Source organism: Streptomyces sp. NPDC053665 (genome assembly GCF_055585285.1).
The window spans coordinates 676,668-906,025 of the sequence record NZ_JBVJKK010000002.1 but is presented as its reverse complement, the minus strand read 5'-3'; the positions used below and the strand labels follow the sequence as shown (position 1 = coordinate 906,025).

Genomic DNA, 229,358 nt, shown 5'->3' with positions numbered 1-229,358 from the left:
TGGCGACGACCCGCCCCTCGGCCTGCAACCGTCTCACGGCGTCGACCTTGTCCTCGGGCAGGACCTCGGCGACCACCCGCTCGATCCCCACGGCTTCGGCCACCGCCTCGGCCACCGTGCGGTGGTCGCCGGTCAGCAGCACCGGTGCCAGTCCCAGCGCGCGCAGCTCGCGCACGGCCTCGGCGCTGGTGTCGCGGACCGCGTCCGCCACGCAGAGCACGGCCCGCGCCGTCCCGTCCCAGCCGGCCAGGACGGCCGTGCGTCCCGCCCGCTCGGCCTCCTCCCGCACCCGGGCGAGGTCCGGCGGCACCTCGTCGAAGAGCCGCCCCACGGCGACCTCGCGGCCCTCCACCCGGCCGCGCACGCCCCGGCCGGGCACGCTGCGAAAGTCCTCGACCCCGGGCAGGTCCCCGGTCCTGTCGGCGGCGCCCAGGGCGATCGCGCGGCCGACGGGGTGCTCGGAGGCGTGCTCGACGGCTCCGGCCAGCCGCAGCACCTCCTTCTCGTCCGTCCCCTCGCCGGCGTGGACCTCCTGCAACGTCATGCGGCCGGTGGTGACGGTGCCGGTCTTGTCCAGCACGACCGTGTCGATCCGGCGGGTGGACTCCAGCACCTCCGGGCCCTTGATGAGGATGCCGAGCTGGGCGCCGCGGCCGGTGCCGACCATCAGCGCGGTCGGGGTGGCCAGACCCAGGGCGCAGGGGCAGGCGATGATCAGCACAGCCACCGCGGCCGTGAACGCGGCGACGCCGTCCCCGGTCAGCCCGAGCCAGGCCCCGGCCGTGGCGACGGCGATGAACAGCACCACCGGGACGAACACCCCGGCGACCCGGTCGGCCAGCCGCTGCACCTCCGCCTTGCCGCTCTGCGCGTCCTCCACCAGCCGGGCCATGCGCGCGAGCCGCGTCCCGGCGCCCACCCGGGTGGCCTCGACGACCAGCCGGCCGCCCGCGTTCACCGTGGCACCGGTGACCGCGTCCCCGGCCGCGACGTCCACCGGCACCGACTCGCCGGTCAGCATCGACACGTCCACCGCGGAGGCGCCCTCCACGACCGTGCCGTCGGTGGCGATCTTCTCGCCGGGCCGGACGACGAACCGGTCGCCCACGGCCAGCCGCTGGGCCGGGATCCGCACCTCGCGCCCGTCGCGCAGCACGGTCACGTCCTTGGCGCCCAGCTCCATCAGCGCCCTCAGGGCCGCTCCCGCGCGGCGCCGGGAGCGGGCCTCCAGCCAGCGCCCCAGCAGGATGAAGGCGGTGACACCGGAGGCCACCTCCAGGTAGATCGTGGAGGCGCCGTCGCCGCGGGCGACCGTCAGCTCGAAGGGGTGGCGCATGCCCGGCAGGCCCGCGTCGCCCAGGAGCAGCGCCCACAGGGACCAGCCGAACGCCGCCAGCGTGCCCAGGGAGACCAGGGTGTCCATGGTGGCGGCGCCGTGCCGGGCGTTCGTCCAGGCCGCCTTGTGGAAGGGCAGCCCGCCCCAGACCACGACCGGCGCGGCCAGGGTGAGCGAGAGCCACTGCCAGTTGTCGAACTGCAGGGCCGGGACCATGGCGAGCAGCACGACCGGCAGGGCGAGGCCGACCGAGACCACGAGGCGCCGGCGCAGGGCCGACAGCGCGGGATCCGCCTCCTCGGCCGCGGGCGTCTCCTCGGCGGGCGGCGCGGGCTCCTCGGCCGTGTAGCCGGTCCGCACCACGGTGGCGATCAGCTCGTCGACCCCGACGTCCGCGGGGTGGGTGACCCGGGCCTTCTCCGTCGCGTAGTTCACCGTGGCGCTCACCCCGTCCATGCGGTTGAGCTTCTTCTCCACGCGCGCGGCGCACACGGCGCAGGTCATGCCGCCGATGAGCAGTTCGGTCTCGGTGGCCGCCGGCTCGTGGCCGGCCGGTGCCCGGCCGGTGGTGCTGGTCATGTCGTCGCTCCAGGTGACGCGGTGTGCCCGCCGGACGGTACGGGCCGCACGGGCCGGGAACGGCTGCGCACGGCCCGTACCGGGTACGAGTGCCGGGGCCGGGCCGCTCGACACCTCGGTGCGGGCGCCGGGACCCGGCGTCGGTGGGTCAGGCCCGGCCGGACAGTTCGAAACCGGCCTCGTCGACGGCCGCGCGCACGGCCTCGTCGTCGAGCGGGGCCGCGGAGACGACGGTGACCTCACCGGTGGAGGCGACGGCCGTCACCTCGCTGACGCCGGGGAGCTGCGCGATCTCGCCGGAGACGGCGCCTTCGCAGTGTCCGCAGCTCATGCCGCTCACCTTGAAGACGGTGGTGACGGGGCCCGTGGTGTCGGTCTGGGCGGTCATGTCGTTGCTCCTCGTCGAGGCGTGTGGGGCCGCGGGGACCCGTGGGGGGTTCCCCCGCGTCTCTCCACTGTACCCCTAGGGGGTATGAGTCCCGGACGCCCCACCGGCCCGGCGTCACCCCGGCGGCTAGCGTTCCCCCGCAGGGGCCGACGGCCGGGCCGCGGGGGCCTCCCGCGCAGCCGGGCGGGCCGGGACGGAAGGCGGGCGGGGCATGCGGGCCGTGGTGTTCGAGCGGTACGGGGAAGCGGCCGAGGTGCGGGAGGTGGCCGATCCGAGGCCCGCCGGGCACGGGGTCGTCGTGCGGGTCGAGGCCACCGGGCTGTGCCGCAGCGACTGGCACGGCTGGCAGGGGCACGATCCGGACATCACGCTGCCGCACGTGCCCGGGCACGAACTCGCCGGGGTCGTCGAGTCGGTGGGCGCCGGGGTGACCCGGTGGCGGCCGGGCGACCGGGTCACCGTTCCGTTCGTCTGCGCCTGCGGCACCTGCCCCTCCTGCGCGGCCGGCGACCACCAGGTGTGCGAGCGCCAGACCCAGCCCGGGTTCACCCACTGGGGCTCCTTCGCGCAGGACCACGCCGACGTCAACCTCGTGGCACTGCCCGAGGAGCTGTCGTACGCGACGGCGGCCTCGCTGGGCTGCCGGTTCGCCACGGCCTGGCGGGCGGTGGTGCAGCAGGGCAGGGTCGCGGCGGGGGAGTGGGTCGCCGTGCACGGCTGCGGCGGGGTCGGGCTGTCGGCGGTGATGATCGCCGCGGCCTCCGGGGCCCGCGTGGTGGCGGTGGACGTGTCGGCCGGGGCCCTGGAACTGGCCCGGACGTTCGGCGCGGCGCACTGCCTGGACGCGTCGGCCGTGCCGGACACCGCGGCGGCCGTGCGCGACCTCACCGGCGGCGGCGCCCACCTCTCCCTCGACGCCCTCGGTTCACCCGTCACCTGCGCCGCCTCCGTCGACGGGCTGCGCCGCCGCGGCCGCCACGTCCAGGTCGGCCTGCTGCCCTCGCCGGACGGCACCACAGCCGTACCGATGGCCCGTGCGATCGCCCTGGAGCTGGAACTGCTCGGCAGCCACGGCATGGCCGCCCACGCCTACCCGCCGATGCTGGAACTGGTCCGCGGCGGCGTGCTGCGCCCGGACCTGCTGGTGACGTCGGTGGTCGGGCTGGAGGAGGTGCCGGCCGCGCTGGCGGCGATGGGGGCCGCGCCCGCGCCGGGGGTGACGGTCGCCGAGCCCTGGCGCTGACACCGCCGGGAACGGCCGTGCCCCGCCCGGAGGCGGGGCACGGCACGGTGGACTCGGGGGTGCGGCGGGTCAGTCCGCCCTCCGGCCCCGGTTGCCGGGCCGGGCGGCCACCCAGGCCCGGACGGTGTCGGCGTACCAGAAGGGCTTGCCGCCCTCCACGTGGTCGGGCGGCGGCAGCAGCCCGTGTTTGCGGTAGGACCGCACGGTGTCGGGCTGCACCCGGATGTGCGCCGCGATCTCCTTGTACGACCAGAGCCTTCGGTCGGTCATGACGTGCACCTCCCCGCGCGCACCGCGGCGGCGGCCGGGGGCCGGCCGTCCGGGGGAGCCGGGTGCTGCGCTGGCGATCAACAAGCCTGTGTCCGGTCAACGACACCTCCCGGGACGGGACAGGGCCTGTGGGACGGGTGTGACGCAAGACCCGCGTAGGCGCGACATGTGTGACACGGGGGAGGTGTTTGTGACAGACCCGGCGCAAAGCCGCGCGCCCCGACGGCGGCGGGGCGCCTTGACGAGGGGCGGGGCCCTTCCCGGAGGAGAGGGGCGAGGCGCGGCGCCGGAAACCCGGTCGAGATCTGGTCCGAATGTCCGGACAAAACATTGACATGGCTTCGGGAAGAGGGCTAGAAAGCCGGGGAGAGCCGAGCACGAGGGGACCGTGATGGCGCACGACCTGATCACCGCGGGGCGGTTCGGAGTGGATCCGCACCCGCTCCGGACGGGCCTGGCCCCGTCCCGGGTCCCGTCCTTCGGCGCGTTCCCCGGCGGCTCGGCCGTCACCGCGGGGGCCGTCACGTGACCGGTACCCGTCCTCCGGCCGCCGGAGAGCCCCGCCACCCGGACGCGCCAGGCGGCGCCCGGGTCCAGATCGCCTCCGGCGCGGGAGGCCGCTTTGCTTTGGCAGGAGCGAAGTGCGAGCGACAACTCCCCGCCCGCTACGGCCCCGCGCCGGAGGTCCCCGTCCACCGATGCCGCCGGTCCGCCGGCACTCCCACATGTGTCCACTCGGAGACCCGAACGGCAGACACAGTGTCGGGCGCGCCCGCCGCCCGGGACTGGTGGGATGGATCCGTGGCCGAGACCGCGACAGCGCTGTCCGCGGTCGAGGCACATGAGCTGTACGAACGGCACGTCTCCACCCGACGCCGCCATCTGCGAAGGAGTTCCCGGCCATGACGAAGATCGTCAACCACTGGATCGGCGGCAAGACCGCCGAAGGCGCCTCGGGCACGTACGGGCCGGTGACCGACCCGGCGACCGGCGCGGTGACGACGAAGGTCGCCTTCGCCTCGGTCGACGAGGTGGACGCGGCGGTGGCCGCCGCCAAGGAGGCCTTCGCCACCTGGGGCCAGTCCTCCCTGGCCCAGCGCACCTCGATCCTGTTCCGGTTCCGTGCGCTGCTCGACGCGCACCGCGACGAGATCGCCGAGCTGATCACCGCCGAGCACGGCAAGGTGCACTCCGACGCCCTCGGCGAGGTCGCCCGCGGCCTGGAGATCGTCGACCTGGCCTGCGGCATCAACGTGCAGCTGAAGGGCGAGCTGTCCACGCAGGTGGCGAGCCGCGTCGACGTCTCCTCCCTGCGCCAGCCGCTCGGCGTCGTCGCCGGCATCACGCCGTTCAACTTCCCGGCCATGGTGCCGATGTGGATGTTCCCGGTGGCCATCGCGTGCGGCAACACGTTCGTGCTCAAGCCCTCCGAGAAGGACCCCTCCGCGTCCGTCAGGCTCGCCGAGCTGCTCGCCGAGGCGGGCCTGCCCGACGGCGTCTTCAACGTCGTCCACGGCGACAAGGTGGCCGTCGACCGCCTGCTGGAGCACCCGGACGTCAAGGCCGTCTCCTTCGTCGGCTCGACCCCCATCGCCCGCTACATCCACACCACCGCCTCGGCCAACGGCAAGCGCGTGCAGGCCCTGGGCGGTGCGAAGAACCACATGCTCGTCCTCCCGGACGCGGACCTCGACGCGGCCGCCGACGCCGCCGTCTCGGCCGCCTACGGCTCCGCCGGCGAGCGCTGCATGGCCATCTCGGCCGTCGTCGCGGTCGGCGCGATCGGCGACGAACTCGTGCAGAAGATCCGCGAGCGCGCCGAGAAGATCACGATCGGCCCCGGCAACGACCCGGCCTCCGAGATGGGCCCGCTCATCACCAAGGTCCACCGCGACAAGGTGGCCTCCTACGTCGAAGGCGCGGCGGCCGAGGGCTGCGAGGTCGTCCTGGACGGCACCGGCCACACGGTGGAGGGCTTCGAGGACGGCCACTGGATCGGCATCTCGCTGCTCGACAAGGTCCCCACGTCCGCCAAGGCCTACCAGGACGAGATCTTCGGCCCGGTCCTGTGCGTGCTGCGCGCCGAGACCTACGAGGAGGCCCTGGACCTGATCAACGCCTCGCCGTTCGGCAACGGCACCGCGATCTTCACCCGGGACGGCGGCGCGGCCCGCCGCTTCCAGCTGGAGGTCGAGGCGGGCATGGTCGGCGTGAACGTCCCGATCCCGGTCCCCGTCGGCTACCACAGCTTCGGCGGCTGGAAGGACTCGCTCTTCGGCGACCACCACATCTACGGCAACGACGGCACGCACTTCTACACCCGCGGCAAGGTCGTCACCACCCGCTGGCCCGACCCGGCCGACGCCCCCGCGGGCGTCGACCTGGGCTTCCCGCGCAATCACTGACACGGGGCGCCGGGGCCACCGGCACCGGGCACCGGGGCCGTCCGCATCGCGGACGGCCCCACTTTTTTGCCCGCCCGCCCTGCGGTTCCCGCACGCGCCGGATCCGTGGCGCAGAGGACGTTAACGCAACGTTAACGACTGAAAGACCGGCCTGTGGCTGCGGATTCCGTAGGTGAAGAGGCATTGACGTGATGGTTTCCGTCGATGTTGCATCCCTCACGTGACCGACACCCTCACCCCTGTCGAGGCCACCGTCGCGCAGGCGCCGGGTGGCCCCAAGAAGCTGAAGCGCTCCATCGGCGTGGTCGGCGGCACCCTGCTCACGCTGTCCTGCGTGACCCCGGCCTCCACCCTGTTCGTGGTGGTCCCCGACCTGTTCGGCACGCTCGGCACCGCCACCGCCCTCACCATCGCCATCGGTTCGCTGCTCTGCGTCGCGGTGGCGTTCTGCTACTCCGAGCTCGGCACCCTCATCCCGAGTGCCGGCGGGGAGTACGCGATGGTGTCGACGCTGGCCGGCCGGCTCGCGGGCTGGCTGGTCTTCGTGCTCTCCCTGCTCGTCGTGATGATCGTCCCTCCGGTCATCGCCATGGGCACGGCCGACTACCTCGCCCCGCTCGTCCACCTCGACCCGTCCTGGACGGGCGCCTCGGTGATGCTCCTGGCGACCCTGGCGGGCCTGCTCGACCTGCGGGCCAACGCCTGGATCACCGGGATCTTCCTGGTCCTGGAGGTCATCGCGGCGGCCGTGGTGGCCGTCCTCGGCTTCGCCCACGCCGAGCGCGGGCCCGGTGCCCTGGCCTCGATGGAGGTGGCCGGGCCGAGCGGCGCCCCGGACACGGTGACGGCCCTGCTCGTCGTCTCCGGGCTGGCGATCGCCCTGTTCGTCACCCAGGGCTTCTCCACCGCGGTCTACCTCTCCGAGGAACTGGAGGACCCCCGCCGCTCGGTCGCCCGCACGGTCCTGGCCACCCTGGCCATCTCCGCCGTGATCATCCTCGTCCCCGTGGCCGCCATCACGCTGGGCGCCCCGGACCTCGCCGCGCTGACGGGCGGCGACATCGGCGCCATGGTCACCGCCTGGTCCAACTCGGCCGTCGGCACGTTCGTCAGCCTCTGCGTGGCCCTGGCGATCATCAACGCCGGGATCGTGATGGTCATCCAGAACTCGCGCGTGCTGTTCGCCTCCGCCCGCGACAAGGCGTGGCCCTCCCCGGTCAACGGCCTCTTCTCCCGCCTCGGCCGCTTCGGCTCGCCCTGGGTCTCCACGCTCGCCGTCGGCGTCCCCGGCGCCGCCCTGTGCTTCGTCGACCTGGACACCCTCTACGGCGTCACCGGCGTCTCGGTGACCGGCATGTACCTCCTGGTCGCCGTCGCCGCGCTGCTCTCCCGCCGCGGCGCCCACCGGCACACCCCGGCCTGGCGCATGCCGCTGTGGCCGGCGGCCCCGCTCCTGCTGATCGTGGTCCTGGTCTACGTCCTGGTCCAGCAGGATCCGACGTACCTGCTCTGGACCGGCGGCATCACGGCGGCGGCGACCCTGTACTGGGCGCTGTACCTGCGCCCGCGCCGGGAGACGCGCTGGCTGGTGTCGGTACCGGAGGAGTGAGGGCCTGCTTTCAGGGGCGCGGGGAACTGCGCGAGCAACCCCGAAGCACCCGCACCCGGCAGATAACAGCACCTCCCGAGCTCCAAGCCGTACACCACCCGCAGTACGCGAAAACCCGGTGTACACCCCTGGGAGGCCCCGTACTTCGGCCTCCGGTCGACAACTCGCCGACAGGTTCACCCCGTACCGTTGACGCATGGATCTTCGACTGCCCGACCTGCGCGGGCTGCTCCGGCGGCCCCGAAGGCTGCTCGCCGCCGGGGCCGCCGTCGTCGTCCTCGCGGGCGCGGGCACGTGGACGGCCGTCGGGAACGACGACGAGCCCGCCGTCCACCGCGAAGACCGGACCCTGGCCACCGGCGCCGGCATCCGCATCGACACCTCCTACTTCACCGCCCCCGGGGAGGGCCGCCGCCCCGCCGTCCTGCTCGGGCACGGCTTCGGCGGCAGCAAGAACGACGTCCGGCAGCAGGCCGAGGATCTTGCCCGGGACGGCTACGCGGTCCTGACCTGGTCGGCCCGCGGCTTCGGGAAGTCGACGGGGAAGATCGGCCTGAACGACCCGCGGGGCGAGGTCGCCGACGTCTCGCGGCTCATCGACTGGCTCGCGACCCAGCCCCAGGTGGAGCTCGACGCGAAGGGCGACCCCAGGGTCGGCATGGCCGGCGCCTCCTACGGCGGTGCGATCGCCCTGCTCGCCGCGGGCCACGACGACCGCGTGGACGCCGTCGCCCCGGCCATCACCTACTGGAACCTGGCCGACGCCCTCTTCCCGAACGGCGTGTTCAAGAAGCTGTGGGCGGGCATCTTCGTCAACTCCGGCGGCGGCTGCGCGCAGTTCACACCCGAGCTGTGCCGGATGTACGAGCGGGTCGCCGAGTCGGGCGAGCCGGACGCGAAGGCGCGCGAGCTGCTCCAGGAGCGTTCGCCGTCCGCCGTCGGCAAGGACATCGAGGTGCCGACGCTGCTGATCCAGGGCCAGTCCGACTCCCTCTTCCCGCTCGGCCAGGCCGACGAGGCCGCGAGGACGATCCGCGCCAACGGCGCCCCCGTCGGCGTCGACTGGATCGCCGGCGGCCACGACGGCGGCGACATGGAGACCGGCCGGGTCCAGGACCGCGTGGCCTCCTGGTTCGACCACTACCTGAAGGGCGACGAGGGCACCGCCACCGGCCCCGCCTTCCGCGTCACCCGCACCCTCGGCACCGGATCCGGCGACGGCGAACCCCGCCTGGCCGGGGTGACCTCCGAGCGCTACCCCGGCCTGGAGAGCGGACGGCGTTCCGTCGCCCTGGCCGGGCGCGAGCAGAGCTTCGCCAACCCGCCCGGCGCCAGCCCGCCGGGCGTCTCCGCCCTGCCCGGACTCGGGGGAGCGGGCGGTCTGAGCCGGCTCTCCACGCTCGGCATCGGCGTCTCCCTGGACTTCCCCGGCCAGTTCGCCGCGTTCGAGTCCGCGCCGCAGCGCGAGGACCTCCAGATCACCGGCTCGCCCACGGTCACCGTCCACGTGCGTTCCACCAGCGACGACGTCGTGCTCTTCGCCAAGCTCTACGACGTCGGCCCGGGCCGCACCCAGCCCGTTCTGCCGTCCCAGCTCGTCACGCCCGTCCGGGTCGAGGGAGCCAGGGAGGGCAAGGACGTCCGCATCACCCTCCCGGCGATCGACCACGAGATCGACGACGGCCACCGCCTGCGGCTGGTCCTCGCCTCCACCGACCTCGGCTACGCCTCCCCGACGGCCCCGGCGACCCACACGGTCTCCCTCGAGGGCGACCTGGCGGTGCCCTCCGCGCTCGGGCAGCGCGACTCCGGGGCCGGGCTGCCCGCCTGGGTGTGGTGGCTGCCGCTCGCGGGCGCCGCGATCGCCCTGGCCCTGATCGTCACGGGCCGCCGCCGCACGGCCGCCCCCGCCCCGCCGGACCCCGCCCTCGCCGAGGTCCCTCTCCAGATCACCGGCCTCACCAAGCGCTACGCGAAGTCCTCCGACCGGTACGCCGTCAGGGACCTCTCCTTCCGCGTGGAGAAGGGCGAGGTCCTCGGCCTCCTCGGCCCCAACGGCGCCGGGAAGACCACCACCCTGCGCATGCTGATGGGCCTGATCAAGCCCGACGGCGGCGAGATCCGCGTCTTCGGCCACGCCATCGCCCCGGGCGCCCCGGTCCTCTCCCGGGTCGGCGCCTTCGTCGAGGGGGCGGGCTTCCTGCCGCACCTGTCCGGCCGGGAGAACCTGGAGCTGTACTGGCGCGCCACCGGCCGCCCCACCGGGGACGCGCACCTGGAGGAGGCCCTGGAGATCGCGGGTCTGGGCGACGCCCTCGCCCGGGCGGTACGCACCTACTCCCAGGGCATGCGCCAGCGCCTGGCCATCGCCCAGGCCATGCTGGGCCTGCCCGACCTGCTCATCCTCGACGAGCCCACCAACGGCCTCGACCCGCCCCAGATCCGCGAGATGCGCGAGGTGATGATCCGCTACGCCGCCGCCGGCCGCACGGTCATCGTCTCCAGCCACCTCCTCGCGGAGGTCGAGCAGACCTGCACCCACCTGGTCGTGATGGACCACGGGCAGCTGGTCCAGGCGGGCCCGGTCGCGGACATCACCGGCTCCGGCGACACGCTCCTCGTCGGCACGGCCACGCCCGTGGACGAGCCGCTGCGGGAGAAGGTCACCGCCCTGCCGGGCATCGCCTCGGCGGTGCGCACCGACGACGGGCTGCTGGTCCGGCTCGGCCCCGAGGGGAGCCCGCAGCGCCTGGTCGCCGACCTCGTGCGGCTGGACGTGCCGGTCACCTCGGTCGGCCCGTACCGCCGCCTGGAGGACGCCTTCCTCACCCTGATCGGAGCCGAAGCATGAGCCAGCTCGCCGAGCCACCGACCGAGGTCGCCGACGGCTACCGCGCGGGCCGCACCCTGCCCTTCCGCGTGGAGCTGGTCCGGCAGCTGAAGCGGCGCCGCACGATGGTCATGGGCGGCGTCCTGTTCGCCCTGCCGGTCATCCTGCTCATCGCCTTCCAGGTCGGCGGCGACCCCGGCGGCACCAACGACCGCGTCAACCTCATGGACACCGCCACCGCGTCCGGCGCCAACTTCGCGGCCGTCAACCTGTTCGCCGCCGCCGGGCTCCTGCTCGTCATCCCCGTCGCCCTCTTCTGCGGCGACACCGTGGCCTCCGAGGCGAGCTGGTCCTCCCTGCGCTACCTGCTGGCGGCGCCCGTGCCCCGGGCCCGGCTGCTGTGGTCCAAGCTCGCCGTCGGACTCACCCTGAGCCTCGCGGCGCTGCTGCTGCTCCCGGTGGTCGCCCTGATCGCCGGCACGGCCGCGTACGGCTGGGGCCCGCTCCAGTTGCCCACCGGCGGCGCGCTGCCCACCGGCACGGCGGCCCAGCGCCTGCTGATCGTCGTGGCGTACCTCATGGTGTCCCAACTGGTCACCGCCGCCCTGGCGTTCTGGCTGTCGACCCGGACGGACGCCCCGCTCGGCGCCGTCGGCGGCGCGGTGTTCCTCACCATCATCGGCAGCGTCCTGGACGAGGTGACCGCCCTCGGCGACTGGCGCCACTTCCTGCCCGCGCACTGGCAGTACGCCTGGCTCGACGCGGTCCGGCCCCGGCTGGAGTGGTCCGACATGATCCAGGGCACGTCGATCTCCGTGACCTACGCGCTGGTGCTGTTCGCCCTGGCCTTCCGCGGTTTCGCCCGCAAGGACGTCGTGTCCTAGGTCGACGGAGGGTCACCCACCGGTCTCGAAGGCCGCTCCCCGTGGCCGCTTCGAGACGATTCCGCAACACCCCGTACCGCACGTTCCGCCCTCCTGCCCCGTCACAGTCGCAAGAAGCCGACGGCAACGGACCCAGGGGGTACGGACGATGGAGCGGTACCGGACACGCACACTGCTGCTCGCGTGCACGGCGGCGGGCGGACTGCTGCTCACCGCGTGCGGCGGGGGAGGGGCCGGCGAGAGCGGCAAGAGCGCCGACCGCGACCTCTCCGGCCTGCCCGCGCCCGCCCCCACCCGGGGCGCCGCCCCATACGACGATCGCCGTGAGGACCCCGGCCACCTCTCCACCTTCGCCCTCGACGTCGACACCGCCTCCTACGACCACGCCCGCCGCGCCCTGGCCGACGGCCGGCTGCCCGACCCCTCGACCGTCCGCCCCGAGGAGTTCGTCAACAGCTTCCGCCAGGACTACGAACGCCCCGACGGCGACGGCTTCTCGGTGACCGTCGACGGCGCCCGCACCGGGGACGGGGACTGGTCCCTGGTCCGCGTCGGCCTCGCCACCCGCCCCGCCGGGCACACCGGCGCCCGGCCGCCCGCCGCCCTCACCTTCGTCGTCGACGTCTCCGGTTCCATGGCCGAGCCGGGCCGCCTCGACCTCGCGAGGAAGTCCCTCGCCGTGATGACGGGCCGGCTGCGCGACGAGGACTCCGTCGCCCTGGTCACCTTCAGCGACGAGGCCGAGACCGTCCTGCCCATGACCCGCCTCGGCGGCAACCGCGACCGGATCCTCGACGCCGTCGACGAGTTGGAGGTCCAGGACTCCACCAACCTCGGCGCCGGCGTCGAGAAGGGCTACAAGACCGCCGTGGAGGGCCTGCGCCGGGGCGCCACCAACCGGGTCGTCCTGGTCTCCGACGCCCTGGCCAACACCGGCGACACCGACGCCGACACGATCCTGGAGAAGATCGCCGGGGAGCGCCGCGAGCACGGCATCACCCTCTTCGGCGTCGGCGTCGGCAGCGACTACGGCGACGCCCTCATGGAACGCCTGGCCGACCGGGGCGACGGCCACACCGCCTACGTCTCCGACGAGGCCGGGGCCCGCGAGGTGTTCGGCGAGCACCTCCCGCGCACCATCGAGCTCACCGCGCGCGACGCCAAGGCCCAGGTCGCCTTCGACCCGGCCACCGTCGAGGAGTTCCGGCTGATCGGCTACGACAACCGCCGCGTCGCCGACGAGGACTTCCGCGACGACCGCGTCGACGGCGGCGAGGTGGGCCCCGGCCACACCGTCACCGCCCTGTACGCCGTGCGCACCCGGCCCGGCGCCCACGGGCACCTCGCCACCGCCACCGTCCGCTGGCTCGACCCGAACACCCGCGACCCGCACGAGGAGACCGGCGACCTGGAGACCGACGCCCTCGGCGACTCCGTCTGGAGCGCCGGCCGCGGCCTGCGGACCACCGCCACGGCCGCCTACTTCGCCGACGCCCTGCGCCACGGCGAGCACCCCGTGCCGGGCGCCCCGCGGATCGATCAACTCGTGGGACGGGCGGACGACTTGGCGGACCGGTCCGAGGACGCCGAGCTGCGCCGCCTGGCCGAGGCGATCCGCACCGCGCACCGCCTGATGTGACCCCCGCCCCATTGACCCCTGGCTACGCATGGGTAAGTTGACTCCGGAGTAAGTAAGTACGGCAGCACGTCAGCCTCATCCGCGACCGGGAGCCGTCATGGGCGTACGCAAGGATCTGCAACGGGCGAAGCACCGCACCGACCTGGCGGTCAGGGCCGAGACCGTCCGGGACGAGCGGGGCGTCGTCCGCGAGGCCCGCACGGCCCCCCTCGCGCCCCGCCCGACGACCGGCAGCACCGCGGACATACCCTTCACCAACGCGGCCGAGGACCCCGACGCCGTGGTGCTGCGCCGCGAACGGCACGGCACCTGGCAGCCCGTCACGGCGGCGGCCTTCGCCCACGAGGTCACCGCCGTGGCCAAGGGCCTGATCGCGGCCGGTCTCGAACCGGGCGGCCGCGTCGCGATCATGTCCCGCACCCGCTACGAGTGGACGGTCCTGGACTTCGCCGTCTGGTCCGCCGGCGGCCAGAGCGTCCCCGTCTACGCCACCTCCTCCGCCGACCAGGTCGAATGGATCGTCCGCGACTCGGGCGCCCGGTACGTCGTCGCCGAGACGGCCGCGAACGCCGGGACGGTCCGCGCGGGCACCGCCTCCCACGCCGAACCGCCCCGCGTCTGGCACCTGGACGGCGGCGCCCTCGACGACCTCACCGCCCTCGGCCGGGACGTCCCCGACGAGGAGGTCACCAAGCGCCGCACCGCCCTGACCCCCGGCACCACGGCGACCCTCTGTTACACCTCCGGCACCACCGGACGCCCCAAGGGCTGCGTCCTCACCCACGCCAACCTGCACGCCGAGGCCGCCAACACCGTCGAGCTGCTGCACCCGCTGTTCAAGGCGGTCACCGGCGAGGCCGCCTCCACCCTGCTGTTCCTGCCCCTCGCGCACATCCTCGGCCGCACCCTCCAGATCGCCTGCCTGATGGCCCGCATCGAGACCGGCCACTGCCCCGGCATCAAGCCCGACGAACTGCGCCCGGCCCTCAGGTCGTTCCGCCCGACCTTCCTGGTCGGCGTGCCCTACCTCTTCGAGAAGATCCACGACACCGGCCGCGCCACCGCCGAGAAACTCGGCCGCGGCGCCTCCTTCGACCGCGCGCACCGCATCGCCGTCCGCTTCGGCGAGGCCCACATGAACCGGTTCCTGGGCCGCGGCAAGGGCCCCGGCCCGGGCCTGCGCGCCGCCCACGCCCTGTACGACCTGCTGGTCTACCGCCGCATCCGCAAGGAACTCGGCGGCCGCCTGCGCTACGCCATCAGCGGCGGCAGCCCCCTGGACCGCGAACTCAACCTGTTCTTCTACGCGGCCGGCATCCTGATCTACGAGGGCTACGGCCTCACCGAGACCACCGCCGCCGCCACCGTCGTCCCGCCCCTGGATCCCCGCCCCGGCACGGTCGGCCTGCCGGTGCCCGGCACCGCCGTCCGCATCGCCGGCGACGGCGAGGTCCTCATCAAGGGCGGCATCGTCTTCGGCGCCTACTGGAACAACCCCGCCGCGACCGCCGAGGCGCTGGACGACGGCTGGTTCGCCACCGGCGACCTCGGCTCCCTCGACGAGGACGGCTACCTCACCATCACCGGCCGCAAGAAGGACATCCTCGTCACCACCGGCGGCAAGAACGTCTCCCCGGCCGTCCTGGAGGACCGCCTGCGCAGCCGCCCGCCCGTCGGCCAGTGCCTCGTCGTCGGCGACGGGCGCCCCTTCGTCGCCGCCCTGATCACGCTCGACCCCGAGGCACTCGCCCACTGGCTCGCGGTGCGCCGACTGCCCGCGGACACCCCGCTGTCCGAGCTGATCCACGACGAACGGCTGCGCGCCGACGTCCAAAGGGCCGTCGACCACGCCAACGAGGCCGTCTCACGCGCCGAGTCGATCCGCGCCTTCGCCCTGGTCGAGGGCGAGTTCACCGAGGAGAACGGGCTGCTCACCCCGTCCCTGAAGGTCAAGCGACCGGCGGCGACGGCCGCGTACGCGGAGCAGATCGAGGCGCTGTACGCGCGCCGGGCCTGACGCACCGGAGCACCCGCACACAAGAAGGCGGGCCGCCGGGCAGCAGCCCGACGGCCCGCCTCGGCGGAGCCGGAACGTCACTCGCCGTTGGCCGACAGGATCGACACGTCCTCCAGCAGGTGCGCCAGCGCACCGTCGCGCTTGGCGTTGGTGCTGTTCTCCGCACACTGCTGCTGCTGGTGGTCCGACAGGATCGGGATGTCCTGGATCGGGATGCCGATGAGCGCGCCGACCCCGATGGGCAGGTCGTTCACCGCGATGCACGGCTTGTTGAACGAGCCCTGGATCAGCGCCATCTGGGGGCTCATGTTGCCGTACGTCGAGGAGTTGCCGAAGCTCTGCATCGCCCCGTTGCCGTTCACGGCCGTGGGGCCGCTGTCGTCGCCGATCGCCAGGGCCTGCGGGGCCGCGGCGGCGGAGGCTCCCATGACGGAAGCGGCGATCGCCGCGGTGGCAATAACCTTCTTGATCACTGACCAGTCCTTTCTGAGGAAACCCCGTCCTACGGAGCGTTCTGGTCAACTGCGCGAGCGGTGCATGGTTTCTCCTCGTCACCCTGTCGGCCCACGCGAGGACAGTTTGTGTGTTCTTCGCCCCCGGCTGATTATCAGGAGTTTCGGGCGCTGCGGGCCAACCGGGTGAACACCCGCAACCAATCATCCGGAGCCCTGTTGATGAGGCCGTAGGACATGCGTCGCTACGAGGAAAGGAACGCGAAGTGCTCAAGAAGGCAATGGTCGCCGCGGCGGCCGCCGCCAGTGTCATCGGAATGTCGGTGGCGGCAGCTCCCCAGGCTCTTGCCGTCGGGGACGACTCGGGGCCGTCCGTCGCCAACGGCAACGGCGCCTCGTCGTCGTTCGGCAACTCGGCGACCAAGGGCGACATGAGCCCCCAGCTCTCGCTGGTCGACGGGACGCTCAACAAGCCCTGTGTCGCTGTTCAGGACCTCGACGTCGGCGTCGCACTTCTCATCGGCGTGGTTGTCCAGGACATCCCGATCCTGTCGGACCACGTCCAGCAGCAGTGCGCGGACAACTCCACGAACAGCAAGCGGGACGGCGCGCTCAACCACATCCTGGAGGACCTGTCGGTCCTCTCGGCGAACGGCGACTGAGCAAGTACCGCACGCGAGCTTGGGCGGCCCACCGGAGATCCGGGGGGCCGCCCGGCCGTATCCGCATCTTTTCCTGCGGCATTCGAGTGAATTACCCGGCGCGATACGTTGCTCAGTTTCCCCGGGCGTCAATTCCTCGTTTGCAGGCTGCAGGTCATGGTGCGAGCCGTACAAGCTGTGCTCGCTCGGTTTCGGCCGTCAAAGGGGCATGACCGCAGAGAAGGGAAGTCTCATGAAGAAGAGCGCTGCTGTCGTCGCGGGCGCGATCATGGCGCTGGGCATGGCCACCCCGGCCATGGCGGACGCGGGCGCCCAGGGTGCCGCCGTCGGTTCCCCCGGTGTGCTGTCCGGCAACGTGATCCAGGTCCCCGTGCACATCCCGATCAACCTGTGCGGCAACACCGTGAACATCATCGCCCTGCTGAACCCGGCGTTCGGCAACGCGTGCGTGAACGACTGACGCGGTAACGCACCTGCAGCACCGGCTGCGACCTGGCCGGCCCCGGGACATCACCTTCCGTTCCGGGGCCGGCTTTTCCCACTTCCCCGAGCTCCCACGAGCTTTCACGAGCTTCCATGAGCGGAAGGACCAAGAGATTGCGACAGACCCTGAACAGGGGCATGGTCGCGGCGGCGGCTGCGACGGGCATCCTCACCCTGTGCGGCGGCGCCGCGCTCGCCGACACGTCGGCCGACGGAGTGACCGCGGGCTCGCCGGGCGCCGTGTCCGGCAACAACGTCCAGGTCCCGGTCGAGGTGCCGGTGAACGCCTGCGGCAACACCGTCGACGTGGCCGCCGCGCTCAACCCCGCCTTCGGCAACTCCTGCGCCACCGACTCGGACGGCGGTGAGGGCCGCCACGCGCACGAGCGGCACGACTCCTCCGGCTCCTCCGCGCACGAGGACGACGACACGTCCCGCGGTCACACCGAGGACGCACCGTCCGGCGGCGGGTACGGCGACGAGGAGTACGGCGACGGCGGGTACGGGGAGGACGACGGCGGGTACGGCTACGGCGACACCCCTCCCACCAAGCCCCCGCAGTCCCCGCCGGTCACGCCCCCGCACACCCCTCCGCCGACCACGCCGCCGCACACGCCCCCGCCGGGCGGCCACGAGTCGACGCCCCCGGCGACGCCCCCGGACGGTCGCCACACGCCCCCCGGCACGCCCGAGCAGCCGCCCAGCCTCCCCGAGACCGGCGCCGAGGCCGTCTACGGAGCGGGCGCAGCCGGTGCCGTGATGGTCGCGGGCGGCGTCGTGCTCTACCGCCGCGGCCGGGCCGCCTCCCACCGCTGACACGACGGGTGCCGGACGCAAACGCGCCCGGCACCCGTTCGTCGTCCGTGGGGTCAGCAGTCGGCCGGGTAGAAGAACCCGAGCAGCGGGATGCCCAGCAGGAGCAGACCCAGACTGTCGTGCTCGTTGCACTCACGGGAGTCGGACGAGCTCGACGCGGAGTCGAGTCGCGGGAGGAAGTCCGTGTCGGCGGCGGACGCCGTGCCGCCGAGGACGGAGACGCTCAGGGCGAGGCTGGTGAGCACCGTGGCGGTGCGCTTCATGTGAGTCATGAGCACAAGTTAGACATTTACCCATGAAAGTCACGTACTTCTATCGAGCCAGGCGGGTGAGGCCTCCCGGGGGCGCAGGGCTCGGGCGCCGCAGCACCCGGCCGGCCGCGTGCCGGGTCCACAGACGCCACATGGCCCGCCCCGGCGCCCGGTCGTCCGGTGCGTGCCAGGCCAGCTCGCGTCCCGCCGGCGCCGGACGCAGCGCGCTCCACGGCGCGTAGTTCTCCACCACGAACGCCCGCCCCGGCCGCGGCGCCCCCTCCGGCAGCGGACGGTGCGTCAGGTCCAGGTGCAGCGCCCGGACGACGTCCAGGCCCGCCGAATCGGTGAACAGGCGGAACTGCGCCCCGGGACGCGGGTTGAAGTCCAGCAGGTGGTAGCGGCCCGTCGCGCCGCAGCGGCGGAAGTCCAGGTCGAGGATGCCGCGGTAGCCCAGGGCCCGCGTGATCCGCTCGGCGAGCGCCCCGACCTCCGGGTTGGCCGTCCAGCGGCCCACCGACGTCAGGCCCGCCCCGCGCGGCCGCGCCCGCTGCTTGCGGCCGGTGCCGCCGGCCCGTACGGTCCCGGAACGGTCGGCGTACCCGTGGACGAACCAGTCCCGGTCCCGCCCCGGCGGCAGGAACGCCTGAAGCAGCAGCGGGCTGCCCGCCTCCTGCGAGCGCGCGTACAGCTCCCGGGCCTGCCGCGAGGAGTGCACCAGCACCGTGCTGCGCAGCCCGGACCCCGGCGGCAGCAGCCAGGGCCGGCTCCACTTCGCCACCACCGGCAGCCCCAGGCGCGCGACGGCCGTGACGGCCTCGGCCGGGCTGTCCGGGGCGATCGTCTCCGGGTGCGCGACGTCCAGGGCGGCGCACGTCCGGGCCAGCTCCGCCTTGTCGGCGACGCGCTCGCAGAGCGTGCCCGGCAGGGACGGCAGCAGGTAGCCGGACCCCAGTTCCTCACGCGTCCGGCCCACCGCGAGGGCACTGGCGTCGTCCATCGGCACGAGCACCGCCGGACGCCCGACCCGGGCCGCCACCGCCCGCAGCACCCGCGCGACCTCCGCCGGGTCCGCCCCGGGCGGCGGGGGCGTGTGCACCCCGCGGACGAAGCAGGAGCGGCGCACCGGGCTGCCCGCGCAGTCGGCGACCACGTGGACGTCCACCCCGGCCCTGCCCAGGGACCGGACCGCGCCGAGGGTCCCGTGGTGAAAGGGGTTCCGGTCGATCCGCAGCACCACTGCGGGGACGCGAACATCGAGCAGCGACACGAACTCATTCCTTCGAACTGGGTCACCGGTGCGGACGAGGGGGCCACTCGAAAGCCTCACCGGCGGTGGCATGAATGTCTTTCATATGACTGAGTGTCAGTAAGCGGAGACGAGCGAAAGGGGCGCCCATGGCCACACGGCAGCGACGCGCACGGTCCCGGCGGCTGGCATTCGTCGCGGCGGCGGTGGCCGCGACAGCGGTCCTGGCGTCCGGCCAGACGATCGCCGCGGGCGTGGGAACGGCACGGACCGACGAACCGGCACCGCCATCGGCGGCGGCCACCCCGGCGGCCCCCACCCCCACCGCGTCCACCCCACCCGCGCGCACCACCCCGGCCATCGGCGCCTACCTCGACTACGGCCCCCGCGGCGTGGCCCGGATGGCGCAGCTGAGCACCTGGCTCGGCGGCGCCGACCTGCGCGTCGGGCACACCTACCTGCCCGGCGACCGCTGGAGCAACATCGAGGGCCGCCCCGGCTTCCTCGACGTGTGGGCCAACTGGCGCCGCGAGCGGGCCGACCGGCTGCTCGTCCTCAACGTGCCGATGATGGAGCGCAACGAGGAGGGCGTGTCCGACCGCGAGGTGCGCCGGCTGCTGCGCGAGGCGGCGGCCGGCCGGTTCGACCACCACTTCCGCGCACTCGGCGAGCGGCTGGTCGAGCTGGGCGTGCCGGACACCGTCCTGGTCCTCGGCTGGGAGATGAACGGCATCACCTACACCCACCGCTGCGGGCCCGACCCCGAAGCGTGGAAGCAGTACTGGAACCGGATCGTCACCACCATGCGCGCGGTGCCGGGCCAGAAGTTCCGGTTCGACTTCACCCCGAGCCGCGGCCGCGACGCGGTGCCCTGGACGGAGTGCTACCCGGGCGACGACACCGTCGACATCATCGGCCTGGACGCCTACGACCAGCCGCGGGGCATGGCCTTCGAGGAGCAGGTGTCGGAGCCGTACGGGCTCCAGCACCACGTGGACTTCGCCAAGGCGCACGGCAAGGCCATCTCGTTCCCCGAGTGGGGACTGTTCCGCAACGGCGACAACCCCGAGTACATGAAGCGCATGCTCGCCTGGATGGACGAGCACAAGCCGCTCTACCAGACGCTCACGGACTACTGCCCGCACGGCGTCTGGCAGTGCGGGGCCAATCCCCGGGCGTCGGAGGTCTACCGGTCGTTCCTCTTCGGCCGCAAGGACCCGGAGCCGGCCCCCGCCACGCCCACCGCACCCCCCACGCCCACCGAGCCGGCCCAGACCCCGGCCCCGACGCCCACACCCCAGCCGAGCACGCCGCGGCCGCAGGACTGCTCGCCGCTGAACCTCGGCGACTGGGTGGAGTACTGGATCGGCGGGAAGCTCTGCCTGCGCCTCGACTGGATGCCGCGCACCACGCGCTAGCCCGGGAGGGGACGTGCGTGCCGCGGCGGCGGGCCCGGTCAGGGCCGGCCGCCGCGGTCGCGTTCGCGCGGTCCGCGCAGCAGCTCCTTGCCGTGCCGGCGGGCCGTCGCGTCGCACAGGGCGGCGGCCAGCAGCGGCGCCGTGTGCCGGCGGGCCAGCAGCAGCCGCTGGTTGACCACCGCCCGGGGACGCCAGTGGTGCTTGTAGGGCTCGTTGCCGCGCAGCAGGCTGAGCGTGCCCGGGACGCCGTCCTTGACGTGCGTGGCCGTCGAGTCCAGCAGCATCGCCGCCACGTCCGCCTTGCGCTCGCGCAGCACCGGGTGTGCGCCGTACAGGTAGCCGCCCGCGAGGCGGGGCGAGAGCAGGGTGACGTCGACCGCCACGACCTCGTCGTCGAGCCGGAACTCGGTCACCACCGCGTCCCCGGAGCACACCATCGCGCCGACCGCCCGCACCAGGTGCTCGCGGAACCTGGGCCGCAGATGCTCCGACGTCACCTTCCGCCCCTGCCACTGCAGCCGGTGCAGCTCCAGCAGCCGCACCAGCGCGGCCTCGACCCCGCCGGGGGCGACGACATGGCGCTGGACACCGAGCGCGTCCAGTTTGCGCAGCTTGGCGCGCAGCCGCTGCTGGGTCCTGGACGGCAGCCGGGCGATCAGCTCGCTCATGGGCGCGGCCGGCAGTTCCAGGCACACCGAGTCGTCCACCCGCCGCCGGGGCCCGGGCCACTGCTCGTAGAGCCGCTCGGCCGCGCCGCCCGGCCGGACCTCGCGCAGGTCGATCAGCGCCCCGCGGGCCACGTCCGACAGCGCGCCGGACAGCACGGCCAGCGGCTCGTCGCCGTGCTCGTCGGCCAGCAGCACGTCCCCGTAGTCGGAGACCGCCCCGCCCAGCGGCACCAGCGCGGGCAGCGGACGCCGTACGCGCATGAGCGGGGCCGCCGCGGCCAGTTCGCCGCCCGCGGCGCGCACCAGCACCAGTCGCAGCCGGGCGTGCTGCCCGTAGGACCGCCACCACGAGTGCAGCCAGGCGTGGCTCTGGAACGGGGTGGCGCAGGCGCAGTGCCGGTGCAGCCGGTTCCAGTCGTCGGCCAGCCCCGCGAAGTCCCGCTCGTCGGTGACCAGTTCGGCGCGGTACGTCACAGTTGCCGCTGCGCGTCGGCGGCGAAGGCCGGGCCGGGCACGGAGGCCGGGCGGCCGGGGCGCCCGGTGACCCGCCGCGGCCGGACCAGCAGTGCCAGCCCGCCCAGCAGCCCGCCCGCGCTCGCCCCGACCAGGCCGGTCACCCCGGCGGACGCCGAGGACGGTTCGTCCGGGCTCACCGCGCGGGCGAACTGCCGCAGCTCGACGTGGGTGGACGGCTCGGCGTCCTCGGCGTGCCGGGTCAGCGCCCGGGCCACGGCGTTGGCCATGTCGGCGGCCTGTTCCGGGCGCTCCGAGGTCGCCGTGACCGCCACCATCGGCGCGTCCGGCGAGGTCGCGGTCCGGACACCGCCCCGCAGGGTCTCCACGGGGACACCCGCCCACACCTGCGCGTCCCCGAGCACCGCGAGCTGGGTGGCCACCCGGCCGTAGGCCTGGGCGAAGCCGAGGGCGGTGGAGGTGTCGGACTTCGCCGTCGGCACGGCCACGACGTAGCTGGTCGCCGTGTACTCGGGGGTCCGGACCAGTCCGTAGGCACCCCCGAGCAGACCGCCTGCCACGGCCCCGGCCGCGAGCAGGGACCAGGGGGGCAGGGTCCGGGTGAGGGCGGAGGCCTGGCGGTGCTGCCGTGCGGGGGTGTCGGTCATGAGGTGCGGGCTTCCTGGGACGGGGCGGGCAGGGGACGGGCGACCGCGGCGGCGTAGACGTCCATGAGCCGGGCGGCGCTGCGGGTGATGCAGTAGTGGCGGGCGGCCTCGGGCACCGAGCGCGGCCCGGGCCCCTGCCGGCGTACGTCCGCCAGGGCCCGGGCGTACGCGTCCGGGCCGCCGGTGACGTGCCGGGCGGTGGGCGCGGCGGACGCGGGCAGGTCCTGCAGAGCCGGGCAGGAGGCGTAGAGCACCGGCAGCCCGGCCGCCAGCGCCTCCACGACGGCCAGGCCGAACGCCTCCTCCGGGGACGGGGAGGCCAGGACGTCCATCGCGGAGGTCAGCGACGGCAGGTCGGGGCCGGGCGTGCCGTCGGGGACGTAGGGGCGTTCGCCGGTGAACAGCACCCGGTCGGCGACCCCGGCCGCCCGGGCGGTGCGGCGCAGCACGTCCTCCTCGGGGCCGGCGCCGACCAGCAGCAGCCGGTGGTCGGCGGGCAGGTGGGCCAGCGCCCGGATCAGCGTCCCGAAGCGCTTGCCGGGGGCGAGGCGGCCGACCGCGCCGACGACGTACGCGTCGTCCGGCAGGCCCAGCCGGCGGCGGGTCTCGGCGCGGCGGGCCGGGTCGTAGCGGAAGCGGGCCACGTCGATGCCGTTGGGCACCACCTCGATGCGCGGGCCGGGCACGCCCCAGCGCTCCAGGCGCTCGGCGACCGTGGGGGACACGGCGACCGTGGTGCGGCCGAGCCGCTCGCCCGCCAGATACAGGGCACGCACCCCGGCGTTCAGGGGCCGCCCCTCCATCTGCGAGTCGCCCAGGGAGTGCTCGGTGGCGACGACCGCCCGGACGCCCGCCAGGCGCGCGGCGATCCGGCCGTACAGGCACGCGCGGTACAGGTGGGTGTGCACGAGCTGGTAACCGCCGCGGCGGATGAGACGCACCAGCCGGGGCAGGGCCGCCAGGTCGCGGTTGCCCGCCATGCCGAGGTGGTGCACCCGCACCCCGTCGGCGGCGAGCCCGGCCGCGACCGCGCCCGGGTTGGTCAGCGTCACCACGTCGCAGTCGACGGGCAGGTGCCGCAGCAGCAGCCGCAACTGCTGCTCGGCACCGCCCACGCCGAGGCCGGTGATGATGTGCAGGGCCTTCACCGCGGCTCCTGGACGGCTCGGCGGCGCAGCCGGTGCAGCCGGTACTTCAGGAACAGCCGTACGCCGGTGTCGTTCTGGCCGATGTGCACCCGGGGCAGGGCGTGCGGGCCGCCGAGGGGGCCGGGGTCGATCGCGCAGCCGTAGCTGTAGCCCGCCGCCCGCACGGCCTCGACGGCCCGGGCGTCGAGCGTGCCGTACGGGTAGCAGAAGCCGGCGGGCGCGGTGCCGGTCAGCTCCGCGAGCACGGTCCTGCTGCCCTCGGTCTCCGACGTCAGCGTGGCGTCGTCGGCCTTGGTCAGGTCGACGTGGGTCAGCCCGTGCGAGCCGATCTCGACGCCCTCGGCCGCGGCCTGCCGGACGCCCTCCGCGGTCAGCAGCCGCTTGCGCGGGCCCAGCGGGTCCCAGGCGTTGTCGCCGCCGAGCCGGCCCGGCAGCACGAACAGGGTGGCGCCGCAGTCGTGCCGGCGCAGGACGGGCAGGGCCTCGGTGACGAAGTCGGCGTACCCGTCGTCGAAGGTGAGCCCGACCAGGCCGTGGCCGGCGCCCCGGGCCCGGGCGGCCAGCAGGTCCGCCATGGACACCCCGCGCAGACCGCGCCGCCGCAGCCAGTGCAACTGGCGGTCGAGCCGCTCGGGCGAGACCGTCACGCGGTACGGGTCGTCCGTGGGGTCGCCGACGGAGTGGTACATCGCCACGAACAGGGCCGGGCCGGGTGCGGCGCCGGTTCCGGGTGCGGAGTCGGTTGCGGCGCCGGCCCCGGCGTCGGGGGAGTCAACGGGTGCGGCCATGAGGGAGCCTTCGTGAGACGGAACGGAGGGACTGCAGCGCGGTGACGCAGCCCTGGTCGCCCAGGGCGCGGCCGAGCGGGAGGAAGACGAGGGCGACGGTGACGGCACCGGCGGCGAGACCGGGCACGGGCGAGCCGGGCCGACCGGCCGCCCAGGCACCGGCGAGAGCTGCGGGCAGCGCCGCGCCCACCGACCGGGCCAGTGCGGACCGGACCCGCCTGGTGCGGACCGGGACGCCGCGCGTGGCCAGTCCGGCGAGCAGCAGCACGGCCGTGACGGTGATGCCGGCGGCGTTGGCGGCGGCGATCCCGCGCACGCCCCACGGCCCCACCGTCCACACGCCCGCGACGGCCGTGACGGCGAGGCCCGCGGCCATCGCGCCGAGCGGGAACCAGGTGACCCGCCCGGCCGAGAAGTAGGAGCGGATCAGGGCGCCGACCAGGGTGTGCGCGAGGAGGCCGAGGGCGTAGACGCGCATCACCTCGACCGTCGCCGCGGTGTCCCGGGCGGTGAACGCGCCGCGCTGGAGCAGCAGTTCGACGATCTGCGGGGCGCAGGCCACCACCACCGCCCCGCCGGCCAGCACCATCGAGGCGGCCAGCGCGAGGTCGCGCTCGACCCGGGAGCGGGCCCGCTCGGTGTCCCCGTCGGCGAGGGCCCGCGCGACCACCGGGAAGGTGACCGTGCACAGCATCAGCGACAGGGTCATCGGGATCTGGGTGATCTTCTGCGCGTAGTTGAGGTGCGAGATGGCACCGGCGGGCAGCGTGGAGCCGAGGAACCGCTCGATGAGCACCTGGGACTGGCGGCACAGCGCGAACAGCAGGACCGCGGCCAGCAGCGCGACCCCCATCGCCCGCCCGTCGCCCGCCCCCGCGGGCGGCTGCGCGAGCGGAACGCCCTTGTGGCGCAACTCCCGCCACAGCACCGGCACCTGCGCCAGCACCATGAGGCAGCCGCCGACGGCCACGCCGGCCGCCGCCGCCCGCACGCCCCACCGCCCACCCAGTACGAGCACGGCGGTGATGATGCCGGTGTTGTACGCGACGTAGATCGCCGCCGGGGCGAGGAACCGGCGGTGGGCGCGCAGGGCCGCGCTGCAGTAGCCGGCGAGCCCGAACGTCAGCACGCAGGTGGCGGTGAGCCGGGTGCAGTCGACCGCGAGCCCGGGGTCGGGCAGCCCGGGCGCCAGGACGGCGACCAGCTGCGGTGCGAGCACGGCCAGCAGCGCGGCCACGGCGGCGAAGGCCAGGGCCAGCCGGGGCAGCGTGTGCGCGACGAGCGAGCGGACGGGGTCCCCGGCGGCGCCCCCGGCACGCCGGGCCAGGGCCATGCTGAACGCCGGGATGAGGGCGATCGCCAGCCCGTCCTCGATGAGCAGGGTGGCGGCGAACTCCGGCACGGTCCACGCCACGAGGAACGCGTCCGTCGCGCTCCCGGCCCCGAACATCCGCGCCAGCGACTGGTCCCGCACCAGCCCCAGCAGGGCCCCCGCCGCCGACAGCACGGCGGTGAGCGCGGCGGCCCTTGCGAGGAACCCCCGCGTGACGGGCGCGTCGGCAGCGCCGGGGGCGGAAGGCGGGACGTCGCCGGAGGCCGGACACCGGACCGGCGGGCCCGTACCGGGCCCGTCCGCCGTGACGGGCATGCCCGGCCCTTCGGGGAGCGACACCCCTCCGATGCCCGGGGCCGGCTCGCCCGCGGTGGCTTCCCGCGGGTGTGCGGTGGTCGGGATGCCGGGGGTCGCCGAGGGACCCCAGGTCACCGGTCCGGTGGGTGAGGTCGGAGTCGGAGCGGGTCCGGCGGGTGAAGTCGGTCCGGTGGTCGGATCAGGTGCGGCTGGCGATGTGCCGGTGGCCGGGGTGGGCCCGTGGGCTGGAGTGGGCCCGGCGGGTGAAGTCGGTCCGGTGGGCGGGGTCGGGTCGGCTGTGGTGGCCTCCCGTGGGCGGGCGGCCGTCGGGATGCGGGGGACCGCCGAGCGGCCCCAGGTCGCCGGCGCCGGGCCGGGGAACCCCGTTCCGCCGCCCGCGCCCGTCTGTTCTGGCGTCACCGTCATCGTGCCGGCGCCTCCTGTACCGCGCCCCGGGCGTCCGGGGCGGTGGCGGTGGGCCCGGCCGCGGCGAGACCCGTCCGGTCGGACAGGCCCCACCACGCCGCCAGGCCGAAGCACATCGCCGTCAGGACCGTCGACGGGCCGCCGATGTCCGCGTAGGCGAAGTCGGTCAGCTGCCACACCAGGAGGCCGGAGGCGACCAGGCCGCAGTCCAGGCCGGGGCCGGCCGCGCGGCGGGTGCGCCACAGGGCGCGCACCGCGCACAGCAGCAGCGCCAGCCAGCTGCCCGCCAGCGCCAGCAGGCCGATCAGCCCCTGCTCGGCCAGGACCAGCAGGTACATGTTGTGCGGGGACAGCAGCGGCTGCTTGCGGAAGGCCGCCCCCGCGCCCTCCGTGTCGCTGCCCGCGGACAGGGCCAGCGACGAGTGCCCGTCGCGGTGCTCGGGGAAGCCCTTCAGGCCGACACCGGCCAGCGGGTGCTCGCCCCACATGCCCGTCGCCGCCGCCCACATGGTGTACCGGTCGGTCACCGACTGGTCGGGCGCGTCGGCGACCCGCGTGATGCTGCTGATCCGCTCCTGCAGCATCGCCGTGCCGACGCCGAAGCCGCCGACCAGGATCACGCTCGCCGCGGCCACCACGGCCCCGGCCGACAGCGCCCGCCGCAGCCCGGACAGCAGCAGTTGCGCCACGCACGTCACCGCCGTCGCGATCCACGCCCCGCGGCTGAAGGACACCGCCAGGGGCGGCAGCAGCAGCAGCGCGCAGACCAGGGCGATCACCCGCTGCCGCACCGGCGCGCTGCCCAGCGCGAGACCCACCGCGCAGACCAGCCCCAGCGAGACGACCGTGGCCATGCCCATCACGTCCTGCGCCCCGAACGTGCCCACGGCCCGCACCGGCCGGCCCTGGTACGAGGCGCCGGTCGCGGTCGCGTACTGGTGCACGCCGACGGCCCCCTGCCACACCGCCAGCCCCACGAACGACCAGGCCAGCAGCCGGAAGTCGGCCCGGTCCCGCAGGAGCAGCAGCACGGACAGCGGCACCAGCACGAACACCTGCAGGTAGCGGCCGAGGCCGACGAGCCCCTCGCCCGGCGACACCGCCCCGGCCGCGGCGACGGCGACCCCCAGCACGGGCAACCCCAGCACCACCGCGGCCGCGGGGGACAGGGGCCGCCGGCGGTCCCGGACGAGACGGACCGCGCAGTACAGCACGACCAGCGCGGACACCGCGTCCGCCGGGCCCGCGCCGCCCTCGCCGCCCGGCCCCAGCGGCAGGGCGAGCAGGGCGACGACGGCCAGCAGGGGGAGAACGGGCGCGTGCGCCCCGACCCGGGTCATGCGCGGTCAGCTCCCCGTCGGACGCACGAGCGCCGCCGCCGTGCGCAGCAGGATGCAGACGTCCCGCCACAGCGACCAGTCGTCGATGTACGCGTTGTCGAACCGGGCGCGGTCCTCGATCGAGGTGTCGCCGCGCAGCCCGTGCACCTGCGCCAGGCCCGTGACGCCGACCCGGACCCGGTGGCGGGCGGCGTAACCCGGGTAGGTCTGGCCGAACTGGGCGACGAAGTAGGGGCGTTCGGGCCGCGGCCCGACCAGGCTCATGTCGCCGCGCAGGACGTTCCACAGCTGGAGCAGCTCGTCGAGGGAGGTGCGGCGCAGGAAGCGGCAGAACCAGGGCATCTGGCGGTCGTTCGCCACGCTCCACCGGGTCGCCGACTCGTGCTCGTCGACCGGGCGGTGGGTGCGGAACTTCAGCAGCGTGAAGGGCCGGCCGTCCTTGCCGATGCGCTCCTGCCGGAAGACGACCCCCGGACCGCCGGTCAGCCGCAGTACCGCCGCGCACACCAGCAGCAGCGGGCTGACCAGCAGGAGCAGCGTTCCGGACACCACGACGTCCAGGGCCCGTTTGCCGATGCTGCCGCGCAGCCGCGCCCCGAGGTCGAGGCGACGGCAGGGGAACCCGGCGAGCCGGTCCCCCGACCGGCTGGAGGGCACGTCCGGGTCGATCTCCCACACCGTGCAGCCCGACTCGGCCAGCGCCCGCAGCAGCGGCCCGTGCGAGGCCCGGGCCGAGGTCCGCACGGCCAGCACCTCGCGCACCCCGTTCTGGACGACCGCCCGCTGCACCTCCTCGCCCGTGGTCAGCACGGGCAGCCCCGCGCTGCCGTCGGGTTCGTCGGTGACGACCCCCACGGGCCGCACCCCGTAACGGGGGTGGCGCAGGACGGCGGCGGCCACGCGCTGCGCGGTCGCCGCCGGTCCGACCACCAGCGCGGCCTGCGGCCGGTGCAGCAGTTCGGCCCGCCGGTAGGCGTGCACGGCGGCCCGCCCCGCGCAGCAGACCACCGTCTGGAGCAGCATCCCGGTGGCCAGCGTCCACAGGGACAGCGCGTGCTGCGGCACGCAGGCCGCCGTGAACGCCCCGAGCGCCAGCCAGGCCACCGCGATCCGGCCGCTGACGGCGGGCAGTTCGTCGAGCAGCGCGGGCAGCCGGGCGGGGCGGTGGGAGTGCAGCAGCAGCGACGCTGCCACCAGGACCGCCAGCAGCAGCGGGTGGCGCTGGGTGCCGGACAGCGCCAGCCCGCCCAGGACGGCGGCCGTGCCGTCGGCGGTGAGCAGCGGAAGCGGCGACGCGGCCCGCACCGGTGGGCGCCGCTCGGGGACGCGGAAGCCGGTCGCGGTGCCGCGCGGCGGCAGCAGCGACACGGGCGGGCGTGCGAGCCGCCGGGGCTGCCCGGTGGGAGGGGGGACGGTGCTTTCCGCGGTCACGAGGCGACTGACTCCCTGCGCTCGGTGGACTCGGCGCGCGCGCCCAGCAGTTCGCGGTACACGTCCGCGACCGCCCGGGCCGTGCGGCGCACGTCGTGCGTGGACAGGACATGCCGGCGCCCCTGGTCGCCGAGGGACCGGCGCAGCGGCGCGTCCAGGAGCAGTTCGGTCACGGCCCCGGCCAGGGCCGCCGGGGCGAGGGCGGGCACCAGACAGTGCGGCGCGAGCCCGGGCGGCAGGCTCTCCCGGGCCCCGCCCACGTCCGTCACCACCACCGGCCGCCCGCACGCCATGGCCTCCAGCGGCGCCAGGGCCATGCCCTCCCAGCGCGAAGGCAGCACGACCAGGTCCGCCGCCTGGTACCAGGGCACGACGTCGGCGACGTCCCCCGCGAACCGCACGGAGGGGGGCGCCAGGGCCCGCAGCCGTCCGTGGTCGGGACCGTCGCCGACCAGCACCAGCCGCGCCCCGGGCACCCGCCGCAGCACCGACTCCCACGCCGTCAGCAGGACGTCCTGGCCCTTCTGGCGGCACAACCGCCCCACGCACACCACGAGCGGCCCCCGGCGTTCGGCCTCCGGCAGCAGGTCCGTCCGTACGCCGTCGGCGCCGGCCGGGCGGAAGCGCTCGACATCGATCCCGTTGGGCACCACGCTCCACCGCCCGTGGACCCCGGCCGCCTCGCCGAGCCGGCGCTCCGCCTCGCTGACGCACACCACCCGGGCCGCCCAGCGGGCCCCCCACCGCTCCCAGCCGCGCGCGAGGGCCGCGGCCGTGCCGCCGACCGCCTCGAACGACCAGGCGTGCGGCTGGAACACCGTCGGGACGCGGCCGCGCAGGGCGAGCCGCCCGGCCAGGCCGGCCTTCGCGCTGTGCGCGTGCACCAGGTCGGGCCGCACCTCCGCGGCGATCCGGGCCAGCCGGCGTGTCTCGGCGGCGGTGGAGCCTCCCGGTGCGCGCGTGGCCGCCCAGTGCCGTACGTCCGCGCCGAGTTCCCCCAGCCGGGCCGCGAGAGGGCTGCGGGGGCAGGCGACGGTGACGCGCAGGCCGTCGGCGAGCTGGGCGCCCACCAGGTCCGTCACGACGCGGGCGACACCGCCGTCCACGGGCTGGGTGACGTGCAGGACCCGCGGCGGAGGGTCGGTCGGTGACAGGTGCATGCGCGGTTTTCCTCGCTCACGGACGGCGCTCGGTACGGCGGGAACGCGCCTGGCTGCCGGGTGCCGACGGCGCCGCGGAGCGCGCCGGCGCACACCGCGTCCCGCTGGCCAACGAGCCGGACGCCCGCCGGTCACCACCGCACGGCAGGGCGTCGCGGAACGTGCTCCCCCCTGGGTGGCCGATCGAAAGAGCGAGCGAGGCGCATGCGAGGTGCGCATGACCGGCGAGGCCTTTCACGAAGATGGCGAGGGACCGTCAGAACTGCGCGCGGCAGGGGTGTGCGGGAAGGTGCGCCACTGTAGTGGCCATCCGTACGATCCCGGAGAAACCGGGCGCGGGTGTCGTGGCCGGTGGAGCGGGCTCCGCGGCGACATCACTCCTTTGGCGGCACAACTCGGGTGCACGCCACGCGTTGACACAGCGCCGGGCATCCGCCCGGATGTTTGTGTCAACCCCCAAGGAGCACCTCTCCATGTCGCGTATCGCGAAGGGCCTGGTCCTGACCTCCGCTGCCGCTGCCGCTGTCGCGGGCAGCACCGGCATCGCCGCCGCCGACGCCGGCGCGCAGGCCGCGGCCGCCCACTCCCCGGGCGTGCTGTCCGGCAACGTCGTCCAGGTTCCGCTGCACATCCCGGTCAACGTCTGCGGCAACACGGTCGACATCATCGGCCTGCTGAACCCGGCGTTCGGCAACGAGTGCGAGAACGACTGACGTCGTTCCGGAAACCCTGGCCGGCCGCCCTCCCGTGGGACCCACGCGGGAGGGCGGCCGGTTTCCTGTTGCCCCGAACGGGGGCGGGCGGGCCGCCGGCGGGCGGACCGGGTGCACGCCGCCTCACCAGGGGGGACGGCGCCGGCTCGCGCGGACGCCGCTGACCTGGTGCGTTCGCTCGGTTGCGGAGGTCGGCCACCCCTCGCACGGTGGGCACAAGATCCGACGCCCCACCGAAAGGAACCCCCCATGCGTCTGCCCGCACGGCGAATCGCGACCCCCGCGCTCTGCGCCACGCTGCTGCTCGGGATCGCCGGGCCCGCCGCCGTGGCCGCCGACACCGCCCCGGACCGGGAGCGCGCCCACACGGCCACCCGGGCCCCCGCCCCCGACGCGGACGCGACGCTGGAGCAGGTCGAGGCGCTCGGCGACCTGGGCGGTGTACTCACCCCCGTCGCCGATCTGCTGACCGCCGTGCTCCAGGCGGAGGGCGGTCAGCTGCCGCCGTCGCAGGCCGCCGAGCTGAGCACCGGGGTGAAGGACGCCATCGCCCAGGCCACCGCGGTGTCCGGGCAGAGCGCCGGCACGACCGGCACCGCCGCCCCGAGCAGCCCGCTGCCGCAGGCCAGCACCCTGCCCGCCCCGGTCGAGGGACGGGCCGAACTGCCGGAGGGCCTGGCGGCCGAGGCGCTGGCCGCCCTGCGCGAGGCCACCGACGTTCTGGTCGCGGCCGTGACCTCCGGCGACACCGCCAAGGTCACCCCGGCGGTCGACCAGGTCGTCACCGGGCTCGTCAACACCGTCGCCGCCACCCTGGTCGGCAGCGAACTCCCCGCCCCGGACCTGGCGGGCCTGTCCGCCCTGCCGAAGGCTCCCTGACGCCACGCCTCCCGAACGTCGTGCCGGCCGCCCCCGACCGGCACGACTTTCTGTTTCAGCGACTCATATGAGGTTCTGGTCACGGGGTTTCCGCGCCGCGCGCCCCTCGTTAGGCAGGCGTCGGACATTCACCCCACACGGTGACAACAGTCGCCCAGGAAGGACCCCGATGAAGCCTCTGAAGGCCGCCGCCGTCCTCGTCGGTTCCCTCGCCGCCGCAGCCGCCGCCACCCCCGCGCACGCCGCCTACGACCCGGCCACCGTCACGCCCACCAGCCTCAACGGCGCCGTCAACGCGCTCACCCGCGAGCCCATCGACCCGATGCCGCTCAAGCACCAGTCGAACGCCCTCGACACCGAGAACCAGGACTCCGTGCTCAGCACCGTGAAGCACGCGACGACCAAGCTGAACTCCAAGGGCGGCCTGCTCGGCGGTCTTCCGCTGCCGAAGTGACCTCGCCGGCGCGTCCCGCGGCACGCCCGGCGGACGCCGGAGGGCGTTCGCCGGACCGGGGCCCGCCTGTCGGACCGGGGCGTTCGCCGGACCGGGGCGACCGTCGTATTACTGCGGCAGTCGGGGGAATTGTGCGCTCGTGCGGTTCCCCGGCTCGTTACTCGGTACGCACGCCGAGCCCCCGACCCAGGAAAGGGACCGCACCCCAGATGAAGTCGACCACCCGAGGAACCCTCGCCGCAGTGCTGACGTGTGTGGCGGCCGCAGCCGGCGCCGCCGCCGCGACCCCCGCCGCCGCGGTCGGCACGGTCCCCGTCCCGCTGCCGCTGGGCGGCGCCGAGAAGGCGCTCGACATGGAGCTGCCCGAGGCCACCGGGCACCTCCCCCTGCCCGTGCCGGGCTCGCCCGACGGTCCCCGCTACGTCGAGGGCCGGCTCCTGCCCGACCGGACCGTGCCGCAGCTGCCCGTCCACGGGGGGCTGCCCGGCGCCGACGTGCGGGCGCCCCTGCCGCACGTCCTCGGCGCCGGCTTCGACCACCTGGGTGTCGACGCCCCCGCCTCCGACCTGCACACCCTCGCCCCGGGCCTGTCGGTCGACGCCCCGCTCGGCGCGCCCAACCCGGCCGGCTTCGGCCTGCCTCAGGCGCAGCTGCCCCAGGTGGGGCTGCTCGCCCCGCTGGTGCAGACCGTGCCGACGGCGGACCTGGGCATCGGCCCCGGCCTCTAGGGCCCGTAGCGCCTGTACGGCCTGTACGGCCTGTAGGGGTGCGCCCCTGACGGGAGTTCTCGTGTGGCCCTCGCGGCGGTGACCGCGGGGGCCTTCGGGCTGTTAGCGCTACGGACACCGACGACGAGCCCCGAGCACGAGGAGCACAGGATGGTCACAGCGGCCGGCGGAGTACCGGTGGGAGCCGAGCGGGAAGCGGCGGGGGGCCCGGCCCCGCGGACCCGGCGGGGTCTGGTGCGAGGCTTGCTGGCCGTGGCGCTGGGCGCCGCGGCCGTGCCCGTCGTCGCGGCCACCCGGTTCGGGGAGCCCGAGGCCGCGGACGGCGGGAACCCCGACCTGTGGACCGGCGACGGCGGGTTCGAGGAGACCTACCGGGGCCGCCGCATCCAGGGCGTGCCGCTCGTCCCCGAGCAGGCCTCCGGGGACGAGCAGTGGCACGTCACCGTGGACGGCCGGCCGCTGCACCTGATGCGCCGGGCCGACGGCACCTGGCTGAGCATGGTCGACCACTACCGCTCCTACCCCACCCCCCTGGCGGCGACCCGGGCCGCCGTCGACGAACTCGGCCCCGGGCAGCGCCTGCGCGACCTGCCCGGCCACGGCCCGGGTCAGCGGGACGGGGGAGCGCATGGCGTACACGCGTAAGGACGTCAGCACGCTCACCGGCAGCGAGAAGCGCCGGTTCGTCAACGCGCTGCTGGAGGTGAAGCGGCGCGGCGAGTACGACGAGTTCGTGCGCACGCACATCGAGTACTACGCCTCCGACGGCGAGGACGGCCTGCGCACGGCCCACATGGCGCCCTCCTTCCTGCCCTGGCACCGGCAGTTCCTGCTGGAGCTGGAGACGGCCCTGCGGCGGGTCGACGCTTCGGTGTCGGTGCCCTACTGGGACTGGACGCGCAACCGCTCGGCCACGTCCACGCCCTGGACGGACGACCTCCTCGGCGGCACCGGCCGGCGCTCCGACCGCCGGGTGACGACCGGGCCGTTCGCCTACGCGCAGGGCAACTGGACCATCAAGGAGGGCGTGACGGACGAGGAGTTCCTCACCCGGGACCTCGGCCGCGCCCGCGACCCGATCCAGCTGCCGACGAAGAGCGAACTGGAGCAGGCCCTCAAGGACCCGGTCTACGACGTCTCGCCCTGGGACTCCACGGTCCGCAAGGGCTTCCGCAACAAGCTGGAGGGCTGGGGGAGCGGGCGGGGCAGCGCCTCCTGGCTCAACCACAACCGCGTGCACCGCTGGGTCGGCGGGGCGATGGTGGGCGGGGCCTCCGTCAACGACCCGGTCTTCTGGCTGCACCACGCCTTCGTCGACCTGGTGTGGTCCCGCTGGCAGCAGCGGCACCGCGAGCACCGCTACCTCCCGGCGAAGCCGCCCGGGCGGGGCAGCGCGCAGTACCGGCGGGTCGTGGCGCGGCACGAGCGGCTCCCACCCTGGGACCTGACACCGGACCAGTTGGAGGACCACGGGCGGATCTACCGGTACGCGTGACGCGTCCGGACGTCCCGCACGCGAGAGGAGCCCCGGCGCGTCAGGTGCCGGGGCTCCTCGTCGTGCACAGGCTGTGCACGGGGGTGCGTGCGGATCAGTTGCCGTACCCGTAGCCACCGTCGTGGTGCTTGGGGTCGTCCTTGTTCTCGCACTGGTTGCCGAACGCCGGGTTGAGCAGCCCGATGATGTCGACCGTGTTGCCGCAGACGTTGATCGGGATGTGGACCGGGACCTGGAGGATGTTGCCCGACAGGACGCCCGGCGACCCGACGGCCGCGGCCTGGGCACCCGCGTCGGCCGTGGCCAGCCCGGCCCCGCTCAGTACCACGGCACCCGTGCCCAGTGCGACGCCGGCCGCCTTCGCGATGCGAGACATCACGTACTCCTTCTGATCGGTGAGCACGGGGGCAGGTGGCGCCACCGTGCTTCCCGTTCAACGCGCCCGCTGACGGAGGGTCACGGCGATCATGGCCGGATCACCCGTCCTGAAGGCGGACGGGGCCGGAAGGCGCCGTGCTCATGGCGACTCGGGCCGCCTCGGGGCGGCTGAGGGCGCCGGGTCCAGGCAGCTCAGGGGAGCCGGCGCACGGGGGAGCCGTCGAGGAAGGCGCGGATGTCCTCGACGGCGTGGCCGTAGTAGGTGGCGTAGTTGGCGCGGGAGACGTACCCCAGGTGCGGGGTGGCCAGCAGGCGCGGTGCCGTGCGCATCGGGTGGTCCGCGGGCAGCGGCTCGACGTCGAAGACGTCGACCCCGGCGCCGGCGATCCGGCCCGAGCGTAGCGCGTCGAGCAGGGCGTCCTGGTCGACGATCGCCGCGCGCGAGGTGTTGACCAGGTAGGCGGTCGGTTTGAGCAGGGCGAGTTCGGCGGCGCCCAGCAGGCCGCGGGTGCGGTCGCCGAGGGCGAGGTGGACGGAGACGAAGTCGCTGTCCGCGAGCAGCTCCTCCTTGGACGCGGCGAGTTCGACCCCCACCTCGCCGGCGCGCTCACGGGTGAGGTTCCGGCTCCAGGCGCTCACCCGCATGCCGAAGGCGAGGCCGACCTGTGCCACCCGGGAGCCGATCTTCCCCAGGCCGAGGAGGCCGAGCCGACGACCGTACAGGTCGGCGCCGACCGTGCTCTGCCAGGGCCCGTTGGAGCGCAGGGCGTTGCTCTCCTCGACGATGCCGCGGGCGAGACCGAGCAGCAGCGCCCAGGTCAGTTCGACCGGCGGGGTGGAGGAACTGGCCGTGCCGCACACCGTGACGCCGTGCGCCTCGGCGGCCGCGTAGTCAATGACCGAGTTGCGCATCCCGGAGGCGACGATCAGTTTCAGCCGGGGCAGGCGGGCGATCAGCGAGCCGGGGAAGGGGACGCGTTCGCGCAGGGTCACCACGATGTCGAAGCCGGCCAGGGCCTCGGCGAGGGCGTCCTCACCGTCGAGGTGCCGGCCGAACGACACGACCTCGACCTCGTCCGCGACCGAGGACCAGTCGGCGGCCTCGCCGGCCACGTCCTGGAAGTCGTCGAGCACAGCACAACGCAACCGCACGCGTCGCCCCTTTCCCACTTGTTCCCTCTCGGCGGCCCCGCCCGACGCCGTCGATGCCGGCTTTCACGCCGATGTGCACGCGCGGTGCGGATCAGCGCGGGTCGTCGGACTCGCGCGCCCAGGCGTAGGGCATCGGCTCGTTCGTGTCCAGCACCCAGGGGCTGGGGTACCTGGCGTGACATCCCGTGCACCGAGCGACGAACGTCCCGATCTCGGGGTTCGTCATGATGCTGTAGTGCGCTGACGGCAGCGCGCGCATCACGTAGCCGTTCGCCGTCGTCTCCAGCGCCGGCCACTCGGGCGAGCACGCACACGGCCTCTCCCGCGCGAACGTCTCGTCGCCCGGTGCCTCGTGCGTGTTCCGGAGCGTCGCGAAGAGCTTCCTCAGCGACTTCACGCCGCCTCCCGTCCATTGCCCGACGCGTCGGCCCCGCGCCCATGAGCCGCTCAGACTACCGCTGGGGCCCAGCCTGACCAGCAAAAAGCCCTCCCGGAGGGAGGGCGGAGACGTGCGCCCCCGGCAGGACTCGAACCTGCGGCCAAGCGCTTAGAAGGCGCCTGCTCTATCCACTGAGCTACGGGGGCCGGGTGTGGTGGCCTCTGTCGTGGTGCCCGGGTGTGGGCCGAACCGTGACGTTGCCGGGGACAAGGATAGGGCTCCCGCGTCCTCGTCCCTGTTGCTTCGCCTCCGTGGCTCGATGTGGAGGTTCAGTGAAGCGGTCCTGATAATCGCAGGCAGGTACGAATCGTGCATCGCTTTTGGCGTCTGCGGCATCGGGTGTTGTGCACTCGTTATGCCTGGAGTGCGCCTGTGTCCCAGTCGTCCCTTCCGTCCCTTGTGTTCTATCGGCGCGCAGACATGCTCATATGCTTCAGAATTCCCCTAAAATTGGGCATTCTGCACATGTGGTGACCTTGGACGTACGGCCTCAGCTGCTCGACGCACTCTCCGCCCTGCGCGACCGTGTCGCCGCCGCACGCTTCCCGCTGCCCCTGGCGGGGGCCCCACGCGCGCGTGCCAACCGCGACGAACTGCTCGCGCAGCTCGACGACTACTTGGTGCCCCGGCTGCGCGACCCCGAAGCGCCGCTTCTGGCCGTCGTCGGCGGCTCCACGGGCGCGGGCAAGTCCACGCTCGTGAACTCCCTCGTGGGGCGCCGGGTCAGCGAGGCCGGGGTGCTGCGGCCCACGACACGGACCCCGGTGCTGGTCTGCCATCCGGAGGACCACCACTGGTTCAGCGGCATGAGAGTCCTGCCCGACCTCACGCGCGTGTGGATGCCCCAGCAGGACGCCCCCGACGACCTGTTGCTCCCGGGCGAGAACCCCGCGCGCGTGCTGCGCGTCGAGACCGCCGAGACGCTGCCACCCGGACTCGCCCTGCTGGACGCCCCCGACATCGACTCCCTGGTCGCCGACAACCGTGTCCTGGCCGCCGAACTCATCTGCGCCGCCGACATCTGGGTCATGGTCACCACCGCCGCCCGGTACGCCGACGCCGTCCCCTGGCACATGCTGCGCACCGCCAAGGAGTACGACGTCACCCTGGTCACCGTCCTGGACCGCGTGCCCCACCAGGTCGTCAACGAGGTGTCCCGGCAGTACGGCGCCCTGCTCACCAAGGCCGGCCTCGGCGAGCTGCCCCGCTTCACCGTCCCGGAACTGCCCGAGTCCGCCTGGGGCGGCGGGCTCCTGCCCGCCTCGGCCGTCGCCCAGTTGCGCAACTGGCTCATCCACCAGGCGCAGGACCCCGCGGCCCGGCAGCAGGTCACCACGCGTACCGCGTACGGCGTCCTGGACTCCCTCAAGTCCCGCATGCCGGAACTGGCCGGTGCCGCCGCCGCCCAGTACGCCGCCGCTCTGCGGCTCACCTCCGCCGTCGAAACGGCCTATGACAGCGAGCACGCGCGCGTGCGGGGCCGGTTGCAGTCCGGCGCGGTCCTCGCCGGGGACGCGCTCAAGCGGTGGCGCGCCTTCCCGCTGGACTGCACCTCCGGTGAACTCCTGGACGCCCTCGTGGAGAGCCTGAGCGCGCTGCTGCTGTGCGCCGTCACGGCGGCCGAGGAACGCGTCGACGACGCCTGGCGCCGCGAACCCGCCTCGGCCGCCCCCGAGCTGGCCGTGCCCGACGCCGCCTCGGAGAGCGCCGAGCACCGCATCGGACTGGCCGTACGGCGCTGGCGGCGGGAGCTGGAGGAGTTCGCCGAGGAGGAGGTCCGCGAGGTCGACCGCACCCTGGCACCCGATCCCGAGCTGGTCACCGCCCTGGTCGCGACCTCGCTGCTGGGCGGCCGCCGGGGCCGCACGGCCGGCGAGTCACTCGCCGAGCGGATCGGCGCCCACGGCGCGCTGCGGCTGCGCGACCGCGCCGGACGGCTGCTCGGCGAGCACGTCGACCGGGTCCTGCACGCCGAACGCGAGCGCCGCCTCGCCCCGCTGGACGCCCTCGACATCCACCCCGAGCCCCAGGCCGAACTCATCGCCGCGCTGTCCGTACTGCAGAAGGAGAGGTGACCGGTGACCGCCGTCACTGACCAGGACCACACCGAGCACGCCGACCGGCCGGACGGCGCGAAGGGGAAGGAGTCCGGCGGGAAGCCGTCCGGCAAGGGCCCGCAGGGCGACCCCGCGGAAGGCGGGCACGCACGCGTGGAGGACGGCCGCGCGGAGCCGGCGGGCGACGCCTGGGACGACGGGCTGATCGCCCGCCGGGTCGACGAGACCGCGCAGAACACCCGCTACCCCACGGCGGACAGCCGCTCCGCCGCCCCGGCGGCCGTCACCCCACTGGTCTACGACGGGCCGCTGCGGGCCCGACTGGAGGCGCTGCGCGAACTCGTGGGCCTGTCCCGCACCCGTCTCGACAGCCGCACCCTGTCCGAAGCCGGCCGGGTGCTCGACGAGGCCTCCGCGCGGCGCCGGCTGTCGGGACAGCACACCGTCGTCGCCATCGCGGGCGCCACCGGCAGCGGCAAGTCACAGCTGTTCAACGCACTCGCCGGGGTGACCATCTCGGAGACGGGCGTACGCCGTCCCACCACCGCGGCGCCCATCGCGTGCAGTTGGAGCGACGGGGCCGCGAGTCTCATCGAACGGCTCGGCATCCCGCCCCGCCTGCGCCGCCGGCCACTGCCGGCCGCGGACGGCGAATCGCCCCTGCGCGGCCTCGTACTGATCGACCTGCCCGACCACGACTCGGCCGCCGTGCAGCACCGCGAGCACGTGGACCGCATCCTGGCCCTGGTCGACGCCGTCATCTGGGTCGTCGACCCGGAGAAGTACGCCGACGCCGTCCTCCACGAGCGGTACCTGCGGCCGATGGCCGCCCACGCCGAAGTCATGTTCGTGGTGCTGAACCAGGTCGACCGGCTGCCCGGGGAAGCCGCCGAGCAGGTCCTCGACGACCTGCGGCGCCTCCTGGACGAGGACGGCATCGCGCTGGGCGAGTACGGAGAGCCGGGGGCCACGGTGCTCGCGCTGTCCGCCCTCACCGGCGACGGCGTCGGCGAACTGCGCGAAGCGCTCGGCCAGTTCGTCTCGGAGCGCGGAGCACCGACGCGCCGCATCTCGGCCGACGTGGACATCGCCGCGGCGCGCCTGTGGCCCGTTTACGCCACACAACGGCGCACGGGGCTCAGCGAGCAGGCGCGGGAGGAGTTCGCCGACCGGCTCGCGGACGCGGTCGGTGCCACGGCGGCCGGCGAGGCCGCCGAACGGGCCTGGCTGCGCAACGCCAACCGTGCCTGCGGCACCCCGTGGCTGCGGCTGTGGCGCTGGTACCAGGACCGGGGCGAGCCCACCACGGGCCGGATCTCCCGCACACAGGCCGACGAGGAGGCCACCGCCCGCCAGCGGGTGGAGCAGGCGGTGCGGACGGTGGCCGACCGGGCCTCCGCGGGACTGCCCACCCCTTGGGCCCAGGCGGTGCGCGAGGCCGCCGCCCGGGGCGCGCACGGGCTGCCCGAGGCGCTGGACGAGCTGTCGGTGCGCGCGGGCGTGCCGACCGGCCGGCCGCCGCGGCCCGGGTGGTGGCCCCTGGCCGTGCTGACACAGGCGTGCATGACGATCCTGCAGTTCCTGGGCGGACTGTGGCTGGTGTGCCAGATCGTCGGCGTCATGGCGCCGAACCTGGGTGTGCCGGTCCTGCTGATGGTGATCGGCATCGTGGGCGGCCCGCTCATCGAGTGGAGCTGCCGCATGGCCGCACGCGGCCCGGCCCGGCGCTACGGGCAGGATGCGGAACGCCGGTTGCGCGAGGCCGCGGCCGGGTGCGGCAGGGCCCGGGTGCTGGACCCGGTGGCGGCGGAGCTGCTGCGGTACCGGGAGGTCCGCGAGCAGTACGGGAGGGTGGTGGGGGCGGGGCGGTGATGCTGCGGTGACGTGACGTGACGTGACGTGACGTCGCGTGGCGTGACGTGGCCTGGCGTGACGTGGCGTTGCGGTGCCGCGACGGCGGCTCTCACTCACTCGGATGACGGCCTTGTCCACAGGTCACAGGTGCGTCCACAGGGTTCAGCGGGCCCGGCTCGACGGCGGCAGTCTGGGGGACACAGCCGTACGGGACGGGCCCGTACCGCATGCCGGTCCGGCGCGGTGAGCCGGGCGAGGGAGGGGTTCACGATGAACGAGACGATGGTCTGCGCGGTGGGCAGGGTGGCGACGCAGCCGGTGTACCGGGAGATGGCGTCCGGCCCCTCGGCACGGTTCCGGCTGGCGGTGACCGCCCGCTACTGGGACCGCGAGAAGAACAGCTGGACCGACGGGCACACCAACTTCTTCACCGTCTGGGCCAACCGGCAGCTGGCCACCAACACGGCGGCGTCCCTGACCGTGGGCGAGCCGGTGGTGGTGCAGGGCCGGCTGAAGGTGCGCACCGACGTGCGCGAGGGGCAGAGCCGGACGTCGGCGGACATCGACGCCGTGGCGATCGGTCATGACCTGGCTTGGGGGACCTCGGCGTTCCGGCGCGGCGGCAGGGCGGACACGCCGACATCCCCGGCGCAGCCCGAGCCCAACTGGGAGACGCCACCCGACGGTTCAACGGCGGAGCTGGGGGCGCAGGAGCAACAACACGTGCAGGTACCGGCTCTGACTTAGCGTCAGTCGTGCCGTCTCCGTCCGGGCTGCGGCTTATCGGCGTCTACGCCCGCTACGACCCGGGTGAAATCGTCGATGAGCCCTGCCCGCAAGGGCTTTGGCGATAACGATTCCGAGTCGGATCACTCGTCCGACTGTCTGACCGGCGGCCGGGCTCCGCCGCATCCCTAGGATGCCGGACATGGCTTCCGGGGCTGGTGTGGCCCGAGATGCTTCTGATTCTGCTGGTGGGACCGTCCCCCCACAACCGGTCCTGCTCGAAGGGGAATTTGGTGCTTGCTTCGTTCTCTGAGCTGTTCGCACGCAGGCGAGGGACCCGCCTGGTCGCCGCGACGCTGGTGTCCGGGATGGTCACCGCGGGCGGGCTGGCGGGCGCCGGCCGGGCCGCCGCGGACGAGACGACGCAGAGACAGGGCGGGGCCGCCGCGACGATAGGGGGCCTCAAGACCTTCGGAGCGGCCGTCATACGCGGCGGCACCGGCGACCGGGAGATCTCGGCGGGGCTCTTCGAGATGTCCGTGGACGGCGGCGGCATGCTGCAGACGTACTGCGTGGACCTGCAGAGCCCCACGCAGCGGGACGCCAAGTACCACGAGACGCCGTGGAGCGGCACGTCCCTGGGCGCCAACCGGGACGCCGGGAAGATCCGCTGGATCCTGCACCACTCCTACCCGCAGGTGAACGACCTGGCCGCGCTGGCACGCAAGGCCGGTGTGCGGGGCCCGCTGACCGAGCAGGACGCGGCGGCCGGCACCCAGGTGGCCATCTGGCGCTACTCGGACGACGCGGAGGTCGACGCCGTCGACCCGCAGGCCGAGCAGCTCGCGGACTACCTGGAGAAGAGCGCCCGCGCCATGACCGAGCCGAGGGCCTCGCTGACCCTCGACCCGCCGGCGGTCTCCGGCCGGCCCGGCGAGAGGATCGGTCCGGTGACCGTGCGGACGAACGCCGGCAGCGCGACGGTGACGCCGCCGGCCGACGCGGCCACGAGCGGTGTTCGCATCGTCGACCGGCAGGGCGAGCCCGTCACCGCCACCACCGACGGCGGACAGGTGTACGTCGAGGTCCCCGAGGAGGCGGACGCCGGTACGGCGGATCTGACCGTGCAGGCCTCGACCACCGTCCCGGTCGGCCGGGCCTTCGCCTCCGAGAGCCGCAGCCAGACACAGATCCTGGCCGGGTCGAGCGAGTCGACGGTGTCGGCGACGGCCGGGGTCACGTGGGCGAAGGAGGGGCCGGTCCCGGCGCTGTCCGCGGCGAAGAACTGCGCCGAGGGAGGGCTCGACGTCATCGCGTCCAACAAGGGCGACGAGCCGTTCACCTTCGACCTGGCCGGGCTCGAGCACACCATCGCCCCCGGTGAGACCCGGACCGTGACCGTCCCCCTCCAGGAGGACCAGTCCTACGACTTCACGATCCACGGGCCGGGCGGCCTGGAGAAGCGCTTCTCGGGGGTGCTGGACTGCCAGACCCGGGGCAGCGCGGACGGTACGACCACCCAGACGCTCAGCGAACCGTCCCCGGCCACGGTCAGCGGTACGGCCGCCGACACCAACCTCGCCGAGACCGGCGGTTCGGCCCTCACGCCCCTGATCGCGGGCACCGCCATCGGCCTGGTCGTCATAGGCGGGGCGACGCTGATCGTGCTGCGGCGCAGGGAGACCACGGCAGGCGAGTGACCGGCTGGTGAATGTCCGGCCGGCGGGCGAATGTCCGGCCGGCGGGCGACCGGCCGGGTGTGCTGCCGTGCGGCGGACACGCGGCCATTCGGTCGATGTGACCTACATCGCTGCAAGGGTGCCCGAGGGCCCGCGCTGCTGGTGGGCTGATCGGTATCGGCACGAGCGGCACAGGGTTGATCATTGGTGGTCAGGGCGTTGCACCTGCAGCCCGCCGACAGAAACACGATGCTTCCGCACCGGCAATATCTGTCGCCGAGAGGACAGAATTAGCTGCGGCACTCGGTGAGTATTCCTCTCTTGGGGATCGGAACGGAAAACGATGAACCCGCAGGCCGGAAGGGGCCGTGCTAACGTCGTTCCCAGTTGCAGGTGTGGTTGCCAGAAGGTTCATTTTCCGACGGTTGATCAACACGGCGACTCGACATCCGCACACGGCGGATGTCGAACACCGTCTCCGAAGGAGAAATGACATGGCTACTGGCACCGTGAAGTGGTTCAACGCGGAAAAGGGCTTCGGCTTCATCGAGCAGGACGGCGGCGGCGCCGACGTCTTCGCCCACTACTCGAACATCGCCACCCAGGGCTTCCGTGAGCTGCTGGAAGGCCAGAAGGTGACGTTCGACATCGCGCAGGGCCAGAAGGGCCCGACGGCGGAGAACATCGTTCCCGCCTGACCCACGCGGCAACGCGTACTTGGCAGCTGGGGCCCGCACCTTGGGGTGCGGGCCCCAGCTCGCTGCATTTTCAGGGCGCACGACGGGAATTTCTCCCACCCCCAGAACGGGGTGCCCGCCCCCGCCGTATCCGTCGATCCATCGAATCGGCGCGCTTCGTTTTCCGGCTCGTTCTCGAGATTCTCTGCGCCGTTCGTCCTGCTGCGGAATTTCCTCGCTACGCGCCCCTGTGCCACATCGAGGAAGGTTTCGCATGAACTCCGCACGCACTCCCCGCACATCGACCCGCTCCAACGCACGCTCCCATGACCGCTCCAAGGGCTCCAAGGGCTCCGAGGCCCGGCGATCCGGGGGTTCGCGGCGTTCCGCCGGCTACGGACGCCGGCAGTCCGCGCCGGGGGGCGAGTTCGCCCCACCCGTCACGGTCACGCCCGCGCTGCCCGCCGTCGAGTCCTTCGCCGACCTCGATCTGCCGGCTCCCTTGCTCACCGCGCTCGGCCACGAGGGTGTGACCGTGCCGTTCCCCATCCAGGGCGCGACCCTGCCGAACTCCCTCGCCGGACGGGACGTGCTGGGCCGCGGCCGTACCGGATCGGGCAAGACCCTGGCCTTCGGCCTCGCGGCACTGGCCCGCACCGCAGGCCGGCGGGCGGAGCCGCGCAAGCCTCTCGCGCTGGTCCTCGTGCCGACCCGGGAACTGGCCCAGCAGGTGACCGACGCGCTGACCCCGTACGCCCGCTCGGTGCGACTGCGGCTCACGGCCGTCGTCGGCGGCATGTCCATCGGCCGGCAGGCGAACGCGCTGCGGGCCGGGGCGGAGATCGTCGTCGCGACGCCGGGGCGGCTCAAGGACCTCATCGACCGCGGGCACTGCCTGCTGGACGACGTCACCGTCACCGTCCTCGACGAGGCCGACCAGATGGCCGACATGGGCTTCATGCCCCAGGTCACCGCGCTGCTCGACCAGGTGCGGACCGGTGGACAGCGGATGCTCTTCTCGGCGACCCTCGACCGCAACGTGGATCTGCTGGTGCGCCGGTACCTGTCCGACCCGGTGGTCCACTCCGTCGACCCGTCGGCGGGCGCCGTCACCACGATGGAGCACCACCTGCTCCACGTCCACGAGGCGGACAAGCACCGGACCACCACGGAGATCGCGGCGCGCGACGGCCGGGTGATCATGTTCCTGGACACCAAGCACGCCGTGGACCGGCTGACGGAGCACCTGCTGCACAGCGGTGTCCGCGCCGCGGCGCTGCACGGCGGCAAGTCGCAGCCGCAGCGCACGCGGACGCTGGCCCAGTTCAAGACGGGTCACGTGACGGTCCTGGTGGCCACCAACGTGGCGGCCCGCGGCATCCACGTCGACCACCTCGACCTGGTCGTCAACGTGGATCCGCCGGTCGACCACAAGGACTACCTGCACCGTGGCGGACGCACCGCCCGCGCCGGCGAGTCCGGCAGCGTCGTCACCCTCGTGACACCCGGCCAGCGCCGCGGCATGCACCGGCTGATGGCCTCGGCCGCGATCACTCCGCAGGTGACGGCGGTGCGCTCCGGTGAGGCGGAGCTCAGCCGGATCACGGGCGCCCAGGCGCCCTCCGGTGTCCCGGTCGTCATCACCGCGCCGGCAGTGCCCCGCCCCCGCCGGTCCGGATCGTCCGGTGGATCCTCCTCCCGCGGTCGCGGCGACCGTGCTTCTCAGGTGCGTGCGAGTGGACGGGCCGGCCGGCGCGGGACGCCGCGTGCCGCCGGTCGGACGGCCTAAAGCTCGGGCGTCGTCCCCTCGGGCATCGTCCCGGCGATCCACGAGGTGGGCCTCGACGTCGTCCCGGCGGCCCGGCCCCCGGCCTCGCGGTCCCGCCGGCTGCGGCTGACCGCTCTCCACTCGTCCCCAGCCAGGAGGCACCTTTGACCACTGTCCTGACACCGCGGCCGCAGACGGCCCCCAGCGTCCCGGCCTCGGCTCACGAGGAGGACGCATCCGGCCCTCGGGTCCGGGGCGACATGACGGTCGAGGTCGCTCTGTCCGTCATGGACGGTGCCCGTGTGGAGCGTCTGCTCCTGTGCGACGAGGACGACCAGTGCACCGGCTCGGTGACCCGGGCCGAACTCGCCGCACACCGTGGCAGTCCCTCGTACACGGATCGGTTGCGTCTGCGGGACGTGCTCGTCTCCGCCCGCTGAACCGCCCTCCCCGCCCTCCCGGGCCACCCCGTCCCCTTCTCCCCGCAGGAGCACCATGCGCTGTGTCATCGCCCGCTATCCGTTCGACCTGACCAGGAACGGCGTGCTGGCCCTGATGAAGGGTGTCACGCCGGAACCCGTCACGGCCGAGTCCGTGGCCATCGGCCGTCGCCGCTACTCCGTCAAGCAGGTGGGCCAGGTCATCACCCGGCAGGACCGTCGTGACTTCACCGCCGGCGAGGTCGTCCGGGCTTTGACGCGCCTCGGATTCACCTGCCACATCCCCGGGGCCGCGCCGGCACACGACCTCACGCCGCTCGAGACGGCGTCGGCCCTGCTCGGCTCGCCCGGACCGGCGGACCACGCGCCCCAGGACATCTGAGCCAAGGCGGGAAACCGCCGCTGCGAGCCCGGTGAGGGCCCTGCCGACGCGCGTCGGCAGGGCCCTCACCGCTGTCCGGGCCCCTGGCGCGGCGGGGAGTCGGTTCAGCGGATCCGACGACACCTGACCCTTGTCTGTGACCAGGACAGAAACCCGCGCTCTCGTGTGCCCAAAAATCTACTCTGGCGAGAGTAGACTTTCGCTACTCGCTCGGTTAGTCTCTTCCTCGTAGTCAAGGTCTGACGAGCCCGGCGGACACGACGAGCCGGGAACGGACGGAAGCAGTAGGTAAGAAGTAGTAGGTACAGAGGAAGAACGGAGGAGTAGACGCCATCGGGATCGCCCGGCCGGAGGTACAGCGGCCGGGTACCGCAAGACCCCGGATTGGAAGGTGGTCCCCGGTCACGCAGCCGCGATCCCCGCTCCCCCCTGTTCAGGGCCGGTAGCGGACAGAGAAGGTCGGCACCGCATAAGGGCCGACAGATGGTGTTCAATTTCCTTCGGGGCCCTGGTGCCGTACGGCACCAGGGCCCCTCGACGCGTTCGTACATCGAGGTGACATGACGGCAGACAGACCCCTCAGTGATCGTCTGGACGACGATGACTACCCCGCCTACACGATGGGCCGGGCCGCCGAGATGCTCGGGACCACCCCCGCGTTCCTCCGGGCCATCGGCGAAGCCCGTCTGATCACTCCGCTGCGATCGGAGGGTGGGCACCGCCGGTACTCCCGCTACCAGCTGCGCGTCGCGGCCCGGGCTCGCGAGCTCGTCGACCGGGGCACCCCGATCGAGGCCGCCTGCCGCATCGTCATCCTCGAGGACCAGCTCGAGGAGGCGCAGCGCCTCAACGCCGAGTACCGCCGCCGCGCCGGCCACACGGCCCCCGACGCCTCCGGTTCCGGCTCCAGCTCCAGCTCCCGCAACGACTGACAGCGACTCTCAGCCGTCCCGGCACGACAACGACCCGTCCGGCAAGGAGCCCCGTCGTTCGTACGCATCTGCTCGGCCTACGGCCGCTCGGCCGCCAGCAGTGCCGGGAACGCCTCGTGCAGCGCCTCGCGCCAGTCGCGGATCGGCTCGATGCCGGCGGCGGACCAACGGTCATGGCCCAGGACGCTGTAGGCGGGCCGGGGAGCCGGACGGACGTAGGCGGCGCTGCTGGTCGGACGCACCCGCTCCGGGTCCGCGCCGAGCAGCCGGAAGATCTCCCGGGTGAGGCCGAACCAGGTCGTCTCGCCGCCGCTGGTCCCGTGGTAGATCCCGGCCGGAGCGGCGCCGGCCAGCGCGGAGTTCCCGAGCCGGACGAGCCGGTCGGCGAGATCGACGGTCCAGGTGGGCTGACCGCGCTGGTCGTCGACCACGTCGAGGGTGTCCTTGACGCCTTCGAGTCTGATCATCGTGCGGACGAAGTTGCCGCCGCCCGCGCCGTACAGCCAGGCCGTGCGCACCACGTAGCCCGCGTCGGGGAGTGCGGCCAGGACCGCCTGCTCGCCCGCCAGTTTGGTGCGGCCGTAGGCGCTTCGCGGGCCCGTGGGGGCGTCCTCGGCGTACGGGGAGCCGCTGTCGCCCGCGAAGACGTAGTCCGTGGAGACCTGGAGCAGCCGGGCGCCGGTTCCGGCGCACGCCGCTGCCAGGTTCCGCGGTCCGTCGCCGTTGATCCGCAGGGCGTCGGTCTCACGGGTCTCCGCGTCGTCGACGGCCGTCCAGGCGGCACAGTTGACCACGACGCCGGGACGGTGCTCCGCCACGGCCCGACGCACCGCCTCCGCGTCCGTGACGTCGAGGTCCCCGCGGGTCAGGCCCACGCTCCGCACGCCGTCGGCCGCCAGGCGGGCGGTGAGGTCCCGGCCGAGCATTCCGCCGGCTCCGGTGATCAGCCAGGTGGAGGTCACAGCGCCGCGCGCTCCTTCAGGGGCTCCCACCAGGCGCGGTTGTCCCGGTACCAGGCGACGGTCTCGGCGAGGCCGGCGGTGAAGTCCTTGCGGGGTTCGTACCCCAGTTCCGTCCGGATCTTGGTGCAGTCCACGGAGTAGCGGCGGTCGTGGCCCTTGCGGTCCTGGACGTACTCGACGCTCTTGTCCCAGTCGGCGCCGCACGCCTGGAGCAGGAGCCGGGTCAGCTCCTTGTTGGACAGCTCGGTGCCGCCGCCGATGTTGTAGATCTCCCCTGCCCGGCCCCGGGTGCGGACCAGCTCGATGCCCTGGACGTGGTCGTCGATGTGCAGCCAGTCGCGGACGTTGCCGCCGTCGCCGTACAGCGGGACCTTCTTGCCGTCCAGCAGGTTCGTGATGAACAGCGGGATGACCTTCTCGGGGAAGTGGTGGTGCCCGTAGTTGTTGGAGCAGCGGGTCACCCGCACGTCGAGGCCGTGGGTGCGGTGGTACGACAGCGCGATCAGGTCGCTGGACGCCTTGGCCGACGAATAGGGCGAGTTGGGCTGCAGGGGATGGGTCTCCGGCCACGAGCCCTCGTCGATGGAGCCGTAGACCTCGTCGGTGGAGATGTGCACGAACACCTTGATCCCGGCGCGGTGTGCCGCGTCGACCAGGGTGTGCGTGCCGACCACGTTGGTGCGGACGAACTCGGCGCCGCCGTCGATGGACCGGTCCACGTGCGACTCGGCGGCGAAGTGCACCACCTGGTCGTGCCGCGCCATCAGTTCGGCGACCAGTTCGGGGTCGCAGATGTCGCCCCGGACGAACGCGAAGCCCGGATGGTCGCGCACCTCGTCCAGGTTGGCCGGGTTGCCCGCGTAGGTGAGCTTGTCCAGGACGGTGATCGCCACGTCACCCGGGCCCGAGGGGCCGAGCAGGGTGCGGACGTAGTGGGAGCCGATGAAACCGGCGCCGCCGGTCACGAGGATGCGGGTCGTCATGAGGAGATCTGCACTTTGCTGTGGTCGCCGAGGACGAGGCGGTGGGCTGCGGGATTGCGGGGCGCGGGAGTGACCTGGACGTTGCGGCCGATGAGCGAGGTCTCGATCCGTCGTACGCCGGTGATGGAGGACTCCCGCAGGACGATGGAGTACTCGACCTCGCTGTCGTCGATCCGGCACTCCTCGGAGATGGACGTGAAGGGGCCGATGTACGAGTCGCTGATCACCGTGCCGGGGCCGATGACGGCGGGACCCACGATGCGCGAGCCGCGGACCTCGGCGCCGGCCTCGACGCGCACGCGGCCGATGATCTCGCTGGACTCGTCGACGCTGCCCTCGATGCTGCGCTCCAGCGTCTCGAGGACGGAGCGGTTGACCTCCAGCATGTCGGCGACGTTCCCGGTGTCCTTCCAGTAGCCGGAGATGGTCGTCGAGCGGACGTCCTTGCGCTGGTCGATCAGCCACTGGATGGCGTGGGTGATCTCCAGTTCGCCGCGCCGGGAAGGCGCGATCTCGCGGACCGCCTCGTGAATCGCGGGAGTGAAGAGATACACCCCCACCAGCGCGAGATCGCTCTTCGGCTCCTCGGGCTTCTCCTCCAACCCGGTCACCCGGCCACTGTCGTCGAGTTCGGCGACACCGAACGACGTCGGATCGGGCACCCGGGTCAAAAGGATCTGCGCGTCGGGGCGTTCCGTGCGGAATCCGTCGACGAGGCCGGTGATGCCGCCGACGATGAAGTTGTCGCCGAGGTACATCACGAAGTCGTCGTCACCCAGGAATTCGCGTGCGATGAGCACGGCGTGGGCCAGGCCGAGCGGCTTGTCCTGGGGGATGTACGTGACGTCGATGCCGAGCTTCGAGCCGTCACCGACGGCTTCCCGGATCTCTTCGGCGGTGTCGCCGACGATGATGCCGACATCGGTGATGCCGGCATCGGCGATGGCCTCGAGCCCGTAGAAGAGCACGGGCTTATTGGCGACGGGCACCAGTTGCTTGGCCGATGTGTGGGTTATCGGACGCAGGCGAGTGCCCGAGCCACCCGACAGAACGAGAGCCTTCATACCGGGCATCCTAACCACGGGGCTGTGCCCGGCTCCTGTCCTGTGTTCCACCGCAGTTTGCCGAAACCTTACGGGTGTTACTCGTTCTGTTCGCGTCGGCGACCGTCGGTTTGACGTGGCCGCGGCCCGGTCGTCACCCGTTAGCCTTGCCTTCGACGAGCGGCGTTGCGCGCCGGTTCATGCCGTGGTGAGTCCCAGCAACTGAGGCGGAAGAAGAGACATGTCCATCAAGGTGAGCGTGGTCGTCCCGGTCTACAACCCGGGCAAGTACATCGAGGACTGCATCGCCTCTCTTCTGCGCCAGAGCCTGCCGGACGACGAGTACGAGGCGATCTTCGTCGACGACGGCTCCACCGACGAGACACCCGAGCGCCTCGACCGGCTGGCTGCCGAGTACCCGCACATGCACGTCGTCCACCAGGAGGGATCCGGGTGGTCGGGCAAGCCGCGCAACGTCGGCATCGAGGCGGCCAAGGGCGAGTTCATCCAGTTCGTGGACAACGACGATTGGCTGGGCGACGAGGCCCTTGAGCGCATGTACGACTACGGGGTGCGCAACGACGCCGACGTCATCGTCGGGAAGATGGCCGGAAAAGGCCGCCCCGTCCCGCTCGAACTGTTCCGCAGGAACCGGCCGCACGCGAACGTCGAGAATGCCCCGCTGATCGACAGCCTCACCCCGCACAAGATGTTCCGCAAGGAGTTCCTGGACAAGCACAACCTCCGCTTCAAGGAGGGGCGCCGCCGTCTGGAGGACCACGTCTTCGTCACGGAGGCCTACCTGCGGGCCGAGAACGTCGCCGTTCTCAGCGACTATCTCTGCTACTACCACGTCAAGCGCGAGGACGCCTCCAACGCGGGCTTCCAGCGTTTCGACCCGGTCGGCTATTTCACCAACCTCCGTGAGGCTCTCGACGTGGTCGAGGAACTCACCGAACCGGGGCCGCTGCGCGACCGGCTCTTCCGCCGCTGGCTGCGTAACGAGATGGTCGAGCGTTTGCGCGGACAGCGTCTGCTGAGCCTGCCCGAGGACTACCGCCAAGAACTGTTCGACGAGATCCACAAGGTGGTCGTCGAGCGTTTCGGGCCCGGTGTCGCAGCGGGTCTGCAACCCACCCAGCAGATCGTCGCCGGTCTGATCTCGGCCAATCGTCTGGCCGAGATCGAGGAGTTCGCGCGATGGGAGGCGGGAATCAAGCCCTTCGGTTCCCTCGAGAGCCTCGGCTGGGAGAACGGCAGGCTGGCGATCGGTTTCACCGCCGAGTACAGGTCGGGAGGCGAGCCTCTCACTTTCCGTGCCGACGGGGAGAAGGACGTGCTGATTCCGCCTCTGTCGCGGACCGGTCTGAGCGCCATCGCCCTGCTCGGCGCCGACACCTCCGCCCCGCTGGACAAGTCCAAGGTGGACCTGGTGGTGCGGGAGCGCGCGACGGCTGCGGAGTTCTTCCAGCCCGTGGAACTCACCCGCGAGAAGCTCGCCGTGGAAGGCGAGGGCAGCGGAGAGAGCGGGGAGAGCCGGAAGGATGGGGAGAGCCGGGAGGACGGGGAGGGCCAGGAGAGCCGGGAGGGCCGGTTCCGCCAGGTGCTGCGCGCCACCTCGCTGGTCGACCCGCTCTCGGCGGCGAACGGCGCCCCGCTCGACGCGGGCATCTGGGACGTGCTCATCCGCATCAGCTCCTGCGGATGGACGAAGGAGACACGCCTCGGTTCCGTGCGCACCGACCAGGCCGGACACGGGCGCCGCGCCGCCGTCGTCGGCTCCCCGGCCCGTACGGTCCTGCCGTACTGGACCGACCCGCACGGCAACCTCTCGCTCGACGTCGACCAGAAGACCAACCGCCTCGCGTACGAGTTCGCCGGCCTGGCTCCCGGCGACGTGACCGTCACGACGAGCCCCGGGCGCCTCTCCGCCGTTCTGCCGTTCCACGTCCAGGGCGAGTGCGAGGCGGCCCTGAAGCTCACCGACGTCGCGTCCGGGCGGTCGGTCGAGGTCGCCGCCACGCTGACCGGCCGCACCACCGGTGACGCCGACCTGCGCGCTGATCTCCCGTCCGGCGAGCCGGCGGAGGGCCACTGGCGGATGGACCTGACCCTGCCGTCGCTCGGAGCCGGCAAGCCGGTGCAGCTCCCGCTGGCGCTGGAGGTGCCGGCGGGCGGCGAGGCCGTGGTCAAGCGCCTGGCTGCGGCCGCCGCCGACCTGGCGGCCCAGGGTCCCGCCCGGCGCGGGCCCGGCTCGCGACCGGCGAAGCCGACGTTCCTGCGCCGCGCGGTCCGCAAGATCCGTCGGACCCTGAAGAAGTGACCGCACGACGCGAACGAGGATCAGGACATGCGACCACTGGGTATTGAGGGAGCCTGGGTGCTGGAGCCCAAGGTGTTCCCCGACGACCGCGGCAGCTTCCACGAGTGGTTCCGCGGCGCCGAATTCCGCGAGGCGACGGGACAGGACCTCACGCTGGCCCAGGCCAACTGCTCCGTCTCCAGGCGGGGCACCCTGCGCGGCATCCACTTCGCCGACGTGCCGCCGAGCCAGGCCAAGTACGTCACGTGTGTCCGGGGTGCGGTCGTCGACGTTGTCGTCGACATACGCGTCGGCTCACCGACGTACCGGCAGTGGGAGGCGGTCCGGCTGGACGACCGGACCCACCACGCCGTCTACCTGTCCGAGGGCCTCGGCCACGCCTTCTTCGCGCTGACGGACGACGCGACCGTGGTCTACCTCTGTTCCGAGGGCTACGCCCCCGAGCGGGAACACGGCATCCACCCGCTGGACCCGGACCTCGCCATCGACTGGCCGGCCGGCATCGAACCGCTGCTGTCCCCGAAGGACGAGCAGGCACCGACGCTGGCCGAGGCGGAGGCGCGGGGTCTGCTCCCGGCGTACGAGGACTGCGTCGCCTTCCGCAGGACGCTCCGCGGCGACTGACAGCCGCCCGGTCGCAGAAGGGGCCCTCCCGTGCGGGCACGGGAGGGCCCGGCATTCTTCTGGACCTCACGGGGTGAGGACGACCTTCTCGCAGTGGTCCTTCTTGTTCTTGAACAGGTCGTAGCCGGTCGGTGCCTCGGACAGGGGCAGGCGGTGGGTGATGATCCGGGTGGGATCGATCCTGCCCTGCTCGATCATGTCCAGCAGCGGTCGCATGTACCTCTGCACGTGGCACTGGCCGGTCCGCAGCGTCAGTGACCGGTTCATCCAGGCACCCGCCGGAAACTTGTCGATCATCCCGCCGTAGACGCCGATGACCGAGACCACGCCTCCGCTCCGGCAGGACATGATGGCCTGGCGCAGCACGTGCGGCCGGTCGGTCTCGGAGCGGACCGCCTGCTTGGCACGGTCGTAGAGGTGGACGTGGGAGGCGCCGTGCGTGGCCTCCAGGCCGACCGCGTCGATGCACTTGTCGGGGCCCCGGCCACCGGTGAGTTCGAGCAGGGCGGACCGTACGTCGGTGTCCTCGAAGTCGATGGTGGTGTAGCCCTGGGCGGCGGCCATGTCGAGGCGGTAGTCCTCCTTGTCGATGGCGACGACCTTCTCCGCGCCCAGGACCCGGGCACTGTCCATGGCGAACTGGCCGACCGGCCCGGCACCCCAGACGGCGACGACGTCACCCTGCTGGATGTCGCACATGCCGGCGCCCATGTAACCGGTCGGCAGGATGTCGGACAGGAAGAGCACCTGCTCGTCGGTCAGATCCGACTCGATCCTGAGGGCGTTGGCGTCGGCGAGCACCACCCGCGCGTACTCGGCCTGGCCACCGGCGAAGCCGCCGGTGAGGTGGGAGTACCCGTAGATGCCACAGGTGGGATGACCGAACATCTTCTCCGAGATGCCCGCGTTGGGGTTGCTGTTCTCGCAGCACGAGTACAGCTCCGCACGGCAGGACGCACACGCGCCGCAGGCGATGGGGAAGGGCACCACGACCCGGTCGCCGACGCGCAGTGTGCCGTCGCTGATGCCGGGGCCGACCTCGACGACCTCTCCCATGAACTCGTGGCCCAGGATGTCGCCCTTCTCCATGGTCGGCACGTAGCCGTCGACCAGATGGAGGTCGGAGCCGCAGATCGCCGTCGAGGTGATCTTCACAATGGCGTCGCGGCTGTTCAGGATCGAGGGGTCCGGAACGTCCTGCACCTCGACCGAGTTGCGTCCCGTCCAGCAGGTGGCCTTCATGCCAGTGCCTCCTTCAGCTCGTCCTCGGTCAGCGGTCGGGCCGGGTGCTGCGGGAACTCGCCCCGGGCCCGCTTGCCGCCGGGTGCGCCCTCGGAGCGGACGACCTCACCGGTCTCCGCGATCTGCTTGAACCGGCGCAGGTCGTCGTCCAGTTGCTGGTGCGGCTCCTCGCCGAACCAGCGGGCGGCCGCCTTGCCCACCGCCCCGCCGGGCAGTTCGTAGCGCAGGGACACCCGGATCTCCGTGCCCTGCCCGCCCGGGGCCGGCACGAGACGGACTTCGCCGGAGTTGCCGATGTCGGCGCCCTCCACCGACCGCCACGCGATCAGTCGGCCCGGGACGTCCTGAGTGATCTCGGCGTCCCATTCGACGGTCCTGCCGAACGGTGCGTCGGCCTTCCAGTGACTGGTGCGCGGGCCGGTCACGTGCACGTCGTCCAAGTGCACCATGAATTCCGGCAGTCGCTCCAGGTCCTTCCAGAGGGTGTACACCTCGTCCGGGGACCGGGTGACGGTGGTGGCCGCGGTCAGTTCCATGGGGGCGCTCCTGCGCGTGCGGGTCACGGCCGCGTAGACGTCCGTGGCGGTGAGGGCGGTGACCGCGGCCGTCGCAGCGACGGTGCGTCCGAGACCGCGACCGTTGTGGTTCTTCAGGGCTCTGGCGAGCATCGTCAGGTCCATGAGGTCGCCGCCGACGCGACCCCAGAGCCAGACGGGGTGCGGCCGTCCCAACAGGCCGGTCGCCGCAGCCAGTTCGCGCACGCCGACGGCCGTCGTGGCCGACCGGTGCCGGGGGGCGTCGCCCACGCCCAGGGCCCGTGCGAAGCCCGCCGGGGCGACGACCTGGGGCACGCCCAGGAACGCACTGGCCCAGCCGAGGCCACGTACGAGCGGATCGTGTCGCAGGCGGGAGGTGGAGCGGGTGTCTGTCGTCATCAGTGCTCCTGACGTGCGGTCGTCATCAGTGCTCCTGACATGCGGGAGAACCGGGGCCGGACGGGGGTCGCCGCCCGCCCGGTGTGGTGCCGCAGCGGGCGGGCGGCCCCGGCCTCCTTACTGCTTGTGGCCGTTGCTGTGGCCGTCGGGATGCAGCAGCACCTTCGTCCAGCCGTCGTCACGGGCGTCGAAGTGCTCGTAGGCGGTGGGGGCCTCGTCCAGGCTGAGCTCGTGGGAGACGACGAAGCTCGGCGTAGCCTTCCCGCCGGCGATCAGGTCCCGCAGCGCCCGGTTGTACTTCTTCACCGGAGCCTGGCCGGTCCCCATGCGCTGGCCCTTGAACCACATCATCCCGAAGTCGATGGGCACCTTGCCCTGTGCCTCCCACTCGCCCTGCGCCTCCTCGCCGCCGGGGTCCTGGGGCAGGAACACGCCCACGACGCCGATGTCGCCCGTGAACCTCACCGAGTCGATCAGGCTGTTGAGGGTGAGGCTGGCGTCCTCGTGTCCCTCGGAGTCGTGTGCCTGGTACCCGACGCACTCACACCCGTTGTCGGCGCCCAGACCGAGGGTGGCCTCCTTGACGACCTCGGCCGGGTCCTGCTCGGCGGTGTTGATCGGGATGGCCCCGATCTCCTCCGCCTTGGCCAGCCGGTCGGGCTGGTGGTCGGCCACCCAGACGCAGCCGGCGCCCTTGAGCACGGCGGAGTAGGCCGCCATCAGCCCGACGGGACCGGCCCCGAAGACGATCGTCTGGTCGCCCGGCTTGACGTTGGCCATCTCGGTGGCGTGGTAGCCGGTGGGGAAGATGTCGGCGAGCATCACGTAGTCGCTCTGCCGCTCGGCGGCGTCCTCGCCCAGGCGCAGCGCGTTGAAGTCGCCGTAGGGCACGCGCAGCAGTTCCGCCTGGCCGCCCTGGTAGGGGCCCATGTCGGCGAAGCCGTAGGCGGCTCCGGCGAGGGCGGGTTCCGGTTGCATGGTCAGGCAGTAGTTGGTCAGGCCCCGCTCGCACTGCTTGCAGAAGCCGCAGGCGATGTTGAGGGCAGGACCACGTACTCGCCGACCTGGACCTTGCGGACGGCCGAGCCGACCTCCACGACCTGGCCCAGGTTCTCGTGCCCCAGCGTGCGGCCGGACTCTTGGAATAGGCGGCCGCCCGGATCGCCTCGTCGCTCTCCAGGCCCGACCCCAGCGCACCACCGGCCGTGGCGACCGAAGCGACGAACCAGGCCAGCGTCCAGTACTCCGCGGCATGCAGCGGCGTCCGCGTCATGGAGGCGAACACCTGGTCGTTGAGGATGAAGAGCCCCCACAGCACGTTGACGACCAGCAACCCCGCATAGCAGACGAGCACCCCGATGCCCACGGTCACGACCGTCGACGCGTTGTAGAGCGCCGCCCGCTTCCTCTCCTCCGGCGAGTCCTGCGCCTTCCGATGCCACAGGTGCGCGTCGATGATCAGCCAGCCGATCATGAGGGCGACGGACCCGACCGTGGCGATCACGAGCCGCGGGGTGTCGAGGAATGCGGCCAGGCTCCAGACGGTGGAGTTCACGGTGGCGATCGCTCCGGTGGCGAGTGCGGCCGCAAGGGCCTTGGAGAGGCCCGGGACCAAGCGCCACGGCCTGTTGGCCCGGACCATGCCGCCGAGCACCCTCAGGTAGCCGCGCGGCCCACCGACCACATAACGGAGGTCCGCGGCCTCCTCGTCGCCGACCCGGGCCGGGTGAACGGACGCAAGGCGACCGGTGTCTCCCAGCGACCGATCCTGAACAGGCTTTCCGCCCTGGGCGGACTGCGCATCCGCCAGGCTGAGCACGGCCTCCTCGACCGCGCGCCGGGCCCTGCTCTGGAAGCGCAGTCCGCCCAGGGAGGGGAGGGACAGGAGTGCCAGGCCGTGTTCATGACTCAGATCCACGACGAGTTTGTGGCCCTGTGAGTGCAACGGCAGGTCGGTGAGGGCCACGACGACGTCCCAATCCTCTCCCCGTCGCCGGTCCATGAGCCGGCGGGTCATCGTGGTCGGGTCCTCGGTCCCCGCGGTGAAGGGCTCGCTCACCACCTCGACGGCGAACCGCCGGTGGCGGCCCGACGCGTCCGCGAGCCGGGCGGGCATGTCCCGGGCGATGTGCTGGGCGACCTCGGTCGGCGCGTCCGGATCCGCCAGGAGAGCCACGACCGTGACGCTCTGCGACGACTCAACCATGACGGTCCCTTCTCGTCGTCCACTCCGGCGTTCAGCAGTGCCCCGGAATGCCCGGCGCGTAACGGCCGGTCCTCAACCGATTCGACGCAGCCGTACAGCAGGTCGGGGACGCCGGCGAGCACCTGCGGCCGAACCTCTCGGACGCGACGCCCGACCCGTACGGCGTCGACCCAGGCGGAGCCGAGCAGGCGGGCCCGGGCTGATCAGCCGCGCTCGGGCCAGATCGGGCCCTGGTCGGTCCAGACGACGCCCTTGTTGCGGCACAGGCAGAAGGGGTGGCCGACGGGGTCGGTGTAGACCTGCCAGCCGTAGCCGTTGGGGCCGATGAAGTCCTGCTTCAGCGTCGCGCCGAGGGCCAGGACGCGGCGCTGCTCGGGCTCGAACTCGTCCACTTCGAAGTCGAGGTGGAACTGCTTGGGGTGCTCGCCGTCGGGCCACTGCGGAGCGCGGTAGCCGTCCACCCGGATGAACGCCAACTCGATCTCGCCGAACTGGATACCGGCCCAGTCCTCGGAGCTGCCTTCCTTGACCGGCCGGCCCGTCACCTCGGAGTAGAACGCCGCCAACTCCATCGTGTCCGGGCAGTCGATGATGAAATCGGTGAGTCTCAGCATCCCGGGATCTTGGCACAGGCTCACGCCGCGCGAGGGGGCACCTCCCGTCACCTGTGGCAACCGACAGTGACCGCCGTATCTCAGCCGCTCCCCACGAACCCACAGGTCACAGCCCCCGACTCATACGCGTTTCCGCCCAGGGCTGGCGGTACGGCAAGATGGGGTATTTCTCGCCGTGCCCCGGAGCTGCAGTGCTCAGCCCATCGAGCGATTGTGGGCACTGCGCCAGCACTGTACGTTCCCGCTCACGGATCGATGTAGCTCAGGGGGCGGGGATGTCTAGATACGGCCGCGCGGACAGTGAATGGGAAGAGCTGGTACACGCCGGTCATGGCTTCCTCGTCGAGCGAGCGAAGCTGGGCAAGCTCACCTCGTACACGGAGCTCAACGTGATTCTGGCCAGGCGAGCAGGCTGCCGCCCGTTCGACTTCGAGCGTGCTGACGAACGGGCCGCGATGGGGTATCTGCTCGGGCTGATCGTGGAACGAGACCAGGAGATCGCGCCCTCAGACCCGGCTGTCATGCTCTCGGCCCTGGTGAACTACCTGGGTGCCAACGACGCTGGCTCTGGCTTCTATCAGCTGGCCAAGGAACTCGAACTTCTGCCCATGAGCGCGTCGGCCGATGAGAAGTTCAGCTTCTGGGTCAAGCAAGTTAAGCAACTCTACGAACGTCATGGAGCTAGTCCAGCGGTGGGCTGAGATCAAGCACCTTGAGTTTCCAACTGCGTGACAACGTCGACGGACAACGGCGGACGAGCGCGGACTCCTATGGGCCATGGGGGTGCCTCATGGGCGAGTCCCGCCCGCGACCTTGCCCGGTGAAACCGCAGCTCAGGAGGGGGATCACCCAGCCTTTCCCCTAAAGTGGTTGTCCGTCGTGATCACCGCGTCCACACCAGCTGGAACTCCTCAGCCGGGATGGCCTCCAGCAGATCCTCTTCAGCGTCGATCGCTTGGTCTGTCAGGCCGCCGTGCTCGTCCTCCAGGTGCTCCCAGCTGTACCGGTGGAGTCGGCCGGCCGAGGTCAGTTCGGCTTGCTTGACGACAATCAACTCACCGCGGTCGGGTACGGCCTCGATGTACCACAGACCGCCCTCCTCGTCGGCGTGACGGAAGTGGTGCCGTAGGGTGGCGTTCTCATCGAGTGCTCGGAAGTACGCCACGGACTCTGCTCTGACGTGCTTCAGGTCAACCACGCAACCATCGTGCCAGCGAGCGACCGGGGTTGGTCCCTTCTGACATCCACGTGTGACATCAACGACGCCGGACGCCGGCACTCCTGAGCGGTCCGCCACGACCAGTGTGGCCGGGTAATTCCCCGGTGGTGCCGAGGAGCGATCGAACTCCTGAAGGGGCGTTCAGATCGTCTGTGAGATCCCAATCAACCGATAGCCACGCCTAGGGTTCGCCGTATGGCCGACGACGCTCTGTCCTGTCCCGAGTGCAGGCAGCCCTTGAAGTCGGGGGGTCGTGTACTGGTCAAGAGAGACGACGACGGCCGGAGGGCCTGCCGATCTCTATGGCGGTGCGCTGATCGGCATACCTGGTGGCGGTGGGCGGATCGGCCGGAGGAGCCACTGGAAGTCTGCCCATTTCCGCAGGTGTTCCGTTGACATCCTGCCCTAGCGTCAGCGGGCCGCGCTCAACTCGGTGCGACGGTACCGAGCCATCTGGCGAGCGCGGAGAAGTCGGCGTCATTGAGGCCCTTGGTCGGCTCGACCTGGTGCAGCAGTGAAGGCCCCGGGCAACTGGCGTCGACCCAGAAGCGGTCCATGCCGCTGATCTCGTCGTCGACCCAGATGAAGGGTCGGCCAGCGGCCCACTCGATCATGGGGCGGGTCTTCCAGTGGAGACCCCGTGGGGTTCCTCCTGCGTCGGTGTCCGGCCACTCCAGCACCGGCAGCCTCGGCAAGCCGATGCGCGGGGCGATTACTTCGTTCGCCTCTTCCAGCCAGGTCGTCGCCCAGACGAGCTGGCAGCCCAGAGCAATGAGGCGTTCCCCGATCCCGGGGTCGAGTCGGGCCAGCAGTGGGTTCCCCTGATCGACGGTCGTAGGGGAGGCGGCAGGGACCTCCTCATGACCCGCCGAAGACCCGTACGGGATCAGTGGGCCGTCGACGTCGAGGAAGAGGAGGGGGCGCTCCGATGAGCTGGTCACGGCAGCACCGTAGCGCCGCGCGGCGGGGGAGCCGCACCATCGGGCTGGGCCGTCTCTGGGCCGTGTGAGGGTGCCCGAGGTCGACCAAAGGCGACCGACAGTGACAGTCGCCCCGCAGTCGGCAGCAGAGAAATGCCAGGTCAGCCGCCCCCCGCCATACGCGTTTCCGCCCAGCCCTGGCGGTACGGCAAGATGGGGTGTATCTGCCCACTGTCAGATTCAAGCTGCCGGACGGTTTCTCTTGGCTGAGTTCATTTACACCATGCGCAAGGCGCGCAAAGCGCACGGCGACAAGGTGATCCTCGACGACGTGACGACGAGCTTCCTCCCGGGGGCGAAGATCGGCGTCGTCGGCCCGAACGGCGCCGGAAAGTCGACGATCCTCAAGATCATGGCCGGGATCGAGCAGCCGTCCAACGGTGACGCCTTCCTCACGCCGGGTTACACGGTCGGCATCCTGCTCCAGGAGCCCCCGCTGACCGAGGACAAGACCGTCCTGGAGAACGTCCAGGAGGGTGTCGCCGAGATCAAGGGCAAGCTCGACCGGTTCAACGAGATCGCCGAGCAGATGGCGACCGAGTACACCGACGAGCTCATGGACGAGATGGGCAAGCTCCAGGAGCAGCTCGACCACGCCAACGCGTGGGACCTCGACGCGCAGCTGGAGCAGGCCATGGACGCCCTGGGCTGCCCGCCCGGCGACTGGCCCGTCACCAACCTGTCCGGTGGTGAGCGCCGCCGCGTCGCGCTGTGCAAGCTCCTGCTGGAGCAGCCCGACCTGCTGCTGCTCGACGAGCCCACCAACCACCTCGACGCCGAGTCGGTGAACTGGCTGGAGCAGCACCTGGCCCAGTACCCGGGCACCGTCGTCGCGGTCACCCACGACCGGTACTTCCTGGACAACGTCGCCCAGTGGATCTGCGAGGTCGACCGCGGTCGCCTCTACCCCTACGAGGGCAACTACTCCAAGTACCTGGAGACCAAGGCCGCCCGCCTCAAGGTCGAGGGCCAGAAGGACGCCAAGCGGCAGAAGCGGCTCAAGGAAGAGCTGGAGTGGGTCCGCTCCAACGCCAAGGGGCGGCAGGCCAAGTCCAAGGCGCGTCTGGCCCGCTACGAGGAGATGGCCGCCGAGGCCGACAAGATGCGGAAGCTGGACTTCGAGGAGATCCAGATCCCGCCGGGCCCGCGTCTGGGCAACGTCGTCGTCGAGGTCAGCAACCTCAGCAAGGGCTACGGCGAGAAGCTGCTCATCGACGACCTCAGCTTCACCCTCCCGCGCAACGGCATCGTGGGCATCATCGGTCCCAACGGCGCCGGCAAGACCACCCTGTTCAAGATGATCCAGGGCATCGAGGAGCCGGACTCCGGCGCCATCAAGGTCGGCGACACCGTCAAGATCTCCTACGTCGACCAGAGCCGCGAGAACATCGACCCCAAGAAGACGCTGTGGGCCGTCGTCTCCGACGAGCTGGACTACATCAACGTCGGCCAGGTCGAGATGCCGTCGCGGGCGTACGTCTCCGCCTTCGGGTTCAAGGGGCCGGACCAGCAGAAGCCGGCCGGGGTGCTCTCCGGCGGTGAGCGCAACCGGCTGAACCTCGCGCTCACCCTCAAGCAGGGCGGCAACCTGCTGCTCCTCGACGAGCCGACCAACGACCTCGACGTCGAGACCCTCTCCAGCCTGGAGAACGCGCTGCTGGAGTTCCCCGGCTGCGCCGTGGTCGTCTCCCACGACCGGTGGTTCCTGGACCGCGTGGCCACGCACATCCTCGCCTACGAGGGCGACTCCAAGTGGTTCTGGTTCGAGGGCAACTTCGAGTCGTACGAGAAGAACAAGGTCGAGCGGCTCGGCCCGGACGCCGCCCGTCCGCACCGTGCCACCTACAAGAAGCTGACCCGGGGCTGATCTTGCGGCACATCTACCGCTGCCCGCTGCGCTGGGCGGACATGGACGCGTACGGCCACGTCAACAACGTGGTGTTCCTCCGCTACCTGGAGGAGGCCCGTATCGACTTCCTGTTCCGCCCGGAGAAGGACTTCAAGCAGGGGTCCGTGGTGGCACGCCATGAGATCGACTACAAGCGGCAGCTCGTGCACCGCCACCACCCGGTGGACATCGAGCTGTGGGTCACCGAGATAAGGGCCGCGTCCTTCACCCTCACCTACGAGGTGAAGGACGGCGACCAGGTCTACGTGCGGGCGTCGACGGTGATCGTGCCGTTCGACTTCGAGGCGCAGCGCCCGCGCCGGATCACCGAGGAGGAGCGGGAGTTCCTCCGCGCGTACATGGATGACGCCGAGGAGGAGGCCGTCGCGGCATGACGGTCCTGCACCTCGCCGACGAGGGGGAGGCGGCGGACCTCGCGGCCTTCCTCTCCCGGCTGCTCCACTACGACCGCGGGGCCGCGGTGCGCCTGCAGGCCGCCGGCACCGCACTGGCCGTCTTCGGCCGGCCGCCGTCCTTCGAGGTGCTGGCGGTCCGCGCGGTGCGGCTGGCCAAGCCGTACGAGAAGGGCCTGGAGGTCACGCTGGACGTGACCGTGTCCGCCGGTGAGCTGCTGGAGTCGGTGGACGAGAAGGCCGCCACGGCCGCCGTGCCGCAGGCCGTGACCGGGCCGCCGTGGGCCGGGGTGCTGCCGCCCCGCAGCGGCTGGCGGGCCGAACCGGGACTGCCCGGGCCCGACGCCCTCCGGTCGCTGGTGGCCGCCGCGGTGGCCGAATTCCGCGCCCGGACGGGGGAGTTGCCCGAGGAGCGGCGCACCCGCGGCGAGCTGGACCGCATCGGCCGGGACATCTGGTCCCGCACGGTCGGGGACACCCCGCTGCCGGTCCGGGCCGTGCACGCGGCGCAGTCGCTCGGCTTCCTGCGGCCCGGCGCCCCGCTGGGGCTGCTCTCCTCGGGCGCGTGGCTGCGGCTGCGCACGCCTTACGGGTCGGTCGCGGTACGGCGGGCCGGGCTCGGGGCCCTGGACGTCAGCGTCCGCTGACCGGCCACCGGGGCAGGTCGTCAGCCCGGGGTGTTCACCATCGAGGCGGCCGCGTAGGTCAGGTAGCTCCACAGCGTGTGCTCGTGCTCCTCGGACAGCCCGAGCTCGTCGACCGCCACCCGCATGTGCTTCAGCCAGGCGTCGTGCGCCGCGCGGTCCACCTGGAACGGCGCGTGGCGCATCCGCAGCCGCGGGTGCCCACGGTTGGCGCTGTACGTCGTCGGGCCGCCGAAGTACTGGATGAGGAACAGCGTGAAGCGCTCCTCGGCGGGGCCGAGGTCCTCCTCGGGGTACATGGGCCGCAGCAGCGGGTCCCCGGCGACCCCCTCGTAGAAACGGTGGACGAGCCGGCGGAAGGTCTCCTCCCCGCCGACCTGCTCGTAGAAGGTCTGCTCCTGAAGCGTGCCGCGCCGAATCTCTGTCACGCGTTCCATGGTCTCAGACGCCCCGGCATAGGACTCAAGACCTAGGTCCCACCACCCGTGATCGGAACGACCGGCCCCAGGCCCGCCGCTTACTGTGGAGACATGGGCGGGCACGCACCCGGCAGGGAACTCGAGGACCTCGGCGCCAGCGCGCGGGCGGGGCTGGTGCGGCGCATCGAGGCCAGCGGGGCCTGGACGGCCGACCCCGCCTGGCGGGAGGCCTTCGCGGCGGTCCCGCGCCACCTGTTCGTGCCGTACTACTACGTGGCCGTCGCCGGCGGTTTCGAGCGCCGCTGGGGCGAGAGCCCCGACCCGCAGGCGCGGGAGCGGTGGATACGGGGTGCCTACGAGGACGTGCCGCTGGCGACCCGGCTGCGCGACGGGGAGCTGCTGTCCTCCAGCAGCCAGCCCTCGCTCATGGCGGACATGCTGACGGAGCTGGACGTCCGCGAGGGGCACACGGTCCTGGAGATCGGGGCGGGCACCGGCTACAACGCCGCGCTGCTGTGCCACCGGCTCGGCGACGACAAGGTCACCAGTGTCGACCTGGACCCGGAGATCACCGAGTCGGCCCGCCGGCACCTGGCCGCGGCCGGGCACCACCCGGTCGTCGTCACCGGCGACGGCGCCCGGGGCGTGCCGGAGCGCGCGCCCTTCGACCGGATCATCGCGACCTGCGCCCTGACCTCCGTACCGCCGGCCTGGCTCGCCCAGAGCCGGCCGGGCGGACGGATCCTGCTGCCGCTGGCCACCGGCCTGCTCGCGCTCACCGTGACCGACGCCTCGCACGCCGAGGGGCGCTTCCTGCACACGCCCGCCTACTTCGTGCCGCTGCGCGGGGCCGGCCGGGCCGCGGAGCCGTTCCAGCTCGGCGGGGTGCCCCGCCGGGCCAGGGAGGACGACCTGTTCCGCTTCCTGCTGGCCCTGACCCGCGGCAGCATCGACCCGGAGGAGGCGCTGTCGCTGTGGGAGCAGGAGGGCAGACCGCAGCGCGAGCGCTACGGCATCACCGTCAGCGGCGAACGGGAGTGGGCCTGGCTGGACGACCCGGAGGGGCCGTACGCCTGGCCCCTCCCGTCCTGACGGGCGCCACGCGGTGCCGGCGGTAGGGCTGAGCCGCGCGGCTCAGCCGCGACGGATCGTGATCGTCGTCCAGGCGCCCACGTGCACCCGGTCGCCGTCCTGGAGCGGGACGGGGACGAACGGCTGGATGGGCTCCTCCGAGCCGTTGACCGTCGTGCCGTTCGTCGAGTTCTGGTCGACGACCGCCCAGCTGCCGTCCGGCTGCTGCACCAGCACCGCGTGCTGGTGCGAGACGCCCGGGTCCTCCGGCGGCACCGACAGGTCGATGTCGGGTGTGTCGCCGGTGGAGTGCCGGCGGCGGCCGATGGTGATCTGGTTCCCGGTGAGCGTGCGCTGCTGCTCAGGGGAGTACGCGGGCAGGTTCAGCCCGGCGGCCTCGGGGCCGGAGCGCTGCATCATCGCCAGGAAGTACTCGCGGTCCGGGCCGATCGTCGCGGTCCAGGTCGCCGGTCCCTGCTGCGGCTGGTGCTGCTGCGGGAAGCCGCCCGGGCCGGGCGGGGCCTGGGTGGCACCGGGCTGCGGGTAGCCGTAGCCGCCCTGACCGGGGCCGCCGGGACCGCCGTGGCCGGGACCGCCCGGGCCGCCGTGTCCGCCGGGGCCGGTGTGCGACGGCGGGGAGATCACCCAGTCGTCGTCACCGCCGCCGAAGGCCGGACCGCCCTGCTGCGGGGGCCGCTGCGTCTCCTGCGGGAAGGCGGGCGGGGCCGGCGGGCCGGACTGGTGGAACGCCTGCGGAGCGCCGCCGGGACCGCCGGGGCCACCCTGCCCACCCCCGTAGCCGCCGGGACCGCCGCCGTGTCCACCCGGGCCGCCGTGGCCCCCCGGGCCGCCGTGGCCACCGGGGCCGGGCGGCGGCGGGACCGGACGCGAGGGGTCGTTGCCGAATCCGGGCGGGCCGGACGGACCGCCCGGGCCACCGGGCGCCCCGTAACCACCCGGGCCACCGGGGCCACCGGGACCACCCGGGCCGGGACGGCCGGACGGATCGCCGCCGAAGGGCGGGATCGGCTCGGCCGGGCGGTTCACCTGCGAGGGGCGCGAGCCCTGGTAGTCGAACGCGTCACTGCCACTGCCGTACGACGGGCCGCCCGGGCCGCCCGGGCCACCGGGACCCGGCGGCTGGAAGCGCGCGCCCGGACCGGGCGGCGGCGGGGCCGCGGGGGTGTACGAGGTCGCCGTGTTGGTGAGGAAGTTCCACCGGCACTCCTCGCAGAACGGGGCGCCGCCCTCACGCGGCGTACGGCACTGCGGGCAGAGCTCCGGCTCGGCGGACAGGTGCGGCGGGCGCCCGCCGGGCTGCCCACCGGGGCCGCCGGGGCCGCCGGGGCCGCCCTGGCCGGCCGGCGGCGGGAAGCCGTAGCCGCCGGGGGGCGGAGGGGGAGGAGGCGGAGGCACGGCACCCGCCATGCGGTGACCGCAGACCTCGCACCAGTCGTCGGAACCCGACTGGTGTCCGTTCGGGCAGGTCGGCATGTCGGCGCGTCCCTCCTTCGATCTCTTCCAGGTCACTTCTTGACGCGAACAGTCTTGGTGGACCGGGTTTCGAGCGTCATCTCGTCCGCCTCCGCGACCTTCGCCTTCAGTCGCACAGTACCGGTCGCGGCGTCGACCACGTCCACCACCTTCGCAAGCAGTTTCGCAGTATCGGCGTTCCCCGAGGCACTCGCGAGCTGAACGGCCCGGCCCAGTTTGGCCGTTGCTCCGTCGATATCGCCCGACTTGCGCAGATCGAGCCCCTGCTGGATGACCTGGGCCAGTTCGGCCTGCCCGGTGTAGTGGGCGACCTGGGGGTTGATCGACGTGGAGGCGACCATGTCGTCCGTCCACACGGCCCGGACCAGGCCCTGCGCGCCGAGGTTGTGGACGCCGCCGTCGGGCTGCGGGACGACCAGCGAGATGCGGGCCGCCAGCATCTCCTGCCCGATGTGCGCGGCCGGGACCTGCACACACAGGTGGTAGTCGCGGGACTCGTCGCCCCAGGAACCCAGCGGGTAGTCGCCGGCGCGGGGGCCGGCCTCGGTGCGCCGGCCGGTCAGTTCCTCGACCGCGGGGGCGACCTGCTTGACGAACTTCACCGTGGTGTCGACGGGGGTCCACAGCCGCAGGGAGACGTCCGCGACCTCCTTGCCCATCGCCGTCTCCATCATCCGCGTGAAGTCCGCGGCCAGACCGGCCGGATCGGCGACGATGTCGGCGGTGCCGAGCAGCGCCGAGGCGATCGCTGTGACTTCTTTCACTTCCCAGTCGGTGCCGACCCCGCGTGCGTCGCAGGTGAAACGGCCCGCGCACGCGTCGAGCGCGGCCCTCAGGTCCTGGGCCGACTCGTGCTCGTTGCGGCCGTCGGTGAGCAGGATGCCGTGGCGGATGGCGACGTCCACGGAGGACAGCAGACGGTCGGCCAGCCGCAGCCAGGTGCCGATGGCCGTGCCGCCCCCCGCGCCGAGCGCCCGCAGCGCCTGCTTGGCCTGCGCGCGGGTGGTGGCGTCGGCGACGGCGACCCGGCCGCCGCCGGGGTAGACCTCCTTGGCGACGTGCGTCCCGCCGATCACCGCGAAGTGGACGCCGTCGCGCAGGGTGTCGATCGCGGCGGCGGTGGCGTCGCGCGCGTTGCGCATCTTGGCGGGCGGGTAGTCCATCGACCCCGAGCAGTCGACCATGATCGCCACCGCGGCGGAGGGACCCTGCCCGGGTGCGTACAGCTGCGGTGCGCCGACCGCGCTGCCGAGGGTGCCGCCGCCGGTCGCCGTCACCGTGACGATGGCGTTGACCTCGCGGGCGCCCTCCGGCAGGTACTCGTTCTGATAGACGTCCACCGAGAACCGGGGCGCGCTCGCCTTCGAGAAATTGGCCATGCCTGTTTCGATCCCCCTCCGGAGACCCCGCCGGCAGCGGGGTCACGACGGTGGGCGGACCAGTCCCCTCCGGTCCGCCGAGCCACCCCCGAGCGTGGCCTCAGGCCGATCCTGCCCCCTGCGGCACCGCCGGGAACGGCACGAGCGCCACTGTTACGTTGTCGTGGCCCCCGCCGTCCAGGGCGTGACCGACGAGCACGCGGGCGCTGTGCAGCGGCTGCCCGGCGGCGTCGAGCGGCACGATGCGGGCCATCTCCTCGGCGCCCTCGGCGTAGTTCCACAGCCCGTCCGTGCAGACGATCACCACACCGGGGCGGTCGGGCTTGAACGCGGCGGTGTGCGGCTCCAGTTCGTAGGCGTCGGCGCCGAGCCAGCCGGTGATGGCGTGGGCGCGCTCGTCGGCGTAGGCCTCGGCCTCGTTCATCAGGCCCGCGGCGACCATCTGCGCCGCCCAGGAGTCGTCCTCGGTGAGCCGGGCCGGGGGAGCGCCGCGGTCGACCGGGACCCAGTAGGCGCGGCTGTCGCCGACCCAGCCGACGATCAGCAGCCCCGAGGTCACCACGGCGCCGACGATGGTGCAGGCCGGGGCGTTCTGGTGCGGGGCGTGCTCGCGGGCCGTGGCCGGCTCCTCCGCCAGCGAGTTGACCGCGTGGGAGGCGGCGACGATCGCCTCGTGCATGGCCTGCTGCGGGTGCGTGCCGCGCGGCAGGGCCGCCAGCAGCGTCTCGCTCGCGGCCTTCGACGCGGCCGCCGAGGCGTCGTCGGGCCGGGTCGCCGAGGAGACGCCGTCGCAGACGATCGCCACGGAGGCGGGCGAGCCGTCGGGCAGCGTGGTGGTCCCGAGGGCGAACGCGTCCTCGTTGCGGTGGTGGCGCAGGCCGCGGTCGCTGACCGCGGCCACCGGCCCGGACTCCTGCTCCATGTGGTCCCGTTCGCGCGGCTGGGCGTGGCCGCAGTTCTCGCAGTAGCCGTCGTCGTCCACGCGGCCGGCCCGGCAGGCGACGCAGACCTTGCCGCCGGCAGCGGCGGGCGGGGCCGCCTGTTCGGCGGACACCCGGGGGTCCGGCACCTGGAGGGGGTACTCGTCCGGCTGGGTGCGGTAGATCTCCGGCGCGTAGCCCTCCGGCTGCGGCGGCCGGTCGAACCGCACCCCCGCCGCCGGGGACGGGGGCGCACCGGGGGGCGGTGCGCCGGCGCCCGGGGCCGCGCCGGCCGGCGGGGCCTGCGGGGGCTCGGGGTACGCGGCGGCCGGGGCGCCCTGGGCGGGCACCGCGCCGTTCAGGGCGATGGTCGGGTTGTCCTCGGGCCGTGCCGGCACGGCGGACAGGTCGTATCCGCACGCGCCGCAGAAACGGTCACCCGACTCGAGGGGTTCCTCGCAGCTCGGGCATGCGGACAACCGGGGCATCTGCGACATCAACTACACCCACGTCCGGGGGCGGTAACGATTGGCACGTTCCACCAGGTCGATCCTCTCCTCGCCGCCCCGCGCCAGCCGGGCCAGCATGCGGTACGAGCGTTCCAGTCCGAAACGCAGTCCCCGCTCGTCCAGGCCGCTGCCGAGCAGCGTCCGCCCCCCGGCGGCGGGAGGGGAGGAACCCTGGCCCCCGGAGAGTACCCAGTCCAGGGCGCAACCGAGGACTTCGGCCGACAACTGCTCCCGCCGCGCCGGATCCAGGCCGTAGGCGTCGAGCGCCTCCACCTGTGCCGCGGCGGCCGTCAGGTCCTCCAGGAAGGGCACGTCCGAGGCCGTGGCCGTGCGCCCGCGCAGCCGTGCCCGGACGGCCGCCACCCGCGCGGCCGTGTAGTGGATGGAGGACTCCGGCACGGACTCCAGCGTCCGCACGGCGCCGCGCCGGTCGCCGGTCGCCAGCTGGACACGGGCCAGGCCGAACGCGGCGCTCACATGGCTCGGGTCGGTCGCCCACACCAGCCGGTAGTACTCGGCGGCGTTGTCCAGCTGGCCCAGCACCTCCGCGCACAGGCCCAGCGCCAGCTTCGGGGCGATCTCGCCGGGGAAGGCGTCGTAGATCGCGTCGAAGGCCAGCGCGGCGCCCTCGTCGTCTCCGGTCACCAGCGCGGCCAGGCCCCGGAACCAGACCACCCGCCAGTCGTCGGGCCGTTCGTCCTCCAGGGCGGCGAGCGACTCCAGCGCGGCACCCGGCTCACCGGTCTCCAGCCGGGCCCGCACCTGCCGCAGCCGCGTCTCGGTCGACGGGGCCGGCGCGGCCTCCAGGGCCCCGAGCAGCTCCGCCGGGGCGGAGGTCATCAGGCCCGCGAGGAAACCGGCGTTGGGGTCGGTCGGATCCACCCGGGGCACCGGCAGGGCCAGGGCGGCGGCGCGGGTGTCGACCCGCTTGACGAGCCCGGCGACGGATGCGGCCGCACCGGACGGCGGAGCGACGGCCCGGGCCGGGAGCGCGGCGCCGGCGCGGCGTCCCGTCCCCGTCGCCCGCGCGCCCAGCCGGGACACCTCGCCGTCCAGCCGGGGGAACAACTCCGTGTCCGTCACCCGCAGTTCCGGACCGAACAGGGTGGACAGAGCGGGCCGGGCCCGGCCCGTCTGGAGCGAGACGACCTCCCGCAGCACGCCCGTGAGCTGCTCCGTCATCTCCTGCGCGGAGGCGAACCGGCGGGCCGGATCGGGGTCGGTGGCGCGCACCAGGAGCCGGTAGAAGGACTCGTACTGCCGGAACACCTCGATGTGGTCCGGGTCGGGCAGGGAGTCGGCGTAGACGTTCGTGTAGCCCTGGAAGTCGAAGGTCAGCACGGCGAGGGTGCGGGCGACCGTGTACAGGTCGCTCGCCACGGACGGCCCGGTCTCGGCGACCTCGGGCGCCTGGTAGCCCACCGTGCCGTAGATGGCCGACTCCTCGTCGTCCATCCTGCGCACCGCGCCCATGTCGATCAGCTTCAGCTCGTCCTCGGTCTGGATGGCGTTGTCGACCTTGAAGTCGCAGTAGAGCAGGTTGCGGCTGTGCAGGTGCCCCAGCGCCTCCAGCGCCTCGATGCCGTACGCGCACGCCTGCTCCACCGGCAGCGGGTCACGCCGGCCCTGCGGGGTGCGCCGGGCGTTGGCGATCTCCTTGAGCGACTTGCCGCCCACGTACTCCATGACGATGTAGCCGTCGAGGGAGCCGGTGCGCTGGTCCAGGTGCTCCACGAAGTTGTAGATCCGCACGATGTTGGCGTGCTCGATCTCCGCGAGGAAGCGCCGCTCGGAGATCGCCGCCGCCATCGCGTCCTGGTCGCCCGTGTCCAGCAGGCCCTTGAGGACCACCCAGCGGTCCGAGACCGCGCGGTCCACGGCGAGGTAGATCCAGCCCAGGCCGCCGTGCGCGAGGCAGCCCACCACCTCGTACTGCCCGTGCACCACGTCACCGGTGCGCAGCTTCGGCACGAACGAGTACGGGTGGCCGCACTTGGTGCAGAAGCCCTCCGTGCGGCCCGGCCGGTCGCCGCGCGCCCGGCCCACCGGGGCCCCGCAGTCCGACCGGGAGCAGAACCGCTTGCGCTCGGGCACCTCGGGGTCGTCCAGCACCATCGCGCGCGGGTCGGGCCGCGGGATCGGCGGCACCTGCACCAGCCCGGCGCCCAGCCGCGCCCGGGAAGCGGTACCGGAGGCCGACCCGGAGCTGCGCACGGACACCGAGCGGCCCGTGGACCTGCCCGACACCGAGCGGGACAGCCGGCCCGAGACCGAGCGGCGGGAGCGCGACGACTGCGAGGACGTACCCGCACTACGGCTGCCCGAGGACCCGCGGGAGCCGCTCCCGCCCCCGGAGGCGACGCCCGTGGGGGACGAACCCACCATGCCGCCCTCGGAGGAGGGGCTCCGGGGCGCGACGACCGGGGCCAGGCCGCAGGTACCGCAGTACAGTTCGCCGCCGCCCACGTCCTCGTACGCGCCGTCGCAGCCGGGGCGCTGGCAGGCACGCCCGGACGGGCCGGGCGGCTCGTGCGGTGCCCGGCTCATCGGCTTCCCCTGGTCGCTCATGCGTCCGGCCCCCTCCGGTCGTCCTCGGCCCCGCCCGGGTGGTCCGGCACCCGCGGGCCGCCGAGCAGCTCGGCCGCCGCCTGCTGGTAGCGCAGCACGGCCTGTTCGGCGGCGCGCAGGTCGCAGGGCGCGCTCCACAGCATGCGACGCGCCTTCTCGTACCGCTCCACCAGCAGCGCGTCCTCGGCGAAACCGTGCCGGGCCACCTTCGCCCGGTACGCGTCGAGCCGGCCGCGCAGCTCGGCGCGGACCGCCAGCGGCGCGGTGACCGCGCTCAACGACTCGCGGGCGCGCAGCAGTTCGTCCTCGGCCTTCTCCTCCAGCGCCTCCAGCAGCGGCGAGAGCCGGTGCCACTGGGCCTGCCTGCGGTACTCCGCGGCCGCCGCCAGCTGCTCCTGGAGCGCGGTCGGGGGACCGCTGACCACCGGCACCTCCGTCGCCGCGATCTTCGCCAGCACCTCGCCCCGGGCGGTGCGCGCCTCGGCGAGGGTGCGGTCCGCGCGGCTGAGCACGTCCCGCAGCTTCACGATCCTGGTCTCGGCGTCCTGGCGGACCGTCAGGACCGCGTCGATCTCCCGCCGCACGTCCTCCAGGGCCCGCGCCTCGCGGTCGTACACCGTGGTGTCCGGGCGGCCGCCGCCCGGCGCCGAACTGCCCTCGGCAGCCACCCAGAACGCCAGCGGGTCGGAGATCACCTGCTCGCGCAGCCGGGTCAGCGTACGGGTGATGCGCTCCAGGTCGTCACCCGACGGATGCTCGCCGGGCCGCACGCCGACCGAGTGCGCCAGCCGCCGAGTGCGCTGGAGTTCGGCGGCCAGCAGGTCGATCCGGGCCGGCAGCGCCGACCAGACGGCGTCCGCGGCGACCACCACGTCCAGGCTGGTCGCGTACAGCTCGTTCATCCGGTCCACCAGTCCGGCGAGCGAGTAGCGCTCGCTGAGCTTCGTCGAACCGCCGTGCGGAGCAGCCGCGTTGGCCGTCGCCGCGGCGCCGCCCGCGACGGTGACCGGCTCGCCGTTCAGCAGCTCGGTCAGCTCCACCAGGTCCTCACGGCTGGACCAGCGCCGCCGGGCGCGGATGTCGCGGGCGGAGCGCAACGCGTCCGTGTACGCGTCGAAGTAGGTCCACAGCAGGGTGATCGACGCGTCCGTGGCCGCCCAGCGCTCCCGGGTGACGCCGGTCAGTGCGGCACCCTCCAGGAGCCTGCGGCCCGCGTGGTCCTGGAGGGCCAGGAGCGAGGTCTCGATCGCTTCGTGCTCCGCGCCGAGCCGCGCCAGCGCACGGTCCACCTCGTCCCGGTCCATCACCGGCCCGGCGGGTCCCGTGACGCCCATCGATCACCTCTCGCTGCGGTTGTGCCGGTCGGGGGCCTGGTCGTCGGTCGCGGTGCGGGTCAGCTCGTGCGGAGGTACTCCGGTGCCGGGGGTTCCGACTTCTCCGCATCCTTGCCCAGTGTGGCGGACAGCCATTTCCCGTACGAGGCCTGCCAGCCGTCGTCGCCGTCCTTGCGGTAGTCCACCAGGATCCGGTTGACCCGGCGTACCAGGTCGTCCGCACCCTTCTTCATCGCCACGCCGTAGTACTCGGCAGTGAAGGCCTCGCCCTTGAGCTGGACCGTCGGGTCCTGGGCCGCCTGGCTCGCGGCGAGCGCGCCGTCGGTGACCACGGCGTCCACCTCGCCGAGTTGCAGCCTGACCAGGCAGTCGAGCTGGTTCGGGACCGTCGTGGAGATGTCCGTGCCGGCGGGGAGCCGGCCGTCCTTCCTGTCCGCCTCCAGCTTGGCGTGCGCCGTGGATCCCGCCGCCGTGCAGATCCTGCGGCCCGCGAGCGTGTCGTCGTAGCCCTTCACGGGCGACGACTTGGGCGCCAGGACCTGCTGGCCGGTCTTGAAGTACGGCGCGGAGAAGGCGACGTCCCGGATGCGGTCGCAGTTGATCGTCATGGTGCGGACCACCATGTCGACACGGCCGTCCTGGATCGCCGGGATGCGCTGATCGGTGGGGATCGCCTTGAACTGCACCGCGTCCCGGTCGCCGAGTATCTCCTCGGCGATGCGGTGCACGAGGTCGATGTCGAAGCCCTCCAGCTCGCCCGACTCGCCGCCGTTCGGGTCGCGGTAGCCCCAGCGGTAGCTGTTCTGGTCGACGCCGACGACCAGCTTGCGCTTCTCGCCCGTACGGCTCTTGATGGCCGCGATGGTGTCGCCGTCGTCGCCGGAGGGGGAGAGCGTCTGCTTCTCCGGGGCCTCGCAGTCCTCCTCGGCACCGGCCCGGACGATGTCCGCGGTGGCGGTGGTCCCGGCGGGCCCGGTGCCGACCACCGTGACGGCCTTCCGGGGCAGGCACAGGGCGGCGAACGCCACCAGGGCGCAGACGACCGCCATCGCCGTCACTCCGCCCCAGCCCCTCAGGGCGGTGCGCACACGTCCTGCTCGCACGGTCGTGCCTCCTGTCGCCCGTGGCCCGTTCACCGGTACTCCGACAGCCTGCGGCCGATGCCCAGGACCGCTCCCGCGGCCCCGAGGAGCGCGAGGACGGCGGCCCCCGCCGGCAGTCCGGTCAGCGCGTCCCGGCCGCCCGTGGCCGCCCGCTCGAACTCCCTCTCCTCGTGCGCGAGGGCCGTGCGCAGGTTCGCGTCGACGCTGTCGAAGCACTCGCCGGTCGCGCCCTCGGTGCCGATCACCCTGTCCAGCGCCTGCTGGTAGTTGCCGTTCTCGTCCTGCTCGCGCGCCGCGGCGTGGCGCTTCTTCCACTCCTCCATGTTGCCCATCGCGGTCGTGACGGGCTTCCGGCCCGTCCCGTCGTCGGCGAGCTCCCGCGCCGCCTCCAGGCGGGCGCCCAGGGCACTGATGTCCGCACCGAAGTCGAAGTCGTAGGCGTCGTAGGTCTTCCCGCCGACCTTCTTCGTCTCCGCGCCGCGGGCCACCAGGGTGAGGTTCTCGTTGCCCCGGGCCTTCAGGGAGGCGATGCGCGCGTCGTGCAGCACGTTCAGCGAGCGGACGCCGTGGTCGTAGGAGTCGTTCAGGCCGGAGCGGGCGAGGCCGTGGCCGGCGACGAGCCAGAGCAGGACGATCGCCGCGGCGGCGGTGGCCGCGACCAGGCCGTGGTTCAGGACGCGGTGGGTGCGCCGGTAGGTGCGGTGCTGCGCCCAGCCGAGGGCGGCCAGGGCGAGGACGCCGAGGGCGATCGCCGCCCAGGGGTAGGGCGTGGCGTCCGCGTAGTCCGCCCGCAGGCGCTGGTTCTCCTTCGTGTACAGGTCCTCCGCGGCCGGGAGCATCCGCTGCTGCATCTTCTCGTTGGCGTAGCGCAGATAGGCGCCGCCCACCGGGAAGCCCTGCCGGTTGTACGTGCGCGCGCGCTCGACCAGGCCCTTGTACTCGGGCAGCAGCCGGTTGAGTTCGGCGATCGTGCGCGCGGAGGGGGAGCCCGGTTCCGACGCGGCGGCCGCGTTGACCAGCTTCTCCGCGGCCGTGCGGATGTCCTTCTCGTAGCGGTCGCGGGAGGCCGCCGACTCCTGGCCGCCGGCCAGGAAGCCGCTGGAGGCCGCGGTGTTGGCGTCCGCGAGGGACCGGTAGATGTCGGCCGCGTCGGAGCTGAGGGGCTGGCTGCTGGTGAGGACGTCGTCGGCGGCGGCCGCGCGGCCGGTCATCTGCCAGGCGCTGACGGCGCCGAAGGCGACGACGAGGGCGGCGAGGAGCGCCCCGATGATGCGCAGGCGGCCCGGTTCCGTGGTCGCGGCGGCGCGCAGGCGCTCGGCGCCCTCGGAGAAGGCGGTGCGGCGGGGAGGGCCGGCCGGGGAGGCCGGGGCGGACGGGCGGGGTGCCGCTGCGGGACGGGCGGAGGACCGGGCCGGCGGGGCCGCCTGCGCCGGGACGGGCGGCAGGACGGGCAGGCTCGGACCCGGTGGCGGTGTGCTGCCCCGCGGCGTGTGTGTCACTGTGACCTCCCCCATGGTCATCCGTCGCGGCAAGTATCGCTGCCGGGACCGACATCCGCACCGGCCTTGCCCGATCTTGATCGGATCGCAGCGTGGAGCGCCACCCCTCGCCCAGGTACACGTCCGGAGGAGGGGTTCGGTTCCCGTGCGGCGGGCCCGGCACCTGCCCGCGCGTGCGGCTCACACGCCGTAGTGCGCCCGCAGCCGCTCCTGCGCCCCCTCCGGTGCCCCCAGCCGGTCCAGGCCCAGCAGGGCCGCGCCGAGGACCGGGCGGGCGGTGACCACCTGCGGGACGGCCTTGGGGGCCCGGTCGGCCAGCAAGCGGTCGATGTGGTCGTTCAGTTGGGGGTGCCGGGCCGCCAGCACGCTGCCGCCCAGCAGGACCGGGGCGGGTTCGGACAGGAGGTCCAGGCGGGTGAGGGCCACCACCGCCATGGCGACCACCTCCTCCGCCTGGCGTTCCACGATCGCCCGGGCGACGGGGTCGCCCTCGGCCGCCGTGGCGAACAGGACCGGGGCCAGCTCGTGGCGCCGGGAGGCGGGCACGCGCTCCAGGTGCAGCGCCTCGATGAGCGCGTGCATCGAGGGCAGGCCGAAGTGCGCGGGCAGGGTGCGCGCCAGGGCGGTCGGGCCGCCCCGGCCGTCCTCCGCGCGCGCGGCGTGCCACAGGGCCTCCTCGGACAGCCCCCAGCCGCCGCCCCAGTCGCCGGAGATCCTGCCGATCGCGGGGAAGCGGGCGGTGCGGCCGTCGGGGTGCATGCCGACGCAGTTGATGCCCGCGCCGCAGACGACCGCGACCCCCCGCGGTTCGGTGACCCCGGCCCGCAGGATGGCGAAGGTGTCGTTGCGGACCGTCACGCTCGCGCCCCACGCGCGCGTGCGCAGCGCCCCGGCCAGCTCCTCCTCCTCGACGGGGAAGTCGGCGTTGGCCAGGCAGGCCGACACGTGGGCGACCGTGGCGAGTCCGGCGTCGGCCAGGGCCCGGTCGACGGTCTCGGCGAGCCCGCGCACGGCCGTCCCGACGCCCACCGCCGGCGGGCGGAAGCCGCCGCCGCGCGCCGTGGACAGCACCTCCCCGTCCGAGGAGACGACCGCGACGTCGGTCTTGCTGTTGCCCGCGTCGATGGCGAGGACGTGCGCTCTCACGCCCACGCCAGGTGCTCCCGGTTGTGCGCGATCAGCCGGTCGGTGAGCTGCTCGGCGTACGCGTACTGGCCCACCAGGGGGTGGGCGAGCAGCGCGCGGAAGACCCGCTCCCGGCCGCCGTGCAGGGCCGCCTGGAGGGCCAGGTCCTCGTAGGCCGTGACGGCCGCCATCAGGCCCGCGTACAGCGGGTCCACCGGCGCGACGGGCAGCGGGGAGGCGCCCTTGGCGCCCACCGCGGCCTGCACCTCGACGACCGCGTCGTCGGGGAGGAAGGGCAGCGTGCCGTGGTTGTACGTGTTCACCACCTGGTAGGGGCTGCCCGCCCCGCCCAGGAGGGCGGCGGCCAGGTCGACGGCGGCCTCCGAGTAGAAGGCGCCGCCCCGCTTCGCCAGCAGCCCCGGCTTCTCGTCGAGGGCCGGGTCGGCGTACAGCGTCAGCAACTGCTTCTCCATCGCGGCCACTTCGGCGGCGCGGGAGGGCTTGCCGCCCAGTTCCCGCACGACCTCGTCGTGTGCGTAGTAGTAGCGCAGGTAGTAGGAGGGGACGACGCCCAGCGTGTCGAGGAGGGGGCGGGGCAGGCGCAGGTCGGCGGCGACGGTGTCACCGTGCCGGGCCAGCAGCCCGGGCAGGACGTCCTCGCCCTCCGGGCCGCCGCGGCGCACGGCCGTCTCCCAGGTCAGGTGGTTGAGGCCGACGTGGTCCAGGTGGAGTTCGGACGGCTCCAGCGAGAGCAGGGCCGCGAACTTGCGCTGGAGGCCGATCGCCACGTTGCACAGGCCGATCGCCCGGTGACCGGCCTGGAGCAGGGCGCGGGTCACGATGCCGACGGGGTTGGTGAAGTCGATGATCCAGGCGCCCGGGTTGGTGCGGCGGACGCGCTCCGCGATGTCCAGCACCACCGGGACCGTGCGCAGGGCCTTCGCCAGGCCCCCGGCGCCCGTGGTCTCCTGGCCCACGCACCCGCACTCCAGGGGCCAGGTCTCGTCCTGTTCGCGGGCGGCCTGGCCGCCCACGCGCAGTTGCAACAGGACCGTGTCCGCGCCGTCCACCGCCGCGTCCAGGTCGGTGGTGGTGGTGATGCGGCCGGGGTGGCCCTGGCGGGCGAAGATGCGGCGGGCGAGTCCGCCCACCAGGTCCAGGCGGTCCTCGTCCGGGTCCATCAGGACCAGCTCCCCGACGGGCAGGGTGTCCCTCAGGCGGGCGAAGCCGTCCACGAGTTCGGGGGTGTAGGTCGAGCCTCCGCCGACCACGGTGAGTTTCATGTCTAACCCTTTACTCCGGTGAGCGTGACGCCCTCGACGAACGCCTTCTGGGCGAAGAAGAACACGAGGATCACGGGGGCCATGACCAGCACGGTGGCGGCCATGGTGAGGTTCCAGTCGGTGTGGTGGGCGCCCTTGAACGACTCCAGGCCGTAGGACAGGGTCCACGCGCCCGGGTTCTCCGAGGCGTAGATCTGCGGGCCGAAGTAGTCGTTCCACGCGTAGAAGAACTGGAAGAGGGCCACCGCGGCAATGCCCGGCTTGGCCATCGGCAGCACGATCTTCAGCAGCGTGCGCAGGTCGCCGCAGCCGTCGACCTTGGCCGCGTCCACGTACTCGTCGGGGATCGTCGTCAGGAACTGGCGCAGCAGGAAGATCGAGAACGCGTCGCCGAACGCCATGGGGATGATCAGCGGCCAGAGCGAGCCGGACAGGTCCAGCTGCTTCGCCCAGAACAGGTACATCGGGATGACGACGACCTGCGGCGGCAGCATCATCATCGAGATGACCAGCATCAAGGCCACATTGCGGCCGCGGAAGCGGAACTTGGCCAGGGCGTAGGCCACGGGGATCGAGGAGACGACCGTGAGGACCGTGCCCAGGCCCGCGTAGATCAGGGTGTTCCGCCACCAGGTGAGGAAGCCGGGGGTGTCGAGGACCTTGGCGTAGTTGCCCCATTCCCAGGTGTGCGGGATCAGGTCGCGGCTGAGCGCCTGACTGTCGCTCATGAGGGAGGTGAGGAGGACGAAGACGAACGGGAGCGTGAAGAAGAGGGCCGCCGCGATGCCGAGGGAGTGGATCGCGATCCACTCCAGCAGGGCCCGGCGGTGGGCCGTGCGGTGGGCCGGCGACGGGGACGTCCGCCGCTCCAGGGGCTTGTCGAGCACCTGCGTCATCGTTCACCTGCCTGGATCAGGCCGCCCCGGCGGCGCATCAGGAGAGCCGTGAAGGCCATGGAGAGGGCGAAGAGGACCAGGGCGACCACACAGGCCGCGCCGTAGTCGAAGCGCTGGAAGCCCAGGTTGTAGACGAGTTGGGGGAGGGTGAGGGTCGACTTGTCGGGGTAGCCGGGCTCGAACTGCGTTCCCGCGCCCTGGATCACGCCCGACGCGACCTTCCCGGCGATCAGCGGCTGTGTGTAGTACTGCATCGTCTGGATCACGCCGGTGACGACCGCGAACATGACGATCGGCGAGATGTTCGGCAGCGTCACGTAGCGGAACCGCTGCCACGGGGCCGCGCCGTCCAGTTCGGCCGCCTCGTACTGCTCCTTCGGCACGTCGAGCAGGGCCGCCATGAAGATGACCATGAGGTCGCCGATGCCCCACAGCGCCAGGAGGGTGAGGGCCGGCTTGGACCAGGTGGGGTCGTTGAACCAGCCCGGGGCGGGCAGCCCGGTCTTCTCCAGCAGGGAGTTGACCGGCCCCGTGCCGGGGTTGAGGAGGAACGCGAAGGCCATGGTGGCCGCCACGGGCGGGGCCAGGTAGGGCAGGTAGAAGAGGGTGCGGAAGACGCCCGTGGCCGTCCTGACCTTGGTGATCAGCAGGCCCACGCCCAGGCCGAAGGCGACCCGGAGCGTGACCATGACGACGACGAGCCACAGGGTGTTGCGCAGGGCGGGCCAGAACAGGGGGTAGTGCTCGAAGACGTAGACCCAGTTCTTCGTGCCGCTCCACGTGGGCGGCCTGAAGCCGTCGTAGCGCATGAAGGAGAAGTAGACGGTGGAGATCAGCGGGTAGGCGAAGAAGACCGTGAAGCCGATCAGCCAGGGGGAGAGGAAGGCGAGGGTGCGCAGGGCCGAGCGGCGGTGCTTGGCCCGCAGGGTGTGGGTGCTCATGCGCTACTTCGCCTGCGCGATGTCCGTGTCGATCTGCGCGGCCGCCTTCTTCAGGCCCGCCTCGAGATCGGTCGCCTTGCCGCTTTCGTAGGCGTAGCCGAACTCCTGGACGGTGGTGAGGTAGACGCCGCCGTTGACGGAGGCGGGGGCGGTGGTGGAGTGCGGGTTCGCCGCGATCTCCAGGAACGTCTTGAAGCGCGGGTCGTACGTCAGCTTCGGGGACTTGAGGGCCGCGAGCGTCGACGGCACGTTGTGGATGGCGTTGGAGAAGCCCACCACCGCGTCCGTGTCGGTGGTCATGTACTTCACCAGCTCCCAGGCCGCGTTCTGCTTCTTGCTGGTCGCGGCGATGCCGGCGATCGTGCCGGTGATGTAGCCCTTGCCGTACTGGTCCACCTGGTCGTCGGGGACGGGCAGCGGGGCCACGCCGATGTCGAACGTCGGCTTGGTGTCCAGGGCCATGCCCAGACGCCACTCGCCGTCGAGCTGCATGGCGACCTGGCCGGTGTGGAACGGGTGCTTGGGACCCCATTCGTCGCCGAGCTTGGAGCGGTAGGTCTCCAGCTTGCGGTAGCCGCCGAGCGCGTCGACGAGCTTCTTCTGGACCGTGAAGGCCCGGGCGAACGCCGGGTCCTCGCCGACGTTCGACGTGCCGTCCTTGTCGAAGTACGTCGGGGAGAACTGGCCGAGGTAGTGCTCGGTGGTGGTCTCCCAGCCGTGGTAGTTCGGCATGAAGCCGAGCTGCTTGTACGAGTCGCCCTGGGGGATCGTCAGCTTCTTCGCGACGCGCTCGAACTCCGACCAGGTCTTCGGCGGGGCGGTGACGCCGGCCTTCTCGAACGCCGTCTTGTTGTAGTAGAGGCCGTAGGCGTCACCGAGCAGCGGGACCGCGCAGCGGTTGCCCTCGAACTGCGTGTATTCGTTCATGGCCTTCGGGAACGTCTTCTCCGGGTCGACGCCCGACTTCTCGAAGAACGGGTTGAGGTCCACCAGCGCGCCCGAGGAGCAGAACTTGCCGACGTTGTTCGTCGTGAACGACGAGATCACATCCGGGGCCTTGGCCCCGCCGGCGCGCAGCGACTGGTTGATCTTGTCGTCGGTCATGTTGCCGACGACGTCGACGTGGATGTTCGGGTGCGCCTTCTCGAAGCCGGCGACCAGGTCCTCGACGGCCTTCACCTCCGAGGGCGCGCTCCAGGCGTGCCAGAAGGTGAGGGTCGTCTCCTTGGACGCGTCGTCGTCCGCGCCGGCGCCGGACTGGCCGGTGCAGGCGGTGGCGAGGAGGGCGACGGAGGCGGACGCGGCGAGCACGAGGGCCGCTTTCCGGGGCATTCTGGGCATGGCGGAGCTCCCTGGGGCACGGGGTGAGGGCAGGACGCGGGAAGAGGGGTGGGGCTAGCGGGAGGTGTCGAAGACCTCGTCGCGGGTGGTCGCGAGGGCGCTCTCCAGCGCGCCGCGCAGCACGGGGTGTTCACGGACCTCGCCCACGACCAGACGGGGACGCGAGGCGGCCAGTTCCTCCAGTTCGGCCTGGACCAGGGCGCGCAGCGGCTCGCCGCCCGAGGTGAGGGCGGCGCCGCTCAGCACCACCAGCTCGGGGTCCAGCACCGACACCAGGGAGGCCAGACCGGTGGCCAGCCGGGTCGCGTAGGCGCGCAGCAGCTCGCGGTGCGGTCCGTCGCCGGTCTGTGCGGCCCGGGCCACGAGCCGGGCGGCGGCCTCGGCGTAGGGGCCCTGCGGGACGTCCTCGATGCCGAGCTCCCGGGCCAGGCGGGGGACGGCCTGGGAGCCGGCCAGCTCCTGGTAGCCGCCGCTGTTGGCCTTGGTGACCTTGCGGACCAGGGGCGTGCCCGGGACCGGCAGGAAGCCGACCTCCCCGGCGCCGCCGGTCCAGCCGCGGTGCAGCCGGCCACCCAGCACCAGGGCGGCGCCCAGGCCCTCCTGGTTCCACAGCAGCACGAAGTCGGTGTGGCCCCGGGCCGCCCCGAGGCGCTGCTCGGCGAGGGCGACCAGGTTGACGTCGTTCTCGTACTCGAACGGCATCGGCAGGGCGGCGGCGAGTTCGTCCAGCAGGGTGGGGGAGTGCCAGCCGGGCAGGTGGGAGGCGTAGCGCAGCCGGCCCGTGGTGGGGTCGAAGGCGCCGGGGGTGCCGATGACCAGGCGGTGGACGTCGTCCCGGGCCAGTCCCGCCGCCTTCACCGCGCCGTCCAGGGCGTCGGTGACCTGCTGGACGACCGGGGTGGCGGCGCGGCGGCCGGGGGTGGGCAGTTCGAAGCGGCCGACCGTGCGGCCGGTGATGTCGGCGACCGCGGCGAGGATCCGCTGGGGGGTGACGTCGAGTCCGGCGGCGTGGCCGGACGCGGGGTTGACCTCGTAGAGCTGGGCGCTCGGGCCGGGGCGGCCCTCGGTGGTGCCGGAGGCCAGGACCAGGCCGGCCGCCTCCAGGCGGGCCAGGAGCTGGGAGGCGGTCGGTTTCGACAGCCCGGTGAGCTTGCCGATCCGGGTGCGCGAGAGCGGCCCGTGCTCCAGCAGCAGGTCCAGGGCGGCCCGGTCGTTCATGGCGCGCAGGACGCGCGGGGTGCCCGGCGTTCCGGCGGTTCCTGCCATGCGTGTCCACACCTGCCCTTCGGCTGCTCAGCCTCTCAGTGATCCGGTGGGGAAGTCCATCGGGAGGCCGGCCCCTCGATCACTGTTAGGAAAGTTTCCTATTCGGTGGGGAGGAAGGTATGCCCGTCGCCGGGCGAGCGTCAATAGGGACGGTCCGCCGGAGCGCGGACACGCCGGAGGGCGGCACCCGGACTCCGGGTGCCGCCCTCGTGGGTGGCCGGTCGCTACGCCGTGGCCGGGTGCTGCTCCGTGGCCGGTCGCTACTTCGTGGTGCTGGTGGGCGCGGGCGGGACGAGCGGGGACGCCGCCGCCGACTGCGGGGACGAGGCGTTCGCGTACACCGAGGGGGCCGCCATCGCGGCCGTCGGGTCGGCCGCGGTCTCCTCGACGGGGGCCGTGGCACCGCCGACGATCCGGATGCCGGCCGCGTCGAAGGCCCGCTTAACGCGCCAGCGCAGCTCGCGCTCCACGGTCAGCGACTTGCCCGGCATGGTCTTGGCGGAGATGCGCACGACCATCGAGTCCAGCAGCACGCTGTCCAGCCCCAGGACCTCGATCGGGCCCCACAGCAGTTCGTTCCAGGGCTCCTCGGCGCCCATCTTCTCGGCCACCTCGTCCAGCGTGGCCTTGACCTTGTCCAGGTCCTCCCCGGCGTGCACGGTGACGTCCACGTTGGCCGTCGCCCAGCCCTGCGAGAGGTTGCCGATGCGCTTGACCTCGCCGTTGCGGACGTACCAGATCTCGCCGCCCTCGCCGCGCAGCTTGGTCACCCGCAGGCCCACCTCGATCACCTCGCCGGAGGCCACGCCCGCGTCGATGGAGTCGCCGACGCCGTACTGGTCCTCCAGGATCATGAAGACGCCGGACAGGAAGTCCGTGACGAGGTTGCGGGCACCGAAACCGATCGCCACACCGGCCACACCGGCGGACGCCAGCAGCGGGGCCAGGTTGATGTTGAACGCGGAGAGGATCATCAGGGCCGCGGTGCCCATGATCAGGAAGCTGGCCACCGAGCGCAGCACCGAGCCGATCGCCTGCGAACGCTGGCGGCGGCGTTCGACGTTGACCAGCAGGCCGCCCAGTCCGGCACCGTCCACCGTCTGCCCCGTGCGGCTCATCCGGTCGATGAGCTTGGTGATCGCCCGGCGCACCGCGACCCGCAGCACCGCCGCTATCACCAGGATCAGCAGCACGCGCAGCCCGATCGCGAGCCAGGTCGACCAGTTCTGCTCCACCCAGCCGGCGGCGTTCGTCGCGCTCTCCTGGGCGTCCTCCAGCGAGGGCACTCTCGGGCTCTCCGTCTCCGAGGGGGTCGGCGACGGGGACGGGCCGGCGGCCCACAGGACGGCGTCCGCAACGGACAAGGACACGGCAGGTACCTCCAGGTGCAGCGGTCTGCCCCGGTGCGGCGGTTCCGGGGGGTCGAAGGTCACGGCTGGGTCACCGAAGGGGCAGAACCACCACACTAACGGGGCATTGTGTGTGCTCCCGAAGAATGTGTGAAGGAGAGACGGTGCTCACCTGGGCCTGAACAGGCCACGTCCTCGGGCGGGCGTCCGGTGTGGGCGAAAACACTCCCAGCCCGTTACGGGGACATGGTGGCGCTTCCACCAGCCATGAGGGGAGACTGACTACGAATCGTCCCGGCGCGAGCCACGCGCCGCCGGCGTCCAAGGAGGCATCCGTGCCGCATGTCCTGGTCCTCAACGCGTCGTACGAGCCACTCGGCGTCGTACCGCTCCGCCGCGCGCTCGTCCTCGTCCTCGAGAACAAGGCCGTCTGCCTCGAGGAGTCCGGCGCCCATCTGCACAGCGCGACCGTCACAGTCCCCGCACCCAGCGTGGTCCGGCTCAAGCGTTTCGTGCGGGTTCCCTATCGGGGGCCCGTTCCTCTGACCCGCCGGGCGCTGTTCGCCCGCGACGGGGGCCGGTGCATGTACTGCGGTGGCGTCGCAACCAGCGTCGACCACGTCATCCCGCGCAGCCGCGGGGGCAAGCACGTCTGGGACAACGTCGTCGCGTCCTGCCGTCGCTGCAACCACGTCAAGGCCGACCGCCATCTCGTCGAGATCGGCTGGCGGCTGCGCCACAAACCCGCCCCGCCCTCGGGCCTGGCCTGGCGCATCATCGGAACCGGCCATCGGGATCCGCGCTGGCTGCCGTACTTGCAGCCGTACGGCGCGGACGACGCCCTGGCCCGGATCGACGGCATTTCGGCCTGACGATCCGGGTCTTCGTGTCGGCGCCCCGGCACGGATCCGGTCCCGGGGAACCCCCGTTCCCCCGGGACCGGCCGTCTCCGGGCGGGCCGGCGCCTTCGCGTGCCCTTACGCGTACCGCAGCTCCCCGGGGCGCACTGTACGGCGCAGCAGGGGCAGCGAGGTGGCCGCGGCGAGCAGGCAGGCGGCGAGGACGGCCACGGGGAACAGGGCGGGCGCCCAGGGCACCGCCTCGTCCGCGAGGACGGCGTACCGGACACCGACGGCGGTTCCCCCGAGGCCGGCCAGCAGCACCGCGGGCGTCAGGGGCAGGGCGGTCTCCAGCAGCAGGGCGCGGCCGAGCACCGACTGCGGCACGCCCGCGGCGGCCTGTGCGGCCAGGCCCCGGCGGCGGGTGGCCAGCGACTCGGCGGTGCCGACGGCGAGGCCGGACAGGGTGAGCACGAGGGCGATCGCGACGGCGGCACCGGTGAGGTTCAGGCCGGTGAGGTAGAAGGAGGCGTCGGGCCGCTCGCGCACCGCGTCGGCCAGTACCTGCCGGACACCCAGGAAGCCGGTCCCGGCGACGGTCACCAGCAGCACGGCCGCGTGCGTGCGGGCGGCCGACCACGGGTCCTCGCGCAGCCGCTCCGCGGCGATCAGGGTGGCCGCGGAGCGGGCCCGGCCGGCCAGGATCCGTCCGACGACCCGGGCGGTGGCACCGGACAGCCACACCGCACCCGCGCCGACCGCGAGGACCGCACCCGCCAGCGGCAGCGGCGGCCCCCCGGACGACCGGAGCGGGGCGCCCGAGGCGGTGGCGGCGGCCAGCAGCGCGGCCACGGCGGCGAGCAGGAGACCGCTCAGGAACAGCAGCCCCGAGACCCGGCCGTCGCCCGGCCCGGTCCGGCGCACCGAGCCGAGCGGCGAGGCCACGACCCGGCGCAGCGCCAGAGCACCCGCCGTCGCGCCCAGCACGGGCACCGCGAGCGCGACCAGGGCGATGCCGGCCCAGGCCGGCGCCGTGGGCGCGTCCCACAGGCGCAGCAGCACCAGCACCGAGGGCACGGTGGCCACCGCCGAGCCCAGCGCGCAGGCGAGCCCGGTCTCCAGCGCGGCGATGCGCCGCACCTGCCAGGGCGTGGCTCCGGCGAGCCGCAGCCCGGCGAGCCTGCGGTCGCGGTGCACGGCCCTGATCCGGGCGCACTGGCCGAGGAGGCCGAACACGGGCAGGAGCAGCAGCACCAGTCCCAGGACCACTCCGGACCGGGTGCCGGGATCGTCCAGGAGCCCGTCGGCGAGCGGGATCGACCGTCTGCCGCGCAGCGACGCCAGGGCGACGGCGGCGAGGGCGAACACCGTCGCCGACGCGGCCCCCACCGCCGTGAGCGCGGCCCGCCACCGCTCCCCTCGGTCCGCGCCGCGCGTGAGCTGCCAGGCGAGCCGCAGATCCGCCTCCAGTGCCCTCATGCCGTCACCCCGAGCGCCGCCACGACCCCGTCGCGCAGCTGGACCTCGCGGTCGGCGTACGCCGCCACCTGGGCGTCGTGGGTGATCAGCAGCACCGCCGTGCCGGACCGGCGGGCGGTGCGCACCAGGGCCGTCATCACCTGCTCTGCGGACAGGGAGTCCAGGGCCCCGGTCGGCTCGTCGGCGAAGACGACCCGCGGGCCGGTGACCAGGGCCCGGGCCAGCGCGACGCGTTGCGCCTGACCGCCGCTCAACTCGCCCGGGCGGGAGTCGCCCTGCCCGCGCACGCCGAAGCGCTCCAGCCACTCCGCGGCCAGGGCCCGGGCGCGGGCCCGGCCGGTGCCGGCCAGGAGCAGGGGCAGGGCGACGTTGTCCAGGGCCGTCAGCTCGGGGATGAGCTGGCCGAACTGGAACACCACGCCGAACTCGGTGCGCCGCAGTTCGCTCAGCCGCTTCTCGGACAGGTCCTCCAGCCGCTGTCCGTCGTAGGTCACGGAGCCCGCGTCCGGGCGGACGATGCCGGCCAGACAGTGCAGCAGGGTCGACTTGCCGCTGCCGCTGGCGCCCGTCACGGCCAGGATCTCGCCCGCGTGCAGCCGGAGCGACGCGCCGCGCAGGGCGAGTGTCCTGCCGTGCGCCTTGACGAGGTCGCGGGCCGTCAGGAGTGGCACGGGTTCGTTCATACTGCGTCGACCTCCGCGGTCAGGGTGGTGAGCCGGGCCGCCGTGGTGTTCATCCAGCGGAGGTCGGCGTCGAGGTGGGTGAGGGCGTAGTCCGCCGAGAGCACGGTCGCGAGGTCGGCTCCCTCGGCGGCCTTGACCGCCGTCAGCTCCCGCATCCGCTCCTTGTGGGCGGCACGCTGGGCGCTCAGGTATCCGGCCGCGTCGCCTCCGGAGAGGATGGCGACGACGACCTTGGCGAAGATCTCGTTGGCCACGAACGGGGCGGGCGGGGCGATCTGGCCGGCCCAGCGGGCCAGTTCGCGCGCCCCTTCGCCGGTGGTGCGGTAGCGGGTCCGCTCGGGGCCGCCGTCCGAGTCGGTGCCGTCGACCTCGGCGAGACCGTCCCGGACCAGGCGTTGCAGGGTCGTGTACACCTGCCCGTAGGCCAGTGGGCGCGCCTGCGGGAAGCGTTCGTCGTGGCGTCGCTTCAGGTCGTAGCCGTGGCTCGGACCCGTGGCGAGCAGGCCCAGCAGGATGTGGCGGGTGCTCATGGAGATCATTATGCACTGAGTGCATGTACTGAGTGAATAGTTGGCGGCGAAGAAGTGCGCGACCGGGCCTTCCGGGGGTCACGGGGTGACCGCGTACGCCTCCACGGACCACAGCGAGTAGCCGTACGGGGTCGCGCGCTTCTCGCCCTGGACGCGCAGGAAGCGCACGTCCCGCTCGTCCATGCGGACGCTCTCCCGGCCGCCGCGTCCCTCCCGTACCGACGCTGCCGTGCGCCAGCGGCGGCCGTCGGCGGAGACCTCGACGCGGTAGGCCGACGGGTGGGCGTCCTGCCAGTGCAGGACCACGCGCCCGATCCGGGCCGGGCGCGGCAGTGCGACCTGCCACCAGGCGCCGTCGTCCACCGGGGAGGACCAGCGGGTGGCCGGATCGCCGTCGTTCGCCGCGGGCGCGGGGAAGGCGGGGGTCTCGTAGCCGGAGGAACGCGCCGAGCCCGCGCGCGCCAGGTCCGGGCCCCCGGTGGGCGGGACGGCCCGGACGGTGAGCGTGCGGGAGGCGTCCCCGAAGCGCAGCCGGACCCGGAGGGGCCGCATCGGAGCGCCGCGCTCCACCGTGACCACGACGGGCACCTCCGCCGCCGCGCCGCGCGGGACGTCCAGCTCGCCCCGGGGCGCCCGGACCCGTATCCCCTCGGGCGCCTCGACGGTGAGCCGGCCGCGGGTGCCGGCCGGGCGCAGGGAGCCGAGCCGGACCGTCAGCCTCTCCGCGCGGCCCGTCTCGGCGTCCACCTCGTCGCGGGCCAGCCCCAGGGAGACCGCGGGGGAGTCGCCGAACCAGGGCACGAGGTGCCGGACGCGGGACGCGTCGGCCCCGGCGACCCGCACGGCGTCGACCTGCCCGGTGCCGGGGCCCTCGCGCCCCGCCCGGACCCGGTCACCGAGGCGGATCTCGGTCGCGCCCGAGCCGTCCAGCCGTCCCGCCTCGCGCCAGCCGCCGCCCGGCACGTGCACCTCGACCACGCCGGCCGTGCCCGGGTCGGTCAGCACCGTCACCGCCGTCAGCGCCCGGGGCCGCGGGAAGCGCAGGGCGCGTGCGTCGCCGGGCGCCCGGGGCGGCTCGTGGTCGACGCCCGACCAGGCCGTGTAGGACTTCTGCGCCCGTCGCAGGAAGGGGTCGAGCACCTGCGTGCCCACCTCGGCCCGCGCGCCGCCGAGCGCGGACCGCAGCTCCCCGATCCGGCGGTACGCCCGCCAGGCCGCCGCCGCGTCGCCCGCGCGTTGCGCGTCCAGCATGTCCAGCGCGGCCGTGCCCGCCTCGCCGTAGCGGGCGAGCTGCCCGGACCAGGGGGCCACCTCGGCGGCCAGACCGGTGCCCGCCAGGCGCCGCGGCAGCTCACGCAGCACGGTGAAGGCCGCGCGCAGCCGGGCCGCCGCGCCGTCCCGCCCCGTGCCACCGGCCGCCCGGGACGTCCAGTACTCCTCCGTCAGCGGCCGCAGGTACGCCGACTCCCGGGCGTCCAGCACCGAGGAGGCGTCGTTCCCGGCGAGCGCGGCCAAGGCCTCCTCGCGCCGCCGGTCCCCGCCCGCCAGGTCGGTGATGGCCGCGCGCCAGGAGGCCGCGGGCCGGTAGGCGCGCGGGTTCCAGGCGAAGTCGGCGGCGGTGAACAGCGGGATGCGGGAGGCCTCCGGCTGCTGCATGGCGTTGGCGAGCAGCCCGGCCGAGCCGGTCGCGACGGCCGGCTCCCGGCCCCGGTAGGGGCCGAGGAAGAGGCGGCCGGGGTCGTAGTCGTTGACCGGATAGTTGTCCATGGTGACCAGCGGATGGCCGAACGCCTCGCGGGCGGCGGCCAGTTCGCGGCCGGTGATGGTGCGGGGCAGCACGCCGACGCCCGTCCACGCCACCTCGACGCCCTCGTCCAGCGCGTCCGCCAGCGCCCGCCGGTACACGGTCGAGCCGTCCTCGTAGTACTCGGTCGGCATGAGGGAGGGCGCGGCCGCTCCGGGGTGGCGGCGCGCGAGGTGCCGGGCCACCTCGTTCGCCACCCGGGCCTGGGCCCGCGCCGCCGCCCGCGGTCCGGAGCCGAACCGCCCGGCGTCCGCCTCGCAGTGCCACTCGCTGTAGCTGACGTCCTGGAACTGGAGCTGGAAGGCCCGGAAGCCCAGCGCCCACATCGCGTCCAGCTTGCGGGTCAGCGCCCGCACGTCCGCGTCCGAGGAGAAGCACATCGCCTGGCCCGGGGCCACCGCCCAGGCGGGCGTCACGTGGTTGCGCTCCGCCCGCGCGGCCAGCTCGCGGAACCGGGCCCGCCACCGCTGCGGGTACGGCTCGCGCCAGCGCGCCTGCCGGTACAGGTCGTCGCCGGGGGCGTACAGGTAGCGGTTCTGTTTGGTGCGCCCCATGAAGTCCAGCTGCGCCAGCCGCTGCCGGTGCGTCCACGCGGTGCCGTAGAAGCCCTCGGTGATGCCGCGTACGGGGCTCGCGGGCCAGTCGCGCACGACGGCAGCGGTGAACGCGCGGTCCGGGCGCAGCAGTTGCCGCAGCGTCTGCACGGCGTGGAACAGGCCGTCCACGCCCGTGCCGGTGAGCAGGACGCCCCCGCGGCCGACGGACAGCTCGTATCCCCCGGCGGGCAGGGCGTGCCGGTCGCCCGGGCGGGCCGGCCGCGTCCGGGCGCGGACGACCAGGGCGCCCGGCACCGGCGCGTCCGTGATGCGGCGGGCACCGGCCCGGCGCAGCAGCGCGCGCAGCGCGTCCAGGGCGTGCGGGTCGGTGTCCGGGCCGGTGAGCAGCGCGACCTCGTGCGGCACGGCCACCGGGGCGCCGCCGGGCCGCAGCGACTGCGGGCGCGGCCAGACGGAGAGGTCCGGCGCCGGGGAGGCGGCGACCGCTCGCGCGGTCGCACCCGGCGCGGGCGGCGCGGCCGCGGCCGCGGGCGGGAGGCCGAGCCCGGACGCGACGACGGCGATGGCCAGGGCCGCCGCCCGTTTCCCGTGCCGCAGTCCCACAGGCCGCCTCCCGATGTGTCCGACCGGCGGGACGAGCCCACCACCCGCCCGGTGAAGGTGTCAACGGCAGCGGCCGGTGTGCCGTGGTTTGCGGGAGTACGGGAAGAGGGCAGGGGAGCGAAATGTGAGCAGAAGCACGATGTTGGCCCCAAGGCGTCTGCCTTCCCGACGACTGGGTAGGGCTGCAAGGACCCACCGAACCCGTACCCGGCAAGGAGGCCCCCCGTGGCTGCGATGACGTTCCTCCCGCTCCCGGTCCCGTCCAAACCCGTGGCGGACCCGTCCGCCGACCTCGACGAAACCCAGCACGACGACCCCGTGTACTGCGTCTTCAGCTCCGAGAGCACCTGCACGGAACTGCCGCTGACCAGCGAGCCCCCGCTCCCCGACGCCGAGCCCCTCACCAGTGAGCCGCCGCTCGCCGAGGCCACCCCCCTCACCAGCGAGCCGCCGGCCTTCGTCCCGGACCAGCCGAGGCCGTAGATGACCGCACCCGAGCCGGCCGACCCGCCCTCCGAGGACCTGACGCGACTCGCCGCCCTGTACGGCGTCGCCACCTCCTACAGCCCCTCCCCGGACCGTGTCGTGGCCGCCTCGGCCACCGCGGTCACCTCCGTGCTGACCGCCCTCGGCGTGGACGCGAGCTCGCCCGGCGCCGTGCGCGCCGCGCTCGCCGCCCGGGAGCGGGAACAGGCCGAGCGGCTGCTGCCGCCGACCGTGGTCGGCCGGACCGGAAGCGCCCCGGACGCCCTCGCCGCCCTGCCCGCGGGCACCCGCCTGCGCATCGACACCGAGGACGGCGGCACGCGCACCTCGGCCGACGGCCTGCCGCCCGGGGTGCACCGGCTGACCGCCACCGCCCCCGACGGCCGCACGGCCGAGGCCCACCTGATCGTCGCCCCGCCCCGCCTGCCCGCCCCCGCCGGGCGCGCCCACGGCCTGCTCGTCCAGCTGTACTCCCTGCTGTCCCGCCGCTCCTGGGGCATGGGCGACCTGGGTGACCTGGGCGAGCTGGCCGCCTGGGCCGGGCGGTCGCTGGGCGCCGGGTTCATCCAGGTCAACCCGCTGCACGCGGCCGTGCCCGGCGCGCCCACCGACCCCTCCCCGTACCGCCCCTCCTCCCGCCGCTTCCCGGACCCGGTGCACCTGCGCGTCGAGGACGTCCCCGAGGCCGCCTACGTGGAGGACCGCGAGCGTCTGCGCAGCCTGCTGGAGCAGGGCGGGCGGCTGCGCGCGGCGGTGCTGGAGAAGGGCGAGCTGATCGACCGGGACGCCGTGTGGGAGCTGAAGCGCGAGGCGCTGCACCTGCTCGCCGAGGTCCCGCTCGGCCCCGGCCGGCGCGCCGCCTACAGCGACTTCCTCGCGGAGCAGGGCCGGGCGCTGGAGGACCACGCCACCTGGTGCGCGCTCGCCGAGGTGCACGGGTCCGACTGGCACCGCTGGCCGACCGGGCTGCGCGACCCGCGGTCGGCCGAGACCGAGCGGGCCCGCAACGGCCTGCTGGACCGGGTCGAGTTCTGGTCCCGGCTGGCGTGGCTCACCGACGAGCAGCTCCGGGCCGCCCAGCGCGCCGGGCGCGAGGCGGGGATGCCGGTGGGGATCGTGCACGACCTCGCGGTCGGGGTGCACCCCGGCGGCGCGGACGCCTGGGCCCAGCAGGAGCACTTCGCCGCCGGGATGTCCGTGGGCGCCCCGCCGGACGCCTTCAACGCCCGCGGCCAGGACTGGGGCCTGCCTCCGTGGCGGCCCGACCGGCTGGCCGAGTCCGGCTACGCCCCCTACCGCGACCTGCTGCGTGCCCTGTTCCGCTACGCGGGCGCCCTGCGCATCGACCACGTGATGGGCCTGTTCCGCCTGTGGTGGGTCCCCCAGGGCCGCCCGCCCACCGAGGGCACCTACGTCCGCTACGACGCCGAGGCGATGCTCGCGGTCCTCGTCCTGGAGGCCTCCCGGGCCGGTGCCCCGGTCATCGGCGAGGACCTCGGCACCGTCGAACCGGGCGTGCGCGAGGCGCTGCGCGAGCGCGGGGTGCTCGGGACGTCCGTGCTGTGGTTCGAGCGCGACTGGGAGGGCGACGGCCGCCCCCTGCCCCCGGAGAGCTGGCGCGCCGACTGCCTGGCCACCGCCACCACGCACGACCTGCCCTCCACCGCCGCGCGGCTCACCGGGGAGCACGTCGAGCTGCGCGACAGCCTCGGCCTGCTGACCCGCCCGCTGGCGCAGGAGCGCGAGGAGGCCGCCCGCGACACGGGGGAGTGGCTGGCGGAGCTGTCCCGCCTGGGCCTGCTGCACGGCACGGGCGGCGGTGGCGACGCGTCCTCGGAGGAGGCCCAGATCCAGGCCGTGCACCGCTTCCTGCTCCGCACGCCCGCCCGCATGATCGGCGTCTGGCTCCCGGACGGGGTGGGCGACCGCCGCCCGCAGAACCTCCCGGGCACCTGGGACCAGTACCCGAACTGGCGGCTGCCCGTGGCGGACGCCGAGGGGCGCCCGGTGACCCTGGAGGACCTGGCGGCCTCACCGCGGCTGCGCGCGCTGATGGACGTCCTCCGGGAGCCCGGGGCATGAGGCGGGGAGCCCTTACGGCACCCCGGGCGCGCGTGCCCGGCCGGCGTTGGATACTTTGACACCGTGGACAAGAAGAACGCCCTGCGCGCCGGCGCCCTGGCAGCCGGTACGACGCTGATGATGCTGCTCATGTCGTCCCCCGCGAGCGCGCTCACCCGCGACGACGGTGACGACCCCGGCACGGGCCTGAGCGTCATCGAGACGCTGGGTCTCTTCGTCGCGGCCCCGATCGTGCTCTACCTGGTCATCGCCGGTCTGGTGATGGTCGGCGACAAGACGCACAAGAAGAAGGACCCGACCAGCTCCAACATCACCACCAAGGCCGAGGCGGGCACCGACGTCAAGGCCTGACCCGTTCGCTCCGCCGAGGGCGCCGTCGCGATCACCGCGGCGGCGCCCTCGGCGCGTTCTCAGGGCCGCTCCGCTCCCGCGAGCAGCTCGCGCAGCAGCCCGGCCAGGAGGCCGGCGCGCTCGGCGTCCAGCGCGGACAGGGCCTCGGTCTGCACGGCCAGTCCCGCGCCGACCGCCTCGTCGACCAGGTCCAGGCCCTTGCCGGTGAGGGTCACGTGGAGGCCGCGCCGGTCGTGCGGATCGGGTGAGCGGCGCAGCAGCTCCGCCCGCTCCAGCTTGTCCAGGCGCCCCGTCATCCCGCCGGTGGTGAGCATCAGCGTCGCGGACAGCTGCCGGGGGGAGAGCGTGTAGGGCTCTCCGGAGCGGCGCAGGGTCGCCAGGACGTCGAACTCCCCGCGGGAGATCCCGAACGGCGCGTACGCCTTCGCCACCCGGTCGGCCATGGCCGCCGAGAGCCGGTTGATCCGGCCGAAGACCTCCATGGCGGCGGTGTCCAGGTCGGGCCGGACCGTCGCCCACTGGTCGATGATCGCGTCGACGGGGTCCTTGCGGTGCTCCTCGCGGTGCTCCGGGCGTTCGTTCATGGCACGAGTATCGGGGCCCTTCCGGTCACCCGCAAGAAAGTAGCTTGACGGAAAGTTGCTTAGCGCTAAGCTACTTTGCACTGACCTACTTCTGGGGGTGCCACCATGGCCCTGTCCCGTCCGGCGCTCATCGCCCTCACCGCACTCGCCCCCGTCTCCTGGGGCACGACCTACGCGGTCACCACCGAGTTCCTCCCGGCCGACCGCCCCCTGTTCACCGCCCTGGTGCGCGCCCTGCCCGCCGGGCTGCTGCTGCTGGGCCTCGCCCGGGTGCTGCCGCGCGGCGCCTGGTGGGGCAAGGCGGCGGCACTCGGCGCGCTGAACATCGGCGCCTTCTTCCCCCTGCTGTTCCTGTCCGCCTACCGGCTGCCCGGCGGCCTCGCGGCGGTCGTGGGATCGGCCGGCCCGCTGTTCGTGGCCGGGCTGTCGGCGCTGCTGCTCGGACAGCGGCCCTCGGCACGCACCCTGCTGACCGGCATCGTGGCGGCCTTCGGGGTGAGCCTGGTGGTACTGCGGGCCGCGGGGGCGCTGGACGCGCTCGGCCTGCTGGCGGCCCTCGCCGGCACCGCGTCGATGTCGGCGGGCGTGGTGCTCACCCAGCGCTGGGGACGGCCCGACGGGGTGGGCCCGCTCGCCCTCACCGCCTGGCAGCTCACCGCGGGCGGGCTGTTCATCGCCCCGCTCGCCCTCCTCGTCGAGGGGGCACCCCCGGCGCTGGACGGCCGGGCCGTCGGCGGCTACCTCTACCTCGCCCTGGCCAACACGGCCGTCGCGTACTGGCTGTGGTTCCGGGGCATCGGCCGCCTCAGCGCCACCCAGGCCACCTTCCTCGGGCCGCTCTCCCCGCTGACCGCGGCCGTCACCGGCTGGGCGGCGCTCGGGGAAGCGCTCACACCGGTGCAACTGGTGGGTATGGTGCTGGCGCTCGGGGCGACGGTGGCCGGCCAGTTCGTCCCCCGGAAGCCGCTCCGCGCGCCCTCCGCACGCCGGACGGGGAAGGCGGGGCAGGGCGGGCCGGACGCCACCACCGCGGCGCTGCGCCGGTAGGACGGCCGGACCGGCCCTCCGGTGAGGCCGCCGAAGGATTGGAAAGGGGCGCCCGGCACAGGCCGGGCGCCCCTTCGTGCTCGGTGCCGGGCGGTTACTGCCCGGCCGCCGCCGCGTCCGCCCGCTGGGCGTGCAGGGCCCGCTCGACGCCCGCGCGGGACTCCGAGACCAGGCGGCGCAGGGCCGCGTTGGGCTCGGCGGAGGCCAGCCAGGCGTCCGTCCGGTCCAGGGTCTCGCGGGAGACCTGGACCGCCGGGTAGAGACCGACCGCGATCTGCTGGGCCATCTCGTGGGAGCGGGACGCCCAGATGTCCTTGACCACCTCGAAGTACCGCTCCGCGTAGGGGGCGAGCAGCTCGCGCTGGTCGGTCTGGACGAAGCCGCCGATGACCGCCTCCTGCACGGCGTTGGGCAGCTTGTCGGAGTCGACGACCGACGCCCACGCCTCCGCCTTGGCCTCCGCGCTCGGACGGGCCGCACGGGCCGTGGCGGCGTGCCGCTCACCGGCGGCCGTGCGGTCGCGCTCGTACTCGGCCGCGATCTCCGACTCGTCGAACCGGCCGACCGCCGCCAGCCGCTGCACGAACGCCCAGCGCAGCTCCGTGTCGACGACCAGGCCCTCCACGCTCTGCGAGCCGTCCAGCAGCGCCTCCAGCAGGTCCAGCTGCTCCGGCGTGCGGGCCGTCGCGGCGAAGGCGCGCGCCCACGCCAGCTGGTGGTCGCTGCCCGGGGCGGCCGAGCGCAGGTGGGCCAGCGTCGCGTCGGTCCAGCGGGCCAGCAGCGTCTCGCGGGCGGCCGGGTCGGCGTACAGGTCGACCGCCAGCTTCACCTGCCGCTGGAGCGACTGCACGACACCGATGTCGGACTCCTTGCCGATGCCGGACAGCACCAGGGCCAGGTAGTCGCGGGCCGCGAGCTGGGCGTCGCGGGTCATGTCCCAGGCCGACGCCCAGCACAGCGCGCGCGGCAGGGAGGACTCGAAGTCGCCCAGGTGCTCGGTGACCACGGCGAGGGACTGCTCGTCCAGGCGGACCTTCGCGTACGACAGGTCGTCGTCGTTGAGCAGGACCACGGCCGGGCGGCGCTTGCCGGCCAGCTGCGGGACGGCGGTCAGCGCACCGTCGACGTCCAGCTCGATGCGCTCGGTGCGCACCAGCTTGCCGCTGCCGTCGAGGTCGTACAGACCGACGGCGATGCGGTGCGGGCGCAGCGTCGGCTCGCCCTTGGCGCCGGCGGGCAGGGCCGGGGCCTCCTGGCGGATCGCGAAGGAGGTGATCACGCCGTCCGCGTCCGTCTCGATCTCCGGACGCAGGACGTTGATGCCGGCCGTCTCCAGCCACTTCTTCGACCAGGTCTTCAGGTCGCGGCCGGAGGTCTCCTCCAGCGCCCCCAGCAGGTCCGACAGGCGCGTGTTGCCGAAGGCGTGGGCCTTGAAGTAGGCCTGCACGCCCCGGAAGAACTCGTCCTCGCCGACGTAGGCCACGAGCTGCTTCAGCACCGAGGCGCCCTTGGCGTACGTGATGCCGTCGAAGTTGACCAGGACATCGTCCAGGTCGCGGATGTCCGCCATGATCGGGTGCGTGGAGGGCAGCTGGTCCTGCCGGTACGCCCAGGTCTTCATGGAGTTCGCGAACGTCGTCCACGAGTGCGGCCAGCGCGAGCCGGGCGCGGCGGCCTGGCAGGCGATGGAGGTGTAGGTGGCGAACGACTCGTTCAGCCACAGGTCGTTCCACCACTCCATGGTCACGAGGTCGCCGAACCACATGTGGGCCAGCTCGTGCAGGATGGTCTCCGCGCGCGTCTCGTACGCCGCGTCCGTCACCTTCGAGCGGAACACGTACTGGTCGCGGATCGTCACCGCGCCCGCGTTCTCCATCGCGCCCGCGTTGAACTCCGGCACGAACAGCTGGTCGTACTTGGCGAACGGGTACGCGTAGTCGAACTTGTCCTGGAACCACTCGAAGCCCTGCCGGGTCACCTCGAAGATGGCGTCCGCGTCGAGGTACTCGGCCAGCGAGGGACGGCAGTAGATGCCGAGCGGGACGGACTGGCCGTCCTTCTCGTACACGCTGTGCACCGAGTGGTACGGGCCGGCGATCAGCGCCGTGATGTACGTCGAGATGCGCGGCGTCGGCTCGAAGACCCAGACGTTGTCCTGCGGCTCGGGCGTCGGCGAGTTGGAGACGACCGTCCAGCCCTCGGGGGCCTTCACCGTGAACTGGAAGGTCGCCTTGAGGTCCGGCTGCTCGAAGGCGGCGAACACCCGGCGGGCGTCCGGCACCTCGAACTGGGTGTAGAGGTAGGCCTGGTCGTCGACCGGGTCGACGAAGCGGTGCAGGCCCTCACCGGTGTTGGTGTAGGCGCAGTCGGCGACGACCCGCAGGATGTTGCGGCCGTGCAGCAGCCCCGGCAGCGCGATCCGGGAGTCCGCGAAGACCTCGGCCGGGTCGAGGGAGTCCCCGTTCAGGGTCACCTCGTGCACGGCGGGCGCCACCAGGTCGATGAACGACTCCGCGCCGTTCTCGGCGCTCACATCGAAGCGCACCGTGGTCACCGACCGGTAGGTGCCCCCCTCCTGCGCGCCGGAGAGATCGAGCTCGATCTCGTACGACTCGACGGCGAGCAGCTGTGCCCGCTGCTGCGCCTCTTCGCGGGTCAGGTTTGTGCCAGGCACGCGGTCATCTCCTCGTTATGGGTGGGTTGCGCCATCTTTCCACGGCGGTCCCGGCTCCGGCGACGACCTGGGACTTCCCTAGGGATACCCCTCGGGCGACCCCCGGCGGCGGCACCGCGCGCGGGAACGCGACGTCCGGAATCCGCCGGTTTCGCGCCGCCGCGCGCGTGACCCTGACCGTATGACGCACCGCACCGTGCACCCCATCGCCCCGCGCGTCCTGAAGGAACTGCGCACGGTGGACGACGCCGGCCGCCCGGCGGCCCCGCTGACCGACCCGGAGGGCGGCGCGCCCCTGCGCTGCTGCCTGCGCCACAGCGCCCCCGGCGAACGCATCGCGCTGGTCTCCTACGCGCCCCTGCGCCGCTGGGCCGCCGGAACCGGCGCGGACCCGGGCGCCTACGACGAGCAGGGCCCGGTCTTCATCCACGCCGGCCCCTGCGACGGCCCGGCGGACCCGCCCGCCCCCCTGCCGTTCACGAACAGCCACCGCGTCCTGCGCCGCTACTCCGCCGAGGGGCACATCCTGGGCGGGCGGCTGGTCGGCGGGGGCCCGGACGCCTTCGAGCAGGCCCTCACGGAAACACTCGACGACCCGGCCGTGGCGCTCGTCCACGTCCGGGCCGTCGAGTACGGCTGCTTCCTCTACGAGGTGCGCAGGGGTTAGCCCTTCAGCTCCTGCGCCACCAGCTCCGCGATCTGGACGGCGTTCAGGGCCGCGCCCTTGCGGAGGTTGTCGTTGGAGACGAACAGCGCCAGGCCGTTGTCCACCGTCTCGTCACGGCGGATGCGGCCGACGTACGAGGGGTCCTTGCCGGCGGCCTGGAGCGGGGTCGGGATGTCGGAGAGCTCGACGCCGGGGGCGTCCTTCAGCAGCTCCGCGGCGCGCTCCGGGGCGAGCGGGCGGGCGAAACGGGCGTTGATCTGCAGGGAGTGGCCGGAGAAGACCGGGACGCGCACGCAGGTGCCGGACACCTTCAGCTCCGGGATCTCCAGGATCTTGCGGGACTCGTTGCGGAGCTTCTGCTCCTCGTCCGTCTCGTTCAGGCCGTCGTCGACGATCGAGCCCGCCAGCGGCAGCACGTTGAACGCGATGGGGCGCTTGTAGACGCCGGGCTCCGGGAAGTCGACGGCCTCGCCGTCGTGCGTGAGCCTGTCCGCCTCGGCGACGACCTTCTGCGTCTGCCCGTGCAGCTCGGCCACGCCCGCGAGACCGGAGCCGGACACCGCCTGGTAGGTGGCGACGACCAGGGCCTCCAGGCCCGCCTCCTCGTGCAGGGGGCGCAGCACCGGCATGGCGGCCATCGTCGTGCAGTTCGGGTTGGCGATGATGCCCTTGGGGCGGTGGGCGATCGCGTGCGGGTTCACCTCGGAGACGACCAGCGGCACCTCGGGGTCCTTGCGCCACGCCGAGGAGTTGTCGATCACGACCGGGCCCTGCGAGGCGACCTTCTCGGCCAGCGCCCTGGACGTGGCACCGCCCGCGGAGAACAGCACGATGTCCAGGCCGGTGTAGTCGGCGGCCGCCGCGTCCTCCACCGTCACGCCGTCCAGCTCGGTGCCCGCCGACCGGGCCGAGGCGAACAGGCGCAGCTCCGTGACCGGGAAGTTCCGCTCCTTGAGGATCCTGCGCATGACCGTGCCCACCTGTCCGGTGGCTCCGACGATTCCGACCCTCACGGCGACTCCCTCTCCTGCGTCTCTTCACGTGCTCGTTGCTTGGCCGAGGCTTTTCCATCATGCGGCCGACCACGGCCCGCCTGTCCACTTCTTTCGCCGCACCTGCCCGAGGAGTGGGACGACGTGTCCCGCCCCATGGTTGCGGACCTGCGGTTGCGACCCCGCTGAGCTGCAGAAATTCATCCGGCAGGGGTCGTACGCCGCAAGCTCGCCTGCCCATGCGGGTCCCGGCCACACGGAAGTGTGACGTATGCCTCGGTCGCTCCGGCGAAACCCGCCGCCGGACCGGTGAACGTTCCGCGCCGGTCCGGCGTCGTAGGAGGGACACGGTGAGGGGGGTGGCTTGTGCTGCTGCGCGGAAGGGCCGGGCGCGGGCGGGAGGCGCGCGCCGGGGACGGCCTGCCGGACGGCGCCGATCCGCTCGATCCGGCCCAGGAGCGCCGGGTGCGGGCGGTGCTCGCACTCGGGGGAGTGCCGCAGGCGGACCTGCCGGACGGGGTGCAGCAGGTCCGCCTGCGGTTGCTGGAACGGGCCGCGAGCGGGCGGGAGGCGCCGCGGGACGTCTCGGCGTGGGCGGCGGTCGTCGCCTCGAACCTGGCCATGGACTGGCACCGGGCCAAGCGCCGCCAGGAGCGGCTCGGGGAGCGGCTGGCCGCCCTGCGGCAGCTCGAGCACCCCTCCGGCGAGGACACCAGCGTGCTGTCCGTCGCCGTCGCCCAGGGTCTGGACGAGCTGCCCGACGCCCAGCGCCAGGTCGTCGTCCTGCGCTTCTACGCCGATCTGCCGGTGCGGTCCATCGCCGAGCAGCTCGGCGTCCCGGAGGGCACGGTCAAGAGCCGGCTGCACACGGCGGTACGGGCCCTGCGCGCCCGCCTGCACGAGGACGAGGTGGTGTGACGTGCCCGCCGAACACGACGAGAACCGGCAGGGTGAGCCCGAGCCGGCCGGGAGGGCCCCGGACGGCGACCGGGGTGCGCTCATGGCCGCGGTCGCCGGGGAGCCGCCGGACCGGGCCGCGCTCACCGACGCGGCCTTCGCGGAGGAGTACCGGGCCGCGGCCGCCGACGTGGCGCTGCTGCGCGAGCAGCTCGGCCTCATCGGAGACGCCCTGGCCGGACCCCCGCCCGAACGCCGGACCGCCCCCGTCATCGAGCCGGTCGCACGGCGACCCCGCCCCTCGGCCCGGGTCCTCGCCCTGAGGGGGCTCGTCGCCGCCGTCGGGGCGGCCGTCGTGCTCGGCCTGGGCTCGCTGGTGGTGCACGGCGGCGGTACGGGTGCCCAGGACGACCAGGGCGCGGGCTCCGCCGCCGACGGCGCGGCCGGGAAGTCGAAGGGCGGCACGGACTTCGAGGCGGATCACGCCGGGTACCTGGCCTGCGCCCGGCTCGTCGCCGAGGGCACCGTCACGAGGACCGAGTCGGTCCCCGGGAGCGGGCGGCTGCGCGTGACAGTCGCCGTGACGCGGTACTGGAAGCCCGCGAAGGGCCGGGACCGGATCGTCGTCCCCCTGGACGGCGACACGCAGCCGCGACCGGGGGCGGGCGAGCACGTCCTGGTCGGCATCCCGCAGGGGCGGGACGAGCCGGACCTGTGGACGACGGGGGAGGAGCGGATCGCCCGGGAGCGGGCCTGGATCACCGCCGCCGCACCTGAGGCCCGCACCCGGCCCTGCCGCTGAACACGGCGAAGGGGCGGGCGCCCGCCAGGACGCCCGCCCCTCACCCGCCGTACAGGGTTACGGCAGGACCTTCTCGATCTTCACGCTGCCCAGGCCCGCGACGGTGCCGCGCGCGTTGACCAGCTGGACCTGGCCGAAGAACTCACGTCCCTCGGGAGCGGCCGCCGCGGCGGTGATGCTGCCGGAGACGGTCGCCGAGTCGCCCGTGCCGAGCTTCACCGGCCCGGAGCCGTCGACCGTGACGGTGCCGAGCGAGGCGGAGAAGAACACGTCCTGGTAGTCGTACTCCGTGGTGCCGGCCGGCACCGAGTAGCCGACGACCTCGATCGTGTACGTCCCGGCTGCCGGGGACGGCACGGACACGGACTCCTCCGAGTCGCCGTCCGCGGAGCTGGCGACCTGCTTGCCGGCCGCGTCGTACACGGCGAGGTCGAGGTCGGCGGCGGTGTCCGAGACACGGCCGATGGCGACGTCCAGGGACTTGGCGCCCGCGGGCACCTCGACCGTGGTGGTCTGCGTCTCGCCCTGCTTGATCGACGGGCGGGCCGTCTTCGCCGAGCCGAGCGGGCCGCCGACCAGCTTGCCGTCGAGCGGGGCGAAGCCGTTGGTCACCTTCCAGGAGGCGGTGGCCGGGGTGCCGACCTTGGCCTCGGGCACGGTCACGGTCTCCGGGTCGAAGGCCGCGCCGAGGACGGCGACGTCGAGCTTGTACGGGTTGTCCAGCAGCGGCGACGTCCGGCGCGACTCGACCTCGATCTCCCAGACACCCGGCTGCGGGTCGGCGTACGCGCGCACGTCGGGGCGGCAGGTGTTGGCCGGGTTCGAGTAGTTCGGGTAGCAGTTGATCGTCGACGTCGGGTCGGACGGCACGCCGTACGGGTGGATGGAGATGAACCGGGTCTGGCTCTTGTCCTTCAGCCCGCTCATCGCGACCTCGAGGCTCTTGGCGCCCTCGGGAACGGTGACGAAGTAGTGCTGCGAGCTGTTGCGCTGCACAGAGTCCTGCGCGGAGAAGGTGTACTTCAGCGGCGCGGAGACCACGACCGTGTGCAGGACCTGCTCGTCGATGCCCTCGGTGCGCGGGTCGTCGACCTCGAGGATCGCGCTCTTGATGCCCGCGGACCCCGGCGCGGCCTGGACCTTGACGGTCACCGGCTGGTTCAGCGGCAGCTTCACCTCGTCGGAGCCGACGACGCGGAACGTGCCGCCCGCGTTGTTCTCGAAGTGCAGCTCGTGCCGGATCGCCTTGTCGGCACCGGACGTACGGGTGATCGTGACCTCGTAGGTCTTCTTCTGGCCGGCCTTCAGCCCGCCCTCGCGGTCGTACAGGCCGGTGCCGAAGCCCGGGGTCTTCAGGAACTGGTCGATCGCGGTGTCGACCGGCGCCTTGACCGTGTACGCGTGCGAGTGCGCGCCGTCGCGGATGGCGTCCCAGGCGTCCGGGATGTTCATCAGGCCCGCGCCCTCCTCGTACGCCTGCACACCCTTGATGTGGTCGGCGGTGGAGGTGAGGGCCGTGCGCAGTGTCGCCGGCGTGAGGTCGATCTTCTTCTGCTTGGCGGCCGAGATCAGCAGCGCCGAGGCACCGGCGGCCTGCGGGGAGGCCATCGAGGTGCCCTGGAGCATGCCGTAGCCGGCCGGCAGGGAGTAGCCCGCCTCGGCGACCGGGGCGCCCGGCATCCAGGTCTGGATGGTGTTGATCGCGGCACCCGGGGCGACCAGGGTCGGCGTGAAGCCGCCGTCCTCACGCGGGCCGCGCGAGGAGAAGGGCATCATCGCGTACTTCTTCTCCACGACGGAGCCGTAGTTGGCGGCCCAGGTCTCCTTGGAGACGGACGCGCCGACCGAGATGACCTTCTCGGCCAGGGCCGGGTCGCCGATGGTGTTGGCGCCGGGGCCGGAGTTGCCCGCGGAGATCACCAGCTGCACGCCGTACTCGTCGATGAGCCGGGTGTACAGCTCGGCGCGCGCGTTGTTGCCGTCGTTCAGCGCCGGCAGGCCGCCGATGGACATGTTGACGATGTCGACACCGCGCTTGGTGACGAGGTCGATCATGCCCTCGGTCAGCGCGACGTTGGTGCAGCCGCCGGACCAGGTGCAGGCGCGGGAGGAGACCAGCTTGGCGCCGGGCGCGGCACCGTCCATCCGCCCGCCGAACAGGCCGTTGGCGGCGGTGATGCCGGCGACGTGCGTGCCGTGCTCGGACTCGATGACGCCGATGTTGACGAAGTCGGACTTCTTGCCGACCCAGGAGCCGCCCAGCGGGTCCATCGGGACGTCCTTGCGGATCTCCACGACGAACGGCTGCCGCTCGGCGATGTCGGTCTTCGGGTCGTCGGTGCCGAAGTACCCGACCTGGTGACCGTCCTTGTACGGCTTCATCGCGACGTCGTCGCCGAAGTCGTTGTTGTTGTTCAGGTCGACCCGGACCGTGCCGGTCGTGGCGTCGTAGAGCACGCCCCAGACGTCGGTGGTGTCGCCGTCGCGGTTGGCGTCGCCCGCCGCGTCGCCGCCGGTGGTGTACGACTCCTTGAACAGGCTGACGGCGTAGGAGCCCGCCGGCGCCTTCCAGGACTGGCCCTGGTAGGTGAAGGCCGGGCCGGACACGGCCGAGACCATCGGGCGCCAGGTGCTGTCGTTGTCGATGATCGGGTCGGTCGCCGTCACCCAGTCGACGATCTTCCGCTCACCGGTGGTGGTCTTCTGCAGCGCCGGGTGGCCGAGGTCGACGCCGGAGTCGAGGATGCCGATGGTCACGCCGCGGCCGTCCGCCTTGGGGTGGTCCTCGACGAAGTCGACCGCGCCCGTCTCGAAGGACGGGTTGTACGGGTTCTCGGCCGGGGTCCTGCGGTCCGGGGCGGGGTAGGTGCCCTTCGCGGCCTTGGCGCCCTTGGCGGCGTCGCCGCTGGGCGTCGGGTCGTCGAGCGGGATCTCCTCGCGCAGGTCGATGCCGTGCACCGAGGAGAGCTTGGCCGCGGCCGCGATGGCCGCGTCCGCGCGGGAGGTCGGGACGGTGGCGCGGACGTAGCCCAGCTTGTCGTCGGCCCGGCCCACCGAGCCGCCCTTGACCGCGTCCAGCTGCCCGGCGACCTGCTCGGTCTTCCCGGGCGCGGTGGCGATCATCATGGTGACGGTCTTGTCGCCGTCGGCCTTGGCCTCCGCGAGCAGGTCCGCGTCGTTCGAACCGAGCTTGTCGTGAGCGGACTTGACGTCGACGTCGGCCGGCGCCGAGGCACCCGGCCCGTCGGCGGAGAAGGCCAGCGGAATCGGCCCGGCCGCGGTGAGCGCGGCGACGAGGCCGGCGGCCACGGCGATCCGTGCCACGCGTCTCCGGCCCGGTATCGGGTCGTGCTGGGGGGTGGAGGTCATCGGCATCCCTTGAGGTAAAGGAACGAGCGGCAGCGGCCGGGACCGATCGGCTCCGATCGGACCTGGTCGCGACGGTCCGGAACGGCGAGCCCGGACGATCGCACAGCTTTACGCAAGGGGATGTTCTTTGGGGAGGGTTGACCGAAACGAAATGGATGTATGGGGAAAACCCCCGATGCGTTTTGCGGGTATCGGTCCCGAAGGCGGTGAAATCGGTTAACGTCCCGGAGTGCGCCAGAAGTTGAGGGTGGCGGCCTACGCCATATGCGTCCGGGACGGACGGATCCTGCTCGCCCGCTCGCCCGCCCGGGACGGCACACCCGAGTGGGTCCTGCCCGGCGGCGGCATGGAGCACGGCGAGGACCCCTACGACACCGTGCGGCGCGAGGTCGAGGAGGAGACCGGCTACCGCGTCGAGGTCACCGCCCTGCTCGGCGTCGACTCCTCCCACCGCGTCTTCCGCGAGGGCTTCGGCGGGCGCTCCCTGGACCACCACGCCGTCCGCTGCGTCTACGAGGCCCGCGTCACCGGCGGCGAGCTGCGCCACGAGGTGGGCGGCTCCACCGACCTGGCCGCCTGGCACGACCTGGACGCCGTGCCCGGCCTGGTGCGGGTGCCGATGGTCGACACCGCGCTGCGGCTGTGGCGTGAGCGCCCGGTGACCGGGCACCTGACCGAGGAGCGCGGGGCCCGCCTCCCCGAGGGCTGAACCGGCCCGCCCCGCACCCCGGTTACCCCGGCAGATGAACGCCGGGTGACCGCTCCCGGGCCGTTCCCGGAGCGCTCGCCGACACCCCGGGTGGTCCGAGATCCACGTTCGGCGATCGGCGCTGCCCGTTGCGGCCGCGTTCACACACAGGTCATCCCCGGTGCCAACGATCCAGTACGAGCGGGGTGTTCGCGTCACGAGCACCCCGCGACCACTGCCGACGCGTTCGCACTCGGGGAGACAAGCGCATGGCGCGCACACGCTCAGACGCCGGCTCCGGCCCGGGCATCCACCGTCGTTCCGTCCTCGCCGCCACCGGCGCGGTCGCCCTCTCCGCGGGTGCCGGACTCGCCCTGCGGACCGGCGAGAGCCCGGCCGCCGCGGCAGGGGAGAGCACGCAGGCCGCCGCGGCCGCGACCTCCCGGCAGGCACCCGCCGCACCCCTCGCCCCCTACACCCGGGGCACCACCCTGGCGAGCGTCGCCGCCCCGCGCGGCGGCCCCGGCTACCGGCGCCTCGGCGACGGACCCGGCTGGCAGCGCGTGGTGCGCTCCGAACTGGCCGCGCCCAAGGCCGGCCGCGCCGGGCGCCGCACCGCGCTCGCCGCCTTCGTGCAACTCACCGACCTGCACATCATGGACGCGCAGCACCCCCTGCGCCTGGAGTACCTGCGCGCGGCCGACGTGCACGCCTGGCGGCCCCACGAGACGCTCACCGTGCAGGGCGCGATCGCCCTCGTGGAACGGATCAACGCGCTGCGCGGCGCCCCCGTCACCGGCGCCCCGCTGCACTTCGCCATGACCACCGGCGACAACACCGACAACAACGCCAGGATCGAGCTGGAGTGGTTCCTGACGGTCATGAGCGGCGGGCGCATCACGCCCGACACCGGTGACCCGCGCCGCTACGAGGGCGTCCAGAACAGCGGCCTCACGCAGTACTGGCAGCCGGAGGCAGCGCTGCGCGACCTCGACAAGCAGGCCGGCTTCCCCCGGCTCGACGGCTTCCTGCGGGCCGCGGTCCGCGAGGTGCGCAGCCCCGGCCTGAACCTGCCCTGGTACTCCACCGTCGGCAACCACGACTCCCTGCCGATGGGCGTCTACGGCTCGCACGGCGACTCCTACCTCGCGGACCTGGCCGTCGGCGGCAGGAAGCTGATGGACGTCCCGGCAGCGCAGGCCAGGCAGCTCAGGAAGCTCATCAAGAAGGCCGGGGACCCGCAGGGCGTGCAGTACCACGACTTCCTCAGGTCCCACGCCCGGTCCATGCGCCCGGTCACCCCGGACGAGCGCCGCGCCCCCTTCACTCCGGCCGAGTACCTGCGGGCCCACCTCGACCCGGCCCACCGCGGCGCCGGCCCGGCCGGCCACGGCTACACCGCGGCCAACCTCGACGCGGGCACCCAGTACTACGCCTTCCGCATCTCCGACGACGTCATCGGCATCAGCCTGGACACCACCGACCCGAGCGGCCACTACGAGGGCTCCATCGGCTCGGCCCAGATGCGATGGCTCGACCGGACCCTGCGGGAGAACGAGGACTCCTACGCGGTGATCTTCAGCCACCACACGAGCCGATCCATGACCAACACCCGCCCCGACCCGGCCCGCCCCCGGGAACGCCGGCGCGACGGCCGAGCCGTCCTGGCCCTGCTCGGCAGCCACCGCAACGTGCTGGCCTGGGTGAACGGCCACGTCCACAAGAACGTCGTCACGCCCCACTCCGCGCCCGGCGGCCGCTCCTTCTGGGAGATCTCCACCGCCTCCCACGTCGACTACCCGCAGCTCGCCCGGATCGTCGAACTGACCGACAACAAGGACGGCACCCTCTCACTGTTCACCACGCTGGTGGAGTCCGCCGCCCCGCACCGCACCGACTTCTCCGACCTCTCCCAGACCGGACTGGCCGCCCTGTACCGCGAACTGTCCCTCAACGCCCCCGGTGCGATCACGACCCTCGGCGGCGCCCCGCAGGACCGCAACACCGAACTCGTCCTCAAGAAGGGCTGACGTCCGGGACCGGCACGAGGAGGGGCCACCGGCGCGCGGCGCCGGCGGCCCCTCCTCCCCCCTCCTGGCGGGTGGCCCCGGTCCCTCCCTACCGGGGCAGCACCACGACGTACGCGGCGGGATCGCGGTCGCCCGCCGCCATCAGGGCGGTGCGCACGACCGTCGCCTGCTGCTCCGGGCTGTCGCGCAGCTTCCTCGGCGTGATGTGGACGACCGTGATGCCGAGGCGCTCCAGGTGCTCCCGCTTGCGGGCGTACTCGGACCACAGGGCGTCGTCGTCCTGGCGGGGCGCGCGGGTGTCGAGCTCGACCGCCACCGCCTGCTCGGGCCAGTACGCGTCCAGGCCGCCGAGGTACGGGCCGCCGGGCAGCCGCAGGTCGACGTTCCACACCGGGTCGGGCAGGCCGTACCGGGCGACCATGCGGTACAGGCGGTCCTCCGCGCGGGCCCGGCCCTCGGCGAGCAGCGAGTCCACCGCGTCCACCACGTGCGGACGGCTCAGCAGCCGGGCCTCGGTCAGCTCGCGCACCACGGAGGCGGCGTCGCAGTGGCCGCCGCGCACGGCCTCCGTCAGCAGCCGGCGCACCACCTCGGCGTCGGCGAGCCCGGCCACCGCGTCGGCCACGGCGCGGGGCACGGGTGCCACCGGCAGCCCCGTCACCCGGTCGGCGGCGGGCAGGACGGGCGCGCGGACGATCCGGGCGCAGCCCGCCGAGCGCAGCCGCCGCATCCGGGGGACCAGGACGTCGAAGGCGTCCAGGGACGGCAGCGGGGGCGAGGACGCGAAGCCGTGCAGGGTCAGGGCGGCCAGGCCGGTGATCATCACCTCGGGGTAGTCGGCGGTGTGCGCCCGGGCCGCGCCCGGCTGGGCCGGGACACCGGTCCCGCGCTCCCGCGCCGCGTACATGAGCACGGCGTGCAGCCGCTCCTCGCTGGTCGGCGGGCCCGGGTGGAGCAGGACCACACCCGGCAGGAGCTGCTGCCAGGGGCCGCCGGGCCGGCACTGCTCGTTCGTCCCGGCCGGGGAGACGCCGTGCGCACGCAGCTGGGCCGTCGTCATCACCCGGGGGCGGCCGAGGCCGGACAGCTCGTGCAGGGGGCGGGGGGAGAGCGGGGTGTTGTGCGTCATGCCCCGCAATTTCCCGCGCCCGGACCCGCTTTGAACCGCTGTTACACGTCCGTCGAGGAATGCGGACAACACGGCACTAAAGGACGGATGTTCGGTTGCCGAAAGCCCCTGGTCCGTTCGGGTGCGGACCAGGGGTTACGGGCTGCGGGGCACTCATCTCGTAACGACGGGGGAACACCCCGATCTCAGGCCAAAGCTACTGGTCAGCGGCCTCGTCGCACGCCTGGTCGCGCAGCGCCCGGGCCAGGTCGTCCCGGGACTCCAGCACCAGCCGGCGCAGCGCCGGGGCGGCCTCCTTGTGGGAGTCCAGCCAGGCGTCCGCGGCGTCCAGGGTCGCGCGGGACTGCTGGAGCGAGGGGAACAGGCCCTGCACCACGTGCATCGCGATCTGGATCGACCGCTCCTGCCACACCCGCTCGATCGCGGCGAAGTACCGGTCCGCGTACGGGGCGATCAGCTCGCGCTGCGAGTCCTGCGCGAAGCCCGCGATGGTCGCCTCGACCATGGCGTTGGACAGCGCGTCCGACTCCACGACCTGCGCCCACGCCTGTGCCTTGACCGCCTCGGACGGGCGGGCGGCCAGGCAGCGGATCTGGTGCCGCTTGCCGGAGGCCGTGTCGTCCCGGGCCAGTTCCCGCGCCAGGGTCTCCTCGTCCACGGCCCCGTGCGCGGCCAGCGGCTCCAGGAACGCCCACCGCAGCTCCTGGTCCACGTCCAGGCCCTCGACCGTGCTGGTGCCCGACAGCAGCTCGTCCAGCAGCGCGAAGTCGGCCTCGGCGGTGGCCGTCCGGGCGAAGAACCGCGCCCAGGCCAGCTGGTGCTCGCTGCCGGCCCGCGCCGCGTACAGCTCGCGCCGCGCGCCCTCGGCGAGCAGCCGGGCCGCCGCCTCCCGGCGGGCGGGCGCCGTGTAGTGCGTGACCGCCGACTCGGCCCAGGCGTGCAGCATCTGCAGCACGCCGATGCCCGACTCGCGGCCCGCGAACCGCAGCACCAGGTCGACGAAGTCCCGCGCGGGCAGCAGCGCGTCCCGCGTCATGTTCCACAGCGCCGACCAGCACAGGGCGCGGGCGAGCGGGTCGGTGACCGCGCCCAGGTGCTCGCGCAGGGTTGCCAGGGACGTGGCGTCGAAACGGGTCTTGCAGTACGTCAGGTCGTCGTCGTTGACGAGGACCAGGTCGGGCGCCTCGCTCCCGGCGAGCTCCGCCACGACCGTCCGGGGGCCCTCGACGTCGGTCTCCACGCGCGCGTAGCGCTCCAGCGCGCCGTCCGCCACCCGGTACAGGCCCACCGCGACCCGGTGCGGGCGCAGCTCCGGGTGCGACTCGGCGGCCTCCTGCACCACCGCCAGCTCCTCGACGCGGCCGTCCGCGCCCAGCAGCACCTGCGGCGTCAGCGCGTTCACCCCGGCCGTCTGCAGCCAGGACCGCGCCCAGGCGCTCATGTCCCGGCCGCTGGTCTCCTCCAGCGCCGACAGCAGGTCGCCCAGGCGCGTGTTGCCGTACGCGTGCCGCTTGAAGTAGCGCCGGGCGCCCTCCAGGAACGCCTCCTCGCCGACGTACGCCACCAGCTGCTTCAGGACGGACGCGCCCTTGGCGTAGGTGATGCCGTCGAAGTTCAGCTTGGCGTCCTGCAGGTCGCGGATGTCCGCGGTGACCGGGTGCGTGGAGGGCAGCTGGTCGGCGCGGTAGGCCCACGCCTTGCGCCGGTTGGCGAAGGTGATCCAGCCGTCCTGGAAGCGGGTGGCCCCGACCTGCGAGAACGAGCCCATGAAGTCGGCGAAGGACTCCTTCAGCCACAGGTCGTCCCACCACTGCATGGTGACCAGGTCGCCGAACCACATGTGCGCCATCTCGTGCAGCACGACGTTGGCGCGGCCCTCGTAGGACGCCTGTGTCACCTTCCCGCGGAAGATGAACTCCTCCCGGAACGTCACCAGCCCGGGGTTCTCCATCGCGCCCAGGTTGTACTCCGGCACGAACGCCTGGTCGTACTTGCCGAACGGGTAGGGGTAGTCGAAGTGGTCGTGGAAGAAGTCCAGGCCCTGCTTGGTGACCAGGAAGACGTCGTCGGCGTCGAAGTGCGGCGCGAGGCCCTTGCGGCACAGGGCGCCGAGCGGGATCTCCAGGGTCGTGCCGTCGGCGAACGTACGGGAGTAGGAGTCCGTCACGTAGTGGTACGGGCCGGCCACCACACAGGTGATGTACGTCGAGATCGGCTTGGTCTCGGCGAACCGCCACACCCCGTCGGCCTGTTCGCCCGCGCCGTTGCTCCACACCGTCCAGCCCTGCGGCGCGCGCACCTCGAAGCGGTAGGGGGCCTTGAGGTCGGGCTGCTCGAAGTTGGCGAAGACGCGGCGCGAGTCGGCCGGCTCGTACTGCGTGTACAGGTACACCTCGCCGTCCTCCGGGTCGACGAAGCGGTGCAGGCCCTCGCCGGTGCGGGAGTACGCGCACTGCGCGTCGACCACCAGCTCGTTGTCCGCGGCCAGGTCCTCCAGGGCGATCCGGGAGCCGTCGAAGACCTGACCCGGGTCCAGATCACGGCCGTTGAGTGAGACGGCCGTCACACTCGGCGCGATCAGATCGGCGAAGCTGCTCGCCCCGGGTTCGTTGCAGCGGAAGCGGATCGTGGTCACGGAACGGAAGGTGCGGGGCCCGTCTCCCGTGACCTCGCCGACCGCGGACCGCAGGTCGAGGGACACCTCGTACCCGTCGACGCTCAGCAGGGCGGCCCGCTCGCGGGCCTCGTCGCGGGACAGATTCTCACCGGGCACGGGCGGCACTCCTCAGGTGTCGGGGGGTACGGCTGAACAGCACCGATCCTGCCATGTGCCCCTGACGCCGGGCAGCCGGGAATGGCGCGGGCGCACGGCGGCGTTCCCGGAGAAACGGTTTCCTGCTGAGGAGAGACATGTCGGACAAGACGCCCGTCGACTTCTGGTTCGATCCGCTGTGCCCCTGGGCGTGGATGACCTCCCGCTGGGTGCTGGAGGTGGAGAAGCTCAGGGACATCGAGGTCCGCTGGCACGTCATGAGCCTCGCCGTCCTCAACGAGGACAAGCTGGACGAGCTGCCCGAGGAATACCGCGACATGCTGGAGAACAAGGCGTGGGGCCCCGTCCGGGTCGTCATCGCGGCGCAGCAGGAGCACGGCCCCGGGGTCCTCGGCGACCTCTACACCGCCCTCGGCACCCGCATCCACAACCAGGGCGAAGGCCCCGGCAAGGAGACCGTCGCGGCCGCCCTGAAGGACGCCGGCCTGCCCGAGTCCCTCCTGGAGCACTGGGACTCCACCCCGTACGAGGCCGAGCTGCGCGCCTCCCACAAGGAGGGCATCGACAAGGTCGGCCAGGACGTCGGCACGCCCGTCATCGCCGTGCCGGGTGCCGACGGCGAGCAGATCGCCTTCTTCGGCCCGGTCGTCACCCCGGCGCCCCAGGGCGAGGAGGCCGCCCGCCTCTGGGACGGCACCCTCGCCGTGGCCTCGGTCCCCGGCTTCTACGAGATCAAGCGCACGCGCACCAAGGGGCCGGACTTCTCCAACCTCTGAGGCTCACGCCCCGGCCGCGGGCTCCTCGCCGAACCGCTCGGGGAGGAGCCCGTGAGCGGCCTTGCGGAACTGCGGGTAGTACGTCCGGCAGCCCTGGACCGTGCAGCGCCAGAGGTTGTCCACGTAGCAGCGGGGGTCGTTCATCTCGGCCCGGACCGCTTCCCTCTCCTCCCGGTCGAGCGCCCGGAAGACCTGCATCCCGCCGCAGTTCGGGCAGTCCAGCACGCGCGTCCCCATCAACCCCTCCTCGCCGTCACCGCCGGTCCCGGGAGCCGGCACGACGTGCCGACCCCCTGCGGTAGTACAGCGCCTCCTGCGCGAACGCGTCCCCGAAACCGTCCGGTCCGGCCCCCCGCACGCGCGTTCACCGGCGCCCCCGGCCGCGGGCCCGCGCCAGCCGGTCGGGTGCTCCGAGGCCGAAACGGCCCCGAACCGGCTGCGACAAAGGCCGCGTCGGCGGCCCACGGCGCGTCGGGAACGGGGACCCCGGCGGACACGGCCGGGCGCATGGTCCGGTTCCGGGCCGCCTTCACGCCCCGCCCCGACCGCACCGCGGCCTTCGCGCAGCCGTACGCGCGCCGGGCCGACGCCCTGCGCGAGCGCGGCCGGCCGCCGGGCCCGGTCGGCACCCCTGCGTACGGCCGCCTGAACCGGGATACTTCCGCCCCATGAGTACGACCCTCCTGCTGGTGCGCCACGGGCAGACCGTCTGGCACGCCGAGAACCGCTACGCCGGCGTCAGCGACATCGACCTCACCGACACCGGCCGCGCCCAGGCCGAGGCCCTGGGCCGGTGGGCCGCCGCCCATCCCGTCGACGCCGTCTGGTCCTCCCCGCTGACCCGGGCCCTCGCCACCGCCGAGCCGGCCTGCCGCGCCCTGGACCTCGTCCCGCAGCGCGAACCCGGCCTGCGGGAATGCGACTTCGGGGTCGTCGAGGGCCGTACGCTCGCCGAGTTCGAGACGGAGGACCCGGAGTGGGCCGCGGCCTACCGCGCCGACCCGGTGGCCAACTCCTTCCCCGGCGCCGAGGACCCGCGGGCTGCCGCCGCCCGCGGGGTGCGCGCCCTGCGGGAGATCGCCGCCGGCCACCCCGGCGGCCGGGTCCTGGTCGTCGCCCACAACACGCTGCTGCGCCTGGTGCTGTGCACCCTGCTGTCGATCCCCCTGGCCGAGTACCGCCACAGGCTCCCGCGGCTGCGCAACGCCGCGGTCAGCGAACTGCGCATGCAGCCCGACGGGACCGCCGGCCTGCTGTCCCTCAACGTGCCGTGCGAGGCGGACCCGATGTAGCGGGCACGGGAAGCCCCCGCGAGTCACGTCCTCGCGGGGGCTTCCCTCCTGCCGCCTGCCGTGCGTGAAGGGTGAGAAGACGATCACGAGGCAGGACGCTCGACGGCCCTCAGGGGGCCAGCAGCAGCACGTCCGCCCGGGACTTGGCGGCCTCGTGGCGCCGGGCCACGTCCTGCCAGTCGACGACGGCCCACATGGCCTCGATGAAGTCGACCTTCTGGTTCTTGTACTGGAGGTAGAAGGCGTGCTCCCAGGCGTCGAAGACGAGGATCGGGGTCGAGCCCTGGCCGACGTTGCCCTGGTGGTCGTAGACCTGCTCGACGATCAGCCGGCCGCTGAGCGGCTCGTGGGCGAGCACGCCCCAGCCGGAGCCCTGGGTGGTGGCGGCCGCCTTGGTCAGCTGGGCCTTGAAGCCGGCGAAGGAGCCGAAGGACGCGGTGATGGCGTCGGCGAGTTCGCCCACGCCGTCCTGGGCCAGCGGCTCGCCTCCGCCGTCCTTCGGGCCGGTCATGTTCTGCCAGTAGATGCTGTGCAGGATGTGCCCCGACAGATGGAAGGCCAGGTTCTTCTCCAGCCCGTTGATCGAGCCCCAGGTCTCCTTGTCGCGCGCCTCGGCGAGCTGCTCCAGGGTGTCGTTGGCGCCCTTCACGTAGGCCGCGTGGTGCTTGTCGTGGTGCAGCTCGATGATCTCGGGGCTGATCACCGGGGCTAGGGCCGAGTAGTCGTACGGGAGCTCGGGCAGCGTGTACACGGGCATGGGCGGGGATCCCCTCCGGACCTGTTATTGCAAAGTACTTGCAACTGCACGCTAGCAGCAACAGCCCGGGTGTGCGGGGTGCGGGCACGCGAAAAGGCCCCCGCGGTGTCGCGGGGGCCTTCTCGTGCGGGAGTCCTAGCGCTTGGCGCGGGCCCGCTGCCAGGCGTAGCCGACGGCCGCGAGGACCAGGATCATGCCGCCCGTGGAGTACAGCTGGACGCGCGTGTCCGGCTCGCGGGCCATCAGGACGAACACGGCCGCCATCCCGGCCAGGGCCACCCAGGTCAGCCACGGGAACGCCCACATCCGCACGGCCAGCCGCTCCGGCGCCTCCCGCTCCAGCCGGCGGCGCAGCCGCAGCTGCGAGACGGCGATGAAGATCCACACGGCCAGGATGACCGCGCCGATCATGTTCAGCAGCCACGCGAACACGTCGTCGGGGCGCCAGTAGCTCAGCAGCACGCACAGGAAGCCGAAGACCGACGACGCCAGCACCGCGATACGCGGCACGCCGCCCGAGACCCGGCCCAGCCCCCGGGGGCCCTGGCCGCGCTCCACGAGCGAGTAGGCGATGCGCGAGGCGCCGTAGATGTTGGCGTTCATCGCGGACAGCAGCGCCACGAGCACGACCACGTTCATCAGCTGGCCGGCACCCGGGATGCCCAGCTCGTCGAGGGCGGCGACGTACGGGCCCTTCTCGACGACCTCCTTCGAGTCCCACGGCACGAGCGTGACGATGACCGCCATGGAGCCGATGTAGAACAGCGCGATGCGCCACATCGCGGTGCGCACCGCGCGCGCCACGCCCTGGACGGGGTTCTCCGACTCGGCCGCCGCGATGGTGACCGTCTCCAGGCCGCCGTAGGCGAAGACCGAGGCGAGCAGGCCGATGACCAGGCCCTCGCCGCCGTTGGGCAGGAAGTCGGTGAGGTTGCCCGCGCCGGGCGAGTCGGTGCCCGGCAGGACGCCCAGGATCGCCAGCACGCCGAGCACCAGGAACAGGCTGATCGCGGCGACCTTCAGCGCCGCGAACCAGAACTCGAACTCGCCGAAGTTCTTCACGGCCGCGAGGTTGGTGCCGCAGAAGACGACCATGAACAGGGCCACCCACAGCCACTCCGGGGTGCCCGGCAGCCAGCCGCTGACGATCTTCGCGGCGCCGATGCCCTCCAGGCCGACCGCCGTGCACAGCAGCACCCAGAACGACCAGCCGGCGGTGAACCCGGCCCAGGGACCGATGGCCCGCTCGGCGTGCGCCGAGAACGAGCCCGAGGAGGGATAGGCGGCCGACATCTCGCCCAGCATCCGCATCACCAGCATCACGAGGAGGCCGGAGAGGGTGTAGGCGACGACGATCGACGGTCCGGCGGCGGCGATGCCGGCACCGGAGCCGACGAACAGACCGGCGCCGATCACACCGCCGAGGGCGATCATCGACAGGTGGCGCTGCTTCAGGCCGTGGGAGAGGGAGACGCCGTCCGTGCCGGTCGGCGTCTCCTGGGTGGTGCTGCTGGGCATGGGCGCGGCTCGTCCAATGCGTGAGGGGCGTACGAGGGCAAAACGCCGCCAGTCTCGGATGCCTCCCCGTCCGCGCGAAGAGGCATCCCACCATGTGGACGTGCCGGTCGCTCGGCGTGGTCAGGCGGCGACCGGGGTGTAGTGCGAGGCGTCGCCCTCGATCGCGTAGCTCTCCTTGCCCTCCACACCCACCGGGACGTCCCCGGCGACCGTGACGCGGTGCAGCCGGCGCGGCAGGCCGTCGTAGTTGTCGACGGCGTAGTGCTGGGTGATGCGGTTGTCGAACAGCACGAGCTGGTTCGGTGACCAGCGGTGGCGCAGCACGTTCTCCGGCCGCGTGACGTACGCCTGGAGCAGGTCCAGGACCTTGCGGGACTCGCCCGCCGACAGGCCCACGATCCGCTGGGCGAAGCCGCCGATGAACAGGCCCCGCTCCCCGGTCAGCGGGTGGACCCGGACGACGGGGTGGACCGTGCGGTACGTGATCGACGTGAACTCGGCACGCCGGGCCGCCTGCTCCTCGTCGACGTCCTCCTCCGGTACGGCGTAGTCGTAGTCGTTGGTGTGCTCGGCCCACAGCGTGTCCGCCAGGCGCCGCAGGGAGTCGGGCAGGTTGCGGTAGGCGGCGGCCGAGCTGGCGATGAGCGTCTCGCCGCCGTAGGGCGGCACGGTGATGCTGCGCAGGCTCGTGGCCTGCGGCGGGTTCAGGACGAAGGTCACGTCGGTGTGCCAGTGGTTGGCCGCCCGGCCGCCCTCGCTGTCGACCGGCAGCACGTGCGGGGCGCCGTCGACCGCGGCCACCGTCGGATGGGCGGTGGTGATGTCCCCGAAGTGCCGTACGAAGGCCTGCTGGCCCGCGTCGTCCAGCCCCTCCGCGTCGAAGACGAGGGCCTTGTGCGCGTTGAGCGCCTCACGCAGGGCGGTGGAGGTGTCCCGGTCGAGGGGCCGGGTGAGGTCGACGCCCTCGACGCGGGCGCCGATGTGCGCGGTGACCTTGTGGATCTCGATGCTCATGGCGGATTTCCTTCCGGGTGGGTCAGACGAGTGCGGGGGAGAGGACGTGCTGGTTGGCGGGGCGCGGCAGGCCGTAGCGCCCCCGCAGGGTGGTGCGGACGCCGTACTCGGTGCGCAGCAGTCCGCGGGCGCGCAGCAGGGGGACGACGTGGTCGACGAACGCCTCCAGACCGGACGGCAGCACCGCGGGCATGATGTTGAAGCCGTCGGCGGCGCCCGAGGTGAACCACAGCTCGATGGTGTCGGCGACCTGCTCGGGCGTGCCCGCGAAGGTGAGGTGCCCGCGGCCCCCGCCGAGCCGGCCGATCAGCTGCCGCACGGTGAGCCGGTCGCGCCGGGCCAGCTCGACGACGAGCGTGTACCGGCTCTTGGCGCCCTCGATGGCGCTCTCCGGCGGCAGGTCGGCGGGCAGGGGGCCGTCCAGGTCGAGGGTGCCCGGGTCCAGGCGCAGCAGCCGCTCCAGGTGCCGCACGCCGTGCGTGGGCACGATGTGGTCCTCCAGGACCCGCTCGTGCGCCCGGGCCTCGGCCTCGGTGGAGCCGAGCACCGGGACGATGCCCGGCAGCACCTTGAGGTGCCCGGCGTCCCGGCCGGCCGCGACGGTGCGGGCCTTGAGGTCGGCGTAGAAGGCCCGCGCGTCCTCGATCGTCTGCTGCGCGGTGAACACCGCCTCCGCGTAGCGGGCCGCGAACCGCTTGCCGTCCTCGGAGGAGCCGGCCTGCACGAGCAGCGGGTAACCCTGCGGCGAGCGGGGCACGTTGAGCGCTCCCTCGACGCTGAAGTACCGGCCCTGGTGCCGGGGCGGGTGGATCTTCGCGTCGTCGCCCCACACGCCCGCCGCCTTGTCGGCGACGACCGTGTCGTCCTCCCAGCTGTCCCACAGCTTCAGCGCCACGTCGAGGAACTCCGCGGCCCGCGCGTACCGTTCGGCGTGCGCGGGTTCGGCGTCCAGGCCGAAGTTGCGGGCCGCGTCCGCGCCGGCGGTGGTGACGATGTTCCAGCCAGCCCGGCCGCCGCTGATGTGGTCGAGGGAGGCGAACTTGCGGGCCAGGTTGTAGGGCTCGTTGTACGAGGTGGACGCCGTGGCGATCAGGCCGATGTGCTCGGTGGCCGTCGCCAGCGCGGTCAGCAGCGTGATCGGCTCCAGCGCGCCCGCGGGCCGCTGCCCCACGCTGCTCCACAGCTGCGGGCCGTCGGCGAGGAACAGCGAGTCGAAGGTGCCCCGTTCGGCGATCCGCGCGAGCCGCACGTAGTGCGCCAGGTCGACGCTCGCGTACGGGTCGCTCTCCGGCAGCCGCCACGACGCCTCGTGGTGCCCGGTGTTCATCAGGAACGCGTTCAGATGCAGCTGTCCGCGGGTCATCGGTGGTCCTCCGTGACTCCGAGCGCGGCCAGCAGCCGCTCCCGGTACTCGCCGAGCAGGGGGTCGCGGTACGACCGCGGGTGCGGGCGGTCGATGGTCAGGTCGAGGCCGATGCGGCCCTTCTCCAGGACGAGCACCCGGTCGGCGAGCACGATCGCCTCGTCCACGTCGTGGGTGACCAGCAGCACCGAGGGCCGGTGGCGCTCCCACAGCTCCCGCAGCAGGCCGTGCATCCGGATCCGGGTCAGCGCGTCGAGCGCGCCGAACGGCTCGTCCGCCAGCAGCAGTTCCGGCTCCCGCACCAGAGAGCGGGCCAGGGCGGCACGCTGGGCCTCCCCGCCGGACAGTTCGCCCGGCCAGGCCCGCTCGCGGCCCTTCAGCCCGACCTCCTCCAGGGCGGCCCGGCCCCGGCGGCCGGCGTCCCTGCCCTCCGCGCCGAGGAGTACGTTGTCGAGGACCCGCCGCCAGGGCAGCAGCCGGGAGTCCTGGAAGACGACCGACACCCGCTCGGGCGCGGTCAGCTGCCCGGAGCCCGCGACGCCGTGGTCGAGCCCGGCGATGGCCCGCAGCAGCGTGCTCTTGCCCGAACCGCTGTGCCCGAGCAGAGCGGTGAGCTGCCCGGCGGGCAGGTCCAGGTCGATGCCGTCCAGGACGGTGCGCCCCTCGAACGACCGGGTCAGGCCCCGCAGTCGCACGGCCGGACGGGTCAGCTGCTCAGTGTGCGGCGCCATGACAGCACCCTCCGTTCGATGATGCGGACCGCGCTGTCGGAGACCAGCCCGAAGACGCCGTAGACGACCAGGCCGACGAGGATCACGTCCGTCTGGCCGTAGTTCTGCGCCTGGAACATCAGGTAGCCGAGGCCGCTGGTGGCGTTGATCTGCTCCAGGACCACCAGGCCCAGCCAGGAGCCGGTCACGCCGAGCCGCAGCCCGACGAAGAACCCGGGCAGCGCCCCGGGGATCACGACCTGCCGGATGAACCGGTACTTCGACAGCCCCTGCACCTCGGCCAGTTCGACGAAGCGGCTGTCGATGCCGGACAGCGCCGCGTGCGTGTTGAGGTAGATCGGGATGTAGACGACGATCGCGATGATGGCGATCTTGAAGGTCTCGCCGATGCCCAGCCACAGGATGAACAGCGGGATCAGACCCAGGGTGGGGATGGCCCGGTTGAGGTTCACCGTCCCGTCGATCAGCGCCTCGCCGGTCCGGGTCAGCCCCGACGCCAGCGCCAGCAGGATCCCCACGGTCAGGCCGATCGCGAACCCGCTCGCCGCGCGCCGCAGCGAGGTCAGGATGTCGTCGGGCAGCGTGCCCTCGGTCCACAGGCGGATGCCCGTCTCCAGCACCGTCCACGGCGCCGGTATCGCCCCGGTGTCGAGCAGCCCGGCGGCCGAGGCGCCGGTCCACAGGGCGAGGACGGCGACCGGCCCGGCCAGCCGGGCGGCGGGCAGCCGCCGGCCCGGGGCCAGCCGCCGGCGCCTGCGCACCTGGCGCGCCTCCTCCACCGGCGCGAGCGGCGCGGCGGCGGCCGGCGTCGTGTGCGTCGTCGTGGTCATCGCGGTCACCTCCGGTACTCCGCCGGCACGGCCTGGGCCGCCAGGGACTCGAAGCGGTGATCGAAGAGCTCGGACACGTCGAACTTCTTCACGAACCCGCCCTCGGCCAGCAGGTCCGCGGTCTCCTGCTCCCAGCGGATCGCCTCGTCCCAGCGCGGCGGGAACAGCGGCTTGTTGGCCAGCTCGGTCACCGCCTTCGCCTGGGCGAGGGTCAGGTTCTGCGTCCCGACGTAGAACCGCTCGTTCCACTCGTCGGGGTGCTCGTAGGTCCACACCTGGCTCTTCGCCCAGTGCGGGATGTAGGCGGCGACCGCGGCGGCCTTCGCCCGGTCGTTCAGCACCGCCACCGGCGCCCAGAGCAGACTGAGCAGGTCCACCACGTCGGTCGTGATGGTGCGGGCCGACGTGTACTTGCCCAGGTACGCCGGTGCCTGGGTGTTGGCCAGCGGCGCGACGTCCACCTGCCCGGACTGCAGGGCGGTGAGGAACTGGTTGCTGGTCAGCGGCACCAGCTCCACGTCGTCGTACGCCAGCCCCGCCTTCTTCAGGGCCCGCAGCAGGACGACGCCCTGCGCCTGTCCCTGCGAGAAGGCGAGCCGCCTGCGCCGGAAGTCCGCCACCGCGCGGATGTCGCTGCCGGGCTTGGTGGCGAACAGGTAGTTGGGCTTGCGGGTGATGTTGATCGCGACGATCTTCGCGTCGAAGCCCTGGTAGTGGGCCTGGATCGGCGGGATGCCCGCGTTGTTGGCGACGTCCAGGGACTTGGCGCGGAAGGCGTTGATGACATCGGGGCCGGCACCGATGTTCAGCCAGTTCGTCACCTTGAAGGGCAGGTCGTCCAACCCGGCGAGCTTCAACTGGAGTTCCTGGGCGTTCTGGTACGACGCGATCTTCAGGCCGGTGCCCGCCGGGACCTTGGTGGCCAGCGGGGCGTCGGAGGCCGGTTCGCCGGCCGCGGCACTGCTGTCCGCGCAGCCGCTGAGCCCGGCCGCGGCGGCCGTCACGCCGAGCAGCGAGGTCAGGAACAGACGCCGGTCGACACCGGGAACGGGGGGCGAGGGCATGGGAGGGCTCCCTGGGTATGAAGGCGGCACAGCACGCGGAATTCCGGGCCGGGAAAAGGCGGCCGGGAATTCACGGGAATGTCACAAAGGAAGGAGAAGGCGCTCCGCGAAGGGGCGCCGGGGGCGCGTCAACGGGTCAGCAACAGAGGGTGCGACAGCTCGTGAGCGGGCTCATGAACAGGATGTTCCTGGTCAGCGGCCCGGCCTGTCAACATTCCGAGTTTCTGAATTAAATAGCCTCAGGTGGCGTGCCCAGCGGATCCCGGTAGAGAACGTCGAGCGCCACCGAACCGCCCGCGACGGCCGGCACGGAATCCGTGAAACCGATCGGTGCCACGGTGTCCGCGCGCTCGGCTCCGACCTCCGCACGCAGGGCGGCGAGGCAGTCCTCGCGGTGCATGGCACCGATCTCCGTCACCACCACCCGCTCGGGGTTGAGCACGTCGAGCAGCAGCCCCACCGCGCGCCCCACCCGGCGTGAGCGCTCCCGCAGCAACCCGGCCGCCACGGTGTCACCGGCGGCGGCCGCCGCAACCACGTGCATCGGGTTCACCCCGTCCGCGACTCCCGCCTCCCGGGCCCGCCGGCACAGCGTCCGCTCGCTCAACTCGGCCTGCAGGCAACCGGTTCGGCCGCAGTCGCAGGGCTCCGAGCCACCCGGCACCGGCAGATGGGCGATGGCCCCGGCCGCGGAGCGCGGCCCGTGGTGCACCTCGTCGTGGGTCGCGAACGCCGCGTCGACCATGTTGCCCGCGAACAGGTGCAGCACGCTCCGGCTGCCCCGCGCCGGACCGAACAGCCGCTCCGCGTTGAGCAACGCCCGGGCGTGCCCGTCCACATGGACCGGCAGACCCGTGTGCGCGGCCAGCAGGTCACGCACCGGCACCTCGCGCCAGCCCAGCAGGGGATGCTCCACGACCGTGCCCGAGTCCCGGTCCACCCAGCCGCCCGCCGCGAACCCGACCCCCAGCGGCCGGCTCCCCGGGGCCCCGGCGAACAGCGCCGCCAGCCCGTCGGCGGCCCGGGCCAGCACCCGCGCGGGACCGGCCCCCTCGTGCTTCAGCTCGCGCCGGGCCAGGACCCGCCCGCGCAGATCGAGCAGCGCGACGGTGGTGTGGGGCACCGCCACGTGCACCCCGGCCACCACGAACCGCGAGCCGTCCAGGTCGACCGGCAGGTGCGGCCGCCCCACCCCCTTGGACCGCAGCGGCACCGCGGACTCGCGGATGAGGCCCGACTCGGCCAGCCGGGCGCAGTAGTCGGTCACCGACGCCGGCGACAGCCCGGTCAGCCGGGCGATGGTGCTGCGCGCGACGGGGCCGTGCTCCAGCACGGACCGCAGGACGACGCTGGCGCTGGTGCGGCGCCGGTCGCTGTCGGCGACTCGGGGGATGGGGGACGTCAGAAGGGGAGCCGCGGTACGGGGCATGGCAACTTCCTGGGGCCGGTCCGACACTGTGCCGTCTGGATCGGCGGGCCGGAACCGTGCCGCCCCGCCTCACACCGGGCGGCGACAGGTGGCCGTGCCCTGGCGGCGCAGGTCGACGTAGCGACGCTGCGAGAAGTACCGGGCCTGGGCAACCATGGGCGAGACGCTAGCAAAACGCCCCCGCGGCGGACAGGGCGTGCCCGACGGGCGAGACACCGCCGGTGAGCACCCGCGCGGCCGGCGCCGGTCTTTGGGGGAAACCTACAGCGGCCTCCTCGGTGGCCGGCGTGCTGCGGGCCACCTCAACTCAGTGACCGGCGTCACGCCGCACCCGCGGGAGGCGGCGTCCTTTGTCCGGAGCCGACCAAGGGCCGCCTCATGCCTTTGTCGAGCGCTGACGGTGATCGGCGCGAGGGCGCTGGGATAGCGTCACGGTGTCCCACCCGCCCTCACCCCCGCGGAGTCCCCATGAGCACCGCCGCCGCCACACCCGCCAGCACCGGACAGGTCCTCGCCGACCTGCTCCCTGCCTCCCGTGTCCGGGACGCGGCCCTCGTGCTCGGCGGCGCCGCGCTCACCGGCCTCGCCGCCCAGCTGTCGGTGCCGGTGCCCGGCTCCCCGGTGCCGGTGACCGGCCAGACCTTCGCCGCGCTGCTCGTCGGCACCTCGCTCGGCGCCGGCCGCGGCCTGCTTGCCCTCGCGCTGTACGCGGTGGCGGGCGTCGCCGGGGTGCCGTGGTTCGCGAGCGGCACGTCCGGGGTCGCCCCGTCCTTCGGTTACATCCTCGGCATGATCCTCGCCGCGACCGTCGTCGGCGCCCTGGCCCGCCGCGGCGCGGACCGCTCGGTGTGGCGCATGGCGGGCACGATGCTCGTCGGCGAGGCGATCATCTACGCCGTCGGCGTGCCCTACCTCGCCCTGTCGACCGGCATGTCCGCCACCGCCGCCATCGCGGCCGGCCTCACGCCGTTCCTCATCGGCGACGCGCTGAAGGCGGCGCTGGCGATGGGCGCGCTGCCCACGGCGTGGAAGTTCGCCGGCAGGCGCTGACCGCGCAGGACGCCGCAGAGGCCCGCCGGGGATCCCCCGGCGGGCCTCTGCCGTGCGCGCGCCCGGGCGGGACGGCTGCGGGGCTCGGCACCGGCGGTACCGCCGATACCGCGGGTACCGCCAATACTGCGATCCGGAGGACGCCGTCGGCAGGACGCCCGCGACGGTACCGGCGGTACGGGCGCTGTACGGCGAAGGGCCCGTGTCGCGTGCTGAGCAGCACGCGTCACGGGCCCGTCCGTTCAGCGGAACGGCAGGTGGCCGGCGGCTCAGCCGGCCGAGACCTCGTCGCGCCGGTCGGCGGGGGCCGCGGCCGCGTCGGCCGGGCGGCCGCCGCCCCGCACCTTCTGCTTCACGAAGGCGATGACCAGCACCACGGCCGCCACCAGCAGCGACAGCAAGATGGTGGTGCGCCCGTCGTGCTCGGTGTCGGTGAGCATGTAGCCGAGGATGAAGACGATCAGCGCGGCCGTGGCCCAGGTCAGGTACGGGTACAGCCACATCTTCACGACGAGCTTCTCCGGCGCCTCGGCCTGGATGATCCTGCGCATGCGCAGCTGGGAGAAGCAGATCACCAGCCACACGAACAGGGCGACCGCACCACTGGAGTTCACCAGGAACAGGAAGACGGAGTCCGGGAACTTGTAGTTGAAGAACACGGCGACGAAGCCGAACGCCACGGACGCGAGGATCGCGGTGCGCGGCACGCCGTTGGAGGTCGTACGGGCGAACGCCTTCGGCGCGTCCCCGCGCTGGCCGAGCGAGAAGGCCATGCGCGAGGCGGTGTACAGACCGGAGTTGAGGCAGGACAGCACCGAGGTCAGCACGATGAAGTTCATGATCTGACCGGCGTGCGCGATACCGAGGGAGTCGAGCGCGGCGACGTAGGAGCCGTCCTCGGTGATGGACTTGCTGTCCCACGGCAGCAGGGAGACCACGACCAGGATCGAGCCGAGGTAGAAGACGGCGACACGCCAGATGATGCTGTTGGTGGCCTTGGTGACGGCCTGCTGCGGGTTCTCCGACTCACCGGCGGCCAGGGTGGCGATCTCGCTGCCCATGAAGGAGAAGACGACGAGCAGCACACCGGTGAGGATCGCGCCGGGTCCGTGGGGCAGGAAGCCGCCGTGCTCGGTGAGGTTGCCGAATCCGGCCTGGTCGCTGTCGACACCCGGCAGCACGCCGAACACGGCGAGACCGCCGATGACGATGAAGGCGCCGATGGCGACGACCTTGATGCCCGCGAACCAGAACTCGAACTCGCCGTAGGAGCCGACGGACACCAGGTTGGTGGCGGTCAGCACGATCATCACGATCAGGGCCCAGGCCCACTGCGGGACGGCCGGTATCCAGCCTTCCAGGATCACCGCGCCGGCGGTCGCCTCGACCGCGAGCACGACGACCCAGAAGAACCAGTACAGCCAGCCGATGGAGAAGCCGGCCCACGAGCCGAGCGCCCGGTCCGCGTGGGCGGAGAAGGAGCCCGAGGTGGGGTTGGCGGCCGACATCTCGCCGAGCATCCGCATCACCAGCACCACGAGCGTGCCGACGAGGGCGTAGGACAGCAGGATGCCGGGACCGGCGGTGGCGATGCCGGAGCTGGACCCGACGAAGAGCCCGGCGCCGATGACACCGCCGATGGCGATCATCGACAGGTGCCGGTTCTTCAGCCCGGCCTGGAGCCCGGAACCGTGCGCCCCGGGTTCCCCGGGTCCTTCACGGTCCTTCTCGGTCGTCTTCGTCGTCGGCTGCGAGGTCATGGAACGGATTTCCTTTGCGCCGGGGAGTGGTACGTCGCACGGCACCGCGCAGGCCTGCGAACGGGGTGTGCCGCGGCATGGCGGTGGTGCGGGGCTCATACGAGCGGCGTACGAGCCGGTCCAGTGAATCGGAGGCGAACGGATAGGAGAACCTTTGAATCCAGATTGTTACTTGAGGTTTTCCTGAGGTTCCGTAATCCATTTCACATTCGGACCGGGTTTTCCCCGGCACCACCCCGCGCGCCTGCCCCGCATCACCCGTGTCACACTCGTGCCATGCGCGTGTACCTCGGCTCGGACCATGCGGGCTACGAACTCAAGAACCACCTCGTCGACTGGCTGAAGGCGGCGGGGCACGACCCCGTGGACTGCGGCCCGCACATCTACGACGCCCAGGACGACTACCCGCCCTTCTGCCTCCGCGCGGCGGAGCGCACGGCCGCCGACCCCGACGCGCTCGGCATCGTCATCGGCGGCTCCGGCAACGGCGAGCAGATCGCGGCGAACAAGGTCAAGGGCGTGCGCGCGGCCCTCGCCTGGAGCGAGGAGACGGCGGCTCTGGGCCGCCAGCACAACAACGCCAACGTCGTGGCCGTCGGCGCCCGTATGCACTCCCAGGACGAGGCGACGAAGTTCGTCGAGACGTTCCTCGCCACCCCGTTCTCCGGTGACGAGCGCCACATCCGCCGCATCGACATGCTCGCCGCGTACGAGACCAGCGGCGACCTGCCGCCGATCCCGCCGCACCACCCGCAGTCGTAGCACCGCACAGCCGGCCGACGGCCCGGGGACCGCGCACCCGAGCGCTCCCCGGGCCGCGGCGCCGTCCGAAGTGCCACCCGGCGTGCGCCGGACGCGACACCGCGTTGCGCCCGCAGCCGACCACCGGCCCCCGCGGGATCCCGGCGGCACAGCGGACGACCAGCGCCGCACCCGACGGTCACCGCCGCACCCGACGGTCACCGCCGCACTCGACGATCACCGCCGCATCCACCGACCACCGCCGCGCCCGACGGCCACCGCCGTACGCCCGTGCCGCGGCCCGGGCCGGACAGACGCCCGCCGGAGGACGAACCCGTGCCGGAAGGCCACACCATTCACCGCCTGGCCCAGGACTACGCCACGGCCTTCCTCGGCAGCGCACCCGAAGTCACCAGCCCCCAGGGCAAGTTCGCCCCGGCCGCCGCGCTCCTCACCGGCACCCGGCTCACCGCCACGGAAGCCCACGGCAAGCACCTCTTCCTCCGCTTCGACGGGGCGCGGTGGGTGCACATCCACCTCGGCCTCTTCGGCAAGGTCGGCTTCGGGCCCGCCCCCGGGCCGCCCCCCACCGACACCGTCCGCCTCCGTCTGGAGAACGACACGGCCTGCGTCGACCTCCGGGGCCCCACCACCTGCGCCCTGATCACGCCCCCGGAGAAGCAGGCGATACACGACCGCCTCGGACCGGACCCGCTGCGCGACGACGCCGACCCGGACGCGGCGTACCGGCGCGTCTCCCGCAGCCGTACGACGATCGCCGCCCTGCTCATGGACCAGAAGGTCATCGCGGGCGTCGGCAACGTCTACCGCGCCGAGGTCCTCTTCCGGCACCGGATCGACCCCTACCGCCCCGGCAAGGACATCGGCCCGGCCGAGTGGCGGGCGATCTGGGCCGACCTCGTCGCCCTCATGCACGAGGGCGTCCGCAACAACCGCATCGACACCGTCCGCCCCGAGCACACCCCGCAGGCGATGGGCCGCCCGCCCCGCGTGGACGACCACGGCGGCGAGGTGTACGTCTACCGCCGGGCGAACCTGCCCTGCCACGTCTGCGGCGGCGAGATCCGCACCGCCGACCTCGCCGCCCGCAACCTCTTCTGGTGCCCCACCTGCCAGCGCCCCTGACCGGGGCCGGAGGCCGGGCACCGGCCCCGCCTCAGAAGCCGTGGGGCAGCCACGGGGCCGGGCCCCCGCTGCCGAACGCCACCGAGGCCTCCGCCAGCGCACCCTGCCGCAGCTCGCGCACCCGCCCCGCCGCGGCCAGCGCCGTCAGCGGCACGCCCCCGAGGTAGGCGGCGCCCAACTCCCGCACCGACAGGGCGAGATCCGCCGCGTCCCGGGTGCGCTCGCAGGACGCCCCCTTCCGGTCGCCGCTCAGCCGCCAGCGCCCGGCGTTCCACGGGCAGAACGCGTCCTCGACCTCGAGCACCACGTCCACCGGCGCCTGGTACGTCCGCGCCTGGAGGGCCTCCCCGACCTCCACCGGCCGCACGTACAACGAGTCCCGCAGCCGCGGCAGGCACCGCCGTATGTCGGACACCATGTACTGCCAGGGGTCGTCCACCGGGCGTCCGCGCAAGGTGATCCTCGAGGTCAGGTCGATCCCGAACAGGAAGCGCCACAGCGCCGCGTCCGCCGCCGGGTCCAGCGCGATCAGGTCCTCCAGCACGACCGTGCCGTTCGCCCCGGCGAGCTCCCACTCCGGCTTGACGCGGTAGCGCGCGTACCCGACCGTCTCCCCGTCCCGCTCGGCCAGCACGCACTGCAACGGCGACGCCCCGCCCCGCTCGCTCTCCGGGTCGAGCACCCCCAGCCGCTCCCAGCCGGGCTGCCGCGCCAGCAGCCCGGGCCGCGTGGGGACCAGCCGGGCGTACAGCGCCTCGCACACGTCGAGGACGTCGGCCGGCGCCGCGAAGCGCACCCGCAGGGCGTCCGTCCCGTCCGGCACCGACAGGCGCACCCGGGTCGTGTCGATCTCGGCGCCCAGGTGGAAGGTGGCCGCCCCATAGCCGAACCGGCCGTAGATCGCCGGCTCGGACGCGGTGAGCACGGCCAGCGGCTCACCCCCGGCGCGCACGTCGTCCAGCTGGCGCCGCATCATCGACGTCAGCACTCCGCGCCGGCGGTGCGTGGCCGCGACGCTCACCATCGTGACGCCGGCCGCCCGCACCGGGGCGCCGCCGGGCACGGTGAGCCGGAAGGTGAACGCCCCGGCCGTCCCCACGCACTCGTCGCCCTCCCAGACGCCCAGTGAACGGTCGAACTCGGTCAGCGCGTTCCACAGCTCCCGCTCCTCGGCGGCCTCCGGCACCCCGCCGAAGCCCCGGAGCAGGGTGTTGTACCACTTGTCCCATTCATCCCGCTGCAGCACCCGGGGGCCGGCCGAAGAACCGTTCACATCTGTCGCCATGGGGCCATGCCTACCAGGGCAATGCGGGACGAGCGAGGGAATTTCTCCCGGGCGGCGACGCACGGGCGCACGGTGACGTTCACTGTGAAGTCCGCCCTCGGACGGGGGACAAGTGGGACCTCCCGTGCCAAGGGGCTGGTCCGATGGATAGGGTCCCGAACTAATGGCATCAGGACGAGAGCGGCGGTCGGAAGCCGACACGTTCACGGCCCGGTTGAAGAAGCAGTGGCACCGGGTCCGCGTCGGCGTGCGCCGAGCCGCCGTGGACTACTTCCGCGGCGACGGCTCGGACTGGATCGCCCTGGCCGGCCTGCTGCTGACCGTCCCGCTGATCGCGGCGGCCACCCTGGGCAACGCGGTCTGGTTCTCCCCGGCCGCCCTGGTCCTGCCGGTCGTCGTGGGCGGACTGCTGCTGCGCCCGGCCAGCCTGCTCGGCCTGTACGCGGCCGCCGCCACGGCACTGATCGTGGAGTCGGTGCAGCTCGGCCCCTACACCGAGGGCCCGTCCCGGGTCACCCCCGGCACCGTGCTCGTCGTCGCGGCCTGCGGCTTCTTCGGGCTGCTGCTCGCCCAGTTCCGCAGCCGGGTCGGCGTGCCCTGGCGCCGCGGCGGCACCATGCTGTTCGACCTGCGGGAACGGATCCGGGTGCAGAGCAAGCTGCCCGGTCTGCCCGACGGCTGGCACCGCGAGATGGCACTGCGTCCCGCGGGCGGCCAGTCGTTCTCCGGCGACTTCGTGGTGGCGGCCCGCACCAACGGCGGCCGGACGCTCGAGGTCGTCCTCACCGACGTCTCCGGCAAGGGCATGGACGCGGGCTCGCGCGCCCTGCTGCTCTCCGGCGCGTTCGGCGGCCTCCTGGGCTCCCTCCCGCCGCACGCCTTCCTCCCGGCCGCGAACGGCTACCTGCTCCGCCAGGACTGGGACGAGGGCTTCGCCACCTCCATCCACCTGGTCCTCGACCTGGACTCCGGCGACTACGAGTTGTACTCGGCGGGCCATCCGCCGGGCCTCCAGCTCAGCGCGGGCAGCGGCCGCTGGGAGGAGAAGGCCGCCGAGGGCCCCCTGCTCGGCGTCTACGACGGCGCCCAGTTCGACCCGGTGAAGGGCTCGCTGCGGCCCGGTGACGTCCTGATGCTGTTCACGGACGGCCTGGTGGAGACCTCCGACCGCGACATCGTCGAGGGCATCGACCGTCTCACCGGGGAGGCCGACCGCTATGTCGCCGGCGGTTTCCACGGCGCCGCCTGGCACCTCATCGAGGCGGTCGCCAAGGACGTCAACGACGACCGGGCCCTGCTGCTGATCTGCCGGGAAGGGCCGACGGCGGCGGCGACTCGCTGACGCACGGCGCCCGGCGGACCCGACTCACGGCTCGGTCATGGTTCTGTGCCACTTCTGTAAGCGACTCGAACCTCGATTGCACGGGCAACTACGGTGTTGGTAGAGATGGTAGGGAGACGTGAGGCCGACCGGGGAGCGGTCGCCGAGGTAGCCCACACGGGGGAGGCGAGTCAGTAGATGAAGTTCGACATGGGTGCGCAGACGCTGTCGTCGTTGCAGCGGGACACGCGTGGTTCGACGGATGATCTGGGTGGTCTGGTCCGGCAGTTGGTGGCGGCGGCGCAGCCGCTGGAGGGGAAGTTCAACGGTTCGGGCCGGGTGATGTTCGACCAGTTCAAGACGCGGGCGGATCGGATCGCGTCGGATCTGAATTCGTCGTTGTCGGCGATCTTGGGTGGTCAGGCGGGGATGGATGGTGCGTTCTCCTCGGGTGATCAGGAGCAGGGTGACAACGCGCGTCAGCAGATGTCCGCGGCGAACTTCGACGCGGCGCGTTTTCGCTGAGATGTCTGACCGTTCGGCTGAGTTTCGTTTTTCGGGGAGTGGTGTGTGATGGCTGGTGCGGGTGCGGATCGTCGGTCTTATGACGTGGGTGCGTCGACGGACGCGCAGTCGAACATCCAGACCGTGATCGGTCGGCTGGAGTCGTTGATCGCGGAGCGTGATCGGCAGGTGAAGGCGGCGATGGCGGACTTCACGGCGGATGGCGTGGCGGATGAGTACCACGGCAAGGAGAAGCGGTGGAACAACGCTTCGCAAGAGGTGAAGAACATCATCCATCTGCTGAAGACGACGTTGGAGAAGAACGACGGTACGGCGCAGTCGACGTTGCAGCGGGCGAAGGCGGCGGTGGACAACATCGGCTGATGCAGCCGTTGTCGTCGTGTCGTTGGGTGTGTTGAGCCGGTAGTGAGTGACGGGGGTTTGTGGTGCCCGGCTGGGATTTGAAGCCTCAGGGTATTTCTCAGGTGCTGAAGTCGACGGGGGAGGAGGCGGCGAAGCTGGAGAAGTACGCGACGGCTTTCGGGAAGCATCTGTCGTCGGCGGCGACCAGTGCGGGCACCATCTCCGCGGAGGGCGGCGGCGAGGGCGGCGAGAAGGTGCAGGGCGGTCTGGTCGCTCTGGCGTTGTCGCAGTGGGCGGAGCATGCCACCAAGGATTTGAAGTTCGTCGCGGCGCGTGCGGGTAAGTCGTTGCAGGGTGTGGTGGATGCGACCACAGCCTATCTGAACGGTGATCAGGAGATGGCGGCGGAGGCGCAGCGCAACACGCTGAAGGCGCCGGTGGTGGATCTGCCGGGAGTGGGCAAGAAGTGATCCAGCCGGAGAAGATCCCGCAGTTCACGGGTGATCTGGAGCAGCTGGAGTCGGACCATGCGGCCCTGAAGAAGGACGCGGGTGCTGTCCGGGGTGCCGGTGGGGACATTCATTCCCGCTTCCAGGGTCTGTCGGCGTATTACTCGGCTCCGGAGGCGGAGCAGTTGTTCGCGACGACGAAGCCGGTGAAGGACCGGGCGGATGCGTTCGCGGACGATCTGGAGACGGTGTCGGGGGCGTTGTCGTCGTATGCCACCGAGGTGCGTCCGCTGGTGGCGAAGCTGAAGCAGTTGAAGGCGGACGCGGCGGCGTTCGTGTCGTCGGTGAAGGACGACGACGAGTGGGAGTACGACGAGGACAAGGTCGGGGAGCACAACAAGCTGCGGGACGACATCACCGCGACGGTGGCGGCGTTCTGGGCGGCGGAGCGCACCTGCCACAACAAGATCACCGCGCTGTGGCCCGGCGGCACCCAGATGGTGGCGGGGGATGGCTCCGAGAAGGAGAACCAGTACGGGTTCAACGCGGAGGATCTGAAGAACGCGAAGCTTCCCTGGGGTGACCCGGTGGAGGAGAAGCATCACTGGTACGAGGTCGGCCACTGGGTGAAGTCGTTCGTGTGGGACGGGCTGATCGTGGACGGCATCTGGGGCACGATCAAGGGCCTGGGCACGCTGGTCGGTTTCGGTGGCTGGGAGGCGATGGGCCAGGCCTGGAAGGGTCTGGCGCAGCTGGCGACGGGGCTTGCCCTGTCGGCGATCCCGGGTGTGGCGACGGCGTTCTGGGCGCTGCCGGACGACAAACTCCCTTCCTGGATCCGTGATTCGCGCACGGCGATGAAGGAGACGGGCAAGGCGCTGGTGGCGTGGGACGAGTGGGGCAAGAACCCTGCGCGTGCTGCGGGTGCGGTGACGTTCAACGTGGTCACGACGGTGTTCACGGGTGGTGCGGGGGCTGCGGCGTCGGGTGCGGGCAAGGCCGGTGCGGTGGCCAAGGCGTTGTCGGTGGCGGGCAAGGCGGGCCGGGTGATCGACCCGATGACCTACATCGCCAAGGGCGCCGGCGCGGGCCTGTCGAAGATCGGCGACATCACCAAGGGCCTGCGCGGAGTCGGTGCCATCGACATCCCCACGCTGCCGGAGAACGCGCTGACGCTGCCGAAGGGTTCGACGGTGCTGCCGGACGGGACGGTGCACCTGCCGGAGGGTGTGGCGGTCCCGGCTGGGCTGCACGAGCTGCCGGGCGGCGGGTTCAAGGTGCCCGACGACGTGCCGGTCCTGCCGGAGGGCACGACGCGGCTCCCCACGGAGGACGGTGCCCCGGCCCGCTACTACGACCCGGACGGCAACCTGCTGGACGAGCGCGGCAACGTGCTGCAGCAGTCCGCCGACGGCCCCGGCGATGTCGTCGACCAGCCGGGCACCCCGGACGGTCCCACCTCCGGTGCGGACAACCCGCGGGTGGACTCCCCGGACCGCCAGCCCGCCTCGGTCGGCGCGGGCACGCACACCGCGGAACAGGCCGGGCAGCACGTACGCCTGGGTGACAGCCTCGACACCGACCTCGGGGACGTCGGCCGGGCCACGGACAACCCGGCCACCACCACGGCCGTCCATGCCGGGGGCGACGTACCGCCGGTGCACGCCGGTGGGGACGTCCCGTCCGCGAGTGCGGTGGGCGACCACCTGCCGGCCGGTCGGTCGACGGACAACCTGCCGGGAGGCCGCGCGGACGACCTCGCCCACGGCCCTGCCGCAAGCCACGAACCGCCGGCGGGTTCACACGCCCGGGCAACACCGCACGACGGCCCGGCAACACCGCACGACGGTCCGACGCCGCCGCACGACCGGGCCGCTGGCGCGAGCCACACCGGGCCGTCGGGCGGAGCCGATGAAGCAAGGCCTAGTGGACACGGAAGTGAGCCGCTCAACGGGAACATCGGGGAATCAGGTCACGGTCATACCCCGGAACGCGTGGACTTCAGCGAAGGGAATGAACGCCCGTCTGCTTCCACCGGGCCCATGCAGCCACATCATGAGGCAGACGTGGCCGAGCAACTCGCGCAGGCCAAGATGAGCCCTCAGGACGTGGAAAAGACGCTTGCCGGACTGCGCAAGAGTGAGTACGGCGAGGGAATTGCTCGGCACATCAGTGAGGGCAACCTTGCTGAGCTTCCCGGGTATGACGAGCTCCTGTCTCAGTGTAAGCAGGTCAGCAAGAGCAGCGACATGTCGCCTGCTGTCTATATGGCGATGGAACACGCGACAGACTTGCAAAGCCGGGGCGTCACTGGACTGGCCTTTGAGTGGAAGGTGCCGCACGAAGGATTGGACCTGGACGTGCTTGTTCGATCCGGCGACCGCATCGAATACGGTGCCCAACTTAAGGACGTTCAGAGTGCGGCCGGACTCAACAGTGCGACAAAGGGAATCGCGGCCAAGCAGTTGAGGGGGCCCATTGACGGGCAAAAAGTGGCCATCTTGGATGTGCACGACACCAAAATGGCCCTGACGGACCAAATGCTGGAGCGTATCGCTTCCCGCGCTAAAATGACCCAAGCCACATTTGTGCTGCGATTCGAAGACGGGTCGATCACCGTTCCGGCCAATGGTCCTACATACCCTTAACCCCGAAGGAATAGCTCATGTCCATGCTCATGCGGGCGCCGCGTGAATGCGCTTCTTGGTTCTGGGATTTGGAAGACTATGGGCCGCCCGGGTTGCGGTCGGCGCTGGTGACCGCTGCGAGGATGACAGCCGTCCTTCGGAAGCATGAACTACTGGAACCGCACCAATTGGAATGGCCGTGGTATATCCCCGAAACGGGCGGTGCTCCTGCGGTGACACGGTTGTCGCTCACCCGTCCGATCGATGACGAACTGGTATTCCAGCGCATTCAAGCGATGCGTCCTGTGGGATTCCCGGAAGCTATGGAAGGGGATCTGCTTGTAGCGGGTACGGGTGTCTGGCTCGACGAACAGGGTGCGCCGCGCCGCGAGTACAGGCTTGTGGAACTTACCGTTTCCCCGGAGCATCTGGGCCTGTCGGCCGAGGTCTCTGTCTTTCACGACATCTGGGGCCCATTCGACTTCCGGGGCGATCCGCATCCCGTAGTGCATCAGCAGAACGCCCCGCGTCTTGCCGCAGCACTGAGAGACCTTGAAGCCCTGTTGGGCGTACCTCCCGAGCCCGGTGAGTCGACTAACTTCGGCAAGGCCGTGGGATATGGGGTCGACGAACCCCTCGTGACTGACGGTCGCGGCCCAGACCTTACTGATCGACTCTGACAGTCACTGCGGGAGCAGGGGGTGCGGGTGCGCACGCGGCAGGCCCCCTGCGGAGGTTTCATGGCACCGACGCTTCGCATCGACATCGACGACCCCGAAGTCGACATGGATGACTCGGAGCGGTTGTACTACGGGGGCGAGCCGTTCACCGGCGAGGTGACAGAACACTTCGGCGAGAGCCTCGTCAGCCTCGACACGTATGTCGATGGCTACAGGGACGGGCCGTCTCGTGAGTGGTACCAGGACGGCACTCTCCGTTCGGAGGGAGCTCCGCGCGGGGGGTTGCCGGTCGGTGAGTTCAAGGAGTGGCATGCCAATGGTGTGCTCGCCTTGAGACGGGTCTTTGCGGAGAACGGGATAACCCTCTTGGAAGACCACGCATGGGACTCGCACGGCCAACCGACCCGCACGTGGCTCAAGGACGCGTGAGCCCGGTGATTGATTCCATGCCCACCGGCGAGTGAGTCTGAGCTCCGCAGGCGGCCCGCCCCGCCGCCCACCTGTGCCCTGCGTGTCGGCGGTCTCTCGGACTTGTGGTGCTTCTGTGAGAGCTCCGGACCCCCGATCCCATGGGCGCCGGACGCGTTGATAGAGATGGCGGAGAGACTTCGGGCCGCCATGCGCGGTGGTCCGACAGCCCGTACGGGGGAGGCGAGTCAGTAGATGAAGTTCGACATGGGTGCGCAGACGCTGTCGTCGTTGCAGCGGGACACGCGTGGTTCGACGGACGATCTGGGTGGTCTGGTCCGGCAGTTGGTGGCGGCGGCGCAGCCGCTGGAGGGGAAGTTCAACGGTTCGGGCCGGGTGATGTTCGACCAGTTCAAGACGCGGGCGGATCGGATCGCGTCGGATCTGAACTCGTCGTTGTCGGCGATCTTGGGTGGTCAGGCGGGGATGGATGGTGCGTTCTCCTCGGGTGATCAGGAGCAGGGTGACAACGCGCGGCAGCAGATGTCCGCGGCGAACTTCGATGCGGCGCGTTTTCGCTGAGATGTCTGACTGTTCGGCTGGGTTTCGTTTTTCGGGGAGTGGTGTGTGATGGCTGGTGCGGGTGCGGATCGTCGGTCTTATGACGTGGGTGCGTCGACGGACGCGCAGTCGAACATCCAGACCGTGATCGGTCGGCTGGAGTCGTTGATCGCGGAGCGTGATCGGCAGGTGAAGGCGGCGATGGCGGACTTCACGGCGGATGGCGTGGCGGATGAGTACCACGGCAAGGAGAAGCGGTGGAACAACGCTTCGCAAGAGGTGAAGAACATCATCCATCTGCTGAAGACGACGTTGGAGAAGAACGACGGTACGGCGCAGTCGACGTTGCAGCGGGCGAAGGCGGCGGTGGACAACATCGGCTGATGCAGCCGTTGTTGTGGTGTCGTTGGGTGTGTTGAGCCGGTAGTGAGTGACGGGGGTTTGTGGTGCCCGGCTGGGATTTGAAGCCTCAGGGTATTTCTCAGGTGCTGAAGTCGACGGGGGAGGAGGCGGCGAAGCTGGAGAAGTACGCGACGGCTTTCGGGAAGCATCTGTCGTCGGCGGCGACCAGTGCGGGCACCATCTCCGCGGAGGGCGGCGGCGAGGGCGGCGAGAAGGTCCAAGGTGGCTTGGTTGCTCTGGCGTTGTCGCAGTGGGCGGAGCACGCGACGGAGGATTTGAAGTTCGTCGCGGCGCGTGCGGGTAAGTCGTTGCAGGGTGTGGTGGATGCGACCACGGCCTATCTGAACGGTGATCAGGAGATGGCGGCGGAGGCGCAGCGCAACACGTTGAAGGCGCCGGTGGTGGATCTGCCGGGAGTGGGCAAGAAGTGATCCAGCCGGAGAAGATCCCGCAGTTCACCGGTGATCTGGAGCAGTTGGAAAGCGACCACGCCGACCTGAAGAAGGACGCCGGACACGTTCGCAGTGCGGGTGGGGACATCCATTCCCGCTTCCAGGGTCTGTCGGCGTACTACACCGCTCCGGAGGCGGAGCAGCTGTTCGCGACGACGAAGCCGGTGAAGGACCGGGCGGATTCCTTCGCCGACGACTTGGAGACGGTGTCGGGGGCGTTGTCGTCCTACGCCACGGAGATCCGGCCCTTGGTGGCCAAGCTCAAAGAGCTGAAGACCAAGGCCCACACCTTCGTCGAGTCCGTCAAGGATGACGACGAGTGGGAGTACGACGAGGACAAGGTCGGGGAGCACAACAAGCTGCGGGACGACATCACCGCGACGGTGGCGGCGTTCTGGGCGGCGGAGCGCACCTGCCACAACAAGATCACCGCGTTGTGGCCCGGCGGCGCGCAGATGGTGGCGGGGGATGGCTCCGAGAAGGAGAACCAGTACGGGTTCAACGCGGAGGATCTGAAGAACGCGAAGCTTCCCTGGGGTGACCCGGTGGAGGAGAAGCACCATTGGTACGAGGTCGGCCACTGGGTGAAGTCGTTCGTGTGGGACGGGCTGATCGTGGACGGCATCTGGGGCACGATCAAGGGCCTGGGCACGCTGGTCGGTTTCGGTGGCTGGGAGGCGATGGGCCAGGCCTGGAAGGGCTTGGCGCAGCTCGCGACGGGGCTTGCCCTGTCGGCGATCCCGGGTGTGGCGACGGCGTTCTGGGCCCTGCCGGACGACAAACTCCCCTCCTGGATCCGTGATTCGCGCACGGCGATGAAGGAGACGGGCAAGGCGCTGGTGGCGTGGGACGAGTGGGGCAAGAACCCTGCGCGTGCTGCGGGTGCGGTGACGTTCAATGTGGTCACGACGGTGTTCACGGGTGGTGCGGGGGCTGCGGCGTCGGGTGCGGGCAAGGCCGGTGCGGTGGCCAAGGCGTTGTCGGTGGCGGGCAAGGCGGGCCGGGTGATCGACCCGATGACCTACATCGCCAAGGGCGCCGGCGCGGGCCTGTCGAAGATCGGCGACATCACCAAGGGCCTGCGCGGAGTGGGCGCCATCGACATCCCCACCCTGCCCGACGGCTCGGTCCATCTGCCCGACGGCCACCAACTCACCCCGAACGGCGACCTCGTCGCCCCGGACGGCACGATCGGCGCGACTCCGGCGCCGCACGGCGCGACTCCCGCCGTCCCGCACGGCACCACGCCGACGCTTCCCGCTCACTGGACGACGCAGGGTTCTCCCACGCCCTCGTACGCCGGGGTGCACGCGGGGCCGGACGGTGTCGCGCACACCGTGGACAACGCGGCCGGCGGTGCGTACCACCACACACCGCCCACCGCTCCGCTCCACGCCCCGGGCGGAGCCTTCGACCCGTCACCGGCCCCGTCCGCGTACGACCACGCGCCATCACCGTCCTCCTACGACACCTCGCCTACGGCCGCGCCGCACACGCACCCCGGTGGCCACGACTTCCCGGGAGCCGGACACGCGGACGACGCCGGGCACGGTGCGGGGCACGGGCACGCCGACGACGCCTCCCACGCCGGCGACCACGGTGACGCCGATGCCGGGCAGTACGCGGACGACGCCGCGCACGCCGGTGAGCACGCCGATGCTGGGGACGCCGGTGTACCGCACGGCACCGATGCTCCCGTCGGTGCCGGGCACCAGGGTGTGGACGTGCCGGGCGGCGCGGCCGGGGAGCCGTTCGAGTACCGGCCGATCATGTCCGCGGAGGACTTCGCCGACCTGGCCACCGACGCCGAGCGGCACGCGGTGGCCACCGCCGAGCTGGAACGGGGGACCAACCCGTACCCCAGCACCAGCAACAGGGCGGGCCAGGAGTACGGCGACGCGTACTGGAACGACCACCTCGACAACCTGGATCCGGAGGCCAGGGGCGCCCTGGAGAGGTACAGCAGCTTCTACTACCAGAACATCAACGGTCAGCTGCGGAATGTCGACGTACCGCTGGAACGCCCCGTCGCGGATCTCGTCGACAACATGGACCGGGTCATGGGCTCGCGCCCGGTGCCCGAGAACATCATGGTCGTCCGGGGCACTGACGTGAGCTACCTCAACCTGCGGTCCCCGCTCGAGATGCAGGGCAACGTCTACGACGAGCTCGGGTACATGTCCACCTCCCTCGGCAAGGACCCTGCCTTCGCGCATCAGCCCGTCCACCTGCACCTGCGGGTGCCGCAGGGCACGCCTGCCCTCTGGATCGACCACATCTCCGTGAACAAGGGGGAGCGGGAGCTGCTGCTCGCCCGTGGTGTGGAATACAAGGTGACGCGGGTCTTCCAGGACGAGGCCGGGAAGTGGCAGGTCTACTGCGAGGTCGTGCCGAAGGCCGAGCCGTAGCCGCGTCACGGTCGCGGACCGGACGGGCGACTCAAGGAGGATGAACCCATGAGCAGTGAGCAACCGGTGCCCTCGCGCTTCGAGGAGGACCTGCAGTTCCGTGAGAAGCCGGGCGGGCCGGCGCGATACCAGGACTGGACCGAGAAGCCGGTGCAGTACTTCACCGTGGTGGACAAGGAGAGCGGCACGGCCCTCGGGTACGTCTGGGCCGGTGACGAGGACGACGCCGCCGCCTACGAGCCGCGACAGGAAGGCGGCCCCCGCGCCGTGAACGCGGGCATCGCCTGGATCAGCCGGCTGCGTGACGGCAAGGCGCGCGGTCTCCGCCCGACGCAGACCCTCGCCGAGCTGTACGCCGACGCCGAGCCGCGTGGCAGGACCCGTCCGCTCCCCGGCTCCCTCGCCGACGCCCCCAGTGCCGCCGCCGTCGAGGCCCTCGCCAAGGATGCCTAGCGAAGCGCCCGGCGACGACTCCGCGCGGGGACGCCCGCCCGCCCCGGCGGGCATCGCTACCGGGGCCGTGCGGTACGTCACCGTCACCGCCCCCGACGACGGCGAGATCGTCGGATACGCGTGGGCCGGCACGGAAGCCGGCGACGTCGAGTGGATCAGCCGCGCTGCGAGCAGCCGCAGGGCCTACGAGCTCGGAACCGAGTGGTACCGCAAGGTGCGCGAGGCCGGGGAGCGTGGGCTGACCCCCCTCGGCGTCCTGCACCTGCTCAGCCGCGAACCCGGAGTGGGCCCCGTCACCGGGGCCGTCGACGCCGCGGCCGTGGAGGAACTCGCCCGGACCGTCACCCCGGCCGACGACCGCCGCCTGCTCGCGCAGCTCGACCGCGCGGACGCGGAGGCGTGGCGGGAGCTCGCCGACGCCTTCGACGCGCTCACAAACGAGGACCGGGACGTGCCGTGGGGCGGTGGGCAGAAGTCGCCCAGCGGGGCGATCCACGTGCCCTTCCCCAAGTACAGCGCGGGCGTCCACCGGGCCGTGGGAGCCCTCCGCCGCATCGGTGCGGTCACCCCCGAGCACCGGTGGATGGACAACCCCGTCCCCAGGCCCGGACCCGACGGCGGACTGCGGCCCGCCGACGCCGTGCGGGCCGCCACCGCGGTCGTGCGCGGGGAGAAGTTCTGCGACGGGACCATCGACCAGGCCCTGAACGACGGCCTCCTGGACGCCGTCGCCGCCTCCCTGCGCGCCTGGTACGCGGACCCGGACCCGGCGGACCCGGACCCGGCGGACCCGGACCCGGCGGACCCGGACCCGGCGGACCCGGACCCGGCGGACTCCGCCCGGGCCGCTTCCGCCCCGGCGGACCCGGTACCGGCCGACCCGGCCGCCGCACCGCCCGAGCCGCCGGACCCCGCCCTCCTCATGTGCAGGTTCTGCGGAGGTTCTCCCGCCGTGGACGTCGCCTTCCGTGCCCACCGCGGCCTGGTCCTGCTCCTCGGTTTCCGGCGGACCGACGGCCCCATGTGCCTGACGTGCGGACTCGCGGTGTACCGGGCGCTGACCGCCCACACCCTCGCCTGGGGATGGTGGAGCCCCCTGTCCCTCTTCCTGTTCGCGCCGCTCACGCTGGTCCGCAACGTCCTGGCCGTGCGGAAGGTGAAGCGGCTCCCCGCGCCGGGACCGGGCACCCTCGGGCCCCGCTACGACCCGGGGGTGCCGGTGCGCCGCAGGCCGCGTGCCTACATCGCCCTGATCCCCGTGCTGTGGGTGCTGTTCCTGGCCATGACGGGGCTGTCCCGGGGGATGTGAACGCCCTGGGGGGACGCGCGGGGACCGGCGCACCCCGGTTGTACTCCTGGCGCGTCCATGTCTTATGTTGCGGAGGCGTAGCTAGGGGGGTCGGCATGCCGCAGACAATGAGTGTCGCCGAGGTCGAGACCGTCGCTCGCGCCGCGCACGCCGGGCAGACCGACAAGGCGGGTCGCCCGTACGCGGAGCACCTGGCGGCCGTCGCCGCAGGGGTGCGCGCACGCGGCGGGGACGACCGGCTGGTCGCCGCCGCCTGGCTGCACGACGCGCTGGAGGACGGCGTCCTCGGCGAGGACTGGCTCGACGCGGCGGCGCTCCCGCAGTACACCAAGGACGTCGTACGGGCCATGACCAGACGGCCGGGGGAGGAGCCGGAGGCGTACGCGCGCCGGATCCTCGCCACGCCGGGCGCCCGGCTGGTGAAGACGGCCGACCTCGCGCACAACGCGGACCCCGTCCGCCTCGCCGCCCTCGACCCGGCCACCGCCCGGCGGCTCACGCGGAAGTACGCCGACATGCGCGAGCGCCTCGGCCTCGGCCCGGACGACTGACCGGCCGGCACGCACGGCACCCATCGGCACGGCACGGCACGGCACGCAGGGAACGCACGGAACGCGCGCACCGTACGCACGCACCGGCACAGCGCAGCACGGCACGACACAGCGCGGCACACGCACACGCACACCACAGGACGCATCGACGAGGCACAGGACGACTGAATGGCACGGGACTACGACAGCCAGCTGCTGGAGTCGGTGGCGGTGCGCCGGCGCCGGATGCGCGACGCGCTGCTCTTCGGCGCCCAGCGCTCCCGGCGCACGGCGGACGAACGGTTCGGCAAGCTCTTCGCGGGCATCGCGATCGCGGCCGTCCTGTGCGCCGGATGCATCGGCTGGTCCTTCCTCCAGGCCACGCTGGCCAAGCAGAAGGCGGAGGAGAGGAAGCAGCGGCAGCAGCAGGAGCAGATGTACGACCCGGCGCCCGGCGCCTCCGCGCGCGGGGCGGGCGGCAAGGGTGCGGAGAAGCAGTGAACGGGCTGTGTGCGGCCGGCGCCAGGCGTCCGGGACGCGGACGGGCCTCCAACGACGCGATGATAGGTTCCGGTGAGTGGTGAGCGCAGCAACGACGTCTCGGACCCAGCTGAGCCGGGTCACCCTGATCGGCGAACGGCGACGAGCCGACCTCGTTCTGCCGTCGGACACCCCGATCGGCCAACTGCTCCCCGACATACTCCAGTTGCTGGACGACCGGGCGGCCGCCAGGCCCACCACCCGGCAGTTGATCACTTCCGACGGCTCGGCGCTGCCCCATGACGCGACGCTGTCGTCGGCCGAAGTGCCCGACGGTGCCGTGCTCCGGCTCGTCCGTGCCCACGCCGCGCCTCCGGCGCCGGTCGTGCACGACGTCACCGACCAGGTCGCGGACGACCTGGACCTGCGGACCTGGCGCTGGCGTCCGGCGGCCCGCCGGGTGAGCGCCGGCGTGGCGACCGTGGTGTTCACGGTCGCCGCCGCCGTGCTGGCCCGCCGGGAGTTCTCCCTGGAGGCCGTCACGACGACCCTCGCCGTCGTCACCGTCCTCTTCCTGCTCGCCGGTGCGGCCACCGCGAAGATCGGCACGGGCAACCAGGGCCTGGCGACCGCGTTGCTGCTGGCCGCCGGCGGGCTCGGCCTGCTCACGGCGTGGACGGCCGCCGACGCGTACGGCTGGGGCGGAACGGCCCGGCTGGCCGGGATCACCGCCGCGCTCGTCGTCACCCTCGTCCTGCTGGCCTACTGCTCCCCGTTGGGCCGGGGCGGGCTCATCGGGGCCGGGGCGATCGTCACGGTCACCCTGGTGTGGGAGGGCGTCGCCCTGCTCCAGGACCGGACGGACCGGATCGGCGCCGTGATGGCCGTGTTCTCCATCGTCCTGCTCGGGCTGCTGCCCCGGTTCGCGCTGATGGCCTCCGGGCTCACCGCGCTCGACGACAAACGCTCCACCGGCACCTCGGTGAGCCGGCACCAGGTCGGCAACGCCCTGGCCGCCACCCACCGCGGGCTCGCCCTCGCCACCGTCGTCACCGCGGCCTCGGCCGCCGCCGGCGGCTGGATGCTGACCACCGCGCAGGAGCCGTCGGTCTGGACGGTGGCCCTCGCCTCCGTCGTGGTCGTGGTGCTGCTGTCCCGGGCGCGGGCGTTCCCGCTGGTCGCCGAGGTGGTGGCGCTGTTCGCGGCGGCGGCGGTGCTCGTCGTCCGCCTCGCCGTGCTGTGGCTGGACCACGCCGGGGGCGTCGGGGCCCTGGTGCTGCTGGGCGCCGCGGCGCTGCTGCCGCTGCTGGTGCTCGGCGTCGAACCGCCCGACCACGTCCGGGTGCGGCTGCGCAGGAGCGCCGACCTGGTCGAGTCACTCGGCGTGATCGCGCTCTTCCCGCTCGCCATCGGGGCGTTCGGCATCTACGGGCAGTTGCTCAACAAGTTCTGAGACTTCGAGGACCAGGCGCCCGCCCGCCACCGCCTCCGCGGTACGGCAGGGCAGGGCGCGGCAGGAGAGAAGGGCGACATGCCGAGCGGCGACAACTGGCAGAACGACGTGCTGCGCGACCTGCGGGGCGGCACGCCCCCGCAGCGTGCCGGGCGACCGGACGAGCAGCAGCAGGCGCCGGCACCCGGGCAGCCGCCCGCGCAGGCCTCCCCGCAGCAGCCGCCCGCGCCCGCGCAGCAGCAGCCGTCCCGGCAGGTGCCTCCCCCGCAGCAGCCGCAGGCCGCCCTCCACGGCACCCCCGGCCACCCGCAGCAACCCCAGCAGCCCGCCCCGGCCGGTCAGCAGTACGCCCAGCCCCCGCAGCCGCACGCCGGCCAGTACGCCGCCCCGCAACAGCCGCACCCCGGGCAGCCGCAGCCACCGCAGCAGCAGCACGCCCCGCAGCACCGGCAACGGCCGGTGCAGTACGCCGAGCAGGCCCCCGCCCCCCGGGCCCGTTCCTCCCGCACCGCCCCCGAGAGCCGGCCGGTGGTCGACAAGAAGCTGCTGGGTGCGGGCAAGGGGCCCCGGCGCGGGGAGCCGTTCGCGGCCCGGGCCGTGCGCGCGGTCCGCCGCACCCTCGCCTCCTCGGCGTCCCGGGAGGTCGCCGAGACCACCGCGACCGCCGAGACGCTCCAGCAGCCGGTGACCACCGGCCGGCAGATAGCCGTGACCAGCATCCGCGGCGGCTCCGGCAAGACGACCGTGGCCGCGCTGCTGGCCACCACGTACGCCCACTACCGGCAGGACCCGGTGCTGGTCGTCGAGGCCGATCCGGCGCTCGGCTCCCTGCCGCTGCGGCTCGGCGCGGAGAACCTGCGGTGGACCACCGGTGACCTCGCCGACGTCCTCGAACCGCAGATGACGCTCCTGGACATCACCGGCTACCTGGTCCAACTGCCCGAGAACGCCTGGCTGTTGCCCGGCAGCCAGGGGCAGGTCGGGGCGATGCTCGACACCAAGGGCTACGAGCGGATCATGGTGTCGATGCGCCGCTACTTCGGCGTGACCGTCGCCGACTGCGAGACGCTGCCCGCCGAGGTCGCCCGCACCGCCCTGTCCGCCGCCCAGGCACGCATCCTGACGGTGCCGGCGACGCTGGAGGGGATCGCCAGTACCCACGCGGTCCTGGAGTGGATGCGCGGCCTGCCCCGGGACATCACCACCTCCACCGTCGTCGTGCTCACCGAGACCGCGCCGCACACCGGCGTCGACCCGGACAAGGCGGCCGAGCAGCTGAAGGCGACCGGGGCGAGCGTGTGCGTCCTGCCCTACGACCGGCACCTGGCGGCGGGCGGCACCATCCGCACCGAACTGCTGGCCCGCGGCACCCGGCAGGCCGCCGCCCGCCTGGCGGCACAGGCCTTCCAGCTCTCCCACCGGCGCCGCTGAACCCGCCCTGCGCGAAGGGAACCCGAGGACTCACAGGACGAGGCGACGACGATGAGCACCCGACTGATCCACCGGCCGGCCCGCACCACCCGCCCGCCGGCCGCACCCGAACCGCGCTCCATCGAGGCGCCGCCCAACCTGCCCGACGGCAAGACGGGCTCGATCGCGACCTCGCTGCTGCCCGTCGCGGGCGTCATGTCCTCCGTCGTGATGATGACGGTCGTGCGCAACAGCCAGTTCGCCGGTCTCGGCGCGATCATCCTCGTCGTCACCATCGTCGGCTCGCTCGTCCTGGTCTTCTCCCAGCGCGGCAAGGCCCAGCGCACCCGCCGCACCCAGCGCGAGGCCTACCTGGCCTATCTGGAGGACCTGCGCGAGGAGTTGTCGGGGGAGGAGCGCGAGCGGCGCGAGAGCACCCAGGTGCTGAACCCGCCGCCGGACGCGCTGTACGACATCGTGCGCGACCCCGCCCGGCTGTGGGAGCGGCGGCGCCTGGACGCCGACTTCCTGCGGGTGCGCGTCGGCACCGGCGAGATGCCCGTGCGCGACCTCAAGGTGGACCCGCCCGGGTCCTCCGTGCTCACCCCGCCCGACGAGTTCATGCTGAACGAGGCCTCCGCCCTCGTCGCCCGCTTCGGCAACGGCACCGAACTGCCCCTCACCGTCCCCCTCGACCGCGTCGGCAACGTCACCGTCATCGGCCGGCGCGAGGACACGCTCCGCGTCGCCCGCGCACTCCTCGCGCAGGCCGCCGCCACCCACGCGCCCGACGACGTGGCCATGGCCCTGGCCGCGCCCGGCGACCGGATCGCCGACTGGGCCTGGGCCAAGTGGCTGCCGCACCTGCTCGACTCCGAGCAGTTCGACGGCCCGGTCGCGGCCCGCCGCATCGCCCCCTCGCTGCCCCGGCTGGCCCGCCAGATCGGCGGCGAACTGCGCCGCCGCGCCTCCTACGCGGCCGAGGTCCGGCGCGGCCTGTCCGACAAGGACGCCCTGGCCATGTCCTCGCGCCTGCTCGTCGTGGCGGACGCGCACGGCGGCGACGCCGTCGACCTGCCGCGCCCCGACGACGCGGTCGGCCTGCGCGACATGAGCGTCACCGTGCTGCACCTGCTCGACCAGCGCGTCCAGGAGCCCGGCAGCGTGGGCGTGCGCATCACCGTCGACGGCGAACGCGTCCTCATCGAGGACCTGCGCGAGAAGGAGCCGGTCAGCGCGCACGGCACCGTCGACGACATCGGCGCCCCCTTCGCCGAGGGCCTGGCCCGGATGCTGGCCCCGCTGCGCCTGTCCGCGGAGTCGATGGTCGACGCCCCCCTGACCGGCCCGGTCGACTTCGCCGAACTGCTGGGCATCGACGACGTCGCCGGGCTCGACCTGAGCCGGCTGTGGGCGCCGCGGGGCGAAAGGGCGTTCCTGCGCGTGCCGATCGGCGTGAGCGACGCCAAGGAACCCGTGCTGCTCGACCTGAAGGAGTCCTCCGAGCTGGGCATGGGCCCGCACGGCCTGTGCGTCGGCGCCACCGGCTCCGGCAAGTCCGAGCTGCTGCGCACCCTCGTCCTCGCCCTGGTCGCCACCCACCCGCCGGAGGACCTCGCCCTGGTCCTCGTCGACTACAAGGGCGGCGCCACCTTCGCCCCGTTCGCGAACCTGCCGCACGTGTCCGGCGTCATCACCAACCTGGAGAACCAGGCCGGCCTGGTCGAGCGCGTCCACGCCTCCCTGGCGGGCGAGGTCAAGCGTCGCCAGCAGGTCCTCAAGGACGCGGGCAACGTCGCCGACATCGGCCACTACGCCGCGCTGCGCGCCGAGAAGCGCCCCGACCTGGAGCCCCTGCCGCACCTGTTCGTCGTGATCGACGAGTTCGGTGAACTCCTCACCGCCAAGCCGGACTTCATCGACCTGTTCCTGTCCATCGGCCGCATCGGCCGGTCCATCGGCGTGCACCTGCTGCTGTCCAGCCAGCGCATCGAGGCCGGCAAGCTGAAGGGCCTGGAGACCTACCTGTCGTACCGGCTGGGTCTGCGCACCTTCTCCCCGGACGAGTCCCGCACGGTGCTGGACACCACCGACGCCTTCCACCTGCCCCCGCTGCCCGGCTTCGGCTACCTCAAGGTCGACACCAGCCACTACGAGCGGTTCAAGGCCGGCTACGTCTCCGGCGCCTACCGCGGCCCCGTCCGGCGCGAGAGCGAGGAGGACACGGGCCCGCTCGTGCTGGAGTACGACGCGTACAACACGCTCGGCCAGGAGGACGCCGCCTCCCCGGAGGAGCCGCAGATGCGGCGCCGGGAGACCGGCCCCACCGAGATGGGCATGATGATCGACCAGCTGGAGCGCTCCGGAGCCCGCCCGGTCCGGCAGATCTGGCTCCCCCCGCTGCCCTCCGCGGTCCCGCTCGACAAGGTCGCCGGCCCCGTGCAGGTCGGTCCGCGCGGCATGCAGCTCGCCAAGCGCCGCGGTCCGCTCCAGGTGCCGCTGGGTGTCCTCGACGACCCGACCAAGCAGTGGCAGGGCCAGTGGTACCTGGACCTCACGCTGGCCGGCGGCCACGCCGCGATCATCGGCGGCCCCCAGTCCGGCAAGACCACGCTGCTGCGCACCCTCGCCCTCTCCCTGGCCCTGACCCACACCCCGCAGGAGGTCGGCGTCTACGGCCTCGACCTGGTCGGCGGCGGTCTGCAGGCCCTGTCGGGACTGCCGCACGTCGGCGGCATCGCGGGCCGGGCCGACCGGGAGCGCGCCGCCCGCACCATCGACTCGGTGCGCGCCATGCTCGACCAGCGCGAGGAACTCTTCCGCATCCACAACATCGACTCGCTGGAGCAGCTGCGCGCCCTGCGCGCCGCAGGCCGCCTGCCCGACCTGGCCAGCACCGAGATCGTGCTGCTCATCGACGGGTTCGGCGCCCTGCGCGACGACTTCGAGGACCTCGACGACCCGGTCGTGGACATCCTCAAGCGGGGCAGCGGCTACGGCATCCACGTCGTCGCCGGCATGCTCCGCTGGAACGACGTGCGCATCGCCACCCAGTCCCAGTTCGGCACCCGCGTGGAACTGCGCCTGAACGACCCGAGCGAGTCCAGCATCGACCGCAAACTCGGCGAGACCCTCTCGCCCGAGGAGAAGGGCCGCGTCCTCATCGACCGCAAGCTCTTCGCCCAGGTCGCCCTGCCCCGCACGGACGGTGCCGCCGACACCGCGGACCTCGGCGCCGTCCTGGAGACCACCGCCCGGGCGATCCGCGCCACCTGGACCGGCGAGGTCGCCCAGCCCGTGCGCGTCCTGCCGCACGTCCTGGAGGCCCACCAACTGCCGGGCCCCGCCGCCGAACCGCGGCGCGTGCCGATCGGCCTGGACCAGACGCAGCTCGCGCCCGTCCTGGTCGACCTGTTCCACCGCGACCAGCACCTGCTGATCATGGGCGACAGCGAGTGCGGCAAGACCAACCTGCTGAAGGTGATCGCGCGGGGCCTGATCGAGCGCTACGGCGACGACGAGCTGGTCTTCGGCGTGTTCGACCCGCGCCGCGGACTGCGCGGGGTCGTCCCGGAGGAGTACCGGGGCGGCTACGCGTACAACGCCAAGCTGTGCGCCGGCCTGGCCGCCGGCATCGCCGCCGAGCTGGACAAGCGGCTGCCCGACGAGACCGCCGACAACGCCGACCTGGAGCCGGGCAGCTTCTCCGGCCCGCGCATCGTGATCCTCGTCGACGACTACGACGTGCTCACCACGGCCGGGCAGCAGCCGCTGGCGCCCTTCGTGCCGTACATCCCCTCGGCCGTCGACATCGGGCTGCACTTCGTCCTCACCCGCCGGGTCGCGGGCGCCTCGCGCGGCCTGTACGAGCCGCTGATGCAGAGCCTGCGCGAGTCGGGCGCCTCGGCGCTGGTGATGGCGGGGGACCGCAGCGAGGGACAGCTCTTCTCGAACGTGTACGCGAGCCACCAGCCGCCCGGCCGCGGTGTGCTGGTCCGCAGGGGCGAACCGAGCCGGCTCATCCAGACCGTCTACGAGGGGACGAGGTAAACGCGTGACGAAGGATGTCATCGCCCTCACCAGCAAGATGCCCGATCCGCTCAGCGTGCTGGCGGGCCTGCTGTCCGGGGGCCCGGACCTGCTGGTGGGCGCCGAGGGCGAGGGCGCCGTGGTGCAGCTGTGCGACCCGCAGGGCCGCCCGCTGGTGTCCGTGGAGGCGCCGCTGCTGGTGCAGGTCAGGGGGGAGGCCGAGCGGCTGCTCGGGGCGCGGGAGCCCGAGGTGCCCTACTGGTGGACGGAGGCCCGCGCCACCACCGGGGTCAAGGAGGCGGAGGAGCTCGCCGGGACGTTCGCGGCGCGGATCGCCACCCTGGTCGGCGGTACGGCCTGGCCGCCGCAGACGGCGTGGTCCCTCGCGGTGGTCAGGACGGACGGGATGACGGTGGCGCCGGCCCCGGCCGCCGCGCAGCCCGCCGTGGACGTGCTGACCGACAAGGTCGCCGTCGTCATCCAGGACCGTCCCGTGGTCGCGATGACGGCCTGGCTGTCGGACGCCTTCCGCGCCGCCGCGAACGCCGGTCTCGGCCTGCAGATCGTCACCCCGGCGGGCACCCGCCTGTCCCCGGCGGTGCGCAACAGCCTCCCGGGCTGGCCCTCGCGCTGGGTCGTGCAGGACGAGCGGGACGGCTACTACGACGGCCTCACCGGGGCCGTACTGCAGTGGAGCAACGGCCTGTTCGTGACGGTGGAGTCCCCGCAGGCCACCGCCGAGGACCCGCGCACGCCCGTGGCCGCCTCCTTCCAGGAGGGGGTCGTCGAGCAGGGCGACACGGGGGAGCGCCAGCTGGCGATCTCCTTCCGCGCCGTCCACCCCGCCGACGACCGGCTCGTGCTCGGCGGCGCCGTGGAGGCGGTGTGGCGGGAGATCACGGGGGAGCCCCCGGCCGGCTGGGGCACCGAGGAGCCCGCCAACCTGCCCTGGTCGCTGCGCCAGTTGACCGACATCGCCCACGAACGGGCCCCCGAGCCCAGCTGGTTCGTGGTCGTCGGCACCCCGGAGCGGCCCGGCCTGGCGACGGTCCGCGTCACCCGGACCAAGGCCGGGGTGGAGGAGGACGTCACGATGGTCCTCGGCTACGGACCCGGCGAGCACATCCCCACGGACACCGTGATCGCCGCCGCGGAGGCCCTCGCCACCCGGCACGACCTGCAGTCCATGCTGGTGCAGATCCGCCGGGCCCGCCGCGACCTGTCCGTCCCGCCGCGCTTCGAAGGCCCGGGCGTGCCCTACGCGTTCGTCCTGGGCGCGGAGGAGGTGCGCGAGATGCCGGGCGACCGGGCCCGGCGCACCCCGCTGCCCGAGGCGCCGCGGGAGCTGGGCCCGAAGACCCGCCCCGCGCTCTACTACGCGTTCCCGGGCAACCCCTCCGACCTCGCGGGCTGGCAGGACTTCGAGCGCCTCATGCGCCATCTGAAGGGCGAGTAGGCCACACCCTCGGGAACACGGCGGACGGCCCGCACTCCGTACGGAGTGCGGGCCGTCCGCGTCGCCCCAAACTGGGGGGGGGGTGGGCTCAGCCCACGGTCGCCTTCTCGCGCTCGCGGCGCTCCACGCCCTGACGCTCACGCGCGGCCTCGGCCGCGTCCCGCTTGAAGGCCCAGTCCATCGCCGGCTCCATCACGCACCGGAACACCCGGCGCACCGGCGCGGTGCACAGCACGGTCACGGCGGCGGCGGCGAGGACGGTCACCGCGATCTCACCGGCCGGGTGGTGCAGCCACGACGGCTCGAACCAGCCCTGGTAGTCACCGGCCTTCTTCAGGAAGCCGTGCAGCAGGTAGCCGTAGAGCGTGCCGGCGCCCAGCGAGGTGAACCACATGTGGCGGCGCGGCACCCAGGCGAAGAAGCAGGCGGTCAGCACCAGGGAGCAGCCGAACAGCGCCAGCACCATCACCGGGCCGGTCCACCACGGCGCGCCCAGCTCCTGCGCGGAGTCGCGGTGGTAGAACCAGGCGGCGTTCATGCGCGGCGCCGCCCACCAGCTGAACACCAGCGCGGCCGCGAAGACGGGCACCGAGGCGATCCGCACCGAACGGCGGCGCACCATGTGGAAGTGCTCGGGCTTCATCGTCAGGCCCAGGACGAAGAACGGCAGGAACTGCAGGACGCGCTGGAGGTCGAGGTCGTCTCCGATCGAGGGGCTGACGGTCGCCAGCACGGCGAGGACCAGGGCGAGCGGCAGGGGCCAGCGCACCGCCTTCCACAGGGGCGTGGTCAGCCGCCACACGAACAGCGCGACCAGGAACCAGGTCAGGTACCAGGGGTCCAGGAGGCTGATCTCGTGGCCCGGGTCGTCGTCGATCCAGCGCTTGAAGAGCGAGTAGGCCGTCTCGAACACGACGTACGGCACGGCGACTCCGGTGACCAGGCGCTTGAGCCGGTCGGGCCGCATGTCGAAACTGCGGGAGAAATAGCCGGAGATGATGATGAACGCCGGCATGTGGAAGGCGTAGACGACCTGGTAGGCGGCGTCGATCACGCGGCTGTCGCCCCGGAGCGGTTCCCAGGAGTGGCCCATCGCCACCAGCACGATCGCGAGGTACTTCGCGTTGTCGAAGAAGGCGTCGCGCTGCTTGCCGTTCTGCTTCTTCTGCGGGCTCTGCGGCGAGCGAGGGCTCGGCACTCCGCCCGCCGGCGGCTGTGCCGGGGGAAGTGGCGCCCTCTGGTCGCCGTTCGGTCGCAGCGAGTTCGTCACAGACCCTCCCACCAGGAGCTCGGGGAGACGATCCGGGACCTCGCTGCGCGTGCGGGGGACGAGGCAGCGTGGAACATTCGAGGCACCCTAGCGTTCCCTGCGGCTATTCGTAAAACGCCGGACGTGAATCCTGGCTATTCAGCTCGGATACCCCCGGATAACGGGTGGTTGACATCGCAACATGCGTGACGGGCGCCACACTTCCGGGGTGCGGCCCGTGCCCCCATCGGCCCCTGCTTGGGGTGATACATCCCGACTAAGCCGGGCATAAGGCCAGCAGGCGACTCCGGTGGAATGTCTGCTTCCACCCTCTTCGCGGGCTTGTCCGGTGGCTGTCGGCGGGTCCGTGGCGGTGATTTGAATTAGCTGCGAACGCGTTGTGTGGGGACGGCAACGATGTGAATGAATTCCCTGCGCGGGTGGTGTATCGAATTGCCGTGCGACCGGCAGCCGTTGGCCGTCCGCCGCCGGGCGACACGCCGGTCCGGCCCCACCGGAGCGTGGCCGTTGTGTCACCGGCCGCATAGCGGGGCCGTGTTGGTGGCACGATGGTTCTGGCGGGGGTGCGCGGGTCGCTTCCCCGGGCCGGGAGAGCGGACCGACCGAGGGTGTGATCAGTTGTGGCCATTTCACTGTCTGTGGTGCTGCTGTTGGCGATCATCCTTGTGGTGTTGCTGAGAGGGGGCTCCATCAAGGCAGGTCCCGCGATCGTGGCGATCCTCTTCGGCTTCTTCCTCGCCTCGACCGGCATGGCCCCGTCCATCAACAGGTTCCTCAACTCGATAGCGGAAACCATCAACTCCATCAGCTTCTGACCGGCGGGGCCCGCCCCGCGCCGCGGTTCCCCGGCCCGGGCGGATACGCTCGCCCCGACCGAGACGGTGCGTGACGGGGGGAACGTACGGGGATGGCGCTGCGCGACTCCGACCCGGCCGAGGTGGGCGGCTACCGCATCGAGGACCGCCTGGGCTCCGGCGGCATGGGGGTGGTCTACCTCGCCCGCTCGGCCTCCGGCCGGCGCATCGCGGTCAAGGTGGTGCACGCCCAGTACGCCGACGACGACGAGTTCCGCACCCGGTTCCGCCGCGAGGTGGCCGCGGCACGGCGGGTGAGCGGCGCGTTCACGGCCCCCGTCGTGGACGCCGGTGCCGACGCGCCCCGCCCCTGGATGGCCACGCTGTACATACCGGGCGCGGACCTCGGCACCCACGTCCGCACCCACGGCCCGCTCCCGCTGCCCCGCCTGCGCGAACTCGCCGCCGGTCTCGCCGAGGCGCTGCGCGACATCCACCGCGCCGGAGTGGTCCACCGCGACCTGAAGCCGGCCAACGTGATGCTCGCCGAGGACGGCCCGCGCGTCATCGACTTCGGCATCTCCCGCGCCGCCGAGGCCGCCGCCTCCGACGCCCTGACGCAGACCGGGCGCGTCATGGGCACACCGCCCTTCATGTCCCCCGAGCAGTTCGCCTCTCCGCAGGACGTGGGTCCGGCCGCCGACATCTTCTCCCTGGGCTCGGTCCTCACCTACGCGGCCACCGGACGCGGCCCCTTCGACAGCCCGAGCGCCTACGAGACGGCCCTGGCGGTCGTCGAGGGCGAGCCCGACCTCACGGGCGTGCCGCGGGAACTGCTGGCCTGCCTGCGCCTGTGCCTGGACAAGGACCGCTTCGTCCGCCCCGCCGCGGACGAACTGTTCACGCTGCTGCGCGAGCTCCCCGACGCGTCCGCCGGGCATCCCCGGCCGGGCGCCGCCCCCGGACGCGCCCGCCCCGGGCCGGTCCCCCGCCCGACCGAACCGTCCGGCACGGTCTGGCCCGAGCCGGCCCGCACCGAGCGGGGGAGGACCCCCCAGCCCCCGCCCGGGGAGGCGGACGCCGGACACCACACCCGACGCCACCCCGCCCCACCCCCACCGGCACCCCCCACCGACACCACCCCACCCGGCCCGGGGGCCTCGCAGGCAGGGCCCCCGGCGCCCACCACCGACACCACCCCACCCGGCCCGGACCACACCCCGCCCGGCCCCGAGGCCTCGCAGGCCGAACCCGCGTCACCCACCACCGACCGCACCCCGCCCGGCCCCGGGACCCCGGCGCGAGGCGAGGAGCGCACCCCGCCCGGCCCCGGGACCCCGCAGGCAGACCCTCCGGCCCCTGGCGCGGGCCGTGCCCCAAGGCGCCGCAGGAACGCTCTGATGCTGGCGGGGGCCGCCGTCTCGGTCGTTCTCGCCGCGCTGGTCACCACCACGCTCACCCTGACCCGCGACACCGGCCGCACGCCCTCGTCCTCCGCCGACGCGGCCGACCTGCCCGAGGGCTGGCGGGCGTGGGCCGCCGGGCCGGTGCCGCTGAAGGGGGCAGAACGCCGGCCCGGCGACTCTGCCGCGTTCCAGCGGTGCACCGCCGTGGACACGTCCCTGGTGTGCGCCGGCGGCCAGGTCATGGCCACCCGCTACGACCTCGCCCGCGGCGAGCGCACCTGGACCCGTTTCGTCGACCCGACGGCACCGGACGGCCTGGCCTCGGACGAAGGCTCGATCATCGGCGCGGACGGCGACCGCGTCTACGCCTACCAGGCGGACAGCCGGGAGATGGCGGACGGCGCCGGCCCCTTGTTCACCTACACGGTCGCGGCCCTGTCCGCCCGGACCGGCGAGGTGCTCTGGCGGACCCGGACGGCCGACGGCCAGACCGCCGGCGCGCCCGACGCCGAGGTGGGCGGCGCCGCCGCCCTCCCCGAGGGCGTGCTCACGGCCTACGGCGCGACGGGCAACGAGTACGCCCTGCTCGACGCCGCCACCGGCGAGGTCCGCTGGAAGCGTCCCGAACCGCAGGGCGCACAGACCTGCGCCCTGCACGCCGTGGCGCAACGGCCCTATCTGATCTGCACCACCGGCATGTGGCAGCAGGACACCGCCCGGACGACCGTGTCCGAGCTGGACGCGGCCACCGGCAAGGCCCGCTGGACGGCCCGGGCGAAGGGCGACCTGGAGCTGCTCGGCCGGGACGGCGACCACCTGGTGCTGGCCGTCCGGGACGCGCCCGGCAAGGGCCTGACCCGCGTCCACACCGGCACCCACGCCGTGACCACCGTCCGGGTCTCCGCCCAGCAGGCCGACGCCTCCGCCGCCTACCTGCTGCGGGGCAGGGTCTACTTCACCCGGGGCAGCGGCGGCGTGAGCGCGGTCTCGCCGCGCACCGGGCGGACGCTCTGGAACAGCAACTCCACCGTGGAACGGCAGGGCTCCCCGGCGGCCTCCGCCACACACGTCTACTTCGCGTCGCCCAGCGGCCGGGTGGCGGCCCTCGACGTGCGCACCGGGAAGGTCGAGGGCGACCAGGACGGCCGCGACGACAGCGGCGAGCCCGACGACACCACCGGCGCGCCCCCCACCCTGGTCGGCGACGCCCTGTACGTCCCCTACGGCACCCGCTCCGTCTACACCCTGAACGTCCGCGACCTCTGACGCCCGGACCCGCGCGTCACGCGGGCGGTGTCCCGGGCCCCGCCCATCCGCAAAAACACTCAGGGCCAGGTGGAGGAATGATCCTCCGACCTGGCCCTGAGCCATGAAGAGCGGGCGACGGGAATCGAACCCGCGTAGCTAGTTTGGAAGACTAGGGCTCTACCATTGAGCTACGCCCGCACAGCACGCGCCGCAGGTCGGGTGACCGCGGCACTGCAGGCATCGTAGCGGGTCGCCCCCCTTCGCCGCACACCGCATTCCCGCTCCGCCCGACGCGGCGCCGGCACCCCGGAAATGCGGCGGCCGCACGGCCTGCCGGCATGTACCCTACGTGTCGCACCAGACGGGGTGTGGCGCAGCTTGGTAGCGCGTCCGCTTTGGGAGCGGAAGGCCGTGGGTTCAAATCCCGCCACCCCGACCAGCCACCCGGTCACCTCGCGTGATCGTCTCCCGGTCACTGACGTGATCGCCTTTTGGGCGGTGTAGTCCCTGCCGTTACTATGCAAGCTGCACGCCCGTGTGTCTCAGCGTCTGAAGTCCTCCGGGCGGCGAAATCCGCCGGGCCGCTCTGGCCCCGGCAGAACCCAAGCAGTCAGCCACAAGGAGACCGAACCGTGAAGAGCGCCGTGGAGACCCTGAACCCGACTCGGGTTCGGCTCACTGTCGAGGTGCCCTTCGAGGAGCTCAAGGACAGCCTCGACGCGGCGTACAAGAAGATCAACCAGCAGGTCACGGTGAAGGGCTTCCGCAAGGGCAAGGTCCCGGCCCGGGTCATCGACCAGCGGTTCGGCCGCGGTGCGGTGCTGGAGGAGGCCGTCAACGACGCGCTTCCGAAGTTCTACACCGACGCGGTGAACGAGGCCGAGCTCAGCGTGCTGGGCCAGCCCGAGGTCGACATCACGGAGCTGAAGGACGGCGAGACGCTGAACTTCACCGCCGAGGTCGACATCCGCCCGTCCATCGAGATCCCGGACTACTCCGGCATCGAGGTCGAGGTCGACGCGGTCGAGGTCACCGACGAGGACGTCGACAAGGCCGTCGAGGAGCTGCGCGAGCGCTTCGCCTCCACCGCCCCGGTCGAGCGTGCCGCCGAGGACGGCGACGTCGTCACCATCGACCTGGAGGCCAAGGTCGAGGGCGAGGTCCTGGAGGACGGCATCGCCAACGGCGTCTCCTACACCATCGGCTCCGGCGAGCTGCTGGACGGCATCGACGACGCCGTGAAGGGCCTGGAGGCCGGTGGCGAGGCCACCTTCACCTCCGAGCTCAAGGGCGGCTCGGCGGCCGGCAAGGAGGCCGAGGTCACCGTCAAGGTCACCCAGGTCGCCAAGCGTGAACTGCCCGAGCTGGACGACGAGTTCGCGCAGCTCGCCTCCGAGTTCGACACCCTCGAGGAGCTGCGCGCCGACAGCCGCAAGCGCCTCGAGAACATGAAGCAGTACGACCAGGCCACGCAGGCCCAGGAGCGCGTCCTGGAGAAGCTGCTCGAGCTGGTCGAGGTGCCCGTCCCCGAGAAGCTGCTCGAGGACGAGATCAACACCCGCAAGCACAACCTGGAGCACCACCAGCTCGGCCAGATGGGCCTCGACCTCGCGAAGTACCTGGAGATCCAGGGCAAGACCGAGGAGGAGTTCGACGCCGAGACCCGTGAGGCCGCGGTCAAGGGCATCAAGACCCAGTTCGTGCTCGACGAGCTGGTCAAGCAGGAGAAGCTGAACGTCAACCAGGAGGAGCTCACCGAGCACCTCATGCGCCGCGCCGCCTCCTCCGGCATGTCCCCCGACCAGTTCGCCCAGGCGGTCGTCGAGGGCGGCCAGGTTCCGCTCCTGGTCGGCGAGGTCGCCCGCGGCAAGGCCCTGGCCGTCGTGGTCGAGAAGGCCACGGTCAAGGACACCAACGGCGAGGTCGTCGACCTCGACGACGAGGACGAGGACACCACCGAGGCCTCCGCCGAGGAGACCCCGGCCGAGTCCGCCGAGGAGAAGACCGAGGGCTGATCCCCGGTCGCGTGAGTTCATGAGAAGGCCCTGGGGCGTGCCCCGGGGCCTTCTCGTCACCCAGGGGGCAGCGCTCCTCGGGGGCGCGGGGAACCGCGCGACGAGCCCCCACCGCCCGCAGCCCGGCGAGGGCCGAACCACCCGCGGCGAGACCGCACGGCCCCCGGCGGAGCCCACCGCGCTACGCCCCCGGCGAACACTCCCATCTCCGGGATTCCCCGGGAGGACCCGCGCGTTAGGGTCCATGAATACCAGGGCAGAGGAGTCCCCGAACGGCTCCGAGCCCCGCAGGGAAACGTGAGACGGCCCGGCGCCGTCGTAAGACGAGCAGGTGGATACGTGACGAATCTGATGCCTTCAGCCGCCGGCGAGCCTTCCATCGGTGGTGGCCTCGGCGACCAGGTCTACAACCGGCTGCTCAACGAGCGGATCATCTTCCTCGGCCAGCCGGTCGACGACGACATTGCCAACAAGATCACCGCACAGCTGCTGCTCCTTGCCGCCGACCCGGACAAGGACATCTACCTGTACATCAACAGCCCCGGCGGTTCGATCACGGCCGGCATGGCGATCTACGACACGATGCAGTTCATCAAGAACGACGTGGTGACCATCGCCATGGGTCTCGCGGCTTCCATGGGGCAGTTCCTGCTCAGCGCGGGCACCCCCGGCAAGCGCTTCGCGCTGCCGAACGCCGAGATCCTGATCCACCAGCCCTCCGCGGGTCTGGCCGGTTCGGCCTCGGACATCAAGATCCACGCCGAGCGGCTGCTGCACACCAAGAAGCGCATGGCCGAGCTCACCGCTCAGCACACCGGCCAGTCGGTCGAGCAGATCACCCGCGACTCGGACCGCGACCGCTGGTTCGACGCCTTCGAGGCCAAGGAGTACGGCCTCATCGACGACGTGATCCCCACGGCCGCCGGCATGCCGGGCGGCGGCGGCACCGGGGCCTGAGCGGTCCTCACGGGGCCTGTGGCGCCCCGTGAGGCCACGGAGCCCCGTCCAGGGGCCCCAGCGGACCCCAGTCAGCCCCAGCCGACCGCCTCAGCCCTTTCCAGGAGACACCGTGAACCAGTTCCCCGGCAGTGGGATCTACGACCGTATGCACGCCATGCAGGACATGAGCGGCTCGCAGGGCCGCTACACCGGCCCGCAGGCCGAGTCCCGCTACGTCATCCCGCGCTTCGTCGAGCGCACCTCGCAGGGCATCCGCGAGTACGACCCGTACGCGAAGCTCTTCGAGGAGCGCGTGATCTTCCTCGGCGTCCAGATCGACGACGCCTCCGCCAACGACGTCATGGCGCAGCTGCTGTGCCTGGAGTCGATGGACCCCGACCGTGACATCTCGGTCTACATCAACAGCCCGGGCGGCTCCTTCACCGCGCTCACGGCGATCTACGACACCATGCAGTACGTCAAGCCGGACATCCAGACGGTCTGCATGGGCCAGGCCGCCTCCGCCGCCGCCGTCCTGCTCGCCGCCGGCACGCCGGGCAAGCGCATGGCCCTGCCGAACGCGCGCGTGCTGATCCACCAGCCCTACAGCGAGACGGGCCGCGGCCAGGTGTCCGACCTGGAGATCGCCGCCAACGAGATCCTCCGCATGCGCACGCAGCTGGAGGAGATGCTGGCCAAGCACTCGACCCAGACGATCGACAAGATCCGCGAGGACATCGAGCGCGACAAGATCCTCACGGCCGAGGACGCCCTGAGCTACGGCCTGATCGACCAGATCATCACCACCCGGAAGATGGACAACTCGAGCCTGCGCTGAGGCGAGAGGCTGTAACGTCTGCCGCCCCTTGGCACGGTTTGACACGGTCCACGTCAAAGCGAACCGCGCCAAGGGGGGCCCGGACGGGGGGCCCGGCAAGGTACCGTCGGACATAAGGCAGCACCAGGAGTCCGCTGGACGTCGACGTCCAGGAGTCTCCCAGGCGAAGGGGAAGCACACCGTGGCACGCATCGGTGACGGCGGCGATCTGCTCAAGTGCTCGTTCTGCGGCAAGAGCCAGAAGCAGGTCAAGAAGCTCATCGCAGGGCCCGGTGTGTACATCTGCGACGAGTGCATCGACCTCTGCAACGAGATCATCGAGGAAGAACTCGCGGAGACCAGCGAGGTCCGCTGGGAGGAACTCCCGAAGCCGCGCGAGATCTACGAGTTCCTCGAGGGCTACGTGGTCGGCCAGGAGGCCGCCAAGAAGGCCCTGTCCGTCGCGGTGTACAACCACTACAAGCGCGTCCAGGCCGGGGAGAACGGCGGGGCCAACGGCCGTGACGACGCCATCGAGTTGGCGAAGTCCAACATCCTCCTGCTCGGCCCCACGGGCTCGGGCAAGACCCTCCTCGCGCAGACCCTCGCGCGCATGCTGAACGTCCCGTTCGCGATCGCCGACGCCACGGCCCTGACGGAGGCCGGCTACGTCGGCGAGGACGTCGAGAACATCCTCCTGAAGCTGATCCAGGCGGCCGACTACGACGTCAAGAAGGCCGAGACCGGGATCATCTACATCGACGAGATCGACAAGGTCGCGCGGAAGAGCGAGAACCCCTCGATCACGCGTGACGTGTCGGGCGAGGGTGTCCAGCAGGCCCTGCTGAAGATCCTGGAGGGCACCACGGCCTCCGTGCCGCCGCAGGGCGGGCGCAAGCACCCCCACCAGGAGTTCATCCAGATCGACACGACGAACGTGCTGTTCATCGTGGGCGGTGCCTTCGCCGGACTGGAGAAGATCATCGAGGCCCGGGCCGGCGCCAAGGGCATCGGCTTCGGCGCGCAGATCCGCTCCAAGCGCGAGATGGAGTCCAAGGACCAGTTCCAGGAGGTCATGCCGGAGGACCTGGTCAAGTTCGGCATGATCCCCGAGTTCATCGGGCGCCTGCCGGTCATCACCTCGGTGCACAACCTCGACCGCGAGGCGCTGCTCCAGATCCTCGTCGAGCCGCGCAACGCGCTGGTGAAGCAGTACCAGCGCCTGTTCGAACTCGACGGTGTGGAGCTGGACTTCGAGCGCGAGGCGCTGGAGGCCATCGCCGACCAGGCCATCCTCCGCCAGACCGGCGCGCGCGGCCTGCGCGCCATCATGGAGGAAGTCCTCCAGGGCGTCATGTACGAGGTCCCGTCCCGCAAGGACGTGGCCCGGGTCGTCATCACGGCGGACGTCGTCCAGTCCAACGTCAACCCGACGCTGATCCCGCGGGACGCGCGCGGCCGAGGCCCGGGCGAACAGAAGACGGCCTGACCACCCCCCCGACACACAAAGGCGCCCGGCGACATCGCCGGGCGCCTTTGCCGTTGTCCGGGGTCAGGCCTTGACGCGGACTTCCCCGCGGAGCTTGGTGGTGATGTCGATCGCCGTGTCCTTCGAGACGTTCCCGCCGACCTGTCCCGGCGACACCATGGTGATGGTGCTGTAGTCGGCCCAGGCGCAGAACCAGTCGGTCTTCTCCTTCTTGGTCGTGATGTCCTGGCCCTTGGCGGCCTGGCACTTCATGACCGCGCCCTCGAGGTCGGCTTCCTCGGGCTCGCCGAGCAACTCGGTCTTCTGCTTGCCGCTGGAGGAGCCCTCCTGCGTCGACTCCTTGAAGTTGTCGAAGAAGTTGTCGAGCGCTGCTTCGGGATCGGCGACCTCGCCGTAGACACCGACGAACGTCACCCCCTTGGCCGTCGCCATCTCGGCGGCCGAGGACGGGTCGTTGGGGTCGTACTTGGTCATGTCCAGGGTCGAGTAGGAGCCGAGCACGGAGTTGCCGTTCTTGACGCCGCTCTTCTCCAGCTCCTTGGTGGAGTCGTCGCCGACCGTCTGCCCGTCTTTCGTGACGCGGTTGTACTCGCCCAGCACCTTCGCCGGCGTCGCCAGCTTGTGCGGTCCGTCGTCCTCCAGCGCGCCCGCGCCGCCGCTGCCGCCGAGGACGAAGTACGCGCCCACGCCGATCGCCGCGACGACCGCGACCGCGCCGATGATCAGGCCCGTCTTCTTCTTGCCGCCGCCCGGCGCCGGGGGCTGCGGCATGCCGTAGGGGGCCTGGCCGTAGGGCGGCTGCGGCTGCTGGCCGTACGGGGGCTGCTGCGGCGGGACGCCCTGCGGGGGCTGCTGCGGGTAGCCGTATCCGGGCTGGGGCGGAGGGGCCTGCTGGGGATAGCCGTAGCCGGGCTGGGGCGCCTGCGGCGGCTGGCCGTACGGGCCCGGCTGGCCGTACGGTCCGGGCTGCTGGGGCTGCCCGCCGTACGGGCCCGGCTGGTTGTAGCTCATCTTCTGGGTTCCCCTCCAGATGCTCGGGTCTTACCGACATCCTGGCGCAGACCCGCCGTGTGCATGGCATCGGGGCCGCCACCGTTACAAACGAAACGCGTTTCGGGACGGGGTCGTGACACCTCTAAACTGACCCCCGTGACCGAGAACGCTCAGCAGCAGCCACCAGCGCCCAGCACCGACCTGCCGACCCAGTACGCGCCGGCCGACGTAGAGGGGCCGCTGTACGAGCGCTGGGTGGAGCGGGGCTACTACGAGGCGGACGCCAAGAGCGAGAAGCCGCCGTACACCATCGTCATCCCGCCGCCGAACGTCACCGGGAGCCTGCACCTCGGGCACGCCTTCGAGCACACCCTCATCGACGCCCTGACCCGCCGTAAGCGGATGCAGGGCTTCGAGACGCTGTGGCAGCCCGGCATGGACCACGCCGGCATCGCCACGCAGAACGTCGTCGAGCGCGAGCTCGGCAAGGAGGGCAAGTCCCGGCACGACCTGGGCCGGGAGGCCTTCGTCGAGCGGGTCTGGCAGTGGAAGGGCGAGTCCGGCGGCCAGATCAGCGGCCAGATGCGGCGGTTGGGCGACGGCGTCGCCTGGTCGCGCGAGCGCTTCACGATGGACGAGGGCCTGTCCCAGGCCGTCCAGACCATCTTCAAGCGGCTCTACGACGACGAGCTGATCTACCGTGCCGAGCGCATCATCAACTGGTGCCCCCGGTGCCTGACGGCCATCTCGGACATCGAGGTCGAGTACCAGGACGACGACGGCGAGCTCGTCTCCATGAAGTACGGCGACGGGGACGACACCATCGTCGTCGCCACCACCCGCGCCGAGACGATGCTCGGTGACACGGCCGTCGCCGTCCACCCCGAGGACGAGCGCTACCGGCACCTGGTCGGCAAGCAGATCAAGCTGCCGCTGACCGACCGCTCCATCCCGGTCGTCGCCGACGAGCACGTCGACCCCGAGTTCGGCACGGGCGCCGTCAAGGTCACCCCCGCGCACGACCCGAACGACTTCGAGATCGGCCAGCGCCACGACCTGCCGGCCATCACGATCATGGACGAGCACGCGGTCATCACCGCCCACGGCCCCTTCCAGGGCCTGGACCGGCTGGAGGCCCGCTCGGCGATCGTCGCCGCGCTGCGCGCCGAGGGCCGGATCGTCGCCGAGAAGCGGCCCTACGTCCACTCCGTCGGCCACTGCTCGCGCTGCAAGACCACCATCGAGCCGCGCCTGTCCATGCAGTGGTGGGTCAAGGTCGGCCCGCTGGCCAAGGCGGCCGGTGACGCCGTCCGTGACGGCCGGGTCAAGATCCACCCGCAGGAGATGGAGAAGCGCTACTTCGACTGGGTCGACAACCTCCACGACTGGTGCATCTCGCGCCAGCTGTGGTGGGGCCACCGCATCCCGGTCTGGTACGGCCCGAACGGCGAGGTCGTCTGCGTCGGCCCCGACGACGAGGCCCCGACCGGCGAGGGCTGGCGTCAGGACACCGACGTCCTCGACACCTGGTTCTCCTCCGGCCTGTGGCCGTTCTCCACGCTCGGCTGGCCCGAGCAGACCGAGTCGCTCGCGAAGTTCTACCCCAACTCCGTCCTGGTCACCGGCTACGACATCCTCTTCTTCTGGGTCGCCCGGATGATGATGTTCGGCCTGTACGCGATGGACGGCACCCCGCCGTTCCACACCATCGCCCTGCACGGCATGGTCCGCGACCAGTTCGGCAAGAAGATGTCGAAGTCCTTCGGCAACGCGGTCAACCCGCTGGACTGGATGGACAAGTACGGCTCCGACGCCCTGCGCTTCACCTTGGCCCGCGGCGCCAACCCGGGCGTCGACGTGCCGATCGGCGAGGACTGGGTCCAGGGCTCGCGGAACTTCGCCAACAAGATCTGGAACGCGACGCGCTTCGCGCTGATGAACGGCGCGACAGTCGACGGCCCGCTGCCGGACGCGTCGAAGCTGTCGTCGACGGACCGCTGGATCCTGTCCCGGCTGAACTCGGTGGTCGCCGAGGTCGACGCGTACTACGACGACTACCAGTTCGCGAAGCTCTCCGACGCGCTGTTCCACTTCGCGTGGGACGAGGTCTTCGACTGGTACGTCGAGCTGTCCAAGACGACGTTCCAGGCGGGCGGCGAGGCGGCCGAGGTCAGCAAGCGTGTCCTGGGCGAGGTCCTCGACGTCACGCTGAAGCTGCTGCACCCGGTGGTCCCGTTCGTCACCGAGACGCTGTGGACGACGCTGACCGGCGGCGAGTCGGTCGTCATCGCCGACTGGCCGAAGGCTGTGTCCGTTCCTGGTGCCGACGCACCGGGCGGCTTCCAGGACGCCGACGCCGAGCGCGAGATCGAGTCCCTCCAGTCGGTCATCACCGAGGTCCGCCGCTTCCGCGCCGACCAGGGTCTCCAGCCCGGCCAGCGGGTCCCGGCCCGGCTCACCCTGGACGGCACGCCGTTCGCGCCGCACGAGGCCGCCGTCCGCCAGCTGCTGCGCCTCCAGCCGGAGGGCGAGTCCTTCACGGCGACGGCGACCCTGCCGGTCGCCGGTGCCGAGGTCGCGCTCGACCTGTCCGGCACGATCGACGTGGCGGCGGAGCGCAAGCGCCTGGCGAAGGACCTCGCCGCGGCCGAGAAGGAGAAGGCGCAGGCGAACGCCAAGCTCGGCAACGAGGCGTTCCTGGCGAAGGCCCCCGACCACGTCGTGGACAAGATCCGCACCCGCCTGGCCAAGGCGGAGGAGGACATCGCCCGCATCCAGTCCCAGCTGGACCGCCTGCCCCAGGCGTAGTCCGTCCGTACGGTGCGAAGGCCCCCGGTGCTCGTCGGCGCCGGGGGCCTCCGTGCAGTTCAGGAGCACGGGGCTGGATCGATGTGCGGCTCCGCCGCGTGGGCGCGGCAAGCAACGGTGAACGGGCCCGCATCCGACGACGCAAGCCACCGCAAACGATGTCAGCCGGTCTCCGTAGACTGGGCCCCGTGAGCGAGCTCCCCCCGGACCACAGCGCCGACGACCAGCCCGGCCCCCTCGACCCCTTCGACGAGATCATCGCGGAGGAGACCACCCGCGACCCCGACCTCGCCGTCATCGAGGCCGGCAGCCGCACCCTGCGCACCCAGGGCGGCCCGCCCGACGCCGACGTCCCCGCGCGGCCCGCCGACCCCGAGGTCGACAAGGCCCTGCGCGAGGTCGAGACGGAGCTCGCCACGCGCTGGGGCGAGACCAAGCTGGAGCCGTCCGTCGCCCGCATCGCCGCCCTGATGGACGTCCTGGGCGAGCCGCAGCGCTCGTACCCCTCCATCCACATCACGGGCACGAACGGCAAGACCTCCACCGCCCGCATGATCGAGGCCCTGCTCGGCGCCTTCGAGCTGCGCACCGGGCGCTACACCTCGCCCCACGTGCAGTCGATCACCGAGCGCATCAGCCTGGACGGCGCCCCGGTCGCCCCCGAGCGGTTCATCGAGACGTACCAGGACATCAAGCCGTACGTGGAGATGGTCGACGGGCAGCAGGAGTACCGGCTGTCGTTCTTCGAGGTGCTCACGGGCATGGCGTACGCGGCCTTCGCGGACGCCCCCGTGGACGTCGCCGTCGTCGAGGTCGGCATGGGCGGCTCCTGGGACGCCACGAACGTGATCGACGGGGACGTCGCCGTGGTGACGCCCATCAGCCTGGACCACACCGACCGGCTGGGCTCGACGCATGCCGAGATCGCCACGGAGAAGTCCGGCATCATCAAGCAGGACGCGACGGTCATCATGGCGCAGCAGCCGGTCGACGCCGCGCAGGTGCTGCTGAAGAAGGCCGTCGACGTGGACGCGACGGTGGCCCGGGAGGGCCTGGAGTTCGGCGTCGTCGACCGGCAGGTGGCCGTCGGCGGGCAGCTGGTGACGCTGCGCGGGCTGGGCGGCGAGTACCCGGAGGTCTACCTGCCGCTGCACGGGGCGCACCAGGCGCACAACGCGGCGGTGGCGCTGGCCGCGGTGGAGGCGTTCTTCGGGGTCGGCGCCCAGCGGCCCGAGCCGCTGGAGCTGGACACGGTCCGCAGGGCGTTCGCGGCCGTGGCCTCGCCGGGCCGGCTGGAGGTCGTGCGGCGCTCCCCGACGGTCGTGCTGGACGCCGCGCACAACCCGGCGGGCGCACAGGCCGCGGCCGAGGCGATCGGGGAGGCGTTCCAGTTCAGCCGTCTCATCGGGGTCGTCGGCGCGAGCGGCGACAAGAACGTGCGGGGCCTGCTGGAGGCCTTCGAGCCGGTGTTCGCGGAGGTCGTCGTCACGCAGAACTCCAGCCACCGCGCGATGGACGCCGACGAGCTGGCGGGCATCGCCGTCGAGGTGTTCGGCGAGGAGCGCGTCCAGGTCGAGCCGCGGCTGCCGGACGCCCTGGAGGCCGCGATCACGCTGGCCGAGGAGGAGGGCGAGTTCGCCGGCGGCGGTGTGCTCGTCACCGGTTCCGTCATCACCGTCGGCGAGGCCCGACTGCTGCTGGGAAGGGGCTGAGATCCCGTGCGTACGCTCTGTTCCTCGACGCTGATCGGCGAGTTCTTCATCATCGGCTTCGCCGGCCTGGTCGCCATGAAGGACCCGGACCTGTCCATGACGACCGTGTGGACGGTCAGCGGTGTCGCGATGTTCCTGTGCCTGCTGCTGTGCGGCCTGGTGACGCGCCCCGGCGGGGTCGTCCTGGGCTGGGCGCTGCAGATCGCGCTCGTCGCGGCGGGCTTCGCGGTGCCGATGATGTTCTTCCTGGGCGTGGTCTTCGCGGCCCTGTGGTGGGCGTCGGTGCACTACGGCCGGAAGGTCGACGCGGCCAAGGCGAGATTCGCGGCCCAGGCGGCATCCTCCACGCCTGACGCTGCGTGACGGGCACGCCGACACGCCGGGTAACCTCGTCCCACCGCACCACCTTGATTGCATAAGGAGCCCGTCGTGAGCCAGCGCACCCTCGTCCTCCTCAAGCCCGACGCCGTCCGTCGCGGCCTGACCGGCGAGATCATCAGCCGCATCGAGCGCAAGGCGGGCTGGACGATCACCGCGCTGGAGCAGCGCACCCTGGACCAGGACACGCTGGAGCAGCACTACGGCGAGCACAAGGGCAAGCCCTTCTACGAGCCGCTGGTGGCGTTCATGTCCTCCGGCCCGGTCGTGGCGCTGATCGTCGAGGGCGAGCGGGTCATCGAGGGTGTGCGGCAGCTGGCCGGCCCGACCGACCCGATCGCCGCGGCGCCCGGTTCCATCCGCGGCGACTTCGGTGTGATCGTCCGGGAGAACCTGATCCACGCCTCCGACTCCGAGGAGTCCGCCGAGCGCGAGGTGAAGATCTTCTTCCCCGGCCGTTCGTAACGTCCGCACCGCACCGGCACATCCGGCGGGTCCGGGGGCGGAGGTCCCCGGCCTTTGCGGCATATGCGTGGCGATCGAGGGAACGAAGGGCCCCGAACGCCCGTCTCCACAAGCGGATGCGGTCGCCATCTGCTGACAATGGCCAGGACCCTCCCGCAGTGTTCGCGAAGGCGCGTCTACCATGGAAGCCTTCACGTCACAGCACCCACCTTTGCCGACCTGAAAAGCCCTCAAAAGCCCACAGGAAGGCCAGACGAATCTCGATGGGGAACTCAATGTCGTTCATCGGCCGTGACATGGCTGTCGACCTCGGGACCGCCAACACGCTGGTGTACGTCAGGGGTCGCGGGATCGTACTCAACGAGCCGTCCGTCGTCGCGATCAACACCAACACCGGTGGCATCCTCGCGGTCGGCGCCGAAGCGAAGAAGATGATCGGGCGCACGCCCGGCAACATCGTTGCCGTGCGTCCGCTGAAGGACGGCGTGATCGCCGACTTCGAGATCACCGAGCGGATGCTCCGCTACTTCATCCTGAAGATCCACAAGCGGCGCTATCTGGCTCGTCCGCGGGTCGTCGTCTGCGTGCCCTCGGGCATCACGGGCGTCGAGCGCCGTGCCGTCATCGAGGCGTCGTCCCAGGCCGGCGCCCGCCAGGTGCACATCATCGAGGAGCCCATGGCCGCGGCCATCGGCTCCGGCCTGCCGGTCCACGAGGCCACGGGCAACATGGTGGTCGACATCGGCGGCGGCACGACGGAGGTCGCGGTCATCTCCCTCGGCGGCATCGTCACCGCCCAGTCCATCCGCGTCGCGGGCGACGAGCTGGACAACGCGATCATCCAGCACATCAAGAAGGAGTACTCGCTCCTGCTGGGTGAGCGGACGGCCGAGCAGATCAAGATCACGATCGGTTCGGCGTACGACCTCGACACCGACGAGCACACCGAAATCCGCGGCCGGGACCTGGTGTCCGGGCTGCCGAAGACCGTCGTCATCTCCGCCGCGGAGGTCCGCAAGGCGATCGAGGAGCCGGTCAACGCGATCGTCGACGCCGTCAAGACGACCCTCGACAAGTGCCCGCCGGAGCTGTCCGGCGACATCATGGACCGAGGAATCGTTCTGACCGGCGGTGGGGCGCTGCTGCGGGGCCTGGACGAGCGGCTGCGCCGGGAGACCGGCATGCCGATCCACATCGCCGAGGACCCCCTGGACAGCGTGGCGCTCGGGTCCGGGAAGTGCGTCGAGGAGTTCGAGGCACTCCAGCAGGTGCTGGACGCCCAGCCGCGCAGATGACATAACTCTTCGATTCCGCCGTACGGGACGATCTCCTCTCGTACGGCGGATCGTTGATATAGAGGCATAAGCTCCCGCAAAAGCAGCCCCTCGGTATTCCCTGGGGCTTCCCGAATTCCTATGAGGAAGGCACGGCCGCCGCACGTGAGGGACACACGAGAGAGCCGGCTGCTCCTGGTGCTGCTGATCGCCATCGCGTTCGCGTTGATCACGGTGGACATCCGCGGCGGGGAGGATTCGCCCGTCGACGGTGCCCGCCAGGGTGCGGCGACGGTCTTCGGCCCGATCGAGAGCGGCGTCTCGGCCGCGGTCGACCCGGTCGGCAACGCGGTCTCCGCCATCCGTGACTCCGGGGAGCGGCACGACCGGCTCGCCCTGCTGGAGCAGGAGAACGCGGCCCTGAAGGCCCGCCTCGGCAGCGACGACCGCAGCCGCAGCCGGCTCAAGCAGCTCGACAAGATGCTGAAGGTCGCCGGCCAGGGCCAGTACGGCATTAAGGGCGCCGAGGTCATCGCCATCGGTGCGGCGCAGGGCTTCTCCTGGACCATCACGATCGACGTCGGCGCCCAGGACGGCATCAAGCGCGACATGACCGTCCTGAACGGTGACGGGCTCGTCGGCCGCGTCACCACCGTCGGCCCGCACACCGCCACCGTGCTGCTCGCCAACGACCCCGACTTCACCGTCGGCACCCGCATGGAGTCCGGCGACGAACTCGGCTTCGCCTCCGGCCAGGGCGACCGCCCGCTGCGCGTCGAGCTGCTCAACGGCAAGGCCGAGGTGAAGAAGGGGGACCGCCTGGTCACCTTCGGCTCGCAGGCCGACCGGCCGTTCGTGCCCGGCGTGCCCGTCGGCGTGGTCTCCCGCGTCGACCCCTCCGGCGGCGACCTGACCCGCACGCTCTACGTCACGCCGTACGCCGCCTTCAGCAAGCTCGACATCGTCGGTGTCGTCGTCCAGGCCCCGAAGAAGGACCCGCGCGACACGGTGCTCCCGCCCAAGCCCAAGCCCACCCCGAGGCCGACGGTGACGGTGACCGTGACGCCGTCCGCCGAGGCCCCCGTGGACGGCCAGAACCAGCAAGAGCAGTAGGAGCTCACATCCCATGCGCGTCAACCGGATCCTGCTCTCCTCCGCCCTGGTCGTCGTCGCCCTGGTGATCCAGGTCAGCGTCCTCGCCCGCCTGCACCTGCCGGGCGCGGTGCCCGACCTGCTGCTGCTCACCGTGCTGGGGCTGGCGCTGGTGTACGGACACGTCGGCGGCGCCCTCATCGGCTTCGGCGCGGGACTGCTGGCCGACCTCGCCCCGCCCGCCGACCACGCGGCCGGGCGGTACGCCCTGGTGCTGTGCGTCATCGGCTACCTCGCGGGCCTGGTCAAGCCCGAGACCGGCCAGCTGAAGTCCGCGACCGGGCCCATGGTCGTGGTGGTGGCCGCCGCCGTCGGCTCCACCCTGCTGTACGCCGGGGTCGGCGCCCTCGTCGGGGACACCGCCGCCCGCCACGTGGGCCTGAGCGGGCTGCTGTTCACGGCCGCGCTGTACGACCTGCTGCTCGCCCCGTTCGTGGTGCCGGGCGTGATGGCGCTGGCCCGCAAGGTCGACAACGATCCGCTCGCCGAGTCCACCTCGGCGGCCGCCAAGGCCACCGACATCTCCTCCGGCTGGCTCGCCGGCGGCACCGGCCTGAAGATCGGCAGCCAGCGCAACGGCCTGCGGGTGAAGGCGGCCCGGGCACGGATGGCGCGCGCCGGGCGCATCAAGGGGGTCAAGCGCCTGTGAACCCGGGGGCACGCACGGAGAAGTTCACCCGAACGGGCCGGTCCGGTGGGAACGCCGGTTCAGGGACCGGGCGTTCATCACTCGACACCGCACACACGTGCGCCGGCGGACAGCCGGTTGCGCACCGCCGTACACACACCGAGAGGAGGAGGCAGCCGCAGTGACCAACATCCCCGAGACCGGGCGGAACTCACGCGTCCAGATCCGGCTCGTCGTCATCCAGGTCCTCGTCCTCTCCCTCCTGCTCACCCTCGGCGGACGCCTGTGGTACCTCCAGATCCGTGAGGGCGCGGCCTACGCCAAGGAGGCCTCCGGCAACCACGTCCAGCAGGTCGTCCAGCCCGCCGTGCGCGGCTCCATCCTGGACGCCCGGGGCGTGGCCCTCGCCGACAACGAGACACGGCTGGTGGTCTCCGCGTCCCGCACGGACCTGCTGAAGATGAAGGACGACGGCAAGGAGGTCCTCACCAAGCTCGCGGGGGTCCTCGGCATGTCGCCCAAGGAGGTCCAGGCCAAGGTCCGGCTGTGCGACGCCGAGACGCCCCAGCCCTGCTGGAACGGCTCGCCCTACCAGCCCATCCCCATCACCGACGAGGCCACCGCCAAGCAGGCCCTGCAGATCCGCGAGCGCGCCGAGGACTTCCCCGGCATCAGCGCCGAGCCGCAGGCCGTGCGCCGCTACGCGGCCCCGGGCAAGGCCAACACCGCCCAGGTCCTCGGCTACCTCTCCCCGGTCACCGACGAGGAGATCACCAAGGCCCAGGACACCGACTCGCCGTACCTGCGCTCGGACCAGGTCGGCCGCTCGGGCCTGGAACGCCAGTACGACAAGCAGCTGCGCGGCAAGGCCGGCGTCACACGCTACGAGGTCGACAACCTCGGCCGCGTCATCGGCCAGGCGGAAGCCGACCCCGCGCACCCGGGCGACAACCTCGTCACCAGCATCGACGCCCGCGTCCAGCGGATCGCGGAGTACGAGCTGAACGAGGCCATGAAGCAGGCCCGCAAGGAGCACGACCGCAACACGGGCACGAACTACAAGGCCGACTCCGGCGCCGTCGTCGTCATGGAGGCCAAGACCGGCCGCGTCGTCGCCATGGCCTCCAACCCGACCTACGACCCGAACGCCTGGGTGGGCGGCATCTCCGCCAAGGACTACGCCCGCCTCACCGGCAAGAGCTCCAACTACCCGCTGCTCAACCGCGCCATCCAGGGCCAGTCGGCGCCGGGCTCCATCTTCAAGGTCATCCCGACGGCCGCCGCGGTCAACGCCGGCTACTCCTTCAACGGCCCCTACAACTGCTCCAGCTCCTACTCCATCGGCGGCCAGGTCTTCAAGAACTTCGAGTCCCAGAATCACGGCCCCATCAGCCTCGGCCGCGCCCTGGAGGTGTCCTGCGACACCGTCTTCTACGCCCTCTCCCACGAGGAGTGGAAGCGCGACGGCGGCAACAAGCCGAAGAAGAAGGCCAACGACTGGTTCTACAAGACCGCCCACCAGTTCGGCCTCGGCAAGGAGACCGGCATCGACCTCCCCAACGAGGTCACCGGCCGCGTCCCCGACCGCCAGTGGAAGCTGAACTACTGGAAGGCCAACAAGGACGCCTGGTGCCGCACCGGCAAGCGCAACGGCAGCTACGCCGAGAAGATCGCCTACGAGAACTGCCTCGAAGGCAACCGCCTGCGCGCCGGTGACTCCGTCAACTACTCCATCGGACAGGGCGACACCCTCGTCACACCGATCCAGATGGCCACCATCTACGCGGCCATCTCCAACGGCGGCACGATGTACGACCCCTCCGTGGGCAAGGCGGTCATCAGCGCCGACGGCAGGACCGTGACGCCGATCAAGCCCCGGTCCCACGGCAAGCTCCCGATGACGCAGAAGACGCGCGACGAGATAGACGACGCCCTCGCGGGAGTCGCCACCCGCGGTACCGCCGCCTGGAGGTTCGGCGGCTGGCCGCAGGACAAGATCCCGATGCACGCCAAGACGGGTACGGCGGAGGTCTACGGCAAGCAGACGACCTCCTGGTTCGCCACGTACACCAAGGACTACTCGATCGTCATGACGATCTCCCAGGGTGGTACGGGCTCCGGCGCCTCCGGCCCCGCCGTGCGCAACATCTACAACGCGCTCTACGGCGTCTCCCCGGAAGGCGACATCGACACCAAGAAGGCCCTGCTGCCCACGCCGCAGAAGACCCTGCCCAAGATCAAGGTCGACGGCACCATCGCCTCGCCGAAGCTGCCCAAGGACCCGGCCAAGGACCAGCAGGCGAAGAAGCAGGACCCGAACGCCCCGGCCGATCCGCTCCAGCCCGCGACGTCGGCCCCGCCGTCGCCCGAGAACCGCGACACCCGCAGGCGCAGGCGCCGGCGGGGAAGCCGGAGGTTGCCCACATGACCGGCGGTGTGAACAGCTTCCAGGTCTCCGGCTACGGGCCCGAGCGCTCCGGCTGGACGCGGCTGCTCGCCCGCGACTCGGTGGCACGGCGCATCGACTGGCCGATCCTGCTCGCGGCGCTGGCCCTGTCGCTGCTCGGCACGCTGCTGGTCTACTCGGCCACCCGCAACCGCACCGAGCTCAACCAGGGCGACCCGTACTACTTCCTCGTCCGGCACCTGCTGAACACCGGCATCGGACTCGCCCTGATGGTCGCCACGATCTGGCTCGGACACCGCGGCCTGCGCACCGTCGTGCCCCTGCTGTACGGCGTCTCGGTGCTGCTGATCCTGCTCGTGCTCACCCCGCTCGGCTCGACGATCAACGGCGCCCACTCCTGGATCAAGCTGCCCGGCGGCTTCTCGTTGCAGCCCTCGGAGTTCGTGAAGGTCACGATCATCCTGGGCATGGCGATGCTGCTGGCGGCCCGGGTCGACGCGGGCGACAAGACCTACCCCGACCACCGCACCGTCGTGCAGGCGCTCGGCCTGGCCGCCGTGCCCATGGCGATCGTGATGCTCATGCCCGACCTCGGGTCGGTCATGGTCATGGTCATCATCGTGCTGGGCGTGCTGCTGGCCTCCGGCGCCTCCAACCGCTGGGTGTTCGGCCTGATCGGCACCGGCGCCCTCGGGGCGGTCACCGTCTGGCAGCTCGGCATCCTCGACGAGTACCAGATCAACCGCTTCGCCGCCTTCGCCAACCCCGAGCTCGACCCGGCCGGCGTCGGCTACAACACCAACCAGGCCCGCATCGCCATCGGCTCGGGCGGACTGACCGGCTCCGGCCTCTTCCACGGCTCGCAGACCACCGGGCAGTTCGTGCCCGAGCAGCAGACGGACTTCGTCTTCACGGTGGCGGGGGAGGAGCTCGGCTTCCTCGGCGGCGGCCTGATCATCCTGCTGCTCGGGATCGTCCTGTGGCGGGCCTGCGCGATCGCCCGGGACACCTCGGACCTGTACGGCACGATCGTCGCCGCGGGCATCATCGCCTGGTTCGCCTTCCAGACGTTCGAGAACGTCGGCATGACCCTGGGGATCATGCCCGTCACCGGCCTGCCCCTGCCCTTCGTGTCGTACGGCGGCTCGTCGATGTTCGCCGTGTGGATAGCGGTGGGACTGCTGCAGTCGATCAGAGTGCAGCGGCCGATGTCGGCCTGAGCGGGTACGGGGCGTCTCGCGGCGCCCCGTACCGCGTTCCGGCCAGGACGGTTAGATTCGCTTCATGGCGGACACCAAGCGCGAGATCGAGCGGAAGTACGAGGCTCCGGACGGGGGCCTGCCCGACCTGACCGGTGTCGGCGCGGTCGCCACCGTCGCCGACCGGGGGATCACCCACCTCGACGCCACCTACTACGACACCGCCGACGAACGCCTCGCGGCGTCGTCTGTCACCCTCCGGCGCCGCACCGGCGGCTCCGACGCGGGCTGGCACCTCAAGCTCCCGGTCGGCCCCGGCGTACGCGACGAGATCCGGGCCCCGCTGAGCGACACCCTCCCCGAGGAGCTCGCCGCCCTGGTCCGCTCCCGGGTCCGCGACGGGGAGCTGCTGCCGCTGGTGCGGCTGCGCTCGGACCGCGACGTGCGGCACCTGCTCGACGCCACCGGACAGCTGCTCGCCGAGGTCAGCACGGACGCGGTGCACGCCGAGCGGCTCACCGGCGCCGGGGGAGAGGTGCGCTGGACCGAGATCGAGGTGGAACTGGCCGACGGCGGCGACCCGGCCTTCCTCGACAAGGTCGACAAGCGGCTGCGCAAGGCCGGCGTACGGCCCTCGCGGTCGGCGTCGAAGCTGGCCCGGGCGCTGGCCGACACGGCACCGCCGCGACGCAGCCGCCCGACCACCCCCGCCGGCAGGCCCAAGACCGCCGGCGACCACGTCCTGGCCTACGCGCGGGAACAGCGCGACGCGATCGTCGGGCTCGACCCGGCCGTGCGGCAGGACACCGAGGACTCGGTGCACAAGATGCGCGTGGCCACCCGCCGGCTGCGCAGCACCTTCAAGACGTTCCGCGCCGTCCTCGACCGGACCGCCACGGACCCCCTCGCCGACGAGCTGAAGTGGCTCGCCGGCGAACTGGGCGTGGACCGGGACCGCGAGGTCCTCACCGAGCGGCTCACGGACACCCTGGACGAGGTGCCCGCCGCCCTGGTCCGCGGCCCGGTGAAGGAGCGGATGCTCGCCTGGTCGAAGGCCGAGCACGGCGGCGCCAGGGGCCGCCTCGCCGGGGTGCTCGACTCGCGCCGCTACCTCACGCTGCTGGACACCCTCGACGCGCTGCTCGCCGACCCGCCCCTGCTCGACGCGGCCGCGAAGAAACCCGGCAAGCCGGTCACCCGGGCGGTGACCAAGGACTTCCGCAAGGTCGCCGGGCTGGTCGTCCGGGCCCTGGAGCTGGAGCCGGGCACCGAGCGGGACGTCGCCCTGCACGAGGCCCGCAAGAAGGCCAAGCGCACCCGCTACGCGGCCGAGGCCGCCCGCCCGGTCCTGGGCAAGCCGGCCAAGAAGCTGGCCAAGTCCATGAAGACCCTGCAGAACCTGCTCGGCGAGCACCAGGACAGCGTGATGGCCCGGCAGACCCTGCGCGAGCTGTCGGCGGTCGCCCACGCCGCCGGCGAGAACACCTTCACCTACGGCCTGCTCCACGAGCGCGAGGAGCAGCGCGCCCTGCGCGCCGAGGCCGACCTGCCGGACCTGTGGGAGCGGATCAAGGGCTCCGCGTCGGGCCTGTGATCCGGCGGGCGTACGGAGGTGCTCCGCGCTCGCGTTAGGCTGGATGGTCACCCCTGTCAGTACAGTCCAGCTCACGAAGGTGCGCGACATGCCTGCCGAAGTCGCTGCGTCGGTCTTCCCGCAGCTCGAAGCTCTGCTCCCGCACGTGCAGAAGCCGATCCAGTACGTCGGCGGAGAACTCAACTCCACGGTCAAGGACTGGGACGCCTGTGACGTCCGCTGGGCGTTGATGTACCCGGACGCCTACGAGGTCGGCCTGCCCAACCAGGGCGTCATGATCCTCTACGAGGTGCTGAACGAGCAGGAGGGCGTCCTCGCCGAGCGCACGTACAGCGTGTGGCCGGACCTGGAGGAGCTGATGCGCGAGCACCGCGTCCCCCAGTTCACGGTGGACAGCCACCGGCCGGTGAAGGCCTTCGACGTGTTCGGCCTGTCCTTCTCCACGGAGCTGGGCTACACGAACATGCTGGCGGCCCTGGACCTGGCGGGGATCCCGCTGGAGTCCCGCGACCGCACGGTCGACGACCCGATCGTCCTGGCCGGCGGCCACGCGGCGTTCAACCCGGAGCCCATCGCGGACTTCATCGACGCCGCGGTCATCGGCGACGGCGAGCAGGCCGTCCTCGACATGACGCGCATCATCCGCGAGTGGAAGGCGCAGGGCCGTCCGGGCGGCCGCGAGGAGGTCCTGCTCCGCCTGGCCAGGACCGGCGGCGTGTACATCCCGGCGTTCTACGACGTGGAGTACCTGCCCGACGGCCGTATCGCCCGGGTCGTGCCCAACAGGTCGGGCGTGCCGTGGCGGGTGTCCAAGCACACCGTCATGGACCTCGACGAGTGGCCCTACCCCAAGCAGCCGCTGGTGCCGCTGGCCGAGACGGTCCACGAGCGCATGTCCGTGGAGATCTTCCGCGGCTGCACCCGGGGCTGCCGCTTCTGCCAGGCCGGCATGATCACCCGCCCGGTCCGTGAGCGTTCCATCACGGGCATCGGCGACATGGTCGAGAAGGGACTGAAGGCCACCGGCTTCGAGGAGGTCGGCCTGCTGTCGCTGTCGTCGGCGGACCACAGCGAGATCGGCGACGTGGCCAAGGGCCTCGCCGACCGCTACGAGGACGACAAGATCGGCCTGTCGCTGCCCTCCACCCGCGTGGACGCGTTCAACATCGACCTGGCCAACGAGCTGACCCGCAACGGCCGCCGCTCGGGCCTGACCTTCGCCCCCGAGGGCGGCTCGGAGCGCATCCGCAAGGTCATCAACAAGATGGTCTCGGAGGAGGACCTGATCCGCACGGTCGCGACGGCCTACGGCAACGGCTGGCGCCAGGTGAAGCTGTACTTCATGTGCGGCCTGCCCACCGAGACCGACGAGGACGTCCTCCAGATCGCGGACATGGCGACGAAGGTCATCGCCAAGGGCCGCGAGGTCTCCCGCTCCAACGACATCCGCTGCACGGTCTCCATCGGCGGTTTCGTGCCCAAGCCGCACACGCCGTTCCAGTGGGCCCCGCAGCTGTCCGCGGAGGAGACCGACGCCCGTCTGCAGAAGCTGCGGGACAAGATCCGCGGCGACAAGAAGTACGGCCGTTCCATCGGCTTCCGCTACCACGACGGCAAGCCCGGCATCGTCGAGGGCCTGCTCTCCCGCGGCGACCGCCGCATCGGCGCGGTCATCCGCGCGGTGTACGACGACGGCGGCCGCTTCGACGGCTGGCGGGAGCACTTCTCCTACGACCGCTGGATGGCGTGCGCGGACAAGGCGCTGGAGCCGTTCGGCGTGGACGTCGACTGGTACACCACCCGCGAGCGCGGCTACGAGGAGGTCCTCCCCTGGGACCACCTCGACTCGGGCCTCGACAAGGACTGGCTGTGGGAGGACTGGCAGGACGCCCTCGACGAGACGGAGGTCGAGGACTGCCGCTGGACCCCGTGCTTCGACTGCGGGGTGTGCCCGCAGATGGACACCCACATCCAGATCGGCCCCACGGGCAAGAAGCTGCTGCCCCTGACGGTCAAGAACGCGGCGCCGGCTCCGAGCGGCCACGCGCACTGAGGCCCGAGGCCGGGAAACCGGGGCGGGCAGCGGCTGCCGGGATGCGGAGGAGCGCGTCCCGGCGGATGGTGTTGGCATGAACCAGCACCATCAGCTCTCCTCCCGGACGATCGACATCGACACCCGCCTCGTGCGGGCCGGTGCCCTGCTCACCGCGGCCGGTGCCGTGGTGGCGAGCGTGGGCATGGCCCTCGGGGCCGTCGCGGTGTTCGCGGCGGGCCGGCGCATGATCCGCACCATGGACGTGCCGCCGTCCCAGCAGGCGGCCGCGAAGTGGCATCAGGCCAAGGAGGCGTCCCGGGCGGGCGTGCAGGCGTGGCACGACTCCGCGTCCCACGCCCACGACGGCTCGCTCGCGAACTGACCGGCGTTCGGCGCCGGGCATCCGGTGCCCGCACCGGCCCCCGGGGCCGGTGCGGGTGGAGTGCTGCTCGCTGCCGCACGCCCCGGTGCAGGCGGGCCTCCCGGGCGTCGCGCCGGCGGGAGGTGAGAGGGCCGTTTCGCGGGGGACCCGCTGAACAGGCCGGGTCGGTGACGCTCCCCCGGGGGATGGGCCCGGCCAAGGCTCCCCCGGTTCAGACTGTGTGCCGGGGGAGCCGTCAGGCCAGGCCGCCCTTCTCGCAGACCTGGCGGGCGACCTCGCGGAGCTTGACGTTCTTCTCCTGCGAGTAGCGGCGCAGCACGTCGAAGGCCTGCTCCTCGCTGAGGTGGTGGCTGCCCATGAGGATGCCCATGGCCTCGCCGATGGTGTGGCGGGTGGCCATCGCCTGTTCCATCTGCGCGTGGCTGCGGGCGCTGGAGAAGGCGACAGCCGCGTGGGAGGCCAGCAGCCAGCCCGCGGTCTCGCTGTCCTCGGAGAAGGACCCGGGCCGCTTCGCGTAGAAGTTGAGCGCGCCGAACTCCTCGTCCTCGGTGTACAGCAGGAAGCCCATCATGCTGCCCAGGCCCAGCTCACTGGCTCCTGCGGCGTAGGCGGGCCAGCGCGTCCGCTCGGTGGTGACGTCGGCGATGCGGAAGACCCGGGCACCGGGGCCGGCGCGGGCCGCGTCGAAGCACGGCCCCTCGGCGAGGCGCTCCTGCAACCGGTCGCTCCGCACGACCAGGTCGTGGGTGGGGGCGAGTGACTCCACGCGTGTGCCGTGCAGGAGGAGGATCCCGGCCGCGTCGCAGCCCTCGACGAGTTCGGTGGCCGAGCCGGTGATGCGCCGGAGGGTGGTCTCGACCGAGTCCTGGGCGAGCAGGTCGCGCGCCATGGCGGCCATCTCCCGAGCGAACACGCGCCAGTCCACGGTCTCCTCCTCGTCGCACCCCGGCTTGGGTTCCTCATGCCACGGTGCCACGAGTTCCACGCCCGGGAAGGGCGACCACTTGCCGAACCTATCGATTCTCGATAGTTTTCCATCGTAGGTCGATCGAGGGAGTGAGCGATGGGAAAGCTGGCCGTGGGGGCGCTGCGTGTGGTGCTCGTGGTGCTGCTCGCCGGGTCGTTGTTCGTGCAGGGCGTGATGGTCCCGCTGCTGGCGGTCGACATGAACGGGCTCAAGCCGGAGTACGCGTATCTGCGCACACCGATCCTCGTGATCCTCGTCCTGGGGGTGCTCACGGCCCAGGTCGTCGCGGTGTGCGTGTGGCGGCTGGTGACGATGGTGCGGCGGGGCACGGTGTTCTCGCACGGCGCCTTCCGGTACGTGCACCTCGTGATCGGCGCGTTCGTCGCGGCCGCGTGCCTGGTCTTCGCGCTGGGAGTGGTCCTCGCCCCGGGTGAGGCCGTCGCCCCGGGAGTGGTGCTGCTGCTGGGCGGCGTCGGTGTGGCCGTGCTGGGGGTCGCGCTCGTCGTGCTCGTGCTGCGGATGCTGCTCGCCCAGGCCGTCGCCCGCGACCTGGAGGCCGGCCGGCTGCGGGCCGAGCTGGAAGAGGTCATCTGATGCCGATCGTCGTCGACATCGACGTGATGCTGGCCAAGCGGAAAATGTCCGTGGGCGAGCTGGCGGAGCGGGTCGGCATCACCCCCGCCAACCTGGCCGTGCTCAAGAACGGCCGGGCCAAGGCGGTCCGCTTCTCCACCCTCGCCGCGCTGTGCGAGGTGCTCGAGTGCCAGCCGGGGGACCTGCTGCGCTGGGAGGCGGACGTACCGGCGGAACCGGCCGTGCCCTGACCCGCTGCATCCGAACGGGGCCCTCAGGCGTCTACGCCGGTATGGACCTGGAGAAACCGTCCCGGGAGCAGCCCCGGCGCGCAAGCGAGCAGCCCCGGCACGCACCGGAAGAACCCGGGGGCTGCCTCGCCGTCGCCGTGCGGATCCCCGTGCGGATCGTCGTGCTCGTGCTGGTCGTCCCCGTGCGCATGCTGTGGGACGCGCTGGTCGTGTCCGGACGGTTCCTGAACGACGTTCTGCTCCGGCCGCTCGGCCGGGCCCTGCTGTGGCTGGCGCGGGCGGTGTTCGTCTGGCCGTTCGTCGGCCTGTGGCGGTACGTGGCCGTGCCGGTGGGCAGGGCCCTGGCCTGGCTGGGGCACGTGCTCCTCGTCGTCCCGGTCGTGTGGCTCTACCGCCACCTCCTGACCCCGCTGGGCCGGGCGGCCGCCTGGGTCGCCCGTGGCCTGTGGGCCGCGCTGGGCTGGGTGTACTCGGGCCTCCTCACACCCGTCGGTCATGCCGTGATGTGGGTGGTGAGAGGGCTGGGCACCGTCCTCGCCGCCCTCGGCAGCGGCCTCTGGACGGGGGCGGCCTGGCTCGCGAAGTACCTCGTCGTGGTGCCCGCGCTCCTGCTGTACACCTGGGTGCTCGTACCGGTCGGCCGCGCGGTCGCCTGGTGCGGCAGGGGCCTGGTGTGGCTGGTGAGCACCGTGGTCGGCGGTGTCGGGACGGGCCTGTACTGGATCGCGCGCATCCTGTTCGTCCTGCCCGCCCTCGCCGTGTGGCGCTGGGTCCTCGCCCCGGTCGGCCGCGTCCTCGCCGTCGTCGGACGCGAGGTGGGGGACGCCCTCGGCCACGCCTGGCGTGTCGCCGGGCACGTCTCCCTCGCCGTCGGCCGGTTCCTCGCCACCGTCTTCCGGTGGATCTTCGTGGAGCCGGTGCGGTGGGTGTACCGCAGTGTCCTGACCCCCGTCGGGCACGCCGTACGGGACGCCGTCCTGCGGCCCGCCGCCGAGGCCGCCCGCGCCGCCGGGCGGGCCGCGCGGCAGGCCCTGGCCGCCGCGCGGGAGTCCGCACGCCAGGCGCGCGCCGATCTGCGGCGGACGCTGTTCGGCGGCCCGAGCCGGCCCCGGTCCGCCGCCCTCGGGGAACCTTCCGGGCGCGAGCCGCGTACCCTTGGCAGCAGTACGACCGCTCTCACGAAGGACTGAACGACACTGGGCAAGCGACAGCCCGAAGGCCCGCCGCCCGCACCCGCGGTGCAGCGCATCCGACTGCGTTACACCAAGCGCGGCCGCCTCCGGTTCACCAGCCACCGTGACTTCCAGCGCGCCTTCGAGCGTGCGTTGCGCCGTGCCGAGGTGCCGATGGCGTACTCGGCCGGTTTCACACCGCACCCGAAGGTGTCGTACGCCAATGCCGCACCCACCGGCACGGGCAGTGAGGCGGAGTACCTGGAGATCGCGCTCACCGCGCCGCGCGACCCGGAGCAGCTCCGGGTCCTCCTCGACGAGTCCATGCCCACCGGGCTCGACATCGTCGAGGCGGTCGAGGCCCGCACCTCGGGACTCGCCGACCGGCTGACGGCTTCCGTGTGGGAGCTGCGGCTGGACGGCGTGGCGCCGGAGGAGGCCCGCCGCGCGGCGGACGCCTTCGAGCGGGCCGAGACCGTCGAGGTCCAGCGACTCGCCAAGAACGGCGTGCGCACCTTCGACGCCCGCTCCGCCGTCGTGCGCCTGGAGGTGCGCGACCTCCCGGAGACCCACGGTTCGCAGGCTGATAGGCCGACCGACCAGCCCTGTGCGATACTGCGGCTGGTTGTTCGGCACGTGACGCCTGCCGTACGACCCGACGACGTCCTGTCCGGTCTCCGCGCCGTGGCCGACCTGGCGCCGCCGGTCCCCGCAGCGGTGACCAGGCTGGCGCAGGGGCTGCTCGATGAAGAGACCGGCACGGTGACCGACCCGCTCGCGCCCGACCGCGAGGCAGCCGAGGCCCCCTCAACGGCCGAGGAGACTGCCGCCGCGACGGCGCCGGTGTAGGCACCGCGTAGGGACGGACGTCGTAGCGCCGCCCTCGGACTCGGGAGCCACCTGGGTCGGGCAGCGCACCGACCAGAAGACTTTCGCCAGGCCGTACGCATTCGGCGTACGGAACCGGCGAGACAGGACACGGAGAGCTCCCGTGCGGCGCCCGCGCCCCGGACGGCGGCGACGCGCACAGCGCGAGCCGCGGACGTCACCGGCATCGCCGGGCCAGGCGCGGCGCCCGGGAGCCTGACGGGAGAAAAGCCCGCATGCTCGAACCGACCGAACCCGCAGAGTCCTCGACCGGCTCTGACGAGAACAACAACACCCCCAGCGACACCCTGCCGCCCCGCCGGCGGCGGCGTGCCGCCTCCCGGCCGGCGGGTCCCCCCGCCGGTGGCGCCTCCGACGCGACGGCGGAGACCGTCGCTGCGGCCGTGCCGGCCGCCGAGGCCGACGAGCTCGCCGCCGACGGAGTGGAGTCCGACGAGGTCGAGGCGGCCGCCGCCGAGCTCGAGGAGACCCCCGAGGCCGCTGCCGAGGACATCGCACCCCCCGCCCCCAAGCGGCGGCGCGCGGTGCGCCGCGCTTCCGCGCCCGCCGGCTCCCCGGCCGACGCCGAGGCCGCCGAGACCGTGGTTCCCGCGACCTCCGCCGCGGACGCCCCCGTCGCTCCCGAGCCCGCCGCGGCTCCCGCGACCGCCGAGGTGTCCGAGGAGCCCGCTCCCCGCCGCACCCGGCGCCGCGCCACGCGCACGGTCACCTCGCCCACCGCCGCGCAGGCCGAGACCGCGCAGGCCGGAACGGCACAGGCCGAGACGGCGCAGGCCGCACCGGCCGCCGCCGAGCCCGCCGCGGTGCAGGCCGAGCCCGCGGCCGCCACGCCGGACGACGCCGAGCCCGCTGCCGCCGACACCGAGGACGCCGCCCCGCGCCGCACCCGCCGGCGCGCCTCGCGACGCGTCTCCGCACCCGCGTCCGCGCCCGTCGGCGCGGACGGGAGCGCCGAGGAGGCGCAGCCCGCCGTGACCGGGGTCCCGGCCGCCGAGCCCGCCCCCGAGGTCGAGGCCGCCGCCGAGAAGACCACCGAGGCCCCGGCCGCCGAGGCCGACCGGGCCGAGGAGACCGCCGAGCCGGCCGAGGACGCCGGTCCGCGCCGCCGTCGCCGGGCCGTGCGCCGGGCCGCGGGCGGCTTCGCCGAGCCCGCCCGGCCCGCCAGGTCCGCCAAGCGCGCCGCGCAGTCCGACGCCGGTGCCGCCGACGACGAGAGCGAGGCCCCGGCGCGTCCGACCCGGCCCGCCGTCGCCCTGTTCCAGGCCCCCGTGTTCGCCGAGCCCCAGTTCCAGACCCCGGAGCGGGCCGCAGCGGCGGCCGCCGCCGAGGCCGCCGGGCCCGCGGACTCCGAGGAGCCCGCGGAGGCCGAGGAGACCGCGCAGGCGGAGGAGCCCCGCGAGGAGCAGTCCGGCGGTGCCCGTCGCCGCCGTCGCCGCCGCGGCTCCGCCGAGGACACCGAGGACCGCGCCACCGAGACCCGGACCGCCGAGCCCGCCGCGCAGGACGCCCCGGCCGCCGAGGACGACACGGACGACGCCGACGACCAGTCCGACGACCAGGCGGACGGCGAGGACCACGACGAGTCCGAGGGCGGCGGCTCGCGCCGTCGCCGCCGCCGGGGCGGCCGCCGCCGTCGCCGCGGCGACTCCGCCGACCTCGACGGCGAGTCCGGTGAGTCCGGGGACGACGACTCCGACCAGGCCGCCGCGGCCCAGGCCGCGCAGGACGCCGAGGACACCGCCGAGCAGACCGAGGAGGACCGCGAGGACTCCGAGGACGGCGACCGGGACGAGTCGGCCGGAGGCGGTTCCAGCAGCAGCCGCCGTCGCCGTCGCCGCCGTCGCCGCGCCGGTGACTCCGGTGCCGACCCCGAGCCCTCCGACGACGACCCGGAGCGCACGGTCGTCAAGGTCCGCGAGCCCCGCCCCCAGCGCGAGAAGAGCTCCGACGCCGCCGACGAGGTGCAGTCCATCAAGGGCTCGACCCGTCTGGAGGCCAAGAAGCAGCGCCGCCGCGAAGGCCGCGAGCAGGGCCGCCGCCGCGTCCCGATCATCACCGAGGCCGAGTTCCTGGCCCGGCGCGAGGCCGTCGAGCGCGTGATGGTCGTCCGCCAGCACGGCGACCGCACGCAGATCGGCGTCCTCGAGGACGACGTGCTCGTCGAGCACTACGTCAACAAGGAGCAGGCGACCTCGTACGTCGGCAACGTCTACCTCGGCAAGGTGCAGAACGTGCTGCCGTCGATGGAGGCCGCCTTCATCGACATCGGCAAGGGCCGCAACGCCGTGCTCTACGCCGGCGAGGTCAACTTCGAGGCGCTCGGCATGGCCCATGGGCCGCGCCGCATCGAGTCCGCCCTGAAGTCCGGCCAGTCCGTGCTCGTCCAGGTGACGAAGGACCCGATCGGCCACAAGGGCGCCCGGCTGACCAGCCAGGTCTCCCTGCCGGGCCGCTACCTCGTGTACGTGCCCGAGGGCTCGATGACCGGCATCAGCCGCAAGCTGCCCGACACCGAGCGGGCCCGGCTGAAGACGATCCTCAAGAAGATCGTCCCCGAGGACGCGGGCGTCATCGTGCGCACCGCCGCCGAGGGCGCGAGCGAGGACGAGCTGCGCCGCGACGTCGAGCGGCTGCAGCAGCAGTGGGAGGACATCCAGAAGAAGGCCAAGAGCGGCAACGCCCCGACGCTGCTCTACGGCGAGCCGGACATGACCGTCCGGGTCGTCCGCGACATCTTCAACGAGGACTTCTCCAAGGTCGTCGTCAGCGGCGACGAGGCGTGGTCGACGATCCACGGGTACGTCTCGCACGTGGCGCCCGACCTCGCCGAGCGGCTGCAGAAGTGGACCTCCGAGGTCGACGTCTTCGCCACCTACCGGATCGACGAGCAGCTCGCCAAGGCCCTCGACCGCAAGGTGTGGCTGCCCAGCGGCGGTTCGCTGGTGATCGACCGGACCGAGGCGATGGTCGTCGTCGACGTCAACACCGGCAAGTTCACCGGCCAGGGCGGCAACCTCGAGGAGACCGTCACCCGGAACAACCTGGAGGCGGCCGAGGAGATCGTGCGCCAGCTGCGGCTGCGCGACCTCGGCGGCATCATCGTCATCGACTTCATCGACATGGTGCTGGAGCAGAACCGGGACCTGGTGCTGCGGCGCCTGCTGGAGTGCCTCGGCCGGGACCGTACGAAGCACCAGGTGGCCGAGGTGACCTCGCTGGGGCTCGTGCAGATGACCCGCAAGCGGGTAGGCCAGGGGCTGCTGGAGTCGTTCTCCGAGACCTGCGTCCACTGCAACGGGCGCGGCGTCATCGTGCACATGGAGCAGCCGACCTCCGCCGGGGGCGGCGGCAAGCGCAAGAAGCGCGCCCGCGCCGGTGCCGCCGACCAGCCGCACGTGCACGAGGCGGCCGTCGAGACCGCCGAGCAGGAGGCGGAGACCGAAGCCGAGGTCGTGGCCGAGACCGCCGAGCCGGCGGCCCTGCCGGAGCCGGCCTTCGAGCCGGACGAGGAGCTGTACAGCAGCGCCGCCGAGGCCGAGGCCGCGGCGGGCCGTGGCAGGTCGCGGCGCCGGGCGAGCCGGCGCGCGTCGGCCCCGGCCGGTGCCCCGCGCGGTGGTGCGGCGGAGTCCAGGCCCGAGAAGGGCAGGGGCAAGGCCGAGCCGGACTCGGACCGGACCCAGGCGCCGACCGCGCAGGACGTGACCGCCGAGCAGGAGGCCGCCCGCCCGGTGCGGCCCGAGACCGCCGCCGAGGCGCAGGCCGAGCCGATGGCCGTCGAGGACCCGGTGGTCGAGGCCCCGGTCGCCGAGCAGGCTCCGGTGGCCGAGCAGGCTCCGGCTGCCGAGGAGGCCGCTCCCAAGGGCCGTGGCCGTCGCCGCGCCACGCGCAAGGTGTCCGCTCCGGCCGGTTCGCCGGCGGGCGCCGAGGCCGCCGTGGTGACGGTCGCCGAGACCGCGCCCGCCGCTCCGGAGGCCCCCGCGGCCACGGAGGAGCCCGAGCCGGCCGCGCAGCCCGAGGCGGTCGCCGAGGCGCCCGCCGAGAGCGCCGCTCCGGCCCGTCCGCGGCGCCGGGCCGTGCGCAAGCCCACCGTGTCCACCGCGTCCGAGGAGGCGGCCGTCGTGGTCGTCCCGTCGGTCGCGTCCGAGGAGGCCCCGCAGGCCGCCGAGGAGGGCGCGGAGGAGGCGTCCGAGGAGGCCGCCCCGGCCAAGAAGACGGCCCGCAAGACGGCCAAGAAGGCCACGGCGAAGAAGGCCGCCACGAAGAAGACGGCGGCCAAGAAGACCGCGGCCAAGAAGACGACGGCCAAGAAGGCGGCGAAGACCACCAAGACCGCCGCCAAGAAGGCCACGTCGAAGAAGACCGTCGCGGCGGAGCAGTCCTCCGGGGCCTCCGTCTCGGCCTCCACCGACGAGGCCTGACCGGCCCGGACTCCCCGGGGGCGGGCGTGATGCACACGCCCGCCCCCGGGGAGTCGGACCGGCGTGACCGGTCGCACAGGGGGCCGGCCCGGCTCGGTTTGACCCTTTCGGCCGCGGCCCCGTAACCTTGACCGTCGGCGTGTCGACTGACGCGTCACATCCCCGTAAACCTCATCCTCCAGGGCGCCGGGCGCCCAGGAGAGGCGGCCCGCTGTGTCGGGCTGCTGGCCTGCGGGGGTGCCGTTTCCCGAGCGAGAGAGTGAGTTCCGCGTGTACGCCATCGTGCGCAGCGGTGGTCGCCAGCACAAGGTTGCTGTCGGCGACATCGTTGAGGTTGACAAGATTTCCACTGCCAAGGTTGGCGACACGGTCGAGCTCTCGACCCTGCTCGTTGTCGACGGCGAGTCCGTGACCAGCGACCCGTGGGTGCTGGCCGGCATCAAGGTCCAGGCCGAGGTCGTGGACCACCACAAGGGCCAGAAGATCGACATTCTGCGCTACAAGAACAAGACGGGCTACCGCCGTCGCCAGGGCCACCGCCAGCAGTACACGGCGATCAAGGTCACTGAGATCCCCGCGGCTGCGAAGTAAGGGACTGAGGAGAAATGGCACACAAGAAGGGCGCATCGTCCACCCGGAACGGTCGCGACTCCAACGCCCAGCGGCTCGGCGTGAAGCGCTTCGGCGGTCAGGTCGTCAACGCGGGTGAGATCCTGGTCCGCCAGCGCGGCACCCACTTCCACCCGGGCGCCGGTGTCGGCCGCGGCGGCGACGACACGCTGTTCGCCCTGCAGGCCGGTTCGGTGCAGTTCGGCACCCACCGTGGCCGCAAGGTCGTGAACATCGTTCCGGTCGCCTGATCGGAAACCTTTCGCGAGGCGGGCCTCACTTCCCCCAGGGGAAGCGGGTCCGCCTTTCGCGTGTTACCCAAGAGACATCCCCGCAGTAAGTAGTAACTGGAGGCACATCCCATGACCACCTTCGTGGACCGCGTCGAGCTGCACGTCGCCGCGGGTAACGGAGGCCACGGCTGTGCCTCCGTCCACCGTGAGAAGTTCAAGCCGCTCGGCGGCCCGGACGGCGGCAACGGCGGCCGTGGCGGCGACGTGATCCTCACCGTCGACCAGTCCGTCACCACGCTCCTCGACTACCACCACTCGCCGCACCGCAAGGCCACCAACGGCAAGCCCGGCGAGGGCGGCAACCGCTCCGGCAAGGACGGCCAGGACCTGGTCCTGCCGGTGCCGGACGGCACCGTGGTGCTGGACAAGGCGGGCAACGTCCTCGCCGACCTGGTCGGCCACGGCACCTCCTTCGTCGCCGCGCAGGGCGGCCGGGGCGGCCTCGGCAACGCCGCGCTGGCCTCCGCCCGGCGCAAGGCGCCCGGCTTCGCGCTGCTCGGCGAGCCGGGTGACCTGCGCGACGTCGTCCTGGAGCTGAAGACCGTCGCCGACGTGGCCCTGGTCGGCTACCCGAGCGCCGGCAAGTCGTCGCTGATCTCGGTGCTGAGCGCCGCCAAGCCGAAGATCGCCGACTACCCCTTCACCACCCTCGTGCCCAACCTCGGGGTCGTCACCGCCGGTTCGACGGTCTACACGATCGCCGACGTGCCCGGGCTGATCCCCGGGGCGAGCCAGGGTAAGGGCCTCGGCCTGGAGTTCCTGCGGCACGTCGAGCGGTGCAGCGTGCTCGTGCACGTCCTGGACACGGCGACCCTGGAGTCCGACCGCGACCCGGTGTCCGACCTCGACATCATCGAGGAGGAGCTGCGCCAGTACGGCGGTCTGGACCGGCGTCCGCGGATCGTCGTGCTGAACAAGATCGACGTGCCGGACGGCAAGGACCTGGCCGAGATGGTCCGGCCCGACCTGGAGGCGCGCGGCTACCGCGTGTTCGAGGTGTCGGCCGTGGCGCACATGGGCCTGAAGGAGCTGTCGTTCGCGCTCGCCGAGCTCGTCGCGACGGCGCGGGCCGCGAAGCCGAAGGAAGAGGCGACGCGCATCGTCATCCGGCCCAAGGCCGTGGACGACACGGGCTTCACCGTCACGCAGGAGGAGGACGGCCTGTACCGGGTGCGCGGCGAGAAGCCCGAGCGCTGGGTGCGGCAGACGGACTTCAACAACGACGAGGCGGTCGGCTACCTCGCCGACCGGCTCAACCGGCTCGGTGTCGAGGAGGCGCTGCTCAAGGCGGGCGCCCGCGGCGGCGACGGCGTCGCCATCGGCCCCGAGGAGAACGCGGTCGTCTTCGACTGGGAGCCGTCCATGATGGCCGGTGCCGAGATGCTCGGCCGGCGTGGCGAGGACCACCGGCTGGAGGCGGCGCGGCCCGCCGCTCAGCGCCGCAGGGACCGGCAGGCCGAACGCGACGAGGCCCAGCAGGAGTTCGACGACTTCGAGCCGTTCTGACCGGCCCTCCCGCCGGCTGACCGCACCGGCTGCGCCCCGGGGACGTGCCCCCGCCGCAGCCGGTTGGGCTCGGCGGGGCGTGGTGCCTGCGGCGCGCTCCTCGGCGCGACCGCCACCGGAGCCCGTCCGGGCGCCGGCTTCACCCCCTGAACAGGCTTCGGACGCGCCTGTAGTCGAGCGTCCGTCAGACCCGCCCCGGCACAGGCTCGTTCCAGCGCCGGCGGCGGGTCTTCCTTTGCGTGCTCGGTCGTCCTGCACGTGGGCCCCGCGCAGCAGCGGGCCGATCGCCCGCGAGCGTGACGCTTCCCGCCCCCTCTCCGCACGTCCACCCACCTGCGCTGACGAATCGGTGACCGTGTTCTGGGTCGTTCCCCGCCGTATTCGGAATGGTGCGGAAATCCCCGTGCGGACCCCGTGCGAACCCAGAGCGAACCCCGAGCGGAATTGCCTCGCGAGGGGCCGACGGGCGCTTCGAATTCGGCACCGGCCGGTCATCGGTGCATCTCGACGATCTCTCGGCGGTGCGCCGTGCTTCGCGCCGCCCGGCCCCCGTGTGCTGTCCCCGCCGGATCGATCGACGCGTCAACACGCCTGCCGCGCAGGGGACTTCACCCGCGAGCTTGTCGATCTTGTGGAATAACTCACAGTGGGGCCTCCAAATGGCCCGCACGACCGTCTTACCGATCACCAGCAGCGCGAGGTGAATGACAGGTTGCGCGTACATAAGCGGTACAGGTCGCTCACCTTGCACTGTGTCAACCACCAGTGGGAACCTTTTGGGGTTCCCTGTCGTCTCAAGGTAGGTAACCTGTGCCTCAGCACATAGCCAAGCCCCGTACCACCGCGGTGATCCTGGCCGGGGGCACCGGTCAGCGGGTGGGACTGTCGATCCCCAAGCAGCTGCTGAAGATCGCCGGCAAGGCCGTCATCGAGCACACTCTCGCCACCTTCGAGAACGCCGATTCGATCGACGACGTCATCGTGCTGATGGCCCAGGGTTATGTGCCCGACGTCGAGAAGATCGTCGCGAAGGCCGGGTTCCGCAAGGTCTCGCGGGTCATCGAGGGCGGCTCCACCCGCAACGAGACCACCGAGCGCGCCATCGCCGCCCTCGGTGAGGGACTGGCCGAGGGCGAGGACCTCAACGTCCTCTTCCACGACGCCGTGCGCCCCCTGCTGTCGCAGCGCGTCATCGACGACTGCGTGGCCGCGCTGGAGCGCTACGAGGCCGTCGACGTGGCCATCCCGTCCGCGGACACCATCATCGTCACGCGCACGCACGGCCAGGACGGCGAGTTCATCACCGAGATCCCGGACCGGTCCCGCCTGCGCCGCGGCCAGACCCCGCAGGCCTTCAAGCTGTCCACGATCAAGCGGGCCTACGAGGTCGCCTCGGGCGACCCCAACTTCCAGGCCACCGACGACTGTTCCGTGGTGCTCAAGTACCTGCCGGACGTGCCGATCCACGTCGTCGCGGGCGACGAGTACAACATGAAGGTCACCCAGCCCGTCGACGTCTTCATCGCCGACAAGCTGTTCCAGCTCGCCTCCACCGCCGCGCCCGAGCAGGTCACCGAGGAGGCGTACCGCGAGCTGCTGACCGGCAGGACCGTGGTCGTCTTCGGCGGCTCCTACGGCATCGGCAAGGACATCGCCGAGCTGGCCGGGTCCTACGGCGCCGCGGTCTACGCCCTGGGCCGCTCCACCACCGGCACCCACGTGGAGAACCCGGAGGAGGTCGACGACGCCCTGTCCAAGGCGTACGCCGAGACCGGCCGGATCGACTACGTCGTCAACACCGCCGGTGTGCTGCGCATCGGCAAGCTCGCCGAGACCGACAACGCCACCATCGAGGAGGCGCTGAAGGTCAACTACCTGGCCCCCGTGCAGATCGCCCGCTCCTCGCACAAGTACCTGTCCGAGACCAAGGGCCAGCTGCTGCTCTACACCTCCAGCAGCTACACCCGCGGCCGCGCCGAGTACAGCCTGTACTCCTCGACCAAGGCCGCCATGGTGAACCTCACCCAGGCCCTGTCCGACGAGTGGGCCGGCGACGGCATCCGCGTCAACTGCATCAACCCCGAGCGCACCGCCACTCCCATGCGCACCAAGGCGTTCGGTCAGGAGCCGACGGGCTCGCTGCTGTCCTCCCAGGCCGTGGCACGCGCCTCGCTCGATGTGCTGCTCAGCGCACTCACCGGCCACGTCATCGACGTCCGCCAGCAGGACCCCACCGCCGGCGCGGCCCGGGCGTCCGGTTTCGAGCAGGCCCTGGCCTCGGTTCTGGACCGGCAGGACGGCGTGTAATATTGCCGGCCGCTAAACCCCCGCAAATCGGGCCTCTGTGCACTCTTGTCGTCCATTCGGACCACCGTCGTGTGCGCAGAGGCCTGCACCCGTACCCCTGGGCAGATTCACAGACCAGCCGCATCAGTGAGCAAGACCGGCACATCCCTCACAAGAGCAGGTTCCTCCGTGATATCCACAGCCATCCGCGTAGCCAGGGTGGGCAGCGCGGCCGAACTCGCCGCGGCGCTCCTCATGGTGGCGGGCTTCCCCGCCCTCATGCTGGCCGCGCTCGTGCCGAGCGTCCCCGCCTTCGCGGCAGCGGCCGCCGTGACGTACCTGGCGGACCACTATCTGCACCACAAGGGCAGCTACCTGATCAACCGCCTCGGCAAGGTCCGGGCCGGCCTGCCGATCCGCTTCCTGATCCGGGAACTGCTGCTCGTCCTGCTGCTGGCCCGGCTGTCCCTCGCGGACAACCTGATCTACTACGGGGCGATCGCCTGCTTCATCGCCTTCTACGGTCTCCAGGCCCCGCACGGCGCGCTGGTCCAGCTCATCCGCAACCGCCGCCGCATGCCGGTCGCCACCCGCAACGTCGACCTCGCCGCGCGCATCCGCATCCCCGACGCCCCGCCGCACGTGCTGCTGCACCGCTCCGCCGAGAAGATGCTGCACCTGGACCTGGCGGCGGTCGCCGGCATACTGGTCGCCGCCCAGGTGAAGTCGTCGCTGATCGGTTTCGTCGGCATCGGTTGCACGCTGGTCCTCGGAACCCTGTACGTCCTCGCGCTCGCGCCCTATGTGTGGGGCCGGCGGATCCCGCCGAACGCCGAGCGGGTGCTGGCCGCCGTCGACGACTGGCTGGGGGAGTACAAGCCGGAGACCGTCCTGTACTTCTCCGGGTCCAAGGACTCCGCGTACCAGGTCAACATGTGGCTGGACACCATGGAGAAACTGGACTCCAGACCGCTGATCATCCTGCGTGAGCGCGTCATCCTCGCCAACCTGGCGCCCACCACGGTCCCCGTCGTCTGCGTGCCCGGAGGGGTGCACCTGATGAACCTGGACCTGTCCACCGTGCGCGTCGCGCTCTACGCGGCCAACGTCGGCAAGAACATCCACCTGCTGCGCGTGCCCACCATGAAGCACGTCTTCATCGGCCACGGCGACAGCGACAAGCTCGCCAGCGTCAACCCGTACAGCAAGGTCTACGACGAGGTCTGGACGGCCGGCCGCGCGGGCCGCGACCGCTACGCCCTCGCCGACGTCGGTGTCCTCGACGAGGACATCGTCGAGGTCGGCCGCCCCCAGCTCGCCGCGATCCGGACCTGGCAGGGCGTGCCCGAGGGCCGCATGCCGACCGTGCTGTACGCCCCCACCTGGGAGGGCTGGGACGACAACCCGGGCAACACCTCGATCCTGCTGGCCGGCGAGAACATCGTGCGCGGGCTGGTCGCGGCCGACCCGCCCGTCCGCGTCCTGTACAAGCCGCACCCGTTCACCGGCACCGTCAGCCAGGAGGCCGACGCCGCGCACCGGCGGATCACCGCCCTGGTGGAGAAGGCCGCCGCCGAGCGTGCCCTCGATGCGCGGTTCGTCCCGGACACCGCCGCCCAGGCGGACGCCGAGGCCGAACTGCGGCGCATCGAAGCCCGGTTGGCCGAGCTGTCCGGTGTCGGCTCCGACCGGGTCGACGAGGCCGAGGCCAGCCGGGACGGGCTGCTCGACACCGCCCGGCACGAGGAGGTCGCGCGGCTGCGCGCCGAGTGGAACGACGCCTACTGGCGTTCCTTCCCGTCCTGGGAGCACCGCGTCATCACCGGCGCCGAACCGCCCCTGTACGACTGCTTCAACGTCTCCGACGCGATGGTCTCCGACATCTCCAGCGTGGTGTCCGACTTCATCGCCAGCGGCAAGCCCTACGCGGTCACCGACTCCGCCGGGGTGGGGGCCGAGGAGTTCAAGCGGAACAACACGGCGGTGCGTGCCGCGGTGATCCTCACCAACAGCGCCGCCGGGCTGGACGAGTTGCTGGGTGCCGTCCGCGACCCGGCCGCCGACCCGCTGGCCGAGGACCGCAGGAAGCTCAAGCAGTACCTGCTGGGCCCGGACGAGCCGAGCTCGCTCCAGCAGTTCAACACGGCCGTCGCGAACCTGGCGCTGAAGGCCGAGACGCGCAACGTCGGCCTGCGGTCGCGGGACGCGGCCGCCCTCGACCAGGCGGAGGCCGAGACGCAGGCCGAGGCCGAGCTCACCGACGCCGTGTCCGGGCAGCGTGTGCCCGCCGCCGGTGACCCCGGCGGAGCCGGCACGGCCTGACCGGCTGCCGCACCGAGGAGTCCGGCCTTCCGGGGAAGTCGCCCCGGAGGCCGGACTCCTGACGTTTCCGGCCCCGTGCCTGGCCTACCCGTACTTTCGCGACCCCGCTGGGGGCAGCGCGGACCACGTCTACCTCGCCGGTAGCCCGAGAGGCGCGGACGTTCCCGGGCTACCGGGAGGGCGGTGCCGGCCTGTTCGTGCGGCGGGCCGTGCGCAGGGCGCGCGGCGTGTGGCGGACCCGGGCCCAGGGCGGCGGCGTGAGCGGCGTGGACCATGCGACGGGGGCCGCCGGCATTCGCCGGCGGCCCCCGCGGTGGCTCTCCCGTCGCCCGTCAGCGCGGTGCGGTGGGCACGGCCGGCTCGGTGCGCTGGCCCGGCAGTTCCGCCGCCAGCCGCTCCGTCGTCAGCCGCTCCGCGACCCGGGCCCGGTGCTCGCGGGCCTCCTCGCACAGCGCCTGCACGGCCGCGTTGAAGCGCTCCTGCGACGAGGGCTCGGCGGGACCCAGCAGCCGCAGCTTCAACGCGGCGCGGGCCTCGGCCAGTTCGTCCCTCTCCGGGTTCCGGACCGCCTCCAGCAGCGCGGGCACGCCCGCCGCGTCCGGGGTCAGCACGGTCGCCGCGACCACCGTCGGGAACGCCGCACGGAAGGCGTCCTCGGGCAGTCCGCTGGTGTTGGCGACCGCGTACGGCTTCTCGCTCGCCAGGAAGTCGCTGATCACGCTCGACACATCGCTGATCAGCAGGTCGGCCACGTTGAAGCAGGAGTACAGCGTGGGCCGGGCGTCCGTGATGATCTGGTGCTCACCGGCCGGCAGCGAGGCCCAGTACGCCTCCTCCCACGCGGCCGTCGCCCGCCGCACCGCGGCGGCCCGGCCCGGCTCGGGTGCCGACTGCACGAGCATCCGCTCCGCCACGTCGGCCCCGGACCGGAACCTCGAGGTGGTGAGCCGCTCCAGCTCGGCCGTCAGCCGCGCCAGTTCACCGGCGGCCCGCGGCTGGGTCTGCTGCCGCTGCCGGTTCGCGGCGCGGATCAGCTCGCGGATGCGCAAGTCGGCAGCGCCCGCGCGCGGGTCCACCGAGCCCGTCAGCGGGTGCGGCTTGTACAGCAGCCGCACGCCCGGGTCCGCCAGCAGCGCCCGCACCAGGTTCTCCCCGGCCGCGACCACGGAGGTGTTGCCGGGGTTGCCGTCCCAGCCCTCCCAGGTCGGGGCGTACAGCACGGTCGTGTACGCGCCCTTCGGCGGGCCCGCGTGGGGCAGCACGCCGTCCAGCTGCGGGCGGCCGGTCTCGACCACGTCCTTGTCCTCGACGCCGACCTCGGCCAGGGCGTACCGCTCGCGCGCCGCGGGCCCGGCCACCCACACCTCGTCGTAGGCCTTCGCGTACGGGTTGCAGGAGGACAGCTTGTCGCTCTCGCCGTGGTTGACGAAGGTGTGCCGTATCGTCGGGATGCGCAGCACCTGGGAGGTCTTGCCCGAGTTCGACGGGTGGATGAGGACCTGGAGCGTGGAGTGCTCCAGCCGCATCAGCGTGGACACCTTCGGCAGGCACACGATCGGGATGTCCGTGGCCGCGATCTTCTGCACCATGAACCGCTCACGCAGCACGATGATCGGCTTGCCGTCGATCTGCGCGAGGGGCTCCAGCCACATGTTCGCCTGGTAGGCCGAGGAGACACCGCCGGAGAAGTACAGCCCGGCGGTCGGCCGGTACTCCGCCAGCCACTGGTCGAACCACGCCAGCACCTCCTCCTCGCCGGCCGGCCGGCGGCTCGGCAGCAGCCGGAGCAGCAGGGCGCACAGGCCCCCCAGCGCGAGGACCACCGAGAGGGCGATGCCCACCGCGGCGTACACCGGGTCGTCGCCCGGGGCGGCGGCCAGCAGGCCGACCGTCGCCGGCAGGCCGAACAGCAGCAGCCGCTGGCCGGGGCGGCGCAGCACCGCGGCCGGGGCCGGGGACAGCCGCAGGGCGGAGGCGTCTATGTTCCGGGTCACCACCGGCAGGGTGCGGGTGCGCCGCACCAGGACCGAGACGGCCTGCACCGCGAAGTGCAGCACGTAGAACAGCAGCAGCCCGGCCACGAGCGGGGCGTAGACCGTCTCCCGGTCCTGCTCGCCGAGCCGCAGCAGGCCCACGACGAGCAGCAGGTCCCGCAGGACGTGCCGTACGGTGATGTCCGCGTGGGACTTGGCGAACATCGACTGCACCCCGCGCTGCCACTTGTACAGCACTCCCTCCACGGCCAGGGAGAGGGCGGTCGAGGCGAGCAGCAGCGGCACGTTGGGCAGCAGAGCGGCGACCGCCTGAGCGGCGAAGGCTGCGGCCAGGGCGACGGCCGCCAGCCCCTTGGACAGGGCAGGCGGACGAGGGAGAGATAGGGGCACTGCGGTCACTCCAGATGCGTCGGTTCGGCGCACATCGGCCGTCCGGGTTAACGCGCGGCTGTCTCCCGACGACACGTGCGTGCCGTCTGAGTGTAGGGAGCCGTGCCCAGGGACCGTAGCGGAAGATTGCGCGGCTGTCGTCATCGGGGTATGGAGATCGTGGTCACGTCAGGCGAGACGCACCGTCCGCAGCGTGGACCGGCGAGGCGCCACGCCCTGCCGTCCCGTAGATTCCCTGCTGGTAAACCGGAGGACTTTCCTGGTGGGACGGCGGAGAATCCCCGGTGAGGGACCGAGGCGGCGCGAGGGGACGGACCGGGACGTGACAGGGGCAAGGCAGGCCGTGGGCGAGGCCCGAAGGATCGTCGTCAAGGTCGGGTCCTCCTCGCTGACCACCGCCTCGGGCGGCCTGGACGCGGACCGGGTGGACGCGCTGGTCGACGTGCTCGCCAAGGTCCGCAGCGGTGGGGAGCGCGAGATCGTCCTGGTCTCCTCCGGCGCCATCGCCGCCGGTCTCGCCCCGCTCGGCCTGCGCCGCCGCCTCAAGGACCTGGCCCGCCAGCAGGCAGCCGCCAGCGTCGGCCAGGGCCTGCTGGTCGCCCGCTACACCGCCTCCTTCGCCCGCTACGGCGTGCGCGTCGGCCAGGTGCTGCTGACCAGCGACGACATGAGCCGCCGCGCCCACCACCGCAACGCCTCGCGCACCCTGGACAAGCTGCTGGCGATGGGCGCCTTCCCGATCGTCAACGAGAACGACACCGTCGCCACGGACGAGATCCGCTTCGGCGACAACGACCGTCTGGCCGCCCTCGTGGCCCACCTCGTCCACGCCGACCTGCTGGTCCTGCTGTCCGACGTGGACGGCGTCTACGACGGCGACCCGGCCAGGCCCGGCACCTCCCGGATCGCCGAGGTCCGCGACCCCGCCGACCTCGCCCACGTCGAGATCGGCAGCGCGGGCCGGGCCGGTGTCGGCACCGGCGGCATGGTCACCAAGGTCGAGGCCGCCCGCATCGCGGCCGCCGCCGGTGTGCCCGTCGTCCTGACCAGCGCCGTCCACGCCGCCGACGCACTGGCCGGGCAGGACACCGGTACCTACTTCCACCCCACCGGCAGGCGCTCCGCCGACCGGCTGCTGTGGCTCCAGCACGCCTCCACCCCGCAGGGCGCGCTCACCCTGGACGACGGCGCCGTGCAGGCCGTCGTGGACCGCCGCAAGTCGCTGCTGCCCGCCGGCATCGCCGCCGTCGAGGGCGACTTCAGCGCCGGCGACCCGGTCGAACTGCGCGACGGCGCGGGGCACGCCGTGGCCCGGGGGCTGGTCAACTTCGACGCCAAGGAGATCCCGCGGCTCATCGGCCGTTCCACCCGGGAGCTGGCCCGGGACCTCGGCCCCGCGTACGAACGCGAGGTCGTACACAGGGACGACCTGGTGGTCCTGCATCCGTAATGTTCCGAAACGTCCGCCCCCGGTGGTGGACGTTCCGCAAAACCGCCCCACGAACCCTTGCGGCCTGCTCAACTTTGTCTCGGGGAACTGTCCCGCAGCATCGCCATGGAGCGAAGGAGGCCGTCGTGAGACGAGTGCGCCCGGGGGCCACCGTGTCCCGTGGTGGTGCCGGCTCCCGCACGGCCGGTGAGGAGCGCGCCCTGACCAGCGTGGCGGCCGGAGACCGGTTCGACGGGGAGCAGCCCGCGGAGACCGCGCGCCTGTGGCACGTCACCCTCAGCGTCTCCGGCCGGCAGGCCCCGCTGCCCGAGGTCCGGCGCGCTTTGGAGCAGCTCGCCCACGACCACCCCTTCCTCCTCACCAGCCGCTACGCCGTCGACCACGCGGAGATCCGCTACTGGGAGGAGGCCCGCGACCTGCACGACGCGGCAGCGGTGGCCCTGCGCCTGTGGGGCGAGCACCGGCAGACCGCCGGGCTGCCGCCCTGGGAGATCGTCGGCCTGGAGGTCATCGACCGGGCCACCTACCACCAGCGCGTCGCCGAGGGCTACGGCCCGCCGCCCGCCTCGCCCGTGGGCATCCACCCGTTCTGACGGCCGTCCGCGGAGCGTCTCGGGCTGTGGAACGCGCCGTGAACCGGCGCGTCCGGCGCACTACCCTTCCCTCATGACCACGCTCTCTCCGTACGACTCCATGTCCCCGGTCACCGAGGCCGCCTACCGCGCCAAGGCCGCCGCCGCGTCCCTCGCGCCGCTGCCGCGGGCCGACAAGGACGACGCGCTGCTCGCCATCGCGGACGCGCTGGAGGTCCGCACGAGCGAGATCGTCGAGGCCAACGCCGAGGACGTCGCCCGGGCCCGGGAGGCCGGCCTCGCCGACGGCATGATCGACCGGCTCACCCTCACCCCCGAGCGGGTCCGCTCCATCGCCTCCGACGTGCGCGACGTCGCCGCCCTGCCCGACCCGGTCGGCGAGGTCGTCCGCGGCTCCACGCTGCCCAACGGCATCGACCTGCGCCAGGTCCGCGTCCCCCTCGGCGTCGTCGGCATCATCTACGAGGGCCGGCCCAACGTCACCGTCGACGCCGCCGCCCTGTGCCTGAAGTCCGGCAACGCCGTCCTGCTGCGCGGCTCCTCCTCGGCGTACCGGTCGAACACCGCCCTCGTGCGGGTCCTGCGCGACGCCGTGGGCGGAGCCGGGCTGCCCGCGGACGCCGTGCAGCTCGTGCCCGGCGAGAGCCGCGACAGCGTGCGCGAGCTGATGCGCGCCCGCGGCCTGGTCGACGTGCTGATCCCGCGCGGCGGCGCCTCCCTGATCAACACGGTCGTGCAGGAGTCCGTCGTCCCGGTCATCGAGACCGGGACGGGCAACTGCCACGTCTACGTCGACGCCCGGGCCGACCTGGACATGGCCGTGGAGATCCTGGTCAACTCCAAGGCCCAGCGGGTCGGCGTCTGCAACGCCGCCGAGACCCTGCTGGTCCACCAGGACATCGCCGCCGCCTTCCTGCCCCGCGCGCTGGACGCCCTGGCGGAGGCCGGGGTCACCGTGCACGCCGACGAGCGCGTACGGGCCCACGCCCAGGGCACCAAGGCCACCGTCGTCGAGGCGACGGCCGAGGACTGGGAGACGGAGTACCTGTCGTACGACATCGCCGCCGCCGTCGTGGACTCCCTGGACAAGGCCGTGGAGCACATCCGGCTGTGGAGCTCCGGCCACACCGAGGCCATCGTGACGACCTCCCAGCAGGCCGCCCGCCGCTTCACCCAGCTGGTCGACTCCACCACCGTCGCGGTGAACGCCTCCACCCGCTTCACCGACGGCAGCCAGTTCGGCTTCGGCGCCGAGATCGGCATCTCCACGCAGAAGCTGCACGCCCGCGGCCCGATGAGCCTGCCGGAGCTGACCAGCACGAAGTACATCGTGACCGGCGACGGCCACGTGCGGCGCTGACCCGAACGGCGTAACGGGGTATGCGGGTCCCCGCATACCCGCCCGGGGCGGCTCCGGGCGGTCCACCCGCGTGGCCTGGGCGCCGACCGGCCGGACGCGCGCCCCCCGGAGCCCCACGCGATCCGCCCCGCAGGGGGACGAAATATGCATACCGTCTGCCCAGAACGACCCCCCAGGTCTACTCTGGATCCGTGCCGGAGGACGTGGGGGGCACGCCGTTTCCGGACGGCAGGGAGCCCGACGACGACCACGACCGCGGGGTGTCGGACGAAGAGTTCGCCTCCGTGGTCTTCGACGAGGCCTTCGTACGCGCGGCCGTGGTGCACGAGCCGACCGCCGTCGAGCGTCTCCTGGCCGCTGCCCAGGCCAGAGCCGAGGCCTCCGAGGCGGAGGCCCGCCGTGCCCACGCCAGAGGCGAGCGCTACGACGACGGGTTCGGCCCGGACACCCACCGCGCCTACGGTCGTGATCCCGACCTCGGCGAGTTCGACGACCCGGACGTCCTCGAGGATCGCCGCCACCCCGGGCCCTACTCCCGGCAGGTCCGCTGGCACCGGCCCGTCGCCTGGGTCCTCGCCCTCGTGATGGGCGTCGGCATGGTCGCCCTGGCCTTCACGGCGGTCTACCGCGGAGCCTCCGCCGACCACGACGAACCCCTGCCTCCGTCCACTTCGACCGGACCGGAGCAGGGCAGCGGGGCCGCCCCCTCCGCATCCGCCGACCACTCCCGGCCGGCCATGTCGGTGATCCCGCGCACCCCCTGACCGGAACCCGCCCGCCTTGGTGAGAACCTGTCAGAACTTGTGGAGCAACCCGGCGTTTACCCGGGCGCCCGGGAACCTACAGTGAAGATATGGGCGGGCCTGGCAACCCACCTGAGGGGACTCCCGAGGGCGTTCCCGGGGGTGGCGAGGACGAGTACCGATCCGTCGTCTTCGACGAATCGTTCGTCCGCGCTGCCCGGCTCCAGGAGTTCTCCGCCCAGGAGCGCATCGCCGATCACTCGCCCGCCGTACGCCGCCGCCCGCCCGTGCGCCGGGGCCTGTCCCGGCAGGCATTGGTACTGGTCGTGCTCATCGCCGTCGCCTTCGGCACCGCCCTCTACATGGGCGTCCGCCACCCCTACCAGACCCCGGCCGCCCGTCAGCCCGGAGAGCCGCTGCGGATGACCGTGATCCCGCTCGCCCCCGAGGGCAAGGTGCCCGGCACGTCCGACCCGGCGTCCCTGTACGCGCACAGCCCCGCCGCGCAGTTCAAGTCCGGCGCGGAGGGCGTACCGCTGCCCGCCTCGCGGCGCACCGCGCACTTCTCCGACAGCCAGGTCGTCGCCGCCCTGACCACGGCCAAGGACTACATCGTCCGCTCCGCCCTCGACCCGGAGGTGCTCACCGGGCGCGAGGTGCGCTCCGTGCGGGTCCTGCTCGACCCCGACCAGCTGGGGCAGTTCGACCAGAGCTTCGCCCGCCCGACCGCCGACGGACGCCACGCCCCCACCGGCTGGCTGGTCCGCTTCGACCCCACCCGCGCCGAACTGGCCGAGCGGGAGGTCCGGGTGCAGGGCACCCTCCAGGCCGCGGAGACCGACTCCTCCACGCTGGAGGTCACCACCGACCACACCTTCGTCTACGCCCTGCGCCCGGCGGGGGCCGCGGCCGAGGACGACGTGTCCCTGTTCACCCTGCGGCGCGAGCTGCAGTTCCGCTTCGACCGCGACGACCTGCGCCTGCACCAGGCCCGGCTCGTCGTCTCCTACGTCCAGGCCGGCCCGCTGTCCTGCGCCGAGGACTCGACGAACTACCTCCGCCCCCTGCTGGCCGGCCAGACGGCCAGGGAGGGCGGGCCCGCGGGCACCGACCCCTACGCGACCGGCAGCGCGACCGCCCTGTGCGGCTCCCTGGCGACGAGCGCGCAGCCGAAGGTCTGATCCGGCCGCGCCGGGCCCACCGCCGTCCGGCCGGTCCGCTACCCGCCCTCGCCCGGCGGGCGCTCGTCACCGGGCGTGCCCGGGGAGCCGGGCGCGTCCGGGTCGCGGGGCGGCCGCTGGGCCGAACCGGTGAAACCGCCGAAGCCGCGGCGGACCCGGTCGCCCAGGTCGCCGGCGCCGCCCGCGAGGTCCGTGACCAGCTTCATCAGCGGGTCCTTGGAGTTCTTCACGCTGCTGCCGTAGTGGTTCGCCGACTCGCGCCAGGAGTCGCGGACCGAGGTGTCCCCGTCGTCCTCGCGGCGGGCGTAGTGGCCGTCCATGAGCCGCTGGAAGTCCCGCGAGGCCGCCCACTTCTTCAGCTCGGCCGCCCGCACGGTGGTGAAGGGGTGGGAGCGGGGCAGCACGTTCAGGATCTTCAGCACGGAGTCGCGCAGGTCGCCGCCGGCCTCGTACTCCTCGGCCTGGGCGAGGAAGGCGTCCACGTTCATCTCGTGCAGGTGGTTGCCGCCGGCGATCTTCATCAGCCCGCGCATCGACGCCTGGAGGTCCTGTCCCACCAGCAGCCCCGCCCGGTCCGCCGACAGCTCCGACTTGCGGAACCACTCGCGCAGCCCGGTCACGATCGCCATGATCGCGAGATTGCCCAGCGGGATCCAGGCGACCCGGACGGCCAGGCTGGTCAGGAACAGCAGGATCGTCCGGTAGACCGAGTGGCCGGACAGCGCGTGCCCGACCTCGTGGCCGACGACGGCCCGCATCTCCTCCTCGTCCAGCAGCTCGACCAGGCCCGTCGTGACGACGATGATCGGCTCGTCCAGGCCGATGCACATCGCGTTGGGCTGCGGGTCCTGCGTCACGTACATCGGCGGGACCTTCTCCAGGTCCAGGATGTAGCAGGCGTCCCTCAGCATCACGTTCAGATGCGAGAACTGCTGGTCGGAGACGCGCACCGAGTCGGACAGGAACAGCAGCCGCAGGCTGCGCTCGGGCAGCAGGCCGCTGAGGGCCTTGAACACCGTGTCGAAGCCGCTGAGCTTGCGCAGCGCCACCAGGGCGGAGCGGTCGGCGGGGTGCTCGTAGGCGCGTGAGGAGATCCCGGGGAAGCGCCTGCGCTGCCTGCCGGGCACGCGCTCGTGCCCGTGGTGCTCGTGGCCGTCGGACATGTCTTCCCCCATGCGTCTGTATGGCCTTTGCGGCCCCTTGTGCGGCCCTTTGCCCTCCCTGGGCGGAGCCCAGCCTAGGCGGAGTTACCGTGGTCGGGCAGTACAGCGAAGGGAACCACCGCCATGGAGCACCACCTCGCGGCCGCCTGGCTCGCGCAGGCCGCGAACACCACCGACGGACGAGGGGGACCGGGGATCCTCCGCGTCGTGCTCCTGGTGATGCTCGTGGGCTCCGCGCTGACCGCGTGGTTCCTGCTGCGCGGCTACAGACACAAGGACGACTGAGGAATCGGGAAGGTTCCCCGCCGGACGCGGGGGCGCCACCGGCGGAGGTGTGGCGGGGCGCTCCCGGCACCGACAGGCGGAGTCGGGGTGATCGCGGCGGGGGCTCCCGCTTACGATGAGCCGACGTCTTTATCCCGCCCACACGCGATAGGTCCTGCCGAAGATGAGCTTCCACAGCACCGCTGCCCAGTTGGTCACCCTCGCCGCCGAGGGCGAGGAGCACGGCGGAAACCACGAGAGCCTCAGCCCCTACCTCACCGGTGGCGGCGCCCTGTTCATCCTGCTGCTCCTGCTGTGGATCACCACCCGCTTCAACCGCGACCGCTGAGCCCGGCCGGGCGCCCCCCGCGGGGCGCCCCGGGGACCACGGGGGCGGCCGGAGCCCTCGGGCGGGGCCGGTAGGGTCTGCTCGCATGGGAGAGCAGGACATGCCTACCGGTCCGGCGAACGAGACGCCGCACGACCCGGCAGCGGACACGGCGAGCGGCACCGAGCGGCACCCGGACGAGCCGCGCCGTGCCGCCGGGACGGCGCGCCGGACCGCCGGCCCCGGCACGAGCCCGTCGCGGCCCGGCAAGCGCAGGCTCGGTGTCATGGGCGGCACCTTCGACCCGATCCACCACGGGCACCTGGTGGCTGCCAGCGAGGTCGCCGCGGCGTTCCACCTCGACGAGGTGGTCTTCGTGCCCACCGGGCAGCCCTGGCAGAAGAGCCACCGCAGCGTCTCGCCGGCCGAGGACCGCTACCTGATGACGGTCATCGCGACCGCCGAGAACCCGCAGTTCTCCGTCAGCCGCATCGACATCGACCGCGGCGGCCCCACCTACACCGTGGACACCCTGCGGGATTTGCGCGCCCTCAACCCGGACACGGACCTGTTCTTCATCACGGGCGCCGACGCGCTCGCCCAGATCCTCACCTGGCGGGACTCGGCGGAGCTGTTCTCCCTGTCGCACTTCATCGGGGTGACCCGCCCGGGCCACCAGCTGGACGACCCCGGACTCCCCGAGGGCGGCGTCTCGCTCGTGGAGGTGCCCGCGCTGGCCATCTCCTCCACCGACTGCCGGGCGAGAGTCGCCAAGGGCGACCCCATCTGGTACCTGGTGCCCGACGGAGTCGTGCGCTATATCGACAAGCGCGAGCTGTACCGCGGCGAGTGAGCCGAGAGGGGCACCGGTGAACGACCGATACGACGCGGGGGCCGCCGACCACGGCGCCGGCCAGTACGAGCTCGTCGGCTACGACGAGTACGGCCGGCCCGTCTACCGGCACGTCCAGACCCAGCAGCACACCTACGACCCGTACGCCCAGCAGCACCAGCAGCAGCACCAGCAGGGCTACGGCTACGACCCCTACGGCACCGGCGGGCAGCAGCCCCCGGCCGCGTACGACCAGGGCGCGGCCCCCACGTACCCGCAGGACCACGGCTACGACCCGTACGGCTCCACCGGGCACCACGGCGGGTACCAGGACCCCTACGGCGGGCAGTCCCAGGCGGCCGGGCACACCGCGCAGCAGACCTCGCAGCAGCCCTTCCCGCAGACCGCCCACATCCCGCAGCAGACGGGCCCGGCCGGACGCGAGGAGCCCGACGAGCCGCAACGGGAGTACCACACCGAGCAGTTCGCCTTCGTCGAGGAACCGGACGACAACTCCGAAGACGTCATCGACTGGCTGAAGTTCACCGAGAACCGCACCGAGCGCCGCGAGGAGGCCCGGCGCCGCGCCCGCAGCCGGATCGTCGCCCTGACCGTCGTCCTCGCGCTGGTCGCGGCCGGCGGCGTCGGCTGGCTCTGGTACGCGGGCAAGCTGCCCGGCCTGTCCTCCGGCGACTCCGGCACCGGCACCACCACGGCGGCCGGCGCCCAGAAGCGCGACGTGATCGTCGTCCACCTGCACGACACCAAGGGCGGCGGCACCTCCACGGCCCTCCTCGTCGACAACACCACCGCCCACCGGGGCACCACCGTCCTGCTGCCCAACTCGCTCGCCCTGACCGGCGACGACGGCACCACGACGACCCTGGCCAAGTCGGTGGACGACGACGGCTCCGACGGCACCCGCGAGGCACTGGACACGGTGCTCGGCACCGACATCGAGGGCACCTGGCGCCTGGACACCCCGTACCTGCAGAACCTCGTCGACCTCGTCGGCAACATCGAGGCCGACACCGACACCGACGTGCCGGACCCGGCCGCGAAGAAGAAGGGCGAGGCCCCCCTGGTCCACCGGGGAGCGGACCAGACCCTCAGCGGCAAGGCGGCCGTCGCCTACGCCACCTACCGCGCACCCGGCGAGGCGCAGACCGCGCAGCTCGAGCGGTTCGGTCAGGTCATGCAGGGGGTGCTGCGCAAGCTGTCCTCCGACCCGGGGGCCGCGACCACCACCATCCAGACCCTGGCGCAGATCCTCGACCCGTCCCTGACCGACAAGGACCTCGGCACCTTCCTCGCCGGGCTCTCCGACCTCGCCAAGGGCGGCGACCACCGGACCGACCTGCTGCCCGTCCAGGGCGACGGCACGCTCGCCGCCCAGGCCGGCGCGAAGATCGTCCGGGAGGTCCTCGGCGGCACGGCCAAGAGCCCGGACAAGGACGCCGCCACGACCGTCTCCGTGCGGAACGCCACCGGAGTGAAGGACAACACGGAGAAGGCCCGCGTCGTCCTGCTCAACGGCGGCTTCACCTTCCTGGAGGGCGGTACGGCGACCGCCCGCGCCACGTCGAAGGTCGTGTACGCCGACGCCGCCGGCAAGGAGCACGCCGCCGAGGTCGCCAAGACCCTGGGCCTGCCCGCGAGCTCCGTCGCCAAGGGGGAGACCCCCGCGAGCGCGGACGTCGCCGTGCTCCTCGGCCAGGACTACCGGCCGTCGTCCGGCTGACGCGGCCCCGTGGCGAGAGCGGGCCGTGACGGCGGGCCCTCCGCGCGATCCGTCGTGATCGCGTGGGGGGCCCGCTGCCGTCCGTGAGACCCTTGAGGACAAGTGTCCACCGACGGAAAGCCTTGCAGTGACCGTGACCGACCGCTCCCAGGAGCTCATCAACACCGCCGCCCAGGCGGCCGCAGACAAGCTGGCCCACGACATCGTCGCCTACGACGTGAGTGACGTGCTGTCCATCACGGACGCCTTCCTGCTGGCCTCCGCGCCCAACGACCGCCAGGTCAAGGCCATCGTCGACGAGGTCGAGGAGCGGCTGTCCAAGGAACTCGGCGCCAAGCCGGTGCGCCGCGAGGGCGACCGGGAGGCCCGCTGGGTCCTGCTCGACTACGTCGACATCGTCGTGCACGTCCAGCACAGCGAGGAGCGCGTCTTCTACGCCCTGGAGCGGCTGTGGAAGGACTGCCCCGAGCTGGAGCTGCCCGAGGACGCCCGGGCCACCCGCGGCAAGGCCGAGGAGCACGCCAAGCTGCAGGCGGCCGAGGAGGCGGCGGAGCTGGACGGTGACTGGCGGTGAGCACCCTCGGTGAGGCCGGCAGGCCGGGCCGCGGCCGCCGCATCATCCTGTGGCGGCACGGCCAGACGTCCTGGAACGTGGAGCGCCGCTTCCAGGGCAGCACGGACGTCGAGCTCACCGAGACCGGTGTCGCCCAGGCCCGCCGCGCGGCCCGTCTGCTGGCCTCGCTGAAGCCGGACGCGATCGTCGCGTCCGACCTCAGGCGCGCGGCGGCGACGGCCGCCGAGCTCGCCGTGCTCACCGGCCTCGACGTCGCCCACGACGAGGGGCTGCGCGAGACCTACGCGGGCGTCTGGCAGGGCCTGACGCACGAGGAGATCATCAGCCGGTACGGCGAGGAGTACGCCGCGTGGAAGCGCGGCGAACCCGTGCGCCGCGGCGGCGGGGAACTGGAGACCGAGGTGGCCGACCGGGCCGCCCCCGTGGTGCTCCGGCACGTCGACAAGCTCCCCGAGGACGGCACGCTCGTCGTGGTCAGCCACGGCGGCACCATCCGCACCACCATCGGCCGTCTGCTGGGTCTGGACGCGCACAACTGGGAGAGCCTGGGCGGCCTGTCCAACTGCTGCTGGTCCGTGCTCGGCGAAGGCGCCCGCGGCTGGCGGCTGCTGGAGCACAACGCCGGCACCCTGCCGGAGCCGGTGCTCGGAGACGACGACTGACCCCGGATTTCACTTTCCGGCAGGTCGCAGGCTAAAGTTCTTCTTGTTCGCCCCGCCAGCGGGGAGAGAACACCAGGGGCTATAGCTCAGTTGGTAGAGCGCCTGCATGGCATGCAGGAGGTCAGGAGTTCAATTCTCCTTAGCTCCACATCAAGATCCCGTTCCCGTCAGGGGGCGGGATTTTTCATGCGCGCGGTTGAGTCGTCCGGGCCGTTCCGGCCGTATAGCTCTACAGCCCCGCCGGGGTGCCGTGTCCGGACTGGTACTGAGGCGTCGCTGACCGTATTGGTCCGGCCGTGGCAGAATCAAACGGCCGGAAGGGGGCGCGACCCGACGGGAGGGAGTAGCGATGCCTGCGAGCATCCTCGAGGAGGCCGACCACCTCCTCGGCTCAGCGGTGCCACCGGTGATGTCCACCCGCCTCAGCTGCCCTTCCTGCGGATCCGCGCATGTGGCCCAGATGCTCGGCGACAACGGCGGTGTCTCCTACGTGTGCACGGCCTGCGGCCACAGCTGGAGCTGATCGATGGGTGCACACAGGCGGAAGTGCGACTGGTGCGGCAGCGGGACGCCGATCGTCCGCGACATGGAACCGATCAATCCCGACTACCAGTACTGGTGCGAGGAATGCGCGCGGGCGCTGATCATAAAGGGCGACCCGATCGAGACGTACCGCGAACTGGAGGGTGAGCCGATCTACGGCCGGCTCCTGGAGGAGCACTGCACCCTCAAGCGGTTCTACTCGTTCGTGACGGCCTGAGGGGCGACAGGGCCACAGGTCGGCAAATCGGTCATATCGGGCGCGACGAAACCGATTTGGTGTTGGGCCCGCAGGACCAGTAATGTTGGCGTCGCCGCCGGGGAAACCCGGAGGGCAACACCGCAAGGGGCTATAGCTCAGTTGGTAGAGCGCCTGCATGGCATGCAGGAGGTCAGGAGTTCAATTCTCCTTAGCTCCACAGCAGATGAGAAGGCGGGCCATCCGAATGGATGGCCCGCCTTCTTGTCGTACGTCGTCCTTGTCGTGTCGTCCGTGCGGCTGCGGGCGGGGACCCCCGGAGGGGAACCGCCCGCAGCCCTTGCTCAGCGGCCCAGGGCGCGGCGGCCGCGGCCCTGGGAGAGGACCGGCAGGTTGCGGGAGGGTGCCTGGCCGCGCGTGTCCTCCTCGATGCGCAGGGCCAGCGCCGGGCAGCGGCGCACCGCGCGTAGAGCCTTGGCCTCGGCGTACCGCGGCACCTGCGCCTGGGCCACCGTCGGGAAGCCGTCGGCGCCCAGCTGGAACACCTCGGGCAGGATGTCCGCGCACAGGCCGTGGCCCCGGCACAGCGTCCAGTCCACGAAGATCTTCTGGCGGCTGGGGCCGTTCTCCTCCGTCTCGCCGCCCGGGATGCCCGTCGGGGCCCTGCCCCCCTCGAAGAGCGGCAGGACGCCCTCCACGCGCCGTCCGCAGCCGTTGCCGAGGACATGGGCGGCCAGGTCGTCCGTGAACGCCTTGATGGTCGACTCCAGGAACATCGCGGAGCCGTCGGGGTGCGAGCAGGCCCCGCGCCGCTTCACGTTCTTGGCGACCTGCTTGAGGGCCTCCAGGGCGGCCGGTCCGCCGCCGTTGAGGATGTCCTCCAGGCCGCGCGCCGCGGCCGGCAGGCCGAGGTAGCAGGGGCCGCACTGGCCCGCGCTCTCCTCGGCCAGCCACTGGGCGACCCGCAGCGACTCGCCCAGTGGGCAGGTGTCCTGACTGATCGGCAGGATGGCCCCGGCGCCGAGGGAACCGCCCACCGCGTCCAGGGAGTTGCGGGAGACGATCGCCTCGTTGACCGTCGCCGCGTCGATCCACTTGCCGTGGTAGCCGCCGGTCAGCACGCCCTGCGGGACCGGCGGCGCGCCGGCCAGCTGCAGGACGTAGCGCAGCGGTACGCCCGTGGGGACCTCGATCACCATGGGCCGCGCGACCGCCCCGGAGACGGTCAGCATGACGGTGCCCGGCTCGTCGTACAGGCCGGTGTTGCCGTAGCGCTCCGGGCCGATGCGGGCGGCGATGGCCAGCTGGGCGAAGGTCTCGGCGTTGGACAGCAGGGTCGGCGCGCCGCCGACGCCGTTCTGCGAGGCGCTGACCTTGCGGCCGGGCGGGACGGCGGGCCCGCCGTCGATCGAGCGGATCAGCGACGCGGCGGCGCCGGTGACCATGCGGACCGGGTTGCGCTGCACGCGGGCGCGCAGGGCCGACCTGCGGCCGTTGCTGAGACCGCGCTCGGCCAGTGCGGCCTCCATGGAGCGCTGCGTCGACTCACGGGTGACCCCCACCACGAGCGTGCGGGCACCCAGGGCCTCGGCGCACAGCAGCGCGCCGTCCAGGATGAGGTGCGGGGCACGGTTGATCAGCACCGTGTCCTTGCGGCAGGCCGGTTCGTCCTCGCTGCCGTTGACGACGACGACCGGCCGGACGCCGCGCTTGATCGCCGCCTCGGCGACCGAGCGCAGCTTCTTGTGGAAGGGGAAGCCCGCGCCGCCGCGGCCCTTCAGGTTGATGCGTTCGGCGAGTTGCGCGAGCTGCTCACCGCCCATCGGCTCGAGCGGCCCGTGCACCTTCAGATGCATGGGCAGATCGAGCCGATCGACAAGGTCGAAGCCCGACGTGAGCTGGGGAAGGCCGACGACGCGGACTTCGGGAACGTCGGGCAGGGCCTCGTTCACTTAAAGCCTCCGGAAGGCGTGTTCCAAGGTTCGCCCGATCCCGGTGCGTCGAAGTCGTAGGACGCACCGGGCAGTGTTTCAGTGGCGGGACCGCTGTTGTACGTGTCGTCCGGGTAGTACGTGTCGCGCGGGGCGTTCGACTCACCCGTGTCGTACACATCACTCGATCCGTAGCCGCCTGTGCCGGGATTGCCGTAGGCCGGGATGCTTTGTCCGGTGTCCTGCAGGGGGTCGTAGGGCGGGATGTTGAAGCCCGTGTCCTGGAGCGGGTCGTAGGCCGACGGCGGGGCCTCGCCGACCGGGGGCGGGGACGGTATCGGCCAGTTGCCCGAGGTGCTGGAGGGGCCGTCCACGGTGGGGACGACCTGGGTGGGCTGCAGGTCCAGCGGCAGTTCCATGCTGGTGGTCGGCCCCGGGGCGAAGGCCTGGCGGCCCAGGGGAGGGGCCGAGACCGCGCGGTAGGCCGCGGCGAAACCGCCCGTGGACTCCTGCGGCGAGGGGCGTTCGGCCTGCTCGAAGCGCGGCGCGGACGCCTCCCGCCCGGCGCCGGCCTTGCGGCTCTCGTAGCCGGGCAGCGCGGAGCCGCCGGCCGCCCGGGCCCGGCTCTCCTCCAGGCTCCTGCGGCCCTGGCCCTCGCCCGGGCCGATCAGGGCGGCGAACCGGTCGGCGACCTTGCGCTTCACCGGGCGCGGGGCGGCCCGCAGCGCGAGGGCGGCGGTCACACCGGCCAGGGACAGGCCGTACAGGACGACGAAGATCGGCTTGGCCGCGCGACCCGCGTAGAGGCCGTGCACGAGGGCGGCGCACCAGGCCGGGTAGGCCAGCATGTGCATGGCGCGCCAGCGGGCCGCGACGGGCGCGGGGGAGGCGAAGCGGTTGCGCAGTGCGCCGGTGATCCCCACGAAGATCATGAGCAGTCCCGCCAGGGTGCCCAGACCGATCAGGAACGCCCGGCCGGTGACCAGCTCTTCGTCGGTGAGGAGCAGCCCGAAGGGGATCACGGCGGCGATCCACGAGGTGTGGGCCAGGGCCAGCTTCACCCCGATGTGCACCAGCAGGAAGACGATCGAGGCGACGGCCGTGGTCCGGTGCACGGCCTGCGCCAGGATGCGCCTGCGCGCGTCGAGCAGGATCCGGTCCTGGGCGACCAGGCCCCAGATCACCGAGCACGACAGGCACACGAGGGACAGCACGCCGGCGCCGAAGTTCAGGAACTCGGCGAACGAGTCGTCTGCCGTGGAGTCGTAGGGGTTCACGACCGGCCTCCCCACGTCCCGGCGACCGGGTGTGGCGAGTTGATACTGCGAAGAGGGTTCATGGGGGCAACTCCGAGCGGTTCGGGAAAGCAGCGGTCCCGCTGCCGCACTCTAAGCGGAGCCATACCGATCGGTAGCAGGTTTGAGTTATTGCGTTGTTATCAAAGGACAATGTGGTCGTTGTGATGCCCCTTAGCGGCCGTTACGCGAAGTAACTATTGACCAAGGTTCAGCTTTTGGTCTGCCGAGGCCCCTCGACAAGCGCGTCGCGGTGCGCTGAGGGCCTGCGGTACCCTGACGCCATGCGTGCCGTACGCCTTCTGCTTAGCGGGCCGCGCTGATCAGTCCCGGCCACCGGACGACACGAGTGGCCGGAATCGGCGCGGCGTCCCCTCCTGTGCGAGGGGATTTTTCGTTTCTCGAACCAGACAGCCGCAGGCAGAGACGATCGATGGAGCTTTGAGGATCATGAGCGAGACGAACCCCGCCGCCGCCTCCGAGGTGGCGGCGCCGCACCGCTACACGGCTGCCATGGCTGCCGACATCGAGGCGCGCTGGCAGGACTTCTGGGACGCCGACGGCACCTACGCGGCGCCCAACCCCACGGGCGACCTGGCCGGCGACCCGGAGACCGTCGCCCGGCCCAAGAAGTTCATCATGGACATGTTCCCGTACCCGTCCGGTGCGGGCCTGCACGTCGGCCACCCCCTGGGCTACATCGCCACGGACGTCTTCGCCCGCTTCCAGCGGATGACCGGCCACAACGTCCTGCACACCCTGGGCTTCGACGCCTTCGGCCTGCCCGCGGAGCAGTACGCGGTGCAGACCGGCACGCACCCGCGCGTGTCCACCGAGGCCAACATGGAGAACATGAAGGCGCAGCTGCGCCGGCTGGGCCTGGGCCACGACAAGCGCCGCTCGTTCGCGACGATCGACCCGGACTACTACAAGTGGACCCAGTGGATCTTCCTGCAGATCTTCAACTCCTGGTACGACCAGGACGCCCGCCGGGCCCGTCCGATCGCCGAGCTGGTCGCCGAGTTCGAGTCCGGTGAGCGGCCCGTACCGGGGCACACGCGCGCGTGGAGCGAGCTGAGCGCCGCCGAGAAGGCCGACGTCCTGGGCGGGTTCCGGCTGGCCTACGCCTCGGACGCGCCGGTCAACTGGTGCCCCGGCCTGGGCACGGTGCTGGCCAACGAGGAGGTCACCGCCGAAGGCCGTTCCGAGCGCGGCAACTTCCCGGTCTTCAAGGCCAAGCTGCGTCAGTGGAACATGCGCATCACGGCCTACGCCGACCGGCTGCTGGAGGACCTGGACGCGCTGGACTGGCCCGAGGCCATCAAGCTGCAGCAGCGCAACTGGATCGGCCGCAGCGAGGGTGCCCGCGTCGACTTCCCCATCGACGGCGAGCGCATCACGGTCTTCACCACCCGTCCCGACACCCTGTTCGGCGCCACCTACATGGTGCTGGCGCCCGAGCACCCGCTGGTCGAGAAGTTCACCCCGGCCGCCTGGCCGGAGGGCACCCACGAGGTGTGGACCGGCGGCCACGCGACCCCGGCCGAGGCCGTCGCCGCCTACCGCGCGCAGGCCGCGTCCAAGTCCGACGTGGAGCGCCAGGCCGAGGCCAAGGACAAGACCGGCGTCTTCATCGGCGCCTACGCGACCAACCCGGTCAACGGCGAACGGGTCCCGGTCTTCATCGCCGACTACGTGCTGATGGGCTACGGCACCGGCGCGATCATGGCCGTGCCGGCCGGCGACCAGCGCGACTTCGAGTTCGCGCGCGCCTTCGAGCTGCCGATCCACTGCATCGTCGAGCCCACCGACGGCCGCGGCACCGACACCGCCACGTGGGAGAACGCCTTCTCCTCCTACGACGCCAGGATCATCAACTCGTCCAACGACCAGGTCAGCCTGGACGGCCTGGGCGTCGCCGAGGCCAAGGCGCGCATCACGGAGTGGCTGGAGCGGACCGGCGTCGGCGAGGGCACCGTCAACTTCCGCCTGCGCGACTGGCTGTTCAGCCGCCAGCGCTACTGGGGCGAGCCGTTCCCGATCGTCTACGACGAGGACGGCATCGCCCACGCGCTGCCCGAGTCGATGCTGCCGCTGGAGCTGCCCGAGGTCGAGGACTACAGCCCCCGCACCTTCGACCCGGACGACGCCGACACCCAGCCCGAGACGCCGCTGTCGCGCAACGAGGACTGGGTCAACGTCACGCTGGACCTGGGCGACGGCCCGAAGAAGTACCGCCGTGAGACCAACACCATGCCCAACTGGGCCGGTTCCTGCTGGTACGAGCTGCGCTACCTGGACCCGCACAACAGCGAGCGCCTGGTCGACCCCGAGATCGAGCAGTACTGGATGGGGCCGCGCGAGGGCATGCCGCACGGCGGTGTCGACCTGTACGTCGGCGGTGCCGAGCACGCCGTGCTGCACCTGCTGTACGCCCGCTTCTGGTCCAAGGTGCTGTACGACCTGGGCCACGTCTCCTCCGCCGAGCCGTTCCACAGGCTGTTCAACCAGGGCATGATCCAGGCCTACGTGTACCGTGACAGCCGCGGCATCGCGGTGCCGGCCGCCGAGGTCGAGGAGCGCGACGGCGCGTACTGGTACCAGGGCGAGAAGGTCTCCCGGCTGCTGGGCAAGATGGGCAAGTCCCTGAAGAACGCCGTCACGCCCGACGAGATCTGCGCCGAGTACGGAGCCGACACCCTGCGCCTGTACGAGATGGCGATGGGCCCCCTGGACGTCTCGCGGCCGTGGGACACGCGCGCGGTGGTCGGCCAGTTCCGGCTGCTGCAGCGGCTGTGGCGCAACATCGTCGACGAGGCGACCGGCGAGGTCACCGTCGTCGACGCCGAGCCGGACGAGGACACGCTGCGCGCCCTGCACAAGGCGATCGACGGGGTGCGCGGGGACCTGGAGGGCATGCGGTTCAACACCGCCATCGCCAAGGTCACCGAGCTGAACAACCACCTGACCAAGACGGGCGGGGCCGTGCCCCGCCAGGTCGCCGAGCCGCTGGTGCTGATGATCGCGCCGCTGGCCCCGCACATCGCCGAGGAGCTGTGGCGCAGGCTGGGCCACACCGACTCGGTGGTCCACCGGGACTTCCCGGTGGCCGACCCGGCGTACGTCGTCGACGAGACGGTGACCTGCGTGGTGCAGATCAAGGGCAAGGTCAAGGCGCGGCTGGAGGTGCCGCCGTCGATCTCCGACGACGAGCTGGAGAAGGTCGCGCTGGCGGACGAGAAGGTCGTCGCGGCGCTGGGCGGCGCCGGGATCCGCAAGGTCATCGTGCGCGCGCCGAAGCTGGTGAACATCGTCCCGGCGTGAGCGCCCGGACTCCGCGGCAGCCGTGGGGATGACCTGCCGGTCGTCCCCCATGGGTCCCCTACGGGCAGGTTCGGGGTTCTTCCGGAACTCCGGACCTGCCTGTTGCGTTTACCGTGGAGAGCGATGTGAGGTGTGCCGCGGCGCCCTGAGGAGGAGCCCTTGTGGAAGCAGTGATCGCAGTCTTCGCCCTGCTCTTCGTGCTTCTCGTCGCGCTCGGCGCGTACGCCACCGTGAAGGCCGTCGGCGCCGCCAAGCGCAGCGTGGACCGCGGCATCAGCCAGGCCCGCCGCACGGTCGAGGACCACACCCTGCGGGCCAAGTCCCTCGCCCAGACCGGCGCCGCGGGAGAACTCGCCCAGCTGCGGCTGAAGCTGCGCACCTCCATGCGCGCCACCCAGGACGCGCTGAACGCGGCCGCCACCGACGACGAGTCCGTGAAGGAGTCCCTCGGCCTCTTCCAGCGGCTCGGTGTGCACGGCCACGAGCTGGACGGTGAGCTGAAGCGCCTGGAGTCGGAGCCCGACCGCGCCACCCTGCGGGAGCGCCTGCCCGAGCTGCGTGAGCGCACCGAGCGCATCACGCAGTCGGCGGACGCGCTGCGCTGGGCGGTCCGCGACCGCGCCCACCGCTTCTCGGGCGACGACCTGGACACCCTCAGCGCGCAGATCGACGTGGAGGCCGGCGCCCTGCGGCACTGGACGGCGGCGCAGGCCCCGCCCGCCGCCCCGGCCCCGCAGGGCGCGAGCGGGACGGGGAGGGCCGGCGAGACCTCCGCCACCGGGCAGACCCGGCCCGGGACCACGCGGTCCGGCGCGGAGCAGGAGCCGGGGACACGACCCGCCATCACGGCGCCCGCACCCCGCCCGACCTACCCCTGGCAGAAGAAGCCCCGCCCCGAGAGCACCACTTGATCCGGCCACGCGTGCCCCGGCGCCCCGGGGCCGGGCTGCCGCACGGCCACTACGGCAGGTAACCTCCAGCTCATGTCCCGCCATGTCGCGATCGTCACCGATTCAACGGCCTACCTGCCGGCCCGGACGATGGAGCGGCACGGCATCACCGCGGTCCCCCTGACCGTGGTCCTCGGCGACCGCGCCCTGGAAGAGGGGACTGAGATCTCCACCCGGGCCCTCGCCCAGGCTTTGCAGAAGCGGCGCCCGGTGACGACCTCGCGGCCCGCGCCCGCGGTCTTCGAGGAGACCTACCGCGAGGTCGCCGAGTCCGGCGCCACGGGCATCGTCTCCCTCCATCTGTCCGCCGAGCTGTCCGGCACCTATGACGCGGCCGTTCTCGCCGCGCGCCGGGCGCCGGTGCCGGTGCGGGTGGTGGACACCGGCATGATCGCCATGGCACTCGGCTTCTGCGCGCTCGCGGCGGCGGAGGCGGCCGAGTCGGGCGGCACGGTGGACGAGGCCGTCACGGCCGCGGAGAAGCGGGCCGCGGGCACCTCCGCCTACTTCTACGTGGACACCCTCGACTACCTGCGCCGGGGCGGCCGTATCGGTGCGGCACAGGCCCTGCTCGGTTCGGCGCTCGCGGTCAAGCCGCTGCTGCAACTGGCCGACGGGCGGATCGAGCCCCTGGAGAAGGTGCGCACCGCGTCCAAGGCCATCGCCCGCCTGGAGGAGATCGCGGCCGACCGCGCGGGCAGTGCGCCCGTGGACGTCGCCGTGCACCATCTCGCCGCCCCCGACCGGGCGTCGGCCCTCGCCGACCGGTTGCGGACGCGACTGCCCGGGCTGGCGGATCTGCATGTCAGCGAGGTCGGGGCGGTGATCGGGGCGCACACCGGGCCCGGGCTGCTGGGGGTCGTGGTCTCGGCTCGGTGAGCGCGGTGGGCGCATCACGGCTGTGAGGGGCGAATCACCCCTGCTGGCGGGTCACCCCTGTGAGGGGCGGAGTTGTCCACAGCCTGTGGGTTGTCCACGGGATTCGACCAAGATCATCGCGGGTGGGCCGGTGTGGCCGATCCTCCTCGCATGGCACTTCGATCACGTTCACACGCGGGGCCGGCGACCAGTGGGCCGGGCCGGGGGCCGACGTCGGACGGACGCGTACGGCACCGCAGGGACCGGCGGCACCGGTTCGGCATGCGCGGGGGAGCCGGGCGAACCGGACTGACCGAGCGATCCGAGCGATCCGAGCGATCCGGGCGATCCGGGAGGCGGGGTGCGCATGCGCGCGCCTCGGAGGAGGAACTGCGGCGGCGGGCGGGGCTGTTGTTCGGCGGGTCTGCGGGGCCTGCTGAAGAGGCAGGGCGGCGACGGGAGTCGGGGCAGAGGCCGCCGCCGGGTGCCGCCCCTGCCGGGGAGGTTCCGAGGGGCGGGCAGCGGACCGGGCGCGGAGATCACGGGGCGGCTTCCGACCAGAGGGTGGTCGTCGAGGACAGGGCGGGGGATGCGGCCGGGGTCGAGCGCCGGGGGCTGGGCCTGGGCGGCTCGGCGGCCCGGGGATGGGGTGGGCTTGCGGTGGAGGGGCGGGGAGGTCCGGCAGTCGGGTCGCGGGGCGGCCTCGTCGCCGAGGGCCGAAGCGGGGTGGTGAGCGGCCCGGGTGCCGGGGGCCGGGCTGGTGCCGTTGCCGAGGGCCCAGGCGGTTTCCCCGTGCGGGGGACCTGGCGTGAGCGGTCCGGGCTGGCCCTGCGGGAGCGCATGCCGGTGTGGATGCAGGCGCGGTGCGGTCTGGAGCGGCGCAGCGTCCTCGGTCTGGCAGCGGTGCTGGTGCTCGCCGCGACGTTCGCCGCGCAGCACTTCTGGTCCGGCCGGACCGAGACCGTACGGCCGCCGGAGGTGGTGAGGGCGGCGGTTCCCTACGGGCAACAGGACGAGTCCGGAGGGGCGGGGGAGGCGCTCGGGTCCGGCGGCGCGGGAGCGGCCGAAGGCGCGTCCACCGGCTCCGCCGCTGCTGCTTCCGCAGGGGCGGCGGGCGGGGCGGCGAAGGCCGGGGCCGGGTCCGGGGCTGGGGCTGGGGAGATCGTCGTGGACGTCGGGGGCAAGGTCCGCGAACCGGGGATCCACCGGCTGCCGGCCGGCTCCCGGGTCGCGGACGCCCTGCGTGCGGCGGGCGGGGTGAAGCCGGGCACCGACACCGACGGCCTCAACCGCGCCCGCTTCCTCGTGGACGGTGAACAGGTGCTCGTCGGCGCGCCGAGCTCGGGAGCGGGCGGCGCACCACCCGGGGGAACCGCCGGGACGGCCGGGGCGGCAGGGGCGGCGCCTCCGGGCGGCGCGGCGAACGGCTCGGCTCCGACGGCTCCCGTCTCGCTCAACACCGCCACCCTCGACCAGCTCGACACCCTTCCGGGCGTCGGGCCGGTGCTCGCGCAGCACATCGTCGACTACCGCACGCGCCACGGCGGTTTCCGCTCCGTGGACGAGCTGCGCGAGGTGAACGGCATCGGCGACCGTCGCTTCGCCGACCTGCGCGCCCTCGTACGGCCATGAGGCACACGGCCGGCACACCGGTGGCCCCGGACGAGGTCGCGCCCGCGCAGCCCCGCCCGGCCCGGTCTGCCGTGCACGCCGCCTCCGGCCATCGGCTGGGCAGTTCCCGCCCTCGGCAGGAGGGTCCGACCGACCTGCGTCTCGTGCCGCCCGCGCTAGCGGCCTGGGCCACGGCGGCCCTCCTGCTGGACGCACCACCCGGCTGGGTCGTGGGCCTGGTGACGGGCTGTCTGGCCGCTGTCGCGCTGCTGCCGTGCGCCCGGCGTTTCGGAGTGCCGTCCTGGGCGCGGGCGTCGGCCGCCGCGGTGCTGCTGTGCGTGGCCGCTGCCGCCGCGTCGGCCGGACTGCACGGAGCGGATCTGCGCCGGGGGCCGGTGCCCGGTCTGGCACGGGAGTACCGGTCGGTGTCGGCGGAGGTGGAGCTGACCTCCGATCCGCGGCTCAGCAGGCCGAAGGTGAGGGGTGATCACCTCGTTCCGACGGTCGTGCTGATCGACGCGGAGGTGCGCCGCGTGCACGAGCCGGGTGGAGCGGCGGTGGCGACGCGGACGCCGGTGCTGCTGATCGTCGACGTCAGGGCGTCGACACCGCACCGGGCCGTCGACGGGCCGGCGCCCTCGCCGTGGCTGGGGCTGCTTCCCACGACGCGGCTCCGGGTGGAGGCACGGTCGGCGCCCGCCCTGACGGGCGGTGACCGGATCGCGGCCGTCCTGCGGGTGCGCGGAAAAGGTCCACCGCAGGTGGTGCGGGAGCCGTCCCGTTCCCAGCGGCTCGCCGGGCGGTTGCGGGCCGGGTTGCGGGAGGCGACCGAGGGGCTGCCCTCGGACGCCCGGGCCCTGCTCCCCGGTCTGGTCGTCGGGGACACCTCGCGCGTCACCCCCGAGCTGGAGGAGGCGTTCAGGGAGACGGACCTGACCCACACGCTCGCCGTGTCCGGGGCCAACTTCACCATCCTGCTCGCCCTGCTCCTCGGCCCGCCGGGCCTGGCCCAACGGGCCGAGCGGCGAGGGCTCGCGCCGCGGCTCGGCATCTCCCTGCGCGGGACGGCCGTGCTCGGCGGCGCGCTCTCCCTCGCGTTCGTCGTGGTGTGCCGGCCGGACCCGAGCGTGGTGCGGGCCGCGGCCTGCGGAGCCGTCGCGCTGCTCGCCCTCGCCACCGGCCGCCGCAGATCCATGATCCCGGCGCTGGCGACGGCGGTCCTGCTGCTGGTGCTCCACGACCCCTGGCTGGGGCGCAGTTACGGGTTCCTGCTCTCCGTGGTGGCCACCGGCGCCCTCCTCACGCTCGCGCCCCGCTGGAGCGCCGGGCTGCGGCGGCGAGGGGTGCCGCCGAGGCTCGCCGAGGCACTGGGCGCCGCGGCGGCCGCGCAGGCCCTGTGCGCGCCCGTCGTCGCGGTGCTGTCAGCGCGGGTGAGCCTGGTGGCGGTGCCGTGCAACCTGCTCGCCGAGATCGCGGTCGCGCCGGCGACCGTCCTGGGCTTCGCCGCCCTGGCCACGGCCCCGGTGGCGATGCCGGTGGCCGAGGCGTTCGCGTGGTGCGCGCGGTGGCCCGCGGGGTGGATCGCGTCGATCGCCCGGACGGGGGCCGCGCTGCCCGGCGCGGGAGTGGACTGGCCCGGGAGCTGGGCGGGGGCGGCACTGCTCGGCGTTGTGACGCTCGTCCTGGTGCCGGTCGGGCGGTGGCTGCTCCGCCGCCCCTGGTGGTGTGGGGCCTGCGGGGTGCTGCTGGTGCTGGCCGTGGTGCAGCCGCCATCGCTCACCCGCACCCTCACGGGCTGGCCGCCGCCGGGCTGGCGGATGGTCATGTGCGATGTGGGTCAGGGCGACGCCATGGTGCTCGCCGCGGGGGACGGTGCCGGGGTGATGGTGGACGCGGGGCCCGACCCGTCCCTCGCCGACCACTGCCTGCGCGACCTCGGCATCACCCGTCTCCCGCTGATCGTCCTCACCCACTTCCATGCCGACCACGTCGCGGGCCTGCCCGGGGTGCTGCGCGGGCGGGACGTGGGGGCGATCACCACCACGGGTCTCGAGGAGCCGGCGGACCAGGCCGCGTTCGTGCGGAGACAAGCGGCGCTGCGGCGGGTGCCCGTGACGCGGGCGGCGGCGGGGGAGCAGCTGCGGGCGGGGGAGTTGTCGTGGCAGGTGGTGTGGCCGCCCCCGAGTGCGCCCCCGAGTCCACCCGTGAGCCCACCGCCCAGTCCGCACTCGAGTCCGCACTCGAGTCCGCCCGGGGGCCCGCCCGAGAGCAGGCTTCCGGACGTGCCCCCGCAGCCGCTCCCGGCCCACCCGGTACCGGAGGGTCCGAACGACGCCAGTGTGGCCATGCTGGTCCGGTCCGGCGGACTGCGGATGCTGTTGCTCGGCGACCTGGAGCCCCCGGCCCAGCGGGCGCTGGCCCGGTCACCGGCCGCCCGGGCACTGGCAGGCGTGGACGTGCTGAAGGTCGCCCACCACGGCTCGGCGTACCAGGACCCGGGCCTGCTGCGCCGGGTGGCCCCGCGGCTGGCCCTCATCTCCTGCGGCGACGACAACCCCTACGGGCATCCCGCCCCCGGCACGGTCGGGGCGCTGCGCGCCGGGGGCGCGGTGGTCCTGCGCACGGACCGGGACGGCGCCCTGGCGGTCACGGGTGAGGACGGAGAGCTGAACGTGGCGCGAGACTGAGGGCATGAATCCAAGTCAGGTTGATGCGTATCTGCGCCGTCTCGGAGTCGAGCAGCCGGCGTGGCCCACCGTCGACGCACTGCGTGAGCTGCACCTGCGGCATCTGCAGACGGTGCCGTTCGAGAACCTCTCGGTCCACCTCGGTGAGGAGATCGTGCTGGAGGAGAAGCGGTTGCTGGACAAGGTGGTGGGGGCGCGCCGGGGCGGATTCTGCTACGAACTCAACGGAGCCTTCGGGGCGTTGCTCGCCGCGCTCGGGTACGACGTGGTGCTGCTGGCGGCGCGGGTCCACGGGGACGGGGAACTGCTCGGGATCCCGTACGACCATCTCGCGCTGCGGGTGCGCACGGTGGACGCGGGGGACTGGCTGGCCGACGTCGGGTTCGGGGCGCACAGCCATCTGCCGCTGGCGTTCGGCGAGCGTGGTGAGCAGGAGGATCCGGGGGGCACGTTCCGGATCGTCGAGGCGGGGCCGGACGCGGCCGGGGTGCGCGGCGGGCACGAGGCCGCACAGGCTGCGGACCTGGAGGTGGTCCGCGACGGCCGGCCGCAGTACCGCCTGGAGGTGCGGCCGCGGGTGCTCGGCGACTTCGCGGCCGGGGCGTGGTGGCACCGGACGTCGCCGGAGTCGCACTTCACACGGTCGCTGGTCTGCTCCCGCGTGACGGAGGAAGGCGGGCGCATCACGCTCGGCGGGCGGAAGCTGACGGCGACGGCCGCCGACGGGACGCGGGAGGAGCGGGAGCTGGGGACGGACGAGGAGGTGCTCGCGGCCTACCGGGAACGGTTCGGGATCGAGCTGGCCGCGGTGCCGGCCCTGCGCGTCCCCGCATAGCGCACCGCCCTGCACCTAGCCTCTGCCCCGCCCAAGCCCGGCTCCCTGTCCACCCCTGCTCCGCCCGGGGCCGGGAGCCGGGTCCGGGGTGCCGTGCCGGACAATGTCCGGCGTGAGTGACGTGCGACATGTGCTGGTGCTGCCCGACCGGGACGCGGCCGAGGAAGTGGTGGAGGCGCTCGGGGAGCGGTTCGGCATCGCCGAGGAGCCGCGGCTGGTGCGGGACGCCCTGGCCGGTGAGGACGACGCCGAGGACGCGCAGTGGCTGGTCGTCCTGCGCGACGAGGAGGAGCGGCTGGACCCGGCGGAGCTGGACCGGTTCGCCGGGGAGTGGGAGGGCTGGCGGGAGGAGCCGTAGGCCGGTCCGCGGATCCGGCCTTCCCGGCTCGCTGTCACCGCTGCGTGGGATGCTTGTCGCGATGCCCAGGAAGAGTGCGAACGACGACCCCCTTGCGCCGGTGACCCTTGCCGTCGGCCAGGAGGACCTGCTGCTGGACCGCGCCGTGCAGGAGGTGGTGGCCGCCGCGAAGGCCGCCGACGCGGACACGGACGTGCGGGACCTCGCGCCCGACCAGTTGCAGCCCGGCACGCTCGCCGAGCTGACGAGCCCGTCGCTGTTCGCGGAGCGCAAGGTCGTCGTCGTGCGCAACGCGCAGGACCTGTCGGCCGACACCGTCAAGGACGTGAAGTCCTATCTCGCCTCGCCCGCCGAGGAGATCACCCTCGTCCTGCTGCACGCCGGCGGGGCCAAGGGCAAGGGCCTGCTCGACGCGGCCCGCAAGGCCGGGGCCCGCGAGGTGGCCTGCCCGAAGATGACCAAGCCGGCGGACCGGCTGGCGTTCGTGCGGGCGGAGTTCCGCACGGCCGGGCGGTCGGCCACCCCGGAGGCGTGCCAGGCGCTCGTCGACGCGATCGGCAGCGACCTGCGGGAGCTGGCGTCGGCCGTCTCGCAGCTGGTCGCGGACGTCGAGGGGACGATCGACGAGGCGGTCGTCGGGCGGTACTACACCGGGCGGGCGGAGGCGTCGAGCTTCACGGTCGCCGACCGGGCCGTCGAGGGCCGGGCCGCGGAGGCCCTGGAGGCGTTGCGCTGGTCGCTGGCGACCGGCGTGGCACCGGTGCTGATCACGAGCGCCCTGGCGCAGGGCGTCCGCGCCATCGGGAAGCTGTCGTCGGCCCGCGGGGGTCGGCCGGCGGACCTGGCGCGGGAGCTGGGCATGCCGCCCTGGAAGATCGACCGGGTGCGGCAGCAGATGCGCGGGTGGACCCCCGACGGCGTGGCGGTGGCGCTGCGGGCCGTCGCCGAGGCGGACGCGGGAGTGAAGGGCGGGGGCGACGACCCCGAGTACGCCCTGGAGAAAGCGGTCGTCACCATCGCCCGGGCGGCCCGTTCCCGGGGCCGCGGCTGACGCGCGCGGCGGTTCGGTACACCGGCGGACGCGGTCGTGAGGCAGGGCCGGCCGACGACGGGGACGCGCCGCCGTTCGCCGGCCGGGTGCGGCCGGAGTGTCGCGGCGGGGACCGGCCCTCTCCCCACGGTGCCGCCGGACCCGGCCGGAGGGACAATCGAAACAGTCAGCCGTACGTCGCCGAGTCAGCGAAAGGTGGCGAGGACCATGGCTGAACACCCGCACGCAGCGCTCGTCCGCAAGGGCTACGAGGCCTTCTCGCGCGGGGACATGGACACCTTGCGCGGGATGATGGCCGCCGACGCCACGCACCACGTGCCCGGTGACCACCCGTTGTCGGGGGACTTCAAAGGGGTGAACGCGATCATCGAGATGTACGAACGGCTCGGCGCGGAGACCCAGGGAACGATGCGTGCCGACCTGATCGGCATCGCGGTCGACGGTCGCGGCCACGCGGTCGGGATGACCCGCTTCACCGCCGAGCGCAACGGCAGGCACCTCGACGACACCGGGTGCATCGTCTTCCGGATCGTCGGCGACAAGGTCACCGACCTCGACGAATGCGTCGAGGACATCGAAGCGAACAACGAGTTCTGGTCCTGAGGAGACCGGCCCGGAAAGCCGAAGGCCGGGGGCCCGGAAAGCCGAAGGCCGGGGGTCCGGAAAAGCCGAAGGCCGTGGCGGCCCGGAAAAGCCGAAGGCCGGGGGTCCTCCCATGGGGAAGGAGGACACCCGGCCGTTCGGTTCACGCTGCTGGATCCGCGCCCGCGTGGCGAACGCAGGCCGCGCGCGGATCCGAAAGGGTGCCGGACGGGAGCGGATGAGAGAGGGCCCGCTCGATTCCCTCCGGCGTCACATCAGATGTCAGCCCTTGAGCGCGGTGACCTTCTGAGCCAGCGCCGACTTCTTGTTGGCGGCCTGGTTCTTGTGGATGACGCCCTTGGAGACGGCCTTGTCGAGCTGACGCGCGGCAGCGCGCTGGTACTCGGTGGCCTTCTCGACGTCACCCGCGGCAGCAGCCTCGCGGGCCTTGCGGATCGCGGTCTTGAGGGAGGACTTGACGGCCTTGTTGCGCAGCCGCGCCTTCTCGTTGGTCTTGATCCGCTTGATCTGGGACTTGATGTTCGCCACGAATGAGCCTTCTCAGGTTCTGGCACGGCACCGCTCGGGCCCCGTACCGGTGATTTCTTGAGTCGTGCCTCCTGCGAGAGGGCATGAGGCACAGCCACCCAGGCTACCAGCGCGGCCTTTCCCGGCCCAAACCCGTCCGTGGTCCGCACCCGTGGGACCATGGAGGCTACGTATCGATCCGACCCGAGACCGCAGACACTGCGGACGCCTCAAGAATCAGGACCCTGCGTGCCCGCGATCCCCAGCCACGTGCCCGAGCCGAGCCGTACCGACCCGGCTCTGATCCGCAACTTCTGCATCATCGCGCACATCGACCACGGCAAGTCCACGCTCGCCGACCGGATGCTCCAGCTGACCGGAGTGGTCGAGCAGCGGCAGATGCGCGCCCAGTACCTCGACCGCATGGACATCGAGCGCGAGCGTGGCATCACGATCAAGTCTCAGGCGGTGCGTCTGCCGTGGGCCCCGACCCACGACAAGGGCAACACGCACATCCTGAACATGATCGACACCCCGGGGCACGTCGACTTCACCTACGAGGTCTCGCGGTCGCTCGCCGCCTGCGAGGGCACCATCCTCCTGGTGGACGCCGCCCAGGGCATCGAGGCGCAGACCCTCGCCAACCTGTACCTGGCGATGGAGAACGACCTCACGATCATCCCCGTGCTGAACAAGATCGACCTGCCGGCGGCGCAGCCCGAGAAGTTCGCCGAGGAGCTCGCGCACCTCATCGGCTGCGATCCGGGCGACGTCCTCAAGGTGTCCGCCAAGACCGGTGTCGGCGTCGACGCGCTGCTGGACAAGGTCGTCGCCGAGGTGCCGGCCCCGGTGGGTGTCGCGGACGCCCCCGCGCGCGCCATGATCTTCGACTCGGTCTACGACTCCTACCGCGGTGTCGTGACCTACGTCCGCGTCATCGACGGGCAGCTCAACAAGCGCGAGCGCATCAAGATGATGTCCACGGGCGCCACGCACGAGCTGCTGGAGATCGGCACCAACTCGCCGGAGATGCTGCCCGCCGACGGACTGGGCGTCGGCGAGGTGGGCTACCTGATCACCGGCGTGAAGGACGTCCGCCAGTCCAAGGTCGGTGACACGGTCACCAGCCAGTCCAAGGGCGCCACCGAGCCCCTCGGCGGCTACAAGGACCCCAAGCCGATGGTCTTCTCGGGGCTGTACCCGCTCGACGGCTCGGACTACCCGGAGCTGCGCGAGGCCCTGGACAAGCTCCAGCTGAACGACGCCGCGCTGGTCTACGAGCCGGAGACCTCCGCCGCGCTCGGGTTCGGCTTCCGCGTCGGCTTCCTGGGCCTGCTGCACCTGGATGTGATCCGCGAGCGGCTGGAGCGCGAGTTCGGGCTCGACCTGATCGCGACCGCGCCGAACGTGGTCTACCGCGTCGTCATGGAGGACGGCAGCGAGCACACGGTCACCAACCCGAGCGAGTTCCCCGAGGGCAAGATCTCGGACGTGTACGAGCCGGTCGTGCGGGCGACCATCCTCGCGCCGAGCGAGTTCATCGGCTCGATCATGGAGCTGTGCCAGACCCGGCGCGGCACCCTGCTCGGCATGGACTACCTCTCCGAGGACCGGGTCGAGATCCGCTACACGCTGCCGCTCGCGGAGATCGTCTTCGACTTCTTCGACCAGCTGAAGTCCAAGACCCGCGGCTACGCCTCGCTCGACTACGAGCCCACCGGCGAGCAGACCTCCAGCCTGGTCAAGGTCGACATCCTGCTGCACGGCGACAAGGTGGACGCCTTCTCGGCGATCACCCACAAGGACCAGGCGTACGCCTACGGGGTCCGGCTCGTCGCCAAGCTCAAGGAGCTCATCCCGCGGCAGGCCTTCGAGGTGCCGGTCCAGGCCGCCATCGGCTCGCGGGTCATCGCCCGCGAGACCATCCGCGCCATCCGCAAGGACGTCCTCGCCAAGTGCTACGGCGGTGACATCTCCCGGAAGCGGAAGCTGCTGGAGAAGCAGAAGGAGGGCAAGAAGCGGATGAAGATGGTCGGTTCCGTGGAGGTTCCGCAGGAGGCGTTCATCGCCGTCCTGTCGAGCGATGACAGTGCGGGGTCGGGCAAGGTCAAGAAGTAACCGCCGATTACCGCGGGTTACACCGCAAACCGGGTAGAACAAGGGCCCGTCGTGCGAAAGCGCGGCGGGCCCCGGTGCGTCCGCGGGGTAGCTCTCTGTACGAAGTGACAGGCCGCGGCCCCTTACGCAGGAACGGGCCGACCTTTACTCTGATCCCCTGCTCGATAGTTACTCACCAGTTAAACAACAGGCGTGACCTGCAGCTCGTGAGGACCAACCAGCCGCACCTGAGCCAGCCGCGCTGTCGCGGGCCCGGAGGATGTCGTGAGCGACACACAGACCTTGATCGAGAACCGTCCGCCCTCCGTGGCGGGCCTCTTCCTGGAGCGCGTGGCCGCCACGCCGGACGCCGAGGCCTACCGGTATCCGGTTCCCGCGGCCTCGGGCGAGGGGCCGGACGAGTGGAAGTCGCTCACCTGGGCGCGGGCCGCCGAGCGGGTCTACGCCATCGCCGCGGGCCTGATCGAACTGGGCGTGCAGCCCGAGCAGCGTGTCGCCCTGGCCTCCAGCACCCGCATCGAGTGGATCCTGGCCGACCTCGGCATCATGTGCGCCGGTGCCGCCACCACCACGGTCTACCCGCAGACCAACGCCGACGAGTCGGCGTACATCCTGTCGGACTCCGAGAGCCGGGTGCTCATCGCGGAGAACGCCGAGCAGCTGGCCAAGGCCAAGGAGAAGCGCGCCGAGCTGCCCGCGCTGACCCATGTCGTGGTCGTGGACCCGGCCGGCGCGGAGAGCGCCGACTGGATCCTCACCCTCGACGAGCTGGAGAAGCGCGGCGCCGCCCGGCTGGAGAAGGAACCCGAGCTGATCAAGGAGCGGGTCGGGGCCATCACCAAGGACCAGCTCGCCACGCTCATCTACACCTCCGGCACCACCGGCCGCCCCAAGGGCGTGCGGCTGCCGCACGACAACTGGTCGTACATGGCCAAGGCCATCGCCGCGACCGGGCTGGTCAGCGGCGACGACGTGCAGTACCTGTGGCTGCCGCTCGCGCACGTCTTCGGCAAGGTGCTCACCTCCGGGCAGATCGAGGTCGGGCACGTCACCGCCGTGGACGGCCGGGTCGACAAGATCATCGACAACCTGCCGGTGGTCCAGCCGACGTACATGGCCGCCGTGCCGCGCATCTTCGAGAAGGTCTACAACGGGGTCGCCGCCAAGGCCCGGGCGGGCGGCGGGGCCAAGTACAAGATCTTCCAGTGGGCCGCCGAGGTCGCCCGCGAGTACGCCAAGGTCTCGCAGGACAACTTCCGGCGCACCGGCACCGCGACCGTGCCCTTCGGGCTGAAGACGAAGCACAAGGTCGCCGACACGCTGGTGTTCGCCAAGATCCGGGAGGCGTTCGGCGGCAACCTGCGGGCCTGTGTGTCCGGCTCGGCCGCCCTGGCCCCCGAGATCGGCTACTTCTTCGCCGGCGCCGGCATCCACGTCCTGGAGGGCTACGGCCTCACCGAGTCCTCGGCCGCGTCCTTCGTCAACCCGGGCGAGGCCTACCGCACGGGCACGGTCGGCAAGCCGCTGCCCGGCACCGAGGTGCGCATCGCGGACGACGGCGAGATCCTGCTGCGCGGCCCCGGCATCATGGAGGGCTACCACAACCTGCCCGAGAAGACCGCCGAGGTGCTGGAGCCGGACGGCTGGTTCCACACCGGCGACATCGGGGAGCTGTCCGCCGACGGCTACCTGCGGATCACCGACCGCAAGAAGGACCTCATCAAGACCTCGGGCGGCAAGTACATCGCCCCGGCGGAGGTCGAGGGGCAGTTCAAGGCGGTGTGCCCGTACGTGTCCAACATCCTGGTGCACGGCGCCGATCGGAACTTCTGCACGGCTCTCATCGCCCTCGACGAAGCGGCGATCACCGAGTGGGCCAAGGAGAACGGCCTGGAGGGGAAGCCGTACGCGGAGATCGTGGCGGCGCCGGCGACGGTCGAGATGGTCGACGGGTACGTGAAGCAGCTCAACGAGGGGCTTCAGCGGTGGCAGACCATCAAGAAGTTCCGGCTGCTGCCGCGGGACCTCGACGTGGAGCACGGCGAGATCACGCCGAGCCTGAAGCTGAAGCGGCCGGTCGTGGAGCGGGAGTACAAGCACCTGATCGACGAGATGTACGAGGGGTCCCGCGAGGCGTAGTCCGCCCCGGGTGACCCGTTCCGGGCCGGCGCCGCGCAGGCGCCGGCCCTTCGTCGTGCCACCGGCCGTTCGCCCCCCGGCGGGCGGGGCGAGCGGGTGATGACGCCCGGGTGCTCGGATCCGACCGTCTTTCGACCGTTCTTCGACCACATCCGTAGCACTCTTCTCACTCATGGCGGCCTTCTTCGGTAACTCCGTGCTTATGGGCGTGGCCGGTCTGTCACCCTGTCGGCATCGACTGTGGCGTATTCGTACGAACTGCCCGGGGAGCCGTCCATGGGGGCCATTCCGACGCAACGGGAGACCGTCTCCCGTGCATCGCAGGCGCCTGCGCATGCCCGGGAGCCGGCCGTGCCCGCGCAGGAAGGGCTCGCCGAGCCCGCCGCCGGGGAGCCCGCGCCCGCCGCGCAGGCGCTCGCGGTGACACACGCGCGGGCGTACGCCACCCTGCCGGGCAGCTCCCTCGCTCCGGGCGCCGCCCGCAGCCTGCTGCGCACCGCCTTCGCCGAGTGGACGGAGGCGGGCCTGCCCGGGTCCGAGCACCTCGGCGAGCGCCTGGCCGCCGACGCGCGGCTCGTCGTCAGCGAGCTCGTCACCAACGCCGTCGTGCACGCCGGAACTGACGTCGAGCTGGAGTGCCGGCTGGAGGGCGACGCGCCGGACACCGTCGCGCTGGTCGTGGAGGTCTGCGACCACCACCCCTCCCGCGCCCCGCGCGGCGCCGGACCGGACCCGTCCCACGAACCCCCCGAGTACGGGCGCGGCCTGCGGCTCGTCGGCGCGCTGTCCGAGGCGTGGGGGATCACCTACCGCACCGGCCGCAAGACCGTGTGGGCACGGCTGCCCGCGGCGGGATGCGCGGCGGAGGCACAGGCCGAGGCGTACGCCGGGGAGCACGCGCTGGCGCGCGACCTGCGGGTCGCGGAGAGCCTCGCGCCCGGGCCGCCGGGACCCGCCGGGCCCGGGGAACGGACCCGGCGGAACGATGCGCCACACGCGGACGGCCCGGCCGGGCCCCGTGACCAGGCCGGGCCCGGTGACCAGGCCGGCCCGGGCGACCGCTGGGAGCGGCACGGGGAACAGGACGACGGCTGGCTGGGCCGCGGGGCGCTGTCCTTCCTCGCGGAGGCCTCCGACCTCCTCGCGGGACAGCTCGACGAGGACCTGGTCGCCGCCCTCACCGGGCAGCTGATCGTGCCGCGGCTCGCCGACTGGTGCGCGATGTGGATGGAGGACGAGGCGACCGGCGGCTGGAGCGGTGCGGACGGGCCCGGCCTCGGCCGGGTCTGGCACGGCAGCGAGCACCGCGTCGAGGAACTGCGCCGGGCCCTGGAGAAGGAACCCCCGCAGCCGTCCGACCCGTCCCGCCCCGGGCCCGCCGCCTACCACTGGCCCGGTGAGGCCCTCGGCGAGCCCGGGGCGGCCCTGGCGTACCGGCTGGTCGCGGGGGGACGGCCGCTCGGCACGCTCGTCGTCGGACGGTCGGGGGCGTCCGGTTTCCCCGACGAGATCACCGGCCTCGTCGAGGACCTCAGCCGCCGTGTCGCGCTCGCCGTGGGCGCCGCCCGCCAGTACGCCCGCCAGGCCACCATCAGCGCCGTGCTCCAGCGCGGACTGCTGCCCGGCGCCGTGGCCGAGATCCCCGGCGTGCGCAGCGCGCTCGTCTACGAGCCCTGCGACAAGGGCGGACCCAGCGGCGACTTCTACGACCTGTTCCCGGCCGGCGACGGCCGCTGGTGCTTCGCCGTCGGTGACGTCCAGGGCAAGGGCCCCGAGGCGGCCGTCGTCATCGGCCTGGCCCGCCCCTGGTTGCGCCTGCTGGCCCGCGAGGGCTACCGCGTCGCCGACGTCCTCGACCGCCTCAACCAGCTGCTGCTCGACGACGCCACCGAGGCCGCCGACGCGGCGGCCCGGGCGCTGGTCGCCGCGGGAGCGCGCCCGACCCCGCCCGGCGACGGTCCCCAGACCCGCTTCCTGTCCCTGCTCTACGGCGAACTGGTCCCCTTCGACGGCGGGGTCCACTGCACGGTCGCCTCCGCCGGGCACCCCCTGCCGCTGCTGCTCGGGGCGGGTGGCGAGGTCGAGCCCTGCGCGCAGCCGCAGACCCTGCTGGGCGTCGTCGAGGACGCCACGTACACCAGCGAGAGCTTCGACCTGCGTCCCGGGGACACGCTGCTGTGCGTCACCGACGGCGTGACCGAGCGCCGCTCCGGTTCCCGGCAGTTCGACGACGGGGACGGGCTCGCGGCGGCGCTGGCCGGGTGCGCCGGGCTCCGGGCCGAGCTGATAGCCGAGCGGATCCAGCAGCTCGTGCACGACTTCGGGGAGCGGCCCCCGGCGGACGATCTGGCGCTGCTGGTGCTCCAGGCGGAGTGAGCCCGCCGGTGCTGGACAATGGAAGGCATGCCTTCCGCACTCCCCGACGGCGAGCCCGTCCCCGCCGACGGCGCGCTGCCCGCGTCCGCGCTCGCCGGGGCCGCCGACCGCCCCCTCGGGTTCTACCTGCACGTCCCCTACTGCGCGACCCGCTGCGGCTACTGCGACTTCAACACCTACACGGCGACCGAGCTGCGCGGCACCGGCGGCGTGCTCGCCTCGCGCGACAACTACGCCGGGACGCTGGTGGACGAGGTCCGGCTGGCCCGCAAGGTGCTGGGCGACGACCCGCGGGCCGTGCGGACGGTGTTCGTGGGCGGGGGCACGCCCACGCTGCTGGACGCCGAGGACCTGGTCCGGATGCTGCGGGCGGTCCGCGAGGAGTTCGGACTCGCGCCGGACGCCGAGATCACGACCGAGGCGAACCCCGACTCGGTGGACCCGGCGTATCTGGCGGCCCTGCGCGAGGGCGGCTTCAACCGGATCTCCTTCGGCATGCAGAGCGCGCGGCAGCACGTGCTGAAGGTGCTGGACCGCACCCACACGCCCGGGCGGCCCGAGGCCTGCGTCGCCGAGGCCCGGGCGGCCGGGTTCGAGCACGTGAACCTGGACCTGATCTACGGCACGCCGGGGGAGTCCGACGACGACTGGCGGGCCTCCCTGGACGCGGTGCTGGGCGCCGGACCCGACCACGTCAGCGCGTACGCCCTGATCGTCGAGGAGGGCACGCAGCTCGCGCGGCGGATCCGCCGGGGCGAGGTGCCGATGACCGACGACGACGTCCACGCCGACCGGTACCTGATCGCCGACGAGGTGCTCTCCGGCGCCGGGTTCGACTGGTACGAGGTGTCGAACTGGGCGACCTCCGAGGCGGGCCGGTGCCTGCACAACGAGCTGTACTGGCGGGGAGCCGACTGGTGGGGCGCGGGACCCGGCGCGCACAGCCACGTGGGCGGCGTGCGCTGGTGGAACGTGAAGCACCCGGGGGCGTACGCGGCCGCGCTGGCTTCGGGGAGGTCGCCGGGGGCCGGGCGTGAGGTGCTGTCCGACGAGGACCGCAGGGTCGAGCGGATCCTGCTGGAGCTGCGACTCCGGGAGGGGGTGCCGCTGTCGCTGCTGCGGGAGGAGGGGCTTGCGGCGTCCCGGCGGGCGCTGTCCGAGGGGCTGCTCCAGGACGAGCCCTATGCGCAGGGGCGGGCAGTGCTGACCCTGCGCGGGCGGTTGCTGGCGGACGGGGTCGTCCGGGACCTCGTGGACTGAGCCGCCCGGGCCGGGGCGTCGCCGCCCCCGCGCGGCGCGCATGCCCGCGGCTAGGGGGCCGTCACGAAGTCGATCAACTCCTCCACCCGGCCCAGCAGCTCCGGCTCCAGGTCCTTGTACGAGTGGACGCACGACAGGATCCGCTGCCAGGCCGCGCCCGTGTTCTCCGGCCAGCCCAGCGCACGGCACACGCCCGTCTTCCAGTCCTGGCCGCGCGGGACCCGGGGCCAGGACGCGATGCCCAGGGCCGACGGCTTCACCGCCTCCCAGACGTCGATGTACGGGTGGCCCACGACCAGCGCGTGCTCGCTCGTCACCGACTCGGCGATGCGCCACTCCTTCGAGCCCGGCACCAGATGGTCGACCAGGACGCCGAGGCGGGCGTCCGGGCCGGGTGCGAAGGAGTCGACGATCGACGGCAGGTCGTCCACGCCCTCCAGGTACTCCACGACCACGCCCTCGATG

193 protein-coding genes, 5 tRNA genes and 4 pseudogenes (2 of these 202 cut by a window edge) are annotated in these 229,358 nt (G+C 72.6%); 128 read left to right on the top strand and 74 right to left on the bottom strand.

Annotated features, from left to right (window positions below; translation table 11 throughout):
* Together ACZ6ZN_RS11620 and ACZ6ZN_RS11615 are read right to left on the bottom strand one after the other, a co-directional pair.
* Positions 1–1,915: the 5' portion of a heavy metal translocating P-type ATPase gene (locus ACZ6ZN_RS11620; protein ID WP_469645251.1), read on the bottom strand. Its footprint begins 326 nt before the window's first position; only the first 1,915 of its 2,241 coding nucleotides appear in the window; it begins with the start codon at positions 1,913–1,915; its stop codon lies off the left edge, out of view.
* A gap of 148 nt (positions 1,916–2,063) precedes the next feature.
* Positions 2,064–2,303 carry a heavy-metal-associated domain-containing protein gene (locus ACZ6ZN_RS11615; RefSeq protein WP_369195535.1) on the bottom strand — a complete coding sequence of 80 codons (240 nt, stop codon included), beginning with the start codon at positions 2,301–2,303 and terminating at the stop codon, positions 2,064–2,066.
* Between the two features lie 211 nt (positions 2,304–2,514).
* Here ACZ6ZN_RS11615 and ACZ6ZN_RS11610 point away from each other — a divergent pair, with 211 nt between their 5' ends.
* Positions 2,515–3,546, top strand: a complete 1,032-nt coding sequence (locus ACZ6ZN_RS11610; protein WP_469645249.1) for a zinc-dependent alcohol dehydrogenase family protein — start codon at positions 2,515–2,517, stop codon at positions 3,544–3,546.
* Between the two features lie 69 nt (positions 3,547–3,615).
* On the opposite strand, the gene ACZ6ZN_RS11605 is transcribed toward ACZ6ZN_RS11610, so the two are convergent.
* Complete coding sequence (locus tag ACZ6ZN_RS11605) at positions 3,616–3,816, bottom strand: helix-turn-helix transcriptional regulator (protein WP_333933447.1); 201 nt, start codon at positions 3,814–3,816, stop codon at positions 3,616–3,618.
* 391 nt (positions 3,817–4,207) lie between these two features.
* Here ACZ6ZN_RS11605 and ACZ6ZN_RS11600 point away from each other — a divergent pair, with 391 nt between their 5' ends.
* From ACZ6ZN_RS11600 to ACZ6ZN_RS11560, 9 genes and pseudogenes are all read left to right on the top strand, one after another.
* The gene (locus ACZ6ZN_RS11600; protein ID WP_469645245.1) at positions 4,208–4,345 is read left to right on the top strand and encodes a hypothetical protein; all 138 of its coding nucleotides are present in this window, start codon (positions 4,208–4,210) and stop codon (positions 4,343–4,345) included.
* A gap of 47 nt (positions 4,346–4,392) precedes the next feature.
* Positions 4,393–4,509: pseudogene (locus ACZ6ZN_RS11595) on the top strand (5-deoxy-glucuronate isomerase); the annotation flags it as partial.
* Between the two features lie 12 nt (positions 4,510–4,521).
* Positions 4,522–4,722 (top strand): annotated as a pseudogene (locus tag ACZ6ZN_RS11590) (hypothetical protein); the annotation flags it as partial.
* Entirely contained in the window at positions 4,719–6,221 is a 1,503-nt protein-coding gene (gene mmsA, locus ACZ6ZN_RS11585) for a CoA-acylating methylmalonate-semialdehyde dehydrogenase (RefSeq protein WP_469645243.1), read from the top strand. The pseudogene ACZ6ZN_RS11590 and the gene mmsA, both read left to right, overlap by 4 nt.
* A gap of 220 nt (positions 6,222–6,441) precedes the next feature.
* Entirely contained in the window at positions 6,442–7,830 is a 1,389-nt protein-coding gene (locus tag ACZ6ZN_RS11580) for an APC family permease (RefSeq protein ID WP_469645240.1), read from the top strand.
* Positions 7,831–8,026: 196 nt separating this feature from the next.
* Positions 8,027–10,681 (top strand): CocE/NonD family hydrolase, encoded by a 2,655-nt coding sequence (locus ACZ6ZN_RS11575; RefSeq protein WP_469645237.1) that lies wholly within the window; start codon positions 8,027–8,029, stop codon positions 10,679–10,681.
* On the top strand, positions 10,678–11,544 hold the full coding sequence (locus ACZ6ZN_RS11570) for an ABC transporter permease (protein ID WP_469645234.1): 867 nt from the start codon (positions 10,678–10,680) through the stop codon (positions 11,542–11,544). The genes ACZ6ZN_RS11575 and ACZ6ZN_RS11570 overlap by 4 nt, the downstream gene beginning before the upstream one ends.
* A gap of 148 nt (positions 11,545–11,692) precedes the next feature.
* Positions 11,693–13,183, top strand: a complete 1,491-nt coding sequence (locus ACZ6ZN_RS11565) for a vWA domain-containing protein (protein WP_469645231.1) — start codon at positions 11,693–11,695, stop codon at positions 13,181–13,183.
* A gap of 97 nt (positions 13,184–13,280) precedes the next feature.
* Positions 13,281–15,200, top strand: a complete 1,920-nt coding sequence (locus tag ACZ6ZN_RS11560; protein ID WP_469645229.1) for an AMP-dependent synthetase/ligase — start codon at positions 13,281–13,283, stop codon at positions 15,198–15,200.
* A gap of 77 nt (positions 15,201–15,277) precedes the next feature.
* Here the strand turns inward: ACZ6ZN_RS11560 and ACZ6ZN_RS11555 are convergent, their stop codons facing one another.
* On the bottom strand, positions 15,278–15,673 hold the full coding sequence (locus ACZ6ZN_RS11555) for a rodlin (protein WP_266457110.1): 396 nt from the start codon (positions 15,671–15,673) through the stop codon (positions 15,278–15,280).
* 245 nt (positions 15,674–15,918) lie between these two features.
* On the opposite strand from ACZ6ZN_RS11555, the gene ACZ6ZN_RS11550 reads away from it, so the two are divergent.
* From ACZ6ZN_RS11550 to ACZ6ZN_RS11540, 3 genes are all read left to right on the top strand, one after another.
* Positions 15,919–16,314 carry a rodlin gene (locus ACZ6ZN_RS11550; RefSeq protein WP_344538212.1) on the top strand — a complete coding sequence of 132 codons (396 nt, stop codon included), beginning with the start codon at positions 15,919–15,921 and terminating at the stop codon, positions 16,312–16,314.
* A 232-nt stretch (positions 16,315–16,546) separates the two neighbouring features.
* Complete coding sequence (locus ACZ6ZN_RS11545; protein ID WP_451878011.1) at positions 16,547–16,774, top strand: chaplin; 228 nt, start codon at positions 16,547–16,549, stop codon at positions 16,772–16,774.
* Between the two features lie 137 nt (positions 16,775–16,911).
* Positions 16,912–17,613, top strand: coding sequence for a chaplin (locus ACZ6ZN_RS11540; RefSeq protein ID WP_469645225.1), 702 nt, complete (start codon positions 16,912–16,914; stop codon positions 17,611–17,613).
* Positions 17,614–17,666: 53 nt separating this feature from the next.
* On the opposite strand, the gene ACZ6ZN_RS11535 is transcribed toward ACZ6ZN_RS11540, so the two are convergent.
* Positions 17,667–17,885: a hypothetical protein gene (locus ACZ6ZN_RS11535; protein ID WP_451878013.1), complete on the bottom strand. Its 219-nt coding sequence runs from the start codon at positions 17,883–17,885 to the stop codon at positions 17,667–17,669.
* Positions 17,886–17,925: 40 nt separating this feature from the next.
* On the bottom strand, positions 17,926–19,134 hold the full coding sequence (locus ACZ6ZN_RS11530) for a carboxylate--amine ligase (protein WP_469645222.1): 1,209 nt from the start codon (positions 19,132–19,134) through the stop codon (positions 17,926–17,928).
* Between the two features lie 128 nt (positions 19,135–19,262).
* Here ACZ6ZN_RS11530 and ACZ6ZN_RS11525 point away from each other — a divergent pair, with 128 nt between their 5' ends.
* Positions 19,263–20,531: a glycoside hydrolase family 26 protein gene (locus tag ACZ6ZN_RS11525; protein ID WP_469645217.1), complete on the top strand. Its 1,269-nt coding sequence runs from the start codon at positions 19,263–19,265 to the stop codon at positions 20,529–20,531.
* Positions 20,532–20,569: 38 nt separating this feature from the next.
* Here the strand turns inward: ACZ6ZN_RS11525 and ACZ6ZN_RS11520 are convergent, their stop codons facing one another.
* From ACZ6ZN_RS11520 to ACZ6ZN_RS11485, 8 genes are all read right to left on the bottom strand, one after another.
* Entirely contained in the window at positions 20,570–21,673 is a 1,104-nt protein-coding gene (locus ACZ6ZN_RS11520) for a GNAT family N-acetyltransferase (protein WP_469645215.1), read from the bottom strand.
* Positions 21,670–22,320, bottom strand: a complete 651-nt coding sequence (locus tag ACZ6ZN_RS11515) for a YveK family protein (protein ID WP_398110184.1) — start codon at positions 22,318–22,320, stop codon at positions 21,670–21,672. The genes ACZ6ZN_RS11520 and ACZ6ZN_RS11515 overlap by 4 nt, the downstream gene beginning before the upstream one ends.
* Positions 22,317–23,468 (bottom strand): glycosyltransferase, encoded by a 1,152-nt coding sequence (locus ACZ6ZN_RS11510; protein ID WP_469645212.1) that lies wholly within the window; start codon positions 23,466–23,468, stop codon positions 22,317–22,319. The genes ACZ6ZN_RS11515 and ACZ6ZN_RS11510 overlap by 4 nt, the downstream gene beginning before the upstream one ends.
* The gene (locus ACZ6ZN_RS11505; RefSeq protein ID WP_469645210.1) at positions 23,465–24,256 is read right to left on the bottom strand and encodes a polysaccharide deacetylase family protein; all 792 of its coding nucleotides are present in this window, start codon (positions 24,254–24,256) and stop codon (positions 23,465–23,467) included. The genes ACZ6ZN_RS11510 and ACZ6ZN_RS11505 overlap by 4 nt, the downstream gene beginning before the upstream one ends.
* Positions 24,240–25,904, bottom strand: a complete 1,665-nt coding sequence (gene murJ, locus ACZ6ZN_RS11500; protein WP_469645207.1) for a murein biosynthesis integral membrane protein MurJ — start codon at positions 25,902–25,904, stop codon at positions 24,240–24,242. Before murJ ends, ACZ6ZN_RS11505 begins: the two co-directional genes overlap by 17 nt.
* Positions 25,905–26,308: 404 nt before the next feature.
* Positions 26,309–27,652 (bottom strand): O-antigen ligase family protein, encoded by a 1,344-nt coding sequence (locus ACZ6ZN_RS11495; protein WP_398110188.1) that lies wholly within the window; start codon positions 27,650–27,652, stop codon positions 26,309–26,311.
* Positions 27,653–27,658: 6 nt separating this feature from the next.
* Positions 27,659–29,083, bottom strand: coding sequence for a sugar transferase (locus ACZ6ZN_RS11490; RefSeq protein WP_469645204.1), 1,425 nt, complete (start codon positions 29,081–29,083; stop codon positions 27,659–27,661).
* The gene (locus ACZ6ZN_RS11485) at positions 29,080–30,243 is read right to left on the bottom strand and encodes a glycosyltransferase family 4 protein (RefSeq protein ID WP_469645200.1); all 1,164 of its coding nucleotides are present in this window, start codon (positions 30,241–30,243) and stop codon (positions 29,080–29,082) included. The genes ACZ6ZN_RS11490 and ACZ6ZN_RS11485 overlap by 4 nt, the downstream gene beginning before the upstream one ends.
* Positions 30,244–30,716: 473 nt before the next feature.
* Between ACZ6ZN_RS11485 and chpG the strand changes: the two genes are divergently transcribed.
* The 6 genes from chpG to ACZ6ZN_RS11455 all read left to right on the top strand — a co-directional run bounded on the left by chpG (position 30,717) and on the right by ACZ6ZN_RS11455 (position 34,512).
* Positions 30,717–30,956, top strand: coding sequence for a chaplin ChpG (chpG, locus tag ACZ6ZN_RS11480; RefSeq protein ID WP_062926927.1), 240 nt, complete (start codon positions 30,717–30,719; stop codon positions 30,954–30,956).
* Positions 30,957–31,205: 249 nt separating this feature from the next.
* Positions 31,206–31,835 carry a hypothetical protein gene (locus ACZ6ZN_RS11475; RefSeq protein WP_469645198.1) on the top strand — a complete coding sequence of 210 codons (630 nt, stop codon included), beginning with the start codon at positions 31,206–31,208 and terminating at the stop codon, positions 31,833–31,835.
* Positions 31,836–32,004: 169 nt separating this feature from the next.
* A complete protein-coding gene (locus tag ACZ6ZN_RS11470; RefSeq protein ID WP_398110192.1) occupies positions 32,005–32,289 on the top strand; it encodes a hypothetical protein in 285 nt (94 codons plus the stop codon).
* Positions 32,290–32,498: 209 nt separating this feature from the next.
* Positions 32,499–33,017, top strand: a complete 519-nt coding sequence (locus ACZ6ZN_RS11465) for a hypothetical protein (protein ID WP_398110193.1) — start codon at positions 32,499–32,501, stop codon at positions 33,015–33,017.
* A 150-nt stretch (positions 33,018–33,167) separates the two neighbouring features.
* Positions 33,168–33,662, top strand: coding sequence for a tyrosinase family oxidase copper chaperone (locus ACZ6ZN_RS11460; RefSeq protein WP_398110194.1), 495 nt, complete (start codon positions 33,168–33,170; stop codon positions 33,660–33,662).
* Positions 33,646–34,512 (top strand): tyrosinase family protein, encoded by an 867-nt coding sequence (locus ACZ6ZN_RS11455; RefSeq protein WP_398110195.1) that lies wholly within the window; start codon positions 33,646–33,648, stop codon positions 34,510–34,512. The genes ACZ6ZN_RS11460 and ACZ6ZN_RS11455 overlap by 17 nt, the downstream gene beginning before the upstream one ends.
* A gap of 94 nt (positions 34,513–34,606) precedes the next feature.
* On the opposite strand, the gene ACZ6ZN_RS11450 is transcribed toward ACZ6ZN_RS11455, so the two are convergent.
* From ACZ6ZN_RS11450 to ACZ6ZN_RS11435, 4 genes are all read right to left on the bottom strand, one after another.
* Entirely contained in the window at positions 34,607–34,888 is a 282-nt protein-coding gene (locus tag ACZ6ZN_RS11450) for a chaplin (RefSeq protein ID WP_469645193.1), read from the bottom strand.
* A gap of 194 nt (positions 34,889–35,082) precedes the next feature.
* Positions 35,083–36,042: a D-2-hydroxyacid dehydrogenase family protein gene (locus ACZ6ZN_RS11445; RefSeq protein WP_469645191.1), complete on the bottom strand. Its 960-nt coding sequence runs from the start codon at positions 36,040–36,042 to the stop codon at positions 35,083–35,085.
* A gap of 91 nt (positions 36,043–36,133) precedes the next feature.
* The gene (locus ACZ6ZN_RS11440; protein WP_469645189.1) at positions 36,134–36,439 is read right to left on the bottom strand and encodes a hypothetical protein; all 306 of its coding nucleotides are present in this window, start codon (positions 36,437–36,439) and stop codon (positions 36,134–36,136) included.
* Between the two features lie 115 nt (positions 36,440–36,554).
* Positions 36,555–36,627, bottom strand: a tRNA-Arg gene (locus ACZ6ZN_RS11435).
* A gap of 321 nt (positions 36,628–36,948) precedes the next feature.
* Between ACZ6ZN_RS11435 and ACZ6ZN_RS11430 the strand changes: the two genes are divergently transcribed.
* From ACZ6ZN_RS11430 to ACZ6ZN_RS11390, 9 genes are all read left to right on the top strand, one after another.
* A complete protein-coding gene (locus ACZ6ZN_RS11430; protein ID WP_451878041.1) occupies positions 36,949–38,556 on the top strand; it encodes a dynamin family protein in 1,608 nt (535 codons plus the stop codon).
* A gap of 3 nt (positions 38,557–38,559) precedes the next feature.
* Positions 38,560–40,410, top strand: coding sequence for a YfjP family GTPase (locus tag ACZ6ZN_RS11425; protein WP_469645187.1), 1,851 nt, complete (start codon positions 38,560–38,562; stop codon positions 40,408–40,410).
* Between the two features lie 252 nt (positions 40,411–40,662).
* Complete coding sequence (locus tag ACZ6ZN_RS11420; RefSeq protein WP_469645184.1) at positions 40,663–41,139, top strand: single-stranded DNA-binding protein; 477 nt, start codon at positions 40,663–40,665, stop codon at positions 41,137–41,139.
* A gap of 272 nt (positions 41,140–41,411) precedes the next feature.
* Positions 41,412–42,818, top strand: coding sequence for a Cys-Gln thioester bond-forming surface protein (locus ACZ6ZN_RS11415; RefSeq protein ID WP_398110265.1), 1,407 nt, complete (start codon positions 41,412–41,414; stop codon positions 42,816–42,818).
* 473 nt (positions 42,819–43,291) lie between these two features.
* Positions 43,292–43,495 carry a cold-shock protein gene (locus ACZ6ZN_RS11410; protein ID WP_359325161.1) on the top strand — a complete coding sequence of 68 codons (204 nt, stop codon included), beginning with the start codon at positions 43,292–43,294 and terminating at the stop codon, positions 43,493–43,495.
* 253 nt (positions 43,496–43,748) lie between these two features.
* The gene (locus tag ACZ6ZN_RS11405) at positions 43,749–45,263 is read left to right on the top strand and encodes a DEAD/DEAH box helicase (protein WP_469645180.1); all 1,515 of its coding nucleotides are present in this window, start codon (positions 43,749–43,751) and stop codon (positions 45,261–45,263) included.
* A gap of 239 nt (positions 45,264–45,502) precedes the next feature.
* The gene (locus ACZ6ZN_RS11400; protein ID WP_469645677.1) at positions 45,503–45,682 is read left to right on the top strand and encodes a hypothetical protein; all 180 of its coding nucleotides are present in this window, start codon (positions 45,503–45,505) and stop codon (positions 45,680–45,682) included.
* A 55-nt stretch (positions 45,683–45,737) separates the two neighbouring features.
* A complete protein-coding gene (locus tag ACZ6ZN_RS11395) occupies positions 45,738–46,064 on the top strand; it encodes an SCO5918 family protein (protein WP_469645177.1) in 327 nt (108 codons plus the stop codon).
* A 560-nt stretch (positions 46,065–46,624) separates the two neighbouring features.
* Positions 46,625–46,996 (top strand): MerR family transcriptional regulator, encoded by a 372-nt coding sequence (locus tag ACZ6ZN_RS11390; RefSeq protein WP_469645174.1) that lies wholly within the window; start codon positions 46,625–46,627, stop codon positions 46,994–46,996.
* 77 nt (positions 46,997–47,073) lie between these two features.
* Here ACZ6ZN_RS11390 and rfbD read toward each other — a convergent pair whose 3' ends face one another.
* Genes rfbD through ACZ6ZN_RS11375 form a run of 3 tightly spaced genes read right to left on the bottom strand, consistent with a single transcriptional unit; the run spans position 47,074 to position 50,005 of the window.
* Positions 47,074–47,922 carry a dTDP-4-dehydrorhamnose reductase gene (gene rfbD / locus ACZ6ZN_RS11385; RefSeq protein WP_469645674.1) on the bottom strand — a complete coding sequence of 283 codons (849 nt, stop codon included), beginning with the start codon at positions 47,920–47,922 and terminating at the stop codon, positions 47,074–47,076.
* A 32-nt stretch (positions 47,923–47,954) separates the two neighbouring features.
* On the bottom strand, positions 47,955–48,941 hold the full coding sequence (rfbB, locus tag ACZ6ZN_RS11380) for a dTDP-glucose 4,6-dehydratase (protein WP_469645171.1): 987 nt from the start codon (positions 48,939–48,941) through the stop codon (positions 47,955–47,957).
* On the bottom strand, positions 48,938–50,005 hold the full coding sequence (locus ACZ6ZN_RS11375) for a glucose-1-phosphate thymidylyltransferase (protein WP_469645168.1): 1,068 nt from the start codon (positions 50,003–50,005) through the stop codon (positions 48,938–48,940). Before ACZ6ZN_RS11375 ends, rfbB begins: the two co-directional genes overlap by 4 nt.
* A gap of 220 nt (positions 50,006–50,225) precedes the next feature.
* Between ACZ6ZN_RS11375 and ACZ6ZN_RS11370 the strand changes: the two genes are divergently transcribed.
* Positions 50,226–52,307 (top strand): glycosyltransferase, encoded by a 2,082-nt coding sequence (locus tag ACZ6ZN_RS11370; RefSeq protein WP_469645165.1) that lies wholly within the window; start codon positions 50,226–50,228, stop codon positions 52,305–52,307.
* A 27-nt stretch (positions 52,308–52,334) separates the two neighbouring features.
* Positions 52,335–52,931, top strand: a complete 597-nt coding sequence (gene rfbC / locus ACZ6ZN_RS11365; RefSeq protein WP_469645162.1) for a dTDP-4-dehydrorhamnose 3,5-epimerase — start codon at positions 52,335–52,337, stop codon at positions 52,929–52,931.
* A gap of 66 nt (positions 52,932–52,997) precedes the next feature.
* Here rfbC and ACZ6ZN_RS11360 read toward each other — a convergent pair whose 3' ends face one another.
* The 5 genes and pseudogenes from ACZ6ZN_RS11360 to ACZ6ZN_RS11340 form a co-directional block, all read right to left on the bottom strand.
* Positions 52,998–54,173: a zinc-dependent alcohol dehydrogenase gene (locus ACZ6ZN_RS11360; RefSeq protein WP_469645161.1), complete on the bottom strand. Its 1,176-nt coding sequence runs from the start codon at positions 54,171–54,173 to the stop codon at positions 52,998–53,000.
* Complete coding sequence (locus tag ACZ6ZN_RS11355; RefSeq protein ID WP_469645158.1) at positions 54,170–55,108, bottom strand: SRPBCC family protein; 939 nt, start codon at positions 55,106–55,108, stop codon at positions 54,170–54,172. The genes ACZ6ZN_RS11360 and ACZ6ZN_RS11355 overlap by 4 nt, the downstream gene beginning before the upstream one ends.
* A gap of 117 nt (positions 55,109–55,225) precedes the next feature.
* Positions 55,226–56,262, bottom strand: a pseudogene (locus ACZ6ZN_RS11350) (glutathione-independent formaldehyde dehydrogenase); the annotation flags it as partial.
* A pseudogene (locus tag ACZ6ZN_RS11345) lies at positions 56,232–57,314 on the bottom strand (hypothetical protein); the annotation flags it as partial. The pseudogenes ACZ6ZN_RS11350 and ACZ6ZN_RS11345, both read right to left, overlap by 31 nt.
* Positions 57,315–57,517: 203 nt before the next feature.
* Complete coding sequence (locus tag ACZ6ZN_RS11340; RefSeq protein ID WP_469645156.1) at positions 57,518–57,928, bottom strand: VOC family protein; 411 nt, start codon at positions 57,926–57,928, stop codon at positions 57,518–57,520.
* A 275-nt stretch (positions 57,929–58,203) separates the two neighbouring features.
* Between ACZ6ZN_RS11340 and ACZ6ZN_RS11335 the strand changes: the two genes are divergently transcribed.
* A complete protein-coding gene (locus tag ACZ6ZN_RS11335; RefSeq protein WP_469645154.1) occupies positions 58,204–58,629 on the top strand; it encodes a hypothetical protein in 426 nt (141 codons plus the stop codon).
* A 182-nt stretch (positions 58,630–58,811) separates the two neighbouring features.
* On the opposite strand, the gene ACZ6ZN_RS11330 is transcribed toward ACZ6ZN_RS11335, so the two are convergent.
* A complete protein-coding gene (locus ACZ6ZN_RS11330; RefSeq protein WP_469645151.1) occupies positions 58,812–59,126 on the bottom strand; it encodes a hypothetical protein in 315 nt (104 codons plus the stop codon).
* A 446-nt stretch (positions 59,127–59,572) separates the two neighbouring features.
* Positions 59,573–60,088 (bottom strand): HAD domain-containing protein, encoded by a 516-nt coding sequence (locus ACZ6ZN_RS11325; RefSeq protein WP_469645150.1) that lies wholly within the window; start codon positions 60,086–60,088, stop codon positions 59,573–59,575.
* A gap of 241 nt (positions 60,089–60,329) precedes the next feature.
* Here ACZ6ZN_RS11325 and ettA point away from each other — a divergent pair, with 241 nt between their 5' ends.
* From ettA to ACZ6ZN_RS11310, 3 genes are read left to right on the top strand one after another with little or no spacing between them, the layout of a single operon-like run.
* A complete protein-coding gene (ettA, locus tag ACZ6ZN_RS11320) occupies positions 60,330–61,994 on the top strand; it encodes an energy-dependent translational throttle protein EttA (RefSeq protein WP_469645147.1) in 1,665 nt (554 codons plus the stop codon).
* 2 nt (positions 61,995–61,996) lie between these two features.
* Positions 61,997–62,410, top strand: a complete 414-nt coding sequence (locus tag ACZ6ZN_RS11315) for an acyl-CoA thioesterase (protein ID WP_398110278.1) — start codon at positions 61,997–61,999, stop codon at positions 62,408–62,410.
* Positions 62,407–63,075: a DUF8185 domain-containing protein gene (locus tag ACZ6ZN_RS11310; protein WP_451878058.1), complete on the top strand. Its 669-nt coding sequence runs from the start codon at positions 62,407–62,409 to the stop codon at positions 63,073–63,075. The genes ACZ6ZN_RS11315 and ACZ6ZN_RS11310 overlap by 4 nt, the downstream gene beginning before the upstream one ends.
* Before the next feature lie 20 nt (positions 63,076–63,095).
* Here the strand turns inward: ACZ6ZN_RS11310 and ACZ6ZN_RS11305 are convergent, their stop codons facing one another.
* Entirely contained in the window at positions 63,096–63,509 is a 414-nt protein-coding gene (locus ACZ6ZN_RS11305; protein ID WP_333933369.1) for a globin, read from the bottom strand.
* Between the two features lie 93 nt (positions 63,510–63,602).
* Here ACZ6ZN_RS11305 and ACZ6ZN_RS11300 point away from each other — a divergent pair, with 93 nt between their 5' ends.
* A complete protein-coding gene (locus ACZ6ZN_RS11300) occupies positions 63,603–64,583 on the top strand; it encodes a methyltransferase domain-containing protein (protein ID WP_469645142.1) in 981 nt (326 codons plus the stop codon).
* 42 nt (positions 64,584–64,625) lie between these two features.
* Here the strand turns inward: ACZ6ZN_RS11300 and ACZ6ZN_RS11295 are convergent, their stop codons facing one another.
* The 14 genes from ACZ6ZN_RS11295 to ACZ6ZN_RS11230 form a co-directional block, all read right to left on the bottom strand.
* Positions 64,626–66,056, bottom strand: coding sequence for an FHA domain-containing protein (locus ACZ6ZN_RS11295; RefSeq protein WP_469645139.1), 1,431 nt, complete (start codon positions 66,054–66,056; stop codon positions 64,626–64,628).
* Positions 66,057–66,088: 32 nt separating this feature from the next.
* Positions 66,089–67,435 carry a vWA domain-containing protein gene (locus ACZ6ZN_RS11290; RefSeq protein WP_451878062.1) on the bottom strand — a complete coding sequence of 449 codons (1,347 nt, stop codon included), beginning with the start codon at positions 67,433–67,435 and terminating at the stop codon, positions 66,089–66,091.
* A 100-nt stretch (positions 67,436–67,535) separates the two neighbouring features.
* On the bottom strand, positions 67,536–68,852 hold the full coding sequence (locus tag ACZ6ZN_RS11285; RefSeq protein ID WP_469645136.1) for a PP2C family serine/threonine-protein phosphatase: 1,317 nt from the start codon (positions 68,850–68,852) through the stop codon (positions 67,536–67,538).
* Between the two features lie 3 nt (positions 68,853–68,855).
* Positions 68,856–71,411 carry a serine/threonine-protein kinase gene (locus ACZ6ZN_RS11280; protein ID WP_469645671.1) on the bottom strand — a complete coding sequence of 852 codons (2,556 nt, stop codon included), beginning with the start codon at positions 71,409–71,411 and terminating at the stop codon, positions 68,856–68,858.
* A 17-nt stretch (positions 71,412–71,428) separates the two neighbouring features.
* Complete coding sequence (locus ACZ6ZN_RS11275; protein ID WP_398110284.1) at positions 71,429–72,766, bottom strand: hypothetical protein; 1,338 nt, start codon at positions 72,764–72,766, stop codon at positions 71,429–71,431.
* 59 nt (positions 72,767–72,825) lie between these two features.
* A complete protein-coding gene (locus ACZ6ZN_RS11270) occupies positions 72,826–73,869 on the bottom strand; it encodes a glutamate ABC transporter substrate-binding protein (RefSeq protein WP_469645133.1) in 1,044 nt (347 codons plus the stop codon).
* A 29-nt stretch (positions 73,870–73,898) separates the two neighbouring features.
* Positions 73,899–75,368, bottom strand: a complete 1,470-nt coding sequence (locus ACZ6ZN_RS11265) for a hypothetical protein (RefSeq protein WP_469645130.1) — start codon at positions 75,366–75,368, stop codon at positions 73,899–73,901.
* A gap of 180 nt (positions 75,369–75,548) precedes the next feature.
* A complete protein-coding gene (locus ACZ6ZN_RS11260; RefSeq protein ID WP_451878066.1) occupies positions 75,549–76,520 on the bottom strand; it encodes an N-acetylglucosamine kinase in 972 nt (323 codons plus the stop codon).
* The gene (locus ACZ6ZN_RS11255; RefSeq protein WP_469645127.1) at positions 76,511–77,776 is read right to left on the bottom strand and encodes a 6-phospho-beta-glucosidase; all 1,266 of its coding nucleotides are present in this window, start codon (positions 77,774–77,776) and stop codon (positions 76,511–76,513) included. Before ACZ6ZN_RS11255 ends, ACZ6ZN_RS11260 begins: the two co-directional genes overlap by 10 nt.
* A gap of 2 nt (positions 77,777–77,778) precedes the next feature.
* Positions 77,779–78,672, bottom strand: a complete 894-nt coding sequence (locus ACZ6ZN_RS11250; RefSeq protein ID WP_469645124.1) for a carbohydrate ABC transporter permease — start codon at positions 78,670–78,672, stop codon at positions 77,779–77,781.
* The gene (locus ACZ6ZN_RS11245; RefSeq protein ID WP_398110290.1) at positions 78,669–79,613 is read right to left on the bottom strand and encodes a carbohydrate ABC transporter permease; all 945 of its coding nucleotides are present in this window, start codon (positions 79,611–79,613) and stop codon (positions 78,669–78,671) included. The genes ACZ6ZN_RS11250 and ACZ6ZN_RS11245 overlap by 4 nt, the downstream gene beginning before the upstream one ends.
* A gap of 3 nt (positions 79,614–79,616) precedes the next feature.
* Positions 79,617–80,954 (bottom strand): ABC transporter substrate-binding protein, encoded by a 1,338-nt coding sequence (locus tag ACZ6ZN_RS11240; protein ID WP_469645120.1) that lies wholly within the window; start codon positions 80,952–80,954, stop codon positions 79,617–79,619.
* A gap of 54 nt (positions 80,955–81,008) precedes the next feature.
* Positions 81,009–82,220, bottom strand: coding sequence for an ROK family transcriptional regulator (locus ACZ6ZN_RS11235; protein ID WP_469645117.1), 1,212 nt, complete (start codon positions 82,218–82,220; stop codon positions 81,009–81,011).
* 260 nt (positions 82,221–82,480) lie between these two features.
* The gene (locus ACZ6ZN_RS11230) at positions 82,481–83,590 is read right to left on the bottom strand and encodes a mechanosensitive ion channel family protein (RefSeq protein ID WP_398110293.1); all 1,110 of its coding nucleotides are present in this window, start codon (positions 83,588–83,590) and stop codon (positions 82,481–82,483) included.
* 314 nt (positions 83,591–83,904) lie between these two features.
* Here ACZ6ZN_RS11230 and ACZ6ZN_RS11225 point away from each other — a divergent pair, with 314 nt between their 5' ends.
* Positions 83,905–84,441 carry an HNH endonuclease gene (locus ACZ6ZN_RS11225; protein ID WP_398110294.1) on the top strand — a complete coding sequence of 179 codons (537 nt, stop codon included), beginning with the start codon at positions 83,905–83,907 and terminating at the stop codon, positions 84,439–84,441.
* A gap of 105 nt (positions 84,442–84,546) precedes the next feature.
* On the opposite strand, the gene ACZ6ZN_RS11220 is transcribed toward ACZ6ZN_RS11225, so the two are convergent.
* The 4 genes from ACZ6ZN_RS11220 to ACZ6ZN_RS11205 all read right to left on the bottom strand — a co-directional run bounded on the left by ACZ6ZN_RS11220 (position 84,547) and on the right by ACZ6ZN_RS11205 (position 90,064).
* The gene (locus ACZ6ZN_RS11220) at positions 84,547–85,887 is read right to left on the bottom strand and encodes an FtsX-like permease family protein (protein ID WP_451878072.1); all 1,341 of its coding nucleotides are present in this window, start codon (positions 85,885–85,887) and stop codon (positions 84,547–84,549) included.
* Positions 85,884–86,570 (bottom strand): ABC transporter ATP-binding protein, encoded by a 687-nt coding sequence (locus ACZ6ZN_RS11215; RefSeq protein WP_469645113.1) that lies wholly within the window; start codon positions 86,568–86,570, stop codon positions 85,884–85,886. Before ACZ6ZN_RS11215 ends, ACZ6ZN_RS11220 begins: the two co-directional genes overlap by 4 nt.
* Positions 86,567–87,100, bottom strand: coding sequence for a PadR family transcriptional regulator (locus ACZ6ZN_RS11210; RefSeq protein WP_398110297.1), 534 nt, complete (start codon positions 87,098–87,100; stop codon positions 86,567–86,569). Before ACZ6ZN_RS11210 ends, ACZ6ZN_RS11215 begins: the two co-directional genes overlap by 4 nt.
* Positions 87,101–87,178: 78 nt before the next feature.
* Positions 87,179–90,064, bottom strand: coding sequence for a beta-N-acetylglucosaminidase domain-containing protein (locus ACZ6ZN_RS11205; protein ID WP_469645110.1), 2,886 nt, complete (start codon positions 90,062–90,064; stop codon positions 87,179–87,181).
* 225 nt (positions 90,065–90,289) lie between these two features.
* Here ACZ6ZN_RS11205 and ACZ6ZN_RS11200 point away from each other — a divergent pair, with 225 nt between their 5' ends.
* The 3 genes from ACZ6ZN_RS11200 (at position 90,290) to ACZ6ZN_RS11190 (ending at position 92,983) form a co-directional block, all read left to right on the top strand.
* Positions 90,290–90,547, top strand: coding sequence for a hypothetical protein (locus ACZ6ZN_RS11200; RefSeq protein ID WP_451879707.1), 258 nt, complete (start codon positions 90,290–90,292; stop codon positions 90,545–90,547).
* Complete coding sequence (malQ, locus tag ACZ6ZN_RS11195; protein WP_451879706.1) at positions 90,548–92,632, top strand: 4-alpha-glucanotransferase; 2,085 nt, start codon at positions 90,548–90,550, stop codon at positions 92,630–92,632.
* A gap of 63 nt (positions 92,633–92,695) precedes the next feature.
* Positions 92,696–92,983 carry a hypothetical protein gene (locus tag ACZ6ZN_RS11190; protein ID WP_369195600.1) on the top strand — a complete coding sequence of 96 codons (288 nt, stop codon included), beginning with the start codon at positions 92,696–92,698 and terminating at the stop codon, positions 92,981–92,983.
* Between the two features lie 59 nt (positions 92,984–93,042).
* On the opposite strand, the gene ACZ6ZN_RS11185 is transcribed toward ACZ6ZN_RS11190, so the two are convergent.
* Positions 93,043–93,567 (bottom strand): MarR family winged helix-turn-helix transcriptional regulator, encoded by a 525-nt coding sequence (locus ACZ6ZN_RS11185; protein WP_469645106.1) that lies wholly within the window; start codon positions 93,565–93,567, stop codon positions 93,043–93,045.
* Between the two features lie 105 nt (positions 93,568–93,672).
* Between ACZ6ZN_RS11185 and ACZ6ZN_RS11180 the strand changes: the two genes are divergently transcribed.
* Positions 93,673–94,614: an EamA family transporter gene (locus tag ACZ6ZN_RS11180; protein WP_469645103.1), complete on the top strand. Its 942-nt coding sequence runs from the start codon at positions 93,673–93,675 to the stop codon at positions 94,612–94,614.
* Positions 94,615–94,708: 94 nt separating this feature from the next.
* On the opposite strand, the gene pepN (ACZ6ZN_RS11175) is transcribed toward ACZ6ZN_RS11180, so the two are convergent.
* A complete protein-coding gene (pepN, locus tag ACZ6ZN_RS11175) occupies positions 94,709–97,288 on the bottom strand; it encodes an aminopeptidase N (RefSeq protein ID WP_469645101.1) in 2,580 nt (859 codons plus the stop codon).
* 181 nt (positions 97,289–97,469) lie between these two features.
* On the opposite strand from pepN (ACZ6ZN_RS11175), the gene ACZ6ZN_RS11170 reads away from it, so the two are divergent.
* A complete protein-coding gene (locus tag ACZ6ZN_RS11170) occupies positions 97,470–97,955 on the top strand; it encodes a DUF1203 domain-containing protein (RefSeq protein ID WP_469645099.1) in 486 nt (161 codons plus the stop codon).
* On the opposite strand, the gene ACZ6ZN_RS11165 is transcribed toward ACZ6ZN_RS11170, so the two are convergent.
* Complete coding sequence (locus ACZ6ZN_RS11165) at positions 97,952–98,968, bottom strand: aspartate-semialdehyde dehydrogenase (protein ID WP_398110305.1); 1,017 nt, start codon at positions 98,966–98,968, stop codon at positions 97,952–97,954. The genes ACZ6ZN_RS11170 and ACZ6ZN_RS11165 overlap by 4 nt on opposite strands.
* A 348-nt stretch (positions 98,969–99,316) precedes the next feature.
* Between ACZ6ZN_RS11165 and ACZ6ZN_RS11160 the strand changes: the two genes are divergently transcribed.
* Together ACZ6ZN_RS11160 and ACZ6ZN_RS11155 are read left to right on the top strand one after the other, a co-directional pair.
* Entirely contained in the window at positions 99,317–99,865 is a 549-nt protein-coding gene (locus ACZ6ZN_RS11160) for an RNA polymerase sigma factor (RefSeq protein WP_398110436.1), read from the top strand.
* Between the two features lies 1 nt (position 99,866).
* Positions 99,867–100,646 (top strand): hypothetical protein, encoded by a 780-nt coding sequence (locus ACZ6ZN_RS11155; protein ID WP_469645096.1) that lies wholly within the window; start codon positions 99,867–99,869, stop codon positions 100,644–100,646.
* Positions 100,647–100,703: 57 nt separating this feature from the next.
* Here ACZ6ZN_RS11155 and ACZ6ZN_RS11150 read toward each other — a convergent pair whose 3' ends face one another.
* On the bottom strand, positions 100,704–104,015 hold the full coding sequence (locus ACZ6ZN_RS11150) for a S8 family serine peptidase (RefSeq protein ID WP_469645094.1): 3,312 nt from the start codon (positions 104,013–104,015) through the stop codon (positions 100,704–100,706).
* Between the two features lie 229 nt (positions 104,016–104,244).
* Between ACZ6ZN_RS11150 and ACZ6ZN_RS11145 the strand changes: the two genes are divergently transcribed.
* Both ACZ6ZN_RS11145 and ACZ6ZN_RS11140 read left to right on the top strand, forming a co-directional pair.
* Positions 104,245–104,724 carry an NUDIX hydrolase gene (locus ACZ6ZN_RS11145; RefSeq protein ID WP_398110308.1) on the top strand — a complete coding sequence of 160 codons (480 nt, stop codon included), beginning with the start codon at positions 104,245–104,247 and terminating at the stop codon, positions 104,722–104,724.
* 248 nt (positions 104,725–104,972) lie between these two features.
* Positions 104,973–106,733 (top strand): TIGR03767 family metallophosphoesterase, encoded by a 1,761-nt coding sequence (locus tag ACZ6ZN_RS11140; RefSeq protein WP_469645092.1) that lies wholly within the window; start codon positions 104,973–104,975, stop codon positions 106,731–106,733.
* An 88-nt stretch (positions 106,734–106,821) separates the two neighbouring features.
* On the opposite strand, the gene ACZ6ZN_RS11135 is transcribed toward ACZ6ZN_RS11140, so the two are convergent.
* A complete protein-coding gene (locus ACZ6ZN_RS11135; RefSeq protein ID WP_451879697.1) occupies positions 106,822–107,862 on the bottom strand; it encodes a hypothetical protein in 1,041 nt (346 codons plus the stop codon).
* A 196-nt stretch (positions 107,863–108,058) separates the two neighbouring features.
* A complete protein-coding gene (gene pepN / locus ACZ6ZN_RS11130; RefSeq protein WP_469645088.1) occupies positions 108,059–110,635 on the bottom strand; it encodes an aminopeptidase N in 2,577 nt (858 codons plus the stop codon).
* A gap of 137 nt (positions 110,636–110,772) precedes the next feature.
* Between pepN (ACZ6ZN_RS11130) and ACZ6ZN_RS11125 the strand changes: the two genes are divergently transcribed.
* A complete protein-coding gene (locus tag ACZ6ZN_RS11125) occupies positions 110,773–111,411 on the top strand; it encodes a mycothiol-dependent nitroreductase Rv2466c family protein (RefSeq protein WP_469645085.1) in 639 nt (212 codons plus the stop codon).
* A 3-nt stretch (positions 111,412–111,414) separates the two neighbouring features.
* Here the strand turns inward: ACZ6ZN_RS11125 and ACZ6ZN_RS11120 are convergent, their stop codons facing one another.
* Positions 111,415–111,648 carry a hypothetical protein gene (locus tag ACZ6ZN_RS11120; protein WP_469645083.1) on the bottom strand — a complete coding sequence of 78 codons (234 nt, stop codon included), beginning with the start codon at positions 111,646–111,648 and terminating at the stop codon, positions 111,415–111,417.
* A 270-nt stretch (positions 111,649–111,918) separates the two neighbouring features.
* Between ACZ6ZN_RS11120 and ACZ6ZN_RS11115 the strand changes: the two genes are divergently transcribed.
* Positions 111,919–112,083 carry a hypothetical protein gene (locus ACZ6ZN_RS11115; RefSeq protein ID WP_469645082.1) on the top strand — a complete coding sequence of 55 codons (165 nt, stop codon included), beginning with the start codon at positions 111,919–111,921 and terminating at the stop codon, positions 112,081–112,083.
* The gene (locus tag ACZ6ZN_RS11110; protein WP_469645079.1) at positions 112,080–112,703 is read left to right on the top strand and encodes a histidine phosphatase family protein; all 624 of its coding nucleotides are present in this window, start codon (positions 112,080–112,082) and stop codon (positions 112,701–112,703) included. Before ACZ6ZN_RS11115 ends, ACZ6ZN_RS11110 begins: the two co-directional genes overlap by 4 nt.
* Positions 112,704–112,812: 109 nt before the next feature.
* On the opposite strand, the gene ACZ6ZN_RS11105 is transcribed toward ACZ6ZN_RS11110, so the two are convergent.
* The 8 genes from ACZ6ZN_RS11105 to ACZ6ZN_RS11070 form a co-directional block, all read right to left on the bottom strand.
* Complete coding sequence (locus ACZ6ZN_RS11105; protein ID WP_469645076.1) at positions 112,813–113,460, bottom strand: superoxide dismutase; 648 nt, start codon at positions 113,458–113,460, stop codon at positions 112,813–112,815.
* 135 nt (positions 113,461–113,595) lie between these two features.
* Complete coding sequence (locus tag ACZ6ZN_RS11100) at positions 113,596–114,978, bottom strand: amino acid permease (RefSeq protein ID WP_451879691.1); 1,383 nt, start codon at positions 114,976–114,978, stop codon at positions 113,596–113,598.
* A gap of 120 nt (positions 114,979–115,098) precedes the next feature.
* Positions 115,099–115,992 (bottom strand): TauD/TfdA dioxygenase family protein, encoded by an 894-nt coding sequence (locus ACZ6ZN_RS11095; RefSeq protein WP_398110318.1) that lies wholly within the window; start codon positions 115,990–115,992, stop codon positions 115,099–115,101.
* A 22-nt stretch (positions 115,993–116,014) separates the two neighbouring features.
* A complete protein-coding gene (locus tag ACZ6ZN_RS11090) occupies positions 116,015–117,355 on the bottom strand; it encodes an LLM class flavin-dependent oxidoreductase (RefSeq protein WP_469645072.1) in 1,341 nt (446 codons plus the stop codon).
* Positions 117,352–118,086, bottom strand: a complete 735-nt coding sequence (locus ACZ6ZN_RS11085) for an ABC transporter ATP-binding protein (RefSeq protein WP_451879689.1) — start codon at positions 118,084–118,086, stop codon at positions 117,352–117,354. The genes ACZ6ZN_RS11090 and ACZ6ZN_RS11085 overlap by 4 nt, the downstream gene beginning before the upstream one ends.
* Complete coding sequence (locus ACZ6ZN_RS11080; protein ID WP_398110321.1) at positions 118,062–118,916, bottom strand: ABC transporter permease; 855 nt, start codon at positions 118,914–118,916, stop codon at positions 118,062–118,064. The genes ACZ6ZN_RS11085 and ACZ6ZN_RS11080 overlap by 25 nt, the downstream gene beginning before the upstream one ends.
* A 5-nt stretch (positions 118,917–118,921) precedes the next feature.
* Positions 118,922–119,980: an ABC transporter substrate-binding protein gene (locus ACZ6ZN_RS11075; RefSeq protein WP_469645069.1), complete on the bottom strand. Its 1,059-nt coding sequence runs from the start codon at positions 119,978–119,980 to the stop codon at positions 118,922–118,924.
* 229 nt (positions 119,981–120,209) lie between these two features.
* Entirely contained in the window at positions 120,210–121,409 is a 1,200-nt protein-coding gene (locus tag ACZ6ZN_RS11070; protein WP_469645066.1) for an ROK family protein, read from the bottom strand.
* A 468-nt stretch (positions 121,410–121,877) separates the two neighbouring features.
* On the opposite strand from ACZ6ZN_RS11070, the gene ACZ6ZN_RS11065 reads away from it, so the two are divergent.
* Entirely contained in the window at positions 121,878–122,459 is a 582-nt protein-coding gene (locus ACZ6ZN_RS11065) for a biotin transporter BioY (protein ID WP_398110324.1), read from the top strand.
* A gap of 269 nt (positions 122,460–122,728) precedes the next feature.
* Here the strand turns inward: ACZ6ZN_RS11065 and ACZ6ZN_RS11060 are convergent, their stop codons facing one another.
* A complete protein-coding gene (locus ACZ6ZN_RS11060) occupies positions 122,729–124,219 on the bottom strand; it encodes an amino acid permease (RefSeq protein WP_451879685.1) in 1,491 nt (496 codons plus the stop codon).
* A gap of 276 nt (positions 124,220–124,495) precedes the next feature.
* On the opposite strand from ACZ6ZN_RS11060, the gene ACZ6ZN_RS11055 reads away from it, so the two are divergent.
* Together ACZ6ZN_RS11055 and ACZ6ZN_RS11050 are read left to right on the top strand one after the other, a co-directional pair.
* Positions 124,496–124,981, top strand: coding sequence for a ribose-5-phosphate isomerase (locus tag ACZ6ZN_RS11055; RefSeq protein WP_469645063.1), 486 nt, complete (start codon positions 124,496–124,498; stop codon positions 124,979–124,981).
* Between the two features lie 315 nt (positions 124,982–125,296).
* Positions 125,297–126,106: an Fpg/Nei family DNA glycosylase gene (locus tag ACZ6ZN_RS11050; RefSeq protein ID WP_469645061.1), complete on the top strand. Its 810-nt coding sequence runs from the start codon at positions 125,297–125,299 to the stop codon at positions 126,104–126,106.
* Positions 126,107–126,137: 31 nt separating this feature from the next.
* On the opposite strand, the gene ACZ6ZN_RS11045 is transcribed toward ACZ6ZN_RS11050, so the two are convergent.
* Positions 126,138–127,391 carry a GNAT family N-acetyltransferase gene (locus ACZ6ZN_RS11045; RefSeq protein WP_469645059.1) on the bottom strand — a complete coding sequence of 418 codons (1,254 nt, stop codon included), beginning with the start codon at positions 127,389–127,391 and terminating at the stop codon, positions 126,138–126,140.
* 163 nt (positions 127,392–127,554) lie between these two features.
* Between ACZ6ZN_RS11045 and ACZ6ZN_RS11040 the strand changes: the two genes are divergently transcribed.
* The 19 genes from ACZ6ZN_RS11040 to ACZ6ZN_RS10950 all read left to right on the top strand — a co-directional run bounded on the left by ACZ6ZN_RS11040 (position 127,555) and on the right by ACZ6ZN_RS10950 (position 148,686).
* The gene (locus tag ACZ6ZN_RS11040) at positions 127,555–128,733 is read left to right on the top strand and encodes a PP2C family protein-serine/threonine phosphatase (RefSeq protein ID WP_398110329.1); all 1,179 of its coding nucleotides are present in this window, start codon (positions 127,555–127,557) and stop codon (positions 128,731–128,733) included.
* A gap of 177 nt (positions 128,734–128,910) precedes the next feature.
* Positions 128,911–129,237: a hypothetical protein gene (locus tag ACZ6ZN_RS11035; RefSeq protein WP_398110330.1), complete on the top strand. Its 327-nt coding sequence runs from the start codon at positions 128,911–128,913 to the stop codon at positions 129,235–129,237.
* 48 nt (positions 129,238–129,285) lie between these two features.
* Positions 129,286–129,600, top strand: a complete 315-nt coding sequence (locus ACZ6ZN_RS11030; RefSeq protein WP_369195632.1) for a pore-forming ESAT-6 family protein — start codon at positions 129,286–129,288, stop codon at positions 129,598–129,600.
* A gap of 101 nt (positions 129,601–129,701) precedes the next feature.
* On the top strand, positions 129,702–130,049 hold the full coding sequence (locus ACZ6ZN_RS11025; protein ID WP_398110331.1) for a DUF6507 family protein: 348 nt from the start codon (positions 129,702–129,704) through the stop codon (positions 130,047–130,049).
* Positions 130,046–132,676, top strand: coding sequence for a hypothetical protein (locus ACZ6ZN_RS11020; protein WP_469645055.1), 2,631 nt, complete (start codon positions 130,046–130,048; stop codon positions 132,674–132,676). Before ACZ6ZN_RS11025 ends, ACZ6ZN_RS11020 begins: the two co-directional genes overlap by 4 nt.
* 17 nt (positions 132,677–132,693) lie before the next feature.
* Positions 132,694–133,335: a hypothetical protein gene (locus ACZ6ZN_RS11015; protein WP_469645053.1), complete on the top strand. Its 642-nt coding sequence runs from the start codon at positions 132,694–132,696 to the stop codon at positions 133,333–133,335.
* A 60-nt stretch (positions 133,336–133,395) separates the two neighbouring features.
* Positions 133,396–133,764 (top strand): toxin-antitoxin system YwqK family antitoxin, encoded by a 369-nt coding sequence (locus ACZ6ZN_RS11010; protein ID WP_451880376.1) that lies wholly within the window; start codon positions 133,396–133,398, stop codon positions 133,762–133,764.
* 234 nt (positions 133,765–133,998) lie between these two features.
* On the top strand, positions 133,999–134,325 hold the full coding sequence (locus tag ACZ6ZN_RS11005; protein WP_398110330.1) for a hypothetical protein: 327 nt from the start codon (positions 133,999–134,001) through the stop codon (positions 134,323–134,325).
* A 48-nt stretch (positions 134,326–134,373) separates the two neighbouring features.
* The gene (locus ACZ6ZN_RS11000; protein WP_369195632.1) at positions 134,374–134,688 is read left to right on the top strand and encodes a pore-forming ESAT-6 family protein; all 315 of its coding nucleotides are present in this window, start codon (positions 134,374–134,376) and stop codon (positions 134,686–134,688) included.
* 101 nt (positions 134,689–134,789) lie between these two features.
* A complete protein-coding gene (locus ACZ6ZN_RS10995; RefSeq protein ID WP_469645050.1) occupies positions 134,790–135,137 on the top strand; it encodes a DUF6507 family protein in 348 nt (115 codons plus the stop codon).
* Complete coding sequence (locus ACZ6ZN_RS10990) at positions 135,134–137,566, top strand: ADP-ribosyltransferase (RefSeq protein ID WP_469645047.1); 2,433 nt, start codon at positions 135,134–135,136, stop codon at positions 137,564–137,566. The genes ACZ6ZN_RS10995 and ACZ6ZN_RS10990 overlap by 4 nt, the downstream gene beginning before the upstream one ends.
* A 48-nt stretch (positions 137,567–137,614) precedes the next feature.
* The gene (locus tag ACZ6ZN_RS10985) at positions 137,615–138,019 is read left to right on the top strand and encodes a hypothetical protein (RefSeq protein ID WP_469645045.1); all 405 of its coding nucleotides are present in this window, start codon (positions 137,615–137,617) and stop codon (positions 138,017–138,019) included.
* Complete coding sequence (locus tag ACZ6ZN_RS10980; RefSeq protein ID WP_469645043.1) at positions 138,012–139,328, top strand: DUF6508 domain-containing protein; 1,317 nt, start codon at positions 138,012–138,014, stop codon at positions 139,326–139,328. Before ACZ6ZN_RS10985 ends, ACZ6ZN_RS10980 begins: the two co-directional genes overlap by 8 nt.
* Positions 139,329–139,423: 95 nt before the next feature.
* Positions 139,424–139,879, top strand: coding sequence for a phosphohydrolase (locus ACZ6ZN_RS10975; protein ID WP_398110340.1), 456 nt, complete (start codon positions 139,424–139,426; stop codon positions 139,877–139,879).
* Between the two features lie 168 nt (positions 139,880–140,047).
* Positions 140,048–140,359: a hypothetical protein gene (locus ACZ6ZN_RS10970; protein WP_469645042.1), complete on the top strand. Its 312-nt coding sequence runs from the start codon at positions 140,048–140,050 to the stop codon at positions 140,357–140,359.
* 76 nt (positions 140,360–140,435) lie between these two features.
* Positions 140,436–141,791, top strand: a complete 1,356-nt coding sequence (gene eccD, locus ACZ6ZN_RS10965) for a type VII secretion integral membrane protein EccD (protein ID WP_469645040.1) — start codon at positions 140,436–140,438, stop codon at positions 141,789–141,791.
* 78 nt (positions 141,792–141,869) lie between these two features.
* A complete protein-coding gene (locus tag ACZ6ZN_RS10960) occupies positions 141,870–143,222 on the top strand; it encodes an AAA family ATPase (RefSeq protein ID WP_469645038.1) in 1,353 nt (450 codons plus the stop codon).
* 51 nt (positions 143,223–143,273) lie between these two features.
* Entirely contained in the window at positions 143,274–147,251 is a 3,978-nt protein-coding gene (gene eccCa / locus ACZ6ZN_RS10955) for a type VII secretion protein EccCa (RefSeq protein ID WP_469645036.1), read from the top strand.
* A 4-nt stretch (positions 147,252–147,255) separates the two neighbouring features.
* Positions 147,256–148,686 carry a DUF6177 family protein gene (locus ACZ6ZN_RS10950; RefSeq protein ID WP_469645034.1) on the top strand — a complete coding sequence of 477 codons (1,431 nt, stop codon included), beginning with the start codon at positions 147,256–147,258 and terminating at the stop codon, positions 148,684–148,686.
* 88 nt (positions 148,687–148,774) lie between these two features.
* On the opposite strand, the gene ACZ6ZN_RS10945 is transcribed toward ACZ6ZN_RS10950, so the two are convergent.
* The gene (locus ACZ6ZN_RS10945) at positions 148,775–149,956 is read right to left on the bottom strand and encodes an acyltransferase family protein (RefSeq protein ID WP_469645033.1); all 1,182 of its coding nucleotides are present in this window, start codon (positions 149,954–149,956) and stop codon (positions 148,775–148,777) included.
* A gap of 620 nt (positions 149,957–150,576) precedes the next feature.
* Between ACZ6ZN_RS10945 and ACZ6ZN_RS10940 the strand changes: the two genes are divergently transcribed.
* Together ACZ6ZN_RS10940 and ACZ6ZN_RS10935 are read left to right on the top strand one after the other, a co-directional pair.
* Positions 150,577–150,771: a hypothetical protein gene (locus ACZ6ZN_RS10940; RefSeq protein WP_010041885.1), complete on the top strand. Its 195-nt coding sequence runs from the start codon at positions 150,577–150,579 to the stop codon at positions 150,769–150,771.
* A gap of 92 nt (positions 150,772–150,863) precedes the next feature.
* Positions 150,864–153,422, top strand: a complete 2,559-nt coding sequence (locus ACZ6ZN_RS10935) for a protein kinase domain-containing protein (RefSeq protein ID WP_469645031.1) — start codon at positions 150,864–150,866, stop codon at positions 153,420–153,422.
* 109 nt (positions 153,423–153,531) lie between these two features.
* On the opposite strand, the gene ACZ6ZN_RS10930 is transcribed toward ACZ6ZN_RS10935, so the two are convergent.
* Positions 153,532–153,602: transfer RNA gene (locus tag ACZ6ZN_RS10930), tRNA-Gly, on the bottom strand.
* A 164-nt stretch (positions 153,603–153,766) separates the two neighbouring features.
* Between ACZ6ZN_RS10930 and ACZ6ZN_RS10925 the strand changes: the two genes are divergently transcribed.
* From ACZ6ZN_RS10925 to clpX, 5 genes are all read left to right on the top strand, one after another.
* Positions 153,767–153,843: transfer RNA gene (locus ACZ6ZN_RS10925), tRNA-Pro, on the top strand.
* Positions 153,844–154,036: 193 nt separating this feature from the next.
* Positions 154,037–155,419, top strand: coding sequence for a trigger factor (gene tig, locus ACZ6ZN_RS10920; protein ID WP_469645029.1), 1,383 nt, complete (start codon positions 154,037–154,039; stop codon positions 155,417–155,419).
* Positions 155,420–155,770: 351 nt separating this feature from the next.
* On the top strand, positions 155,771–156,376 hold the full coding sequence (locus ACZ6ZN_RS10915) for an ATP-dependent Clp protease proteolytic subunit (protein ID WP_086603934.1): 606 nt from the start codon (positions 155,771–155,773) through the stop codon (positions 156,374–156,376).
* Between the two features lie 112 nt (positions 156,377–156,488).
* Complete coding sequence (locus ACZ6ZN_RS10910; RefSeq protein WP_398110349.1) at positions 156,489–157,196, top strand: ATP-dependent Clp protease proteolytic subunit; 708 nt, start codon at positions 156,489–156,491, stop codon at positions 157,194–157,196.
* A gap of 181 nt (positions 157,197–157,377) precedes the next feature.
* A complete protein-coding gene (gene clpX / locus ACZ6ZN_RS10905; RefSeq protein ID WP_031114127.1) occupies positions 157,378–158,664 on the top strand; it encodes an ATP-dependent Clp protease ATP-binding subunit ClpX in 1,287 nt (428 codons plus the stop codon).
* 63 nt (positions 158,665–158,727) lie between these two features.
* Here clpX and ACZ6ZN_RS10900 read toward each other — a convergent pair whose 3' ends face one another.
* Positions 158,728–159,675 carry a hypothetical protein gene (locus ACZ6ZN_RS10900; protein WP_469645027.1) on the bottom strand — a complete coding sequence of 316 codons (948 nt, stop codon included), beginning with the start codon at positions 159,673–159,675 and terminating at the stop codon, positions 158,728–158,730.
* 138 nt (positions 159,676–159,813) lie between these two features.
* On the opposite strand from ACZ6ZN_RS10900, the gene ACZ6ZN_RS10895 reads away from it, so the two are divergent.
* The 12 genes from ACZ6ZN_RS10895 (at position 159,814) to ACZ6ZN_RS10840 (ending at position 175,691) form a co-directional block, all read left to right on the top strand.
* Positions 159,814–162,465 (top strand): valine--tRNA ligase, encoded by a 2,652-nt coding sequence (locus ACZ6ZN_RS10895; RefSeq protein ID WP_469645025.1) that lies wholly within the window; start codon positions 159,814–159,816, stop codon positions 162,463–162,465.
* Positions 162,466–162,653: 188 nt separating this feature from the next.
* Positions 162,654–164,177 (top strand): bifunctional tetrahydrofolate synthase/dihydrofolate synthase, encoded by a 1,524-nt coding sequence (folC, locus tag ACZ6ZN_RS10890; protein WP_469645022.1) that lies wholly within the window; start codon positions 162,654–162,656, stop codon positions 164,175–164,177.
* Positions 164,178–164,183: 6 nt separating this feature from the next.
* Positions 164,184–164,540 carry a DUF4233 domain-containing protein gene (locus tag ACZ6ZN_RS10885; protein ID WP_398110354.1) on the top strand — a complete coding sequence of 119 codons (357 nt, stop codon included), beginning with the start codon at positions 164,184–164,186 and terminating at the stop codon, positions 164,538–164,540.
* Between the two features lie 66 nt (positions 164,541–164,606).
* Entirely contained in the window at positions 164,607–165,020 is a 414-nt protein-coding gene (ndk, locus tag ACZ6ZN_RS10880) for a nucleoside-diphosphate kinase (RefSeq protein WP_398110355.1), read from the top strand.
* A gap of 275 nt (positions 165,021–165,295) precedes the next feature.
* The gene (locus tag ACZ6ZN_RS10875) at positions 165,296–166,315 is read left to right on the top strand and encodes a rod shape-determining protein (protein WP_006133575.1); all 1,020 of its coding nucleotides are present in this window, start codon (positions 165,296–165,298) and stop codon (positions 166,313–166,315) included.
* 144 nt (positions 166,316–166,459) lie between these two features.
* Positions 166,460–167,407 (top strand): rod shape-determining protein MreC, encoded by a 948-nt coding sequence (gene mreC / locus ACZ6ZN_RS10870; protein ID WP_398110356.1) that lies wholly within the window; start codon positions 166,460–166,462, stop codon positions 167,405–167,407.
* A 13-nt stretch (positions 167,408–167,420) separates the two neighbouring features.
* Entirely contained in the window at positions 167,421–168,095 is a 675-nt protein-coding gene (mreD, locus tag ACZ6ZN_RS10865) for a rod shape-determining protein MreD (protein WP_398110357.1), read from the top strand.
* A gap of 160 nt (positions 168,096–168,255) precedes the next feature.
* Complete coding sequence (gene mrdA / locus ACZ6ZN_RS10860) at positions 168,256–170,502, top strand: penicillin-binding protein 2 (RefSeq protein WP_469645017.1); 2,247 nt, start codon at positions 168,256–168,258, stop codon at positions 170,500–170,502.
* A complete protein-coding gene (gene rodA / locus ACZ6ZN_RS10855) occupies positions 170,499–171,701 on the top strand; it encodes a rod shape-determining protein RodA (protein WP_398110359.1) in 1,203 nt (400 codons plus the stop codon). The genes mrdA and rodA overlap by 4 nt, the downstream gene beginning before the upstream one ends.
* A 64-nt stretch (positions 171,702–171,765) precedes the next feature.
* Positions 171,766–173,274 (top strand): CYTH and CHAD domain-containing protein, encoded by a 1,509-nt coding sequence (locus ACZ6ZN_RS10850; protein WP_469645014.1) that lies wholly within the window; start codon positions 171,766–171,768, stop codon positions 173,272–173,274.
* Between the two features lie 88 nt (positions 173,275–173,362).
* Positions 173,363–175,327, top strand: coding sequence for a TIGR03960 family B12-binding radical SAM protein (locus tag ACZ6ZN_RS10845; protein ID WP_398110361.1), 1,965 nt, complete (start codon positions 173,363–173,365; stop codon positions 175,325–175,327).
* 76 nt (positions 175,328–175,403) lie between these two features.
* The gene (locus ACZ6ZN_RS10840; RefSeq protein ID WP_398110362.1) at positions 175,404–175,691 is read left to right on the top strand and encodes a hypothetical protein; all 288 of its coding nucleotides are present in this window, start codon (positions 175,404–175,406) and stop codon (positions 175,689–175,691) included.
* 235 nt (positions 175,692–175,926) lie between these two features.
* Here ACZ6ZN_RS10840 and ACZ6ZN_RS10835 read toward each other — a convergent pair whose 3' ends face one another.
* Positions 175,927–176,616 carry a GAF and ANTAR domain-containing protein gene (locus ACZ6ZN_RS10835; protein WP_469645010.1) on the bottom strand — a complete coding sequence of 230 codons (690 nt, stop codon included), beginning with the start codon at positions 176,614–176,616 and terminating at the stop codon, positions 175,927–175,929.
* A gap of 138 nt (positions 176,617–176,754) precedes the next feature.
* On the opposite strand from ACZ6ZN_RS10835, the gene ACZ6ZN_RS10830 reads away from it, so the two are divergent.
* From ACZ6ZN_RS10830 to ACZ6ZN_RS10785, 10 genes are all read left to right on the top strand, one after another.
* The gene (locus ACZ6ZN_RS10830) at positions 176,755–177,252 is read left to right on the top strand and encodes a DUF2975 domain-containing protein (protein WP_398110364.1); all 498 of its coding nucleotides are present in this window, start codon (positions 176,755–176,757) and stop codon (positions 177,250–177,252) included.
* Positions 177,252–177,482, top strand: a complete 231-nt coding sequence (locus ACZ6ZN_RS10825) for a helix-turn-helix domain-containing protein (RefSeq protein WP_398110365.1) — start codon at positions 177,252–177,254, stop codon at positions 177,480–177,482. The genes ACZ6ZN_RS10830 and ACZ6ZN_RS10825 overlap by 1 nt, the downstream gene beginning before the upstream one ends.
* Positions 177,483–177,523: 41 nt before the next feature.
* Positions 177,524–178,672 (top strand): hypothetical protein, encoded by a 1,149-nt coding sequence (locus tag ACZ6ZN_RS10820; RefSeq protein WP_469645006.1) that lies wholly within the window; start codon positions 177,524–177,526, stop codon positions 178,670–178,672.
* Positions 178,673–178,720: 48 nt separating this feature from the next.
* On the top strand, positions 178,721–179,503 hold the full coding sequence (locus tag ACZ6ZN_RS10815; RefSeq protein WP_451879279.1) for a TIGR03936 family radical SAM-associated protein: 783 nt from the start codon (positions 178,721–178,723) through the stop codon (positions 179,501–179,503).
* A 254-nt stretch (positions 179,504–179,757) separates the two neighbouring features.
* Positions 179,758–183,960, top strand: a complete 4,203-nt coding sequence (locus tag ACZ6ZN_RS10810) for an Rne/Rng family ribonuclease (RefSeq protein WP_469645002.1) — start codon at positions 179,758–179,760, stop codon at positions 183,958–183,960.
* A 270-nt stretch (positions 183,961–184,230) separates the two neighbouring features.
* Entirely contained in the window at positions 184,231–184,551 is a 321-nt protein-coding gene (gene rplU / locus ACZ6ZN_RS10805; RefSeq protein WP_289920160.1) for a 50S ribosomal protein L21, read from the top strand.
* A gap of 14 nt (positions 184,552–184,565) precedes the next feature.
* Complete coding sequence (gene rpmA / locus ACZ6ZN_RS10800; RefSeq protein WP_010041940.1) at positions 184,566–184,820, top strand: 50S ribosomal protein L27; 255 nt, start codon at positions 184,566–184,568, stop codon at positions 184,818–184,820.
* A gap of 111 nt (positions 184,821–184,931) precedes the next feature.
* A complete protein-coding gene (gene obgE / locus ACZ6ZN_RS10795) occupies positions 184,932–186,368 on the top strand; it encodes a GTPase ObgE (RefSeq protein WP_451879277.1) in 1,437 nt (478 codons plus the stop codon).
* Between the two features lie 810 nt (positions 186,369–187,178).
* A complete protein-coding gene (locus ACZ6ZN_RS10790) occupies positions 187,179–188,675 on the top strand; it encodes a D-ribitol-5-phosphate cytidylyltransferase (RefSeq protein WP_451879276.1) in 1,497 nt (498 codons plus the stop codon).
* A 168-nt stretch (positions 188,676–188,843) separates the two neighbouring features.
* The gene (locus ACZ6ZN_RS10785) at positions 188,844–190,976 is read left to right on the top strand and encodes a hypothetical protein (protein ID WP_469644997.1); all 2,133 of its coding nucleotides are present in this window, start codon (positions 188,844–188,846) and stop codon (positions 190,974–190,976) included.
* Positions 190,977–191,308: 332 nt separating this feature from the next.
* Here the strand turns inward: ACZ6ZN_RS10785 and ACZ6ZN_RS10780 are convergent, their stop codons facing one another.
* The gene (locus ACZ6ZN_RS10780) at positions 191,309–193,360 is read right to left on the bottom strand and encodes a hypothetical protein (RefSeq protein WP_469645667.1); all 2,052 of its coding nucleotides are present in this window, start codon (positions 193,358–193,360) and stop codon (positions 191,309–191,311) included.
* A 343-nt stretch (positions 193,361–193,703) separates the two neighbouring features.
* Here ACZ6ZN_RS10780 and proB point away from each other — a divergent pair, with 343 nt between their 5' ends.
* The 5 genes from proB to ACZ6ZN_RS10755 all read left to right on the top strand — a co-directional run bounded on the left by proB (position 193,704) and on the right by ACZ6ZN_RS10755 (position 198,687).
* A complete protein-coding gene (proB, locus tag ACZ6ZN_RS10775) occupies positions 193,704–194,810 on the top strand; it encodes a glutamate 5-kinase (protein ID WP_469645664.1) in 1,107 nt (368 codons plus the stop codon).
* A gap of 134 nt (positions 194,811–194,944) precedes the next feature.
* The gene (locus ACZ6ZN_RS10770; protein WP_451879290.1) at positions 194,945–195,403 is read left to right on the top strand and encodes a hypothetical protein; all 459 of its coding nucleotides are present in this window, start codon (positions 194,945–194,947) and stop codon (positions 195,401–195,403) included.
* A gap of 73 nt (positions 195,404–195,476) precedes the next feature.
* Positions 195,477–196,763, top strand: coding sequence for a glutamate-5-semialdehyde dehydrogenase (locus ACZ6ZN_RS10765; protein ID WP_469644994.1), 1,287 nt, complete (start codon positions 195,477–195,479; stop codon positions 196,761–196,763).
* Positions 196,764–196,954: 191 nt separating this feature from the next.
* Complete coding sequence (locus ACZ6ZN_RS10760) at positions 196,955–197,527, top strand: SCO2584 family spore wall biosynthesis protein (RefSeq protein WP_469644992.1); 573 nt, start codon at positions 196,955–196,957, stop codon at positions 197,525–197,527.
* 89 nt (positions 197,528–197,616) lie between these two features.
* Positions 197,617–198,687, top strand: coding sequence for an SCO2583 family membrane protein (locus ACZ6ZN_RS10755; RefSeq protein WP_451879272.1), 1,071 nt, complete (start codon positions 197,617–197,619; stop codon positions 198,685–198,687).
* Between the two features lie 38 nt (positions 198,688–198,725).
* Here ACZ6ZN_RS10755 and ACZ6ZN_RS10750 read toward each other — a convergent pair whose 3' ends face one another.
* Positions 198,726–199,850: a M48 family metalloprotease gene (locus ACZ6ZN_RS10750; RefSeq protein WP_398110376.1), complete on the bottom strand. Its 1,125-nt coding sequence runs from the start codon at positions 199,848–199,850 to the stop codon at positions 198,726–198,728.
* A 123-nt stretch (positions 199,851–199,973) separates the two neighbouring features.
* Here ACZ6ZN_RS10750 and ACZ6ZN_RS10745 point away from each other — a divergent pair, with 123 nt between their 5' ends.
* The 10 genes from ACZ6ZN_RS10745 to ACZ6ZN_RS10700 all read left to right on the top strand — a co-directional run bounded on the left by ACZ6ZN_RS10745 (position 199,974) and on the right by ACZ6ZN_RS10700 (position 205,210).
* Positions 199,974–200,135 carry a hypothetical protein gene (locus ACZ6ZN_RS10745; protein WP_398110377.1) on the top strand — a complete coding sequence of 54 codons (162 nt, stop codon included), beginning with the start codon at positions 199,974–199,976 and terminating at the stop codon, positions 200,133–200,135.
* Between the two features lie 163 nt (positions 200,136–200,298).
* Positions 200,299–200,463 carry a hypothetical protein gene (locus tag ACZ6ZN_RS10740; protein WP_003990192.1) on the top strand — a complete coding sequence of 55 codons (165 nt, stop codon included), beginning with the start codon at positions 200,299–200,301 and terminating at the stop codon, positions 200,461–200,463.
* Between the two features lie 85 nt (positions 200,464–200,548).
* On the top strand, positions 200,549–201,295 hold the full coding sequence (gene nadD, locus ACZ6ZN_RS10735) for a nicotinate-nucleotide adenylyltransferase (RefSeq protein ID WP_451879271.1): 747 nt from the start codon (positions 200,549–200,551) through the stop codon (positions 201,293–201,295).
* Positions 201,296–201,311: 16 nt separating this feature from the next.
* Positions 201,312–203,015: an LCP family protein gene (locus tag ACZ6ZN_RS10730; protein WP_469644988.1), complete on the top strand. Its 1,704-nt coding sequence runs from the start codon at positions 201,312–201,314 to the stop codon at positions 203,013–203,015.
* A 127-nt stretch (positions 203,016–203,142) separates the two neighbouring features.
* The gene (gene rsfS / locus ACZ6ZN_RS10725) at positions 203,143–203,589 is read left to right on the top strand and encodes a ribosome silencing factor (protein WP_376323015.1); all 447 of its coding nucleotides are present in this window, start codon (positions 203,143–203,145) and stop codon (positions 203,587–203,589) included.
* Positions 203,580–204,251, top strand: a complete 672-nt coding sequence (locus tag ACZ6ZN_RS10720; protein ID WP_451879289.1) for a histidine phosphatase family protein — start codon at positions 203,580–203,582, stop codon at positions 204,249–204,251. The genes rsfS and ACZ6ZN_RS10720 overlap by 10 nt, the downstream gene beginning before the upstream one ends.
* A gap of 75 nt (positions 204,252–204,326) precedes the next feature.
* A tRNA-Ala gene (locus tag ACZ6ZN_RS10715) sits at positions 204,327–204,399 on the top strand.
* A gap of 201 nt (positions 204,400–204,600) precedes the next feature.
* A complete protein-coding gene (locus tag ACZ6ZN_RS10710) occupies positions 204,601–204,774 on the top strand; it encodes a hypothetical protein (RefSeq protein ID WP_369195687.1) in 174 nt (57 codons plus the stop codon).
* 3 nt (positions 204,775–204,777) lie between these two features.
* Positions 204,778–205,011 (top strand): hypothetical protein, encoded by a 234-nt coding sequence (locus ACZ6ZN_RS10705; protein ID WP_006136074.1) that lies wholly within the window; start codon positions 204,778–204,780, stop codon positions 205,009–205,011.
* A gap of 126 nt (positions 205,012–205,137) precedes the next feature.
* A tRNA-Ala gene (locus ACZ6ZN_RS10700) sits at positions 205,138–205,210 on the top strand.
* 124 nt (positions 205,211–205,334) lie between these two features.
* On the opposite strand, the gene ACZ6ZN_RS10695 is transcribed toward ACZ6ZN_RS10700, so the two are convergent.
* Both ACZ6ZN_RS10695 and ACZ6ZN_RS10690 read right to left on the bottom strand, forming a co-directional pair.
* Entirely contained in the window at positions 205,335–206,942 is a 1,608-nt protein-coding gene (locus ACZ6ZN_RS10695; RefSeq protein ID WP_398110380.1) for an NADH-ubiquinone oxidoreductase-F iron-sulfur binding region domain-containing protein, read from the bottom strand.
* A complete protein-coding gene (locus ACZ6ZN_RS10690; protein WP_469644985.1) occupies positions 206,939–208,198 on the bottom strand; it encodes a cytochrome b/b6 domain-containing protein in 1,260 nt (419 codons plus the stop codon). The genes ACZ6ZN_RS10695 and ACZ6ZN_RS10690 overlap by 4 nt, the downstream gene beginning before the upstream one ends.
* A gap of 468 nt (positions 208,199–208,666) precedes the next feature.
* On the opposite strand from ACZ6ZN_RS10690, the gene leuS reads away from it, so the two are divergent.
* The 9 genes from leuS (at position 208,667) to ACZ6ZN_RS10645 (ending at position 220,493) form a co-directional block, all read left to right on the top strand.
* Positions 208,667–211,540: a leucine--tRNA ligase gene (gene leuS, locus ACZ6ZN_RS10685; protein ID WP_469644982.1), complete on the top strand. Its 2,874-nt coding sequence runs from the start codon at positions 208,667–208,669 to the stop codon at positions 211,538–211,540.
* A 161-nt stretch (positions 211,541–211,701) separates the two neighbouring features.
* Positions 211,702–212,451 carry a hypothetical protein gene (locus tag ACZ6ZN_RS10680; RefSeq protein WP_469644979.1) on the top strand — a complete coding sequence of 250 codons (750 nt, stop codon included), beginning with the start codon at positions 211,702–211,704 and terminating at the stop codon, positions 212,449–212,451.
* A 72-nt stretch (positions 212,452–212,523) separates the two neighbouring features.
* Positions 212,524–213,369: a DegV family protein gene (locus ACZ6ZN_RS10675; protein WP_451877197.1), complete on the top strand. Its 846-nt coding sequence runs from the start codon at positions 212,524–212,526 to the stop codon at positions 213,367–213,369.
* 771 nt (positions 213,370–214,140) lie between these two features.
* The gene (locus tag ACZ6ZN_RS10670; RefSeq protein WP_469644978.1) at positions 214,141–214,980 is read left to right on the top strand and encodes a ComEA family DNA-binding protein; all 840 of its coding nucleotides are present in this window, start codon (positions 214,141–214,143) and stop codon (positions 214,978–214,980) included.
* Positions 214,977–217,646 (top strand): ComEC/Rec2 family competence protein, encoded by a 2,670-nt coding sequence (locus ACZ6ZN_RS10665; protein WP_469644976.1) that lies wholly within the window; start codon positions 214,977–214,979, stop codon positions 217,644–217,646. The genes ACZ6ZN_RS10670 and ACZ6ZN_RS10665 overlap by 4 nt, the downstream gene beginning before the upstream one ends.
* Positions 217,647–217,650: 4 nt before the next feature.
* The gene (locus tag ACZ6ZN_RS10660) at positions 217,651–218,481 is read left to right on the top strand and encodes an arylamine N-acetyltransferase family protein (protein ID WP_469644974.1); all 831 of its coding nucleotides are present in this window, start codon (positions 217,651–217,653) and stop codon (positions 218,479–218,481) included.
* Between the two features lie 112 nt (positions 218,482–218,593).
* Positions 218,594–218,839, top strand: coding sequence for a hypothetical protein (locus tag ACZ6ZN_RS10655; protein ID WP_398110388.1), 246 nt, complete (start codon positions 218,594–218,596; stop codon positions 218,837–218,839).
* Positions 218,840–218,900: 61 nt separating this feature from the next.
* Positions 218,901–219,890 carry a DNA polymerase III subunit delta gene (gene holA / locus ACZ6ZN_RS10650; protein WP_469644971.1) on the top strand — a complete coding sequence of 330 codons (990 nt, stop codon included), beginning with the start codon at positions 218,901–218,903 and terminating at the stop codon, positions 219,888–219,890.
* 207 nt (positions 219,891–220,097) lie between these two features.
* A complete protein-coding gene (locus ACZ6ZN_RS10645; protein ID WP_451877192.1) occupies positions 220,098–220,493 on the top strand; it encodes a nuclear transport factor 2 family protein in 396 nt (131 codons plus the stop codon).
* A 261-nt stretch (positions 220,494–220,754) separates the two neighbouring features.
* On the opposite strand, the gene rpsT is transcribed toward ACZ6ZN_RS10645, so the two are convergent.
* Positions 220,755–221,021, bottom strand: a complete 267-nt coding sequence (rpsT, locus tag ACZ6ZN_RS10640; RefSeq protein WP_359191700.1) for a 30S ribosomal protein S20 — start codon at positions 221,019–221,021, stop codon at positions 220,755–220,757.
* A gap of 228 nt (positions 221,022–221,249) precedes the next feature.
* Between rpsT and lepA the strand changes: the two genes are divergently transcribed.
* The 4 genes from lepA to hemW all read left to right on the top strand — a co-directional run bounded on the left by lepA (position 221,250) and on the right by hemW (position 228,893).
* Positions 221,250–223,118, top strand: a complete 1,869-nt coding sequence (gene lepA, locus ACZ6ZN_RS10635; RefSeq protein WP_398110391.1) for a translation elongation factor 4 — start codon at positions 221,250–221,252, stop codon at positions 223,116–223,118.
* Positions 223,119–223,382: 264 nt separating this feature from the next.
* Positions 223,383–225,257 (top strand): AMP-dependent synthetase/ligase, encoded by a 1,875-nt coding sequence (locus tag ACZ6ZN_RS10630; protein ID WP_469644967.1) that lies wholly within the window; start codon positions 223,383–223,385, stop codon positions 225,255–225,257.
* 276 nt (positions 225,258–225,533) lie between these two features.
* Positions 225,534–227,633, top strand: coding sequence for a SpoIIE family protein phosphatase (locus ACZ6ZN_RS10625; protein ID WP_469644964.1), 2,100 nt, complete (start codon positions 225,534–225,536; stop codon positions 227,631–227,633).
* Between the two features lie 27 nt (positions 227,634–227,660).
* Positions 227,661–228,893: a radical SAM family heme chaperone HemW gene (gene hemW / locus ACZ6ZN_RS10620; RefSeq protein WP_451877189.1), complete on the top strand. Its 1,233-nt coding sequence runs from the start codon at positions 227,661–227,663 to the stop codon at positions 228,891–228,893.
* 50 nt (positions 228,894–228,943) lie between these two features.
* Here the strand turns inward: hemW and ACZ6ZN_RS10615 are convergent, their stop codons facing one another.
* A protein-coding gene (locus ACZ6ZN_RS10615) for a DUF3097 domain-containing protein (RefSeq protein WP_469644961.1) crosses the window boundary here: on the bottom strand, positions 228,944–229,358 show its 3' portion. It continues 389 nt past the right edge of the window; 415 of the gene's 804 nt are visible here — the last part of the coding sequence; its start codon lies off the right edge, out of view — the gene reads right to left on this strand; its stop codon occupies positions 228,944–228,946.

Excerpts from the sequence above, each read along its gene's own strand:
- ACZ6ZN_RS11105 (WP_469645076.1), bottom strand. The coding sequence starts at position 113,460 with ATGCCCGTGTACACGCTGCCCGAGCTCCCGTACGACTACTCGGCCCTA.
- ACZ6ZN_RS11600 (WP_469645245.1), top strand. The coding sequence starts at position 4,208 with ATGGCGCACGACCTGATCACCGCGGGGCGGTTCGGAGTGGATCCGCAC.
- ACZ6ZN_RS11045 (WP_469645059.1), bottom strand. The coding sequence starts at position 127,391 with ATGGCGACAGATGTGAACGGTTCTTCGGCCGGCCCCCGGGTGCTGCAG.
- ACZ6ZN_RS11370 (WP_469645165.1), top strand. The coding sequence starts at position 50,226 with ATGTCCATCAAGGTGAGCGTGGTCGTCCCGGTCTACAACCCGGGCAAG.
- ACZ6ZN_RS11570 (WP_469645234.1), top strand. The coding sequence starts at position 10,678 with ATGAGCCAGCTCGCCGAGCCACCGACCGAGGTCGCCGACGGCTACCGC.
- ACZ6ZN_RS11400 (WP_469645677.1), top strand. The coding sequence starts at position 45,503 with ATGACGGTCGAGGTCGCTCTGTCCGTCATGGACGGTGCCCGTGTGGAG.
- hemW (WP_451877189.1), top strand. The coding sequence starts at position 227,661 with ATGCCTTCCGCACTCCCCGACGGCGAGCCCGTCCCCGCCGACGGCGCG.
- ACZ6ZN_RS11360 (WP_469645161.1), bottom strand. The coding sequence starts at position 54,173 with ATGAAGGCCACCTGCTGGACGGGACGCAACTCGGTCGAGGTGCAGGAC.
- rfbB (WP_469645171.1), bottom strand. The coding sequence starts at position 48,941 with ATGACGACCCGCATCCTCGTGACCGGCGGCGCCGGTTTCATCGGCTCC.
- ACZ6ZN_RS10665 (WP_469644976.1), top strand. The coding sequence starts at position 214,977 with ATGAGGCACACGGCCGGCACACCGGTGGCCCCGGACGAGGTCGCGCCC.
- ACZ6ZN_RS11340 (WP_469645156.1), bottom strand. The coding sequence starts at position 57,928 with ATGCTGAGACTCACCGATTTCATCATCGACTGCCCGGACACGATGGAG.
- ACZ6ZN_RS11515 (WP_398110184.1), bottom strand. The coding sequence starts at position 22,320 with ATGACCGACACCCCCGCACGGCAGCACCGCCAGGCCTCCGCCCTCACC.
- ACZ6ZN_RS11545 (WP_451878011.1), top strand. The coding sequence starts at position 16,547 with ATGAAGAAGAGCGCTGCTGTCGTCGCGGGCGCGATCATGGCGCTGGGC.
- ACZ6ZN_RS11455 (WP_398110195.1), top strand. The coding sequence starts at position 33,646 with ATGGCGTACACGCGTAAGGACGTCAGCACGCTCACCGGCAGCGAGAAG.
- ACZ6ZN_RS11505 (WP_469645210.1), bottom strand. The coding sequence starts at position 24,256 with ATGGCCGCACCCGTTGACTCCCCCGACGCCGGGGCCGGCGCCGCAACC.
- ACZ6ZN_RS11305 (WP_333933369.1), bottom strand. The coding sequence starts at position 63,509 with ATGGAACGCGTGACAGAGATTCGGCGCGGCACGCTTCAGGAGCAGACC.
- ACZ6ZN_RS10625 (WP_469644964.1), top strand. The coding sequence starts at position 225,534 with ATGGGGGCCATTCCGACGCAACGGGAGACCGTCTCCCGTGCATCGCAG.
- ACZ6ZN_RS11255 (WP_469645127.1), bottom strand. The coding sequence starts at position 77,776 with ATGAAACTCACCGTGGTCGGCGGAGGCTCGACCTACACCCCCGAACTC.
- mmsA (WP_469645243.1), top strand. The coding sequence starts at position 4,719 with ATGACGAAGATCGTCAACCACTGGATCGGCGGCAAGACCGCCGAAGGC.
- ACZ6ZN_RS11310 (WP_451878058.1), top strand. The coding sequence starts at position 62,407 with ATGACGGTCCTGCACCTCGCCGACGAGGGGGAGGCGGCGGACCTCGCG.
- ACZ6ZN_RS10660 (WP_469644974.1), top strand. The coding sequence starts at position 217,651 with ATGAATCCAAGTCAGGTTGATGCGTATCTGCGCCGTCTCGGAGTCGAG.
- malQ (WP_451879706.1), top strand. The coding sequence starts at position 90,548 with ATGACCGCACCCGAGCCGGCCGACCCGCCCTCCGAGGACCTGACGCGA.
- ACZ6ZN_RS10850 (WP_469645014.1), top strand. The coding sequence starts at position 171,766 with ATGGCGGACACCAAGCGCGAGATCGAGCGGAAGTACGAGGCTCCGGAC.
- ACZ6ZN_RS11565 (WP_469645231.1), top strand. The coding sequence starts at position 11,693 with ATGGAGCGGTACCGGACACGCACACTGCTGCTCGCGTGCACGGCGGCG.
- rpmA (WP_010041940.1), top strand. The coding sequence starts at position 184,566 with ATGGCACACAAGAAGGGCGCATCGTCCACCCGGAACGGTCGCGACTCC.
- ACZ6ZN_RS11475 (WP_469645198.1), top strand. The coding sequence starts at position 31,206 with ATGCGTCTGCCCGCACGGCGAATCGCGACCCCCGCGCTCTGCGCCACG.
- obgE (WP_451879277.1), top strand. The coding sequence starts at position 184,932 with ATGACCACCTTCGTGGACCGCGTCGAGCTGCACGTCGCCGCGGGTAAC.
- ACZ6ZN_RS11075 (WP_469645069.1), bottom strand. The coding sequence starts at position 119,980 with ATGCCCTCGCCCCCCGTTCCCGGTGTCGACCGGCGTCTGTTCCTGACC.
- ACZ6ZN_RS11115 (WP_469645082.1), top strand. The coding sequence starts at position 111,919 with ATGGTCCGGTTCCGGGCCGCCTTCACGCCCCGCCCCGACCGCACCGCG.
- ACZ6ZN_RS11220 (WP_451878072.1), bottom strand. The coding sequence starts at position 85,887 with ATGAGGGCACTGGAGGCGGATCTGCGGCTCGCCTGGCAGCTCACGCGC.
- ACZ6ZN_RS10960 (WP_469645038.1), top strand. The coding sequence starts at position 141,870 with ATGCCGAGCGGCGACAACTGGCAGAACGACGTGCTGCGCGACCTGCGG.
- ACZ6ZN_RS11390 (WP_469645174.1), top strand. The coding sequence starts at position 46,625 with ATGACGGCAGACAGACCCCTCAGTGATCGTCTGGACGACGATGACTAC.
- ACZ6ZN_RS11135 (WP_451879697.1), bottom strand. The coding sequence starts at position 107,862 with ATGACGCACAACACCCCGCTCTCCCCCCGCCCCCTGCACGAGCTGTCC.
- ACZ6ZN_RS11250 (WP_469645124.1), bottom strand. The coding sequence starts at position 78,672 with ATGACGCAGGTGCTCGACAAGCCCCTGGAGCGGCGGACGTCCCCGTCG.
- ACZ6ZN_RS11495 (WP_398110188.1), bottom strand. The coding sequence starts at position 27,652 with ATGACCCGGGTCGGGGCGCACGCGCCCGTTCTCCCCCTGCTGGCCGTC.
- ACZ6ZN_RS11140 (WP_469645092.1), top strand. The coding sequence starts at position 104,973 with ATGGCGCGCACACGCTCAGACGCCGGCTCCGGCCCGGGCATCCACCGT.
- ACZ6ZN_RS11090 (WP_469645072.1), bottom strand. The coding sequence starts at position 117,355 with ATGACCCGCGGACAGCTGCATCTGAACGCGTTCCTGATGAACACCGGG.
- nadD (WP_451879271.1), top strand. The coding sequence starts at position 200,549 with ATGGGAGAGCAGGACATGCCTACCGGTCCGGCGAACGAGACGCCGCAC.
- ACZ6ZN_RS11170 (WP_469645099.1), top strand. The coding sequence starts at position 97,470 with ATGACGCACCGCACCGTGCACCCCATCGCCCCGCGCGTCCTGAAGGAA.
- ACZ6ZN_RS11005 (WP_398110330.1), top strand. The coding sequence starts at position 133,999 with ATGAAGTTCGACATGGGTGCGCAGACGCTGTCGTCGTTGCAGCGGGAC.
- holA (WP_469644971.1), top strand. The coding sequence starts at position 218,901 with ATGCCCAGGAAGAGTGCGAACGACGACCCCCTTGCGCCGGTGACCCTT.
- ACZ6ZN_RS10745 (WP_398110377.1), top strand. The coding sequence starts at position 199,974 with ATGGAGCACCACCTCGCGGCCGCCTGGCTCGCGCAGGCCGCGAACACC.
- ACZ6ZN_RS11040 (WP_398110329.1), top strand. The coding sequence starts at position 127,555 with ATGGCATCAGGACGAGAGCGGCGGTCGGAAGCCGACACGTTCACGGCC.
- ACZ6ZN_RS11125 (WP_469645085.1), top strand. The coding sequence starts at position 110,773 with ATGTCGGACAAGACGCCCGTCGACTTCTGGTTCGATCCGCTGTGCCCC.
- ACZ6ZN_RS11000 (WP_369195632.1), top strand. The coding sequence starts at position 134,374 with ATGGCTGGTGCGGGTGCGGATCGTCGGTCTTATGACGTGGGTGCGTCG.
- ACZ6ZN_RS11210 (WP_398110297.1), bottom strand. The coding sequence starts at position 87,100 with ATGAGCACCCGCCACATCCTGCTGGGCCTGCTCGCCACGGGTCCGAGC.
- ACZ6ZN_RS11525 (WP_469645217.1), top strand. The coding sequence starts at position 19,263 with ATGGCCACACGGCAGCGACGCGCACGGTCCCGGCGGCTGGCATTCGTC.
- ACZ6ZN_RS10825 (WP_398110365.1), top strand. The coding sequence starts at position 177,252 with ATGCCGATCGTCGTCGACATCGACGTGATGCTGGCCAAGCGGAAAATG.
- chpG (WP_062926927.1), top strand. The coding sequence starts at position 30,717 with ATGTCGCGTATCGCGAAGGGCCTGGTCCTGACCTCCGCTGCCGCTGCC.
- ACZ6ZN_RS10900 (WP_469645027.1), bottom strand. The coding sequence starts at position 159,675 with ATGAGCTACAACCAGCCGGGCCCGTACGGCGGGCAGCCCCAGCAGCCC.
- ACZ6ZN_RS11450 (WP_469645193.1), bottom strand. The coding sequence starts at position 34,888 with ATGTCTCGCATCGCGAAGGCGGCCGGCGTCGCACTGGGCACGGGTGCC.
- ACZ6ZN_RS10810 (WP_469645002.1), top strand. The coding sequence starts at position 179,758 with ATGCTCGAACCGACCGAACCCGCAGAGTCCTCGACCGGCTCTGACGAG.
- ACZ6ZN_RS11240 (WP_469645120.1), bottom strand. The coding sequence starts at position 80,954 with ATGCCCAGAATGCCCCGGAAAGCGGCCCTCGTGCTCGCCGCGTCCGCC.
- ACZ6ZN_RS11275 (WP_398110284.1), bottom strand. The coding sequence starts at position 72,766 with ATGGGCGTCACGGGACCCGCCGGGCCGGTGATGGACCGGGACGAGGTG.
- ACZ6ZN_RS10970 (WP_469645042.1), top strand. The coding sequence starts at position 140,048 with ATGGCACGGGACTACGACAGCCAGCTGCTGGAGTCGGTGGCGGTGCGC.
- ACZ6ZN_RS11215 (WP_469645113.1), bottom strand. The coding sequence starts at position 86,570 with ATGAACGAACCCGTGCCACTCCTGACGGCCCGCGACCTCGTCAAGGCG.
- ACZ6ZN_RS11085 (WP_451879689.1), bottom strand. The coding sequence starts at position 118,086 with ATGGCGCCGCACACTGAGCAGCTGACCCGTCCGGCCGTGCGACTGCGG.
- ACZ6ZN_RS11375 (WP_469645168.1), bottom strand. The coding sequence starts at position 50,005 with ATGAAGGCTCTCGTTCTGTCGGGTGGCTCGGGCACTCGCCTGCGTCCG.
- ACZ6ZN_RS10705 (WP_006136074.1), top strand. The coding sequence starts at position 204,778 with ATGGGTGCACACAGGCGGAAGTGCGACTGGTGCGGCAGCGGGACGCCG.
- ACZ6ZN_RS11245 (WP_398110290.1), bottom strand. The coding sequence starts at position 79,613 with ATGAGCACCCACACCCTGCGGGCCAAGCACCGCCGCTCGGCCCTGCGC.
- ACZ6ZN_RS10765 (WP_469644994.1), top strand. The coding sequence starts at position 195,477 with ATGACCACGCTCTCTCCGTACGACTCCATGTCCCCGGTCACCGAGGCC.
- ACZ6ZN_RS10875 (WP_006133575.1), top strand. The coding sequence starts at position 165,296 with ATGTCGTTCATCGGCCGTGACATGGCTGTCGACCTCGGGACCGCCAAC.
- ACZ6ZN_RS10830 (WP_398110364.1), top strand. The coding sequence starts at position 176,755 with ATGGGAAAGCTGGCCGTGGGGGCGCTGCGTGTGGTGCTCGTGGTGCTG.
- ACZ6ZN_RS11290 (WP_451878062.1), bottom strand. The coding sequence starts at position 67,435 with ATGGCCAATTTCTCGAAGGCGAGCGCGCCCCGGTTCTCGGTGGACGTC.
- ACZ6ZN_RS11560 (WP_469645229.1), top strand. The coding sequence starts at position 13,281 with ATGGGCGTACGCAAGGATCTGCAACGGGCGAAGCACCGCACCGACCTG.
- ACZ6ZN_RS11610 (WP_469645249.1), top strand. The coding sequence starts at position 2,515 with ATGCGGGCCGTGGTGTTCGAGCGGTACGGGGAAGCGGCCGAGGTGCGG.
- ACZ6ZN_RS11120 (WP_469645083.1), bottom strand. The coding sequence starts at position 111,648 with ATGGGGACGCGCGTGCTGGACTGCCCGAACTGCGGCGGGATGCAGGTC.
- ACZ6ZN_RS11100 (WP_451879691.1), bottom strand. The coding sequence starts at position 114,978 with ATGCCCAGCAGCACCACCCAGGAGACGCCGACCGGCACGGACGGCGTC.
- rodA (WP_398110359.1), top strand. The coding sequence starts at position 170,499 with ATGACCGGCGGTGTGAACAGCTTCCAGGTCTCCGGCTACGGGCCCGAG.
- ACZ6ZN_RS11295 (WP_469645139.1), bottom strand. The coding sequence starts at position 66,056 with ATGCCGACCTGCCCGAACGGACACCAGTCGGGTTCCGACGACTGGTGC.
- ACZ6ZN_RS10935 (WP_469645031.1), top strand. The coding sequence starts at position 150,864 with ATGGCGCTGCGCGACTCCGACCCGGCCGAGGTGGGCGGCTACCGCATC.
- murJ (WP_469645207.1), bottom strand. The coding sequence starts at position 25,904 with ATGCCCGTCACGGCGGACGGGCCCGGTACGGGCCCGCCGGTCCGGTGT.
- rfbD (WP_469645674.1), bottom strand. The coding sequence starts at position 47,922 with ATGCTCGGCCGGGACCTCACCGCCCGCCTGGCGGCCGACGGCGTGCGG.
- mreD (WP_398110357.1), top strand. The coding sequence starts at position 167,421 with ATGCGCGTCAACCGGATCCTGCTCTCCTCCGCCCTGGTCGTCGTCGCC.
- ACZ6ZN_RS11010 (WP_451880376.1), top strand. The coding sequence starts at position 133,396 with ATGGCACCGACGCTTCGCATCGACATCGACGACCCCGAAGTCGACATG.
- ACZ6ZN_RS11465 (WP_398110193.1), top strand. The coding sequence starts at position 32,499 with ATGAAGTCGACCACCCGAGGAACCCTCGCCGCAGTGCTGACGTGTGTG.
- ACZ6ZN_RS11235 (WP_469645117.1), bottom strand. The coding sequence starts at position 82,220 with ATGGCAGGAACCGCCGGAACGCCGGGCACCCCGCGCGTCCTGCGCGCC.
- ACZ6ZN_RS10975 (WP_398110340.1), top strand. The coding sequence starts at position 139,424 with ATGCCGCAGACAATGAGTGTCGCCGAGGTCGAGACCGTCGCTCGCGCC.
- ACZ6ZN_RS11110 (WP_469645079.1), top strand. The coding sequence starts at position 112,080 with ATGAGTACGACCCTCCTGCTGGTGCGCCACGGGCAGACCGTCTGGCAC.
- ACZ6ZN_RS11095 (WP_398110318.1), bottom strand. The coding sequence starts at position 115,992 with ATGAGCATCGAGATCCACAAGGTCACCGCGCACATCGGCGCCCGCGTC.
- ACZ6ZN_RS10840 (WP_398110362.1), top strand. The coding sequence starts at position 175,404 with ATGAACCAGCACCATCAGCTCTCCTCCCGGACGATCGACATCGACACC.
- ACZ6ZN_RS11395 (WP_469645177.1), top strand. The coding sequence starts at position 45,738 with ATGCGCTGTGTCATCGCCCGCTATCCGTTCGACCTGACCAGGAACGGC.
- ACZ6ZN_RS10915 (WP_086603934.1), top strand. The coding sequence starts at position 155,771 with ATGCCTTCAGCCGCCGGCGAGCCTTCCATCGGTGGTGGCCTCGGCGAC.
- ACZ6ZN_RS11065 (WP_398110324.1), top strand. The coding sequence starts at position 121,878 with ATGAGCACCGCCGCCGCCACACCCGCCAGCACCGGACAGGTCCTCGCC.
- ACZ6ZN_RS11150 (WP_469645094.1), bottom strand. The coding sequence starts at position 104,015 with ATGACCTCCACCCCCCAGCACGACCCGATACCGGGCCGGAGACGCGTG.
- ACZ6ZN_RS10710 (WP_369195687.1), top strand. The coding sequence starts at position 204,601 with ATGCCTGCGAGCATCCTCGAGGAGGCCGACCACCTCCTCGGCTCAGCG.
- ACZ6ZN_RS11015 (WP_469645053.1), top strand. The coding sequence starts at position 132,694 with ATGTCCATGCTCATGCGGGCGCCGCGTGAATGCGCTTCTTGGTTCTGG.
- ACZ6ZN_RS10750 (WP_398110376.1), bottom strand. The coding sequence starts at position 199,850 with ATGTCCGACGGCCACGAGCACCACGGGCACGAGCGCGTGCCCGGCAGG.
- ACZ6ZN_RS10740 (WP_003990192.1), top strand. The coding sequence starts at position 200,299 with ATGAGCTTCCACAGCACCGCTGCCCAGTTGGTCACCCTCGCCGCCGAG.
- ACZ6ZN_RS10985 (WP_469645045.1), top strand. The coding sequence starts at position 137,615 with ATGAGCAGTGAGCAACCGGTGCCCTCGCGCTTCGAGGAGGACCTGCAG.
- ACZ6ZN_RS11420 (WP_469645184.1), top strand. The coding sequence starts at position 40,663 with ATGAACGAGACGATGGTCTGCGCGGTGGGCAGGGTGGCGACGCAGCCG.
- ACZ6ZN_RS11030 (WP_369195632.1), top strand. The coding sequence starts at position 129,286 with ATGGCTGGTGCGGGTGCGGATCGTCGGTCTTATGACGTGGGTGCGTCG.
- ACZ6ZN_RS10645 (WP_451877192.1), top strand. The coding sequence starts at position 220,098 with ATGGCTGAACACCCGCACGCAGCGCTCGTCCGCAAGGGCTACGAGGCC.
- ACZ6ZN_RS11080 (WP_398110321.1), bottom strand. The coding sequence starts at position 118,916 with ATGACCACGACGACGCACACGACGCCGGCCGCCGCCGCGCCGCTCGCG.
- ACZ6ZN_RS11185 (WP_469645106.1), bottom strand. The coding sequence starts at position 93,567 with ATGAACGAACGCCCGGAGCACCGCGAGGAGCACCGCAAGGACCCCGTC.
- ACZ6ZN_RS11055 (WP_469645063.1), top strand. The coding sequence starts at position 124,496 with ATGCGCGTGTACCTCGGCTCGGACCATGCGGGCTACGAACTCAAGAAC.
- ACZ6ZN_RS11470 (WP_398110192.1), top strand. The coding sequence starts at position 32,005 with ATGAAGCCTCTGAAGGCCGCCGCCGTCCTCGTCGGTTCCCTCGCCGCC.
- rfbC (WP_469645162.1), top strand. The coding sequence starts at position 52,335 with ATGCGACCACTGGGTATTGAGGGAGCCTGGGTGCTGGAGCCCAAGGTG.
- ACZ6ZN_RS11605 (WP_333933447.1), bottom strand. The coding sequence starts at position 3,816 with ATGACCGACCGAAGGCTCTGGTCGTACAAGGAGATCGCGGCGCACATC.
- ACZ6ZN_RS11575 (WP_469645237.1), top strand. The coding sequence starts at position 8,027 with ATGGATCTTCGACTGCCCGACCTGCGCGGGCTGCTCCGGCGGCCCCGA.
- ACZ6ZN_RS11060 (WP_451879685.1), bottom strand. The coding sequence starts at position 124,219 with ATGACCTCGCAGCCGACGACGAAGACGACCGAGAAGGACCGTGAAGGA.
- ACZ6ZN_RS11460 (WP_398110194.1), top strand. The coding sequence starts at position 33,168 with ATGGTCACAGCGGCCGGCGGAGTACCGGTGGGAGCCGAGCGGGAAGCG.
- ACZ6ZN_RS11535 (WP_451878013.1), bottom strand. The coding sequence starts at position 17,885 with ATGACTCACATGAAGCGCACCGCCACGGTGCTCACCAGCCTCGCCCTG.
- ACZ6ZN_RS11285 (WP_469645136.1), bottom strand. The coding sequence starts at position 68,852 with ATGTCGCAGATGCCCCGGTTGTCCGCATGCCCGAGCTGCGAGGAACCC.
- ACZ6ZN_RS11180 (WP_469645103.1), top strand. The coding sequence starts at position 93,673 with ATGGCCCTGTCCCGTCCGGCGCTCATCGCCCTCACCGCACTCGCCCCC.
- ACZ6ZN_RS10675 (WP_451877197.1), top strand. The coding sequence starts at position 212,524 with ATGTCCCGCCATGTCGCGATCGTCACCGATTCAACGGCCTACCTGCCG.
- ACZ6ZN_RS11355 (WP_469645158.1), bottom strand. The coding sequence starts at position 55,108 with ATGACGACAGACACCCGCTCCACCTCCCGCCTGCGACACGATCCGCTC.
- ACZ6ZN_RS10980 (WP_469645043.1), top strand. The coding sequence starts at position 138,012 with ATGCCTAGCGAAGCGCCCGGCGACGACTCCGCGCGGGGACGCCCGCCC.
- ACZ6ZN_RS11070 (WP_469645066.1), bottom strand. The coding sequence starts at position 121,409 with ATGCCCCGTACCGCGGCTCCCCTTCTGACGTCCCCCATCCCCCGAGTC.
- ACZ6ZN_RS11615 (WP_369195535.1), bottom strand. The coding sequence starts at position 2,303 with ATGACCGCCCAGACCGACACCACGGGCCCCGTCACCACCGTCTTCAAG.
- ACZ6ZN_RS11035 (WP_398110330.1), top strand. The coding sequence starts at position 128,911 with ATGAAGTTCGACATGGGTGCGCAGACGCTGTCGTCGTTGCAGCGGGAC.
- ACZ6ZN_RS11280 (WP_469645671.1), bottom strand. The coding sequence starts at position 71,411 with ATGAGCCGGGCACCGCACGAGCCGCCCGGCCCGTCCGGGCGTGCCTGC.
- ACZ6ZN_RS11300 (WP_469645142.1), top strand. The coding sequence starts at position 63,603 with ATGGGCGGGCACGCACCCGGCAGGGAACTCGAGGACCTCGGCGCCAGC.
- eccCa (WP_469645036.1), top strand. The coding sequence starts at position 143,274 with ATGAGCACCCGACTGATCCACCGGCCGGCCCGCACCACCCGCCCGCCG.
- ACZ6ZN_RS11410 (WP_359325161.1), top strand. The coding sequence starts at position 43,292 with ATGGCTACTGGCACCGTGAAGTGGTTCAACGCGGAAAAGGGCTTCGGC.
- ACZ6ZN_RS11405 (WP_469645180.1), top strand. The coding sequence starts at position 43,749 with ATGAACTCCGCACGCACTCCCCGCACATCGACCCGCTCCAACGCACGC.
- ACZ6ZN_RS10820 (WP_469645006.1), top strand. The coding sequence starts at position 177,524 with ATGGACCTGGAGAAACCGTCCCGGGAGCAGCCCCGGCGCGCAAGCGAG.
- ACZ6ZN_RS11485 (WP_469645200.1), bottom strand. The coding sequence starts at position 30,243 with ATGCACCTGTCACCGACCGACCCTCCGCCGCGGGTCCTGCACGTCACC.
- ACZ6ZN_RS11335 (WP_469645154.1), top strand. The coding sequence starts at position 58,204 with ATGTCTAGATACGGCCGCGCGGACAGTGAATGGGAAGAGCTGGTACAC.
- ACZ6ZN_RS10845 (WP_398110361.1), top strand. The coding sequence starts at position 173,363 with ATGCCTGCCGAAGTCGCTGCGTCGGTCTTCCCGCAGCTCGAAGCTCTG.
- ACZ6ZN_RS10755 (WP_451879272.1), top strand. The coding sequence starts at position 197,617 with ATGGGCGGGCCTGGCAACCCACCTGAGGGGACTCCCGAGGGCGTTCCC.
- leuS (WP_469644982.1), top strand. The coding sequence starts at position 208,667 with ATGAGCGAGACGAACCCCGCCGCCGCCTCCGAGGTGGCGGCGCCGCAC.